At 40.1% G+C, this 230,686-nt stretch carries 208 protein-coding genes, 6 pseudogenes and 1 riboswitch (2 of these 215 running past the window's edge); of the genes and pseudogenes, 131 read left to right on the top strand and 83 right to left on the bottom strand.

What is annotated here, in order from left to right; translation table 11 throughout:
* The 5 genes from HWV01_RS14380 to HWV01_RS14360 all read right to left on the bottom strand — a co-directional run.
* Positions 1 to 2,416: the 5' portion of a cytochrome c peroxidase gene (locus HWV01_RS14380; protein ID WP_211672196.1), read on the bottom strand. It extends 230 nt beyond the left edge of the window; 2,416 of the gene's 2,646 nt are visible here — the first part of the coding sequence; the start codon lies at positions 2,414 to 2,416; its stop codon lies beyond the left edge, outside the window.
* A complete protein-coding gene (locus HWV01_RS14375; RefSeq protein WP_211672195.1) occupies positions 2,416 to 4,095 on the bottom strand; it encodes a DUF1566 domain-containing protein in 1,680 nt (559 codons plus the stop codon). Before HWV01_RS14375 ends, HWV01_RS14380 begins: the two co-directional genes overlap by 1 nt.
* 128 nt (positions 4,096 to 4,223) lie before the next feature.
* Complete coding sequence (locus HWV01_RS14370) at positions 4,224 to 5,078, bottom strand: PfkB family carbohydrate kinase (protein ID WP_211672194.1); 855 nt, start codon at positions 5,076 to 5,078, stop codon at positions 4,224 to 4,226.
* Positions 5,079 to 5,202: 124 nt separating this feature from the next.
* Complete coding sequence (locus HWV01_RS14365; RefSeq protein ID WP_249185327.1) at positions 5,203 to 6,060, bottom strand: alpha/beta fold hydrolase; 858 nt, start codon at positions 6,058 to 6,060, stop codon at positions 5,203 to 5,205.
* A gap of 17 nt (positions 6,061 to 6,077) precedes the next feature.
* The gene (locus HWV01_RS14360; protein WP_211672193.1) at positions 6,078 to 6,935 is read right to left on the bottom strand and encodes a LysR family transcriptional regulator; all 858 of its coding nucleotides are present in this window, start codon (positions 6,933 to 6,935) and stop codon (positions 6,078 to 6,080) included.
* A gap of 118 nt (positions 6,936 to 7,053) precedes the next feature.
* Here HWV01_RS14360 and HWV01_RS14355 point away from each other — a divergent pair, with 118 nt between their 5' ends.
* Positions 7,054 to 7,215 carry a hypothetical protein gene (locus HWV01_RS14355; protein WP_211672192.1) on the top strand — a complete coding sequence of 54 codons (162 nt, stop codon included), beginning with the start codon at positions 7,054 to 7,056 and terminating at the stop codon, positions 7,213 to 7,215.
* A 65-nt stretch (positions 7,216 to 7,280) separates the two neighbouring features.
* On the opposite strand, the gene HWV01_RS14350 is transcribed toward HWV01_RS14355, so the two are convergent.
* From HWV01_RS14350 to maoP, 4 genes are all read right to left on the bottom strand, one after another.
* On the bottom strand, positions 7,281 to 9,248 hold the full coding sequence (locus tag HWV01_RS14350; RefSeq protein ID WP_211672191.1) for a bifunctional 2',3'-cyclic-nucleotide 2'-phosphodiesterase/3'-nucleotidase: 1,968 nt from the start codon (positions 9,246 to 9,248) through the stop codon (positions 7,281 to 7,283).
* 176 nt (positions 9,249 to 9,424) lie between these two features.
* Positions 9,425 to 9,814 (bottom strand): envelope stress response membrane protein PspC, encoded by a 390-nt coding sequence (pspC, locus tag HWV01_RS14345; RefSeq protein WP_211672190.1) that lies wholly within the window; start codon positions 9,812 to 9,814, stop codon positions 9,425 to 9,427.
* On the bottom strand, positions 9,811 to 10,032 hold the full coding sequence (gene pspB, locus HWV01_RS14340; protein WP_045109868.1) for an envelope stress response membrane protein PspB: 222 nt from the start codon (positions 10,030 to 10,032) through the stop codon (positions 9,811 to 9,813). Before pspB ends, pspC begins: the two co-directional genes overlap by 4 nt.
* A gap of 194 nt (positions 10,033 to 10,226) precedes the next feature.
* Entirely contained in the window at positions 10,227 to 10,604 is a 378-nt protein-coding gene (maoP, locus tag HWV01_RS14335; RefSeq protein ID WP_211672189.1) for a DUF413 domain-containing protein, read from the bottom strand.
* A gap of 245 nt (positions 10,605 to 10,849) precedes the next feature.
* Here maoP and HWV01_RS14330 point away from each other — a divergent pair, with 245 nt between their 5' ends.
* The 3 genes from HWV01_RS14330 to HWV01_RS14320 all read left to right on the top strand — a co-directional run bounded on the left by HWV01_RS14330 (position 10,850) and on the right by HWV01_RS14320 (position 12,493).
* The gene (locus HWV01_RS14330) at positions 10,850 to 11,041 is read left to right on the top strand and encodes a hypothetical protein (protein WP_211672188.1); all 192 of its coding nucleotides are present in this window, start codon (positions 10,850 to 10,852) and stop codon (positions 11,039 to 11,041) included.
* Positions 11,042 to 11,337: 296 nt separating this feature from the next.
* On the top strand, positions 11,338 to 11,790 hold the full coding sequence (locus tag HWV01_RS14325) for an Hsp20 family protein (protein WP_211672187.1): 453 nt from the start codon (positions 11,338 to 11,340) through the stop codon (positions 11,788 to 11,790).
* 169 nt (positions 11,791 to 11,959) lie between these two features.
* Positions 11,960 to 12,493 carry an Hsp20 family protein gene (locus tag HWV01_RS14320; RefSeq protein WP_211672186.1) on the top strand — a complete coding sequence of 178 codons (534 nt, stop codon included), beginning with the start codon at positions 11,960 to 11,962 and terminating at the stop codon, positions 12,491 to 12,493.
* Between the two features lie 128 nt (positions 12,494 to 12,621).
* Here HWV01_RS14320 and HWV01_RS14315 read toward each other — a convergent pair whose 3' ends face one another.
* Positions 12,622 to 13,467 carry an alpha/beta fold hydrolase gene (locus tag HWV01_RS14315; protein ID WP_211672185.1) on the bottom strand — a complete coding sequence of 282 codons (846 nt, stop codon included), beginning with the start codon at positions 13,465 to 13,467 and terminating at the stop codon, positions 12,622 to 12,624.
* Between the two features lie 391 nt (positions 13,468 to 13,858).
* Here HWV01_RS14315 and HWV01_RS14310 point away from each other — a divergent pair, with 391 nt between their 5' ends.
* From HWV01_RS14310 to HWV01_RS14300, 3 genes are all read left to right on the top strand, one after another.
* Positions 13,859 to 14,986 carry a M14-type cytosolic carboxypeptidase gene (locus HWV01_RS14310; protein WP_211672184.1) on the top strand — a complete coding sequence of 376 codons (1,128 nt, stop codon included), beginning with the start codon at positions 13,859 to 13,861 and terminating at the stop codon, positions 14,984 to 14,986.
* Positions 14,987 to 15,194: 208 nt separating this feature from the next.
* Positions 15,195 to 15,467 (top strand): acylphosphatase, encoded by a 273-nt coding sequence (locus HWV01_RS14305; RefSeq protein WP_211672183.1) that lies wholly within the window; start codon positions 15,195 to 15,197, stop codon positions 15,465 to 15,467.
* Between the two features lie 174 nt (positions 15,468 to 15,641).
* A complete protein-coding gene (locus HWV01_RS14300; protein ID WP_249185326.1) occupies positions 15,642 to 17,372 on the top strand; it encodes a phosphoethanolamine transferase in 1,731 nt (576 codons plus the stop codon).
* Between the two features lie 9 nt (positions 17,373 to 17,381).
* Here HWV01_RS14300 and HWV01_RS14295 read toward each other — a convergent pair whose 3' ends face one another.
* Positions 17,382 to 17,681 (bottom strand): MGMT family protein, encoded by a 300-nt coding sequence (locus HWV01_RS14295; protein ID WP_211672182.1) that lies wholly within the window; start codon positions 17,679 to 17,681, stop codon positions 17,382 to 17,384.
* 9 nt (positions 17,682 to 17,690) lie between these two features.
* Positions 17,691 to 18,362: a methyl-accepting chemotaxis protein gene (locus tag HWV01_RS14290; protein WP_371816361.1), complete on the bottom strand. Its 672-nt coding sequence runs from the start codon at positions 18,360 to 18,362 to the stop codon at positions 17,691 to 17,693.
* A 535-nt stretch (positions 18,363 to 18,897) separates the two neighbouring features.
* Between HWV01_RS14290 and HWV01_RS14285 the strand changes: the two genes are divergently transcribed.
* The gene (locus HWV01_RS14285) at positions 18,898 to 19,341 is read left to right on the top strand and encodes a MarR family winged helix-turn-helix transcriptional regulator (protein ID WP_211672180.1); all 444 of its coding nucleotides are present in this window, start codon (positions 18,898 to 18,900) and stop codon (positions 19,339 to 19,341) included.
* Here HWV01_RS14285 and HWV01_RS14280 read toward each other — a convergent pair.
* A complete protein-coding gene (locus HWV01_RS14280; RefSeq protein WP_249185325.1) occupies positions 19,338 to 20,315 on the bottom strand; it encodes an ABC transporter substrate-binding protein in 978 nt (325 codons plus the stop codon). The two genes, HWV01_RS14285 and HWV01_RS14280, sit on opposite strands and share 4 nt — an antisense overlap.
* A gap of 210 nt (positions 20,316 to 20,525) precedes the next feature.
* Between HWV01_RS14280 and HWV01_RS14275 the strand changes: the two genes are divergently transcribed.
* Positions 20,526 to 21,293 (top strand): DUF4377 domain-containing protein, encoded by a 768-nt coding sequence (locus HWV01_RS14275; RefSeq protein ID WP_211672178.1) that lies wholly within the window; start codon positions 20,526 to 20,528, stop codon positions 21,291 to 21,293.
* Here the strand turns inward: HWV01_RS14275 and HWV01_RS14270 are convergent.
* Entirely contained in the window at positions 21,290 to 21,640 is a 351-nt protein-coding gene (locus tag HWV01_RS14270) for a PilZ domain-containing protein (RefSeq protein ID WP_211672177.1), read from the bottom strand. The two genes, HWV01_RS14275 and HWV01_RS14270, sit on opposite strands and share 4 nt — an antisense overlap.
* Before the next feature lie 229 nt (positions 21,641 to 21,869).
* On the opposite strand from HWV01_RS14270, the gene HWV01_RS14265 reads away from it, so the two are divergent.
* From HWV01_RS14265 to HWV01_RS14225, 9 genes are all read left to right on the top strand, one after another.
* On the top strand, positions 21,870 to 22,541 hold the full coding sequence (locus tag HWV01_RS14265) for a response regulator transcription factor (RefSeq protein ID WP_211672176.1): 672 nt from the start codon (positions 21,870 to 21,872) through the stop codon (positions 22,539 to 22,541).
* Entirely contained in the window at positions 22,538 to 23,935 is a 1,398-nt protein-coding gene (locus HWV01_RS14260; protein WP_211672175.1) for an ATP-binding protein, read from the top strand. The genes HWV01_RS14265 and HWV01_RS14260 overlap by 4 nt, the downstream gene beginning before the upstream one ends.
* A 252-nt stretch (positions 23,936 to 24,187) precedes the next feature.
* On the top strand, positions 24,188 to 26,275 hold the full coding sequence (locus HWV01_RS14255) for a TonB-dependent siderophore receptor (protein ID WP_211672174.1): 2,088 nt from the start codon (positions 24,188 to 24,190) through the stop codon (positions 26,273 to 26,275).
* A 115-nt stretch (positions 26,276 to 26,390) separates the two neighbouring features.
* Positions 26,391 to 27,197 carry a DUF3450 domain-containing protein gene (locus HWV01_RS14250; protein WP_211672173.1) on the top strand — a complete coding sequence of 269 codons (807 nt, stop codon included), beginning with the start codon at positions 26,391 to 26,393 and terminating at the stop codon, positions 27,195 to 27,197.
* Positions 27,194 to 28,651: a MotA/TolQ/ExbB proton channel family protein gene (locus HWV01_RS14245; RefSeq protein WP_211672172.1), complete on the top strand. Its 1,458-nt coding sequence runs from the start codon at positions 27,194 to 27,196 to the stop codon at positions 28,649 to 28,651. The genes HWV01_RS14250 and HWV01_RS14245 overlap by 4 nt, the downstream gene beginning before the upstream one ends.
* A gap of 3 nt (positions 28,652 to 28,654) precedes the next feature.
* On the top strand, positions 28,655 to 29,197 hold the full coding sequence (locus HWV01_RS14240; protein ID WP_211672171.1) for a MotA/TolQ/ExbB proton channel family protein: 543 nt from the start codon (positions 28,655 to 28,657) through the stop codon (positions 29,195 to 29,197).
* Between the two features lie 2 nt (positions 29,198 to 29,199).
* Positions 29,200 to 29,604, top strand: a complete 405-nt coding sequence (locus tag HWV01_RS14235; RefSeq protein ID WP_045109889.1) for a biopolymer transporter ExbD — start codon at positions 29,200 to 29,202, stop codon at positions 29,602 to 29,604.
* Positions 29,604 to 30,218: an energy transducer TonB gene (locus HWV01_RS14230; RefSeq protein WP_075476497.1), complete on the top strand. Its 615-nt coding sequence runs from the start codon at positions 29,604 to 29,606 to the stop codon at positions 30,216 to 30,218. Before HWV01_RS14235 ends, HWV01_RS14230 begins: the two co-directional genes overlap by 1 nt.
* A 44-nt stretch (positions 30,219 to 30,262) precedes the next feature.
* Positions 30,263 to 31,507: a lipopolysaccharide assembly protein LapB gene (locus HWV01_RS14225; protein ID WP_249185324.1), complete on the top strand. Its 1,245-nt coding sequence runs from the start codon at positions 30,263 to 30,265 to the stop codon at positions 31,505 to 31,507.
* 93 nt (positions 31,508 to 31,600) lie between these two features.
* Here the strand turns inward: HWV01_RS14225 and HWV01_RS14220 are convergent, their stop codons facing one another.
* Positions 31,601 to 32,008 carry a hypothetical protein gene (locus HWV01_RS14220; protein ID WP_249185323.1) on the bottom strand — a complete coding sequence of 136 codons (408 nt, stop codon included), beginning with the start codon at positions 32,006 to 32,008 and terminating at the stop codon, positions 31,601 to 31,603.
* A gap of 46 nt (positions 32,009 to 32,054) precedes the next feature.
* Positions 32,055 to 32,870, bottom strand: a complete 816-nt coding sequence (locus HWV01_RS14215; RefSeq protein WP_211672169.1) for a sterol desaturase family protein — start codon at positions 32,868 to 32,870, stop codon at positions 32,055 to 32,057.
* Between the two features lie 199 nt (positions 32,871 to 33,069).
* Between HWV01_RS14215 and HWV01_RS14210 the strand changes: the two genes are divergently transcribed.
* The 3 genes from HWV01_RS14210 to HWV01_RS14200 are packed head-to-tail and all read left to right on the top strand — an operon-like array spanning position 33,070 to position 35,193.
* A complete protein-coding gene (locus HWV01_RS14210) occupies positions 33,070 to 33,504 on the top strand; it encodes a hemerythrin domain-containing protein (RefSeq protein WP_211672168.1) in 435 nt (144 codons plus the stop codon).
* Positions 33,504 to 33,806, top strand: coding sequence for a DUF2249 domain-containing protein (locus HWV01_RS14205; RefSeq protein WP_211672167.1), 303 nt, complete (start codon positions 33,504 to 33,506; stop codon positions 33,804 to 33,806). Before HWV01_RS14210 ends, HWV01_RS14205 begins: the two co-directional genes overlap by 1 nt.
* A gap of 7 nt (positions 33,807 to 33,813) precedes the next feature.
* Complete coding sequence (locus HWV01_RS14200; RefSeq protein ID WP_211672166.1) at positions 33,814 to 35,193, top strand: hypothetical protein; 1,380 nt, start codon at positions 33,814 to 33,816, stop codon at positions 35,191 to 35,193.
* A gap of 61 nt (positions 35,194 to 35,254) precedes the next feature.
* On the opposite strand, the gene HWV01_RS14195 is transcribed toward HWV01_RS14200, so the two are convergent.
* Together HWV01_RS14195 and HWV01_RS14190 are read right to left on the bottom strand one after the other, a co-directional pair.
* On the bottom strand, positions 35,255 to 36,277 hold the full coding sequence (locus HWV01_RS14195; RefSeq protein ID WP_211672165.1) for a calcium/sodium antiporter: 1,023 nt from the start codon (positions 36,275 to 36,277) through the stop codon (positions 35,255 to 35,257).
* A gap of 103 nt (positions 36,278 to 36,380) precedes the next feature.
* Positions 36,381 to 36,464: riboswitch (yybP-ykoY riboswitch) on the bottom strand.
* 95 nt (positions 36,465 to 36,559) lie between these two features.
* The gene (locus HWV01_RS14190) at positions 36,560 to 37,588 is read right to left on the bottom strand and encodes an endonuclease/exonuclease/phosphatase family protein (protein ID WP_211672164.1); all 1,029 of its coding nucleotides are present in this window, start codon (positions 37,586 to 37,588) and stop codon (positions 36,560 to 36,562) included.
* Positions 37,589 to 37,827: 239 nt separating this feature from the next.
* Here HWV01_RS14190 and HWV01_RS14185 point away from each other — a divergent pair, with 239 nt between their 5' ends.
* The 4 genes from HWV01_RS14185 to udp all read left to right on the top strand — a co-directional run bounded on the left by HWV01_RS14185 (position 37,828) and on the right by udp (position 42,260).
* Positions 37,828 to 38,823, top strand: coding sequence for a virulence protein (locus HWV01_RS14185; RefSeq protein WP_211672163.1), 996 nt, complete (start codon positions 37,828 to 37,830; stop codon positions 38,821 to 38,823).
* A complete protein-coding gene (locus HWV01_RS14180) occupies positions 38,823 to 40,118 on the top strand; it encodes a DUF4056 domain-containing protein (RefSeq protein WP_249185322.1) in 1,296 nt (431 codons plus the stop codon). The genes HWV01_RS14185 and HWV01_RS14180 overlap by 1 nt, the downstream gene beginning before the upstream one ends.
* A complete protein-coding gene (locus HWV01_RS14175) occupies positions 40,115 to 41,284 on the top strand; it encodes a BamA/TamA family outer membrane protein (protein ID WP_211672162.1) in 1,170 nt (389 codons plus the stop codon). The genes HWV01_RS14180 and HWV01_RS14175 overlap by 4 nt, the downstream gene beginning before the upstream one ends.
* 208 nt (positions 41,285 to 41,492) lie before the next feature.
* Positions 41,493 to 42,260: a uridine phosphorylase gene (udp, locus tag HWV01_RS14170; protein ID WP_211672161.1), complete on the top strand. Its 768-nt coding sequence runs from the start codon at positions 41,493 to 41,495 to the stop codon at positions 42,258 to 42,260.
* Positions 42,261 to 42,352: 92 nt separating this feature from the next.
* Here the strand turns inward: udp and HWV01_RS14165 are convergent, their stop codons facing one another.
* Positions 42,353 to 43,018, bottom strand: coding sequence for a glutathione S-transferase (locus tag HWV01_RS14165; protein ID WP_211672160.1), 666 nt, complete (start codon positions 43,016 to 43,018; stop codon positions 42,353 to 42,355).
* 188 nt (positions 43,019 to 43,206) lie between these two features.
* Between HWV01_RS14165 and HWV01_RS14160 the strand changes: the two genes are divergently transcribed.
* The 5 genes from HWV01_RS14160 to can all read left to right on the top strand — a co-directional run bounded on the left by HWV01_RS14160 (position 43,207) and on the right by can (position 48,827).
* Positions 43,207 to 43,713 carry a type II secretion system protein gene (locus tag HWV01_RS14160; RefSeq protein WP_211672159.1) on the top strand — a complete coding sequence of 169 codons (507 nt, stop codon included), beginning with the start codon at positions 43,207 to 43,209 and terminating at the stop codon, positions 43,711 to 43,713.
* A 298-nt stretch (positions 43,714 to 44,011) separates the two neighbouring features.
* Complete coding sequence (gene zwf / locus HWV01_RS14155) at positions 44,012 to 45,493, top strand: glucose-6-phosphate dehydrogenase (protein WP_211672158.1); 1,482 nt, start codon at positions 44,012 to 44,014, stop codon at positions 45,491 to 45,493.
* Positions 45,494 to 45,515: 22 nt separating this feature from the next.
* Positions 45,516 to 46,235 carry a 6-phosphogluconolactonase gene (pgl, locus tag HWV01_RS14150; RefSeq protein WP_249185321.1) on the top strand — a complete coding sequence of 240 codons (720 nt, stop codon included), beginning with the start codon at positions 45,516 to 45,518 and terminating at the stop codon, positions 46,233 to 46,235.
* Positions 46,236 to 46,802: 567 nt separating this feature from the next.
* Complete coding sequence (gene nhaA / locus HWV01_RS14145; protein WP_211672157.1) at positions 46,803 to 47,996, top strand: Na+/H+ antiporter NhaA; 1,194 nt, start codon at positions 46,803 to 46,805, stop codon at positions 47,994 to 47,996.
* A gap of 207 nt (positions 47,997 to 48,203) precedes the next feature.
* Positions 48,204 to 48,827, top strand: coding sequence for a carbonate dehydratase (gene can, locus HWV01_RS14140; protein WP_211672156.1), 624 nt, complete (start codon positions 48,204 to 48,206; stop codon positions 48,825 to 48,827).
* A 171-nt stretch (positions 48,828 to 48,998) separates the two neighbouring features.
* Here the strand turns inward: can and HWV01_RS14135 are convergent, their stop codons facing one another.
* Complete coding sequence (locus tag HWV01_RS14135; protein WP_006030497.1) at positions 48,999 to 49,208, bottom strand: cold-shock protein; 210 nt, start codon at positions 49,206 to 49,208, stop codon at positions 48,999 to 49,001.
* Between the two features lie 676 nt (positions 49,209 to 49,884).
* Positions 49,885 to 50,151: an acyl-CoA-binding protein gene (locus HWV01_RS14130; protein ID WP_211672155.1), complete on the bottom strand. Its 267-nt coding sequence runs from the start codon at positions 50,149 to 50,151 to the stop codon at positions 49,885 to 49,887.
* 454 nt (positions 50,152 to 50,605) lie between these two features.
* Here HWV01_RS14130 and HWV01_RS14125 point away from each other — a divergent pair, with 454 nt between their 5' ends.
* Positions 50,606 to 51,421: a hypothetical protein gene (locus HWV01_RS14125; protein WP_211672154.1), complete on the top strand. Its 816-nt coding sequence runs from the start codon at positions 50,606 to 50,608 to the stop codon at positions 51,419 to 51,421.
* Positions 51,422 to 51,469: 48 nt separating this feature from the next.
* On the opposite strand, the gene moeB is transcribed toward HWV01_RS14125, so the two are convergent.
* Together moeB and moeA are read right to left on the bottom strand one after the other, a co-directional pair.
* Positions 51,470 to 52,267 carry a molybdopterin-synthase adenylyltransferase MoeB gene (gene moeB / locus HWV01_RS14120; protein ID WP_211672153.1) on the bottom strand — a complete coding sequence of 266 codons (798 nt, stop codon included), beginning with the start codon at positions 52,265 to 52,267 and terminating at the stop codon, positions 51,470 to 51,472.
* Positions 52,267 to 53,499, bottom strand: coding sequence for a molybdopterin molybdotransferase MoeA (moeA, locus tag HWV01_RS14115; protein WP_211672152.1), 1,233 nt, complete (start codon positions 53,497 to 53,499; stop codon positions 52,267 to 52,269). Before moeA ends, moeB begins: the two co-directional genes overlap by 1 nt.
* A 184-nt stretch (positions 53,500 to 53,683) precedes the next feature.
* On the opposite strand from moeA, the gene folE reads away from it, so the two are divergent.
* Together folE and HWV01_RS14105 are read left to right on the top strand one after the other, a co-directional pair.
* Positions 53,684 to 54,334: a GTP cyclohydrolase I FolE gene (gene folE, locus HWV01_RS14110; protein ID WP_211672151.1), complete on the top strand. Its 651-nt coding sequence runs from the start codon at positions 53,684 to 53,686 to the stop codon at positions 54,332 to 54,334.
* A gap of 215 nt (positions 54,335 to 54,549) precedes the next feature.
* Positions 54,550 to 55,107: a GTP cyclohydrolase gene (locus HWV01_RS14105; RefSeq protein WP_211672150.1), complete on the top strand. Its 558-nt coding sequence runs from the start codon at positions 54,550 to 54,552 to the stop codon at positions 55,105 to 55,107.
* A gap of 97 nt (positions 55,108 to 55,204) precedes the next feature.
* On the opposite strand, the gene HWV01_RS14100 is transcribed toward HWV01_RS14105, so the two are convergent.
* The gene (locus HWV01_RS14100; RefSeq protein ID WP_211672149.1) at positions 55,205 to 57,148 is read right to left on the bottom strand and encodes an exoribonuclease II; all 1,944 of its coding nucleotides are present in this window, start codon (positions 57,146 to 57,148) and stop codon (positions 55,205 to 55,207) included.
* Between the two features lie 183 nt (positions 57,149 to 57,331).
* Positions 57,332 to 57,811, bottom strand: a complete 480-nt coding sequence (locus HWV01_RS14095; RefSeq protein ID WP_211672148.1) for a glutathione peroxidase — start codon at positions 57,809 to 57,811, stop codon at positions 57,332 to 57,334.
* A gap of 274 nt (positions 57,812 to 58,085) precedes the next feature.
* On the opposite strand from HWV01_RS14095, the gene htpG reads away from it, so the two are divergent.
* From htpG to hemH, 3 genes are all read left to right on the top strand, one after another.
* Positions 58,086 to 59,996, top strand: coding sequence for a molecular chaperone HtpG (gene htpG / locus HWV01_RS14090; RefSeq protein ID WP_211672147.1), 1,911 nt, complete (start codon positions 58,086 to 58,088; stop codon positions 59,994 to 59,996).
* Between the two features lie 167 nt (positions 59,997 to 60,163).
* On the top strand, positions 60,164 to 60,811 hold the full coding sequence (gene adk, locus HWV01_RS14085) for an adenylate kinase (protein ID WP_211672146.1): 648 nt from the start codon (positions 60,164 to 60,166) through the stop codon (positions 60,809 to 60,811).
* A 150-nt stretch (positions 60,812 to 60,961) separates the two neighbouring features.
* Positions 60,962 to 61,942, top strand: a complete 981-nt coding sequence (hemH, locus tag HWV01_RS14080; RefSeq protein ID WP_211672145.1) for a ferrochelatase — start codon at positions 60,962 to 60,964, stop codon at positions 61,940 to 61,942.
* A gap of 73 nt (positions 61,943 to 62,015) precedes the next feature.
* Here hemH and argA read toward each other — a convergent pair whose 3' ends face one another.
* Together argA and HWV01_RS14070 are read right to left on the bottom strand one after the other, a co-directional pair.
* Positions 62,016 to 63,344: an amino-acid N-acetyltransferase gene (gene argA / locus HWV01_RS14075; protein ID WP_211672144.1), complete on the bottom strand. Its 1,329-nt coding sequence runs from the start codon at positions 63,342 to 63,344 to the stop codon at positions 62,016 to 62,018.
* 76 nt (positions 63,345 to 63,420) lie between these two features.
* On the bottom strand, positions 63,421 to 63,735 hold the full coding sequence (locus HWV01_RS14070; protein ID WP_211672143.1) for an HI1450 family dsDNA-mimic protein: 315 nt from the start codon (positions 63,733 to 63,735) through the stop codon (positions 63,421 to 63,423).
* 194 nt (positions 63,736 to 63,929) lie between these two features.
* Here HWV01_RS14070 and aroG point away from each other — a divergent pair, with 194 nt between their 5' ends.
* Positions 63,930 to 64,988: a 3-deoxy-7-phosphoheptulonate synthase AroG gene (aroG, locus tag HWV01_RS14065; RefSeq protein WP_211672142.1), complete on the top strand. Its 1,059-nt coding sequence runs from the start codon at positions 63,930 to 63,932 to the stop codon at positions 64,986 to 64,988.
* 111 nt (positions 64,989 to 65,099) lie between these two features.
* The gene (locus HWV01_RS14060; RefSeq protein WP_211672141.1) at positions 65,100 to 65,594 is read left to right on the top strand and encodes a DUF3085 domain-containing protein; all 495 of its coding nucleotides are present in this window, start codon (positions 65,100 to 65,102) and stop codon (positions 65,592 to 65,594) included.
* A 119-nt stretch (positions 65,595 to 65,713) separates the two neighbouring features.
* On the opposite strand, the pseudogene HWV01_RS14055 reads toward HWV01_RS14060, so the two are convergent.
* Positions 65,714 to 65,973 (bottom strand): annotated as a pseudogene (locus tag HWV01_RS14055) (GTPase); the annotation flags it as partial.
* A 373-nt stretch (positions 65,974 to 66,346) separates the two neighbouring features.
* On the opposite strand from HWV01_RS14055, the gene HWV01_RS14050 reads away from it, so the two are divergent.
* A complete protein-coding gene (locus HWV01_RS14050; protein WP_211672140.1) occupies positions 66,347 to 67,390 on the top strand; it encodes an efflux RND transporter periplasmic adaptor subunit in 1,044 nt (347 codons plus the stop codon).
* Positions 67,387 to 70,434, top strand: a complete 3,048-nt coding sequence (locus tag HWV01_RS14045) for an efflux RND transporter permease subunit (RefSeq protein ID WP_211672139.1) — start codon at positions 67,387 to 67,389, stop codon at positions 70,432 to 70,434. The genes HWV01_RS14050 and HWV01_RS14045 overlap by 4 nt, the downstream gene beginning before the upstream one ends.
* Before the next feature lie 300 nt (positions 70,435 to 70,734).
* Here HWV01_RS14045 and ylqF read toward each other — a convergent pair whose 3' ends face one another.
* Positions 70,735 to 71,661 (bottom strand): ribosome biogenesis GTPase YlqF, encoded by a 927-nt coding sequence (gene ylqF / locus HWV01_RS14040; protein ID WP_211672138.1) that lies wholly within the window; start codon positions 71,659 to 71,661, stop codon positions 70,735 to 70,737.
* Positions 71,662 to 71,951: 290 nt separating this feature from the next.
* Positions 71,952 to 72,878, bottom strand: a complete 927-nt coding sequence (lpxL, locus tag HWV01_RS14035) for an LpxL/LpxP family Kdo(2)-lipid IV(A) lauroyl/palmitoleoyl acyltransferase (protein ID WP_211672137.1) — start codon at positions 72,876 to 72,878, stop codon at positions 71,952 to 71,954.
* Positions 72,879 to 73,211: 333 nt separating this feature from the next.
* Here lpxL and HWV01_RS14030 point away from each other — a divergent pair, with 333 nt between their 5' ends.
* From HWV01_RS14030 to HWV01_RS14020, 3 genes are all read left to right on the top strand, one after another.
* Complete coding sequence (locus HWV01_RS14030) at positions 73,212 to 74,354, top strand: fatty acid desaturase (protein WP_211672136.1); 1,143 nt, start codon at positions 73,212 to 73,214, stop codon at positions 74,352 to 74,354.
* 68 nt (positions 74,355 to 74,422) lie between these two features.
* Positions 74,423 to 74,779: a hypothetical protein gene (locus tag HWV01_RS14025; RefSeq protein ID WP_228140253.1), complete on the top strand. Its 357-nt coding sequence runs from the start codon at positions 74,423 to 74,425 to the stop codon at positions 74,777 to 74,779.
* Between the two features lie 144 nt (positions 74,780 to 74,923).
* Positions 74,924 to 76,225 (top strand): inosine/guanosine kinase, encoded by a 1,302-nt coding sequence (locus tag HWV01_RS14020; RefSeq protein WP_211672135.1) that lies wholly within the window; start codon positions 74,924 to 74,926, stop codon positions 76,223 to 76,225.
* A gap of 133 nt (positions 76,226 to 76,358) precedes the next feature.
* Here the strand turns inward: HWV01_RS14020 and dacB are convergent, their stop codons facing one another.
* Positions 76,359 to 77,768 (bottom strand): D-alanyl-D-alanine carboxypeptidase/D-alanyl-D-alanine-endopeptidase, encoded by a 1,410-nt coding sequence (dacB, locus tag HWV01_RS14015; RefSeq protein ID WP_211672134.1) that lies wholly within the window; start codon positions 77,766 to 77,768, stop codon positions 76,359 to 76,361.
* 228 nt (positions 77,769 to 77,996) lie between these two features.
* On the opposite strand from dacB, the gene HWV01_RS14010 reads away from it, so the two are divergent.
* The gene (locus HWV01_RS14010; RefSeq protein WP_211672133.1) at positions 77,997 to 78,269 is read left to right on the top strand and encodes a GIY-YIG nuclease family protein; all 273 of its coding nucleotides are present in this window, start codon (positions 77,997 to 77,999) and stop codon (positions 78,267 to 78,269) included.
* Here the strand turns inward: HWV01_RS14010 and HWV01_RS14005 are convergent.
* Positions 78,266 to 80,053, bottom strand: coding sequence for a GMC oxidoreductase (locus HWV01_RS14005; RefSeq protein WP_211672132.1), 1,788 nt, complete (start codon positions 80,051 to 80,053; stop codon positions 78,266 to 78,268). The two genes, HWV01_RS14010 and HWV01_RS14005, sit on opposite strands and share 4 nt — an antisense overlap.
* A gap of 360 nt (positions 80,054 to 80,413) precedes the next feature.
* On the opposite strand from HWV01_RS14005, the gene HWV01_RS14000 reads away from it, so the two are divergent.
* Positions 80,414 to 81,091: a metallophosphoesterase gene (locus HWV01_RS14000; RefSeq protein WP_211672131.1), complete on the top strand. Its 678-nt coding sequence runs from the start codon at positions 80,414 to 80,416 to the stop codon at positions 81,089 to 81,091.
* A 3-nt stretch (positions 81,092 to 81,094) separates the two neighbouring features.
* Here HWV01_RS14000 and HWV01_RS13995 read toward each other — a convergent pair whose 3' ends face one another.
* Both HWV01_RS13995 and HWV01_RS13990 read right to left on the bottom strand, forming a co-directional pair.
* Complete coding sequence (locus tag HWV01_RS13995) at positions 81,095 to 82,981, bottom strand: DUF3413 domain-containing protein (RefSeq protein ID WP_211672130.1); 1,887 nt, start codon at positions 82,979 to 82,981, stop codon at positions 81,095 to 81,097.
* Positions 82,982 to 83,064: 83 nt separating this feature from the next.
* Positions 83,065 to 83,295: a DUF1414 domain-containing protein gene (locus HWV01_RS13990; protein ID WP_019442879.1), complete on the bottom strand. Its 231-nt coding sequence runs from the start codon at positions 83,293 to 83,295 to the stop codon at positions 83,065 to 83,067.
* A gap of 80 nt (positions 83,296 to 83,375) precedes the next feature.
* On the opposite strand from HWV01_RS13990, the gene yejK reads away from it, so the two are divergent.
* Complete coding sequence (gene yejK / locus HWV01_RS13985; protein WP_211672129.1) at positions 83,376 to 84,410, top strand: nucleoid-associated protein YejK; 1,035 nt, start codon at positions 83,376 to 83,378, stop codon at positions 84,408 to 84,410.
* Between the two features lie 67 nt (positions 84,411 to 84,477).
* On the opposite strand, the gene HWV01_RS13980 is transcribed toward yejK, so the two are convergent.
* The 3 genes from HWV01_RS13980 to HWV01_RS13970 form a co-directional block, all read right to left on the bottom strand.
* Complete coding sequence (locus HWV01_RS13980) at positions 84,478 to 84,975, bottom strand: hypothetical protein (protein ID WP_067044041.1); 498 nt, start codon at positions 84,973 to 84,975, stop codon at positions 84,478 to 84,480.
* 290 nt (positions 84,976 to 85,265) lie between these two features.
* A complete protein-coding gene (locus tag HWV01_RS13975; protein ID WP_211672128.1) occupies positions 85,266 to 85,679 on the bottom strand; it encodes a hypothetical protein in 414 nt (137 codons plus the stop codon).
* Between the two features lie 93 nt (positions 85,680 to 85,772).
* Complete coding sequence (locus HWV01_RS13970; protein ID WP_211672127.1) at positions 85,773 to 87,512, bottom strand: choice-of-anchor I family protein; 1,740 nt, start codon at positions 87,510 to 87,512, stop codon at positions 85,773 to 85,775.
* 216 nt (positions 87,513 to 87,728) lie between these two features.
* Here HWV01_RS13970 and HWV01_RS13965 point away from each other — a divergent pair, with 216 nt between their 5' ends.
* A complete protein-coding gene (locus HWV01_RS13965) occupies positions 87,729 to 88,028 on the top strand; it encodes a Dabb family protein (protein ID WP_211672126.1) in 300 nt (99 codons plus the stop codon).
* A 74-nt stretch (positions 88,029 to 88,102) separates the two neighbouring features.
* On the opposite strand, the gene metE is transcribed toward HWV01_RS13965, so the two are convergent.
* On the bottom strand, positions 88,103 to 90,385 hold the full coding sequence (gene metE, locus HWV01_RS13960) for a 5-methyltetrahydropteroyltriglutamate--homocysteine S-methyltransferase (RefSeq protein WP_211672125.1): 2,283 nt from the start codon (positions 90,383 to 90,385) through the stop codon (positions 88,103 to 88,105).
* 215 nt (positions 90,386 to 90,600) lie between these two features.
* Here metE and HWV01_RS13955 point away from each other — a divergent pair, with 215 nt between their 5' ends.
* Positions 90,601 to 91,521 carry a LysR family transcriptional regulator gene (locus HWV01_RS13955; RefSeq protein ID WP_211672124.1) on the top strand — a complete coding sequence of 307 codons (921 nt, stop codon included), beginning with the start codon at positions 90,601 to 90,603 and terminating at the stop codon, positions 91,519 to 91,521.
* Positions 91,522 to 91,621: 100 nt separating this feature from the next.
* Here HWV01_RS13955 and HWV01_RS13950 read toward each other — a convergent pair whose 3' ends face one another.
* The 5 genes and pseudogenes from HWV01_RS13950 to HWV01_RS13935 form a co-directional block, all read right to left on the bottom strand.
* On the bottom strand, positions 91,622 to 92,419 hold the full coding sequence (locus HWV01_RS13950) for a response regulator (protein WP_211672123.1): 798 nt from the start codon (positions 92,417 to 92,419) through the stop codon (positions 91,622 to 91,624).
* 227 nt (positions 92,420 to 92,646) lie between these two features.
* Positions 92,647 to 92,730 (bottom strand): annotated as a pseudogene (locus HWV01_RS22445) (integrase); the annotation flags it as partial.
* Between the two features lie 127 nt (positions 92,731 to 92,857).
* Positions 92,858 to 93,913: an N-acetyl-D-Glu racemase DgcA gene (gene dgcA, locus HWV01_RS13945; protein WP_211672122.1), complete on the bottom strand. Its 1,056-nt coding sequence runs from the start codon at positions 93,911 to 93,913 to the stop codon at positions 92,858 to 92,860.
* A gap of 1 nt (position 93,914) precedes the next feature.
* Positions 93,915 to 94,922, bottom strand: a complete 1,008-nt coding sequence (gene dgcN, locus HWV01_RS13940) for an N-acetyltransferase DgcN (RefSeq protein WP_211672121.1) — start codon at positions 94,920 to 94,922, stop codon at positions 93,915 to 93,917.
* 98 nt (positions 94,923 to 95,020) lie between these two features.
* The gene (locus tag HWV01_RS13935) at positions 95,021 to 95,935 is read right to left on the bottom strand and encodes a LysR family transcriptional regulator (RefSeq protein ID WP_211672120.1); all 915 of its coding nucleotides are present in this window, start codon (positions 95,933 to 95,935) and stop codon (positions 95,021 to 95,023) included.
* Between the two features lie 405 nt (positions 95,936 to 96,340).
* Between HWV01_RS13935 and HWV01_RS13930 the strand changes: the two genes are divergently transcribed.
* Positions 96,341 to 96,589, top strand: a complete 249-nt coding sequence (locus HWV01_RS13930; RefSeq protein ID WP_211672119.1) for a DUF3297 family protein — start codon at positions 96,341 to 96,343, stop codon at positions 96,587 to 96,589.
* A 143-nt stretch (positions 96,590 to 96,732) separates the two neighbouring features.
* Here the strand turns inward: HWV01_RS13930 and HWV01_RS13925 are convergent, their stop codons facing one another.
* The 3 genes from HWV01_RS13925 to HWV01_RS13915 all read right to left on the bottom strand — a co-directional run bounded on the left by HWV01_RS13925 (position 96,733) and on the right by HWV01_RS13915 (position 100,156).
* Positions 96,733 to 97,758: a hypothetical protein gene (locus tag HWV01_RS13925; protein ID WP_211672118.1), complete on the bottom strand. Its 1,026-nt coding sequence runs from the start codon at positions 97,756 to 97,758 to the stop codon at positions 96,733 to 96,735.
* Positions 97,759 to 97,995: 237 nt separating this feature from the next.
* Positions 97,996 to 99,462 carry a cell wall metabolism sensor histidine kinase WalK gene (locus tag HWV01_RS13920; RefSeq protein WP_249185320.1) on the bottom strand — a complete coding sequence of 489 codons (1,467 nt, stop codon included), beginning with the start codon at positions 99,460 to 99,462 and terminating at the stop codon, positions 97,996 to 97,998.
* Entirely contained in the window at positions 99,452 to 100,156 is a 705-nt protein-coding gene (locus HWV01_RS13915) for a response regulator transcription factor (RefSeq protein ID WP_211672117.1), read from the bottom strand. The genes HWV01_RS13920 and HWV01_RS13915 overlap by 11 nt, the downstream gene beginning before the upstream one ends.
* A gap of 232 nt (positions 100,157 to 100,388) precedes the next feature.
* On the opposite strand from HWV01_RS13915, the gene HWV01_RS13910 reads away from it, so the two are divergent.
* From HWV01_RS13910 to HWV01_RS13885, 6 genes are all read left to right on the top strand, one after another.
* Positions 100,389 to 100,844 carry a hypothetical protein gene (locus HWV01_RS13910; protein WP_211672116.1) on the top strand — a complete coding sequence of 152 codons (456 nt, stop codon included), beginning with the start codon at positions 100,389 to 100,391 and terminating at the stop codon, positions 100,842 to 100,844.
* A 629-nt stretch (positions 100,845 to 101,473) separates the two neighbouring features.
* Positions 101,474 to 103,015 (top strand): Re/Si-specific NAD(P)(+) transhydrogenase subunit alpha, encoded by a 1,542-nt coding sequence (locus HWV01_RS13905; protein WP_211675860.1) that lies wholly within the window; start codon positions 101,474 to 101,476, stop codon positions 103,013 to 103,015.
* Positions 103,016 to 103,026: 11 nt separating this feature from the next.
* Positions 103,027 to 104,562 carry a Re/Si-specific NAD(P)(+) transhydrogenase subunit beta gene (gene pntB, locus HWV01_RS13900; protein WP_249185319.1) on the top strand — a complete coding sequence of 512 codons (1,536 nt, stop codon included), beginning with the start codon at positions 103,027 to 103,029 and terminating at the stop codon, positions 104,560 to 104,562.
* Between the two features lie 672 nt (positions 104,563 to 105,234).
* Positions 105,235 to 106,425 (top strand): amino acid aminotransferase, encoded by a 1,191-nt coding sequence (locus HWV01_RS13895; RefSeq protein WP_211672115.1) that lies wholly within the window; start codon positions 105,235 to 105,237, stop codon positions 106,423 to 106,425.
* A 353-nt stretch (positions 106,426 to 106,778) separates the two neighbouring features.
* On the top strand, positions 106,779 to 108,005 hold the full coding sequence (locus tag HWV01_RS13890) for an OFA family MFS transporter (RefSeq protein WP_211672114.1): 1,227 nt from the start codon (positions 106,779 to 106,781) through the stop codon (positions 108,003 to 108,005).
* 209 nt (positions 108,006 to 108,214) lie between these two features.
* Positions 108,215 to 109,438, top strand: coding sequence for an OFA family MFS transporter (locus HWV01_RS13885; RefSeq protein WP_211672113.1), 1,224 nt, complete (start codon positions 108,215 to 108,217; stop codon positions 109,436 to 109,438).
* 60 nt (positions 109,439 to 109,498) lie between these two features.
* On the opposite strand, the gene HWV01_RS13880 is transcribed toward HWV01_RS13885, so the two are convergent.
* The gene (locus HWV01_RS13880; protein ID WP_211672112.1) at positions 109,499 to 109,987 is read right to left on the bottom strand and encodes a hypothetical protein; all 489 of its coding nucleotides are present in this window, start codon (positions 109,985 to 109,987) and stop codon (positions 109,499 to 109,501) included.
* Between the two features lie 438 nt (positions 109,988 to 110,425).
* Between HWV01_RS13880 and mrcB the strand changes: the two genes are divergently transcribed.
* From mrcB to HWV01_RS13860, 4 genes are read left to right on the top strand one after another with little or no spacing between them, the layout of a single operon-like run.
* Complete coding sequence (gene mrcB / locus HWV01_RS13875; protein WP_249185318.1) at positions 110,426 to 112,687, top strand: penicillin-binding protein 1B; 2,262 nt, start codon at positions 110,426 to 110,428, stop codon at positions 112,685 to 112,687.
* Positions 112,688 to 112,723: 36 nt separating this feature from the next.
* Entirely contained in the window at positions 112,724 to 113,185 is a 462-nt protein-coding gene (locus tag HWV01_RS13870) for a tetratricopeptide repeat protein (protein WP_211672110.1), read from the top strand.
* 19 nt (positions 113,186 to 113,204) lie between these two features.
* Complete coding sequence (locus tag HWV01_RS13865; RefSeq protein WP_211672109.1) at positions 113,205 to 115,082, top strand: DUF294 nucleotidyltransferase-like domain-containing protein; 1,878 nt, start codon at positions 113,205 to 113,207, stop codon at positions 115,080 to 115,082.
* Positions 115,083 to 115,091: 9 nt separating this feature from the next.
* On the top strand, positions 115,092 to 115,808 hold the full coding sequence (locus HWV01_RS13860) for a 3'-5' exonuclease (protein ID WP_211672108.1): 717 nt from the start codon (positions 115,092 to 115,094) through the stop codon (positions 115,806 to 115,808).
* 113 nt (positions 115,809 to 115,921) lie between these two features.
* Here the strand turns inward: HWV01_RS13860 and HWV01_RS13855 are convergent.
* The 3 genes and pseudogenes from HWV01_RS13855 to HWV01_RS13845 all read right to left on the bottom strand — a co-directional run.
* A pseudogene (locus tag HWV01_RS13855) lies at positions 115,922 to 116,413 on the bottom strand (TenA family protein); the annotation flags it as partial.
* Positions 116,407 to 116,553: pseudogene (locus HWV01_RS13850) on the bottom strand (bifunctional hydroxymethylpyrimidine kinase/phosphomethylpyrimidine kinase); the annotation flags it as partial. The pseudogenes HWV01_RS13855 and HWV01_RS13850, both read right to left, overlap by 7 nt.
* Positions 116,554 to 116,826: 273 nt before the next feature.
* A complete protein-coding gene (locus tag HWV01_RS13845) occupies positions 116,827 to 118,404 on the bottom strand; it encodes a BCCT family transporter (protein WP_211672107.1) in 1,578 nt (525 codons plus the stop codon).
* Positions 118,405 to 118,815: 411 nt separating this feature from the next.
* On the opposite strand from HWV01_RS13845, the gene HWV01_RS13840 reads away from it, so the two are divergent.
* The 7 genes from HWV01_RS13840 (at position 118,816) to HWV01_RS13810 (ending at position 126,968) form a co-directional block, all read left to right on the top strand.
* Positions 118,816 to 119,271, top strand: coding sequence for an isoprenylcysteine carboxylmethyltransferase family protein (locus tag HWV01_RS13840; RefSeq protein ID WP_211675858.1), 456 nt, complete (start codon positions 118,816 to 118,818; stop codon positions 119,269 to 119,271).
* Between the two features lie 91 nt (positions 119,272 to 119,362).
* Positions 119,363 to 120,088, top strand: coding sequence for a GntR family transcriptional regulator (locus HWV01_RS13835; protein WP_211672106.1), 726 nt, complete (start codon positions 119,363 to 119,365; stop codon positions 120,086 to 120,088).
* A gap of 1 nt (position 120,089) precedes the next feature.
* A complete protein-coding gene (prpB, locus tag HWV01_RS13830) occupies positions 120,090 to 120,998 on the top strand; it encodes a methylisocitrate lyase (protein WP_211672105.1) in 909 nt (302 codons plus the stop codon).
* Between the two features lie 290 nt (positions 120,999 to 121,288).
* The gene (prpC, locus tag HWV01_RS13825; protein ID WP_211672104.1) at positions 121,289 to 122,413 is read left to right on the top strand and encodes a 2-methylcitrate synthase; all 1,125 of its coding nucleotides are present in this window, start codon (positions 121,289 to 121,291) and stop codon (positions 122,411 to 122,413) included.
* Between the two features lie 190 nt (positions 122,414 to 122,603).
* Entirely contained in the window at positions 122,604 to 125,207 is a 2,604-nt protein-coding gene (gene acnD / locus HWV01_RS13820; protein ID WP_211672103.1) for a Fe/S-dependent 2-methylisocitrate dehydratase AcnD, read from the top strand.
* Between the two features lie 6 nt (positions 125,208 to 125,213).
* On the top strand, positions 125,214 to 126,419 hold the full coding sequence (gene prpF / locus HWV01_RS13815; protein ID WP_211672102.1) for a 2-methylaconitate cis-trans isomerase PrpF: 1,206 nt from the start codon (positions 125,214 to 125,216) through the stop codon (positions 126,417 to 126,419).
* A 126-nt stretch (positions 126,420 to 126,545) separates the two neighbouring features.
* Positions 126,546 to 126,968: a lysozyme inhibitor LprI family protein gene (locus HWV01_RS13810; protein WP_211672101.1), complete on the top strand. Its 423-nt coding sequence runs from the start codon at positions 126,546 to 126,548 to the stop codon at positions 126,966 to 126,968.
* Here HWV01_RS13810 and HWV01_RS13805 read toward each other — a convergent pair.
* Positions 126,965 to 128,179 carry an NAD(P)/FAD-dependent oxidoreductase gene (locus HWV01_RS13805; protein WP_211672100.1) on the bottom strand — a complete coding sequence of 405 codons (1,215 nt, stop codon included), beginning with the start codon at positions 128,177 to 128,179 and terminating at the stop codon, positions 126,965 to 126,967. The two genes, HWV01_RS13810 and HWV01_RS13805, sit on opposite strands and share 4 nt — an antisense overlap.
* A gap of 250 nt (positions 128,180 to 128,429) precedes the next feature.
* On the opposite strand from HWV01_RS13805, the gene HWV01_RS13800 reads away from it, so the two are divergent.
* From HWV01_RS13800 to HWV01_RS13710, 19 genes are all read left to right on the top strand, one after another.
* Positions 128,430 to 128,972, top strand: coding sequence for a YqhA family protein (locus HWV01_RS13800; protein WP_211672099.1), 543 nt, complete (start codon positions 128,430 to 128,432; stop codon positions 128,970 to 128,972).
* Between the two features lie 10 nt (positions 128,973 to 128,982).
* A complete protein-coding gene (locus tag HWV01_RS13795; protein WP_249185315.1) occupies positions 128,983 to 129,444 on the top strand; it encodes a GNAT family N-acetyltransferase in 462 nt (153 codons plus the stop codon).
* A gap of 4 nt (positions 129,445 to 129,448) precedes the next feature.
* Positions 129,449 to 129,952, top strand: coding sequence for a GNAT family N-acetyltransferase (locus HWV01_RS13790; RefSeq protein WP_211672098.1), 504 nt, complete (start codon positions 129,449 to 129,451; stop codon positions 129,950 to 129,952).
* Between the two features lie 145 nt (positions 129,953 to 130,097).
* Entirely contained in the window at positions 130,098 to 130,709 is a 612-nt protein-coding gene (locus tag HWV01_RS13785; protein ID WP_211672097.1) for a LysE family translocator, read from the top strand.
* A 42-nt stretch (positions 130,710 to 130,751) separates the two neighbouring features.
* Entirely contained in the window at positions 130,752 to 131,222 is a 471-nt protein-coding gene (locus tag HWV01_RS13780) for a GNAT family N-acetyltransferase (RefSeq protein ID WP_211672096.1), read from the top strand.
* 85 nt (positions 131,223 to 131,307) lie between these two features.
* On the top strand, positions 131,308 to 132,108 hold the full coding sequence (locus HWV01_RS13775) for a class I SAM-dependent methyltransferase (RefSeq protein WP_211672095.1): 801 nt from the start codon (positions 131,308 to 131,310) through the stop codon (positions 132,106 to 132,108).
* A 3-nt stretch (positions 132,109 to 132,111) separates the two neighbouring features.
* Positions 132,112 to 132,564, top strand: coding sequence for a GNAT family N-acetyltransferase (locus HWV01_RS13770; RefSeq protein WP_211675856.1), 453 nt, complete (start codon positions 132,112 to 132,114; stop codon positions 132,562 to 132,564).
* Between the two features lie 17 nt (positions 132,565 to 132,581).
* Entirely contained in the window at positions 132,582 to 132,986 is a 405-nt protein-coding gene (locus HWV01_RS13765; protein ID WP_211672094.1) for a VOC family protein, read from the top strand.
* A gap of 145 nt (positions 132,987 to 133,131) precedes the next feature.
* Positions 133,132 to 134,295 carry an ABC transporter substrate-binding protein gene (locus tag HWV01_RS13760; protein ID WP_211672093.1) on the top strand — a complete coding sequence of 388 codons (1,164 nt, stop codon included), beginning with the start codon at positions 133,132 to 133,134 and terminating at the stop codon, positions 134,293 to 134,295.
* 83 nt (positions 134,296 to 134,378) lie between these two features.
* Complete coding sequence (locus tag HWV01_RS13755) at positions 134,379 to 135,305, top strand: branched-chain amino acid ABC transporter permease (RefSeq protein ID WP_211672092.1); 927 nt, start codon at positions 134,379 to 134,381, stop codon at positions 135,303 to 135,305.
* Positions 135,305 to 136,297, top strand: a complete 993-nt coding sequence (locus HWV01_RS13750) for a branched-chain amino acid ABC transporter permease (protein WP_211672091.1) — start codon at positions 135,305 to 135,307, stop codon at positions 136,295 to 136,297. Before HWV01_RS13755 ends, HWV01_RS13750 begins: the two co-directional genes overlap by 1 nt.
* Positions 136,287 to 137,057, top strand: a complete 771-nt coding sequence (locus HWV01_RS13745; protein ID WP_211672090.1) for an ABC transporter ATP-binding protein — start codon at positions 136,287 to 136,289, stop codon at positions 137,055 to 137,057. The genes HWV01_RS13750 and HWV01_RS13745 overlap by 11 nt, the downstream gene beginning before the upstream one ends.
* On the top strand, positions 137,044 to 137,745 hold the full coding sequence (locus tag HWV01_RS13740) for an ABC transporter ATP-binding protein (protein WP_211672089.1): 702 nt from the start codon (positions 137,044 to 137,046) through the stop codon (positions 137,743 to 137,745). The genes HWV01_RS13745 and HWV01_RS13740 overlap by 14 nt, the downstream gene beginning before the upstream one ends.
* 25 nt (positions 137,746 to 137,770) lie before the next feature.
* Positions 137,771 to 138,130, top strand: a complete 360-nt coding sequence (locus tag HWV01_RS13735) for a VOC family protein (RefSeq protein ID WP_211672088.1) — start codon at positions 137,771 to 137,773, stop codon at positions 138,128 to 138,130.
* A 46-nt stretch (positions 138,131 to 138,176) separates the two neighbouring features.
* Complete coding sequence (locus HWV01_RS13730; protein WP_211672087.1) at positions 138,177 to 138,902, top strand: bifunctional 2-polyprenyl-6-hydroxyphenol methylase/3-demethylubiquinol 3-O-methyltransferase UbiG; 726 nt, start codon at positions 138,177 to 138,179, stop codon at positions 138,900 to 138,902.
* A 23-nt stretch (positions 138,903 to 138,925) separates the two neighbouring features.
* On the top strand, positions 138,926 to 139,312 hold the full coding sequence (locus HWV01_RS13725; protein WP_211672086.1) for a nuclear transport factor 2 family protein: 387 nt from the start codon (positions 138,926 to 138,928) through the stop codon (positions 139,310 to 139,312).
* A 335-nt stretch (positions 139,313 to 139,647) separates the two neighbouring features.
* A complete protein-coding gene (gene trxA / locus HWV01_RS13720) occupies positions 139,648 to 139,974 on the top strand; it encodes a thioredoxin (RefSeq protein WP_249185313.1) in 327 nt (108 codons plus the stop codon).
* A gap of 114 nt (positions 139,975 to 140,088) precedes the next feature.
* Entirely contained in the window at positions 140,089 to 140,457 is a 369-nt protein-coding gene (locus HWV01_RS13715) for a hypothetical protein (protein WP_211672084.1), read from the top strand.
* Between the two features lie 73 nt (positions 140,458 to 140,530).
* Positions 140,531 to 141,010: a GNAT family N-acetyltransferase gene (locus tag HWV01_RS13710; protein ID WP_211672083.1), complete on the top strand. Its 480-nt coding sequence runs from the start codon at positions 140,531 to 140,533 to the stop codon at positions 141,008 to 141,010.
* Between the two features lie 49 nt (positions 141,011 to 141,059).
* Here HWV01_RS13710 and HWV01_RS13705 read toward each other — a convergent pair whose 3' ends face one another.
* On the bottom strand, positions 141,060 to 142,151 hold the full coding sequence (locus HWV01_RS13705; RefSeq protein WP_211672082.1) for a DSD1 family PLP-dependent enzyme: 1,092 nt from the start codon (positions 142,149 to 142,151) through the stop codon (positions 141,060 to 141,062).
* A 152-nt stretch (positions 142,152 to 142,303) separates the two neighbouring features.
* Positions 142,304 to 142,876: a TetR/AcrR family transcriptional regulator gene (locus HWV01_RS13700; RefSeq protein WP_211672081.1), complete on the bottom strand. Its 573-nt coding sequence runs from the start codon at positions 142,874 to 142,876 to the stop codon at positions 142,304 to 142,306.
* Positions 142,877 to 142,970: 94 nt separating this feature from the next.
* Between HWV01_RS13700 and HWV01_RS13695 the strand changes: the two genes are divergently transcribed.
* From HWV01_RS13695 to HWV01_RS13675, 5 genes are all read left to right on the top strand, one after another.
* The gene (locus HWV01_RS13695; protein WP_211672080.1) at positions 142,971 to 143,429 is read left to right on the top strand and encodes an HPP family protein; all 459 of its coding nucleotides are present in this window, start codon (positions 142,971 to 142,973) and stop codon (positions 143,427 to 143,429) included.
* A 165-nt stretch (positions 143,430 to 143,594) separates the two neighbouring features.
* On the top strand, positions 143,595 to 144,218 hold the full coding sequence (locus HWV01_RS13690) for a glutathione S-transferase family protein (protein ID WP_211672079.1): 624 nt from the start codon (positions 143,595 to 143,597) through the stop codon (positions 144,216 to 144,218).
* A 100-nt stretch (positions 144,219 to 144,318) separates the two neighbouring features.
* Positions 144,319 to 144,897 (top strand): HD domain-containing protein, encoded by a 579-nt coding sequence (locus HWV01_RS13685; RefSeq protein WP_211672078.1) that lies wholly within the window; start codon positions 144,319 to 144,321, stop codon positions 144,895 to 144,897.
* Between the two features lie 131 nt (positions 144,898 to 145,028).
* A complete protein-coding gene (yeiP, locus tag HWV01_RS13680) occupies positions 145,029 to 145,601 on the top strand; it encodes an elongation factor P-like protein YeiP (RefSeq protein ID WP_211672077.1) in 573 nt (190 codons plus the stop codon).
* 165 nt (positions 145,602 to 145,766) lie between these two features.
* Positions 145,767 to 146,219 (top strand): hypothetical protein, encoded by a 453-nt coding sequence (locus HWV01_RS13675; RefSeq protein ID WP_211672076.1) that lies wholly within the window; start codon positions 145,767 to 145,769, stop codon positions 146,217 to 146,219.
* A gap of 62 nt (positions 146,220 to 146,281) precedes the next feature.
* On the opposite strand, the gene HWV01_RS13670 is transcribed toward HWV01_RS13675, so the two are convergent.
* Positions 146,282 to 147,031: a hypothetical protein gene (locus tag HWV01_RS13670; RefSeq protein WP_211675855.1), complete on the bottom strand. Its 750-nt coding sequence runs from the start codon at positions 147,029 to 147,031 to the stop codon at positions 146,282 to 146,284.
* Between the two features lie 476 nt (positions 147,032 to 147,507).
* Here HWV01_RS13670 and HWV01_RS13665 point away from each other — a divergent pair, with 476 nt between their 5' ends.
* From HWV01_RS13665 to glpD, 6 genes are all read left to right on the top strand, one after another.
* Positions 147,508 to 148,896, top strand: coding sequence for a DASS family sodium-coupled anion symporter (locus HWV01_RS13665; RefSeq protein WP_211672075.1), 1,389 nt, complete (start codon positions 147,508 to 147,510; stop codon positions 148,894 to 148,896).
* A gap of 281 nt (positions 148,897 to 149,177) precedes the next feature.
* Entirely contained in the window at positions 149,178 to 150,653 is a 1,476-nt protein-coding gene (locus HWV01_RS13660; protein ID WP_211672074.1) for a diguanylate cyclase domain-containing protein, read from the top strand.
* A gap of 572 nt (positions 150,654 to 151,225) precedes the next feature.
* Positions 151,226 to 152,395, top strand: coding sequence for an MFS transporter (locus tag HWV01_RS13655; protein WP_211672073.1), 1,170 nt, complete (start codon positions 151,226 to 151,228; stop codon positions 152,393 to 152,395).
* 441 nt (positions 152,396 to 152,836) lie between these two features.
* Positions 152,837 to 153,694 (top strand): MIP/aquaporin family protein, encoded by an 858-nt coding sequence (locus HWV01_RS13650; protein ID WP_211672072.1) that lies wholly within the window; start codon positions 152,837 to 152,839, stop codon positions 153,692 to 153,694.
* A gap of 122 nt (positions 153,695 to 153,816) precedes the next feature.
* Positions 153,817 to 155,349 carry a glycerol kinase GlpK gene (glpK, locus tag HWV01_RS13645; protein WP_211672071.1) on the top strand — a complete coding sequence of 511 codons (1,533 nt, stop codon included), beginning with the start codon at positions 153,817 to 153,819 and terminating at the stop codon, positions 155,347 to 155,349.
* A gap of 326 nt (positions 155,350 to 155,675) precedes the next feature.
* Complete coding sequence (glpD, locus tag HWV01_RS13640; protein ID WP_211672070.1) at positions 155,676 to 157,223, top strand: glycerol-3-phosphate dehydrogenase; 1,548 nt, start codon at positions 155,676 to 155,678, stop codon at positions 157,221 to 157,223.
* Positions 157,224 to 157,337: 114 nt separating this feature from the next.
* On the opposite strand, the gene HWV01_RS13635 is transcribed toward glpD, so the two are convergent.
* Complete coding sequence (locus HWV01_RS13635; RefSeq protein ID WP_211672069.1) at positions 157,338 to 158,975, bottom strand: electron transfer flavoprotein-ubiquinone oxidoreductase; 1,638 nt, start codon at positions 158,973 to 158,975, stop codon at positions 157,338 to 157,340.
* Between the two features lie 205 nt (positions 158,976 to 159,180).
* Here HWV01_RS13635 and HWV01_RS13630 point away from each other — a divergent pair, with 205 nt between their 5' ends.
* Positions 159,181 to 160,179, top strand: a complete 999-nt coding sequence (locus HWV01_RS13630; RefSeq protein ID WP_211672068.1) for an ABC transporter substrate-binding protein — start codon at positions 159,181 to 159,183, stop codon at positions 160,177 to 160,179.
* A gap of 200 nt (positions 160,180 to 160,379) precedes the next feature.
* Here the strand turns inward: HWV01_RS13630 and pulA are convergent, their stop codons facing one another.
* On the bottom strand, positions 160,380 to 164,228 hold the full coding sequence (pulA, locus tag HWV01_RS13625) for a pullulanase-type alpha-1,6-glucosidase (protein WP_211672067.1): 3,849 nt from the start codon (positions 164,226 to 164,228) through the stop codon (positions 160,380 to 160,382).
* Between the two features lie 511 nt (positions 164,229 to 164,739).
* Positions 164,740 to 167,121 (bottom strand): alpha-glucosidase, encoded by a 2,382-nt coding sequence (ygjK, locus tag HWV01_RS13620; RefSeq protein ID WP_211672066.1) that lies wholly within the window; start codon positions 167,119 to 167,121, stop codon positions 164,740 to 164,742.
* Between the two features lie 995 nt (positions 167,122 to 168,116).
* Between ygjK and HWV01_RS13615 the strand changes: the two genes are divergently transcribed.
* Complete coding sequence (locus HWV01_RS13615; protein ID WP_211672065.1) at positions 168,117 to 168,998, top strand: NAD(P)-dependent oxidoreductase; 882 nt, start codon at positions 168,117 to 168,119, stop codon at positions 168,996 to 168,998.
* A 167-nt stretch (positions 168,999 to 169,165) separates the two neighbouring features.
* Here HWV01_RS13615 and HWV01_RS13610 read toward each other — a convergent pair whose 3' ends face one another.
* Positions 169,166 to 169,504 (bottom strand): cytosolic protein, encoded by a 339-nt coding sequence (locus tag HWV01_RS13610; protein ID WP_211672064.1) that lies wholly within the window; start codon positions 169,502 to 169,504, stop codon positions 169,166 to 169,168.
* A gap of 230 nt (positions 169,505 to 169,734) precedes the next feature.
* On the opposite strand from HWV01_RS13610, the pseudogene HWV01_RS13605 reads away from it, so the two are divergent.
* Positions 169,735 to 169,812 (top strand): annotated as a pseudogene (locus HWV01_RS13605) (integrase); the annotation flags it as partial.
* Between the two features lie 133 nt (positions 169,813 to 169,945).
* On the opposite strand, the gene HWV01_RS13600 reads toward HWV01_RS13605, so the two are convergent.
* Complete coding sequence (locus HWV01_RS13600; RefSeq protein ID WP_211672063.1) at positions 169,946 to 170,140, bottom strand: hypothetical protein; 195 nt, start codon at positions 170,138 to 170,140, stop codon at positions 169,946 to 169,948.
* Positions 170,141 to 170,674: 534 nt separating this feature from the next.
* On the opposite strand from HWV01_RS13600, the gene HWV01_RS13595 reads away from it, so the two are divergent.
* Positions 170,675 to 172,099, top strand: coding sequence for an alpha-amylase family protein (locus HWV01_RS13595; protein ID WP_211672062.1), 1,425 nt, complete (start codon positions 170,675 to 170,677; stop codon positions 172,097 to 172,099).
* 352 nt (positions 172,100 to 172,451) lie between these two features.
* On the top strand, positions 172,452 to 172,778 hold the full coding sequence (locus HWV01_RS13590) for a co-chaperone YbbN (protein WP_211672061.1): 327 nt from the start codon (positions 172,452 to 172,454) through the stop codon (positions 172,776 to 172,778).
* A 72-nt stretch (positions 172,779 to 172,850) separates the two neighbouring features.
* Here HWV01_RS13590 and HWV01_RS13585 read toward each other — a convergent pair whose 3' ends face one another.
* Entirely contained in the window at positions 172,851 to 173,219 is a 369-nt protein-coding gene (locus HWV01_RS13585) for a hypothetical protein (protein WP_211672060.1), read from the bottom strand.
* A 631-nt stretch (positions 173,220 to 173,850) separates the two neighbouring features.
* Here HWV01_RS13585 and HWV01_RS13580 point away from each other — a divergent pair.
* The 6 genes from HWV01_RS13580 (at position 173,851) to HWV01_RS13555 (ending at position 180,305) form a co-directional block, all read left to right on the top strand.
* Entirely contained in the window at positions 173,851 to 174,057 is a 207-nt protein-coding gene (locus tag HWV01_RS13580) for a cold-shock protein (protein WP_045110007.1), read from the top strand.
* Positions 174,058 to 174,402: 345 nt separating this feature from the next.
* Positions 174,403 to 175,353: an RDD family protein gene (locus tag HWV01_RS13575; RefSeq protein WP_249185311.1), complete on the top strand. Its 951-nt coding sequence runs from the start codon at positions 174,403 to 174,405 to the stop codon at positions 175,351 to 175,353.
* Between the two features lie 156 nt (positions 175,354 to 175,509).
* The gene (locus tag HWV01_RS13570) at positions 175,510 to 176,880 is read left to right on the top strand and encodes a glutamine synthetase family protein (protein WP_211672059.1); all 1,371 of its coding nucleotides are present in this window, start codon (positions 175,510 to 175,512) and stop codon (positions 176,878 to 176,880) included.
* Between the two features lie 14 nt (positions 176,881 to 176,894).
* Positions 176,895 to 178,295 (top strand): aldehyde dehydrogenase family protein, encoded by a 1,401-nt coding sequence (locus HWV01_RS13565; RefSeq protein ID WP_211672058.1) that lies wholly within the window; start codon positions 176,895 to 176,897, stop codon positions 178,293 to 178,295.
* A gap of 56 nt (positions 178,296 to 178,351) precedes the next feature.
* On the top strand, positions 178,352 to 179,527 hold the full coding sequence (locus tag HWV01_RS13560; protein WP_211672057.1) for an iron-containing alcohol dehydrogenase: 1,176 nt from the start codon (positions 178,352 to 178,354) through the stop codon (positions 179,525 to 179,527).
* A 19-nt stretch (positions 179,528 to 179,546) separates the two neighbouring features.
* Positions 179,547 to 180,305, top strand: a complete 759-nt coding sequence (locus HWV01_RS13555; RefSeq protein WP_211672056.1) for a GMP synthase — start codon at positions 179,547 to 179,549, stop codon at positions 180,303 to 180,305.
* On the opposite strand, the gene HWV01_RS13550 is transcribed toward HWV01_RS13555, so the two are convergent.
* The 4 genes from HWV01_RS13550 to HWV01_RS13535 all read right to left on the bottom strand — a co-directional run bounded on the left by HWV01_RS13550 (position 180,252) and on the right by HWV01_RS13535 (position 182,206).
* Entirely contained in the window at positions 180,252 to 180,584 is a 333-nt protein-coding gene (locus HWV01_RS13550) for a YnfA family protein (protein ID WP_211672055.1), read from the bottom strand. The two genes, HWV01_RS13555 and HWV01_RS13550, sit on opposite strands and share 54 nt — an antisense overlap.
* 292 nt (positions 180,585 to 180,876) lie before the next feature.
* Complete coding sequence (locus HWV01_RS13545; protein ID WP_211672054.1) at positions 180,877 to 181,284, bottom strand: GFA family protein; 408 nt, start codon at positions 181,282 to 181,284, stop codon at positions 180,877 to 180,879.
* A 27-nt stretch (positions 181,285 to 181,311) separates the two neighbouring features.
* Positions 181,312 to 181,788 (bottom strand): N-acetyltransferase, encoded by a 477-nt coding sequence (locus HWV01_RS13540; RefSeq protein ID WP_211672053.1) that lies wholly within the window; start codon positions 181,786 to 181,788, stop codon positions 181,312 to 181,314.
* Positions 181,789 to 181,912: 124 nt separating this feature from the next.
* Positions 181,913 to 182,206: a YciI family protein gene (locus HWV01_RS13535; protein WP_211672052.1), complete on the bottom strand. Its 294-nt coding sequence runs from the start codon at positions 182,204 to 182,206 to the stop codon at positions 181,913 to 181,915.
* A 289-nt stretch (positions 182,207 to 182,495) separates the two neighbouring features.
* Here HWV01_RS13535 and HWV01_RS13530 point away from each other — a divergent pair, with 289 nt between their 5' ends.
* The gene (locus tag HWV01_RS13530) at positions 182,496 to 183,098 is read left to right on the top strand and encodes a uracil-DNA glycosylase family protein (RefSeq protein WP_211672051.1); all 603 of its coding nucleotides are present in this window, start codon (positions 182,496 to 182,498) and stop codon (positions 183,096 to 183,098) included.
* 8 nt (positions 183,099 to 183,106) lie between these two features.
* On the opposite strand, the pseudogene HWV01_RS13525 reads toward HWV01_RS13530, so the two are convergent.
* The 3 genes and pseudogenes from HWV01_RS13525 to HWV01_RS13515 form a co-directional block, all read right to left on the bottom strand.
* Positions 183,107 to 183,292 (bottom strand): annotated as a pseudogene (locus HWV01_RS13525) (methylated-DNA--[protein]-cysteine S-methyltransferase); the annotation flags it as partial.
* Between the two features lie 85 nt (positions 183,293 to 183,377).
* On the bottom strand, positions 183,378 to 184,508 hold the full coding sequence (locus HWV01_RS13520; protein ID WP_211672050.1) for an RNA-guided endonuclease TnpB family protein: 1,131 nt from the start codon (positions 184,506 to 184,508) through the stop codon (positions 183,378 to 183,380).
* A gap of 68 nt (positions 184,509 to 184,576) precedes the next feature.
* The gene (locus HWV01_RS13515) at positions 184,577 to 184,960 is read right to left on the bottom strand and encodes a methylated-DNA--[protein]-cysteine S-methyltransferase (protein ID WP_249185310.1); all 384 of its coding nucleotides are present in this window, start codon (positions 184,958 to 184,960) and stop codon (positions 184,577 to 184,579) included.
* Positions 184,961 to 185,207: 247 nt separating this feature from the next.
* On the opposite strand from HWV01_RS13515, the gene HWV01_RS13510 reads away from it, so the two are divergent.
* The 4 genes from HWV01_RS13510 (at position 185,208) to HWV01_RS13495 (ending at position 188,181) form a co-directional block, all read left to right on the top strand.
* A complete protein-coding gene (locus tag HWV01_RS13510) occupies positions 185,208 to 185,648 on the top strand; it encodes a pseudoazurin (RefSeq protein ID WP_211672049.1) in 441 nt (146 codons plus the stop codon).
* A gap of 144 nt (positions 185,649 to 185,792) precedes the next feature.
* The gene (locus tag HWV01_RS13505; protein ID WP_211672048.1) at positions 185,793 to 186,473 is read left to right on the top strand and encodes a DUF4336 domain-containing protein; all 681 of its coding nucleotides are present in this window, start codon (positions 185,793 to 185,795) and stop codon (positions 186,471 to 186,473) included.
* A 71-nt stretch (positions 186,474 to 186,544) separates the two neighbouring features.
* A complete protein-coding gene (locus tag HWV01_RS13500) occupies positions 186,545 to 187,045 on the top strand; it encodes a DUF2867 domain-containing protein (protein ID WP_211672047.1) in 501 nt (166 codons plus the stop codon).
* A gap of 107 nt (positions 187,046 to 187,152) precedes the next feature.
* Positions 187,153 to 188,181 (top strand): S66 peptidase family protein, encoded by a 1,029-nt coding sequence (locus HWV01_RS13495; RefSeq protein ID WP_211672046.1) that lies wholly within the window; start codon positions 187,153 to 187,155, stop codon positions 188,179 to 188,181.
* 10 nt (positions 188,182 to 188,191) lie between these two features.
* Here HWV01_RS13495 and HWV01_RS13490 read toward each other — a convergent pair whose 3' ends face one another.
* The gene (locus HWV01_RS13490) at positions 188,192 to 189,103 is read right to left on the bottom strand and encodes a LysR substrate-binding domain-containing protein (RefSeq protein ID WP_211672045.1); all 912 of its coding nucleotides are present in this window, start codon (positions 189,101 to 189,103) and stop codon (positions 188,192 to 188,194) included.
* 133 nt (positions 189,104 to 189,236) lie between these two features.
* On the opposite strand from HWV01_RS13490, the gene HWV01_RS13485 reads away from it, so the two are divergent.
* On the top strand, positions 189,237 to 190,274 hold the full coding sequence (locus HWV01_RS13485; protein ID WP_211672044.1) for a zinc-binding dehydrogenase: 1,038 nt from the start codon (positions 189,237 to 189,239) through the stop codon (positions 190,272 to 190,274).
* Entirely contained in the window at positions 190,274 to 190,714 is a 441-nt protein-coding gene (locus tag HWV01_RS13480; RefSeq protein WP_249185549.1) for a RidA family protein, read from the top strand. Before HWV01_RS13485 ends, HWV01_RS13480 begins: the two co-directional genes overlap by 1 nt.
* Before the next feature lie 364 nt (positions 190,715 to 191,078).
* Here HWV01_RS13480 and HWV01_RS13475 read toward each other — a convergent pair whose 3' ends face one another.
* Complete coding sequence (locus HWV01_RS13475) at positions 191,079 to 191,327, bottom strand: hypothetical protein (protein WP_211672042.1); 249 nt, start codon at positions 191,325 to 191,327, stop codon at positions 191,079 to 191,081.
* A 240-nt stretch (positions 191,328 to 191,567) separates the two neighbouring features.
* Between HWV01_RS13475 and HWV01_RS13470 the strand changes: the two genes are divergently transcribed.
* The gene (locus HWV01_RS13470) at positions 191,568 to 192,305 is read left to right on the top strand and encodes an electron transfer flavoprotein subunit beta/FixA family protein (RefSeq protein WP_211672041.1); all 738 of its coding nucleotides are present in this window, start codon (positions 191,568 to 191,570) and stop codon (positions 192,303 to 192,305) included.
* 15 nt (positions 192,306 to 192,320) lie between these two features.
* Positions 192,321 to 193,340 (top strand): electron transfer flavoprotein subunit alpha/FixB family protein, encoded by a 1,020-nt coding sequence (locus HWV01_RS13465; RefSeq protein WP_211672040.1) that lies wholly within the window; start codon positions 192,321 to 192,323, stop codon positions 193,338 to 193,340.
* 109 nt (positions 193,341 to 193,449) lie between these two features.
* Here HWV01_RS13465 and glgC read toward each other — a convergent pair whose 3' ends face one another.
* A complete protein-coding gene (gene glgC / locus HWV01_RS13460; protein ID WP_211672039.1) occupies positions 193,450 to 194,667 on the bottom strand; it encodes a glucose-1-phosphate adenylyltransferase in 1,218 nt (405 codons plus the stop codon).
* Between the two features lie 289 nt (positions 194,668 to 194,956).
* On the opposite strand from glgC, the gene HWV01_RS13455 reads away from it, so the two are divergent.
* Both HWV01_RS13455 and HWV01_RS13450 read left to right on the top strand, forming a co-directional pair.
* Complete coding sequence (locus HWV01_RS13455) at positions 194,957 to 195,787, top strand: patatin family protein (RefSeq protein WP_211672038.1); 831 nt, start codon at positions 194,957 to 194,959, stop codon at positions 195,785 to 195,787.
* 59 nt (positions 195,788 to 195,846) lie between these two features.
* A complete protein-coding gene (locus tag HWV01_RS13450) occupies positions 195,847 to 197,298 on the top strand; it encodes a catalase (protein ID WP_211672037.1) in 1,452 nt (483 codons plus the stop codon).
* Positions 197,299 to 197,402: 104 nt separating this feature from the next.
* Here HWV01_RS13450 and HWV01_RS13445 read toward each other — a convergent pair whose 3' ends face one another.
* From HWV01_RS13445 to HWV01_RS13410, 8 genes are all read right to left on the bottom strand, one after another.
* Positions 197,403 to 198,278 carry an MBL fold metallo-hydrolase gene (locus tag HWV01_RS13445; protein WP_211672036.1) on the bottom strand — a complete coding sequence of 292 codons (876 nt, stop codon included), beginning with the start codon at positions 198,276 to 198,278 and terminating at the stop codon, positions 197,403 to 197,405.
* A gap of 98 nt (positions 198,279 to 198,376) precedes the next feature.
* Positions 198,377 to 200,473, bottom strand: a complete 2,097-nt coding sequence (locus HWV01_RS13440) for an acetoacetate--CoA ligase (protein ID WP_211672035.1) — start codon at positions 200,471 to 200,473, stop codon at positions 198,377 to 198,379.
* Between the two features lie 7 nt (positions 200,474 to 200,480).
* Entirely contained in the window at positions 200,481 to 201,449 is a 969-nt protein-coding gene (locus HWV01_RS13435) for a hydroxymethylglutaryl-CoA lyase (RefSeq protein ID WP_211672034.1), read from the bottom strand.
* Positions 201,449 to 203,608, bottom strand: a complete 2,160-nt coding sequence (locus HWV01_RS13430) for an acetyl/propionyl/methylcrotonyl-CoA carboxylase subunit alpha (RefSeq protein WP_211672033.1) — start codon at positions 203,606 to 203,608, stop codon at positions 201,449 to 201,451. The genes HWV01_RS13435 and HWV01_RS13430 overlap by 1 nt, the downstream gene beginning before the upstream one ends.
* Positions 203,609 to 203,613: 5 nt before the next feature.
* Complete coding sequence (locus HWV01_RS13425; protein ID WP_211672032.1) at positions 203,614 to 204,429, bottom strand: enoyl-CoA hydratase-related protein; 816 nt, start codon at positions 204,427 to 204,429, stop codon at positions 203,614 to 203,616.
* A gap of 110 nt (positions 204,430 to 204,539) precedes the next feature.
* Entirely contained in the window at positions 204,540 to 206,147 is a 1,608-nt protein-coding gene (locus HWV01_RS13420) for a carboxyl transferase domain-containing protein (protein WP_211672031.1), read from the bottom strand.
* A gap of 5 nt (positions 206,148 to 206,152) precedes the next feature.
* Positions 206,153 to 207,325 carry an isovaleryl-CoA dehydrogenase gene (locus tag HWV01_RS13415; RefSeq protein WP_211672030.1) on the bottom strand — a complete coding sequence of 391 codons (1,173 nt, stop codon included), beginning with the start codon at positions 207,323 to 207,325 and terminating at the stop codon, positions 206,153 to 206,155.
* 248 nt (positions 207,326 to 207,573) lie between these two features.
* Entirely contained in the window at positions 207,574 to 208,986 is a 1,413-nt protein-coding gene (locus HWV01_RS13410) for an amidohydrolase (protein WP_211672029.1), read from the bottom strand.
* A gap of 636 nt (positions 208,987 to 209,622) precedes the next feature.
* Here HWV01_RS13410 and HWV01_RS13405 point away from each other — a divergent pair.
* Entirely contained in the window at positions 209,623 to 210,831 is a 1,209-nt protein-coding gene (locus tag HWV01_RS13405; RefSeq protein WP_211672028.1) for a NupC/NupG family nucleoside CNT transporter, read from the top strand.
* A 110-nt stretch (positions 210,832 to 210,941) separates the two neighbouring features.
* Here the strand turns inward: HWV01_RS13405 and ugpC are convergent, their stop codons facing one another.
* The 4 genes from ugpC to HWV01_RS13385 form a co-directional block, all read right to left on the bottom strand.
* Positions 210,942 to 212,033, bottom strand: a complete 1,092-nt coding sequence (gene ugpC / locus HWV01_RS13400; RefSeq protein ID WP_211672027.1) for a sn-glycerol-3-phosphate ABC transporter ATP-binding protein UgpC — start codon at positions 212,031 to 212,033, stop codon at positions 210,942 to 210,944.
* A gap of 48 nt (positions 212,034 to 212,081) precedes the next feature.
* Complete coding sequence (ugpE, locus tag HWV01_RS13395; protein WP_249185308.1) at positions 212,082 to 212,924, bottom strand: sn-glycerol-3-phosphate ABC transporter permease UgpE; 843 nt, start codon at positions 212,922 to 212,924, stop codon at positions 212,082 to 212,084.
* A gap of 34 nt (positions 212,925 to 212,958) precedes the next feature.
* Positions 212,959 to 213,840 (bottom strand): ABC transporter permease subunit, encoded by an 882-nt coding sequence (locus HWV01_RS13390; RefSeq protein ID WP_211672026.1) that lies wholly within the window; start codon positions 213,838 to 213,840, stop codon positions 212,959 to 212,961.
* A gap of 73 nt (positions 213,841 to 213,913) precedes the next feature.
* Positions 213,914 to 215,206 (bottom strand): extracellular solute-binding protein, encoded by a 1,293-nt coding sequence (locus HWV01_RS13385; protein WP_211672025.1) that lies wholly within the window; start codon positions 215,204 to 215,206, stop codon positions 213,914 to 213,916.
* Positions 215,207 to 215,640: 434 nt separating this feature from the next.
* On the opposite strand from HWV01_RS13385, the gene HWV01_RS13380 reads away from it, so the two are divergent.
* The 5 genes from HWV01_RS13380 (at position 215,641) to HWV01_RS13360 (ending at position 220,691) form a co-directional block, all read left to right on the top strand.
* The gene (locus tag HWV01_RS13380; RefSeq protein WP_211672024.1) at positions 215,641 to 216,573 is read left to right on the top strand and encodes a porin; all 933 of its coding nucleotides are present in this window, start codon (positions 215,641 to 215,643) and stop codon (positions 216,571 to 216,573) included.
* Between the two features lie 146 nt (positions 216,574 to 216,719).
* Entirely contained in the window at positions 216,720 to 217,124 is a 405-nt protein-coding gene (locus tag HWV01_RS13375) for a DUF3568 domain-containing protein (RefSeq protein ID WP_211672023.1), read from the top strand.
* Positions 217,125 to 217,218: 94 nt separating this feature from the next.
* Complete coding sequence (locus tag HWV01_RS13370; RefSeq protein WP_211672022.1) at positions 217,219 to 217,875, top strand: LysE family translocator; 657 nt, start codon at positions 217,219 to 217,221, stop codon at positions 217,873 to 217,875.
* Between the two features lie 89 nt (positions 217,876 to 217,964).
* Positions 217,965 to 218,948: an acyltransferase gene (locus HWV01_RS13365; protein WP_211672021.1), complete on the top strand. Its 984-nt coding sequence runs from the start codon at positions 217,965 to 217,967 to the stop codon at positions 218,946 to 218,948.
* Positions 218,949 to 219,017: 69 nt separating this feature from the next.
* Positions 219,018 to 220,691, top strand: coding sequence for a non-ribosomal peptide synthetase (locus HWV01_RS13360; RefSeq protein WP_211672020.1), 1,674 nt, complete (start codon positions 219,018 to 219,020; stop codon positions 220,689 to 220,691).
* Between the two features lie 87 nt (positions 220,692 to 220,778).
* On the opposite strand, the gene HWV01_RS13355 is transcribed toward HWV01_RS13360, so the two are convergent.
* A complete protein-coding gene (locus HWV01_RS13355) occupies positions 220,779 to 222,113 on the bottom strand; it encodes a sodium-dependent transporter (protein WP_211672019.1) in 1,335 nt (444 codons plus the stop codon).
* Positions 222,114 to 222,507: 394 nt separating this feature from the next.
* Here HWV01_RS13355 and rarD point away from each other — a divergent pair, with 394 nt between their 5' ends.
* From rarD to HWV01_RS13320, 7 genes are all read left to right on the top strand, one after another.
* Positions 222,508 to 223,371, top strand: coding sequence for an EamA family transporter RarD (rarD, locus tag HWV01_RS13350; protein ID WP_249185305.1), 864 nt, complete (start codon positions 222,508 to 222,510; stop codon positions 223,369 to 223,371).
* A gap of 354 nt (positions 223,372 to 223,725) precedes the next feature.
* Complete coding sequence (locus HWV01_RS13345; protein ID WP_211672017.1) at positions 223,726 to 224,589, top strand: GyrI-like domain-containing protein; 864 nt, start codon at positions 223,726 to 223,728, stop codon at positions 224,587 to 224,589.
* A 416-nt stretch (positions 224,590 to 225,005) separates the two neighbouring features.
* A complete protein-coding gene (locus HWV01_RS13340; protein WP_211672016.1) occupies positions 225,006 to 226,079 on the top strand; it encodes a Glu/Leu/Phe/Val dehydrogenase dimerization domain-containing protein in 1,074 nt (357 codons plus the stop codon).
* Complete coding sequence (pdhA, locus tag HWV01_RS13335; protein WP_211672015.1) at positions 226,072 to 227,178, top strand: pyruvate dehydrogenase (acetyl-transferring) E1 component subunit alpha; 1,107 nt, start codon at positions 226,072 to 226,074, stop codon at positions 227,176 to 227,178. Before HWV01_RS13340 ends, pdhA begins: the two co-directional genes overlap by 8 nt.
* A complete protein-coding gene (locus tag HWV01_RS13330; protein ID WP_211672014.1) occupies positions 227,175 to 228,152 on the top strand; it encodes an alpha-ketoacid dehydrogenase subunit beta in 978 nt (325 codons plus the stop codon). The genes pdhA and HWV01_RS13330 overlap by 4 nt, the downstream gene beginning before the upstream one ends.
* Positions 228,152 to 229,306, top strand: coding sequence for a dihydrolipoamide acetyltransferase family protein (locus HWV01_RS13325; RefSeq protein ID WP_211672013.1), 1,155 nt, complete (start codon positions 228,152 to 228,154; stop codon positions 229,304 to 229,306). The genes HWV01_RS13330 and HWV01_RS13325 overlap by 1 nt, the downstream gene beginning before the upstream one ends.
* A 60-nt stretch (positions 229,307 to 229,366) precedes the next feature.
* Positions 229,367 to 230,686: the 5' end (the start) of a methylmalonyl-CoA mutase family protein gene (locus tag HWV01_RS13320; protein ID WP_211675852.1), read on the top strand. Its footprint extends 2,199 nt past the window's final position; only the first 1,320 of its 3,519 coding nucleotides appear in the window; it begins with the start codon at positions 229,367 to 229,369; its stop codon lies beyond the right edge, outside the window.

Raw genomic sequence — 230,686 nt, 5'->3', positions numbered from 1 at the left:
CGTTGTGGAACCAGGGATGATTGTTCATCACATCACGTAATGACGGTGTTTTAAATTTACCGACACTGCTTGGTTTACCATCAACATTATACAATCCCAGATCCTCATAAAAACCTTGATAATAAGTCAGTCCGACATTTTGCATTTCGTGATCCGTAAACTCAGCCCCCATGTGACAATTAACACAACGGCCATTACGGCGGAAGATGTCCAACCCCCACAGTTCTTTATCAGAAAGTGCGCTAGTATTACCTGCATTATCGGCCTGAACCACAAATGTATCAAAACGACTTTTATTACTAATAATCGTTCGCTGGAATGTGGCGAGCGCCATTCCTAATTGTTGTTCGGTGATATCAGCACTCATAGTATCTTCTGGAAATGCTTGCTTAAACAAGGCTGGATATTGTGCATGTGCATTGAGTCGTGAAAGTAAGCGCGGTAAAGTCTCAGCCATTTCCACTGGGTCTTGAATTGGCATTAGCGCTTGTTGCTCTAATGTTGCAGCGCGACTATCCCAAAACAATACAGGTAAGAATGCACTGTTTACGATCGTCGGGGCGTTACGCTTGCCACGTTGACGGTCATGGCCAATGGAAACCTCTTGTCCATCTCCCCAACCTAATTTAGGGTCATGGCAACTAGAGCATGACACATCACCTGCTTGAGATAAGAAAGGGTCGAAGAAGAGTTTTTCTCCTAATGCGACTTTTAGCTCACTATAAGGGTTTTCGTTAGGGAAGTTTGGTTTAGGCATAGTGCCTAGTTCTTGATAACTCGACATATCATCGACAAAAGGTGGTGGCCAACGATCACTATTACTGGCGTAGTCTTGTCGTAAGCGATTGAAGTTAGGTTGAGCGTGGTTGTTCACTGATCGGGGATCCTCTGTCGCTCTGCTTTCAAACGCTGTTGCAATTAATAAAATACGACCTATGTCTGTGTCAGTTGATGACTTTGGTTGTAAAGTTGCAGTTGTTGGCAAACTATACAAGCCATAACCAGAGGCCGTTTTCACCCAATAATCACCGGCTTCAGGTTTGTTGAGTGATGTTTCGTATAATAAGCTGTAATCGCTGTCTTGCTCTCCTTTATACAGTAGCATTGCCAACTCATCAGCCGTGGGTAGTCGCCAGTCATCTCGGCCACAAAATGTCGCTTGATTAATATCTGAGACAGCCTTTGGTACACTTGCCTGTATTGATAATTGCTGGCTGGTGTTAGTGATATCTTGTGGATCTGGCGTTAACCAATATACATAAGAGAACTGCTTATCGCGTAAATAAAAGTTATCACGTACTAATCCGCGCGTATCATCTAAACAACGCCAAGGAGTATCAGCGTAGTCATCACCTTGTAGTGCTTTAGGTAATGGTTGACCGCTATTATCTAACCGTATAAAGCTGTCTTTTTCTGCTTGTGGTTTCTTTTGTTCTGATGGCAGTGTTGTATCACGTTTGATACCACTAACAAGCATCACTGATTTAGGCTTACGCTTATTTTGCATCACTGTGGTATGGCGACCTGTCATAAAGTCTAACGTCGGTGCAATATTATCAGCATGTAATAGAGGGTTATCATTCGCTAACCAGTAAGTCTCAAAACCTGTTGCAGCAAAAAAGTAAGGATCAATGGCGGCTTGATTATTATCTAATGCGTAATCTTGCTCACTGATTAATCCCTTCATTTCATAGTCTGACGGTAAGCGCCAATCATTGTGGCCACACCAGTTTTGTTGATTTGCGTATTCAACAAGCGTATCTGTCGTACAGGTTTGACTGTTGCCATCACTGTCTGTGAACTGACACTGAGCTTCAAAAGCAGGCAGGGTCGGTAGCCAGTCACCCCAACCATAGGTTTGCATTGTTGGTTGTAGTGGACTTGCCCAAACGACACCTTGATGGGTCTTAATATCGCTGATGCATTGCCATTCCTTATTCTGACTACTGTCACCGAGCGTTAATGTAGTAAAGCGAGGCGTTGGTCGATTTACTCTAATCAGCCAATTGATGGTCTCAATTTTATCACTGGATATGATGGCCAATTTTACATGGTCGGAACCCTGTACGTCGGCATTTGCCTGATAGGTAAATGTATTGCCTTGAACACTTGCATTCCCATACTGGCCTGGCTGAATCAGTCGTAATTCTTGCGTTGACGTTAAGGCGTACTGCTGAGTGGTCGTATGCCCTTGGGTTAGCTGTATACGAGGGTTCAATATCAGCGGTTTAGCAGTGCCAGAGCCAGAATCAGTGCTAGTGCCAGATCCAGTGCTAGTGCCAGAACCAGTGCTAGTACCAGAACCAGTACTAGTACCAGAATCAGTGCCGGAGTCCCCACCACATGCAGCCAATAACGCACAGCCAGTGATGATCACTGACAGGCGTTGTATACTTTTTAATGTATCTTTTAGCATTATTTTTGCAATCTCGTTGTTGAGATTAGGCGTACTCGATACATCTCTGTATTTGCTCGATAACTGCTTTCAGAAAATGAATCTTGGAATGCAACTGCGCTGTGTTTTGTTTCTGGATAGTATGTACTGGCAGTAGAAGTCCAGTAATAGCTGTCATAATCAACGGTTGTATCATCAAACACACTATTCACATAGCTTGCACGTAAATTTTCATATATTCCAAATGGTGTATTCACATATAGGCTTTTTAATTCATTTTCTGTTGGTAAGCGCCAATTAGTTTGCCCGCACAATGCTGCTTTGTTGATTTCTTCGGCGTATTCCACGGCCTGAGCGTGGTTTTTCAGTGGTTCACTTTTACTGATGCGTTGCCATAGAATTTGTGTATTTGGTAACGCGCTTCTGTATTCAAGGTCAGATGTGCAAGTCCAATCTGTGCTGTCTTGCAATGTAAGGGCTTGCCCGTGCGTACCATGTTTAACAAAACGTGATTGCCAATTAAGATTTTCGTCAACGTCAACAGCCACATTTTGTGGTGGTAATACGGTCGATATTTCTGGTACTTCATTGCCTTTTTTATCAGGAATAACAGTACCGTTTACTAACATAGTAAAATGAGGCTCGTTTGTTGAGCGCGGCGGCATGTTAGCAAAATCAAAATCTTCACCCATCCACATTACGTGTGCATCACCAACAAGGGCATTTGAACCCTGCCAGTCATCAGCAGCGGGTTTGGTGTCATGACCATTTGGATAAATAGTAAATGAATTAGTCCAATAAGCTTCGTCATAATTAGAGTCGACATAAGGGAAATAGAAGTTGTTAACTGGAGACTGTTTGGAGTCTTCATCGAAAAGCTTCTTATCTAATAATGTTTGCCATTCAGCGCGAGTTGCTAAACGCCAGCCTGAACGACCACAAAGTTGTTGTTGGTTTGCTTTTGCAACCAAGTTATCTGTATTACAGTTAACACCAAGTGTACAGGCTGCTTCGCTATAATCTCGATTATTGATTGTTCGGTCACCCCAGTAGTAGGTTGCATCAAACGCGTATGTACCACCTGCTTGAGGTACTTGCCACATAAGCTCACTTTTGTTATCTGTTATGCAACTCCAATCACTCATATTTGCTGGCCGTGCTTGGTCTTCTGGTGATAAAGGTGTGCCATTATCACCAACTTTGCTAAAGCGTAGTGCTGGCTTATTTGATTTATCTTTATATAAGGGTAAGACAGAACCATCAAGTTGATAAATTGTATCCTCAACTTGATAGCTAATAGCAAATTTATAATCGTTCTGGACTGCAATAATTTCAGCACTTAAAGGATTACTCGTCGAAGTAGCATATGGTTGGAAATTGATCGCACCTGTCGTTTGATCAACACGTGCTTCACCAAAATTAGCCTTGATGTTTGTTATTTTGCTGAGATTGGTAGCGGTAACACCAGGGGCGATAAAACTAACTATTGTTGGTGATACAAGTGCTATATCACTGGTTTTAATATGTGCGGTGATCGTCGTCACGGGATCTGGGGTCACTGGTGGCTTAGTCACTGGTGCTGTAGCCACTGGTGGTGTCGTCACTGATGGTGTAGTCACTGATGGTGCTGTTGAGTTAGAGTCGTCACATGCACTGAGGAATAAGCTTGCAAAAGCGATAGATAATGCTGTTTTTTTCATTTTTTTTAGTTTTTTTGTGTTTTAAATTGGGAGTAGGATAATAAAGAATCACAAAAGAAGATGCAAGTGTAAATGGTAGTAATTATCATTTGCGCTTGCGATTTTGTTATCTGATTAAGGTAAAAGGCTTATTTGTTTAAATGTTGTTGTAATTCGGTCCCAGGAATGGAACTTGCCGTTGCGACTGCAATTGCAGCCCATTCGGATCCAGTTATCATGGCTTGTTTTATATCTTGATTGATGAGTAAGCTGTGGATTAACCCTGATGCAAATGCATCGCCAGCCCCGGTAGTATCAACGACGTTAGTTGAGATTGCTGCAATTGAAATATACTGCTGATGGTGATAAGCGACAGCGCCTTTTTCACCATCAGTTAGAATAAAATAACGTAAGGTTTGACCTGCGATGGACTGACCATAGCACCATAATTCTTCGCTATTATTCACATCAATACCATGACTAAAGAGGTCTGAACGAGAGGAGATTAAGACGTGGCAAGGGCGTAAACGGTTGTCTTTAGCTAACTGAGCAATAACTAAGGTGTGTTCAAGTGCGGTTTGAGCCCAGAGCTCAGTGCCGACTGCCGATGAGTTAACGTATAGCGCTTGCCAATGTTTAAAATTGGGTGTTGGACCTAGCGTGAAAATGGGGCGTTGTGGACGAATAATAGTGCGTTCACCATCGGGAGTCATGACTAATAGTAACTCGGGAGTTTCGAGTTTATTGCGTTGTAATAAGCTGCAATCTAATCCTTGCAGACTGGCTTCTGCTAATAGCCAGTCTGCGGTCTTATCATTACCAACTTGACTGACCAGGGCAACTTTATGCCCAGCATAAACTAAGCCTAATCCAGTATTGGCACCACCTCCGCCTAATCGTCGGCCATGATCAGCATAATAGTGGCGGCCACCTGTCGTTAATTGCCTATCCAGTTGTAATACTCGATCACAGTTCAAATTGGCAAGTAATAGGACGTTTGACATAGGTAGTAGCCTTGGATTATGTGTTGAGGGTAATTGTCTCTTATTCCGTTAAGAAAGAAAATAAAAGATGGGTAGTTGTGATATTAAAGTGAGCGATATTACACATAAGAATAGGTAATTTTAATTAAATCGTGATTTTTTCATCAAGGATAATCTGAAGGCATTCTGTGGCATGGCTTGTTACCAAGAAGTGGCTAGCGCCTTGTATTATGTATTTTTTGCTGTTTGCTAATTCACTACTCAGGTGGTTAACGATGGCTTGAGCAACCGGATTTGATGCCGAGCCACAGACTAACCTTGTTGGAATCGTTAATGTGTTTAGTGTTTTTCGATTCTGATGGATGTTCATACACAGCGTCCAGTGCCGATTGTTATTCGCTGTTAAGGGGACCATGCCGTTTTTAATGAAGTCGGGTAGGGGGCTAAATGCACCTTTACCAGCCCAAAAATCTATTACTTTTCCACATACATAAGGTTCATTGTTGCTAATGCCTTGACGATAGTCTTGAACAAACGCATCTACACGCGCCATCATTTCTGTATCTTCAACAGACTCGAGTACCCATGTTGATACAGGTTCAAATAAGGTTAGCGCTTGTATTTCTACAGAACCTTTGAGTGCTAAGGCCAATGCAACGACACCACCGAAGGAGTGCCCAATAAGATGGATGGGCTGGTTCGTTAATTTTGCGACTACAGATTCAATAATATGAAGCTCTGTATTGATGTTTGGCGCTGAAAAATCATCGGGATCTGGCATACCACAGTGACCAGGTAATTTAATAGAAATACAATGGTGTGTGCTTGCGAGTTGCTGGACTATTTTCTTCCATGTTGAGGTTGTTGCGTATGAGCCGTGAATAAACACAACTGGACTACCGCTACCTTGTTGTTCATAGTAACAAGGTATTGTGGTGGTGTTTTCGTTATGATTGTTCTTTATTTGATTATTACTCATCTGAGGCTTGCTGTTAGTGCTCATGGGACGTCCTGTCTTGGTTAATACTGTTTAAGTGTAGCATGCCTATACAATGCGCTTAATTGCGCTACTTCAGTTGCTGTATAATGTGGATGAGGGGCTGACGTTAGCGCTAGAACAATATCAACCGCGGCAAGTGGCGGTAAACTTGGATCATTGATGATGGTGAAATCGTCCGGTACGGTGGAAGCCACCATAGCACCAATCCCTGTACCATTTTTAATGATGGCTTTGATAGCTGTAGCACTGGGTGAAATACAAACGATGCTGTATTTACGGTTAATTTTATCAAGACCATCGACCGCTGCACAATGTACCTTACAATCTTCTTCGAAAAGAATGAGTGGTAATGTTGTCCGAGTCAGTAATTCCTTATGCCCGTAATATATCCAGACAGCTTTATCATGTTGTAATAAATAACCTTCTTGGCTTTCCGGTGCACGCGTAATAATCGCTAAGTCGACTTCGCCATTATCTAGCATAATGCGTAATTTCACCGTGTTGTCGCAGTGTATACGAAATTTTTGATTCGGCGTTTTTTCTTGTATTAATTTAATAATGTTAGGTAACACACTGACCACGTAATCGTCTGGGCAACCTATTATCAGTGGCCTATTATTCTTAACTGTCGTGAATTCTGTAAGCACGTCATCATGTAATGCTAAAATTCGACGTGCGTAACTTACCAGTACTTGCCCTTCAGTTGTGAGTGATAAGTTTCTACCTTTTTTGATAAATAAGCGTTGATTCGCTTCTTGTTCCAGCTTTTTCATTTGCATGCTGATCGCACTTTGGGTTCGACAAATTTGCTTCGCCGCCCGTGTAAAGCTGCCCGTATCAACAAATGCTATAAAGCTACGTAGTGCATCAATGTCCATTGATTAAATCCTTTTAATACATCAACAAATCGAATGTGAGATATCAAAAGTATGCGTTTGTTTTAATTTAATCAAGTGATTACAGTAATAAACATCAAATTAAATAAGGGAATATAAAATGAAAAAACTATTCATATTGTTGATGGTTTCTTTTTCAAGTATCGGTGGATTGATGTTTTTACAACAAGAAGGGGACGATCAAAAAGAATTAGAGAATAGAGAAATAAGTATGACGGTTATTGAAGATGCTAATAATATATGTGATTGTCGCCAGCTATAAAAATACCGCAGGCTGGCTGCGGTATTTTTTATATCAATGCGGTACCTCAAAACGTTAAGTAAAGATTACTTTTTGTTTTGTAGGTCTAAGCTGTAGATAGCAAAACCAAGTTTATCATCTTTAATGTATTGCATTGGGTATTGGCCTTTGTCCTTGATGAACTGTGCGGCTTTGTCACCCGGCGCTGTTTCAAAGGTAATGGTTAGCTTCTTGTCGCTTTGTAATGGCGTGAAGTGCCAGTTGTTATCTGCACTTGGTGTTACTTGGCCTTGTGCTTTACTGACGCGGCTAATGTAGTCTGCCAGAATCGTGCGGTTTTCATCCGGTGATGCAAATGCAACAAACGCTTCGCCTGTGCCTGCAAATTTACCACTGTAAGCGCGGTAGTTATTGGTCGCTACGATGAAAGGTTGGGCTGGGTTAACGGGCTTTCCTTCGAACGTTAAGTCGGTAATACGATTTGAGCTAGGGTTGATCAGTTTACATTCACCGTCATAACGTGCTGGTTGCGATAAATCGATACCGTATTTCACACCGTCAATTACGTCGTAATTGTATGTGCGGAACTCATTCCAGTTAATTAAGCCTTGTGGCGCTGTGCTGTTTAGATCGATTTGATTGAATTGACCTGCAGAGCATTCTAACCATTCTTTCACTTCTTTACCTGTTACCTTCATAGCGACTAGCGTATTCGGGTAAAGGTAAAGATCTGCTGCGTTACGGAATGTTAACTGACCAGATTCAACTTCAGTAAAGTTCGTTGGATCGTTACCACGGCCACCGGCTTTAAACGGTGCCGCGGCAGAAAGTACTGGGATGCCTTCTAAATCTGGGTCACCTTGGATAAAGCGTTCCACATAATCTTGTTGTGCAAGGTTAACTATTTGGATTGTTGGGTCGTCTTGTACTAGCGCTAGGAAGCTGTACATCACGTCATTTGCTTTACCAATAGGCTGGTTAACAAAATTACGTGTTGCTTTGTGGTCAGCTTGTACTGCAGCAACCATTTTTTTATCAGCGGCAACTAACGGCTTTTTGGTTAATTTGTCAAAAATAGGACGCGCTTCTGTTTGTGCGTCGGTTACTTTCCACGAATCACCTTGTTTGTCTAACACCAAATCCATGATACCGACGTGATCGCCCCAACGACCAGGCATTACAGCTGGGATACCGTTGATTGTGCCTTTTTCGATATTGGCCCCCGGTATTTTTGCAAATGTTTTACTTGGGAATACAGCATGTGAATGACCAAATGCAATCGCATCAATACCCGGTACTTGTGTTAGATAGTACACTGAGTTTTCAGCCATTACTTTATACGGGTCAGCTGATACGCCTGAATGCGGGATCGCTAGAATGATATCTGCGCCTTCTGCTTTCATTTGTGGCACAAATCTTTCGGCGGTTTGTTTAATGTCTAACGCTTCAACTTTACCTTCTAGGTTCTTCTTGTCCCAGATTAAGATTTGCGGTGGTACAAAACCGATATAACCAATCTTAACTTGGTGTTCTACGCCGTCTGTATCTTTAAACGTATTTGTTTTGATGATGTAAGGGGTGAACATGTTTTTACCGGTTTTTAGATCGATAACGTTCGCATTAATATAGGGGAAGTTCGCGTCATTTGTCGCTTCTTGTAAGAACTCTAACCCGTAGTTAAATTCGTGATTACCTAAATTACCTACTTCATAACCAAGCTGGTTCATTGCTTTATAAACTGGGTGTACATCGCCAGGTTTAAGGCCTTTATCTGCCATGTAGTCGCCCATTGGACTACCCTGCAATAAATCACCATTATCAACCAGTACACTATTAGTTACTTCAGCGCGGGCTTCTCTTACTAATGTGGCAGTACGTACAAGGCCTATTTTCTCTGTAGGCTTGTTTTTGTAATAGTCATAGTCCATTACATTGGTGTGAATATCCGTCGTTTCTAGAATACGCAGTTTGATGGTTTCAGCATAAGCAGGGCCGGCCATAGTAAGCAGGCCACCGAGTACCGCAATAGCCACAGGTTTGATAGATAACGACATAGTTTTCTCCAAATTAATAAAAGAGTAGGTAGAAATAGATACAGAAAGCGCCAAGGTAGCATAAATATACTGAGCTTGGCGCTTTAATGTCGGCAATAGCTTGTTTTATCCCTTTTTTTATTGATTACGTTTAATTTTTTATCAAGGAATAGGGGATAAAACTGATTCGGTTGTTTTTATTTTTTCTTAAATTCACGATCCATTTTGAATGAAAAAGAAATAACATAATTTTCCATTTTCTGCAGACCTTGATCAATATCATCGAGCTCTGCGGTAATATTATCCAGCAGTTTTTCTGCAGTATGACCTTGTTGCCATGGCTTTGTTTTCATCGAATGGTTGGCATAGATGCTTCGTTGTTGCTGCTTTTCAATCGGCATTTTTTCGAGTAGTAACCAGGCAATGATATAAATCAGAATGGCGAGAAAGAAACCTGTGAATAAAAACAAGGATACGAACAGTAATCGCACAAGCCAAACTTCAGCCCCGAAGGAGGCCGCTAAGCCCGCACACACACCGCCGATCTTGCCATTTTCGGTGTCTCGATATAAGGATTTAGCGTTCATCGGTCTCTCCATTTCGGTGATTCTTCATCTAAAATTTGTTCTAACGAGATAACGCGATCTTGCAATTGCTCGGTACGGCTAATTAATGTCTGTAACTTGTCTTTGTCTTTTTTTGATAACCCTTGATTGCTTTGGCGTTTACTCCGATAGGCTAAAATTAACCACAGTGGTGCGACGAAAACTAAAAATACGGTGAGTGGTACTTGAATAAAATCCATGGGAATTCCTTATTGATGTTAGCGCACAACTAATGATGGTTTATTACTGTATTTTATACATAAATAGCTTGTTTGTATTGCTTAAAACCGCAGAAATTAGATTTTATTACTCGACCGACTCTGTCTTCATTATACTTAAAACTAAAACGCACCTTAATGAAGGTGCGTTTTAAAAGATGAGGTGTGAGGACTGATTATGAATCCAAATCTAACTCGTCATAAGTGCTGTCAATGTCTTCTAGAGTCGATAGTTCATCCACAAAGTAATCACGGCTTGGTTGTTTTACACTGCGTTTATGTACCGTGTTGCGTAATGAATGAGGGTGGGTGATCTTATGATTATATTTGCGCCAGCATCTCGCAAAATCAGAGGTTAATTCAAATTCACCATCAAGCTCTGCGAGAAAGAAATGTTCGTCAGCGGTGGCGGGTAACAGCTCGCCTTCTTGTAGTCGCTGCATTGTTAAACCGTAATGTTCTAATAATTTTGATTCATCTAAATTAAACGCATTTTGTTGTTGAAAACCAAGTGGAAAATGCACTTCATCTAAAAATATACCCATGCTTCTCATATCGATTACCTTTCGTTAAATTAACCGTGTAACAACAATCGTTAGCAGTATTTATGGCTGCATTGGAATCTTCATACTGTCACAGCTATGTCATATTCAATCTTTATAATTTTAATTACAGACTTTGTTGGTCTCTAAATTAACGGCGGATGTTGACAGTTTAATGACAATGGTAAATTTATTTGTAATCAAGCGTCACAATTTTATTTTTATATTATTAATGAAAGATATAAGCAGGAAAGAACATGGCTAAATTAGATCAAAAGTTTAAAAAAAAATCAGCGCAGCGTGTTGACGATGACGGTATTATGCCATCAGATCGTAAGGCTCATAAACGTGCTCGACGTGATAGTCGTCAAAAAGATGAGCTGTATGCGTTGATGGATAACGCTTCTGTGTATGAGAACGCATCACACGAAAATAGCATGCAATTTTAATGATAGTAATAATAGAGGTGAAAATATAAGTAATAAATTTAAGATGTTTATTGCTTGTATTTCATTGCTTTATGTTTTTATTGGAATTAATTAAAGCTTTTTACTTGAAAACAAATCGTGTAATCCACATCTATTAATTAGGCGCTTACGAGGCCTAACCTAAAGTAAACAGCAACTGCCTAACGGAGTATGTTTTTACTTTTTACATATAAACCGGAATAAAAATACATCATGGCTAAGCGCAAAATAATTTGGCTTGGTGACGATGATAATATTGCTCAATGGAGAATATAATTATGCGTACTTTTGACTTCACTCCCCTATACCGTAGTGCAATTGGTTTTGAACGTTTAGCAGCACTTGCTGAAACGGCTGCATCAAACCGCCAATCTGGTAATAACTTTCCTCCGTATAACATCGAACAACTTGATGACAATAACTATCGCATTACGATGGCTGTCGCAGGTTTTGACGAAGCGGAAATCGATATTTCAACCCAAAATAATGAGTTATTAGTAAAAGGCACGAAAGAGTCTGTGGCGAAAGAAGACGATCAACGTACTTTCTTACACCGCGGTATTGCTGAACGTAACTTTGAACGTAAATTCGAGCTTGCCGATCATGTTTTTGTCAACGGGGCAGACATGCGAAATGGTTTGTTGTATATCGATTTAGAACGCCAGTTACCAGACGCAATGAAACCACGTAAAATTGCCATTAACGGCGCTAAAACCTTATCTGCAGAATAATACTGCACAAACACTGTTATAGATTGGCAGTGTCATTAACCTTATAAATTATATTCGGCTTAGTGGGAATTCTTTCATTAAGCCTGTTCCCCCCAAGTATCTGAAGGGCTTGGGTATATAAGTGCTGCTCAGCAGGCTTATAGCTATCTATTGTTTGAGGAAAATAGAGATGACTACAACGACTACATTTGATTTTGCACCCCTATATCGCCACGCGGTTGGTTTTGATCGCTTTGCTAACATGGCACAAAAATTAGTTGAACAGCAATTAGCATCACAGCGTATGTTAGATGCGTGCAAGGCTAAAAAATCGATGGCTAAAAACGAAAGAATCAACAGTGAGCAAGCAAAAAACAAAGCGGTTAAAACACGGGTTGATACGAACTATCCACGTTATAACATAACTCACACAGGTGAGTTAGATTATCAAATTACACTGGCGCTAGCTGGTTTCTCACTCGAAGAGATCGATATTACTGTGACGGCTGATGAGTTGGTTGTCACCGGTAAAAAGCAGCCAGTAGAAGTCACTTCAACATTGTTGCATCAAGGCATTAATCAAGCGGATTTTAGCCGTAAATTTGCACTCGCCGATCATGTACATGTATTGGGTGCTGAGATGGCGCAAGGATTACTGACGGTTAATCTACAACGTCAGGTGCCAGAAGCATTGCAACCTCGTAAGGTGACTATTGGTGCTTAAACTTCGCCAGTAAGGTGTTGTTTTAATTATTTATATAAATATAAATAGTGAGTGTAAGTATATTTAGCGCATCAATAATGATGCGCTTTTTGTTTTTTAGACGAGGCGTAGTAAGCCATTATTGAGTTTTAAACTAAGCTATCAAACGCAGCTAGCGTTAAATCACAATTAATAATTCGGCCATGTCCTTGTCCTTGTGTTGTGACTAAATCGATAGTATTCGCTTCTTTTGCGGCTAATTCTGAGGTGCTAAAATTGGCAAATTTATCATGCTCATCATGCACTATGATGGTTTTTTGCTGACGAGATATGAGTGTTTTATAGGGTTTGATAGTCTCTAGCCTATAGTCATATTGGTTTTCAATTTTTTTTATCATCTCACCAAATAATTTCATTGAATACCCAGAACTACCAACAGTGTCATATAAGCTTTCAACATAGTTTAATACAGGTGCAATTAATAAGAAGGGTAAGGCTTGTACTTTAGGGTGACGACTCTCTAAGACGATTGTCGATCCAATGCTATGTGCAATGATACCTACTACGTCATCAATATTATCGACGATTTCATCGAATGCTTGTACAAATGCGGGCAGATGAGCGTGACGCCCTTCACTTTGGCCGTGTGCAGGATGATCGTAGGCCAGCGCAGTAAAACCTTGTTTGGCAATATGCTCCATCAACGGAAAGAATTGACTGGCACTACCAGACCAACCGTGGCTTAAGACCCAAACGGGTCCGTTACCCATTTGATAGGTATTTAGTCGGCCTTCAGATGTCATATGTGTGGATTTTAATAATCCAACCGGATCTTCATTTTGGGATGTACTACGTACGGGGGTTAACAATAAGTTCTGCGCTGTTTTTAACGCATGAGCGGGTGCAATGCTGTGATGTAATCGAGTGCCGATATTGATCATGCTGCGGCGGATCGTGAATTTGTTTCGAGTATTAAAATAAATGCTACTGCTCATCGTAAATTCCTTAAATAAAACCTTTAAGCGAACGGTCGTGCTATTTTTTATGTTTGAAACGCGTCAAAACGCGCTTAATATTTATTCTGTATGTATTTAGGATTTTCGCGTGTTTTAGCACGACCGTACTTTTAATGCTAGCGTCGAACTCACTAAGCATTTAATTTATAACTAAGTAGGTATTAAATGTGCAGGGGAGGTGCGATGTTAAATTATTTGGTATATCGGTTTATGACTTATAGATGCCTGTATCTAATGATTTATGCTGACTTCTGTTCTGTATTGGAAATTAAATAAGGTTTTTAGGGTTATTAGTAAACATCTTCTCTACCCAGTTACAGCGGGATCGTTTATGCTTAAGTTAATTTCAAAAATGAATTAAGGAAGTCGTATGCGGATCACCGCTAATTTTGATGCTGGTAATATTGAAGTCATTAATTTAGATGACAAAAATGATGTGCAACTTGCAATTCGCCCTGATGTGGGTGAAGAATTTTTCCAATGGTTTAACTTCCGTATTGACGGTGTAGTCGGTGAGCAATACACACTGAATATCCTTAATGCAGGCGAAGCTGCTTACCTAGAAGGCTGGGAAAACTACCAAGCTGTTGCCTCATACGATCGTCAGCACTGGTTCCGTATTCCAACTTTCTATAAAGAGGGTAAACTCACGATCATTGCTGAAATGGATTGTGAGTCAATGCAAATTGCTTACTTTGCACCGTACAGCTACGAACGTCATCTAGATCTACTTGCTGCAGTGCAAATGCACCCATTAGTAAGCTTAGAGCATCTTGGTGAAACGATTGATAAGCGTGATTTAACTTTAGTTAAGATCGGCGATGGCGCTGAAGGTAAGCGTAACATCTGGATTACTGCGCGTCAGCATCCAGGTGAAACGATGGCTGAATGGTTAGTTGATGGTTTAATGCATAGCTTACTTGATAGTGATAACCCAACGGGTAAAGCATTATTAGACAAAGCTAACTTCTACATCGTACCAAATATGAATCCAGACGGCAGCGCACGTGGTCATCTACGTACCAATGCATTAGGTGTAAACCTTAACCGTGAATGGTTAAACCCAAGCTTAGAAAAAAGCCCAGAAGTGTTCCATACCATCAATAAGATGAAAGAAACTGGCGTTGATTTATTCTATGACGTACACGGTGATGAAGCACTACCTTACGTATTCCTTGCGGGTTCACAAGGTACGCCAAGTTATAACGACAGATTAGCGAAATTACGTGACCGTTTCTCTGACGTGTTCAAACTGGCAAGTGCAGATTTCCAATCTGAATTTGGTTATGACGTTGATGCACCAGGTACAGCCAACATGACAGTGGCAACTAACTGGGTAGCAGAAGAGTTTGATTGCCTTGCAAATACTATGGAAATGCCATTTAAAGACAATGATAACTTACCTGATCCTATGATGGGTTGGTCACCAGAGCGTTCTATTAAGCTTGGTGAAGCATCATTAGTGGCTATGCTCGCTGTGGTTGACGATTTACGTTAATCGGCTTTAGTTATTAAAGGCTAAGGCATAAAGCCCGTGCGTACTCGTTGTTTAAAAACAGTATTTACGGGTTTTTTTGTATCTAAAATTCGTGATGGCAAGGTTTTGTGAGCTATATCAGCTTGTTGAATTAATTAACGTGGTCTAAATGGCTAATTTAGACATATACTCCATAAATACTGAAAAAATTTGGTAGGGGTATGGGGTTATGTCACAAGAAGGTAACCAGATCATAGTACATGGTAGAGTACAAATGGTCGGCTTTCGTTATGCAACAGTGGAGCAGGCGCAGCAACTAGGTTTAACCGGGCACGCAATTAACCTGAAAAACGGAGATGTAGAAGTACAGGTCTTTGGCGATAAAACTGAGCGAGATAAGCTTATTTTATGGTTGCGAGAGGGACCCGATGCAGCACAGGTCGATGCATTAGAAATCACCGCTATTGATTATAAAAAATTGCCAAATTTTACTCAGGGCTAATTGATTACCTTCCTTTTGTATGAACTATAAAGCGATCCACTTGCCTGATATGCACATCTCGGTAAGGTAACAGACTAAACCTGCAGCTTATCGACAAAAATGTACATAAATTATGCTTAAAATAGTTATGTATCAACTCTAATCTAAAATTCAAGGGTCGAAGGAAAGGACCGTGTGCGCTTATTTAACCGCATTTACTTGGTTTATGGTCATCACTGGATAACAATGAAAAATCTACTCACAACAAAGCTAAACGTTTCCTTAACTAATATAGCTAGCCGCCTTACGCAATTATGCAAATTTCGTATTAATATCAGTATGACAACGTTTTTATTACTGTATTCTTTTTATTTTGGTTTCGTACTTAATATACCTATTAGCGCACGTTTAATTGATATCACTGAACACTCGAACAGTTGGTTATTTGTATATACCGCACCGGTATTATTAAGTTGCGCCTTTTTTATTATTTTTTCGTTATTTGCAATTCCTTACTTCGCGAAACCATTTTTTATTTTTGTACTTGTATCATCCGCAATTGCTTCTTATGCAACATTAAAATATGGGGTTTTATTTGACTATTCGATGGTTGAAAATGTTATTGAAACTAACACCAGTGAAATGTCTTCCTATATAAATTTATCGTCTATTAGTTACCTATTATTTATAGGTGTTATTCCAGCCGTATTAATCGCCTTAATACGCTTTAATACCCAAGAAACCTTACTTAAGCGTATTTTAAAACGCTTAATGTTAATTATATCGGCTACTCTCATCATTCTGTTAATTCTCGGCTTTTTTTATAAAGATTATGCTTCGGTAGGTCGTAACAACGCTTACCTGAATAAAATGATTGTGCCTGCGCATATTTTTAATAGTGTTAAATATATAAAGAAAGAAGTGTTTACTGAAAAATTCACTTATAAAGCCCAAGGGACAGACGCGACACCATTACTCGCGAACAACGGTAAACCAACCCTAATGGTATTAATTGTCGGTGAAACCGCTCGCTCTATGAATATCGGGTATAATGGCTATTCGCGTAATACAAATCCTTATACTGAAGACATGGGCATCATTTCTTTTAAAGATGTCTCATCTTGCGGCACTTCAACTGCACATTCACTACCGTGTATGTTCTCAAACCTAAATCGTAGTAATTATGATAAAAACCGGGCTAACAGCCAAGATGATGTGCTTGATGTATTAAAATATGCCGGTGTAAACGTATTATGGAAAGATAATGATGGTGGTGATAAAGGTGTCGCAAAAAGGCTAACCAAAATTAGCATTGATGCTTCACAATATCGTGATGTATGTGACAATTCAGTTTGTTATGATGAAATAATGTTGAAATCATTTGATGATGAAGTCGAAGAACTAAAGGGAAATAAGTTAATCGCTATGCACATAATAGGTAGTCATGGGCCTACCTATTGGAAGCGATATCCGCAACAAAAAGAATTATTTACTCCGTCATGTAACCAAAGTGATATTGAAAATTGTTCTGACGACGAAATTGTCAATACTTATGACAACACGCTCGCTTATACTGACTATGTGATTGCCGAAACAATTAAAAAATTACAAAGTTATGCAAACGATTATAACGTTGCCTTGATGTATATGTCTGACCATGGTGAGTCACTGGGTGAGAACGGTTTATATTTGCATGGCACGCCTTATTCTTTCGCTCCTATAGAACAAACACAAGTGCCTTTATTTATGTGGATACCTCAGCAATATGCCGATGCCAAAGGTATTAATAAAAATTGCTTGATAGAAAAAGCACAAGCCGGGACTTTTTCTCACGATAACCTGTTTCATACGCTACTCGGATTTTACGGTGTTGAAAGTAGTGTAATAAACCAAGATTTAGATATTACTGCGAGTTGTCGTTTGTAACTAGACCCCCTACAAAACCCTGTATTTCTTTAGTGAAATAGTGCCGTGCGCAGAGAGGGGTATTCCTTCAGCGGCAAGTTGTTGTCTTTGATAATCACCACGGCTACCTTGCAGTGATATTTTGCCTTGGCTATTTACAATACGATGCCAAGGCAGCTTGCTGTCGGTTGGTAAGCGACTAAGCACTTTACCAACCTGACGTGCGTGATTTGGCATGCCCGCTAACTTAGCGATATCGCCATAGGTGGCAACCTTACCTTCAGGTACTTGATACACCAGAGCAAATACTTGCAAATCAAAATTATTCATATTGATGAATTAAAAACGCAGTTTCGTCACCAGTTGCTCACCTAAATTAACATTACTTGATGAGCCGTTAAGCGCATCTTTAGTGTCACTAATTAATGCTTCCATACCGGTTGTAATACTGTGTGAATGGCTTAACTGTTGCTGTACTTGACTAATGGTTTGTTCTACTAAGCTCGAACTTGAATTAGCTTGAGATACGAGCTCTTGCAAACTTTGCATTGTCACTGTCGCGATATCAACACTGTCATCAATAATATTTGTTACCTGTTTTTGTTTATCAATGATCGCTGCTGAAATATCCATGATTTTTTTCATTTCACCTTGGATCTGGTCTGCAGATTGGTTTGCTGTATTCGCAAGTGCGCGTACTTCATCGGCCACCACGGCAAATCCACGGCCATGTTCACCTGCTCGTGCCGCTTCAATTGCCGCATTTAGCGCAAGTAGGTTGGTTTGGTCGGCAATGCCTTTAATAGAGTCAACTAATTGACCAATGTTTTTATTGTTCTCGTCTAGGTTAGCAAGCAGTACGGTAAACTCAGCAATGTATTGTGCAGAGTTTGTGATGTTACCTGTCAATTCTTCAAGCTGTTGAATACCAGTCTGAGAGATATTTGCGGTACTTTGTGCAGAATTGAATGAATCATTTGAAAGGTTTTCTATACCTTTTGACTGTTCCATAAATCCTTGAATTAAATCGAAGTTTTGCTCGATGTTGTTAAGTCTGTGTGCCGAGGATTGATTGACTTTGTGTGCATTTTGAGTGATTTCTTGGGCAATAGATAATAGGCCACTACTTTGTAGTTGGTCTAAAAGTTGTGCTTTACTTTGCAGTGCCGCTAAGTCTGTTTCTGAGATAAGAACTTGTCCAAGAGGGACTTTATTAGTGTTAAAAAAATTAAACATAGCTTAGATCTGCCTTTTTAGTCGTTTATAATTTATAGCGGCAAAATAGATCCCGCTGAATATTCTTAAGCAATAATTAGACCGTAAATGGTAATAAGAGATAATTTATTTTTCTTATTAATTATATAGTTATTCTTTATCCTTGAGATGACAATTTGACTATAGTTAAGTCATCGCATTTATAGTCTTTTTATATTATCGGCATCAGCTGCGATTTACTTAACCATTCTTGTTATATTTTTTAAAACGGGTCGACATTTATAAAAAGTTAAGTATATTGTGCGCAAGGCAGTTAAGAGAGGTTACCCTGATGTCAGAAATGAATGAAGCGACGATGTTGCACTTAGATAATCAGGTTTGTTTTGCGTTATACAGTGCGACGAATGCGATGGTTCGTGCATATCGACCAATGTTAAAAGCACTCGATCTTACTTACCCACAGTATTTAGCTATGTTGGTTTTTTGGCAGCAAGATGAAATTAGTGTGAAGGTATTAGGTGAACAGTTACACCTTGATTCTGGTACGTTAACACCCTTGTTAAAGCGCTTAGAGTTGAAAGGGCTTATTCGTCGAGAGCGAAGTAAAGAAGATGAGCGTGCTCGTATACTGTGTCTAACAGATGTTGGCTTAGCCTTAAAGGAACAAGCAAAAGATATTCCTATCAATATGTTTTGTCAGGCCGGTTTACCGAAAGAAGAGTTGCTGATGATGAAAGCGAGCTGCGAAGCATTGTTAGGTAATTTAACTGATTAATGCTCGGCGAAGTATTGATTAAGGGCTTGTTGCCATTCTGGGCTTTGACGAATATTGAGGAGTGCTCGGTTTAATTGCTCGGTGTAAGGGCTATTGTCTTTAATGGCTAAACCATAATTTTGTTTTTCGAATTGATAAGGTAATACTGATATTTGTTGATAACGTCCTTGCTGTTTTTCTTGTTTTAGCTTGTACTTTAAAACCGCATCATCATCAACGATAGCGTCAATTTTCCCGTCATTAAGTGCAATTAGCATATCATCAAGGTTCGTAAACGTTTGATGTATGATTCCTAAACTATCAAGATAAATAGAAGACGTGGTCGAGACTGTGGCCCCGACATTCAGCTTGATTAGATCATATGGACTTTTTATATCAGTATTGAGTAACCCCAAGGTGAAGGTACTGGCTAGCATCGCGGTAATGCTGGCAATAAATAAGGTGGATGCGATGGCTAAAAACACCGTCAATACTCGCCCACTCAAGGTTTTAAATTCAAAATAGTTGAAAGGACCTTTGGTGATGAATAACAGGCCAAGAATAAAGGCTTCTAATAATTGTGCTCTTGCTGATGGCATTGAATACAATTTATGATTAACTTTATGTTCGAGTAGGTAAAATATCCAGCCGATAAGCCCTGCACATATGAGGATAATACCAATAGCAAATAATAATGTAGTATTGGTGATGATATCGACAAAAGAAGCGAGATAGCCTTTTTGTTTTACTGCAATGGCTAGGTGTGTCTCATAAAATGAGTGTGAAAAATCCATGAGTAGTTCACGCTCCGGCGTAATAGTAATACAGGATATTCCCACTTCTACATTGCCATTTTCAACGGCACTTAATAACCCTTTTAAAGTGTAATCTCGCATCTCATATTGTAGGTCGATACTATCGGCTACACGTTGCCACAATAAGATGCTCAGTCCTGTGCTGGTGGATTGTGGACTACCATTTGGATGTAAGCTCATGACAAAAGGCGGGCAGTGGTAACTTCCAACGTTAATGACTGAACTACTATGGCTATACGATGCCATACTGTATAAATAGCAAAAAACACACAGTCTTATGAGCGGGTGCGAGAATGGATGCATAACAATCCTCAGAGCTTGGTCAATGAGTTAAAGTCAGTTGTTATCTACATATCAAGTCTAGTGGAAAACGGAAAAAGGTTAATTAATATGAAATTTAAATTGCCAGTATCGTTATTATTAACGGGAATATTAAGCGGATCACTCATTGGGTGCTCAAGTTCAAGTGATAACGGTACGAACGGTGTTGCTGAAAATAGTGATGTAACGACGAATGAAATGTATTGGGTTGCCCCTGAACGCATAGCTTGCCAGGGAATTGTGCCTATGCAGTGCTTGGTGGTCAATCAAGTGATTGATGGCAAATCCAGTGAGTGGCAGTTATTTTATAACGATATTGCTGGTTTTGAATTTGTACCAGGGTCTTTTTATAAGTTGTCTGTGGCTAAGTCAGAAGTGGCAAACCCGGCTGCTGACGCGTCAAGTTTATCGTATACATTGATATCCGAGGTAGATAAAACACCACGTCATTATGCATCCCATACAATGTTAACTGAAAATAGAAAGTGGAACCTTAAACAACTTGTTGGCTTGGGTGGCGTTGATCCATTAATACTTGAGAAACCCGCTAATATTACTATTTCCGGAGATCGTTTGTCTGGCTTCTCAGGCTGTAATAATATGTTTGGTCAGGTACAGTATTTATTTGAAGATGAAAAATTGCAGAATACCTTATTAAAATTAGGGCCTGTCGGTTCAACGCTAATGGCTTGTGCAGATCCAAATGCGAATGCTGTAGAGCAGAAATTACAGCAAGCACTTGGTGTTGTGAACGCCATTCAAGTGCAATGGCCATTTTTAAATATGTATCAAAATGATGAATTGATGATCCAGTTTGTTGCCGAAGATTGGGATTAATCGATATTACACCTTAGTGCGATGCGTTCTATTAATTTGATTTCCCTGCTGAATTTAATAGCAAGTAAATCTTGATCTGGATCCCATCTCACTATTGTTGTTTTGATTACGTCAGTAAAATAGTTATTAAACTCCATAATTAAGTTTTCATCTACAGTGAATCTTCTTTTTGTTTTTACTTTTGCCAGTAATCCCGATTGCGATATGTTTTGTACTTCAATGGGTATTTTAAAAAAATCAAAGAGCCCTAACTTACTCACATACAAGACTGGGAATTGCTCCCAATAGTTAAAGCGTGCGTGTTCACGGCTAATTTTTAACGATAGGTCTTTTTTTACACTAAACATTATATATCCATATCTTTATGTATATTTGCAAACTAGCAAACGTCTGTAGCTGCCCCCTTCAAATCTAGTTTAAAATTAATGAAATAGCCTGATAAATTATAGGAAAAAAGCAATAATATGCTTTTTATGCTGTTGATTTGCATCAAGCCTAGTTGAATGTGTGTTGTACTTCAGTCTTTTCTTCATTAAAATACTAATACGAATTGTTATTATTAAGGTGTTTTTAACTGTGTCGCAAATTCTCATCGTGGATGATGATATACAACTGTGTGAATTACTCACTGAAGTTTTAATGGAAGATGGTTATCAGGTGCACAGTGTGCATTGTGGTGAAACTGCGCTAGATTACATACAGTCTCACCCTGTTGACCTCGTATTACTCGATGTCATGCTTCCCAATATTAATGGTTTGCAAGTGGCAAGACGTATTTGCCAGCGCTTTGCGACACCTATTCTAATGTTGACTGCATTGGCGGATGAAACGGCAATGCTTGATTGTTTACAAGCCGGTGCGGATCAATATATTGCGAAACCTTATCATGTACCTGAGTTATTAACGCGTATTCAAGTGATGTTACGTCGTGTTGGTTTAGAAAAGCAAAGACAAAACCTAGGTGGTGAAAGTTCAATCCTCACACAACTATCACGTCTATCACTGACTGGTACAGAAGCTGAATTACTTGAGTACCTGGTGTCACGTCATGAAATTGTGGTATCGAAAGGTGAATTGCAAAAACAAGTATTAAAGAAAGATTTATGCCCATTTGATCGTAATTTGGATATGCACATTAGTAATATTCGCCGAAAAATGGTGCAATCTGGTCTGTCTAAATTACATATTAAAACGGTACGCGGCAAAGGTTATAGTTTTTTTGAACACGTCGGCAGTATAGCGATATGAGCCTCGGGTGTGTTAAAACGGCAAGGCGATTGTTTTTTTTAGGTGATCGCCAAGGATTGGCATTTCGATTATTTGGCTATTTTGCGATTACCCTTGTCTTAATTCTTAGTCTACAGAGTGTCGCTGAGATGGCGTTGGTTCGCGTGCTGTTGCATCTGCCTGCAACGGTTAAAACTGAAATGTTGGATCTTGCTGAGCAGGCTAACCGATTACTTGATAATAAAGACAGTGAAGGGAATATCGATCGCAATAAACTTGCAGAATGGGAAGAGGCACAGTCAAGCTATTTATTTGTACTTAGCGATGATCTTGAAGAAGTGAGTACGCGTGTTATGCACCCACACTTTAAGTTTAAATTACGTTATATTCGTCCGCTTGATACAATTTTAGAGAATAAAGTGAATAAGCCTGTTATTGCATTACCCTTGCGAGCAGGCTACCAGCTAATCGTTCAGTTTTCCGATAAGCAACATCCGGCACATTACTTCCCTTATTATTTTGCGGCCATCCAATTTATTATCACTAGTATATTACTGGTTATATTTTCATTATTACTCGCACGACATTTACAACAACCGTTACAGCGTTTAAAAGCGGCGAGTCGCGGCCTTGCTGAAGGAGATTTTAGCATTCGGGCATCCCATAAAGTGGGTAATAGCGTGACCGAGTTTAATCAGCTTGCGCAAGATCTGGATGATATGGCTGAACATATTAATCATTTAATTGGTAAGCAGAAAAAGCTCATTACCGACGTCTCGCATGAATTAAGAACGCCACTCGCAAGGCATAGTTTGATCTTGCATTTATTACGTAAACGTTGTCCTGATGAGGTCGGTGATTTATTAGATAAACTGGATAATGAATCTGCTGAAATGAATAACCTTGTCAGTGAGATTCTGGAGTTTAGTCGCTTAGGGCATGAAAACGTATCGGTTAATTTGGTGCCAACACAGCTTGAATCCTTGTGTCAGATCCAGGTGATGCAGAATGAAATGGATTTAAAACCACAGCAATCACTGCAAGTTGAGTTGGATAATACGACGCCTATGGTACTTGCAGATAGTCGCTTATGTTTAAGATCGATAAAGAATGTGCTTGATAATGCGATTAAGTATGCGGGGGATAATGCTGCTATCGTATTAACTGTTAGTCAACAAGGTCAATATGTAGAGGTTGTTATCGCTGACGATGGCATCGGTATACCGGCACAGCAACTATGCCGTGTTTTTGATCCGTTTGTACGTATTGAACAAGCAAGAAATAAACAGTCTGGTGGTTACGGACTTGGACTTGCGATTGTAAAGGAAGCAATGCTTATCATGCGCGGTGAAGTCATTGCGGAACTAAATGTAAATAATGGCATCACGGTGAAATTACGTTTCCCTATCCAATAATAGCTATTAATTACTAATGTTTTATAAAAACGGCTTATTTCATATTGAAATAAGCCGTTTTTATATGCGTCACTGGTTGATAAGTATCCTACTTATCTGCTTCATTAATGTTTACATTTACTACGAATGCAAAGAATGTAAATTTGATGCAAATGGTAATGATTATTAATTAGACTCCTTTTCATTAAGTCGACCTACAGCGATAGGCGTGAAATTTAAATTAATGAAAAAATGAATCGGAGATAACGGAATATGTTTTGTAAAACTCGATTAGCTGTCGTAATAGCGACAGTACTTGCAGCGCCAAGTGCTTACTCTACTGAAACGGTAGAAACAGATGAGCACATGGAAGTTGTAGGTCGTGATTATGGTTATAAAGTTGATACAAATAGTACTGCAATGCGTGTTGAAGCTACTCAGCTTGAAACTCCAGGGCAAGTAACGGTTATTGATGAGCAGCTAATTGATGAGCAAAGAGCAAGCACACTAGGTAACGTACTTAAAAATGATTCAAGTATTTCTGCTGGTGGTGTAAGCCGTAACCGTGAATCGTTCAAGCTACGTGGTTTTGATTTACAAAGTAGCAGTGGCTTCTTGCGTGACGGTAAGCAGCATTGGTCGCATTACCGTCAACCGATTGAATTACTAGAACGTGTTGAAGTATTAAAAGGCCCTGCAGGTCTACTTTACGGTAAATCAGCGCCAGGCGGTCTAGTGAACATGGTGGCTAAAAAGCCAACTTACGATACCCAAGTTAATATTAGCCAAGATTTAGGATCTAATAATGATTCTCGTACTACTGCTGATGTAAGTGGTTCATTGAATGATGACCAAACATTACGTGCCCGTGCGATTGTATCTAAGCAAAGCTACGATTCATGGCGTACATATGGCGATGGTAGCACACCATCGACAGAACGCTTTGTTGGTGGTCTGTTTGTTGATTACGACTTAAATGACAAAGTAACTTTATCTGTGCATTACGATCGAACTAACGATAACGGCAGTGTTGATTCAGGTGCTTATATTAAAGACGGTAAGCCTGTACTTGGTGAAGAGCACATCTGGGATGCACAGTGGTCAACCATTGAAAATGACGTTGAAAATGTTGGTTTTGATATTGCTGCGCAACTATCTGATAACTTGAACATGAAATTAGGTTATAACAACCAAGATTTCAGACGTAATGATGTCGAAAGTGGTACAACAGCAGGAAGTTATGATTCTACAAATGGCTCTGTTAGTTACAAAGGGTTCGACCGTCGAGATCATTGGGTATTCAATACCGCATTCATTGATTTTGTAGGTGAATTTGATGCGCTAGGTATGCAACATCAAACATTAACCGGCGCTAACTGGCTAGGTTATTACTATTCGAAAGTTAGTTATAGTGGCAATAAAACGACTGGTGTTATTGGCGAGCCACTTGATAAAGATATTAATTACTCAAAGTCAAGTACCAGTTTAACTGAACGTGATTCATACGGTATTTATGTTCAAGATATGGTTACGGTTAACGACCAATGGCAAGTGCTTGCTGGTTTACGTTTTGATCGCGAAGTAAATAAAGATCACACCTATAACAATGTATTACCAAAATTAGGCCTTATTTATCATCCGAAAGATAATGGTTCGATTTACGCGACTTATTCAGAAAGCTTTGAGCCAAAAGATCCTGTTAGTACACGTTCTGATAAAAAAGATGTAAATGAAGGAATGGCGCTAGATCCTGTAAAAGGCAAGCTATATGAACTTGGCTCGAAATGGGAACTAATGGATAACCAGTTATTTTTATCGGGTGCGATTTTTGATATCACGCAAGAAAACGTTGTTATTGATCGAGACATTACGGACTCTAATTCGGTCTATGGTTCTGAAACAACACAAGCGGGTAAACAAGTTCACCGAGGTGCAGAATTCAGTGCTATGGGCTATGTAACTGAAGCATTATCATTAAGCGGTTCAATGACTTATTTAGATGCTGAAATTCATGATGAACTCAATGCTAACCTTGATGGTAAGCGTCCAGCGGATGTACCTGAGTTCTCTGCAAGTATTTGGAGCCGTTATTCTTTTGCTAACAATACAGATGTGAACTTAGGTGCTATCTATGTTGGTGAACGTTTTGGTGATGTAGAGAATACTTATAAGAAAGATGCTTACACGCGTTTTGATACAGGTATCGCTCACACCATTAATTACGATAAAGACATGGACCTCGTATTACGTTTCAACATCGAAAACTTGTTTGATACGGATTACTTAGCTGGTGGTAGTCAAAAGAAAACTATCATTGGTGAAGGTCGTAACTACATGGCTTCAATCCAATTACGTTATTAATAACATAATCTAAGCCTTCATAAACAGCAATAATCGACTCTTGGTTCCATAGATGTCGGTTATTGCTTTTTGTGGTTTTATTCCTTTTAAATTTTAATTCGAATGTTGATTAATTATGCTTTTAAATAAATCTTACTCTCTCGTTCTCGTGGCTGCACTGAGCAGTGCTACGTTTAGTCCTTTCGTGTTTGCACAAGCTAATGATAGTGCGCAAGCGATTGATCATGCACAAGCTCTGACTCAAAAAATGAATAATACGGCGGCTAGTAGCCAGTATAAAATTGATAATAGCGCAGATCGTACTTTAAGCATGCAAGCAGAAATAGAGCGTCTGCAAGAAGAAGTCGACAACTTAGCTGTATATCGCGACCATCTTGCTAAATTAGTTAACAATCAAAACCAAGAATTAAATAGCTTAGATGAACAACTGCAAGGTATTAAAACGACTCGCCAAGGCATAGTACCTTTGATGTACAAAATGCTGACTGGTTTAGATGACATCATCAATACCGGCAAGCCAATTAAAAAAGAACAACGCCTAGCACGCCTAGCAAAATTAAATACCATGATGGGTCAGGCTGATGTGAGCGATGCAGAGAAATATCGCCGTATTTTAGAAGCGTACCAAATTGAAATCGACTATGGGACTAAGTTGGGTGTGTACCAAAGTAAAATTACGCTTGCTTCATCAAATAACACTATCACAGTTGATCTATTACACCTTGGCCGTATCGCATTTGTTGCGCGCAGTTTAGATAGCCAGAATTATTGGCAGTGGCATGATGAACGTAAGGTATGGGTAACGGTTTCTGAACAAACAAATGATATCGATAAAGCCTTCAAAATGGCGAATAAACAAATTGCACCCAGCTTAATTTCTCTTCCAGTGACCACTGCGCAACGTGTAGGTAATGCCCAATGAAAACATATATTGCAATAAATCAAGCGAAGTCACTGTTAACGCAAGCATTGGTGTTTGGCGCATTAACCTTTAGTGCACAGTCTATGGCCGTTAATAATACGGTTGTGAATAATGAGGCTGATGTAGTCAGTGCTACATTGTTAAGCGACACAAAACAAGATAATAAACAGCTTACAAAAGCGTTAAAGCAACGAGAAGCTGGCTTTAAATTAACAGAACAAGAAATTAAACAGCAACGTCAGGCGTTATTAGCGCAACAACGTCAATTGCAAAATGAGACTGAAACGCTAAGCCAAGAGTTTACGCGTAACGAAGAAAAGTTAGCGAAACTAGAAACGCATTTACGGTTAGAAATCGGTAGTTTAGGTGAATTATTTGGTGTTGTACGTCAATCAGCAAAACAGTTAAATAGCGAAATTAGCACCGCAGTAACCGCGATTGATAGTGCAATGTTTGCGCCGATTGTCGCGGATGTGGTTGCAGCAAAAACCTTACCTTCAATGTTGCAGCTAACAGGATTGTGGTCAGCGTTATCAGAACAAATTAAAGCAAGTGGTGAAATCAAAACGGTGAATGTGGCTGTTATTGATGGCGCAGGGCAATTAGCAGATAAACAAGCCGTGCGTATCGGTAGTATTGGACTAGTGGGTGAGGAAGGTTATCTCACTTGGAATGGTGAAAAGAAAACCGCGACAGCTTACTTAAAGCAGCCAGAAAAAGGTCCTGTTGCGGCAGATCTTATCAATGCTGATGTAATCGGTAATATCCTTGTGTTGGACCCATCGCGCGGTGTGATGCTAGCGCAATTAGAAAATACCCCAACCTTAAAAGATCGTTTAGAAAATGGCGGTACAGTGGGCTACGTGATCATTTCATTGTTGATGGTTGGTTTGTTGATTGCACTGGTACAGGGCGTGAAGCTAATGCTTGCTCGAGGTAAGATCCGACAACAACTAGCGAACCCTAGTCTGATAGGTGACAACCCATTAGGCCGTATTCTACAAGTATACGTAGATAGCAATGTTAAATCGGCATTACATAATAGCACTGAAGCGTTAGAACTGCGCTTGATGGAAGTCGTGGTCGATGAGCAACAAGGGTTAGAAAAAGGCTTGTCGATGCTGAAATTGCTGGCTGCACTTGCACCTATGCTTGGCTTATTGGGTACAGTAACCGGCATGATTGAAACCTTCCAAGTGATCACGCAGTTTGGTAATGGCGATCCAAAAGTAATGGCTGGTGGTATTTCTATGGCGCTGATCACGACTGTATTAGGTTTAGTTGCAGCAATGCCGTTATTACTTGCGCATAACATACTGAGTACACAAGCCGATAATATTCGCGATATCTTAGAAAAGCAGGGCATTAGCTTAGTTGCAGAAGAAGCTGAAAAACTAGCTGTTTCAGCCGTTAATGACACGAACGTGACTCCTCTTACACAGCAAGTGGGCTAAGTTATGTATTTTGATATAACGTCAGTTGATTGGCTTGAAAGCGTCAATCAATTTATGCAACAGGGGGGACCAATACTGTATTGGCTTGCCGCAATTGTTATGTTGTGTTGGTTTTGCGTGATGGAACGGTTGTTGTATTTGTATTGTTATTTCCCTGCGTTACAAAGTGACTTGTTAGCACGTTGGCAAGTACGTTCAGAGCAAGGCTCATGGCATGCTCAAGCCATTCGGGCTGGTTGGTTGTTACAGGCGCAGCAAGCATTGCAGCAAAACCTCAGTTTTTTGAAAGTGCTGGTGGCTATTTGCCCTATGTTAGGGTTGTTAGGCACAGTGACGGGCATGATTAGTGTGTTTGATGTTATGGCGACATTAGGTAGCAGTGAACCTAAATTAATGGCAGCAGGGATTTCGTTAGCGACCTTGCCAACAATGGCGGGCATGGTTGCAGCACTTGCTGGTATGTTTGCTCATGCACGATTAACCAAAGCTTGTGATACACGATATAGCAGATTAGAAAAATTGTTAAGACTATCTATTAAGGAATGAATATGAGATTTAATCGTCGTTCAGCCGCGCGTGAAGATGCACAAATTGATATGACCTCGATGTTAGATATCGTGTTTATCATGCTGATATTTTTTATCGTAACAAGTTCATTTGTACGTGAATCAGGTGTGGAAGTTAACCGTCCTCAGGCAAGTCATGTGGTTAGCCAAGCGGGTGCTGGTATCTTTATTGCCATTACCGCGAACAATGACATCTATATTGATAAACGTATGGTAGATGTTGAGCGTGTACAGGCAACATTAGAGCACTTGTTACTGTCTCAACCTGATGCCTCTTTAGTTATCCAAGCCGATGAACATGCCTTCAATGGCACTGTTGTTAAAGTGATGGATGCGGCGAATGGTGCGGGTGTGAGCGGTATCGCATTGGCGGTGGAGAAGTCTTAATGTTACGTTTTTTACTGGCTGTACCGCTGGCTTTAGCGATGACATTAGTTTTGTTCACCGTAATGGCGTGGATGGTGGATAACGGCCATTCAGGTAAACCTGAAGCATCGACTGCACAAGCGTTCGACATTGTTATGGTCGATCAAGAGCGTGATGTTAACCGCCGTCAACGTGCGTTGCCCGAACAACCAAAAAATGCACCGCCACCCACAGACAGTATATCCGTTGCGAATGCAGAGGTTAAAGCGCTAGCATTACCTGATATGCCTGTACTTGGTATTGATATGGCCAGTATTGGTGTCGAAGTTGGCTTGCCTGCAATTGGTGAGTTTAGTGCTAACCAGCAAGCAATGCCTTTGTATCGTGTTGAACCGCGTTACCCATCACGCGCCATGAAACAAGGCGCACAGGGCTGGGTCAAACTGTCATTTACCATTGATACTTTGGGCCGTCCTATTGATATCAAAGTAATTGATGCGAAACCAAGACGTTTATTTGAAAAGTCGGCAATGAAAGCATTACGAAAATGGAAGTACCAGCCAAAGTTGGAAGAGGGGAAAGCGATCATGCAAGTTAATCAGACGGTCACCTTGGAGTTTAAATTAGAACGATGATTCATTATTTAAATAAGCTGAAAAGCAGTTGGTTGTTTGTCCTAATGTGCTTTTTTACCTCATCTGCCTATGCTAATCAGCCACAGTTAACACAATTTATTGCGGGTAAGATCCAGGCCGCGCAAGCGTTACAGCAGCAAGAACGCTATACAGATGCAATTGAGTTGTTAACTGAACTTACCCCGAGACAAGCGTACGACCAAGCTTTTGTACAACGGGTATTGGGTATATTTCATTGGCAGCAAGAAAACACCGACCAAGCGGTTAAGTACTTATCATTGGCCGTTGAAAGTAAGTTATTACCAACGGAGCAGGCTTGGATTACGCAGCGAATGGTGGCGGATATTTTACTTAGTCAGCAAAAATATCAACAAGCGTTGCCGCATTACTATGTTCTTGTTAATACGGCTGCAGACAGTGACAAAGAGAGCCATAAAGCGGTAACGAAACGCAAGAAAAAAGCATCAGATATTAAGACCAAAGAATTCACGGAGTTGTGGTTACGTATTGCCCAAACCCATTATCAGTTACATGAATGGGAGAAGGTACTCAGTGCGGTGGGGTCATATGAAGACTTAAATACGCAAGGTGACCAAGTCCAGGCGCTGAATCTACAACTGACGGCGCAATCTCAATTGCAACGGTGGCCTGCTGCGATTGATACATTAGATCGTATTATTGCTGTTGAACCCGATAAGTTATTGTGGTGGCAACAGTTGGCAGGTTTGCAACTGCGTACTTCACAGCCACAAGCGGCATTAACAACATTGATTTTAGCGCAGCGCCAAGGGCTCGCATTAAGTGAGCAAGAGCGTCGTACTCTGGCGCAGCTATATGCACAGCAAGGTATTCCTGAACAGGCAGCGCGTGAATTAAATTTGTTAGTCAAAGATATAGCTGACAATGATAAACGACAAAAAATGTTAGTTGAGCAAGCACAATATTGGCAGATGGCGAAAGAGTGGAACAAGGCCATTAGTACATGGCGTGATGTGGTTAACTTGTCTACAGATGATACTGCAGAATATCGCTGGCCATTAGCGCAATTGTTATTACAGCAGGGGAGTTATAAGGCTGCGTTGGCAGAGTTAAATCACCCTCAAATTAAGCAGGGTCGAAGTAAAAAGAAGCAAGCAGCAATTGAACTCGCCAAAGTGAGAGCTTACTATAAACTTGCGCAATTTGATCGTGCGATTACCCATGCGAAGTTAGCCCAGCATATCGCCCCATCTGCAAGTGCGAAAGGCTGGATTAAATACTTACAACAAGTACGTCTGATAAATAGTTAGTGCCTACTGTCTCGACTTACGTTACGTGTCCATAAGCGTCTAATTGACCCTGTACCATCGAAACGATGATGCAGGGCTTTTCGTTTTACCTTTCTAACTTCTTAATAAAGCTAATAATGCCATTTCAATAAGTTGCGTATCATTGAGCTGCTTATATTTATCTTGTTGCTTCAATGTTTCAAGCATATTTTTGTGTGTTTTACTGAGCTTGAGATAGTGACTATTGGCATCTAAAGCGGCTAAATTTTGAGTTTGCAATGACTCGGTGATAATACGTAAATACGCAGGGCGTAGATGAGCTGCTAATATTTCCAAGTATTGTATAGGCGCTTTGCCTTGGTATTCTGTCACGGCTATTTGAATATCAATCGATACGTTATTATCGATAAAGATCTCATCGAGCTGTTTGGTTGCGATATCTGCAGTCACTTTACGACTGAGTTTACGTGCGTCATCGTTAGAAATCGCTGGTGTTGTTGAAGTGTTTGTAGAATGAATCACGTAATTAGTACCTTTGAATGTTGTCATTACTATTATTTAATATCGTTTATTTGTTTCTGAAGGGCTGGGTTAGCATCCGCTGCACCTGACATTCCTTCGTGTCTCGAAAATAAGGTAAACCGATCTGCATTTGCTGATGGCCTAATTTGGGTTGTGCTTGATAACTGCCAAACAGATGATCCCACCAGGGTAGACAAAAACCAAAATTATGATTGGTTTCGTGACCATTTACAGAGTGATGAACACGGTGCATATCAGGCGTGACTAAAATGTAGCACATGTAGCGGTCAATCTTAGCTGGCAGCCTAATATTACTGTGATTAAACATGGCGGTCAGATTTAATAATAACTCAAATAAAACGACGGCGATAACGGGTACACCAAGTGTGATGATCACTGCAATTTTTATTAGCATCGATAGGATTATTTCAATTGGATGAAAACGGATAGCTGTAGTGACATCAATATCAAGATCGCTATGGTGCATTCGATGTAAACGCCATAGTACGGGAACCCGATGAAATAATCTATGCTGGAAATAAATTGCGGCATCGAGCAATATTATCGCGAAAATTATAATTATAAATGTGCTGATTGAGCCGTTTAAGTTGGTAAAATATGTTATCCCCCACAGCTGTCGCTCGGCAAGTAAGGCTGCATCGATAGCCAGAAATGGCATAAGTAACTTTAGTACTAGGTTATTAAGCATCACGATCGCGATGTTGTTCCCCCAACGCTGGACTTTTGAAACGGCTAGCGGTCGTCTGGGTTGATAATGCTCCCAAATCGATAATAGTATAAATAAGCCGATAAAAGCAGTTAGGCGAAGCGCATTGCCGTTAACAATAAACCAGTCGTTCATCTTAATTCCTGCTGAGTACCTCTGAAGTTGTTATTGTGCGTGATAAAAGTGGGCTTGCCAAGTTCGGTGGTAGTGACTAATTTTTTAAAGTCAAAATAGCCCAGTCTTTTCTTTTGAATAGACATATATCAATTACAGCGACACGGTCGCTCAGTACTATGGTTGTTATATTGTTACTGTTTCTTATTCTGAGGCTTTTATGCACACGATTCCTGATTTTATGACTGCACAGCACCGCCATTGTGATGATTCTTTTATTGCTGCTGAATCGGCAGTATCGGCAACAAATTGGACGGAAGCGGCTAGTCAGTGGCTTATATTTACAACCGATCTTAAAACGCATCTAGAACAAGAAGAAAATATTTTATTTCCAGCGTTTGAGCAAGCGACTGGCATGACGATGGGGCCAACGCAAGTCATGCGTGCTGAGCATGCTCAAATGCGTCAATTGATCGCAGAAATGAATCAACAACTGTCTTCGCAAAATAAAGACGAATTCTTAGGGTTATCTGAAACCTTAATGATCCTAATGCAACAACATAATATGAAAGAAGAGCAGATGTTATATCCAATGACACAGGCTCACCTTCCAGATGCGGATACGGTGCTAAAGCAAGTCAAAGCATACTCATAATGACGAGTCATTTACACCTTATCCGGCTTGATGTCAGTGAGTTAGAAGCGCCTGAGCCAATGCGACAAGTATTAGTTGCCTTGGCGGCATTATCTCATGGACAGTGTCTGATTATTTACCACCGTAAAAATCCCGTCCCGTTATACCCCAAATTAACAGCGCTAGGGTTTGTCTACCGAGTTGATATTGATAACAAACACAGTAAAAAGACCTGTGTGGATGACTATTGTGAAGATTCATCGGTTGTTATTAAGGTCGCTTTTAAAGCAGATGAATTAGAGTTAGCGGCATTAATAGGATGAAAAAATAATGAATCTCGTGGGATTAGATTTTGATAAAATACCGACATTTTCAGTGCCCATGAGGTTCTTTTTTGTCGCACCTTTATTTGCAATAATCAGCGCATTGATTATTGGTTTTGCAGGGGAGTCTATGTGGTTTACACGATGGCACCCTGCAACGCTCGCTGTTACCCATGCTATTGTGCTAGGGGTTATTTCTATGATTATGTGCGGGGCCATTCTACAGTTATTACCGGTATTGGCGGGCAAGTCTCTGCCTAAAGTAAAGCTTATATCAACACTTACGTTAGTGACGATGTCTGTGGGAACCATCTCGTTAATTATTGCATTTTTAGCGAGTCTGTTTGGGTTCAACAACAGTCTATTTTTTGCCCTTGCTGGCGTGTTGTTTACACTTGGATTGGGAGGGTTTATCTGTGGGGTATTATGGTTGATTAGGCTGCGCAGTCAGGTAAGTTTTTCAATAAATACGATACGACTAGGCTGTATTGCCATGTTAGTTGTTGGCGCTATCGCAAGTTTACTTTTAGCGGATTATTTATTCGATAGCCAATTCAATATGGTTAAACAACTTACCGATAATCATGCTAGTTGGGGGTTGATCGGCTGGATTAGTTTAGTGATTATTGGCGTTAGTTTTCAGGTCTTACCCATGTTTCATGTAGCACCTGCATTCCCATTGTGGTGTACTCGTTATCTACCCGGTTTTCTGTTCATCGTATTGCTGCTTTATACATTACTGACATTCTGTATGACACAACTTGATCTTGTCGATATTGCTATGTGGCATCTAACACAAGCTATTTGCATTGGGTTATTAAAGCTAGTTCTAATGGTATATGCAGTGACAGCCATTAACTGTTTATCCAGACGTAAGCGAAAAATTAATGATATCAGTGTAACCTGTTGGTTAATCGCATTAAGTTGTTTGTTACTTTGCTGTACTATTAGTTTGGTAATGAGTTTAATTATGCATTTTGTACCGGGTAGTGAAGATTTTTTGCTGCGTCTCGGGTGGTCACCGTTGACGCTAGCGTCGGTGTTTATCTATGGTTGGATATTAAGTGTGATCATGGCCATGATTATCAAAATCATTCCTTTTTTGGCATACCTGCACTTACAACGTCAATGTGGATTTCATATGCAGGCGTTCTCACTATTACCTAATATGCATGAATTATTAAGTAAATCGCGTATGCAGTACTTATTATATAGCCATGTGTTTAGTTTATTTTCGTTGAGTCTCACGTTATATAATCCTGCGAATTACTGGTTATTATCCGTAGCGATAATGGGACAGTTTGGATATTTATTGTTTTTGATGGTCAGCGTGAGTGGTCGTTATCGTGCCAGAGCTAAGGCTATTGATGAGGCGTTATTAACGTAACGCATCAAGCGAATAGCTGATGCGTTAAGATAGTTTTAAGCTGTAAAACTTAGATGTAAATTTATGATGTAAAAAGTACCCAGCTATACCCAATAAACATAATTAACAACACGGCACCTGAAAGGCGACCAAAACGGTAGTTCAGTTTACTGTCTGCTGCGATAGCTTCATCGGATTGTTGTTCTGGTGTCAAAGCTGAGCGACGTTTAGTCACCGCTATATAAGTCATGGTGAATGAGATAACCATGAATGCTGTCATGATAGATAACATTGGTACATCACGCGTTAAGACTTCAACTGGCAGTTGCAATCCATCACCAATTAATCCTGGGAATGCTAATACACCTAATAGGTTAAAGGTGTTTGAACCAATGACAGTCGCGAATGCAATTTCAGGCATACCACGGCGAACACCAGCGATAGCAGCGGCTAGTTCTGGTAAGCTCGTACCAAATGCAACAATCGTTAGACCAATCAACAAGTCGCTAACACCCATCGCTTTCGCAAGTTGCACACTACCCCAAACCATGATTTGTGAGCTGATTAATAGCATGATCAGCATGGTGATAGTTTCAACTAATGCTCGATTTTGGCTTACATCTAAAAACTCTAGCTCGTTCTCAACATCTTCGTCCGATGACGATTTAGCGAGGTATACACAGTAAAGTGCAAGTAATAGGAGCAGGATAAGACTGTCCCACACCGTAATTGAGCCATTTGACATTAACGCGATTACAGCAATAAGTGCGACAACTAGAATCGGTAATTCACGTTTAATGAAGCGTACTTGAATAACAAGCGGCATAAATAAAGCACAAAGCGCCAGCACTAAACCACAGTTAATGATGTTGGAGCCGATAGCATTACCGACAGCAAGACCTTCTGCACCATTAAATGACGCAATTGCGCTTACGACTAATTCTGGGAATGAAGTACCGAAGGCAATGACGGTCATACCAATAAACATGACTGACACACCAAACTGTTTGGCTAATGTTGATGATACTAAGATAAGACGGTCGGCACTTACGGTAAGTAAAATGAAGCCAACTAACACTGCGATGATGGGTAATAATAAAGACATAGGGTTCTCGTACGAGGGCATTTAGACATAAACAAGCGACACCCTGCCCTCGAAAGTAGGTGTTTACTTGTTCAAGTCTCATCAAACTTAGTTTCGGATTATTAATCTCGAACTAGATTGAATACACCATGACCTGTGGGTCAGTTATGTTGATGTACTCCCTCACTTGCGTGAAGCGACTACTCCCTCGAATAGATTAGCGCATTATAAGATAGAATTGGGCTAACGCAAGCATAATATGTAATTGAATTACAGAATGATTAAATAGCACTTATGTAAATGCTAATTTCTCAATTGCAAATTTATTTGTACAATTGCATGGTCGGTACTTTCGCTGTCGCGCTCATAGATAGGGTTAATCAGGTGGCGATCATACGTGTGATAATCGCTAACTTCATAGAGGCTTCGCTGATATTCGGCATTAAACTCACACGACAGTAAGATGTAATCTAATACCGAGCCTTTGTTGTAAAAGTAATGTGTCGCGGGACGGGGGAGTTGTGTACAACTGGCGACCGAGCCATTTGTTGCATGCTGATATAAATGCCAACTGTCTTGTAAGCTAAATAGCTTAACAATATTTTGTGCTTGTTGATCTGAATTGAAACGTAAGGTATTCATAGTTAGGTGCGATAATATCCCATCGCGGTCATTATCTAATACGTCGTTAAAGTCACCCATTAACATCATTGGATTGTTAGTCGCTAGTCGACGTTGGATCATTTGTTGAAATAGTAAAGCAGCTTCTGAACCGCGCTGTATCGATGAGCCCCAACTTCCGCACATTTGTTTGGTAAAAGCATCGAGCACAGCTTTGGTTGTCGCCAGTTCATTATCTTCACTTTCTAGCATTGGCCGTTTAGATTTAAAGTGCACAACATAACAATCCGTTGTACCTAGGTGTGGCAATTCAATACTGGCGCGCAGTGGTTTACGGCTAAATTGATATTCTGATGATAGCCCCATGCTGATGGCAAGATCGGTATCAGGCATGACGGCTGTGATATCTGTTATTGGATAGCGTGATGCGATAGCCACTACTGGACTGCGAAAAATATAGTCTTCAATAACGTCGGCGCTATCGACCACTTCAAAATACGGGTAATCACATTCAGCAACTAATGCTTTTAAAGAGTCAGGACTAAACACTTCTTGAAAACCGATGACATCAGGCTGATGCACGGAAAGGTAATCACGTATCCACTTCTGCTTTTTCTGCCATTGTTGCTCGTCATAGATTCGATCAAAGTCATAACAAGCAAACGGAGGTTCAATGTAGTTGAAAAGATTAAAGGTGGCGATTTTTAGCATAGGTAAGAAATACCGGATATAGAGAAAATAACAGTTATGGTTATAACAAGCTTAGTAGGATGGGGCAAGTAAGTTTTACGTCATCATTGATATACATAAAGTTAACTAGCTTTTTATAATTTAATTAATGAGCTATTACTGTAATTTACTGTAAGTTATTGTAATTGAATGATCTATGAATTGTTTTCCAAAATGTGTTTGTTAGACTTCGCGCCTTATTAGTCTTAAGGGGTAGGATAATGAATAACAACATGCATTTCACTATAGCAATGATAGCATTTATCAGTAGCTCACTCTCTGTATCCGCCAATGAGGATCTACTAATCTCTACAGATCTAGATTCAGTCAGTAGCAGTAACGTGAAACATATCGTTGGTATTGAGAAAACAGAGGCGTTATCGACAGCATTAACTCCAGATGAAAGAGAGCGACTTTGTGTTAAAGAAAATGATCGATATGAACGCAACTTTCCTATCTGGGCTCAGGGCGCGATCGATTTAGGGTATGAACTACCAAAACCGTATGGTTTTAGTATCTCCTATATGAAAATGGATCAGCCACTGGTTGTAGATTCAGTTGCCTTTAGTGGTATTAGCACGAGAATTGATCAATTCGTTAAAATCGGAGTATCGACAGCGAAACAAGAGTCTGAAACTCTAACACTACGCGGGGATGTTTGGGTTCTACCGTTTTTAAATGTGTACGGCATTCTTGGTTCTACCCAAGGCAGCAGTACAGCTATGGTTAGTCCGGTTATTGATTTGGGTAGATTGGGTGATAAAAAAATTGGAACATACGCTTTTGAATTGGACTTTAGTGGTATTACTTACGGCGCAGGTACAACGATAGTTGGGGGGATTGATAATTGGTTTGCATTACTTGATGTCAATTATACAAATACTGCATTAGATATTCTCGATGGCGAAATTAGCTCTATTGTCGTTTCTCCACGTGTTGGCTATCGTTGGAAATTCAAAGGCCATGATATGCAGCTATGGACTGGCGCTATGTATCAGAACATAGAGCAAACATTCGAGGGGAACCTGAGTGACATAGGTGTTAGGCTGCCGGGTAAATGGGGTAATGGTAAGTTTAAAGTTGAGCAACACCTTGAAGACAAATGGAACACGTTAATTGGTGGGCAAGCGCAAATTACTCATAATCTTGATCTGCTTATGGAAGCTGGTGTTGGTACTCGCCGTAGTGTGTTGCTTAGCCTAGGGTATCGTTTCTAATGACTACATCTTTTAATGTTATGCGCCCTAATGTGATACAACTGGTTAAAGTGGCAACTTTCTCGTGTGGCGTTATGTTGTTAATTGCTTGCAGCCAACATTGGCAGGTTCGCTCATCGCCTACAGATGCTGCGGTTGCAGAGGCATTAACGGCGCAACCTGATAGAAGTGTACTTGCAAGTACCGAATTAAATGGTTTTTCAAGCTTAGCTATGCCTGGTGATGTAAGACCTTGCTGCGCTTTTGGCAATGCACAAAAAGTCAAAGTCGGTACATTACAAGTGCCATTCTTCCGTTATGCTAATACACTTGACGCTAATGATATTGGCGCTCATGCTTTTGATGCTGGTCCATTTAGCTATGTAAAAGCATCTCCAGACGGTAGTCGTAGTGGTGAAAATAATGGTCAAATTTATACTCGGCTGGGTGGTTTCATCGATTTAGCCCATGTACGTGATACTGCTGATAACACAATTATTTTGTTTTATAAAATTTATAAGCAATTAGGTAAAGAAGTCAAAATCGAGTTGCCGCCTGAAATTGGACCCCGTTACATCCAATTGAAATCCTTTAATATTGAACAGCTTGAACCATTACAGCGCTGGAATCTGGCTGCTGATATGGCGGCAAGGTTGGGCTATTTAATGGCTGAGTCTCATGAAATAGCGCAATGGCATGGCTACCGTAGCTGGGCGCTCTGGTCTGAGGAAGTATCAGCTTATTCGCCTGAAGACATCTACTCAAATATGCTTGGTGCTAAGATCGCAGTTGCGTTAATTAGTAATAATTTAGCTATGAATCAAACTTTATTTAATCAGCACATGAATGGCTGGTTAACAGCGGCAATCAATAAGCTTGAACCAGTAACAGCAGAGCAGACGGATGCACTGTTTGATGTGATTGACGGCGATTGGTGGGATTCAAATGAACCACTGCCAAATAAGTTTATGCTATTAAAACGGCATTATGCTTTGGGTGATGTTCAGTCCCCTTATTTAGTTGATAAAAAAGCTGCACAAGCGCATGCTCATTGGCCTTTACTCGCGCCACTCTACCAGCAAGATAATGAAGCTAAACAGTTATCTCTACCACGTTACAGTCAGGGGATTGATATAGATGAAGTAGCAAAACTCTGGTTATTTATTGATGATAAGTTTAAAGCTAACTTTAGCCATATACCTGCAGATATGTGGTCAAATGGTTTTACCAATGAGTTCTTTTTAGCATTGTCTGCATATAATCAAATTGAAGATGACAAACAGTTAAAAGCCAAGCGCTTAAGTGATAAGTCATGATGCTTTATCTAGCAAAGTTAAAGTCATGGTTAGTGTTCTCTAGCTTAATATTGTTGGTGATGGGGCAGATAGTTTACGCGGATGATAGAACTAGCGTTGAGCAAGCAGGCTGGATTGATGGTTTATTAGAGAACCTTGGTGCGGATGGCGAGTATAACCAAGATAAGGTGATTGATTTTAGCGTGTTGCCTGGACCTTTTTATAACCCGGAAATGTTACTGGGTGTTGGTGTCTCTGCAATTGGGCTTTATCAGGTAGATAAAAATGATCAAGTGAGTCAGCTATCGTCATTAATTATTAATGGTTTTGCTTCTGCTAATGGTGCGCTGGGTGTTGCTGTCGAAAATAAAACATTTTTACAGCAAGATAATTTACGATTTTATGTTGATGGCATTATTGCTAATGCACCTGAAGTATATTACGGCCGTGGTTATGATGAAAATAGGCAAGATGATAATAAGGTGACATTTGATAATCAACAATTATCACTAGCACCTTCGTTACGAAAACGTATTTCTGTGCAAAGCTTTATTGGCATTGGTATGGATTTTAATTATAGCTCTGCTAATGATATTGAAGGCGGAGAATCGATAGTCGATAGCGGTATATTGATGGAAAGTAGTCGTAGTGTCGGAGCTAACTTACTCGTTAATTTTGATAGTCGTGATCGGGTACTAAGTCCGAGCTCGGGGCGTCTTGTCGAATTTGATTCCAAGTGGTATCGCAAAGAGTTTGGTAGCCAGAGTGACTTTTATGTTCAATCGTTATTATATAATGAGTACCTGAGCATTGGTGAGAGTGGGGATGTATTAGCTTGGCAAGTCCATGGTCGTTTTACCCGAGGTGACGTGCCCTGGGACCAGCTCTCAGCTCTCGGTGGTGGTGGGTTATTACGTGGTTATAACTCGGGGCGCTATCGCGATGAGCAAATGCTATTGGCGCAAGTTGAATACCGTTTAAATCTGCCTGGTCGTCATGGCATGGTATTTTGGACTGGAGCTGGTGGAATTGCTGAACGCCTTGATAAATTATCAACAGATGAACTACTACCAACTGCGGGCGTAGGCTATCGATTTGAGGTTAAGCCTAAAGTTAACCTACGTTTAGATATGGGTTTTGGAAATGGTGATTCGGGGTTCTATTTTAATGTTAATGAAGCCTTTTAAGCATATTTATTAAAGCGGTTTAACGGAATTAATGAAAATACTAGTAAGTATTGTTTATAGATATGACGGTGAGTGAAATATAATAATCTTATATATGAAACCTGTGATTGTTATCACTTTATAGCTAAGCCTACTGCATTATCATTATTTTTTAATATTTACCGCTATTTTTATGTTGGCGGTTTTATCCGGTTTTAAGGAATATGTTATGACTACTGCAAATGTTTTTCACCTTGGTATCAACAAATTAGATTTGAAAGGTGCCGAATTGGCAATCATTCCTGGTGATCCTGCGCGTGTCGAAAAGATCGCACTGCAAATGGAAAACCCACAGTTTTTAGCAAGTCATCGTGAATACACTGTTTATTTAGCAGAATTAGCAGGTAAGAAGGTTGTTGTATGCTCAACTGGTATTGGTGGTCCTTCTACATCGATAGCTGTTGAAGAACTTGCCCAGCTAGGTGTGACTACATTCTTACGAGTGGGTACTACTGGCGCAATTCAAGAACACATTAATGTTGGCGATATGATTGTGACTACTGCATCAGTACGTCTTGATGGTGCTAGTTCGCATTTTGCACCAATGGAATTCCCAGCGGTTGCTGACTTTGCTGTTGCAACAGAAATGAAAGCTGCCGTTGATGCAGAGGGCATTAAAGTGCACATGGGCGTTACAGCATCAAGTGATACTTTCTATCCTGGTCAAGAGCGTTACGATACATTCTCGGGTCGTGTTACTCGTCGTTTCCAAGGTTCAATGCAAGAGTGGCAAGAAATGGGTGTTCTGAACTTTGAAATGGAATCAGCAACTCTCTTTACTATGTGTGCAAGTCAAGGTTTAAGAGCTGGTTGTGTTGCTGGTGTTATCATTAACCGTACTCAAAAAGAGATCCCTGACGAAGCGGCGATGAAGCTCGTTGAAACAAGGTCTATTAAAATCGTTGTCGATGCTGCACGTCGTATGTTGACTGTATAAACTATATTGTAAATAATTAGACTCAATATTTCGTTTGGGTTAATTAAATTTCAAAGCCAGACTACTTAGGTAGCTCTGGCTTTTTTGTTTGTCTAACTTGCAGATGCAAAATACACGGCTTTATCGCCAGCAGACCACTGTGGATATTTGTACATAATATCAGTAAACAGAGGTGAGCTTGTGTGTTGTGTTAACCATGTGCGTAATTTAGGGTAGGGAGATTGCGCAAACCAATCTTTGTCCACACTTGCAAATTGGCGGATGAAAGGAAAAATGGCAATATCAGCTAGGCTAATCTCTTCGTCAATAAGATTACTGTGCAATACTAGCAGGAGTTCTAACTGATTCAGGAAATGGCAGCCTTGTTCGCGATACACTGCTTCAGTATATTCTGGATGGCGATCTGCGTATTTATATTTGTCTAAAATGGCTTTAAATTCGTTATCGTTTTCATCGATCAGTGAGGTGATCTGTTTTTGTAATTGGGGCTGATTCTTACGAAGCCAATTATTGCTGTCGTTTTGTGATAGCGCCCACTGCATAATATCGCGACTTTCATCAATAATCTGTTTGTCGTTCGTGACAAGAACTGGCACTGTTCCTTTTGGAGAATAAGCTAACAAGCTTGTTGGTTTATCTTTTAAAACTACTTCTCTTAGCTCAACTTCAACTTGGCTATAACGAATAGCTAGTCGTGCTCTCATTGCATATGGGCAACGTCGAAATGAATAGAAAACAGCAGGGCGGTTAGCTCTCATAAATAGGTTCCAGAATCAAATATTTAAGGTCAATAACGTAAGATATCTCGATTTAGTTACAGTATCAAATACTCACGTGAACATATATTAAAATGATGGATTAATTAGTTTAATATATCCGCCATTATCACTTTTATGTGTGTTAATATTGCCTTGTTAAATGATATTAATTAAGGTTTTACATTAAAATGAAAGATGAAATTGGCTTTTCATTAATTGAATTAACGTTTGTTATTGTAATTCTTTCTGTCCTCGCAATGTTCGCCATACCTGAATATACAAAGACACACCGAGAAGCTAAAATTGCAGTGCTTAATGATATGCGTGGCAAGTTGAATAATGCGGTCGATAATTTAAAAACAGCCTCAAATATCGATTCGCGACAACAAACGCTTCCAAATGGACTAACCTTTGTTCAATACGATACCCATAAAAGCTATCGGGTGTCAGGTCAATTACTCTATCCAACAGAAATATGCCATATTTTAGGTTTAACGACACGCCCGCTTGTCGAAGGAATTGAGGCGGACTCTATCGATGCCAGTTATACCTGCAAAAATGAAAATAAAAGTTATTCTTGGGTCAAGATGAATAAACTTGAATCGACAGATTGCACGTTATCTTATAGGGCTAGATATAATGAAGACATTATCACATCTGTAGACATTAAACTTGTCGGAGAATGCCTAGAATAGTGAACCCTTGTTTGTAGCGTAGATAAACTGCACAATGTTTAGTTTTTAACGCTGAGTCCTTACTTTCTAAACTTTCGTTTTTTTATTTCATTCGAAAGCAGTTTGGGATTTTATTCGAGATAGACTTTTACTTGGGTACCTATTTTTAGGTATTTAAGTGATATATTGCTGAAACCATTTTAGTTTTCGATCATTTTGAGTGATAATGCCGCGCCTTAGTCTGTTATCTGTGCGTAGTACAAACGGACTAAAGCCATATATTCTAATCTTGTCGATAAAATCTTTAGGAAATAAAACCATGGTAAAACCTGAGAATAACAGTATTGTCATTTTTGGTGCTTCGGGTGATTTAACAAAACGAAAGCTACTCCCCGCGCTTTATCACCTTTATGTCAATGAACTGTTACCTGAAGATTTTTCTATTTTGGGTGCGAGTAAAACTGCATATACGGATGATTCATTCCGTGAAAAAGTAACTAATGATTTGATCAAAAGTGAAGGCGTTAATAAGCAACAAGCAGAAGATTTCTGTAAGCATTTATACTATATCTCGATGGATATGACCGATGCTGATAGCTATGGTGCTTTTAAAGCGCGCTTAGACGCATTATCTGAGACGCATAATACGGTTGGTAATGCTATTTATTATATGGCCACACCTCCGAGTTTATACGCAGCAATCTCATCTAATTTAGCAAAATATAAATTGAATAAAGACCGTGATGGCTGGAAACGATTAATCGTTGAAAAGCCATTTGGTTATGATCTTAAGTCGGCAAACGAGTTAGATGAGCATCTACATACTTGTTTCCGTGAACGTCAGGTTTACCGTATTGATCATTACCTAGGTAAGGAAACAGTTCAAAATTTATTGGTATACCGCTTCTCTAACGGCTTATTCGAACCGCTTTGGAATCGTAGCTTTATAGACTATGTTGAAATTACGGCCGCTGAAAGCTTAGGTGTAGAAGAGCGTGGTGGTTACTACGATCATTCTGGTGCAGTACGCGACATGCTGCAAAACCACTTGTTGCAAGTATTAGCACTTGTTGCGATGGAACCACCTGCGGTAATTAACGCGGATGCAATGCGTAACGAAGTTGTTAAAGTGATCCAAAGTTTACGCCCACTTGAAGAGCAAGACTTACGCGATAACCTCGTATTAGGCCAGTACACGAAGAATGTTGTGAATGGCGAAGAATTGCTTGGTTACCGTAGTGAAAATGACGTAGATGAAGATTCTCGTACACCTACGTATGTTGGCATGAAGATGATGATTGATAATTGGCGTTGGAACGGTGTACCTTTCTATGTACGTACCGGTAAACGTATGCCAGAACGTTTAACTGAAATTGTTGTTCACTTTAAGAAAACACCACATCCAGTTTTTGGTCTGAATGCACCAGAGAATAAAATGATTTTACGCATTCAACCAAACGAATCAATTCAGATGGACTTCGGTTTGAAAAAACCAGGTGCAGGCTTCACCGCTCAGCAAGTATCAATGAGTTTTGATTATAATAGCTTGGAAGAGAATAACCTACTCACTGCTTACGAACGTTTACTGCTAGATTGTATGAAGGGCGATGCAACACTATTTGCTCGTTCTGATGCGGTTAAAGCATGTTGGGAATACGTACAACCAATTTTAGACTATAAAAAAGAAGCGAAATCTTTATTTGGTTATAAGTGTGGTACTTGGGGTCCGAACAAAGCTGATGAAATGTTAGAGAAAGATGGCCGTGAGTGGCGCTTTTCTAGCGAAGAAGTGATTAATTAATTTAAACTTTAGAAGTGGAACTATGATGGATTATCGTACTTTTGAAACACCTCAACAAGTTGTTGAGTCTTTAGCTAATTCGCTCGTTGAATACAGTAAACAAGATAAGCCTGTGCATATCTCGTTATCAGGTGGTAGTACACCAAAACTTCTATTCAAAGTATTAGCAAAGGCACCCTTTGCTACAAGTATTGAATGGGGAAATTTGCATTTCTGGTGGGGTGATGAACGTTGCGTAGCACCTGATAATGCTGAAAGTAACTTTGGCGAAGCTCAAACGTTATTATTTTCTCAAGTTGCATTACCTGCTGAGAATATTCACCGTATTTTAGGTGAAGATGCGCCAGAGCAAGAAGTTATTCGTTTTGCACAAGAAATGAAAGCATGTATTCCTGCTAATAATGGACTGCCTTGTTTTGATTGGATCTTGCTTGGTATGGGGGGCGATGGACATACTGCATCATTATTCCCAGGTCAGACTGATTATAATGATCAAAATATTGCAATTATTGCGCAGCACCCAGAATCAGGGCAGTATCGTATTTCTAAAACTGCACGTCTATTAGCAAATGCAAAGCGTATTAGCTATTTAGTGATGGGTGAAGGTAAAGCACAAGTGATCAAGCAAATTCATGATAATGATGATGCTGCACTTGCATACCCTGCAGCACAAGTAAAAGCCAGCCTAGGTAAAACTGAGTGGTTTTTAGATGCGGATGCAGCTAGGTTAATTAACGGTTAATCCTTATAAGTAATTTCGATAGCTCACTGAGCTTAGAATAAAAGACCTGTTAGTTTATACTAACAGGTCTTTTTTTGTTCGTTTGTTTATTTTTCATACTTACATTTAATATTTAATTCTTCATTAAATTATCCTAAAAGGCTTTTAAAGCATCATTTTTAATTCAGCTAATATTAGTTTGAGTTGTACTTAGATCGTTTATTAGAAAGCTATTTAAGTCGATTCTGTGGCGGTTTTTGTTTCCATTCTTTGTTGTTTTATATTTTTGATAGGTTTTATCACTGCTTTAGCGCTATTTGTTAGTCATTTATGGCTATTTTTTAGAACTGTGTTTGATATTTATATGTGTGATTTTTTATTATTATGTGTCATATTACTTGTCATATTATGTCGAGTTAGACGGAGGCGGTAGCAGTAGTAAAGCGTCTTAATAGCATAAAATATAATTATGCTTTAATTTATATAAATTGATAATACTGAAATATCTTCATTCTATATTGGGTGTAATAAATATCATTGCATTGAGCTTACCCCTTATAAATGAAAATGTTGATATAAAGGAAAAATATGAACAACACACAAGAATCATTTTTATCTAGTTTCTTTAAACTAGAGTCAGCGGGCGGCATTATCTTAATGTTCTCAGCTGTATTAGCTATGATTTTAGCTAATAGCCCTGCACAAGATCTATATGCAGCATTTCTGGACATTCCAGTAGAGATCAAGCTTGGTGGTTTAGAGATAGCGAAACCACTATTACTTTGGATTAATGATGGCTTAATGGCGGTGTTCTTCTTTTTAGTTGGACTTGAACTAAAAAGAGAATTAGTCGAAGGGGAGTTATCTGATCCTCGAAATATTATATTGCCGGGTGTCGGTGCTATCGGTGGTATGTTATTCCCAGCGCTTATCTATGTTTACTTTAATATAGATGATCCTGCAGCGTTAAGTGGTTGGGCTATCCCAGCGGCAACAGATATTGCATTTGCGTTAGGTATCTTGAGTCTATTAGGTTCTCGAGTGCCTGTCAGCTTGAAAATATTCTTAACATCGCTCGCTATTTTTGATGATATTGGTGCGATTTTAATTATTGCCTTCTTTTATACATCGAAGATTTCGATTTCGGCGCTTATTGTTACGGCATTATGTATTCCTGTGTTGGCCTATTTCAATAAACGTAATGTTGATTCAAAAGCATTGTATATCATCGTTGGTATAGTCATGTGGGTTGCTATGCTGAAATCTGGTGTGCATGCGACATTGGCTGGTGTTATTCTTGCGCTGTTTATTCCTATGCAGTCAAAAGATAAGTCACATTCACCACTGAAGTCGATGGAACATGGCCTACACTTTGTTGTTGCATTTGTTATTTTGCCTATCTTTGCCTTTGCGAATGCGGGTATTAATTTATCAGGTATTGGTCTAGAACAAATTTTACACCCTGTACCTATGGGTATTGCGTTAGGTTTATTCTTTGGTAAACAGGTGGGTATCTTTGGTCTATGTTGGCTAGCAATTAAATGTAAAATTGCACAAATGCCAAAAGGTATGAACTGGTGTTCTTTATACGGTACAGCCATTCTATGTGGTGTTGGTTTTACTATGAGTTTGTTTATTGGCTCATTAGCCTTTGGAGATACAGGTACTAACCCATTATTTGATGAGCGCCTTGGTATTATCTTAGGTTCACTACTGTCTGGTATTGTTGGTTTCTTCATGTTGAAATCGTGTCTATCCAAGCAAGGGGAGGTCGCTAAATAACGTAGCGTTCACCTTGTAATTTAATAAAAAAAGCATCCTTGATTGGGTGCTTTTTTATAGCTGGCTTGTACAGTGCCTTTTTTAATTTTTACACTCATAAGTCCAGTGGCTTATATTCGAAGATTACTTATTTATCAGTTGAATATATTGATTAAACAAGCTAGTTTAAGGATTCAAAATGTAGTTACTTAATCAGAGAGCGTAGTCTTGAGTACAATTAAATCGATATTTGAACGTAATCGCGCATGGTCAGAACAGATTAATGAACAGTTCCCTGACTTTTTTGAAAAACTTTCTAAGCAACAATCACCTGACTACCTCTGGATCGGCTGCTCCGATAGTCGCGTACCAGCAAACCAGATCATGGCCCTGCCTCCGGGGGAAGTTTTCGTGCATCGTAATATTGCTAATATTGTTGTGCATACAGACTTAAATTGTTTATCAGTGATCCAGTACGCGGTAGAGGTACTTAAAGTTAAGCATATTATTGTTTGTGGTCATTATGGTTGTGGTGGTGTTAAGGCCGCTATGGGCGATGAACAGCATGGTTTAATTGATAATTGGTTACGTCATATTAAAGATGTCGAGCGCTTCCACATGGACGACTTAACGGATGTCAGTGAAGAAGATAAAATTGACCGTATGTGTGAATTAAACGTTGTAGAGCAGGTTAGGAATGTCTGTAATACCACTATTGTGAAGCGAGCTTGGCGCAAAGGGGAGGAGTTAACGATTCATGGTTGGATTTTTAATATCAGTAATGGTGTATTGAAAAGTTTAACTGAGAGTATTAATTCGAGAGAGAAGCAATTGGAAGTTATTGTTAAATAGTTTCAGTATTTAAGCGTGTAGTTATAGCGATAAAAAAGCCAATGAGATATCTCATTGGCTTTTTTAGTACCTAAGTATAAATCACATAAGGAGTCATAAATTTTAGGTAATAAAAAAGGTGAACTAAGTTCACCTTTTTTGATAACTGTTTAACCGATTAATAGTAAACTATTAAAGAGGTTTAACGTTCTCAGCTTGTGGACCTTTTTGGCCTTGACCTACTGTGAATTCAACTTTCTGACCGTCAGTAAGTACTTTAAAGCCATCAACTAAGATAGAGCTGAAATGTACGAATACATCTGGGCCATTTTCTTGCTCGATGAAACCGAAACCTTTAGCTTCGTTGAAGAATTTTACTTTACCGATTACTGTATTAGACATATTAAAAACCCTGTATATATATACGTTATTAAAAAAATTGTTAAAAAACCAGGGTGTAACTTATATAAACAATACAAAACACAATAATCAATACGAGTATTAACTAAAGCTTATTCTACCGATATAAACTAGCCTAATTTCTTAAGACGAATTATACATGGTTAAAGACTCATAGCAATACACCCGCTCGTTATTTTTATGAAATTGTTGTTTTCATTAACAAAATCATTATTCCCAAGTCATATTTGGTGTCTTTTTAGGCGTTGCAACACTTATTTCGAGCAATATGCGGTCATATTACACCCAGTTTATATTTTGATCTAGTTTTGCAGTGGATTTAGAATTGTAGTTATTGATTATTGCTAACGTAGCTGTGTTTAAAACCATAATGTAACGTATAAGCTTTTGATATAAAAGATTTATGTCTGGTCTGGTTATAGGTGAACTGAATTGCTTTTTGGCAGAGAATAGACATTTATTAAATGGATTTAAGGAGGATTATGAGTAAGAGTGTGCGTAGACAGTGGTTTTTTAGCCAAAAGAAAGTAGTACAACGCTTCATTAATAAATAATAGGTCAGAGATTTAAAGTCTATCTCTTAATGAGTGGATGTTCTACTCTAAAAACTGTCAGTAAATAGGCTTATTTACTGACAACATGTTATTTTATTTATCAATTAAGCCGCGTATTCTTCTTCTACACGCGCAATGTATTTTTCCATCGCTTGCTCTGTCGTTAAACCGCGTAACTTATCCCATGCCGTCCACTTCGCGAAAGCAACCATATCAAAAATAGATGGTTTCTTTGTTGCGACATCACCTTCAGTTGCTTGCTTAAATAATGAGTAAAACTCTAATTTTAATTCTTGAGAAGGTTTTTTCTTTGCTGTGCCATTTTGAACTTGGTCTACTGTTGCTTCGAATTTAACGCGTAGGTCTGTCATTCTATATTCCTTTATCTAATTGTTGAATCAATAAGTACTTAAATATCATTACAACTAGCAACGCTGCAATGCACCTACTAATGAGTAGTTAGGTCACAATTCGAATATTACATTTATTTTTGTATTAATACACTATTTAATTTCAATTTTAGGTATGAAATTAAATAATGAAAAATCCTTATGTTTCAAACTAGTAACTATTAAATAAGTATGAACCTTCTAAATTAGATGATCATTATACTGCAAAAATGATAACTCGAAGAATCTTCTAAATATTGATGTAGCGTATGAACGCTAGGGTTTTAGGTTAAAAACCAGTAATTAAGCTTGATATATATGGAATAATATATATCATTACCCATTTGTAGTTATGACCATTTGGGTGTTAGGGATATATTTATCTTTAAATACTAGAGATGGAGTGACGCTAAACTCATTTATTGTAAATTAAGATATGATCGGACAACAATCGAAGAGCCAGATAACATTATCAGAGGCAGTATTGCACAACCTAACAACCTTACAACGTTGCTCGATGTTCACTTTCGCGCTTTTAGTGATGAGTACCATTGTGTTTACCGAAAAAACGAACATAGCATCGTTTTTTTTCGCGAGCTTACCTATGGGACTTGGTTTAACAAGTAACTTTATTACACCCTTAGTTACTTTAGGTTTATTGGCGCTATCCAGTGCGGCTTATTTTGGTATTGTTTATGCGACTAAGATGCCAACACCGCGGCGGCAAGATACGAATAGTTCAGGTTTTTTATCTGAAGTACGCGTTACCTTTGTATTTGGCGCTTGCTTTGGTTTATTAACCGCTATTTTATGTAGTTTGATCTTTGTGATTGCTGAGCCGCATTTACCGCAGGCATTCCTTAAATATCATCAAATATTTGGTTCGTTAGATATTGCTTTGATTTCACTTACAGGAACAGTTCTAAGTGCCTTATATTTAGGTTTATTTATGTTACCGCTATCTCTTTTTCTCTCTCGATTGTTTGAGCGAGTAGAGAGCGTGACGCCGATTAAATTAACGACTCGAATTATTCTTACGTCATCACTTATCGCCTCGCTATTTGTCGCATTTATAATTGTTGTCATCACATCCACACTCTCAATAAATCTCATCTTGTTTAGTGTCACAATAACTGTGATTACATCCACGGCTTTAGGTTTACTATATTGGTTTGTAGGGTTGGAGGCGAGCATCATTGGCAATATGGTATATTGCTTATTAGTGTCTTATCTGGCAAATATATTCTTATAATCTAGCGCGATTAACAGTCGGTTGATAACTGCGCTAGGATTATAACGGTTATACTGTTCTTGAAGAGTGACAGACCGTACAGGTAGGTAGCTTTGGTAGTTTCATTTGTTGAAATGAAAGTGTGAGACCATCGACAATTAAGATTCTCCCGGTCATTGGCTGACCAAAATTAGCAATAACCTTAATTGCTTCCAGGGCCTGCATCGCACCAATAATACCCACCATCGGCGCCATAATACCGGATTCCACACAGCTTAATGTTCCGTTACCGAATAATTGGCTTAGGCATTGGTAGCAAGGCTCATCATCGGCATAAGTAAAGACACTGATTTGACCTTCCATACGGATCGCTGCTCCCGATACTAATGGCGTGCGTAAAGCGAAACATGCACGGTTTATCTGCTCTCGTGTATCGACGTTATCAGTACAATCAAGCACGATATCATGTTGTTTGATTAAGTCTGTTAACTCATCTTCAGATAGTCTTTTAGTGATAGCCTGAATTTTACAGTGTGGATTTATTTGTTCAAGCTCATATTTAGCCGAAAGTGATTTAAATTCACCAATACGACCATCACGGTGTAGCAATTGACGTTGTAAATTCGATAATTCAATATGGTCAAAATCGACTAATGTCATCTTACCCATACCAGCAGACGCTAAATATTGGCTACTCGCACAACCAAGACCGCCAGCACCAATAATTAATACATTCGCTTGTTTTAAGGCTTCTTGACCGTCAAAATCAAAGTGACGTAGGACAATTTGACGGTTATAGCGTAACTCTTCTTCCGAAGATAAGATATCTTTGGAAGGTAAGTCGCCATTAGTAGAGGGGGTTTTCATCAATTTAAGATCTCGTTAAATGGTTCGATCGTCACTGTTTCCCCGATTTCCACATTACCGCGGTCTTGCTCTAAGATAGCGTAACAATTAGAGTGGCTCATGCTACTAAATACGCCTGAACCTTGACTACCTGTTGATATAACTTCAAGTTGTCCGTCTGCATTAACACTATAAATGGCGCGTTGGAAGTCCATACGACCAGGTGCCTTTTTCAGTTTTGTTGCAGCAATGGCATTGAAACGTGGTGTTGGAGTGTAAACTTGGTTGGTCATTTTAGCTAATGCAGGTACAACAAGTTGATGAAAAGTTACTGTTGCTGATACTGGGTTACCTGGCAAACCAAAGAATTTACTGTTTGGTAGTGTACCGAACGCAAAAGGCTTCCCTGGTTTAATCGCTAATTTCCAAAAGCCAATCTCACCCAGTTCTTCAAGTAATATTTTTGTGTAGTCAGCTTCACCAACTGATACCCCTCCTGATGTGATCACTGCGTCTGCTGCCGCATCGGCTTTGATGAAAGTTTCACGAAGTAGGACTTCATCATCAGGAACAATACCAAAATCAATGATATCTAAATTTAAACGTGACAGCATTGCTGTGATGCTGTACCTATTACTGTCGTAAATCTCACCGTTAGCTAAAGGTTGGCCCAAGCTTTTAAGTTCATCACCTGTTGAGAAAATTGCAACTTTTAAACGACGATAAACTGTGACTGCATCAATGCCAATGCTTGCTAACATTGGAATGTCACGTGGCGTGAGACGGCGACCTGTGGTTAACACTGCTTGGCCGACTGCAATATCTTCTGCTGCATTACGAATATTGTCATGCATTGGTGGTAAAGCTTCAAAAGTCACCAAATCACCATCGACTTGTGTTCGTTCTTGCATGATGACGGCTTCACAACCTGCCGGCACTGGGGCTCCAGTCATGATGCGGATACAAGTACCAAGTGGCCATACATCATTGAATGGTTGACCTGCAAATGCTTTACCTGCAAGTGGCAGTGTCATTGACTGTGTTAGATCTGAGATTCGGATGGCATAACCATCCATTGCCGAATTATCAAAAGGTGGGACATTAATTGGAGAGACGATGTCTTCAGCGAGAATATAGTCGAGCGCATCAGCTAAGTTTAATGTGAGTGTTTCTTTCACTACATCGATATCGGCTAACATCTCTTGCATCGCTAAATCTAGCGGCTTTAGCCCTTGTACATCACAACATCCCATTGCATACCCTTGTTGGTTATTTTTTAATATATAGGTAATTATGACAAACTCAGCAGGTTGACGATAGGATCTATAACAATAAAAAGCTTAATTAACGTTAATTCAGTTAATTTGTTTATCTTCTTAATTGTTAGATGTTATTATGCGCCATTATTTTAAAGTCGATCCATTTGTGGAGTAATTAATGACCTGCCTAAGTAAAGAAGCTTTATTAGTCCGTTCAGTCTTGGAAGAGCGAGGGTTAGAAACACCTATGATCGGAACTGGGCTAACGAGCGCAGAAAAGAAAGAACGCATTGAATCGCATTTTACCGAGATTCTAACATTATTAGAGCTGGATCTAAGTGATGATAGTTTGGCTGAAACGCCACATCGAATTGCAAAAATGTACGTAAATGAAATATTCTCAGGCCTAGATTATGCGTCATTCCCCAAAATCACTTTAATTGATAATAAAATGCAAGTGGATGAAATGGTTAAGGTGAGTGATATTACATTAACGAGTACGTGTGAACACCATTTTGTGACTATCGATGGTAAGGCGACGATTGCTTACATTCCTCGTAGTAAAGTGATCGGTTTATCAAAGATTAACCGTATTGTGCAGTTTTTCTCACGCCGTCCACAAGTGCAAGAGCGCTTAACTCAACAAATCTTAGTTGCACTGCAAACCTTGCTTGATTCGCAAGATGTTGCTGTTAGCATTACTGCTACGCACTATTGTGTAAAGGCTCGTGGTGTGATGGATGCAACGAGTGAAACGACAACTACATCACTGGGTGGTATCTTTAAATCACGTCCAGCAACAAGAGCAGAGTTCTTGCACTGCCGATAGAAATTGATTATTAACAGTTTATTACGTTAACCCGAACTACAATTCTCGAGTGCTTCCACTCTGTGGTTTGGGTTTATTTATCATTTTTATCGCATCTCTAACGACCACATTGCCACATTTCGTCATTATTCATCTTTTTTCATCACTTTAATGAAATTTAATCGCCACACTTACTTGGTTTAATAGCCTCATTGATTATTAATGAGTTGCTTTAAATGACCCCGATATTAAAATTAAACGTACGATGGGAATTACACGACGCTCAGCAACAATTTGCGCCGATGTTATTATTGTGCTGCTTTTTTGTTTGCTTAACGGCGACAATGAGTTTGATCATAAGCAATTCAAATAGCGCTTATGCTAAGGATATGGCGTTATTGTCCATTTACGATGATAATTCGACATTGGGGATGGTGAATGTCGATGGTCTTTATGCCGACGTGATTAGTATGGACCGTCAAGCGACTGTAGATGTAACGCTTGTGAAAGAGCAAATTAAATTTGAAGAAAAGTTAGCAGATTTAGAGTTTGTGTTACAGCAGTATCAAATGATGGAGCTACAAGCCTTTAAGTTTGTGATTGATATGCCGAAACGTGAGCAAGTCACGACGTTAATGCTGATACATTTAAAAAATATGCTGGCAGAGTTTACGGCGTTAAATCCGGATATTAGTGCTAATTGGAAGATAGACCCAAACAACGCGTTTAAATTAATTGTGCAATTGCACACAGAGCGACAGCGACATTGGGGTGGGGCAGAGTTTATTATTTAACGAGGGCAAGCGACCTTACCCTCGTTAACTGCGTTGTATTAAAACAAGGCTATAATAACGAATACGTTACTACTTGTGCGATTAATAGTTGTGGTGATTAACTCGCCATTTTTTCAATTGGTTTAGCAACAATATTACGTTTTTCTTTGTTGATTTCAGCAATGTTAACGTAAATCACGTCACCTAGGCTGTATTCCACTTGATCTTTAATGCTGATTTGACCCGTTTCAACTAAGCATTTAACTTCTTTCTTATTATCATGTAATAAGCTAGCAGGAATAAATGCAACCGCACCATTTTCAAGTAAACGCACACGTAAACCACCACGGTTAACATCCATAATACTTGCTTCGAATGCTTGTTTGCTTTCTACTGCAGGTGTTAGGTAGTCAACGTATAACCACGAGGAGATATCACGTTCAGCCATTCTGTGTTGACGACGACGCTCTGACATTAAGATAACTTCATCTTCAGTCGCTGACGGCGCAGAACCATTGGTCAATGTTGCTTTGATTAGACGGTGGTTAATTATGTCACCATATTTACGAATAGGTGATGTCCACGTTGCATAACCGTCTAAGCCCATCGCGAAGTGGCGTTCTGCACTTGCACTGATTATGCTATAGCTTTGCATTCGACGTAAACGACTGTCTAAAGCTGGATTGGCTTTTTCAGCGAGTGTACGTTGTAATTCAACATAACCTGGTAGTGATTGGATGTGCTCTTTAGTACATTCAATACCATGTTCAGTTAATAACTCGACAACCAGATCAATTTTCTCTGGATCGAAACCAGCGTGGGTATTAAATACACCAACATCACCATTTTGACGGAATAAACGTGCTGCTGTAATGTTCGCTGCAACCATTGTTTCTTCGATCATTTGATTGGCAATACGGCGATGCTCTACATGAATAGCCAGTACATTACCGGTTTCATCTAGCTCAAAGCTATAATCAGGTTGGTCTGGGAATACGATTGCATTCTTCTTGCGCCACTGCTGACGATGACGTGCAAAAGTAGCCAGTGATTGTAGCTGTTCTGCCAGTTGTGCTTCAGGCTCCCAGTCAGTTGATACTTCTTCAATCCAATCTGATACTTGTGTGTAAGACAGTTTATGCTGTGATGTGATCCATGCTGTGAAGAATTCAAATTCTTCAGCTAATGAGCCGTCTTCTTGGATCGTATAAGTACAGCATAATGTTGGGCGTTTTTCGCCAGCAACGAGTGAACAAACACTATCACTTAGTTCACGTGGCATCATTGGGATATTACGGCCCGGTAGATACACAGTGAATGCGCGTTCTGCTGCAATTTTGTTTAATTCTGAATCGGCAGGGATATATGACGTTGGATCGGCGATCGCCACTGTTACTTTTAAATTACCTTCCGCTGTTTTTTCAACAAGCAGTGCATCATCCATATCTTGTGTTGATGCTGAATCGATAGTGAAAAAGGCTTTATCGGTTAGGTCTACACGTGTAGTGTCATCTTTGAATTCAACCGAATCAGGCATCGCTGGTACATCTTTAGCTAAGTCTTGACGCGCTAATGTTACCCACCATGGTGCATTTGGATCGGTTGCCGTCGCGACGAAGCTTGTTACTTCAGCAGCAAAATTACCGTCTTTTAATGCATGAGATTTTAGTTGTGCTACAACCCAGTCGCCTTCGTTAACTTTTTGTTCGCCCAAACCAACTAATTTAGCTCTAATTGGCATGTTGATAACAGGGCTGTCTGCAAGAATCGTTAATTTGTTTTTAGTCATGCTGATACGCGCAATAAAACGCGTTAACTTAGCTTCAACTAAGGTATCAGGTTCTGCCGATGTTTTATCACCGTTAGTTTCGATATACGCTTTAATTCTATCGCCATGCATGATTTTTTTCATGTGAGGCGGGGCAATGAAATAGCTTTCGCCATCATCCGCTTCAAGGAAGCCAAAACCACGTTCAGTGCCTTTAACTGTACCTTCTACACTCGGCGTGTTTTGGCGCATATTTTGTTTTAATTGAGATAGTAGTGGATTGTCGCGAAACATGTAAAGCCTTCCTATAATGAATTGCGCATACTATACGACAGAGAAAGGCGAAACTCCACCCCTTATGAGGGTTGTTTTTTGTAAAAATAAACGAGATTAAATAGTTAGCTTTATCTAAAAAAATAGCCAGTCATTTAACTAAGCTATTGTAACTATTAAATACTTTATTTAAAAAAAGAAAGTCTACAGTAGTATTTCAATGTCTTTAACCATGCCTTTTGGTGACAAGGTCGGTGGAAAGCGATCGACAACATCGCCATCACGGTTTACTAAGAATTTAGTGAAATTCCATTTAATACCTTTACTGCCTAATATGCCCTTTGCTTCTGTTTTAAGCCAATTATAAAGTGGGTCTGCATTATTTCCGTTAACATCGATTTTACTGAACATATCGAACGTCACGCCAAAGTTCAGCTGGCAAAATGAGTTGATGTCCGCATCTGAACCTTGCTCTTGTTGTTTAAATTGGTTGCAAGGGAAGCCTAAAATAGCGAGTCCTTTGCTGCCATATTTCTGGTGTAACTCTTCTAATTCGGCATATTGATTAGTAAATCCACATTTACTTGCTGTATTTACAATCAACACTGCTTGGCCTTTATAATCACTGAGTTTTTTTTGTTCACCTGTGATTGTAGTTACTTCGAAATCATAAAGTGTAGTCATTTTAAGTACCTTAATAATAGAATGAGCACGAGTGCTAATGTGTATTAATTAATTTAAGTTGTGCGCAATATATTGGTGGTTAGTATACTAATGTGCAAGGACTTTCTTATATTTAATATTATTTTGTAGTGTATTTTATAGTTGTTGCGTTAGAGCTCACAGATAAAAATTATAAACTGCCCTTGAAAACACTGATAACAAACCCATCTATCTATTAACGAATAAATTCAGATAGTTTTAATCTGAATCACCCATTAGAACAAAGGAATAAGTAATGACTGATACAGTTAATACTGAGACTCACGGTTTTCAAGCTGAAGTTAAGCAGCTGCTTAAATTAATGATCCATTCTTTATATTCAAATAAAGAAATATTTTTACGTGAACTCGTCTCTAATGCGGCAGATGCAGCCGATAAACTTCGTTTTAAAGCATTATCAGATAACAGTTTATATGAAAATGACGGTGAATTACGTGTGCGTGTATCGCTTGATAAAACAGCGCGTACAATTACGATTTCTGATAACGGTATCGGCATGTCACGTGAAGATGTTATCTCGCACCTAGGTACGATAGCACGTTCAGGTACGTCAGAATTCTTTAACAACTTATCGGGTGATCAAGCGAAAGATTCGCAATTAATCGGTCAGTTTGGTGTTGGTTTTTATTCTGGTTTCATCGTAGCAGATATGATGACAGTAAATACACGTGCAGCGGGCGCAGCTGCGGACCAAGCTGTACAGTGGGAATCAGAAGGTGAAGGCGACTATCGCCTTGCTGAGATCACGAAAGAAAGCCGTGGTACTGAAATCATCTTGCACTTACGTGAAGGCGAAGATGATTTATTAGATGCATGGAAACTGCGTCAAATCGTAAACAAATACTCTGACCACATCAGCATCCCTGTTGAAATGTGGAAAGAAGAACAACCTGAATCAGAAGGTCCTGACGGTGAAAAAACACCTGCAGTACCAGGTGAATGGGAATCGGTAACACGTGCAAGCGCATTGTGGACATTATCGAAAAATGAACTGAAAGACGAAGAGTATCAAGAGTTCTATAAGCACATCGCACACGATTTTGAAGATCCACTAACATGGAGCCATAACCGTGTAGAAGGTAAGCAAGAATACACCAGCCTACTTTACATTCCTGCGCGCGCACCGTTTGACATGTGGAACCGTGAAAAAGAACATGGTCTAAAACTGTATGTTCAACGTGTATTCATTATGGATGACGCAGAGCAGTTCATGCCAACTTACCTGCGTTTCGTGAAGGGTGTATTAGATTCGAATGATCTACCACTAAACGTATCTCGCGAAATCTTACAAGATAATAAAGTAACAACATCATTACGTACTGCTTGTACTAAGCGTGTACTTACGATGCTTGAGCGCATGGCTAAGAATGATGATGAGAAATACCTCAAATTCTGGAATGAATTCGGTCAAGCACTGAAAGAAGGTCCAGCTGAAGATATGGCGAATAAAGAAAAGATTGCTTCTTTATTACGTTTTTCTTCAACATCTGTTGGTGGTCCTGCACAAGAAGTTGGTTTCGGTAAATACATCGAAAACATGCCAGAAGACCAAGATAAGATTTATTACATCACAGCTGATAACTACACAACAGCGGTAAACAGTGCTTACCTTGAAATCTTCAAGAAGAAAGGCATTGAAGTATTACTATTAACAGACCGTATCGATGAGTGGTTACTATCACACTTAACAGATTTCGATGGTAAGCAATTAGTATCAGTAACTAAGGGCGATCTTGACCTTGGTGCACTCGATGATGAAGACGCTAAAAAAGCGAAAGAAGAGGCAACTGAAGAGTTTGCAAGTTTCCTTGAGCGTGCTAAATCAACATTAGGTGAAAAAGTAGCCGACGTTCGTTTAACTCATCGTCTAACTGAAACACCGTCTTGCGTGGTAACAAACGAAGATGGTATGAGCAGCCAGATGATTAAGTTGATGGAATCTGCAGGTCAAGCTGTACCACCACAAAAGTACATTTTTGAGCTAAATCCTGAGCACGAAATGATTAAACGTGTTGCTGATGAAGTAGATGAAACCGTATTTGCTGACTGGGTTCAACTATTGTTAGAGCAAGCTCAGCTTACCGAACGTGGTAGTTTAGACGATCCTGCTGCATTTATTGCACGTATGAACCGTTTAATTGGTTAATTTCGGACTTAACTTTGTGGGTATTATTTTTATCGCATTACTCACAAAGTTGTATACAAAAAAGTAACAAAACCGAGCTGGACTTGAACACATCGGATTTCCCGTGTAGTCTAGCCGTTCTGAAATTTAAGCAATTTAAACAAGCTAAGTCAATTTAAGGGCAATTTATGCGTATTATTTTATTAGGTGCACCAGGTGCAGGTAAGGGAACTCAAGCACAGTTCATCATGGAAAATTATGGTGTTCCGCAAATCTCTACTGGTGATATGCTACGAGCTGCTATTAAAGAAGGTTCTGAGTTAGGTCAAAAAGTTAAAGCTGTTATGGATGGTGGCCAACTAGTATCTGACGAACTAATCATCGAATTAGTTAAAGATCGCGTGAAGAAAGAAGATTGTGCAAAAGGTTTCCTACTAGACGGTTTCCCACGTACTATCCCACAAGCTGACGCTATGAAAGAAAACGGTATTGACGTTGATTTCGTACTTGAATTTGACGTGCCTGATGAAGAAATCGTTAAACGTATGAGTGGCCGTCGTGTTCACGCTCCTTCTGGTCGTGTTTACCATACAGTTTACAATCCGCCAAAAGTGGAAGGTAAAGATAACGAAACTGGTGAAGAATTAACAATCCGTGTGGATGATGTTGAAGAAACTGTTCGTAAACGTTTAGGTATCTACCACGATCAAACTGCACCACTTATTGCATACTATGGCAAAGAAGCGGAAGCTGGTAACAGCAAATACGTTACATTTGACGGCACACAAGCTGTTGAAGCTGTAAGTAAGCAATTAGCTGAATTACTTGGTCAATAGATAGGGCATAACCCCTTTCGATTAATCTGTATACGGTTACTAAACCCTGAGCATGCTCAGGGTTTTTTTATAGCTAAATCTCAGTGAGTTGTTGGATCCAATGCGTTTAATCACATAGAATAGCTTTATTCGTTAAACGACATAGTGATTATGGGTAATATGACTAAGCAAAGTGTGTTATTGGTTAACCTTGGTACGCCTGAATCGGCAACACCAGCGGGTGTTAAAGCATTTTTAAAACCATTTCTTTCTGATCCTCGTGTTGTTAGCATTCCGCGATTATTTTGGTTACCACTATTAAACGGTGTCATTTTACCTTTGCGCAGTAAACGTGTTGCTAAAGCCTACCAATCAATTTGGTTTGAGGATGGTTCACCTTTATTACACTACAGTCTATTACAACAAAAAGCCTTGGCAGCCTTATTCGAAGAGGCGGGTCAAAATGTCAATGTTGAACTGGCAATGACCTATGGTGAACGCAGCATTAAAAATGCCATTGCTAAGCTACAACAAACGGGGTCAGAGCATATTGTTGTGTTACCGTTATTCCCACAGTATTCCTCAACAACAACTGCGCCGGTATTTGATCAAGTGGCTCATTATCTGCAAACAAATATCGATGTACCAAGTGTGAGCTTAGTGAAGCATTACCATAATAACGCAGCCTTTATTGATGCGCTGGCACTGAGTATTGAACGACATTGGGCAGAAAAGGGCAGGGCAGATAAATTGTTATTGTCTTACCATGGTATCCCTAAGTTCCTCGTTGAAAAAGGTGATATTTATGCTGACCATTGTGTTGAAACGACCGCATTACTTTGTGCGCGTTTAGGCTTAGCCGAAGATGAGGTTGTGCATTGTTATCAATCTCGTTTTGGTAAAGCAGAATGGTTACAGCCATATACGAATGAAACCTTAATTAAATTGGCTGAAAGTGGCACTAAGTCGTTAGATGTGATTGCGCCTGCGTTTGCTGTCGATTGTTTAGAAACGTTAGAAGAAATGGCGATAGAGAATAAAGAAGTGTTTGTGGGTGCCGGCGGTGAGGATTACCGTTTTATTGCGTGTTTAAACGACGACGACGCGCATGTCCGTGCATTACATGCCGTAGCCAGCGATTATTTACGTTAGCGCCACAGTCATCACATTAGACATGCAGTATTTAGATTAAAGGTAGCGTAGGTGATAAACCTACGCTTTATGTTTACAGCTTTTTCATCAATATTTTTGAACGACGTTGTAGATTATACAATTCTTGTTTTTCTAGTGGTAACTGGTCTAATTCAACAGGATCAAAACCACGCTCTCTAAACCAATGAATACTGTGTGTGGTGAGGACGAACAGATTATCCATTCCTTGCAGATTCGCTTGTCTTTCGATTTCTTTGACCAATAAGTCACCGCGGCTTAAACGTCGATATTCTGGGTGAGTAGCGACACTCGCCATTTCAGCAATATTATCAGAGAAGCAATACAGTGACGCACAGCCAATGATCGTGCCGTCGCGCTCAACCACAGTGAAGTGTTCAATATCCCTTAATAGCTGCTCTCTTGTTCGTTGCACTAGCATGCCTTGATCAACTAAGGGTTGTGTGAGCACCATGATACCCGCCACATCTTCAATTTTGGCTGGGCGAGTTTGCTCGGCACTTTGACGGACAATCTGGGTGCCGACACCATCACGTGAAAACAGCTCTTGTAATAGTGAACCATCGGTTTTGTAACTCACCAAATGACAACGAGGAACCCCTGCTAATGACGCATTGATTGCGGCACGTAAATAAGATGCGGTACCACTATTAATGCCACCTTGAGCATCAATCTCGGCTAGACGTTCTTGGGCTTGCTCTGGGAACATTTCAGAAATTAGGTTACCGTTATAATCCAGCACACCTTGAGCAGAACAAAAACTGATCAGTTTGTGTGCATTTAGTTTAATGGCAATTTTGGTTGCAACTTCCTCGGCACTTAGATTAAAGCTTTCACCGGTAACGGAATAGCCGAGCGGGGGAATGACTGTGATGGCATTTTGTGCCAGTTGATATTCTAATGCATCGGTATCGACACGCCGAACACGGCCGGTATGACAAAAATCAATGCCTTCATCAACACCCATCGGTTGCGCAGTAATAAAATTACCACTGACAATATTAATTTTTACGCCGTGCATCTGGGTGTTGACCAGTCCCATTGAGAATGCTGCTGTGATCTCATATTGGAGTTGGCCAATGACTTGCTTGATTAGCGGGAAAGCTTGTTCGTCGGTGACTCGCTGTCGCTTGTGGAATACACTTTCACAATTGTGTTGAGCCAATATTGTGTTGATTTGTGGGCGAGCACCAAACACCAGTACAATACGAATGCCAAGAATATTTAATAAGGCGATATCATTGACGATATTAATAAAATTAGCGTGTGCAATCGCTTCACCGCCCAATGTGAGTACGATTGTTTTATCGCGATGGGCATTGACGTACGGGGCTGATTGGCGAAACCACCGTACTAACTGGTTATCTTGTTGACTCAATTCCATCTCCTTGGATTATAATGCTTATTCTAAACGCTAATATTCCTTAATTCGAAGATGAAAGCAAGTCACTAACGTTTGATTATTCAGTTTTCCAAAGAATATGGATAAAATTATCGTTAGTTTTTTTCTTAACTAATACGCGCCCGAATACATCATTTAACAGGTCGTTGTCGTCAACAAGCCCAATATGTAATTCGCAGTACTCATTATCATTGATACCCATTGCTACGTTTGCTGGCCAATCATCACCTAGGCTGACGATATCAACCGCACCTCGATCTTCGAATTGCATGGCAAATAAGATTTGATCTGCAGGGGATAACTCTGTTTGTGCACTGTCTAGGAATGTGTCGTAGGCAAAGTCAATTAATTCATCTTCAGTTTTTAATAGCATGGGGTTTCCAAATTTAACTCATTTGTGGTGGATTTTACCTTAATCTCGATAAGATAAGAATATCTCTTATAATATCCACTGAATTTTTATGTGATTTGTAATTGCTTCCGAGTGAAATAGACGTTACATTGAATGCGGACAATATAACATTAGAGTATGAATGCCCACGGGCCGAATAAAGGAATATTAGTAGTATGCATTATCAAACAGACGACGTTAGAATCCGTGAAGTAAAAGAATTATTACCGCCAATTGCAGTGTTGGAAAAATACCCTGCTTCTGATGATGTGACTAAAACAGTATTTGAATCACGCAATAGCATTAGCCAAATTCTTAAGCAAGAAGATGATCGCCTTTTAGTGATCGTTGGTCCTTGTTCTATTCATGATACAGTGGCTGCATTAGAATATGCAGAGCGACTAGTAGCATTGCGTGAGAAGTATAAAGATACGCTTGAAATTGTGATGCGTGTTTATTTTGAAAAACCACGTACAACTGTTGGTTGGAAAGGTTTAATCAATGACCCGTATCTAGATGATAGCTTCCAATTAAATGATGGTGTACGTATCGCACGTAAACTATTGCTTGATGTGAATGCAATGGGTTTACCAACAGCGGGTGAATTTTTAGATATGATCACACCGCAATATGTCGGTGATTTAATGAGTTGGGGCGCAATTGGCGCACGTACGACAGAGTCTCAGGTTCACCGTGAACTGGCTTCTGGTATGTCTTGCCCAGTTGGTTTCAAAAATGGTACAGACGGTACAATTAAAGTTGCTATCGATGCAATTGGTAGTGCAAACGCGCCGCACCATTTTTTATCTGTCACTAAATTTGGTCACTCTGCGATTATCTCAACAGCAGGTAATCCTGATTGTCATCTTATTCTACGTGGTGGCAATAAGTCGACAAACTATTCTGCTGACGATGTAGCCACAATTACAACTCAGTTAGAAGCGGCTAAGCAAGACGTTAATATCATGATTGATTTTAGCCATGCTAACAGTGAAAAGAAATTCCAAAAACAAATGGATGTTTCAACTGATGTTTCTGGTCAAATTAGTGCTGGTAACAAAGGTATCTTTGGTGTGATGGTTGAGAGCCATTTAGTTGAAGGTCGTCAAGATCTTGTTAACGGTAAAGTTGAAACTTACGGTCAAAGTATCACTGATGCTTGTATTGGTTGGGCTGACACTGAAACTATGATGGCACAGCTATCTGAAGCAGTTGCGACACGCCGTACAGTTTAATAAGCAAGCGGTTAGCTGACTTGCATTACAACGCTGTTTAGGTATATAGTCCTAGCATATTATAAAGCACAAACTTTGGTTTGTGCTTTTGTCATTAAAGAGCGGACCAAAATGAAACGAATTATATTTTCTCTTGATGAAGTTTTGCCTATTGAAGCTGAAGCGTTAGCAGCAAAGACTTTTACCCCTACTTATGATGATCTTTGGGACCCTACGAAATTTAAAGGTTCTAAAGTTGTTGATGAGAACGGTAACAATGAAGTTGAAGCATTAAGTAAAGGTCTTAACTTCTGGCCAGATGTTAATCAACTGAACCCTAAAAAACTAAAAGCACAATTAACCTTGATGGCTGAGCACGGCGTTTTCATTATGAATAATGTTTCAAGTGATATCTCGCCAATCGAGCGAGGTACATTAGCGTACGCACTAGGTTGTCACCCAGATAACGATGCTGATTTTCAATTCAATCAAGATGAAATTTTTGATGGTGAAATGGGCTCAATCACAATTCCATTAGAATGGGTGAGTCGTTCTGTGAAAGCCGGTAAGGAACAGTTCATTATTGAACTTGGTGATGATGACGATGTGCGTCTAATCATCAAATAAAGCGTTAAGGAAGATGAATACTTAGCGTTAATCAATAATAAAAAGCGCCTCTCGTTACTGTAACGAGAGGCGCTTTTTTTTAACGCTAGTTAAGATTATAACGGTTAAATGCTCAATCACTGCGGCTGTTTCGTCACAACTGGCTCATTACCCGTCTTAGCAATAATACGATTAGCGAGGATATTAATCGTTGTTGATTTTCCCACGTTTGGAATGCCCATTATCATCGTTTTTATTGAGAATATTAATACAAGGGGTATCACCACGTAAATCAGAGATCACTGGATTCTCGCTGCTATAAAGAATCCGTGCATCGAGTACTTCGATAATGAGATCCATTTGCGCATAACTTCGTGATCTCTTTACGGGCTTTGTGCATATGCCCTGCTACCACCAGCCCTGCATTATTCAACAAGCCAAATATAACCAAACTAAGCGCACGAAAGCCAAAGTAATACAGCATGCGCTAACATCGTTAGCCAAAGGTGAATTATGTCCTGAATGCAACTTGGGGAAATTCACTAAATATGAGCCTGCAAGCTTCTTACGGATCACAGGGCAAAGCTCTTTTTTTCCAGAGCAACACATCATGGAACGGCTGCGTTGTAACGCCTGCGGTGCTTATTTACGACATATAATAGTAAAGTTATTAAAATTTATTACCTCCCTATTATTAGTGCCTATAAATGGGTACTATTCTTGTTGTCAATTGCCTTTCAGTATGAGGGATATTTTCTTAAAGGGATATATAAATGAAAGTAAAATTTAGTATAGCTACAATTGCTGCAGCCATGGTTATTTGGTTCGGTAACGATTATTTTTTTAGTCATGCAAGTGAAATTAATCATTCACCTCAGACTATTAAGGTGGTTGTAACCAAAGTAATGGCTCAAAACGTGCCGATTCAGGTCAAAACGATAGGAACGTTATCAGCAAAAAAAGCAATCGATATTAGTCCTGAAATAGAGGGTAAAATAGAATCAATTCTATTTCAATATGGCACAAAAGTTAAAAAAGGTGATCTTTTATATCAACTTGATAGTCAGCTTTTTCAAGCTCAGTATTCTACGGCGGGGTCTGAGTTACATTTAAGTAAATTAACTTATGAACGCAATTTAAGGTTAATGGAAAAAAATATTATTTCTAAACAATCTTTAGATGATGCGGAATCTGAATACAATAATAAAAAGCATGTGTTAAAAGAGCTCCAGATCAAATTAAATAAAATGGCAATCAAAGCACCATTTTCAGGCATTATCGGCGCAAGTCAGATTGATGCAGGTCAATATGTAGATAGTGGCGAAGCTTTAGTCAAACTGTTTGATAATACAAGTTTGATTGTTAAGTTCAGTATTCCTGAGCAATATTTTAGTCAGGCGGCCATCGATAACAAATTGATTATTTACTCCGATTCTTTACCTGAAAAACAATTTTTTGGAAAAGTCAGTTATATAGCACCAAATATCGATACTAATACTAGAACTATGACAGTATGGGCCGAAATCGAAAATACCGATTCAATATTATCCCCTGGTTTATTCGTCCAAGTTGAGCTTGTTCTAGGTATAAAAAACGATGCTTTATTCGTTCCGCAAACGTCATTAATACCAACAATCGAAGGTAATGATGTATTTATTGTTGAAAATGGTAAAGCCTATAAACGATCTGTAAAGATAGCTCAAATGGTAGGGAATACTGCGGAAATTGTAAAAGGTATAAACGTGGGGGATTCTGTAGTCACGCTTGGTCAAGAGAAGCTAGCTAATGGCCGAAACGTGGAGCTAGTATCATTATGAAAACTAAAAACCTTTATATTGAACGTCCCGTTTTTACTTGTGTATTAAGTTTATTGCTTATTATTATTGGCGTTATTTGTTACCTAAAATTACCGCTACGCTATTTACCGAAAATAACCGTCCCTGTGGTAACGATTAGTACTGATTATCCGGGGGCATCGAGTACTATTGTTGAAACTCAGGTAACAACTATTCTAGAAGATGCGATGTCTGGCGTTCAAGATCTTGAGTATATGATGTCAACGAGTCAAGATGGCAACAGTAATATTATGCTTACATTCAAGTTAGGCTCCGATATAGATGATGCAGTCGCTGATATACGAGATAGAATAAGTAAAACTGTTGATGAATTACCATCGGAAATTCCCGTTATTTCGAAAACAGATCCAAATGCTCAACCTGTTTTGTTCCTTGCGTACTTTGATTCAAATGAATCTATTGGAGCACTGACTAATTATGTGAAACAATTTATTGTTCCGCAATTTGAAGCATCAAAGGATGTTGCAAATGTCCTATTGTGGAGTCGTCATCATTATGCATTAAGGATTTGGTTACATCCGGATAAAATGGCAGCTCGTGGAATCACTGTTGATGAGGTTACTGAACTATTAGAGAGCCAAAATGATACAGTCCCAACAGGCTCTATTGAGGGTGATAGCCTGTCTTATACGATTGTGGCGGATCTTACATTAGAGAACCCTGCTGAATTTTCAAATTTAATTATTAGGAATAATGATAATCAGCTCGTTAGATTAAAAGATATTGCCACAGTCGAAATGGGTAATGAACATAGAACGAGTGATACGCAAGTACGTTATTTTTCTGTTAGTGGTAAATCAGGTGTTGCGATTGGAATAGTCCCTGAAGCTGGGGCTAATGTATTAGATATGACGAGTAAAGCTCTTGAATTATCAGAGCAAATAGCTAATTCACTACCTAGTGGTATGAAATATATAGTCGAATATAACGAGTCTGAATTTACAGAAGCTGCACTCCATAGTGTGTATAACGCGATTTTCGAAGCATTTATTCTCGTTTTACTCGTCATCACTTTATTCTTAGGTAGTATCAGATCATCACTTGTTCCTATTGTGACTATACCCATCTGTTTAATTGGTTCTTTTGCCGTGATTTATGCCTTGGGATATACGATTAATAGTATAACCTTGTTAGCTTTGGTTTTAGCTGTTGGTTTAGTGGTCGATGACGCCATTATCATGCTTGAAAATATTTCACGATTTATCGAGGAAGGGGAGCCTCCATTATCTGCAGCTCTCAAGGGGGCTAAGCAAATAACTTTTCCCATTATATCTATGACGATGACATTAGCCGCTATCTATCTTCCTATTGCATTTTCTGGTGGTATATCTGGTGTTATTTTCAAAGAGTTTGCTTTTACGTTATTGGGAAGTATATTTATTTCAGGATTCCTTGCACTCACTTTATCCCCGATGATGTGCTCAAAAATATTGCGTGCATCAAGTACAGAATCCAGTTATGCGATTTATTCTGAGCGGTTATTTAAGCGCCTTCAGTCCGAGTATCATAGGTATTTATCCTTATTTTTAGCAAGATCTCAATGGGCACTTGGTGGTCTAACCCTATTAATGTTTATTGGTATTGGGACTTTTTATTTATTGCCAAAAGAATTTTCACCAGCGATGAATATGCCATTGCTTAGTTTATCAGTACAAACGTCCCCTCAGGATAGCTTTAGCCGAACCCAATCATTTATACCTCAATTTGAAAAGGTATTGGATGAAACGCCTGAGGTGCAGGATTATTTAATGCAAAACTGGAAACGGGGATCTTTTTATGCCGCAGTGGTCGTAAAGCAGGATGAAGTCAAAAATAGTTATCAAATAGCAAGCCGTTTGCAAGATAAGTTTTCTAATATTCCAGGAACACAAGTCAATATTGGTGTTGTACCTCCACCATTAACGTGGTCTCTTCCGTCAGTTTCACCAGGGGAAATTGAAGTTAAAGTATTGACGACAGGGAGCTATGAGCAACTGCGCAGTACGATGCAAGAATTAGTTAAAGAGACTGAAAAGCATAAAGACATAGTGAGTTCAAATTCAAACCTTAAATGGGATACTAGACAATTGAAAATTCACCTTAACCGTGAATTAGCAGCAGATCTAGATATTCCCATCAATAAGATAACAGATACGTTAGAGACAATGTTAGGAGGGAAGCAAGTAGGTAAATATAATTTTGGTAGCCAAAATGTAGATGTCATTATACAGCTACCTGAGGAAAAACGTCAGTCTTTACAGGTGTTAGAGGAGATATACGTTAGAAGCAATAAGAATGAAATGATTGCTTTGCAAAGCTTGGTGAGAATTAGTGAACATAATGCGCCTTCAGGCTTAGAGCATTATAACCGCCTTCGTTCGGGAACGCTGACAGTTAAATTAGCATCGAATATTTCTATTGAGCAGGGAATTAATGTATTAGACATCATTTCTAAAGAAACACTTCCATCCAATACGACTATTGCTTTTTCAGGTAGTGCGCAGCAGTATTTAGAATATACAGAGAGTATGATTTGGTTATTTCTATTTGCGTTGATCTTTATATATTTGATTTTGGCGGCTCAATTTGAGAGTTTTGTTGAGCCATTGGTTATTTTGACTTGTGTCCCTTTTGCACTTATCGGTGCTTTACTGTTGTTAAAAGTAACTGGGAATAGTTTGAATTTATACAGTGGTATTGCATTGATTACCCTGATTGGACTCATTGTTAAGCATGGTATATTGATTACACAATTTGCGAAACAAAAACTAGAAGAAGGGGAGCTTTTATTAACGGCAATTTTGGATGCTGCAACGTTGAGACTTCGCCCTATTTTGATGACAACATCAGCCACGGTATTAGGGGCTTTACCACTTGCGTTGGCCATTGGTCCTGGAAGTGAAAATAGACAACAAATTGGTTTGGTCATCGTGGGAGGTTTGTTACTAGGTACATTTATTTCATTATTTGTTGTCCCTTTGGCATTTACCTTTATTAAATCGATAGGTAAAAATAAAGATGAATAGATTTTTTTTACTCGTGGCTTTAACGATTCATAGTGTGACGAAAGAACAGATTAATAGCGTTCTTGATGTAATAATAGGCTCCGATTTTGATAGTGACATATTATGAGAATGGTAAAATCATTAGTGAATCTGGTACTTCAGAAGCGAATTTGTCGCTAGAAGCAGAAGGCGGTTAGTTTAACGCTTACAATTACTAGTGAAGAGCCCTCGTTGAACTGGCCCCCAATAGTTGGACTACCAATTACTGGGGGCATTTTTATTTTTCGAACGAACGGTTAACGACAGTTTAATATTTCTTGATTAACGACGTTTTTTCTTTGGCTTACGTTTTTTAATCTTCACGCCTTCAAGGGCTAAACGTTCAATCACAGCCTGTTTTTCTGCTTCAGCCATTGCTGGCGTTTCTAAACTGATACGACAGATCTTGGCAGTACGTAACTCATTAATTAATATCGCTGCGGCTTTATTTAAATCAACAAAACCACCTGGGCCTAAACAACCACGGCCACGACCAATGTCTTCTAGCAATTCTATGTCTGTCTTGTCTAGGTTATCTAGCTTGTAACGTGCACGCATTGCGTCAGGGTAGGTTTTACATAAGTATTCTGCTGCATACATACCAATGTCATCATATTCAATAGCAGTATCTTTAATTGCGCCTGTTGATGCTAAACGGTAGCCAGAAAGTGGGTTTTGTACTTTCGGCCATAACATTCCTGGCGTATCAGACAGTACAATACCGTTGTCTAACTTGATACGCTGCTGCTGTTTCGTCACTGCTGGTTCATTACCTGTCTTAGCAATGATACGATTTGCCAGGATATTAATCGTGGTTGATTTACCCACGTTTGGAATGCCCATAATCATCGCTTTAATTACTTTATGCGCGCCTTCTTTATTAGGCACTAGCGCACGAGCGAGTTGTGGGATCTTTTTGATCTCAGCAGGCTCTTGCGTCGTAAAGGCATACGCTTTTACACCTTCCTCTAATTCTAGATATTCTAGCCATTGTGCAGTAACGATAGGATCTGCAAGGTCGCTTTTATTGAGAATCTTAATGCAAGGGGTATCACCACGTAAATCGGAGATCATTGGATTCTCGCTGCTATAAGGGATCCGTGCATCGAGTACTTCGATAATGAGGTCCATTTGCGGCATAACTTCCGCGATCTCTTTACGGGCTTTATGCATGTGCCCTGGGTACCACTGAATCGTTTGTTTACTCATTTGAAATATAAGCCTTTTATTTTATCTTTGTGTCAGATGGGTACGCTGTGAGGAACCCGATCTGCTGTTCTGAAAGTTGGTTGCTAAAGCAGTAGGCGTACTCTTTCCTGCTATAGTCTGATAATTGGCGCTAGTTTAACGTAAATCGTGATTTCGGTCACTAATGGTTGGTGTATCTCTGCAAGTAATTTTGCTAATAGCCGCTGGTGAGCAAACTATTAGCAAATTATATTGAGAGCCTATAGCGTTGTTTTAAGCTCGTTATTCGAGTATATCAATACTGCATAACATTATTTATAGACGGAAGGCGAATCTTGATTTGGGCGAGTTTTAAATCGTCTGTGTAACCACATATATTGAGCCCTATCTTTATCAATGATTTGTTCGATAATGGTATTGCCTCGTTTTGCGTCTGCAACGTGATCTTTGCTCGGGAAGTTATCGAGTGGTGGCATTATTTCTATGGTATAGCCTTTATCATCAGCATTACGTATTACACTAAATGGCAACACTTTTGCTTTCCCAAGGTGAGCGAGGGTACTTGCACCTGTGATCGTTGCTGCATCGGGCATCGCATAAAAAGGAACAAAGGTTGCGCTGGAACGTCCGAAGTCTTGATCCGCGGTATACCAGATCACATCAAGATTGCGAAGGCTCTTAACCATTTGACGAAGATTGCTTTTAGGCACAAGTGCTTTGTTAGACCTTAGACGTCCCTTTACTTGTAGGTACTCCATTACGGGATTCTTATGCGGGCGGTAAACACCGACTCCGGGGTGGAATTGCCCAAATATTCTGGCCCCCATTTCAAGTGGTAAGCAATGTACAGCAAATAAGATGACGCCGTGACCATCTGCAATGGTTTGAGCTATATGCGCTTGGCCTTTAATCGTCATATGGCGTTGAACTTTCTCGTCTGACCACCACCAAGCATTAGTAATATCGAAAATAGCTTTACCGATCTCTTCAATATTACGTTCAAGCAGGCGTTCTCGTTCTGCCTCTGGCATATCAGGAAAACAGATCTCTAAATTTCGTTTTGCTATATTAACACGACGGCTGATAAGTTTTTTTACCAAGCGGCCGATTGCGGCTCCTAATTTCATTTGCTTATCTAAAGGAAGGAGTTGGGTTAAACGTGCCAAGCTGGCACCAAACCAAAGCGACCAATACTTGGGATGAAGTAACTTATTTGCAAATTGCGCTTTTTTTATCAAAATGACCTCGAAACGATAATGTGAGTATTATTTTAATCGTATTTTAAGCATTTTTGTTGAAAGATACTATGCGGAAAACTACTGGTCTTTCTTGTTTAGGATCAAGTTTATAATAACTATTAATAGTTTAGTCGATGATGCGCTAGTGGTTATTTTTAATTGGAGCTTAGATAAAATTAAAACATGACACGTATCACAATTTTAGTTATATAAAATAAAACAGCCGATTATCGAGCTATTTTGGTAACATTGGATTGCTTTAATTAATAACTGAGCTTACACTTGTGCGCTATTATAAATGAAACTACTTCATTAGGCTTTAGAGATAGTATTATGAAAAAACCACCCTTAATTTGGTTAAATGTATTCGTTTTTGCTTCAACCTTTCTTATTGCTATAACGGCAGTGCCTTGGTATGGCTATGTATATGGTTTTGAGACCTTCGAAGTTATTGCTATGATCATCGGCATTTTCGTGTGTGGCTTATCTATTACAGGTGGTTACCATAGACTTTGGTCTCACCGCACTTATAAAGCGCATTGGTCAGTACGATTGATTTTTGCACTCGGTGGTGCGTTCGCATTACAAAATAGTGCAATCCATTGGAGTTCAGATCACCGTCGTCACCATAAACATGTTGATCATGATGATAAAGACCCATACTCAGCAAGTCATGGCTTTTGGTTTTCGCACATTGGTTGGATGTTACGTGAATATAATGCCATGCTTTATACCGATTATACGAATGTTCGTGACTTACAAAAAGATGGTATCGCAGTATGGCAGCATAAATACTATAACGTACTTGCGCTGGTGATGAACGTTGGCGTGCCTATCTTAGTGGGTCTTCTGTACGGAGACGTTTGGGCAAGTTTATTATTGTTAGGTGTTGCTCGTTTAGTATTAAGTCATCATTTTACATTCTTCATCAACTCATGGGCACACATGTGGGGCACACAGCCTTATACAGATCGTAATACGGCTCGTGATAATGCATTATTGGCTATCTTCACTCATGGTGAGGGTTATCATAATTACCACCATATCTTTGAAACTGATTACCGTAATGGGATTAAATGGTATCAATATGATCCGACTAAATGGTTAATTAATGTTTTAGCGTGGTGCAACTTAGCAAGCGACTTACGTATGGTACCTGAAGCACGTATCGAACAGGCTAAATTGAAGATGGAATTAAAACGTCGTCACGATAAAGTGCAGCATTTACCTAATGCGGAAGAAGTTATTTTACGTTTAAATCAAGAGTACGATGTGTTATGTGAGAAACTTAACGCTTTTTATAAAGCAAAAATCGTATTATTTGAATCGAAGAAAAAATCACTGAATGAGAAATTTGACAAAATTCAATTTGAGCAACAAATTCGTGATACCAAATTGCAACTAAGCCAACTTAAAGACGCGTTCCATGCACAGCGTAAAGTCTGGAATAACATGCAGCTTAATTTTTCTCATTAGATAATAGATGTATGTAATAACAGTTAGGCTGTAACCTTAATACACACTAACTGATTGCCAAGGATGGCATGTTAATCACGGAGGATATTTTGATCAAGCATAAAGATATGCGTAAGTATTTACTTGCGCACGATTTACTAACCAATGATTTCGGCAACGCCTCATTTTTCGCCTTTGTTGAATATGTCAGCCCATTACGCAAATGTAGAGTCGAGACGCTTGTCAGTTTTGTTCTTGCTGGCTATTGTGAAGGTACTATTCGTATCGATCCGAATGAAGCATTAACTCAAATGGAATATATGATGAATTTCACCTGCGCTTGGCATGAATGTGAATTTGACCTTGTGAGTAATAGTTTTGTGATTCGTGGTCGTGATGAAACAAAAATGGGTGGTGATTTTGTGGTAACTATTCGACAGTACTAAGCTTAAATTTTTGTTTTTTTCGATTAAATCTATGTGATCGACCAAAATATGGTTAATAATTGGATCATTAATTTGGTTTTACTGGTATTTCAGAATTAGGCTGGTAAAATCAGCCCCCTTTTATTCTCTCATGCTGGTTCAAATATGAAATTTCCCGGTCAACGCAAGTCTAAGCATTATTTCCCTGTAAATACAGGCAATCCATTTGTCAAACCAGCAAACATTGCAAATGTAGCTCAACCTGTATTATGTGGTATTGATCAGACACTCGTTGATATTGAAGCACATGTCGAAGATGCTTTTTTAACTCGTTTTGGGCTAGTAAAAGGCGAGTCACTGATGATCAGTGATGAAATAGCTGAGCAAATTTATACCGAGTTAAAGCAAAATGATCTTATCGTAAGTGAATTTGCTGGCGGTACTGTTGCTAATACCCTACATAACTACGCAATCCTGTCTGAATCACAGTCACTACTATTTGGTACTATGTGTGACCAAATTAAAATTGGCAGTTATGCGTACCAATATTTATGTAATACCAGCAGTAAAGTAAACCTTAATTATCTGCAACCTGTAAATGGCCCTATTGGCCGTTGCTTTACCTTTATCTCTTCTGATGGTGATCGTAGTTTCGGTATTAATGCTGGTTTAATGAATAAGTTAACTAAAGAGCATTTGCCCGTTGATCAGCTGCAGAAAAGCTCTGGTTTACTTATCTCAGCTTATTTATTACGTTGTGCAGATGATGATCCAATCAAAGAAGCTGCGATGCACATGGTTGAGCAAGCTAAATTCCTTAATATTCCTATTATTCTTACACTCGGTACACGTTTCATTATTGAAGGTAATGAGAAGTGGTGGCAGAATTTCATTAACGAATATGTCACTGTTATTGCAATGAATGAAGATGAAGGTGAAGCATTAACAGGCTTTACTGATCCATTACTTGCTGCGGATGCGGCACTAGAATGGTGTGACCTTGTTCTTTGTACTGCGGGGGCTGAAGGTCTTTATATGGCGGGTTACACGGATGAAAAATATAAACGTGAAACAAGTGGCCACTTATTACCTGGTGCGATAGCTGAATTTAACCGTTATGAATACAGTCGTCCAATGCGCTTGGCTGATACGAACGAACCATTAAAAATGTATTCACATATTGCACCGTACTTAGGCGGTCCTGTTGAAATTAAAAATACCAATGGTGCGGGCGATGGCGCATTATCTGCAATCTTACATGATATGTTAGCTAACTCTTATCATAGAGATATCGTGCCTAACTCTGATAAACATTCTGCGAATTGTTTGGCTTATTCATCGCTTTCACAGCTGTGCAAATACGCAAACCGTGTAAGTTATGAAGTCTTGGCGCAACACTCACCGCGTTTATTAAAAGGCTTGCCTGAACGTGAAGATTCATTAGATGAAGGCTACTGGTCTAGCTAATATTTTTATTGCTGATACTCGCATTATCTAGCTTTAGTGCGGGTTGATAAATAATACAAAAAATGGCGAACAACGAAACTGATACTAAGTTGAGTTGCTCGCCATTTTTTATGCGATACTTTTGTTCAAGTCACTAATAATTAGACACTATGGTATTAAAGAATGCGGCCGAATATTGTGTCAGAGGTGATGCCTGTCTCGGTTTATTACGCTTATCTTGCTCAATAGTCTTAGGGTTGTAACCACTCACCATCAGTACAAAAGGAACCATGTGATTTTTTTCTGTTTTTACAAAACCAACTAAATTAGATAAACCTTTTAATGAACCCGTTTTCGCGACAATCTTACCTGTTAGTTTCTTCGTTAATAACCCGCGACGATATTGCAATGTACCATCTACACCTGATATTGGCATTGTGTCTAATAATTGTAGTTCATCATCATGGCGGATGACATACTCTAGTACTCTGAACATAGTTTGTGCAGACACTAAATTGTGACGTGATAGTCCAGAGCCATCGGCAATCACATTCGATGCTAATGAGATGTCTTTTTCGGCCAAGATTAAGCGCATGGCTTTAGCGCCATTTCGGTAATTACCTGCTTGTTGGAAGTATTCTGCACCGATGGTTTTAAATAATATGTCTGCAATTAAATTATCTGACTCTTTCATCATTCTAGCGATAATTTCTGCAAGCGGTGGCGACTGGTGATTGAGTACTTCGGCTGTCTTTATCGTTTTATGGCTTTCAACAACCTGACCTGTAAATTTAATGCTCGCTTGTGCTAATTCTGCTTTAAGCAGTGCTGTAAAGTAAGTGGTCGGTTCTGAAATAGCAAATGACAAGGGAAGGTTACGTTTAGAGGGCGTAATACAGCCAAATAACGTGTAATTGTTGTCTGGATGGCGTGTGACCTCTAAATCACAAAACTGTGCCTTCTGCTGCTCTTTAGTGACGATATTAACTTGGCTCGTTAATACTATCGGTTCATAGTCCGGAATGTAAACCGTTGCTTTTTCAAGATCGGCAGAGCGCTTTAAATTTCCTAATACACAATTACTGTTGATGACCAAGGCTGACGCTTGTGTAGCATAACAGACAGCTTGATCATTCCATACCTGACCATTCCCCCAATTATAACCGTTAAAACGGCTTTGATTAAGCGTGATATCACCGTTAATATGTGTGATTCCTTTTGCTTTTAATTGCTTAAGCATTTTACGTAAATCTTTTCTGGTGAAAGTTGGGTCACCTGTAAAATTAAACTCCATTTCGCTTAATGTCTGTTTATAAATATTGCCATGTAAGCTGGTCTTAAAGATATACTCGTCTGTAAGGTAAAGTTTGGCTGCTAATGCTGTTAGCAGTTTTTGTGTTGATGCTGGCGTTAATAAGAGGTCGGCATTATGTTGATTGATGGTGTTACTATTGATTTTTTCAGTTGCATTGAAAGGTTGACCAATAATATAGGCAACATTTGTACCTGGCGGGAGCAGTTTTTCTAAAGGCGCTATTTCATCGGCATTAGCGTTTGCATTCATGCTGATGAAGCAGAGAGTAGTACAATAAAGGAAAGTTCGTAACATATTATTTTTTAATATTGATTGCTGTATGGATGATTATTCTATCTGAGATTGTATAGCAATAAAATGCGTATAATTAAATTACACAAAATATTCATACATGCGATATTACTACATGAGTGATATTTTAAATGAGAAAGCATAGTCATGTATTGATTGTGATGGCTATAAACTAAAGGCTAAGTCGTGATAAAAGCAGTAGAACGGTTATGGATTGTTTACCTTATTGAAACGGATGCGGGCCTGTATTGTGGTATAACTACCAATATGGAAAGACGTTATCAGCAGCATTGTAAAGGGACAGGGGCGAAATTTTTTCGTCGAGCGAAACCGATACGGATTGCTTATACTGAAATCCAACCCGACCGAAGTCGGGCAAGTAAACGAGAGTACGCGATTAAACAGTTACCGCGGAAACAAAAACTCGCTTTAATAAAGGCGACGAGTTTGTGTTATTAAACGGCTTTGGTTAGGATCTCAGGCATACCCGCTGCTTGGATTGCTGACGGATTACCGTCGAGCGCTGCAGAGAAGTGAATCGGTTTAATCTTAGCGGCTCTCTCGGTATCAAATACTGGGATCTGTGCCATCGCATGTTCAGTTAAGGCTAGGATCGTAAGTGATGGATTTACGCCTAAGTTACCGGCAATAATTGAACCATCGAGAATACGCAGGTTCTTATAGGCATAAGTCTGACCTGTATCATCAAGTACCGCTGTTTTAGGATCTTTCCCCATAATCGCTCCTCCCATCATGTGAGCGGTGATAGGGGTGCCTACAATGACTTCTAAGGCAAGATTACCTGCATCACCCCCCGAACGCTTGACATAATGCTCTGCCACTTTATGCGCAATAGGGAAGTAGTTCCTGAGTTTTTCGTCACCTTTGTGTTGCACCGGAATCCATGTTGGTTTGAACGGTGAATACCAAGCGCGTTTACTTTCTAGGTGAATGTTGTTTTGTGCTGTCTGCATCACTAATAAAATAATCGTGTCTTTCGCTTTACCAACTGGGTTTGCCATTTTAAGGGTTTTAATGGGTTGCTTAGCGATATTAATGAGCATGCTCACTGAGCGGGGAATGCCAGATTGTTTTGACGTTAGTGGTACTGACATGCCTCCTGTAAATGCAGCATCACTGCCTTTTGCATAACGAACAACCTCAACTTTGGTTTCATCATCTGGAGAGAAGATCGAGGTAATTGCAGTACCATTCCAAACTTCTTCTTTTTGTTCTTGTTGGGTCAGACGATTGTGTGAAACGGTTAATAACGTTTCTGAGTTTGTTAGTACGTTTTGACCAAGATTTGGACTTAGATTTGGTAATGTCTTTTCGACATCACGCATTCTGAGCAGCAGTGGCATGGTGCCAAAGACACCACCTGAAACGACGACGCCACGTGTTGTTAAGGTGTATTTTTTCTTATTAAATAAACCTAAACCTTCAGTTACATGGATTGTGTAGCCCGCACTACCATCTTTTACGCCGTTTTCATCGGCAATCGGTTCAATCTTAGTGACATTTGATTCTGGACGGATTTCCGCGCCATTACGTTCAGCGAAGTAAAGATAGTTTTTATCGAGACTATTTTTAGCATTGTGACGGCAACCAGACATACAGTTACCACAATAGGTACAGCTATTGCGCTTTGGACCATCGCCATTAAAATAGGGGTCGCCACGATCTTCACCTAAGCGTTCGACATTAATATTTTGTGAAACTTTATTTTCACCTTTTGGATAGAGTAGGCCGCTATATACTGTTTTAAAAGTATTTTCACGTCCCATCTCTTTTGCTACGTCTTTTAAAATAAGGTCTGCAGGACCAAAGAATCGGTTTTGTTGTACGCCAATCATACGCTGGGCTAATGCATAATAAGGAGACAAACGTGCGTGCCAGTCTTCATGCATACCTGTCCATGATGGGTGGGCAAATATCTCTGGGCCTGGGATAAGGTGAGTGTTGCCGTAAACAAGTGAGCCTCCACCAACCGCACTACCATGAACCAAGTTAATTTTACGTGTGATAGACAGGGTAAATGGTCCTGTAAGGCCTAATTGGGGTAGCCACATAAAACGCTTTAAATTCCAGCTTGTACGTGAGAACTCTTTCGTCCTAATGCGTTTACCACGCTCTAATACTAATACTCGAAATCCTTTTTCTGTTAAACGCAATGCGCTGGCGGCCCCACCAAAACCAGATCCAATGATTATCTGGTCAAAATCAAAGTTAGTATTTGACATATATTACCCCTACTGCTAATCCGTTAGTATCACACCAAGACTGTACTTTAAGCACTATATTTGTTTTAGAATATCCTTGGTGTGCTCATTAGGTTAATTAAGATTAATGACTGAAATATGTTATCAAGATGTTGTTATCATTGTATGCACCATACTGTAGGTATGTCACGGAACATTTTCTTCAATTAATTGTTAATGTTGTATTTAATCTATATTAAATAATACTAGTAAAATTATCAGGCTGTTATGTTTCGAGACGTTTTCATTGATTAAGCTGTTGTGGCGTTGACTTATGATAGCGCTAACGTGAACGCAATCGCAAAAATAAAATATTGTCATATATACCTAATGAGGTAGAAAATGCGAATACATAAAAATATACCAATCAACCATAAAGGGCGGGACTTCTTTGTGGGAGACATTCACGGTGAATATAATTTGTTATTAGCGACATTAGCGCAGTGCCAGTTTGATTTTGAGTGTGACCGTTTATTTTCTGTCGGGGATATTGTGGACCGTGGTCCTGATTCAATGGCTTGTCTTGAATTACTGCATAAACCTTGGTTTTACGCCGTGAGGGGGAATCACGAAGAAATGTTATTCGCTGATACCGAGAGTGAATTGGCTCGGATTCATCGTAACTCTGGGGGATCGTGGTTTTTTCAGTGTGCAGTAGAAGAGCAAGCTAGATTAAGATTACTCATCGATCAGTATTGTCCCGTCGCATTTACAATCGAGTCAAAATTTGGCTCGATTGGCGTCTGTCATGCGAATGCACCACTAAGTTGGCCTTCGTTACAAAATGCAAATATAGATGATACAGTATTATTGAAAGAATGCGTTTGGTCGACTAAACAATATCAACAGGTGAAGCAGGGAAAAACATTTCATATTCAGGGGGTTAAATTTACGATACATGGGCATGTAAATTGTGCGCGAGTAACAACTAATTTAAATCAATTATGGATAGATACATTAATGCGGACAAGACGATTAACCATCTTATCCGCACAACAAGCATACATGGTGATAGCTTAATTCTTAATCCTGTGTCTGCGCTGGCGCTGCTTTAAAAAAGTAATTTAATTCACTAAGCACCTGATTAAATGTAGCTTCATGCATCGTCGTTCGTGGAACTGACTTGTAAGAGTTACGATTACGTACATCATGGTTACCCTGGCGACTAAATATACCTTGATAAGAAAATAATGTAATCGTGTCTTCTTGAAGGATAACAAAGTTATTCTCATCGCCGAGTAACTGCCATGTCTTAAAGTTACCCGCAAATAAATCAATACCATTGCTGTAATCTGAAATCGGGTTTTTTACAGCAGATAAGTTGGTCAAAATAGTCGGAACCAAATCTGTGTGGTTTGTGTCTTGTTCTATGACTCTTGGTTCTTTACCTGGCCACACGATAAATAATGGTACTTGAGTTTGATAGATAGAATAAGAACTTCCATAACCCCATGAATGGTTTTCTGAGTCATTAAACTCAGTGCCATGGTTAGACGTAAATACGATAACCGTATTATCAAACTGGTCTGTCTGCTTTAGCTTATAGACTAATTTTGAAATTGCTTTATCGACATAACTAACACTGTTTCGATAGCTGTTAAATAATGCGAGTTGACGATTACTTGCCTGGCTATTTAGATCTTGAATATTCGGGTAAAACATAGCTGGAAAACCATTCGGAGTTTTCATGTTTTGCACTGAGTTCAGACTGACATAGCTAAACCAAGGCTGTGTATCTTGTTGCTCACCTAACCACTTTATTGTTGCATCGATAGTTTTATTGTCACTATTTGATCCTTCAACAATGGTTGTCTGTGGTGATTCTAAATTAATAAACGCCGTTTGTTTTTGTCGATAAGACGCTAAATCATCAGTACTAAATATACCAAGGTTATAGTTTGCTTGAGTGAAATAGTCGAGCATAAACGGAGGTTTCGCTGAGGTTTGGATATCATCCCAGTATTGTGATGCAAGGCCATACATCATGCTGAAGTTACCCAAAATGTTATCATTGCTGGTACTAAAGTGATGGGTAAATAATTGAGCTTGTTGTGATAACTTTGTCATTTCAGGCATGACGCTACTATTAAGCATATCTGCTCGAAGCGTACTTATGTTAACGAATAAAACGTTAAATTTCTGACTCTCGTTATTAATTACTAACGGATTTTTAGGATAGTCGAGACGTGAATCTGATAGTTTTTTTGTATCTGTCACACGCTTGTCAAATGCTTTTTTATCTAACCAGCCGTATTTAGCAAGGAAGGTTCTTGCTGTCATAGGGTAAGCCAGAGGGAAATTTGCTTTTTGTGCAGTAATAGGGCGGTACACTGCCGCATCAGCCCACATATGTAGTAGGTGTCCCGTTAAGAAACAGCTGAAAAAGAAGATCGCAATAATAGGACCAAGTTTAAAACGGCTTAAACGTCTTAATCTGTGCCACAGAAAACTTGAGATAAGTAATTCAAATAAGAATAAGAAAGGCACGAAAACAAAGAACGATTGCCAATCGGAGTTAAGTGTTTGTTCGTTCTCTCCAAGTAATATCTCAAATATAATTGGATTTATATGTAAATTATAGAGCTTAAATATTTCTGTATCGATAATTAACAGCGATATTCCTAACGTGGAAAATAGGACCGTTAAAAAACGTAGTGTACGTGGAAATGGTATCAGAAAACTGACGGGGAAGATTACCACCAGATATAATATAAAAATGATAAAACTAAAATGACCTAGCAAGCTGATAAGGGAATAAACTTGACCCAGCATCGTTTCAGGCCATTCGGCGATGAAAAGGTAACGTGATGCAACAATGATTGCCAGTAAGATATTGGCTAAGCTAAACCAATGACCCCAACTGATAATTTTGGAGACCTGATCGCGATAATGATGTCCTGTTTCTAGCATAAGTTAAGCTGCTGTCTCATATAGTATTTTTATAATGTAATGGCGAATAATAAATGACAAGGCATCCTTGCCTATCATTTTAATTAATGTGATGTATCTTTACTCTTTACTGATGCAACAAGTGCTTTAGCAAATTTTTCAGCAACCGCTTGGCGCTGTTTTGGTGATAAAGAAGCATTGATGATATTTGCAGCTGCATTACCAAGTACCATTAAACCAAGGTCTAGCGGCGCGTCGTGTTTTTCTAGTACATCAATAACTTCATCAATAACTTTTTCAACTTTATCACTTTTGTATTTAGAAACTATAGGCATAATTTAATCTTTTAATGTATGAATGGGCAAAGATGATTATAATACCTCACAGAATTCATTAACTCTAATACTTTAAATATATGCAGCTAAAATTAAATAACATTATTCTACATTCGTTAGCCTTCAATACAGAAGGTGAGCTGAAATGTTACCCTCGCAGTGAGGAATTGGTTAATTCACAGCCGGTTGAAGAGCTTGCAAGCGAATTACATCGAATTTACAACGCTAAACCAGCGAAAGGTTTTGGTTATTTTAAATGCGCAGAAGCGGACAATAGCCGTCTACCTTTTGAAGTCGAATTGCGTAAATTCGTCGATGAAGAAAGTAATTTTGTTGATTTTTCAAGCGCATCATCAAATTTGTTGGTGGGTGAGCTACTAAAATATGACTTTGGGACACAAGGTATTCTGTCTTTTGTTCATTATAATTGGATGGCATCTGACTACCTTATCGTTGCGTTATTGGAAAATAAAGACAGCGTAATGGTCACTGAACAACTTGATCTCAGCAATACGCATTATCTTGAGCTGTCTAAAGTACAACTTGCAGCTAAAATTGATTTGACTGAGTGGCGACAAAATAGCGATTCGAAACGTTATTTATCCTTTATTAAAGGTCGTGCCGGACGTAAAGTGTCAGATTTTTTCTTAGATTTTCTTGGTTGTACAGAAGGAATGGATGCAAAAATACAAAATGCAGGCTTAATGCGTGCTGTTGATGAGTTTTGTCATGTAGCTGAGCTAGATGCTAGTGAATCGATACAAGCACGTGAGCAAGTCGCGCAGTACTGTAATGAACAAATTAAAGAAGGGAACGAGATTGAAGTTAAAGATCTATCCGATCATTTAGCGGATGTGACATCACGTGACTTCTATCAGTATGCGTCAGAAGCTTATGAACTTGAAGATAGTTTCCCAGCAGATCGCGGTGCAGTACGGAAGTTGACTAAATATGTCGGACAGGGCGGTGGTCTTAGTGTTAGTTTTGATCAAAAATTGATGGGTGAACGCATTACTTATGATGCACAAACTGATACGTTAACAATTGTTGGTATTCCGCCTAATTTGCGTGAGCAGCTTATACGTCGTGGTAGCTCTGTTGATGATAACGAATAGTATTTAACTCGTTATTTGTTGTAAATACAGATGATGGTAATGACGATTATCATCATTTGTTTAAGTCTCATTCAATCAATTTATTTTCTATAGATCTCGCTTGTTTTAATCCCCATTCTCCTTTGACCGCTACTTTTATCATCATATCTAAAAATATATGTAAGCCGTTATTATCGAGGTCAAGACAGATACCATGGCTTTCTCGAGAATAAATATATAAGGCGACAAGATTATCAGGTTTTTTATCTAACGAGATTCGTGTAGTTAGCAGCGCGTCGGGTTTTGCCGGTGTCGATTTTTTCTGTATTTCGGTTCGCCCAGCAGCATCATGTAATGCTTGCTGATGTTTATCTGCGAAAGACGCTTCTTGGATCGTTTTGTTTTCTTTGTATAAAGATTGAATTTTATCTAGCTCATATTGCAGCGTTAACTCAGCATTTAGCATTTCTAATAATTTTTTGCACATGTGACGAGTGAGCCACCACTGAGGATGATTTATATTATTAGAAACGATGAGTAACATGCGATCTTCAACTGGGTTGTAAGTTAAGCTAACTTGGCTCATTCGTTATCCTTAGGGGATGATGTACATTGCGTTGATATTACTTAATAGTAGTTTTTACGTCGTAAAGTGCAAATACAAATGGCAAACACTTTTAGGGTAATTTTAATGCAGATGTTGAGAGTATGTACTAAACGGCATCGTGCAGAATTATGACTATATCTAAATGGAAAGTATGATTAAATTAAACTAAATCAATGGATAAGATGAACATGAAGAGAATTGGGATGGAAAATCAGAATGAAAAAGGGAGGAGAAGGCCTCCCCCTAACCATTAAGTTATCAAAGCTTAATTAAGCTTCAGCAGTTGCTTTTGAAGCTGCAGTTTTAACCACTTTTTGTACTTTTGCTGGTTCAGTTTTTAATTCGCCGATCATTTGAGCAAGTATGTCGATTTTGCTTTCTACTTCATTCAGCTTTTGACCTTGAACACCAGTAAAGCGACCAGTAATGCTTTGTGCTTTAGTTTCAATTGATTCTAAAGAGATTTTTTTGCTAAAAATCGCAGACACTTGCTCTTTAATTTGTGGTTCAACTTGAGCACCACGTTCAACTAAAGATTCAAATAGTTGAGTTGCTTTATCTGATGACTTTGCTGCTTCATCAATGATTGTGCCGTAAACACCAAAACCTGCAGTGATAGATGTTTTTGCTGTTTCTTTTGCGACATTGTAGATAGTTTCTACTTGGTTTAGTAAGTTAGCCATTGTAATCACTCCTAGTGAAAGTATTTTAGGTTAAGGTTTGTTCCAACTGAGTTAATCATATTGGTTTTATTTAGAAATCACATTCCAGAGGGATTATTTTTTCAGTTGGTATACAACGGTTGTTCCGCTTATTTCATTTGCGACGAGTAATAAGGGTTTACCATTTGGACTCTTGCTCCCTGCAATAAACTTCATCCCTTCAGGCCCCAAATCACCAGCAGCACGAGGATCCCCCTTTGTTACCACGCCGTTTTCAATTTCAAATTGAGGTGTGAAGTTACGGTTAATAATGTAATCGACGAAATAAGCTTGCTGTGGCTCGGTAATATCATAAATCATAAAACCGGATGTACGTTCTAAACCAACAAAGGCATATTGACGCCCGTCAATGCTACCAAGCGCTAATGCCTCAGGTTCTGCGCCTTTATCATCACTGCGGCTATCGCCTTTGTTTTTGCTGTTATGGTTATTAAAGTTGATGCCTAAGCGGTCAGCAGTAATACGTTCAAAGTCATTGCCGCTGTCAAATACTTGTTTGCCTTGTGCATCCCAAATAGAGAAAGATCGTGAACCGTAGCTGTAGATCTTATCTATGTCTCCGTCATTATCGGTATCACCAATACTGGTTGTTACTTTGAGTCGTCCTAACTGTTTTTTATCTTGGATTGCATCAAATTGAGGGTGGTTTTTATCAAGTGTTAATTTACCTGCGCGGGTTTCTTCTGAGAACCCTGCGTAATCACGCGCATCACCTTCGTTGGCTGTGACGATGAAATCAGCGCCTTCAATACTGTAGCTAGCGATTGTATCAGGCTGGTAAAGACCATACACACCAGGGTAAGATTGGATATTTATTTCTCCATCTTTATCACTAGCATCGATAGCGTTTTTCGCTAGACCATAATCTTTGCTGCCTAAATCAATAATACGCTCAACGCGTTGTGACTTGAGGTCAATCACTGCAATTGCATTATTTTCTTGTAATGATACAAATGCTTGCGAGTTATCGTGAGATATGGCGATATATTCAGGTTCAAGGTCTTGGCTAACGGATGATTTTGGACCGTTTACCTTCACACCTTTTGGTAATTCATGATGACGTGCTGACTGTGTATCAAAGTCGTTAAAATTGATATTAATTGCTTGCTTTACTGGCACATTGTTATTGATGTTGATGATGGAAATTGAGCCTTCAGGATCGACGGTATAATCATTACTCGGTTCACCTTCGTTGGCTACAATCACTTTATTGCCGTCATGGGTGAAAACAACATTATCGGGTAGGTAACCGACTTCGACAGCGCGTAAATAAGTCGCTTTTCCTGTGTTGTCTAGACTATAGAAACCAATGAATCCACGGTCTTGCACTGAATTTCCTTTGTCGTCACCACGCTCGATCGCAACAGCAAGTAAATTATCATAAATAGCAACGCTGTTCACAGAACCTAGGCGTGTTAGATTTAGATCTGAAGCGAGGTTTAACGTGGATTTTTTAGTTAAATTATTAAGTGTTAATGGGTCAATAGTGGTTTTTGTCGTGTTATTAGCGGTATTTTTTATGGTACTAATTATACTGGCATCGAGAATATCAACTTGACCACTTTTAGCGTTAACCACAAAAATAGATTTACTTTGTGCATGATAATCTAAGATCTCTGCTGCACTAACACCATATTGACCTGATTCATAACGTGCAAGCATTGTTACCGTAAGGGGGGATTGTGCGGGTTGCCGTGGTGTTTGTATCGAGATGTCCTTTGGTTTTGCTATACAAGCTGTTATGGCTGTCGTTAGTGCAAGGGCGATGGTTGTGCTTATCAGAGTCTTTTTCATTTGATTCACTTATTTTATTGTTTTTATGAATACGCATGTGTGTATATTGATAAATATAGGGTAGTTGTAATGCACATTTGTGATACTCATATGACATCTTTGTGAAATATTGATATTCATCCACCTAAATATGACATTTAAAGTTATACTTTCACTTCTTCAAATTCCCAAGTTGCTTGGGTGAATTATTCGTTTGTTAAAAAGGATGGAACAATCATGGCGTTCAAACATATTGTGATGTGGACTTTACACGACACGGCCAATGGTAATGATAAAATCACAAATGCTAAATTAGCGAAAGAAGCTCTTGAAGCGCTTAATGGTCAGATTCCAGGGTTACAACGTTTGGAAGTTGGTATTGATTGTCTGCAAGGTGCAGGCTCTTACGATTTAGTATTAATTGCTGATCTCGATTCTCGTGAAACGTTAGATGTATATCAAGATCACCCAGCACATCAAGCTGTGTTACCTATGATGAAAAGCATCACTAGCCAGCGTGCAGCTGTAGATTATTAATACCTAATTTATACAAAATAGACGAAAAAAGGAGAGCGCTTGCTCTCCTTTTTAGTAAGAAAATAGATATTAGCTTAGTTAGAGAATGTATCGCGTAAGTTATGCGCTGCTGTCACCATGTTCTTCAATGCTGCTTCTGTTTCTTTCCAGCCACGTGTTTTAAGACCGCAATCAGGGTTAACCCATAAGCGTGCCACATCAATGTATTCACTGGCATTGGTGATTAACTGTGTCATCCATTCAACACTTGGTACGTTTGGAGAGTGAATATCATAAACCCCCGGACCAATATCATTTGGGTAACTAAAATCAGTAAAGGCAGATAGTAGTTCCATGTTAGAGCGTGACGTTTCAATCGTGATCACATCCGCATCTAATGCGGCAATTGACGGCATAATGTCATTAAATTCACAGTAACACATGTGTGTATGGATCTGAGTATTGTCTCTTACACCTGATGCACTGATACGGAAAGCTTTAGTCGACCAATCTAAATACGCTTGTTGTTCACTGTGACGCAGTGGAAGTCCTTCACGCAGCGCAGGCTCATCAATTTGAATTACTTTAATACCAGCCTTTTCTAAATCAACCACTTCATCACGAATAGCCAGTGCGATTTGATTAGTTTGTTCTTCACGACTGATATCATCACGGGTAAATGACCAGCATAAAATCGTCACTGGGCCTGTCAACATGCCTTTCATTAGCTTGTTGGTTTGCGCTTGTGCATATTGGCTCCAAGCTACTGTCATTGGGGCTGGGCGTGAGATGTCGCCAAAGATGATTGGTGGTTTAACGCAACGTGTACCATAACTTTGTACCCAACCATTTTTTGAGAATGCGAAACCATCGAGTAATTCACCAAAATATTCAACCATGTCATTACGCTCTGGTTCACCGTGTACAAGTACATCTAGCCCGAGTGCTTCTTGGCGTTTTACGACATCTTTGATCTCTGCTTGCATCTTGGTGATGTATTGGTCTTGGCTGATCACATTTTGTTTAAATTGATTACGCGTCTGACGAATATCGCTGGTTTGTGGGAATGAACCAATCGTTGTCGTTGGAAATAATGGTAAATTCAATTCTTGCTGTTGGCTTACTATGCGTTGCGTAAATTGACTATGACGTTGTGCATCCTGGTCGGTAATTGCTGCAACACGTGCTTTAACGGCGGCGTTATGAATGCGAGATGATGTAGCTCGAGATGACACTACCGCTGTTGATTCAGTGAGTTGTGCTATTAATTTATCAGCACTGTCACCGCTTAAAAGCGCATTGATCGTGCTAATTTCCGTCAATTTCTGGGTCGCATAGGCTAACCAAGATTTTAGCTCTGAATCGAGTTTAGTTTCATTATCTAGGTCAACGGGGCTATGTTGTAATGAGCATGAAGATGCAATCCATAAACGCTCACCTAACTGTGCTTTAGCTTGCTGTAATGCGCTGATTGATTGTGCAAGATCGTTACGCCAAATATTACGGCCATTAACAATACCAGCAGATAAAATAGCGTTATCAGGGAGTAATGCTAATGCCGACTCTAATTGCTGTGGCGCACGAGATAAATCAATGTGGAAGCCATCAACAGGTAATGAGAATGCTAACTCAGCATTGTCACCTAGCGCACCAAAATAACTGGTGAGTAGTAGTTTGTTGCTACCTTTCGCTAATTCAGTGTAACTGGTTGTCAATGCCTGTTGCCATTCGCTTGTTAGATCTTGAACGAGAATAGGTTCTTCAATTTGCAGCCATTCAACACCTTCAGTTGCTATGTTAGCAAGTAGTTGCTTATACGTTTCAACAAGTTGAGGTAGTAATGCCAGTTTATCAAAATCACTGTTGGTTTTACTTAACCAGAGGTAGCTTACCGGACCTAGCAAATTGGCTTTAATTGGGAAGCCAAGTGCTTTTGCTTCTTGGATCTCTTCAACAAGTTGGTTGTAGCTTAATGCGAAATTTTGGTCTTCGTTTAGTTCTGGAACAAGGTAGTGATAATTAGTATCAAACCATTTCGTCATTTCACATGCCGCAGCTTGTTGACCACAGCAAGGGCTAGAACCTCGCGCCATATTAAACAGTGTATCAAGGGTGATCGTTTCTTCTTGATGACGCTCTGGGATAACACCTAACGTCGCTGACAATGCCAATACTTGGTCGTACCAAGCAAAGTCACCCACAGTGATGAAGTCTAAACCCGCATCAATTTGCTGTTGCCAATGTTTAGCGCGGAGTTGTTTACCAACGGTTTCTAGCTCAACTTTGGTGATGTCATTTTTCCAATATGACTCAATTGCTTTTTTTAATTCGCGGTCTGCACCGATACGGGGGAAACCTAATATGTGTGATTTAGCCATCTTTAACTCCATTTTCTTAGATGTATTTGTTTGCTTGAGTCTTAAATTTTAAATTAAAACGGTAAATTTAATGTATAGACGCTTAGCTGTTTAGATGGCTAAAGTATTGAACATTATCTCACATGAATCAAATTCATATTTTTACTGATTAAGTTGAAATTAATTGATGTTGGCATTATGCTGAATTTAGCTATCCGTTTAAAAGGGAATTAACGATGCTCGAAGTTAAGCATTTGAAAACTATAATTGCATTAGAAAAGACAGGTTCATTAGTCGAAGCATCTGAAAGCCTCTATATGACGCAATCAGCGTTATCACATCAGATAAAAGATCTTGAAGATCGTTTAAATACGGCGTTATTTATTCGAAAAACAAGACCGCTACGCTTTACGGTAGCAGGGGAGAGGGTGCTTAAACTTGCTAAATCAGTATTACCTATGTTTGCGAATACTGAGCGCGATATTAGCCGTTTATTATCGGGTAATGCAGGGCGTTTACACATGGCAATCGAATGTCACAGTTGCTTTCAGTGGTTAATGCCGGCGATTGATGTGTTCCGTGACCAGTGGCCTGAAGTCGAGCTTGATTTAACCTCGGGCTTTAGCTTTGCGCCTTTACCAGCGTTAAAGCGGGGGGACGTAGATTTAGTGGTGACCTCTGATCCACAAATATTATCCGGTATTCATTACGAACCGCTGTTTAGCTATCAGCCGATGCTTGCGGTCAGTCGCCATCATGCTTTAGCAGATAAAGCGTATATAGATCCAGAGGATTTGAGTGATGAAACGTTGATCACGTACCCTGTAGAGCAGGAACGATTAGATATTTTTAATTTATTTTTAGACCCTGCAGGTGTTTCCCCTCATGCCATTCGACATGCGGAATTAACCATCATGATGTTACAGCTGGTGGCGAGTGGGCGCGGTGTTGCAGCGTTGCCAAATTGGGCGTTAACAGAGTATTTAGAGAAAGATTATATTTTAGCAAAACCACTGGGCGAAGACAGTTGTTGGACAACCCTATATGCGGCTATTCGTATTGAACAACTTGAAATGCCATATATGGTTGAGTTTTTAAAAGATGCGAAAGAAAGTTCATTTCAGCAGTTGAAAGGGATAAAAGCAGTGAACGGATAGTCTTTTAATGGTTAAAAAGGGAATGAGCTTGGTGAGTTCATTCCCCTTGATGAATCTACTCTATATTAAGAGCAGTCTTCAAGTTACGAGTAGACCTGTACTATTGTTCATTCAATAACTGCTGCACAAGCATTCTGACCGTATCAATATCAAAAGGTTTATCACATAGTGCCGAGACACCAGCTTGTTTTACAGCGGTTAACTGGGCGCAGCCTTCTTCAGATGTCACCATCAAAATGGGCAAGTAAGATAATTCTGGGTTCATTCTGATCTTTTCAATTAACTCTTTGCCATCCATTTCCGGCATGTTGTAATCGGTAACGATCAAATCGAATGTATTTTGTGCTAGATATTCCAGTGCTTCGACACCATTCTCTGCTGTGGTGATATTCACAATACCCATGCTATTTAGTACGCGACAGATGTGTTTTCTCGCTGTCAGGCTGTCATCAACCACCAGTATTTTTAATGAGGTTACATCGTATAAATCCAGCTCCATTTCTTCTGGTTCAATGTAACTCAGCGTGGCATTGAGTGCGCGTTGCAAGTCGACAAACTTAAATGGCTTGGGCAAAATTGCGATAGCGCCAGCTTGTTTCACTTGATCTAAGACAGAAAATCGTTGCTCGCTAGAAATGAGCATAAAGGCAATATTTTCAGTCAGCACATTAGATTTAACGAACTCTGCCAATTCCGCGCCAGAGCCATCTTCAAAATACATCGCGCTGATAATCAAATCCGGAATAAATCCGGTTAAACTTTGCTTTGCCTGCTCGATTGAGACAAGGCATTCGATGTTATCAACACCAGCGTCTTGTAATTGTGTAGTAATGAATTTACGTTGTGTGCTAGAAGGCTCAATTAATAAAATTGACAGGTCACGAACTTCAAGACTCATATTATTCCTTGTAACATATTATGTTGCTTTAATTTAAGTGTTTGATATTAGTGGTTTTAACTTATATCCGATATTTTATAATAGCCGTATTAAGCATATATTTGTATGATTTAGTCTATGTTTTTACTTGGTGCGCCACTTTTTTATCACCTTTGACGAAAAATACTGTCTTTTAGGGCGGTGATGTAAGTCATTGTTGCGTAGCAATAAGCACTCTGTTTTGTTATTAATACTAATATATTTCCGCAGTTCATCATAAAGTGAGCTGCAAATGTGTGACGTAGAACGTGTATTGCTTGCCCTTTAGGCAGGCTTGTTATGCACGCTTTGATTCGGTTATAGGGCCTTTCGTGAGTTATGACATGGTGCAGGCGGAATAAGGGGAAGGCGATTAGCATTAATGCCATCGACAAGAATTCAACCAATGCCGCCAGTTATTTAAACCGGAATATTGTTATCCATAGCCATGGCTACTTTCTGTAATTCCTGGTTATTGCCATTGCTGGCCCCGCCCCATAGTTCACTCGACAATAACTGCATATCGCCCTGCTCAAAGTTGAAGGCATGGTCGCGATCTGTTGCTAACAATAGCGGCCCGTCAAGGTCAACAAAGGAAGCGTTTTGAGCGATTAAGAAAGCGGGAGCCATGGCTAATGAGGTACCAACCATGCAACCGGTCATCACGATAAAACCTTGTTGCTGCGCAGCGGTTAGTAACCGTAAGGCTTCGGTTAAACCACCGGTTTTATCAAGCTTAATATTAATTGCCTGATAGAGCCCAGCCAAACGCGGTAAATCATCGCTGGTATGGCAAGATTCATCGGCGCAAAGCGGTATTTCAGACTTAAATCCTGCCAGCTGATGATCGTCTGCGCTGGGCAGCGGTTGTTCAATTAGGGCAACATTAAGTTGCTTTAATCGCGGGAGTAACTGCTTTAACAAGTCGATATCCCAGGCTTCGTTTGCGTCAATAATAAAACGAGAGTCCGGTGCAGCCAACGCAATGGCACACATGCGCTCTAATACCAGTTTGTGATCTAACTTTACTTTTATTAGTGGTCGTTCGCTAAGGCTTGCCGCCTCGCGGGCCATCTTGTCAACTGTATCTAAACTCAAAGTTTGCGCCGTGACCTGAGGTATTGGAGTCGTGATATTGACTAACTGCGCCACTGGTAACTGGTGTTGTTTAGCAGTTAAGTCCCATAGGGCGCAGTCTAGGGCATTGCGGGCGGCGCCAGGCGGTAACAGTGCTAACAAGTCTTGGCCCGTTATCGTGTTAGTTAGCTGTGGCACTATTTGCGATATTTGCGACATCACAGATTCGACCGTTTCGTCATAACGGGCATAAGGGACGGCTTCGGCCCAGCCCGTATGTTGGCCGTCGCTTAATGTAACCACCACCACATCCGCCTGATTTTTTACCCCGCGTGAAATCCTAAATTCTTTGGCTAGCCGCCATTGCTGCTTGGTTATAGTGCAATTAAGTTGGCTCATCCTAGTTCTCCGAACACAAGTTATCGATGATGGAGTCAACGCCATGACGCATAGGGTCTACACAAGGTAAGCCGAGCTCTAGCTCTATGGTGCGACAGATATCAAGCGCCTCGCCATCACTGACACTGGAAGTATTAAGGGTAATGCCAACCACCTGTGCTTGGGGGTTTGTGACTCGTGCTGTGGCAACATTTAGCGTGATGGTGTCTGCAATTGAAGGTAGTGCGCGATTTTTAATACCACGCATTGACTCTCGGTTAATGGCATGACAAACCACAATTGCATCTGCCTGAGCACCGTGCAGTAAACCAAGGCTAACCCCTGCAAATGCGGGATGCGATAATGATCCCTGACCTTCAACGACATCCCAATGCTCTGGGTCATTGGCTGGTGATACGCTCTCACTAGCACCTGCAATGAAATCAGCTACGACGCAATCAATGGCAACGCCATTACCAGCAATCAAAATGCCACATTGGCCGGTAGCACGAAAGTCCACAGCTAAACCACGCTGTTTCATTGCCTGTTCAAGGCTTAGTGAGCTATACATCTTACCAACCGAACAATCAGTACCAACGGTGATTAACCGTTTACCGCTGCGTTGCTCGCCAGTGCCAGTGTTAAATTTTTGCTGTGGATGTCGAATATCAATTAGTTGTAGATTTAGCTTTTCTGCGAGCTGTTCAATTTGTGGTATATCACTTAATTTATCATGTAAACCACTGACAATATCAAAACCGTTATTTAGCGCATCAACAATAAATGGTATCCACTTTTTATCGATAGTCCCGCCGCTGTTAGCAAAACCGAGCACAAACGTTTTTGCGCCAGCTTGTTTTGCTTCTGCGATAGTCATATCTGGTTGATTGGCTGTGACGCTACAGCCATCTAAGCGGAATTGACCTGTACAAAGCTCAGGGCGCCAATCGGCAACCCCTTTAGCCATTTTAATTGAAAGGTTATCGGTGGCATCACCTAAAAAAAGTAAGTATGGCGCTTGTATCTTCATGGGGCTATTTCCATCTTAGGGTTAGTGTTGTTTGGAGAACTAACCTTAAGCGAGCAAACAAAAAACTGGAAATAGTAAAAACTACCCAGCCTATAACCCTAGGTTATAGGCTGGGATTCTGACGTGTGGTGTTTAGCATTTGAAAATTCAATCACCAGTTCAAGAAAATCATTGGCTATCTGCGAAAGATTTTTATCTTCAAGTCGTAACACGGTTAAATTAAAATTAAGTGCTGGTTTAATGGCCGCAATAGCAACCTTATCACTGAGATTACCCCGGGCGGTAAATTCATCAATAGCGCACACTCCGATATTTTGAGCAACCAAACGTGCGGCAATAAAATAGGTTTGAACCGTGATATTAGTATTAATGGCAATATCATCTTCAGTTAATCGATGCCAGAGTAAATCACCTAAGGGGCCACTGTCGCCAATGCCAATCACTTCCTGATGTTCAAATTGATCTAGACTAACCTGAGTTGGTATGTCGGGTAGTAAATCACGTGGGTACATCATGACCAACTGTGACAAACAAACTAGCTGCTGCTTAATCCCAGGCAATGGCGGCGGTGAGAACATCAATGCAAAATCAATTTTGTGCTCAGTGAGGGCCTGACGAACCTCGTCATGGTGCATCGTTTGTAGGTGTATATGGACCTGCGGGTTAAGTTTATTATAACGCGCAACAGCCTGCGGAATAAGTTCGAACCCCAACGCAGGTGCTAGACCAATGGTTATTTTACCACTGCTTTTATTTTTAAGATTAAGCGCACAATGACGAACCGAGCGGAGCTGTTGATACATTTTGTCTACCTCACCAAAAAGCAAGTTCGCCTCTTCGGTGGCAATCAACCGTCCTTTTATCCGCTCAAATAACGCAAAGCCTAGTTGCTGCTCGGCATGAGCTAACACTTTGCTGACCGATGGCTGCGACACATGCAAAAACTCAGCCGCATTAGTCACTGAACCAGTCATATAAATGGCATGAAATACTTCAATATGGCGTAAACGCATGGTCAATTCCGTTTAGTTAGTTCCGTGTGATTAGTCAATTTTTTGCGTGCGGCTCACTGCTTAGCATCACTAAGGCGTAGCTTAGCATTTACTAGACTGGTGGAATAGCGCGGTAGCCGATTGTTGCTCTCCCACATCACGTTGGCAGTGAAAAGGTTAAACGCATAGCGAAAACAATCGTGGTGAGCCACTTTAATTTTACTGACTATAATCTGTGCTGAATGAAAACGGTACGATAGATTAATTGATGCACTGTTATTGATACTTTGGTTAAGCTACCACGGTTTCTGTCACGAGTTATCCGTTACGATAGGTATTTTTAGAAACATTTATTACCGCAGCCCTTGAGCGTTACGCCTATATTGTCTACAATAGCGCACTTTTTATTTACTACAGGTCACGAACATGAACGATATTAAATCGAAACCAGCTTTACCGGATCGCCTTTCGGGTAATCCCCGCAGCCCACATCATATAGAAGAAGTTTTCCAGTACGACATTGGTATTATGCTTAATGGTAAAGAGCGTTTCGATGTTGAAGAATATTGTATCAGTGAAGGTTGGGTAAAAGTACCGTCACATAAAGCGTTGGACCGTCGCGGTCAACCGCTTATGATGACGATAAAAGGAACTGTTGAATCGTTTTATCGTTAAGACGTGTCAATAACTTAGTTAAGGGTCATCCCTCCTATTGAGTTGGCGCAATTGTGACGTATTTTTACAATGCCACTTATTATTGGAATCTAAGTCATCGTAAAAAGGGCCTAGAGAAATTTAGGCCCTTTTTGCTGTAAAGGCTAATTATCAAGGTCGCTTAACGTACGTTGCTTATTATAAGCCGTACCTGCATCTGTTGTTTCAAACTTTGCTAACTTAGCAGTAAGCGCGAGTTCAAACGTTTGCACTTGAGCCTTGTATGACAAGTTTGATAGGTCTTGACCGATAAACTTAGTACCTAATCCTTCTAGTGTGGCGCGGTAGTGTAAAACAATCTGTTCACGCTGCTTTATATCAAGTCCATTTATCCAGCTAACATCTGTCGTTATATGCTCTGCACGTTGAATCCCATTTTTGATTAAGTTCGCTGTTGTTGTCAGCAAATCTGTATCACGAGGGCTGGTAATGATAATGGTATTAAGCCGTTGTAAACTCTGTGATACGTTATTGTAGCTTAGTGGAATTAATTGCTGATTTAACAGTTTGAATTGTTCTTCAAGTGGAGAGTAATAGTTTGCTGTAACTATATTTATTTCGAGAACACTGATTTTTTTCTGTAACTTAGCGCGCTCAAATTCTTGTCTTGAAACTAAATAATCATCCTCAATCATATTTATGATGTGGTTTAAATCTTGATTAATAATCGCGAAATCTCTTTGCCATACATTGTCTATTTTAGGGGCTAGATATTCAATATCAGCTAAGGGTTGAGATAAAAATGTAGTTACCTGAGTTTTTATTTTTTGCGCTTTAATTAATCCATCATTGACCTCTGATATCCCTTCTAAAACAGTACTTTCTGATGGGCCACCAAAAAAACCTTGATCATTGGGATCGAATCTATTCACGAGTTTGCGCATACTGACTAAATCTTTTTGAACTGACTCCCAAGTATTTGGGGCATAGGTAGCAAAGTTTTCATCTTTCACCTTTAGGTAAGTTTGCTCAACGTTCGTCACAGCATCGTTTACGCGTTGATTGAGGCGTGTATTACTGACTTTAATTTGTTGGAGTTCTACTGTCGTCGATGACTTTTTTTCAAAGCTGGCACAACCTGTGATAAGGGTGATAAATACAAGGGTATGAGTGAGTTTAAATATGTACATGTTCATCCATCCGAAAGGGTGTATTGAGGGGTGAATAACCGTAATTTAACGGTTTGTATAAGACTAGTGTGGGTTAATATATTTGTGGTGAAAATAATGATAAGTAGTGATAACTATTTGAAAAATTTGATCTAGAGTGAATAAAATTGGAAGGGGATGTGGAGAGGTTGTGTTATTCAAAAATAATTAAAGACAAGATCTGCAGCTTAGTTAACTAACACTAAGCTGCAGCAAAGTTTAAATTCTCACATTGGTCGGTAAGCTAAAGCTGAACGTTGTACCTTGGCTTAACACGCTAGAAACCGAGATCTTGGCATGATGCAGTGAAAGTAGTTTAGCAACGATAGCAAGTCCTAATCCCGAGTTTCCTTGCTGACCATTGACGGTATTTTTAGCCCTAAAATGTGCGTCAAAAATCCGGTCAACATCTTCCTTCGGAATACCCACGCCAGAATCGGCAATACTAATTATTAGCTGGTTATCTTTCGGTTGCAGATGGATCTTAATACTGTCACCGGATTTACAGTGTCTTAGGGCGTTATCAACGAGGTTGGTTAGTACTCGCTCCAATTTAGCAATGTCGGCAATGGCTTGTAGACTTGGATCTTTAGGTTCAACTGACAGGGTAATATTTTTCTGTTGTGCTTGTAGCTGGAATTTGCTTAATACATCTTGTGCTAACTCGGCAACTGCGACAGGTTCTTGATATAGGCTTACCGTATTACTGTCGAGTTGAGCGAGCTCGATGATTTGTTCGACAAGGCGTTGTAATTGATTCGCGTTCTTTTGTGCCACTTGAATAAAGTCACTTCCGGCCGTTTCTGGATATTGTAACAACCAGGTTTCAAGATAACCTTTTAAGGAAACTAGCGGTGTTTTGAGATCATGGGAGATATGTGAAAGCATTTCTCGACGCAGTTGCTCCGTCGATTTAATCTGTGTGAGTTGCTTGTGTATCTTCTCTTCTAATGACGAAAAATTATTATGTAGATTGATAATTTCATTCGCAGCATACTGATGCGGTGTTGACGTTGAAACCGTCGTGAAGTCATTTTTAACAAAATTAGTCATGTCTTGATCAAGTTGTATTATCGGCCTCACGACTCGTGCAAAAATGAATACTAATAGCGCAAAAGCAAGTGCGAAGAATACAATAAGTGCCGCAAGGATCTTGTACATACTGCTATCGAACGCTAAGTTTTTTACGATGCTATCGTATTTATCGCCACCGAGAATGACAAAGACATAGCCAATTTGTTGGTTATCTTTAAATATAGGGGCTGTTGAAAAGAGCTTTTGTTGATCTAGACTTCTAGGGTTATCGGCATAAATAGGGTAGGTAGCCCCTTTTATAAAATGGTCTAATTGTTTTGTATCAATCGATTCCCTTTTTATTTTACTCGGTTCTGCTGCATAGACGAGTAATTTACCTTGGTTATCTGTGATGTATATTTCATAGCTGGGGCCAAGTAACATTAAACTGTGGAAGGCGGGTTTTAGTGCTGTAAGACTAATCTCGCCTTGCTGTAAATCTTCAGAGTAGTGGATGATTTGCTGCGCTAAATTTTTGTGTAGTGTTTGTTCTACGCGGGCTGAGTTTGTATCGGTAATTACACAATAAATAAAAAACAACCCGGCAGCCATAGAGGTAAACAAAATAATTAACGGGAATGTAATTTGTCCTAATAAAGATCTATGTGACATCGCTGGCCTCCAGTTTGTAACCAACGCCCCACACTGTTTTAATGTATGTAGGTTTTGCAGGGTTCGGCTCTATTTTGTTTCTTAATCTATTCATGTGTGAATTTACCGTATGTTCATAACAGTCGTTATGATAATCCCATACTTCAGCAAGCAATTGCTCTCTGCTATACACACGGCCAGGCGATTTGGCTAAAAAGAATAATAAAGAAAATTCAGTACTGGTTAAAGATATGAGTTCCTTATTCCGATGAACACTATGCGTCGCTTGATCTATGACTAGATCTGCAATCTTGATTTGTTCTGGTTCAAGGTTATTTGCAGCTTGTACATTACTGCGGCGAAGTAAGGCTTTTACACGGGCTTGTAATTCTAATACGCTAAATGGTTTGGCAAGATAGTCATCTGCGCCAGCTTCTAACCCTTGAACCCGATCTAATTCTTCTGTGCGGGCGGTTAACATCATAATAGGAACAATCGCATCATTGGTTCTTATTTTTTTGCATATATCTAATCCATCCATATCTGGTAGGTTTAGGTCTAATAATATAAGCTGGAATACATTGCCACGTAGCTGTTCAAATGCATCTTTAGCGTTATGGCAACAAGTCACTTTTTTGCCGATCATCTCTAAATTGATTCGAATTAAATTTGCGATATCTTGTTGGTCTTCTACCACCAATACGTGTGTATCCATTGTGTCCTTACCTCTTATATCGTCTTAATAATATGTTTATTTAGGGCCTAACTGCGCGTAGATACTAATCGCAACAATAAAAGTAGGGCATATTAAATCTTAGTTAGTGCGATCTATGCTTGGTTTTTTTGTAAGCGGCTGTATTGTTATCATACATATGCACATTTATTTATGCATTTTTATTTATCTTGGCTACCGTTAAATTATACCCCATGTTTAAGAGTGTAACAGTATGCTTGGCCAGATAACTGAAATCGATAAATTAATCTTGTTATACAAGTATGAAACTCAGGGGACGTTAGAGACAGAATCGGTGCTTGATATATCTGACGAAGAAGCGCGTTTTATCCGTACTTCGGGTGAATATATTTTGTGGGAGGCGGGTAAGCGTGACTTTGATTATCCCGAAATGGCCAATTCACATTGGTTAGAGACTACCTATCGCGGTCAAGCGGCTAAGTTAGATTGTTTACGAACTCGTGATGCGGTCTTATGTCCACTGTTTTTGAGAGATCAATTTTATGGTGAATGGCACATACATAATGGCTTCTTACGGATGAGTATAGAATCAGCACATCATCATATTGAGTTATTCTCTGTGGCGAATTATGACAGTAATATTCATCCAATATTGTTGTTTAAAGACAAGGAGCTAGTCGGTTCGGCAAATATAACGTTAATGGTGTAGAAATAGTGGGGGTTACAGATAATCTTTTCACTGTTTGATATGTAAAACCATTTAATTTGATAGCTATAGCTGATCAATCATCATCAAACGCATGTTTAAATTATGGATTCGTTATTTTTAGGTTATTATATTTTAACCTTTGGTGCTGTAAAATTAGCCATGAATCACTCATGATAAGTATAAAATTACACTTTATAATAAAAAGTAACAACATATGTCTATTTGTTTCATAGTGTCATTTTTAGACATTATACTATTTTGACAGCCCACTTTATTTCGAACGAAACCCTTTCATGTTAGTCATGTAAACCATTGAAGATTAAACTAATTTAATCTTGTCAATTGTACTTCAAAGATGCTTTAATTCTAGCTGGATAATTATTTATTTTACTTTTAATCTACATTTTAGATTCTAATTTCCATTTAAAATGGGGTAAGTTAATATAAATTGTTGTTGCGTTAAGTCACATTTTTGTGAACAATCGTTAGTGACAAATGACACTCTTCATTTTGAATATGAAGGGTTAAATCCGATATTTTGTACTGATGCTTCTCCGTACCTCATGCTATATGAGTACACATGGAACGTAGTATTTTATCTTTGATGTTGAAACAGACAGGAACAGATGATGCAAATAGGTATACCAAGAGAGAGCCTCAAAGGTGAAACTCGAGTTGCTGCAACACCAGCAACGGTTGAGCAGTTACAAAAATTAGGCTTTTCAGTATTGGTTGAAAGCAATGCTGGTAAATTAGCTAATTTTAGTGATGCTACTTTTGAGGCGGCTGGAGCAACGATATCGGAAGATACCAAACAAGTTTGGGCTTCTGACATTGTACTAAAAGTTAATGCGCCAGCGAACGACAAAGAAATTAAGTTATTACAAAAAGGCACTTCATTAATCAGCTTTATTTGGCCAGCCCAAAATGAAGCACTTTTAGAGAAACTTGCAAAACGTGAAATCAATGTTTTAGCAATGGATTCTGTGCCACGTATTTCACGTTCACAGTCACTTGATGCATTAAGCTCAATGGCTAATATCGCCGGTTACCGTGCAGTAATCGAATCAGCAAATGAATTTGGCCGTTTCTTTACCGGTCAAATTACCGCTGCTGGCAAAGTACCACCTGCCAAAGTACTGATTATTGGTGCTGGTGTTGCTGGTCTTGCTGCTGTAGGTGCTGCAGGCAGTTTAGGTGCGATTGTTCGTGCGTACGATACGCGTCCTGAAGTTAAAGAACAAATCACCAGTTTGGGTGCTGAATTCTTAACGGTAGACTTTGACGAGTCTGCGGGATCTGGTGATGGTTACGCGAAAGTAATGAGTGACGACTATAAAGTTCAAGAGCAGAAAATGCTTGCTGAGCAAGTTGCTGATGCTGATATCATCATTACCACTGCATTAATTCCTGGTCGTCCAGCACCACGCCTAATTAGCCAAGAAATGGTTGATGCAATGAAAGCGGGTAGTGTGATTGTCGATTTAGCTGCTGTGAACGGTGGTAACGTTGAACCTAGTGTGGTTGATAAAGTTATTACGACTGACGGTGGTGTTAAAGTCATCGGTTATAACGAAATGGCTCGTCGTCTACCAGCACAAGCATCTCAGCTTTACGGTACCAACTTAGTTAACTTACTTAAATTACTTACACCAGAAAAAGACGGCGAAATGACCATCAACTTTGATGATGTCGTTCAACGTGGTGTGACGGTAATTAAAGACGGTGAAATTACTTGGCCTGCGCCACCGATTCAAGTTTCAGCTGCTCCTCAAGCTGCGAAACAAGAAGAAGTGAAAGAAGCGCTAGTTAAACCTGAAAAGAAAAAAACAGGTATCTATAAGGCATTATTAGCGGGTGGCGGTATCTGGGCATATTCAGCGCTAGCAAATTATGTTCCTGCTGAATTTTTAAATCACTTAATGGTATTCGCACTGGCTTGTGTTATTGGTTATTACTTGATTTGGGATGTGGCAGCGTCATTACATACGCCGCTGATGAGTGTAACGAATGCGATTTCAGGTATTGTTATTCTTGGTGCTTTCTTCCAAATGGGCGCAGAGAGTGGTCTTGTAACCTTACTCGCATTCCTCGGCACATTTATTGCCACTGTCAACATCGCCGGTGGTTTTGCCGTTACTGAGCGTATGTTGAAAATGTTCCGTAAATAAGGATTTTTATAATGTCTCAAGAATCAATTGAAGCTGCACAACATGCTATCAATGCTGCGCAAGTAGCGGTAGATGCAGCAACACAAGCCGCGCAATTGGCACAGATTGCAGTTGCAGAACAAGCTCCTGTCGCTGTTGACGTGGTACAGGAAGTTGCAGTTGCAACGGGTGGTAAAAGTATTTTAGAAGCCGCATATATCGCGGCAGCGGTACTGTTTGTACTTGCTCTTGCTGCGTTATCAAAGCAAGAAACGGCACAGAAAGGTATTTATGTCGGTATTCTGGGTATGATTGTAGCGGTTGTTGCAACATTATTTAGTAGTGACGTAACAAATATCGGTTATATCATTGCCGCTATGCTTGCTGGTGGTGCATTTGGTGTGCGCTGGGCAAACAAAGTCGGAATGACAGAAATGCCAGAAATGGTTGCGATCCTAAACAGCTTCGGCGGTTTAGCGGCTGTATTTATCGGTTACAACAGTTATATTGAATACAATATTACAGATCCAGTAATGTTAAGTATTCACTTAACATTAATCTTCCTGGGTGTATTCATTGGTATCGTTACATTTGTTGGTTCATTAATTGCTTGGGGTAAATTAAACGGTCGTGTTAAATCGAGCGCGTTAATGCTACCACACCGCCATAAAATGAACTTAGTTGCATTACTTGCTACTATTTATCTAATGTTCTCGTTTGTTGGTGCTGGTTTTGAAGGTAACACAACAGCATTAGTATTAATGAGTCTTATCGCAATCGTATTTGGTGCGCATTTAGTGCTATCAATTGGTGGCGCGGATATGCCAGTTGTTGTATCTATGCTTAACTCTTATTCTGGTTGGGCGGGTGCAGCTACAGGTCTTATCTTAGGTAATGATCTGTTAATCGTAACGGGTGCGCTAGTTGGTTCATCAGGTGCAATTTTAAGTTATGTAATGTGTAAAGCGATGAACCGTTCGTTTATCTCTGTTATTGCAGGTGGCTTCGGTAACGACGTTGTTGCATCAACAGGTGATGAAGAGCAAGGTGTTCACGTTGAAACATCTGCAGCTGAAGTTGCTGAAATGTTAATGGGTTCTAAGCGTGTAATCATCACTCCGGGTTATGGTATGGCTGTAGCGCAAGCGCAGTATCCTGTATTTGCAATCACGAAGAAATTGCGTGACGCGGGTGTTGATGTACGTTTTGGTATTCACCCTGTAGCGGGTCGTTTACCTGGTCACATGAACGTATTACTTGCTGAAGCAAAAGTACCTTACGATATCGTATTAGAGATGGATGAGATCAATGATGATTTCAACGACACTGATACTGTACTTGTAATTGGTGCGAATGATACGGTTAACCCAGCAGCGAAAGAAGAAAACTCGCCAATCTCAGGTATGCCTGTACTAGAAGTATGGAATGCAACGAACGTTGTTGTATTCAAACGTAGTATGGCAACTGGTTATGCTGGTGTTCAAAACCCATTATTCTTCAAAGAGAATACAACTATGCTGTTTGGCGATGCTAAAGAAAGCGTAGAAGAAATCTTCAAAGCAATGTAATTGCGATGTTAGTATCGGTTAAATGATACAAGATTTTGTGAAGATTGAAGGAGCCGAAAGGCTCCTTTTTTTGTTTTTAAATAAACCTCAGAGCCAAACTTTTTAGGATCTAATTATTGGAGTATTAACTAACCCTGTATGAGCATTTTCATCAGTAACTATGGTCTTTTTTATCACTTTACCAAGAGTGAGTAATAAAAAAATTGGGGCTAATAAAAATAAAACATTGACCATAAAATAATACCTTCCATTATTGTTATAAGGCGTTATTTTTGATGACACTTAATAACATCTCAATTTTTGTTCATGATTCGTCAGTAAATCTGATGAATTGTGGGTTATTCTATATTTTCGACATCGCTTTCTACTCACCACTGATAACGTTGAGTAAATTAATTGATTTATTATCTTATGTGTATGATTTACTTGAACTATTAACGCCTAAATGCTAAATCGTAATTGAAATGTGACCACGCAAGCTAAATTGAACAAGTCGTCTGTTTTACAGTGAAGTAATGGAACATCGATTTAATGCGATTCATCTCTGACATTATTTGTTATATCTCAGCCATTTTTTTGCCACATCGCTATGAATTTAGGGATTGTGATGGTATAAATAAGTGAAATGTTAGGTTTAATACGTAGTTTAATTACAAGCAGATAGGGAATACCATGTTTGAGAAAATCGTTACAGCAGCAGCAGATCCAATTTTAGGTTTAACTGAAGCATTTGCTAAAGATCCACGCGCCGAAAAAATCAATTTAGGTGTGGGTATTTATAAAGATGAAACAGGTCAAACGCCTATCTTAAAATCAGTTAAATTAGCAGAGCAAAAGTTAATTAATGAAGAAAAAAGTAAAAGTTATTTAAGTATTGAAGGCCATAAAGCGTATGCGTCAGCAGTACAAAAACTATTATTTGGTGCTGATAGCGAGGTTGTAACAAAGCAACGCGCAATCACAGCACAAGCACCGGGTGGTACAGGTGCACTACGTACAGCTGCTGATTTTATCAAAAATCATTTAACAAGTGATCGTATTTGGGTTAGTAATCCAACATGGGCAAATCATGGTAATGTTTTTAATACTGCGGGTTTAGAAGTTAAGCAGTATGCTTATTATGACGCTGAAACACGCGGTTTAGATTTCAACGCAATGCTCGCATCTTTAGCTGAAGCAGAAGCGGGTGATGTCATACTTTTCCACGGTTGCTGCCATAACCCAACGGGTATTGATCCAACGCTTGAACAGTGGACGACACTTGCGCAATTATGTGCGAACAAAAAACTATTACCTTTGTTTGATTTTGCATACCAAGGTTTTGCAACAGGTGTAGAAGAAGATGCTGCTGGTCTACGTGTATTTACAGCGCATTGTGAAGAGATATTAGTGGCGAATTCTTTCTCTAAAAACTTTGGTTTGTACAACGAACGTGTTGGCGGCCTAACGCTCGTGGCGAAAGATCAAGATGTTGCGGCTGCAGCATTTAGTCAAATTAAATCTGGTATTCGTGCAAACTACTCAAACCCACCGGCACATGGTGCGGCGGTTGTTGCGATAATTCTTGATGATGAAATATTACGTAATCAATGGGTTGCAGAAGTCGCTGAAATGCGTGTTCGTATCCATGAAATGCGTGAGCTATTTGTAGCAACACTTGCTGAAATGGGTGTGACTGGTGACTATAGCTTCATTACTCGTCAGAACGGAATGTTCTCATTCTCAGGTCTTACTAAAGAACAGGTTGCTACATTGAAAGATGAGCACGCTGTTTACATTGTCGGTTCTGGGCGTATCAGTGTTGCTGGTATGACCAAAGACAATATGCAGCCTTTATGTAAAGCGATTGCTGCAGTACTTTAATCAGTAATAAATGATTAATGACTAGATGGGTGCTTCGGTGCCCATTTTTTATACATTTTTAGTTTGTAATAACACAAGTTGGGCCTAGCGCGATGGCTCTATACAAAGACTCATATGCTACTTTTAATAATGGTGATAAGTTTATTTTTTGGTTTGTAGTGTTAAAAATATAACTGAAAGGCTTATAATTGCAGCGTCGACCTTTAACGTATTGTTATTTATATAAATTTAAATTGCCCCTCGCTTTTCTAGTAATGTTTTATATCAACAAAAGTAATATATTTTGAATTAAAAGTTGTACCTAGATCACAAAACGTGTAGATTGCCGCAATCTTTGTAATTTTGAGGCAATAATGAGTAATAAACCACTGCAAATCCTATTAGCTGGCATCGGCATTAACCTAACTATCGGTATCCTATACGCATGGGGTGTTTTCACTGTACCTCTCGCTGAAGCATTAAACGTTGATGCTACAGATGTAAAAGCACCGTATAAAATTGCTGTTTTCACATTTGCTACTTGCTTACTTATTGCTGGTATTTTACAAGACAAGATTGGACCTCAAAAAGTGGCCATGCTTGGTGTGACTCTCGTTGGTCTTGGTCTCATTGCTTCAGGTTACACTACGACTTTGGTAGAACTTGAATTTACCTTTGGCGGTATTGTTGGTGCCGGTATCGGTTTCTCATATGCATGTATTAGCCCAAGTGCGATGAAATGGTGGCCGAAAGGTAAAAAAGGTTTAGTAAGTGGTTTAACTGCGGGTGGTTTCGGACTTGCGTCTGTATACCTAGCGCCATTATCTACAAGCCTTATCGAAAACTACGGTATCTATGATACATTCAAAATCTTAGGTGCAGGCCTATTAGTAATCGCTATTCCATTAGCGTCTCTGCTTATTGCGCCTCCTGCAGGTTATGTTGCTGACCCATCTGAAGCGAAAGCGGTTGCATCAAGCGATGATATTAATCTTAGCTGGCAACAAATGCTGAAAACGCCTCAATTTTACCAGTTATGGGTAATGTTCATGGTTTCAGCTGCTGCAGGTATCATGCTTATTGGTAGTATTGGTAACATCAGTAAATCAATCGGTCTGACATCAGAGCAAATTGCATTCAGTGTTGTTTTACTTGCTATCTTTAATACAGGTGGCCGTGTCGTTGGTGGTTTAATTTCTGATAAGATTGGCCGTGTAAATACACTTGCTTTAGTATTTATGCTTCAAGCGGGTAACATGGCATTCTTTACTACCATTACAACGCAAATGCCGCTGATGGTTGCGATTGCAATTGGCGCGATGTCATACGGTGCACTATTAAGTGTATTCCCTACAATTACTGCTGATAACTACGGTCTAAAAACTTACGGAACTAACTTCGGCATCCTTTATTCTTCATGGGGTGTATCTGGTTTCTTCGGTGGTTTCTTAGCAACTGTTGCCGGTTCAACTAATAATACTTATTTTGCTTTTGCGGCACTATTAATCGCCGCTACTGTCATCGCTTTCTTCACTAAACCTGTAGATAAAGAAGCTGTATTAGCGAAAGAAAAAAATAAATTAAAAACGGCTAAAGTTTAATCATTAGCGTTTATTAATTTGTGTTAAAGGGATAGCTCAAGTAATTGGTTATCCCTTTTTTTTGCCTTGCGAAACTTGTAAACCTGACAGATTGAACGAAGTCTGTATCACCCTGCTCAAGGGGAATGAAATCTGGATAGCAGGGCGTCACTCGCTAACTAGATCACAACACGTGTAAGTTTACACAATGGTGTGATCTTGAGGACAAAATGACTAATAAACCACTGCAAATATTATTAACGGGTATCGGCATTAACTTAACCATCGGTATTCTATACGTGTGGGGTATTTTCACTGTACCTCTCGCAGAAGCATTAAATGTGGTTGTAGAAAATGTCGTATCACCGTACAAAATTTCCGTTTTCACATTTGCGACTTGTTTACTTATCGCTGGTATCTTACAAGACAAGATTGGTCCTAGAAAAGTAGCCATGCTTGGCGTCTCTCTCGTTGGTTTTGGTCTTATTGCTTCAGGTTATACAACGACCTTAGCTGAACTCGAATTCACCTTTGGCGGTATTGTTGGTGCCGGTATGGGGTTCGCATACGCATGCATTAGCCCAAGTGCGATGAAGTGGTGGCCAGAAGATAAAAAAGGTCTAGTAAGTGGTTTAACTGCGGGTGGTTTCGCATTGGCTTCTGTCTACCTTGCGCCATTATCTACAAGCCTAATTGACAGCTATGGTATCTACGATACATTTAAAATATTAGGTGCAGGCCTATTAGCAATCGCTATTCCATGCGCGTCTCTGCTTGTTGATCCTCCTACAGGTTACATTGCAGCACCATTAGAAGTGAAAGCTGTATCAAGTGATAATATCAATCTTAACTGGCAACAAATGTTGAAAACACCTCAATTTTACCAGTTATGGATAATGTTTATGGTGTCATCTGCTGCAGGTATCATGCTTATTGGTTCTGTTGGTAGCATCAGTAAATCAATTGGTTTAACATCAGATAAGATTGCATTCGGTGTTGTTTTACTGGCTATCTTTAACACGGGTGGTCGTGTAGTCGGAGGTTTAATCTCTGATAGGATTGGCCGTGTTAATACACTTGCTTTAATATACATGCTTCAAGCGGGTAACATGGCATTTTTCACTATTATTACAACGCAAATTCCATTGATGGTTGGGATTGCGGTAGGTGCAATGTCATACGGTGCATTATTCAGTGTATTTCCACCAATGACTGCGGATAACTATGGTTTAAAAAATTACGGGACTAACTTTGGTATCCTTTATTCTGCATGGGGGGTATCAGGCTTCTTCGGTAGTTTCTTAGCAACTGTAGCAGGTTCAACTAATAATACTTATTTTGCTTTTTCGGCACTATTAGTTACTGTGACTGTCATTGCTTTCTTCACTAAACCAGTTGATAAAGCCGCCATATTAGGGGAAGAAGTAAATCAATTAAAAGTCGTTAAAGCTTAATCATTAGCCCTTATTAATTTTGGCAAAGGGATAGTTCAAGTCATTGACTATCCCTTGTGGTTAAAAATGAACATTACCGCCTAAACTAAAATATTTCAAATCTGCCTGAATGACGGTATAGCCCGCTTCTACCGTGAATGCATCACCAAGCTCAATGCCAAATAATATACCGCCAGAAAAACCATCTTCGTCCGATTTTTTTGTGTCTGACTTCAGCGTCCCTTCTAAATAACCAGCCCTTAATTTTGCATAGTATGTACCTGGTGTACGATATGTCCCATAGATAGCGTATGACTCATATTCCAAATCAATATTGTTTTTATCCATATCGACAAAAGTACCTTCAAACTCTAAACCAAAACCACTCTTTTGAATACCTACAAGAAAAGTAGCGGGTATTTTAGAATCGAGTTTGTCAAATGCAGTATATATATAACCTGTTTTAGCGCCGAGGTAAAAGTCGATATCGCCAGATGTTTTATCTTCTGCCGTGGCAGAGGTTGTTGCGATTGTTGCGAGTGATAAAATGAGAGGGGTTAATTTTTTCATCGTTTATCCTTGTTTTATGTGAACTATGCCGTGTTTTTTTAATCATAGTTACAAGAATTAATTTCGCTATAATATAAGTTGTATATCAGTCGATTATCTAATAAATCAAACGATGTTAGTGATATTGATCTACTGCTTTGGGTGTTATTAAAGTTGATTTAGTAAGGAGAAAAAGTTGTTTTCCAATATAATCACTTGTGGTTTCACTTGAAGGCAGTGGAGGTGGGGTTAATCGTCGAGCTATAACAAATTTTGTAGTAAAGGGTATGATTTTAATGCGTTTTTAAAATGCCCATTTAAGTCTAAATTACAATTTAGAGTAGCGATTATTACTTTAAATTCATTATCGATTAGAGTGTATTTACTATGTTATTATTCGAATATAGTAACGGATTTTATGAGTTGTCATTAACGGTGAAATGATAACGAGAGGTGCTTGTGAGTAAGAATGTAAAAGGTCGTGGTTTATGGTGGAAGTTATTACTAATCCCAGTGTTTATCGGGTTAGCTGTAATGATTTATTTAGATATTATTATTCGTTCAACATTTGATGAAAATAAGTGGGCTGTACCATCGACGGTTTACGCACGTCCGCTCGAATTATACGAAGGCGCAGCTTTAACTGTGGCTGATTTAAAAACGGAACTCGGTTTATTAGGTTATAAATTTGTTGCTCGTCCGACTAAACCTGGGCAAGCAAATATACGAGGTAATCAGGTTCATATTTATACGCCTGGATTTCAATTTAGTGATGGCTTAGAGCCTCCACGTAATATTTCGTTGCTATTGAATGATGGCATGGTTGCTAAACTGGATACTGACGATGGTGCCGGTCTTTTACGATTAGAGCCTGTTGTTATTGGCGGTATTTATCCTGCGCATAACGAAGATAGACTACTAGTACAGTTATCCGAAGTACCTACGTCGTTACAGGCAATGTTAGTGGCGGTTGAAGATGATAGCTTCTATGAACATTTTGGTATTTCTGTTCGTGGTATCGGCCGTGCATTAGTGGCGAATATTAAACAAGGTGGTATTTCCCAAGGCGCGTCAACATTGACTCAGCAACTGGTTAAAAATTATTACCTAAGTTCTGAACGTACCTTTAGCCGCAAAGCAAAAGAAGCATTGATGGCAATCTTACTTGAATTCCATTTTTCGAAAGATAAGATTCTAGAAGGGTATATTAACGAAATTTATCTTGGTCAAGATGGCCCTCGTGCTATCCATGGCTTTGGCTTAGCGAGTCAGTATTACTTTAAAACACCACTTGCAGATTTACCGATCGATAAGCAAGCCTTATTGGTCGCATTAGTGCGTGGCGCAAGTTATTATAATCCTTGGCGAAACCCTGAACGAGCACTTAAACGTCGTGATTTAGTGTTAGATATTGCGGTTCGAGAAGGTCGTTTAGACAGTGAATTAGCGGCGACAGCAAAAGCTAAACCGTTAGGCATGGGTGAGCAGACTGCGAGTAGCACCAAGCGATTTCCTGCTTATCTTGATTTAGTTCGCCGCCAATTACAGCGAGACTATAAAGTTGAAGATTTAAGTGAGAATGGTTTATCTATTTTTACGCATTTTGACCCACTTGTGCAAAGTAGCGCAGAGTCAAGTCTCACTAAATCCATTGCACGACATAAACGTAATGGCTTGAGTGCTAAACTTGAAGGTGCTGTGGTGATCACACGACCAAATACAGGCGCTGTTATTGCTATTGTTGGTGGTGCGAATGCGCGTTATGCTGGTTTTAATCGCGCCATAGATGCTAAGCGTCAAGTGGGCTCATTGATTAAACCTGCTGTGTACCTGACAGCATTAGAGCAGCCTGAGAAGTATAATCTGTCTACCTTGATCAGTGATGATGAATATAATCTAAATTTACCCAATGGGGATATTTGGTCACCTAAAAACTACGATAAGAAAGATCATGGTGAGGTACTGTTATATAAAGCGCTTGCTAAGTCTTATAATCAAGCTACAGCACGCTTAGGCAATGAGATTGGGTTAGATAAGGTCATTAATACGATCCATGGTCTTGGTGTCGAACAACGTATAGCGGCTTTGCCATCGGTCACGTTAGGCGCAGTCGATATGACGCCATTAACCGTTGCTCAAATGTATCAAACATTATCTGCGGATGGTTTCTATACACCTTTATTAGCTATTAATGCCGTTGTCGATCCAAAGGGTAATGTGTTGAAGCGTTATCCGTTAGCCGTTGATAAGCGCTTTGATGCTGGTTCTGTGTACATGCTGCGTCATGCGATGCAAGCTGTTACGCATGAAGGCTCGGGGAGAGCCCTCGAATGGTTGCTACCAAACTTTGAAGTCGCAGGTAAAACGGGAACAACGAATGATCTAAGAGACAGTTGGTTCGCAGGATTTTCTGGTGACATGATGGCCGTTGTATGGATGGGACGTGATGATAATGTGACGACTGGTTTAACAGGTTCGAGTGGGGCTTTGCGTGTTTGGGCTGACATTTTCCGCCAACGTTCAGCATTGCCGATTCAGAACTTGCCACCACAGAATATTACAGTCGGTTGGGTTGATAGTGATACTGGTCAAGGTAGCCAAGGTAGTTGTCTTAACTCGATCCCGCTGCCTTTTATGAGTGGTTATGAACCTGAAATTGAATTACGTTGTAATCAAGGGGTTAAGCGAGTGATTGAGTGGTTCCGTGATCTTGTCGAATAATGCGATTTGTCATTAAACATAAATTTTGGAAGTAACATGAAAATAATAAAACGCGCGTGTCTGTTCGCACTGCCATTACTTTTAACTGCCTGTGGGACAATACCTACGTATAATTCCAATGGTACGCAAGTGCAAGAGACGAATAATACAGCTCCGGTTGCGAGTGAAAAAAGCAAACCTGAACCAAAGGTTAAGCCAAAACCTACACCGGTAGATGATACGGCGCAAGCACCTGCTGCGGTATTATCACTAATGAAACGTGCTGAAAAACAGGTAAATGGTGGTGATAATCGAGCTGCGATTGCATCATTAGAGCGGGCTATCCGAATCGCGCCACGCTATCCAGACACTTATTTCCGTTTAGGTGAGCGTTATTTCTATCAAGGTAACTATAAACAAGCCCGCTCATTGGCTGAAAAGTCGATAACATTGGGTGCAGACTGGCTGTTACGTCGACAAGCTGAATCTTTAATTGAACGTGCCGCGGCATATCAATAATTTATAAATAGAGCAAAGAATGGAAATCGAACTACTAGAAATTAAAAACTTTATTAGCCAGTATCAACCTTTTGATCAACTTCCTGAAGAAGCGTTGGAAGAAGTGGTTAAAAGTATTGAGATCTCATACTTCCGTGCAGACTCGATGATTATTGAGTATGGCGACAAGATCCATGATCTGTATTTTATTCGCAGTGGCGTGGTGGAAATATACCGCCGCAAAGGTGAATTATATAACCGTCTCGATCAAGGCGAAATATTTGGTCAGATGGGTTTACTCGCCAATAATAAAGTTCGACTTCCAGCAAAAGCGGTTAAAGACACGCTTGTTTATTGTATTCCAGAAGCGCTCTTCCATGATTTTTGTGAGCGTTATGAAGCGTTTTCTGATTTCTCGGAAGTGGAAGGCACGATTCGATTAAAGCAAGCTGTTGAAGATAATAACGATGATGCGAACTCATTAACCACTTCAAAAGTTAAGACATTATTAAGTCGAGACTTAGTAATGTTAAAAAATACGACGTCAATTCAAGATGTTGCCAAGGTAATGGCGGAAGAGAGTGTGTCCGCGGTACTGATTAATGATCCGACTATTATCCATGAAGATGGGAGTAATTTTGTCGGTATTATTACTCAGCATGATTTATGTGCAAAAGTGATTGCGACGGGGATGAGTGTTGATAATCCTGTTTCTGATGTAATGTCGACAGAACTGATGTCACTCGATCATAATGCCTATGTCTCAGAAGCGATGCTGATGATGCTACGATATAATGTCCATCATTTACCTATCTTAAAGAACAAGCAACCTATTGGCCTCATTGAAGTGGCTGATATTATTCGTTATGAATCTCAAAATAGCTTGTTGTTGTCGGGCAGTATTTTCCAACAACAAAATATTGAAGATCTGGTTTTACTCTCTGAGCAGCTCAAAGATTGTTTTGTACGTATGGTCAATGAAGATGCGAATTCACACATGATTGGTAGCGCGATGTCCGAGATCGGTCGCAGTTTTAAGCAGCGATTACTCGAACTTGCCGAAGAAGAGTTAGGTCAGCCTCCAGTTCCTTATTGTTTCCTAGCTTTGGGCTCAATGGCACGTGATGAGCAATTGATTGTAACAGACCAAGACAACGGTATTATTTTAGATAATAGTTATGATCATGAGAAGCACTGCGCATATTTTGAAAAATTATCTAAGTTTGTATGTGATGGATTAGCCGCTTGCGGCTATACCTATTGTACAGGCGATATTATGGCAACTAACCCTGAGTTTCGTAAAACCCAAGCTGAATGGGAAGATTGTTTTGCTGACTGGATTGATAACCCGAACCCACAAGCATTATTAAATTGTTCTATCTTCTTTGATTTAACAGGCGTGTATGGCCGGGTCAAATGGGCTGAGCAGCTAAATGCCTTTATTTTACGCCGCGCCAAGAAAAATAACCGATTCTTAGCTTGTTTAGCACGTAATGCATTAAACCGCACGCCGCCACTGGGTTTCTTCAAAAATTTTGTGATGGAGAAGGATGGTCGTCATAATAATTCAATTAACTTAAAACGTCGTGGTACAGCACCGCTGGCGGATTTGATCCGCGTACATGGATTGGCAATTGGCTCTCAATCGCAAAATTCATTTGAACGTTTGGAAGATATTATTGAAGCGGGCATTTTACCAGCATCAAAAGGGCAGGACTTACAGCATGCGATGGAGTTCATTTCCTTAGTTCGTTTACGTCACCAAGCGTTAGATGTGGAGTCGGAAATTGAACCGGATAATAATATTGAACCAGAAAATATGTCGGAATTTGAGCGACGTAACCTTAAAGATGCTTTTTTGGTTTTAAGTAACGCACAGAACTTTTTAAAATATCGTTATACCGCCAATAAAATGTAGGGGTTATTAATGCATAATTTTATGAATAAAGAGATTTTAAACTGGGGTGCGTTTTATCAAGTTAAGGTAGCCCAGAGTAAGGATGAACGTTTAAAGTCTTTTTACCAGACTGGCATGTATCATGATGAAACGAAGTTAAGTGATATTGATTTTGTCGCGTTAGATTTTGAAACGACAGGGCTGGATTCACAACAAAATAGCATTATTAGCATTGGCTTGGTGCCGTTTAATTTGAAACGTATTTTTTGTCGGCAAGCGCAGCATTGGTATATTGATCCAGAGGATAAGTTACAAGAAAATTCCATTATTATTCACGGTATTACCCATACAGATCTAAAAGGTGCACCCGATTTACTACGGATACTAGAACCCGTATTAGAGGCATTGGCGGGGAAGGTTGTTGTGGTTCATTACCGCCGTATTGAACGTGATTTTTTTGATAGTAATTTACGTAGTTTAATTAACGAAGGTATTGTGTTTCCTGTTGTAGATACCATGCAGATAGAAGCTGATGTGCAAGATGCGCAAGCTAAGGGCTTTTTCAATTTATTTAAACGTAAACGTCAGGATTCTATTCGTCTTGCAAATAGCCGTTCTCGTTATCATTTACCTGTGTATCCACCACATGATGCATTAACAGATGCAATTGCGACAGCTGAACTATTACAAGCTCAGATTCATTATCACTTTTCGCCAGATACACCGATTAAAAGGCTTTGGCTGTAGATAGTAGATAGTCGTTGTAATCAAATCAGTAAGCGTTTTAAAAAATAGCGCGTTAATATTATATTAACGCGCTATTTTGTTTTATTAGGCTCTGTTTTTATTTCTTATTTTAACTAGGATACATCGAGTCCTTGCTGCCAAAATGCAATTTCCATACGAGTAGCCGTTCTAAATACATGTACTAGATTACGACCGCGTTGGCTATTAAGGTCGATTTCAGCCAGTAATTCATCAATATGCGATGTACCTTGTGCGACACCTTGTTGAAATTCATCACCACTATAGAGTTCAATCCAGCTTGCGAATGGATTATCTATTAGCTTGGTGTTTGCATCCGCAGCTAGGTTTCGGCCTATTTCAGCGTATCCGATCGAACAGGGGGCAAGTGCAGCATAAAGGTCGACGATATCACCAGCCATACCCGCATCGAGCACATAACGTGTATAAGCAACGGTGCCAAAGTCTTCCGGTTCTGCTTCTAAATCTGATTCAGTTAACCCCCAATTACCACAGTAAGTAACGTGATGACCGATTTCAGAATCTAGTAATGCATGGACACTTGGCAGTGCTTTACGCATATCAGCTAAGGTACGCGCTTTGTAAATGCGGTGATTGCAGAACAAGCATAACTGCCAGTTGCTGATATTGCTTTGATATCAGCTTGAATACCTGCACCGCCACCGCTATCAGACCCTGCAATCGTTAATACAATTGGTGTTGATGTGTTTGTTATTACCTTTAGCATAAATATTCCTAGAGCTGGCGCATAGGAACTTTATCAAGCGAAAGATTGAGAGACGCAGAAGGTCAAATCATGAGAAGCAAGATCGATAGTTCCCTACGCCAGTGTTAACTGAATCAGGTTCAACGGGTCTCGCAATAGCCAGTTACTTACATTATATAATTGGTTTATCAAAGATAAAGAAAAGGCCACTCGTCAATGTAACGGTGGCCTGTATTGTAGTGCAGTGTCGTAAACTAAAAGTTCACTGTCATCAGTTTGTTATGTTAAGTCAGCTTAGCGCTTACGTTGCTCTGTTCTCAAACCCATAATCAAGCTCACACACATCACTAATAAGATAATAGTGAAGGGGAGGGCTGTTGAAATCGCACCAGCTTGTAGTGCTTCAATTGCTTGTGTACCACCAACCCAAAGGAGAGCTGTAGCAATTGCACCTTCAATTAATGCCCAGAACACGCGCTGTGGAATCGGAGCATCAACTTTACCGCCCGCAGTAATGCTGTCGATAACCAAAGAGCCTGAATCAGAAGAAGTAATAAAGAAAACTAATACCAGTATGATCGCAAGTATTGATAAAAAATCACCTAAAGGTAAAGAATCAAACATTTGGAACATAGCTAAAGGTACTTCTGTTAACCCTTCACTGCCTAAAGTACCAATATTATTCACGATTTGATCAATGGCTACGCCACCAAATACAGACATCCATAAGATAGTCACAGCGGTTGGAACAAGTAATACCGCAGTCAGGAATTCACGAATAGTACGGCCACGTGAAATACGCGCAATGAACATACCAACGAATGGTGACCATGAGATCCACCATGCCCAATAGAACACTGTCCAGCCGTGCATCCATGCTTCATCAGCTCGGTCCATAGGGTTGCTGAGTGGAATGATATTCTTAACATAACCCATGATTGTCATTGGGATGGTGCCCATAGAAACAGCCAGGGTAACTAAAGCAACAAAAACAAGTAACACAATGGCAAGTAGCATATTGATATTACTAATTACTTTTACGCCGCCATCAATACCACGTACCACAGAGCCGACCGCAATCAGTGTGACAACAATGATAATGGTGATCTGTAAACCCAGGCTATCAGCAATACCGAACACGTGATGGAAACCACTCGCGGCTTGTTGTGCACCTAAACCAAGTGATGTAGCAAGACCAAACAAGGTTGCTATTACCGCAAGAATATCGACAATGTGACCAGCCCAGCCCCAAGTACGATCCCCTAGTATTGGGTAAAACACAGAGCGCATTGAAAGTGGAAGGCCTTTATTATAAGCAAAGAAAGCCAGTGCTAATGCGACGACACCATAGATTGCCCATGGGTGTAAGCCCCAGTGGAACATTGTTGCGCCTAATGCAAGCTGAGCGGCTTCAGGTGTATTAGCTGTCACATTGAGAGGCGTGTGATACGAGCCTGTATAATAAGAAACGGGCTCTGCAACCCCCCAAAACATAAGACCGATACCCATGCCAGCAGCAAATAACATAGCTAGCCATGACATACGGCTATAATCAGTTTTAGCGTCATCACCACCTAAACGAATTTTACCGTATGGCGAGACAATTAGCGCTAGGCAGAAAATAACGAAGATATTTGCAGACCACATGAATAAGCCATCAAAACTGGCGATGATTTGCCATTTTATACCATCTAGGAATGATTTCGATGTTTCAGGTTCTACTAATAAAATAGCGACCAAGAATAGGCCAATTAACGATGCACTAATACCAAATACAGGGTTATGTACGTCAAACCCCCATTTTTGAACGTTATCTTGTCCAACAGTATAATCAGTATTATCAATACTGTATTTATCCCTATTAATACTCATTAGTCCTCAGTTAGAACAGTCCTGTTCTATATTGGTGTATTTATTTATTATGGGTTAGTTTAGCAAATTTAGAGTTAAATATCAGAAGAATAAAAGGTTATAAAGTATAAAACCGCCTAATAAGCGGTTTATCTGTGATGGAAAAAGTGTGAAAAGCGCGTCGAGAATTAGCTATTACAGGGTTCTGCTTCTTTCTCGTTGACCACGCTTTAAGCCCAGAAACTGACGTGGTTGCTATATCTACCTCACCTCTAAGGTCTATTGGTAGAAAAAAACGCTCTTCATTGTTTAGTATAGATCAGGTTGAATAACTGTCCAGTTCACAAAATTATGATATTAAGTTATTTTCAAGAAGACTAAATAACGTATTCTATAACAATAATTTAAGTTATTTGGAGCGACACGATGTTGATACTTGAAAACAAAATTCCACCACCTGTTATTACTTTATTATTTGCCGTATTTATGTGGGGAGTATCACTTATTACTCCAAGTCTGACATTTAGTTTAACACTGCGGTTACCCTTATCCTTGCTAATCGTTGCCTTAGGTAGTTTCTTTTGTGTCGCAGGTGTGGTGTCTTTTAAAAAGGCGGCTACGACAGTTAATCCATTAAAGCCAGAAACTGCATCATCATTAGTGAATTCTGGTATTTATAGAATATCTCGAAACCCTATGTATGTTGGCTTTTCTTTGTTTTTACTTTCCTGGGGCGTTTACTTATCCTCACCTTGGACTATTTTAGTCATAGTGGGCTTTGTTTTTTATATGAATAAGTTCCAAATCATTCCAGAGGAGAGAGCGCTAACCACAATATTTGGCGCCGAATTTACAGCGTACCTATCACAGGTTCGTCGTTGGTTATAAACTTGTAAATCGACTATTTAGTTGCGCAAATGTTGACAAGATGTAAAAAATCAATAGTATTGAATGAAATTCAAACATTGTCGACAATCTTATGCCTTTAGAAGATCCAACAAAAATAGTCGCTGTGACTACAGCCGATAAAGTTTTTGAGCTAATGCAGCGTGCCATTGTAGATGGTGAAATACTTGCAGGCAGTAAGATCAGTGAGCCCGAGCTCGCAAAGCGCTACCAAGTTAGTCGCTCTACCCTTCGTGAAGCATTAAACCGATTAGAAAAGTGCCATTTAATTGAGCGTAAAGCAAATGTCGGTTCACGCGTAGTACAGTGCACAACTCAAGGTCTACTCGATCTTTACTTTGTACGTGAAGCGCTAGAAGGCATGGCATGCAGACAAGCGGCAGAAAACATGACTGATAATGAAATTGTCGACATGAAAGACATGCTTAATCAACATGCGTCAGTACAAGCATTGAAAGATGGTGTCGCTTATTATCAAGAAGAAGGCGATTTAGACTTTCATTATAAAGTGATTTTGGGTAGTCATAATGCTCAACTCATTCATTTGATATGTGGTCAGCTCTATCATTTAGTTCGCATGTACCGCTGTCAGTTTGGTATGCACAGTCCCAGAGCCAGCCGCGCTTTTTCAGAACACGCCCAAATCATCGAAGCCATCAGTGACCGAGATGGTGAATTAGCCGAAATGCTAATGCGTCGTCATATCGCGGCTTCACGTAAAAACATTGAAAGTAAAATTGCACGTCAACTAGCCGCAGAATTAAAGACAGACACTACACCAGTTCAAGGAGAGAAATAATATGTCTACAGAATCAGCTTCGTCTCAACGTTTATCCCCAGGCGCTAAGTTTCGTTTAGCACTGACCAATAATAAACCCCTGCAAGTCGTCGGTACTATTAATGCGTATTGCGCAATGATGGCAGAGCAGCTGGGTCATCAGGCTATCTATCTGTCAGGTGGCGGTGTTGCCAATGCGTCTTACGGTTTACCTGACTTAGGTATGACCTCATTGAGTGATGTGATCGCCGATGTACAGCGTATTACTGCCGCATCGAGCTTACCTTTGTTGGTCGACATTGATACGGGCTGGGGCGGTGCATTTAACATTGCTAAAACCATCCGTGATATGGAAAAAGCCGGTGCGGCAGCTGTACATATTGAAGATCAAGTAGCACAAAAACGTTGTGGTCATCGTCCCAATAAAGAAATCGTGTCGACAGAAGAGATGGTTGACCGTATCAAAGCAGCGGTTGATGCGCGTACCGATGCTGATTTTTTCATTATGGCGCGTACCGATTCATTCGCACAAGAGGGTTTAGAAGCCGCGATTGCTAGAGCACAAGCGTATGTTGAAGCGGGTGCTGACGGTATTTTTGCTGAAGCTGTGAAAACCGAAGCGCATTATCGTGCGTTCTCGGCGGCGTTAGATGTACCTATTTTGGCGAATATCACTGAGTTTGGGCAAACCGAATTATGGAATAAAGAGCAGCTTGGAGAGTGGGGTTGCGCCATGGTGCTTTATCCATTATCTGCATTTCGTGCGATGAATAAAGCGGCTGAACAGGTTTATAAAACCTTGCTAGCTGACGGAGACCAAAAAGCCGTAGTTGATAACATGCAAACACGTATGGATTTATACGATTATCTCGGTTACCACGATTATGAGCAAAAACTCGATAGCCTATTTTCCGAAGGAAAAAACAAATAAAAAGTCGAAGGAAAAAACAAATAAAAAGCGAAGGTAAGAATAAATCAAAATCGATGGAATAAATAGTCCGCGTAATCATCGACTAAAATTACTTACATTAGACATAAAACGATACACATAAAATATAGGCATTACAGATATAGAAATTAAATCATCAAGCGAATAGTAGTGAACAGGATGTTGCAATGTGAGCCAACTGTAGTCAAGGACAGTTGAGTATGTAGAGTTGCTATTAACCGTTTGAAATTAACTGTTTTACATTAATCAAAATAATAATTAAAGGAATAATTATGACAGATAAAAAATTATCAGGCGCTGGCTTACGTGGCCAAAGCGCAGGTGAAACAAAATTATGTACGGTTGGTAAATCAGGTAGTGGCTTAACGTATTGTGGTTATGACATAGCCGATCTAGCCGAGCACGCTACATTCGAAGAGGTTGCTTACCTATTGTTTAACGGTGAATTACCGACACTTGATCAGCTTGAAACATACAAAGCTGAATTGGACACCCTACGTGATTTACCTCAATCGTTAAAAGAAGTATTACAGCACATTCCTGCAGATGCGCATCCAATGGACGTCATGCGAACGGGTTGTTCATTCTTAGGTAACATTGAACCTGAGACGGATTTTTCCGCGCAAAACAAAGCCGCAAATCGTCTACTGGCAGCATTCCCTGCAATCATGTGTTATTGGTATCGTTATTCTCATGATGGTGTAGAAATTGACTGTACTACTGATGAAGAATCTCTGGCTGGTCACTTCCTTAAATTATTGCGCGGTGAAACACCGTCAGAACAGCATCGTCGAGTGATGGATGTATCGCTGATCCTCTATTCTGAACATGAATTTAATGCCTCAACCTTTACTGCGCGCGTGTGTGCATCGACATTGTCGGATATGTTCTCGTGTGTAACGGGGGCGATTGGTACATTACGTGGGCCATTACACGGTGGTGCAAACGAAGCGGCAATGGACATGATCCAGACGTTTACTTCACCTGCAGACGCAAAAATGCAGATGGCTGGCATGCTTGAACGCAAAGAAAAAATTATGGGCTTTGGTCATGCAATTTACCGCACTTCCGATCCGCGTAATGTGATCATCAAAAAATGGTCAGAAAAACTGGCTCACGAACACGGTGATACTTCGTTATACGATATTTCGGTGGCATGTGAAGAGTTCATGTGGGACAGCAAAAAATTATTCTGTAACGCCGATTTCTTTCATGCGTCTGCTTATCATTTTATGGGCATTCCGACTAAATTGTTTACCCCTATTTTTGTCTGCTCACGTTTAACCGGTTGGGCTGCGCACGTGATGGAACAGCGTAATAACAACCGTATTATTCGCCCAAGTGCAGATTATATTGGTGCAGAGCCTAGAGTGGTAACACCTATTGCAGACAGATAACTAAAGACAGAATAGTAACTGTTATTAAAGCATTCATACAGAATGAGTAAATAACACTGTATTGCGTGATCTACTTGTTTTCATTATTGATAAAATGAGCAGGTCAAAATGTTAGTTTGATTAAAAGAGGGAGGAGTAAAGCCGATTATTTGTGCTTTACCTCAGCCCCATTTATTTAATGGATTAAGTTATGAACATTAACTATCGTAAACCGTTACCGGGCAGTGAGCTCGATTATTTTGATACCCGTTCTGCAGTTGATTCAATCCAACCCGGTGCGTATGCCACTTTGCCTTATACTTCACGCGTATTTGCAGAAAATTTAGTACGTCGCTGTGATCCAGAGATATTAGAAGATTCGTTAAAGCAGTTAATTGAACGTAAACGCGATCTAGATTTTCCTTGGTTTCCTGCGCGTGTCGTTTGTCATGATATTTTAGGTCAAACCGCATTAGTTGATTTAGCGGGATTACGTGATGCGATTGCAGAGAAAGGTGGAGACCCATCTAAGGTTAATCCAGTCGTACCAACGCAATTGATTGTTGACCATTCATTGGCGGTTGAACATGCAGGTTTTGAACCTGATGCATTTGAAAAAAATCGTGCAATTGAAGATCGTCGCAACGATGATCGTTTTCACTTTATTAACTGGACGAAAACAGCCTTTAAAAACATTGATGTTATTCCTCCTGGCAACGGTATTCTGCATCAGATTAATTTGGAGCGTATGTCACCTGTGATCCAATCACGCAATGGTGTGGCATTTCCTGATACCTTAGTGGGCACAGATAGTCATACGCCTATGGTTGATGCATTAGGTGTAATTGCAATTGGTGTGGGCGGGCTTGAAGCAGAAAGCGTCATGCTTGGACGTGCATCATATATGCGCCTACCCGATATCATTGGTGTTGAACTGACAGGTCAACCACCAGAAGGTATGACAGCAACAGATACCGTTTTAGCATTGACCGAGTTCTTACGCGCACAGAAAGTAGTATCAAGTTATTTAGAGTTTTATGGTACGGGTGTTGCGCATCTGACCTTAGGCGATCGGGCCACCATTTCTAATATGACACCTGAATATGGTGCGACCGCGGCATTGTTCTCAATTGATGATCAGACCATTGATTACCTTAAGTTAACTGGTCGTGAAGACGAACAAGTTAAGCTGGTGGAAACTTACGCCAAAGAAACGGGTCTATGGGCCGATGACTTAGCAAACGTTGAATATGAACGTGTACTTACATTCGATTTATCGACTGTGTGCCGTAACATTGCTGGACCATCTAATCCGCATAATCGTGTTCCTACCTCTGAATTAGCCAAGCGTGGTATCAGTGGCAAGGTCGAAAATATACCAGGTAAAATGCCAGATGGTTCAGTGATCATAGCCGCTATCACCAGCTGTACCAATACCAGTAATCCACGCAATATGATTGCGGCAGGTTTGATTGCGCGTAACGCCAATAAGCTTGGATTAACACGTAAACCTTGGGTTAAAACCTCATTGGCTCCAGGTTCAAAAGCGGTGGAACTCTACCTACAAGAAGCCGATTTATTGCCGGAACTAGAGCAACTTGGCTTTGGTATTGTGGCGTTTGCCTGTACGTCTTGTAATGGTATGAGTGGGGCACTTGATCCCGTTATTCAGCAAGAGATTTTAGATCGTGACCTGTATGCGACCGCTGTGTTATCAGGTAACAGGAACTTTGATGGTCGTATTCACCCACATGCCAATGAGGCCTTTATTGCGTCCCCACCTTTAGTGGTTGCTTATGCGATTGCTGGAACTATCCGTTTTGATATTGAACGTGACACTCTTGGTTTAGATCAAGCTGGTAACGCAATCACACTGAAAGACATTTGGCCGAGCGATGAAGAAATTGATGCTGTGCTTAAGGCAAGTGTGAAACCAGAACAATTTCGTCAAGTCTACAACCCGATGTTTAGTAGTGATATAGAGTGTAGTGTTGATTACGGTGAGAAAAATAACCCGCTGTATGACTGGCGTGAAATGAGTACCTACATTCGTCGTCCGCCTTATTGGGAAGGTGCATTAGCAGGTGAGCGTAGCCTTAAAGGTATGCGCCCTCTAGCGGTATTGGGCGATAATATTACTACCGATCATTTATCTCCTTCTAACGCCATCATGCTTGATAGTGCGGCAGGTGCGTATTTAGATAAAATGGGTTTGCCGGAAGTTGACTTTAACTCATACGCTACCCACCGAGGTGATCACCTTACGGCGCAACGAGCGACCTTTGCAAATCCTAAATTGAATAATGAAATGGTGCTAGAAAACGGCAAAGTTAAACAAGGTTCATTAGCACGAGTTGAGCCTGAAGGGAACGTAATGCGCATGTGGGAAGCGATTGAAACCTACATGGATCGTAAGCAACCTCTGATTATCGTCGCAGGTGCCGATTATGGCCAAGGCTCTTCACGTGACTGGGCGGCGAAAGGCGTTCGTTTAGCGGGTGTAGAAGCGATTGTTGCAGAAGGGTTTGAACGTATTCACCGTACTAACTTGGTTGGTATGGGCGTACTACCACTTGAGTTTAAAGCGAGTGAAAGCCGTAAAACTTATGCAATTGATGGCAGTGAAACTTTTGACGTCATTGGTGAGCCAACCCCGCTTGCAGCCCTAACGCTAGTCATAACTCGTAAAAATGGTGAAATCCTTGAAGTGCCTGTGACTTGTCGTTTGGATACGGCAGAAGAAGTATCTATCTATGCGGCAGGTGGTGTACTACAACGCTTTGCACAAGATTTCCTTGAATCGAGTGAGGCCTAGCTATTTATGATGAAAAACAACATAGGATATTTACCACAGCTTAGGATACCTGCCACTTATATGCGGGGCGGCACCAGTAAGGGGGTATTCTTTAATCTCCAAGACTTGCCTGTCTCCGCACAAACCGCGGGGGCTGCGCGTGATGCATTATTACTGCGTGTTATTGGTAGTCCCGATCCCTATGGTAAGCAAACAGATGGTATGGGCGGAGCAACATCGAGTACCAGTAAGACTGTGATCGTGTCTGCAACCGATAAACCCGATCACGATGTTGATTACCTGTTTGGGCAGGTATCGATTGATAAACCGTTTGTGGATTGGAGTGGTAACTGTGGAAATCTATCCGCTGCAGTGGGCTCTTTTGCCATTAACTGTGGATTGGTGGATGCCAGTCGTATTCCAGACAATGGTGTCGCGGTTGTGCGTATTTGGCAGGTGAATATTGCTAAAACAATTATCGCCTATGTGCCAATTACTAATGGTTTAGTGCAAGAGACTGGTGATTTTGAGTTGGACGGCGTCACTTTTCCAGCAGCTGAAGTACCAGTGGAATTTATGGAACCAGCAGATGGCGAAGGATCTATGTTCCCCACAGGTAATCTGATTGATGACTTGATTGTACCGGAATCAGTTGTCCTTAGTGGGCAGTTAAAAGCGACAATGATTAATGCGGGTATCCCAACCATCTTTATTAATGCCGAAGATGTTGGTTATACAGGTACAGAACTGCAAGATGCCATTAATAATGATGCTGAAGCGTTAACTATGTTTGAAACTATTCGTGCTTACGGTGCGGTGCAGATGGGATTGATATCAAACATAGCAGAAGCCGCGCAGCGTCAGCATACCCCTAAGGTCGCGTTTGTCGCTAAGTCGGCAGATTATGTGTCTTCAAGTGATAAGCAAGTCGTCGCGAGTGATATTGATTTGTCGGTGCGCGCCTTGTCTATGGGCAAACTGCATCACGCGATGATGGGGACTGCGGCTGTTGCAATTGGTGCTGCAGCAGCAGTTCCGGGGACATTGGTTAATTTGGCTGCAGGTGGTGGTGCGCGTGACTCGGTGAATTTCGGCCATCCATCAGGAACATTACGCGTTGGTGCACAAGCAACCGAAATTAATGGTGAGTGGACGGTAACTAAAGCAAGTATGAGCCGCAGCGCTCGTATCTTAATGGAAGGTTGGGTGCGTATTCCAGCCGATAATGGTTAATCAGTATTCTTATGGATAACATTCAGTCTAGAATGCCAAACTAATCAAACCAGTTAATAGAATAATTGGATTAATTTTAATATACCGTTATATTGTCAGCCTATTTATTTCTAGGTTGGTTCTATAATGGTAAAGGTAATTACATTCTTACTGATAAGTGTTTGCAGTTTTGCAGCGATGGCGACGTCAGTGAACTGCGATAAAGCGTTTAATACGTTAGAAATTAATTACTGCGCTAAAGTAGAATTAGATAAAGCAGAAGCCGAAATGCAGCGATACCTCGATAAAAGTATTGCGCAATATACCGCTGACATTCATATTCTTGAGTCGATCAGCATCGCACAATCGGCGTGGCAGTCGTACAGTAAATCACAGTGTGATTCGGTATTTACTATGTACAGAGATGGGTCGATGCGCGTTGTGATGACATTAAGCTGTCGAACTAAACTTACTCAACAACGCACCCATGAACTTTGGTCACAGTACTTAACATATATGGACAGTTCAGAGCCGGTACTGCCAGAACCAGCTGCATCCGATTTAGGTTAAAAGCTTTTATAATAGGGATTTAGCATCGCTTTGATACGTTTTAGTACCACAAGTGCTGTTACGCGTCCCCAGCTAAATAGCACCCGTTGGTGTAAACGAAATATCGTATCGTATAAATGTCGGATTAAACGTCCTTTCAATACGATCCTATTATTCATTAAAGCACCAACGGCATTGCCGTTCCCGACAGCGACAACCATACCACCATCGTTATAGATAAACGGCTGTAGCGGTTTGTCTTTTAGCATTCGATTAAACTGTTTTGCTAAATGTGTCGCCGCTTGGTTAGCTGCTTGCGCACGCGGTGGCACAAAATTACCGTCAGGTTGCGTGCACTGCGCATTATCACCTATCACAAAAATACTGTCATCAAGGTTCGACTGTAGGGTTGGATTAACGATTAATTGGTTTAAACGGTTTGTTTCTAATCCGTCGAGCTTGGTTAACCATTCCGCACATTTAATACCTGCAGCCCATATCTGTAAATCTGCGGGAATAATCTCGTTTTCCGATGTGATTAATTTACCTGTTTCAGCACGTTGAACACGCGTTTCGGTGCGAATTGTGATGCCTTGTTTCTTAAGTGCCTCCAGCACCTTTTCTGACATGCATTCTGGACTACTGGGTAACACACGGTCTGCCGCTTCGACTAAGGTAATTTCAAATTTTGATGCTTGTCTATAACGCTGTAATTTACTGCTTACCTTCGCGAGTTCTGCGGCGAGTTCTACGCCTGTTGCGCCAGCACCAACAATAGATATACGACGTGTACCTGTGGCTTTTAGTTGTTGTTTGATTTGTTGCCAAGCCAGTTCAGCTTGTCCAGATGAGTCTAAAAACAAACAATGTTCACTCACACCTGGGGTTTTAAAATCATTACTGATCGCACCAACAGCCATGACTAAGTAATCGTATTGCAGTTTCGTTGGACCACTATTCATACCACGTAAATGGATGATTTTGCTGTCGCGGTCTAATCCTGTCATCGCATCTTGAATGTGGGTATAACCATTACATTCGGCATGTTGGAAATAACTCACTGCATCCAACTCGGTATCAAAGGTACCCGCCGCGATTTCATGTAGACGAGGTTTCCAGAAGTGATGTGAAGACGGCTCAACGAGCATGATTTCATGGCGTTTATTACGGCCTAATCGAGTCACTAATTCAAGGCCAGCTGCGCCACCACCTACAACAACAATTCTTAACATAATACGCTCTACCATTCTGTGTAACTAAATCTGATTGCAGCATTATATCTACGTCTCAAATATTGATAATCCCTATAAATAGTAAATTACTATTACTCAGCTGTAATAGTCTTCGAGACTAATATCATCTATACTTCACTGGGTTAATTAATCTTGTTCAAGAACGAAAAACGCTATATATTGCCCGCTATTAACGCGATAGTTCGCTGTTTAAACACATGAAATAGAATAACAAGGAATCGGAGTAAAAATGAAAAACCACAGTGTTAAAAGAATGAAGGATGTATTCTTTATCTTCAGATTTATAAGTTGGATAGCAATTATCTGTTCATTATTTGGTTCTTTACTACTGTTTGTTGTGGGAGCAATCAAAACGTATTATGCCTTTACTGCCGTTGCGTTTGGCTATATACCAAATGAAAGTTTGGCTCATCTTGATTCAGCGGATATTGCCACCGCCTACTTGATTAAAGGCTTAGATACCTTCTTGATTGCCTTGGTATTATTTATCTTTGCACATGGCGTATTCACGCTATTCATCACAGATAAAAAACTAAACAATATTCCAACCGTATTAAGCTGGATAAAAACCCCTGATATTGGCCATTTAAAGAATATTTTAGGTGAAGTAATCGTTATTATTTTGTTTGTTAAGTTTTTAGAAATGATCTTAATTAATTTGAATGACTTAAGCTGGGAAATATTGATTTTACCTATTTCGATTTTACTCTTAGCACTGGCATTAAAGTTCTTGGATTTGAATGACAAGAACAGTAGCCATAAAGACGAGTAGGGTGTAGTCGGTGGTAAAAATAAGACAAGTTTCTAGTGTGGATTGGGAGCATATCTACCAGCTGATAGAAGCAAACATGTTCTCAATGCAACAAGAATTGGGACTCGATTGGAATAGAGAGTCAATTATTAAGCATTACAGGTCTAAGACGGTATTAGTTGCTGAATCTGGATGTCATGTTATAGGGTTTATTGCTTATGATGTGTCAACCAACAATCAAACTATTCACTCACTTCAAATATCTCGAGAATATCAAAATGGTTTGTGTGGATATCGTTTGTTAAAAGCGGTACTTACAACAGAGCTGGATTATGTTGACCACGACTCTCAAGTCTCATGCTGTGTCTTCGAAAATAACGTGGCGAAAGAACAGTATTTTTCGTTGGGTTTTAAGGAAGTAAACAGAAATAAAGGCGTACTAAATTTAGAGATTAAGCGCCAGCGATTACTTGAACGTTTGAGGCTTGGATAGCGGTATGATTGAAACAGAACGGCTGATATTAAAACCCGTCACAATAGTAGATTTTGATATCTATAAAGACATAATGTCTTGTCCGATGATGAGCTTATATCTTCCAAAAGGTGAACCCTACAATGATGAAGACATTCTCCAGCATGTGGCGAAAAGGGTCGAGCATTGGAAGCAAGGTTTTGGTTCATTTGTTGTATATCTAAAGAATAATCCAAGCGTTAAGCTCGGTTATACAGGAATCGAGATCTCTCCTAATTTGGAATGCTGTGATATTCGATTTGGGTTTAAGCAAGATGCCCAAGGTAAAGGTTATGCGTATGAAGCCGCAAAATCTGTTTTAGAGCATACTTTTGCTTTAGGTCTGCATATGAAAATATATGGCGTGGCGGTAAAAGAAAACACCCCATCAATTACAATTTTAGAAAAACTAGGTATGAATGCTGATAATTCAGTTGTGATCTATGATGACGAAAGATTAGTGACTCTATCTGTGGGTAAATCGGCATAATAAACTAAGTTGTTAATAGCGTTGCTATCAGTACTCGCTGACCGTTTACCTTGTTGAATTAAATTGGTAAAGTGTTGTTCATAAAGACAATTAAATCACTGTCGCTGTGAACGATTCCTGTCGTATTGTTCAATAAGGATAAGTTGTGGAAAATTATTTAATGTATGTTGCCGTGGCTGCGCTTACTATTGCCAGCCCCGGCCCTGGTGTTATCTTAACTATAAATAACGCAATACAAAGGCGGGCTTCGAATACCTTTTCTGGCATATTTGGTATTGCCACTGGGGTGCTAACTGTTTCAGTTCTTTCTGCAACAAGTATCGGCGTTATTTTGGCAACCTCAGCCACCGCATTTACTGCTGTGAAATTGATTGGGGCAGCCTATTTAATTTATTTGGGTATTAAGATGTGGGGAGCGCAAGCGCCCTTAAATTCCCATGTCGAACTGAAAGCGAAATCGAATGCAAAATGTTATCTCGAAGGGCTCTCTCTTACACTCTCAAATCCCAAACCCATATTATTTTTCATGTCCTTATTTCCACAATTTATTGACTCTCAAGGGAGTTATATCAGTCAATTTATGATTTTATCTTTAACATTTTGCTGTTTAGTTATCATCATCCATAGTGGCTATGCCTTTGTGGCAAGCTTTGCTAAAAATAAATTATTAGAACCAAAGGGCAGAAAAGCGCTTAATAAAGTGAGTGGCAGTGTTTTCATGTGCTTTGGCGTAGGCTTGGCAGCATCAAGTAAATAGGTGTAATAAACCTATAACCGGACATTACTGGCTGGAGGGGTCATGGAAATTTCGCTGTTAGCAGATCATCCGTATGAAGCAAAGAACATAGCTCAATGGTATTACAGTGAGTGGGCTCATGTATTCCCAAATATGACCGTAAATATGGTGCTAGAAAAAGTGACTGAAAAGTCGGTTAATCGCACTGCCATTCCGTTAGCAATCGTGGCTCATGAGAATCGAGAACTTGTTGGAGTTGTTGAACTTAAGTACCGTGAAAATGCTAACTATCCAGAATATGAGCTCTGGTTAGGCGGTGTCTTTGTTGACCCTTTAAGCCGAGGGCGTGGCATTGGAGGTCTATTAATTTCAGAGGCTAAAAGCAAAGCCGTGAGCTTAGGGATTCAGCAATTGTATTTGCAGTGTGAGACTCATAATATAGCGCTTTATAAAAAACATGGTTTTGAAGCGTTACATCAGGCTAACCATTATGAAATATTAACAACTGTAATGAGGTGGACCGCTGCCATATAATCGAGCCTACAAAGGGTTAATTAGTAATATCTAGCTGACTTTTGGTTGTTGGATTATGTCAACGGATCTTGTAAAAGGAATTATCATGCAAGAATTAATAGAGCAATATACAGGTGCTAATGAAGATAGTCGTCTTACTCGGCAATTCATTACTCAAATGGAATTTGATACCACAATGGATACGCTGAAAGCGTATCTTGTTCCAAACGTGAAAGTCATCGAATTAGGTGCTGCAACTGGCCGATATTCTCTTAATTTTTCGAAAATGGGTTGTAATACAACGGCTGTCGAGCTGGTACCTGATCAAGTCAACATTCTGAAGCGCAAAGCCGAAGAGCAAGATTTAACACTTTCAATTTATGAAGGGAATGCTTGTTCAGTTCCGTTTATTGAAAGCAATTCACATGACCTTTGCGTTATTCTTGGGCCTCTCTATCATTTACAGACTCAAGAACTGCGTGACCAAGCAATCTCAGAGGCTTATCGAATCCTAAAGCCTGGTGGTGTGTTAGCGATTGCTTACATTTCGCGTTATTTCGTTGCCGGTATGTTCGCTCAGCAATCTCCAGAGCTGGTTACACCAGAGATTCTATCCACGCTTTTTGAATCTGGTTTGGTTCCAAGTCAGCTTGCTGATAGTTTTTTTAATGTGGGTTACTTTGCTACTCCAGCTGAAGTGGAAGCGCTGGTAAGCACACATGGTTTTACTACATTACGTCATGTAGCGACAGACGGCTTTGGGCGATATATCTCGTCAGGGGTTAACAATTTTACCCCTGCGCAATATCAAACATGGTTGAGCTATCATTTAAAAACATGTGATGAGCCGTCTCTGCTAGGGTCAAGTAACCATGGCTTAGTCATCGCTAGAAAAATAAGTGAGTAAAACATTAAAAAACGTAAAGCTACGAGCAAAGATGCAAACAGTATTGTCAATATACTTACTATTCAATGGCAAGAGGCGCTGCCAATACGACATCGTGTATTATGGCCAAATAAGCAACCTTCATTTTGTAAAGTTGACGGAGATGAAAGCGCCATTCATTACGGTGCTTATATTGATGGTGAACTAATATGTGTTGCTTCAATTTACATTGAAGGTCGAACCGCTAGACTTCGAAAATTCGCCACGTTACCACCTTTTCAAGGGAAGGGCGTAGGCTCTCTTGTGATAGCTCATGTAGTTAAAGAATTGAAAGTAGCAGGCGTAGATTGTTTTTGGTGTGACGCCCGTAAAACTGCGGTGGGTTTCTATCGACGATTTGGTCTGGAAATACAGGGGCATGAGTTTAATAAATCAGGTATTCCATACTATAAAATGGAAATTAAATTAAGAACTTAAACTAAAGTTAGATTTAAATGAGTAAATTTATCGAACAAAGAATCGGAAATGTAGCGTTAGTTGTTGAAAACTATGATGACGCTATTGAATTTTATACTATTAAACTGCAATTCGAGCTTGTTGAAGACACTGATTTAGGTGGTGGGAAGCGTTGGGTTCAGATTTGTCCTCCTAACTCGACTGGAACCAATTTATTATTGGCTCAAGCTAGTAACGAAGAACAGCAACAATCTATTGGCAATCAAGCGGGTGGTCGTGTCTTCTTATTTCTACAAACTAATGATTTTTGGCGTGATTATGAATTCATGAAAAATCAGGGCGTTGAGTTTACTGAAGAACCCCGTAGCGAAGAATACGGCACTGTAGCGGTATTTAAAGACTTATACGGTACAAAATGGGATTTGTTGCAGCTAACCAAGTAACTAACTTGATCTGTGTAATCTTCGTATTTTAATCTTGTAATATGCCTAAATTTAGGTATTGTTTGTCATCGATATTAAACGAGTTCAGTTATCAGCTAAGTTTATGTTTGAGCGTTATGCAAACATAATAAAAGGATTTATAGCCATGTTTAAAAAATTAGCACTTGCTTCTGTTATTGCATTAGCAACAAGCTCTGTGTTTGCTGGTGAGCCGATTAAGATCGGTTTTGTTACTACGTTGAGCACGGGGGCTGGCGTAATAGGGCAGGATATGCGTGACGGTGCTGAGTTAGCACTTGATCAATTGGATCGTAAAATGGGCGGTTCAGACGTAACAATTATCTACGAAGATGATGGTTTTAAGCCTGAAATTGGTAAACAGAAAACGGATAAGCTAGTAAAGAAAGACAAAGTTGATTTTGTTTCCGGTTATATCTGGAGCCATGTATTAATGGCGTCTTATAAGAAAGTGGTTGATAACGATGTATTTCTAATCGGTTCAAACGCGGGCCCAAGTACGATTGCTGGCAAGCGTTGTCACGAGAACTTCTTCTCTACGTCTTGGCAGAATGATCAAAATGCAATGGCAATGGGCGAAGTGCTTAACCAACGCGGCATTAAACGCCTTTATATTATGGCTCCTAACTATGCAGCGGGTAAGAACATGGTTGCCGGTGTGAAGCGTACGTTTAAAGGTGAGGTCGTTGGTCAAGACATGACTAAGTTCCCTGCACAATTAGACTTCTCTGCCGAACTAGCGAAAGTAAGAGCGGCTAAGCCAGACGCACTTTGGGTGTTTTACCCAGGTAAACACGGTGTGCAATTTCTTAAGCAGTATTCACAGTCGAAGTTAGCTAAAGACGTCCCTTTGTATAATATCTTCACTATCGATAATTTAAGTCTTCCTCGTGTGGGTGAGTGGGCTGAAGGTAGTTTGATGACCCAATTTTGGGCACCAAATCTTGATACGCCTGCGAATAAGCGTTTCGTTGATGGCTTTAAGGAAAAATACGACCGCTACCCAAGTTTTTATGCAGCCCAATCGTATGATTCTATGATGCTAATTGATAGCGCGGTGCGTAAAGTCGATGGTGATGTCTCTGATAAGGATGCTGTTCGTGCTGCTTTGACTGAGGCTGATTTTGAATCTGTCCGTGGCAAAATAAATTACGGTAATAATCATTTTCCTATTCAGGATTTCTACCTGACAAAAGTGATTAAAGATAGTGATGGTGTATATACCACGGAAATTGTGAAGAAAGTACTGTCAAATCATCAAGATCCTTACGCAAGTAAATGTAAAATTTAATAGGTCGTAAGTACTCAATAAATGAAAGCGCGTACTCACAGGTACGTGTTTTTTTTTATCTTTATTTTTAAATGGAATTTACCATGAATTGGTTGTTATTGTTGGAACAAGTCTTAAATGGCTTCCAACTTGGAATGCTTCTCTTTCTTCTCGCCGCAGGTTTAACGCTTGTTTTCGGCATTATGGATTTTGTTAATCTGGCGCACGGCTCATTGTATATGATGGGGGCGTTCTTCTGTGCCACGTTCAGTGAATGGACGAATTCATTTTTGTTTGGTGCATTACTTACCATTCCTGCGACATTTATTCTGGGTGTCGTTGTAGAAATGGTTGCTTTAAGGCGATTGTATTCACGGAATCATCTCGACCAAGTGCTTGTAACGTTTGGCCTCATTTTATTCTTTAATGAGTTAGTTCGACTCATTTGGGGACCTGTTGGCTTAGATATTGTACTACCTGATTTCTTAAATCGCAGTGTTGAAATTATCCCTGGTGTTCCTTATCCCATTTATCGTCTTGCCATTATTGTATTAGGACTCGCTGTGGCCTTGTTATTGTATTGGATTATCTCAAAAACACGTTTAGGCATGTTAATTCGAGCGGGCGCAAGTAACCGGGAAATGATGGGGGCGTTAGGCATTAATGTTCAGCTGTTGTTTACGCTCGTTTTTGGTTTGGGTGCAACGCTGGCAGGGATCGCGGGCTTGATGGCGGGCCCTATTTTATCTGTCGAAATTGGTATGGGTCGAAGTATTATCATTTTAACATTCGTGGTGATTGTTATTGGTGGTATCGGCTCGATTAAAGGCGCGTTTATTGCTGCTATTGTGGTCGGAATAATTGATACTGTTGGCCGTTCATTTCTTCCCGATATATTAAAATTGATGGTGTCGAGTGATGCGGCTTCCACGGCTGCACCTGCTATTTCGTCTATGTTGATTTATTTCATGATGGCGTTGGTGCTTGCGATACGACCACAAGGCTTGTTTCCGCCTAAGGGGGTGGCTTAATGGTCATATCTATACGGAATAAAATTAATATATGTTTGTTGGTATTGCTCGCGTTAGTGCCGACAATAACCACGCTTGTTGATGATAGTTTTTATACAGGTGTGTTTTCTCGGGTATTAATTTTAGCCATTGCAGCGATTAGCCTTAATTTATTAATTGGTTTTGGTGGCCTTGTTAGTTTTGGACAGGCCGCATTTATGGGCGTTGGTGCTTATGCGGTTGGTATCGGTTCATTTCATATGCTGGAAGACGGCATTGATTGGATGGGCAATGGTTACATCCAGTTAGCGGGAAGCGTGGTTATTTCAGTCGTACTCTGTTTAATCATAGGTACGATTAGCCTGCGTACCCGTGGTATGTATTTCATTATGATCACCATTGCGTTTTCACAAATGCTCTATTTTACAGCCGTCGGCGTGGATCTTTATGGTGGTGATGACGGTCTATCAATTTATGAACGCAGTGACATGCTGGGGTTAATTGATTTAAATGATGAAGACAGTTTTTATTACCTGTGTTTTACCTCCTTGTTATTTGTGCTCTGGTTTTTTCATAAAATTAATCATTCTCGTTTTGGTCAGGTGATCTCAGGCAGTAAATCTAACGAAGAACGCATGTTAGCGATAGGTTTTTCACCGTTTAAATACCGACTTGCTGCGTTTGTTATATCGGGCGTATTTGCAGGGTATTCAGGCTTTTTAATGGCTAATCTAAACGATTTTGTTAGTCCTGATATGATGCACTGGACGCGGTCGTGCGAACTGATTGTAATGATTGTACTGGGTGGTGTCGCAGGTTTGTTTGGTCCTTTATATGGAGCGCTAGCCTTCTTGTTATTAGAGGAGTTACTTTCTTCTATTCCACTTAATATTGCTGGACTAAGGGTTGGAGAATACTGGCAATTAATATTTGGACCGTTACTCATCGTGCTGGTGTTGTGTGCCCGTAATGGTATTGATGGATTGTTACCTGGAGCAAAGCATGACAAATGATCTACTAACCGTGACAGGCTTGAGAAAGAGCTTCGGTGGGGTTTTGGCAACAGACGAACTAAATTTGTGTGTTAGAAAAGGAGAAATTCACGCGATTATCGGCCCTAATGGCGCAGGTAAAACCACCTTGATCCGCCAGTTAACGGGTGAGATTAAGCAAGACCATGGTCATATTACATTTGCTGGTGGCAATATTGATAAATGTTCGATACCAGCGCGATGTCATAAAGGCTTAGCGCGTACATTTCAAATTACTTCGCTGTTTCAAGATTTTACTGTATTACAAAATGTGGTACTCGCGGTACAAGCACAGGCCGGTCATTCATTTCGATTTTGGAAAAATGTGAACAATGATAAAAGCCTGACTGATCCTGCCAAGCAATATTTAGCACGTGTTGGATTGGAGACAAAACTACATGTGTTAGTTAGCGCATTATCACACGGCGAGCAGCGACAACTAGAGATAGCAGTAGCATTAGCGAGCAAACCTAAAATGCTATTAATGGATGAACCTATGGCTGGCATGTCTGTGGAAGATAGTTGGAAATTAGTGGATACCTTGAAGGCGTTAAAAGACCAACAGAATACGATCTTGTTGATTGAGCATGATATGGATGTGGTTTTTGCATTAGCAGACCGAATTTCGGTGTTAGTTTATGGGCGCATTATCGCAACGGGATCGGCAGCAGAGATTAAAAGTGACCCAGAGGTACGTATGGCTTATTTGGGTGATGAAGGAGGTTTAGATGCTTGTGGTTAACGATATTGAGACGCTCTACGGGCAAAGTCAGGTCTTGTTTGGTATTTCGATTACAATTAACGCGGGTGAAGTTGTATCACTAATGGGACGGAATGGCGCAGGTAAAACCACCACAGTGCGCTCTATTATGGGACTAACGCCTGTGGCAGCTGGCACTATTCATTTTAAGGACCAACGCAGCGAAGCACTTCAACCATATAAAATTGCGCGATTAGGGCTTGGTTTAGTACCTGAAGGCAGAATGATCACGCCGAACTTATCAGTGAAGGAAAACTTGATTGCGACTGCGTTTATTCCCAAAGGGCGGGATAACCCATGGACATTGTCGCGGGTATATTCACTTTTTCCTCGGCTTGAGGAGCGGGAGCATAGCATGGGAAATCAACTATCTGGTGGTGAGCAACAAATGTTAGCGATAGGACGTGCCTTATTGACCAATCCAGATTTACTCATTCTAGATGAAGCAACAGAAGGACTTGCGCCACTTATTCGGCAGGAAATCATGGACTGTTTAGTGCAGCTGAAAACAGAAGGTCTTGCTATTTTGATTGTCGATAAACATCTTCACGCGCTGAATCAATTAGTCGATAGGCACTACATTATCGATAAAGGCAAGGTTGCTTGGAGCGGAACACCACAAGCTTTGATGCAAGCGCCAGATATTCAGCATCGCCTTTTGGGTGTCTAATTTAGGTTTAGCTTAAGAGGGGTTTATGGAAATACAACGACACGGAATTATATTAAACGTCGAATATTTTGATGAATGCGTCGCTTTCTACCGAGATTTATTTGGTTTACCGATATTGTTTTCGAAAACGGAAGGTGACTTTAAACTGACCTGTTTAGAGTATGGCGAAACTTATTTGATGATTGAAACAGAAGGCGTTGCTAATACTTCCGGTAAATCAATTGCTGAGAATGCAACAAAATTGAGATTCAATGTTGCAGACATAGAGTCAGCATTACGCTCTGTATGTGACTATGGTATTGATGCTCATATCGAAAGCAATCCGTGGGGGGCGGTGATAAACATTGTCGATCCAGATGGTAATCGTGTTGGTATTAGGGATTAACAGGGCTTTAAACAGCAGATGTAAAACACTTAAAGGAGTAGTATTAATGGTTACAGTTGAAGAACATTACGAAAGCTTATTATCTGATGTATATACATGGTTAATGGGGGGATTTGAGCAAGCTAAAAGCAATAATATTGAGTTCTTTAAAAGCAGAAATATTACTCCCTCATCCTCAGGTATTGCTGTTGATTTAGGCGCTGGTTCTGGCTTTCAATCGATCCCTTTGGCTGAGCTTGGTTTTAATGTTACAGCAATAGACCTTAGCCAAAAATTATTGAGTGAACTGAATTCGAATGCTTGTGAACACTCACTTGTGACCATTAACGATGATATTTTAAATTTCAAAGAGCATGTCAGTATTAACTGTGAATTGATCGTTTGCATGACGGATACGATTACACACCTAAAATCGAAAGACGATGCCTTAAAAATACTTCAAGATTCATTTAATTCACTTGAAGATGATGGGAAGTTGATTTTAACTTTTCGTGACTTATCGATTGAGCTCAAAGACACGGATAGATTTATTCCTGTGAGAAGTGATGAAAATATCATTTTTACCTGCTTTTTAGAATATGAGCCCGAAACAGTTAAGATCCATGACATTGTTTACATAAAAACACATGGTAAATGGGAACTGAACAAAAGCTGTTATCGCAAGATTAGGTTATCTGTAGAGTGGGTTGAAAACCAGCTTTTAAGTATTGGGTTTAAACTCGAAGAATCAAGTAACAGCAACGGATTTCAAACAATCGTAGCGGTAAAGTAAAACAATATTACACGGAGAGAATAATGATTGATCAAGCATGGATAATTGAAATATTTTCGCATTTGGAAAACGGTAATCCTCAAGGTTTTTTTGAACATGTGAGTGATGATGTTGTTTGGGAAGTAACGGGTACTCATCCGCTTGCAGGCATTTATACATCAAAACAAGACTTCATTACTGGCACCATCTCAAAATTAAATGAAGTATTAGAGTCACCTCTATCGTTAAAATTACTCTCTTGTATAACCGATGGGCGTTCCGCATCCGTTGAATTGGTCGCAAATTCAATAACCAAAAAAGGAGCTGAGTATCATAATCGCTATTGCTGGGTTTGTGAATTCGAGAGTAATCAAGTAGTACGGGTTCGAGCATATTTAGATTCAGCGTTAGTTGCTAACACATTAGCTTGATGACATCAGTATTATTAATAGTTGGTATGTTCATAATAAGCCAATGATATGGAAAGGGATGGGATTCTAGCTAGCTACGCTGGCACACATCGGCTAATGCTTTTGTCCTCATCTTGATTTATGTTCAGATTTTTTTAGTTTTTAGTTTGCTGATTAAAGATAAGTCGTGTGATGATGAAAAACGTTATTTTTCGACGTTGAAGTATGTGAAACCAAACTAAAATGATATAACTTTTGTTATCATAAACTGAAGTTTTCCTTTTTAATTTATATTTATGAACAACAACTTAGATTAATGTCCGTTGAATAAATTAAATATGAATGATGGAGAATTTATGATGAACAAAATAGTGGAATTGAGGGATGAGAACTTTGAAGCGGAGTTAATGACTGGCAGTCAACCGGTATTAGTTGAATATTGGGCGTCTTGGTGCGCCCCTTGTTTAAGTGTAGGTCCAGTGTTGGAAGAAATCGCTTTTGCATATAGCGGTAAAGTGAAAATTGGAAAACTGAATATTGATACTAGTCCCCAAATCGCGGCCAAATATGGTATTCGCGCCCTTCCTGCAATGATGTTATTCAAAGATGGCGAAATTTTATCGTCAACAGTGGGTGTATTGAGTAAAACCCAACTAACGACCCTGCTAAGTCAGCATATTTAAAGTTACTACAAATTACTCATCGTAATCGAGTCGCTGTTAAGCTCTACGATAAATAGAACAAGTCAGTTGGTGTTGTAGCATCACAGGCCGAACAAAATAAATCATGGAGATTATATGTTAGTTACAGGAAGTTTTTTGGCAATATTTATCGGACTCGTGCATTCCTACCTAGGTGAGCGCTTTATTTTGACTCGGTTGTTTAAAAGAGAACTTCCAACGCTTCTTGGTAGTGACTGGTTTACAAAACGAATTTTAAGGTTCGCTTGGCATTTAACGACAGTGGCTTGGTGGGGATTTGCAGCGATTCTTTTCATCCTTTCAAGTCCTACTGCAGACATTCAAAAGCAAATTCTAATGGTGATCAGCGTTGTATTTTTAGTGAGTGGCTTGTTCTCTGCTGGGTTCACAAAAGGTAAGCACATATCTTGGATATTCTTTTGGTCAATTGCTGGCCTGAGTTTTTATGTTGCACAGAGCAGCTAATAATGTAATGTGTTTAATTACTTCTTTGGTATAGCGATTCAACTATGAGTATATTCAAATATTGGCGTCATTTATGCAAATTATAAAAGTAGATAGCAGTAATAAGCATGTATACATGAATTTAGCGCAAGCCTATGAGGCTGAATTTTCAAAGATCATGCAGAAGAAACCGGATGAAGATGGTTTGTTTCCATTAGATACAAAAATCGAAGGCAATGTGTCGGGTTATCTATTATATGTGGATGGCGTCCCTGCTGGGCATACCGCGATTGCTAATGAGGCTCCGGGTTGTTATGAAGTATGTGACTTTTATGTAGTGCCTTATTTCCGTAAAAATAAAGTCGGTAAACGTTTTATCTCTCAGGTTTTTAACAACCTCGGCGGCAGTTGGGAAATCAAGCAGGTTGCAGGAGCTGAACATGCCGTTAAGTTTTGGCGTGATGTACTTTCTGATTACACGTCGGACAATGACATAGCTGGTGGTTATGTCGAAGATAGCTACGACGATGAGCAATGGGGTGTAGTAACAAGACAGCGCTTCAGCCATGATTAGCGTATAAAAATAGGTGTCGTTTAACCGACACCTTATTAGGACAAAAATACTAAGCTAATTTACCACGTAACGCGATATCCCAGATGTCGACAACAATATCATTTTCGACCACATAGAATTTGTCATGCAGGTTAATGGTTGGATCGCAGTGCGGTACGATCATTTCAATCACCTCTCCGACAGCAGGTAAATGTTCTCCAGATACTTTACCGTGCTCGTCACCAAAGTAATGCCACTCATAGTTTAGGTTTTCATGACTGATAATTTGTGGGTGGGTCGCTTCTTTGTAAAGGGCCTTGGTGCCCGCATCAACGGTTACATGCGTTGCATGATTAGCACTGATAACGCTGGTCAGCAGTGTCATAGCAGGTTGGAAGTGACCTGCGCTATATTCAATATCGAAATATTCCTTATCCATTACAGTGTATGAACCTGGTTGTATTTCGGTTACAGACGCAATGTCACTGTCTATTTCATAAGTACCTGTGCCTGAGCCTGATTGGATCAGATTCACTAATCCTGTCGCGTTTTCAATGTCTTGCTTTAGCTTACCCGCTTTATTTAATAATGCGGCAGACGCTTGTTTTCTTTCTTCGTTGTCAAGAATGTGTTGGAAATGCCCGGCATAACACTGAATACCTTTAAGGGTCGTGTTGGCATGCGCGTGTACTGATAATGCTAAATCAAACGCAGTTTCAAATGATGCGCCAGTTCTACCGATTCCTGCATCAATATCAACAAGCAGATTAATTTGTAGGTTAAGCTCGCTGCCTAATTGATTTAACTGAGTGAGATTAGCCTCTGAATCCACGACGATCATTGTCTCTGGTGCAAGCTTGATAATCTTAGCCAATGTAGCCAATTTTTGTTTAGTGACAATTGGGGAGGTGATTAGCAGGTGGCGAATATGGGCCTTGGCAAGTTCATAGGCTTCCGACGGCTTGGTTATTGATATACCTATGCTACCCGCATCAAGTTGTAGCTGGCATATTTCTACACATTTGTGGGTTTTTGCATGAGGTCGAACATGCTTCGATTTTACTGATGCGAACTTTTGCATCGTTTCGATGTTATCAATCAGTTTGTTCTTGTCGATAACCAAGCATGGCGTATCTAATTCTAATTTGTGTTTTCCAATCACTGTTTATCCCTTTAAATCACGGTTTTAGCTTTGAAAACATTCTACTATTAAAGTAATTGATTTTGCACTGTTTTCATCTGATATAAATTTAATTCTATGGATAGATGGTTAACCGTTAATAAGGGAACAGATTAGAACTTCGCTAACAATTATTATTTTAGATTAAGAATCCTAGTAACAGCGGGAATACATGCCTTTCCTGCATTTTTGTTCCCTTCGACCAACGCTGAAACAATCGCTCCTTCTTTAAGCATAAAAACCATGTCCGTAAGCGTGCTAACTTTTTTGGGATCGTCTATAAATAAACTAATTTTGTTTTTTATTAATGATCGGATTTCTTGTTTATGCGAACGACAGTACTGACGTACCGGTGAGTCGGTTACGCTGTATTCGGCTGCTGTATTGATAAAAAAACAACCTCTAAATGGGCTCAGTTCTGGCACCCTATTATTAAACCAATCATCTAAACCGTAAAACAGCGCCAGTATGGATTTTTCGCCGGATTTTTCACTTTCAAGCACTTCATTAAACCATTGATTAAAAATACCATCTCTATATTGAAGGGTCGCTAATACAAGATCATCCTTACCAGAAAAATGACTATATAGCGTTTTCTTCGCGATACCTGACAGCCTCAATATTTCATTAATGCCGACAGAATTTACACCTTTGCTATAAAAAAGGTGTAAGGCTGTTTGAATTAATACTAATTTTTTTTCATTCATGAATAACTCCTTGTTATGAAATATGTTGACACATGTAGACCACTCTGTCTACCATTGCTGGTAGACAGAGTGGTCTACATTGAAAGGAAGTTATATGAAAAAATTTGTTTTTACGATTATCGCAGGCACTTTTGCAACGCTAACTATTGGTGTTTTGGCTTATTTGGCTAGTGTCACAAATTCTGGACTGTGGTTAATGGCCGCCTTTGGCGCTACTGTTGTGTTGGTATTTGGCGTACCTAAGAGTCCACTTGCTCAGCCTAAGAACGTTATTGTTGGGCACTTATTAACAGCGTTTATCGGTGTGTTATTTGTTGAATATGTTGGCGTTGCACCTTGGTCGTTGGCTATTGCAACGGGATTAGCTGTTACTATTATGCTACTGACAAATACAACGCACCCACCAGCTGGCGCAAACCCCATGGTTATTATGTTATCAGGTCAAAGTTGGGCATTCTTATTTAATCCTGTGTTGATCGGCTCATGCGTGATTGTTGGTTTAGGCTTGGTATTAAATAAAATGAGAACATCGTATTTTGAAAGTAATGAATAAAGGAATATCATGAAAAAATGTCTACTCTTTGATTGTGACGGTACATTGGTGACCAATGCTAGCTCGTGATCACGGTTGTAATGAGGATGATTCTACCGTTAGCGAAGATAGTTATCTCAGCAGCGGCTATTATTTATAGACATAAACAATAATTGGGGATATCTCATGTCAGCAATCAAACTATACCGTCATCCACTGTCTGGGCATGCCCACAGAGTGGAATTGCTGTTATCCTTACTTGGATTAGAAACGGAACTTATTGATGTCGACTTGTTGAAAGGAGAGCATAAACAGCCTGAATTTTTGAACAAAAATAGCGCAGGGCAAGTGCCCGTTATTGAAGACGGTGATGTGACCTTGTCAGACTCTAATGCTATTTTGATTTACCTCGCCAGTAAATACGATAATGCGCATACTTGGTTGCCAATAGATCCTGTACTCGCTGCCCAAGTACAAGGCTTTCTGACCATTGCTGCGAGTAGCGTTGCTTATGGACCCGCGACTGCGCGTTTAATTAACATCTTTCACGCGAAACTTGATCATCAAAAAGCGCTAGACATAGCACATGCGATTTTAAAACAATTAGACCCGCATTTAGAACATAATCCTTGGTTAGTTGGACACAAACCTACTATTGCAGATATTGCGAACTATACCCATATCGCGCATGCGCCAGAAGGGGGCGTATCGTTACAAGACTATCCACATGTTAGACGCTGGTTATCTCGTGTTGAGGAGCTTAGAGGCTTTGTTCCCATGCAAGCGACTGCGGTTGGACTCGCTGTCTAACGTAAAGTTAGTGGCAGCGTACTGGTGGATAAGCTTTAGTGATGTTAAATTATAAAGTGTACTCATTAATAGCTAAACGTATTATGACCAAGGAGTTGGTGTGGGAAATATTGAAAAGGTATTAAATTTTATAGTCGAAATTGAAAAACTGAAAGGTGTATTACGTAAGACACAACCTGTCGGATTAGATCGTTATGAGAATTCTGCAGAGCATAGCTGGCACGTGTGTATATCTGCATTGATGCTAAAAGACTATGCGGATGATGAGATTAATATTGACCGTGTAATTAAAATGCTATTGCTGCATGATCTTGGTGAAATAGATGCAGGAGATACGATTGTTTATGCTGCTGAAACGGCGGAGAACAAGGCGAATGAAGCATCGGGTATCAACAGATTATTGAATATATTACCGGCCGAACAAGCAAAAGATTATATCGAGCTTTGGCATGAATTTGAACTCGGGGTTACAGCAGATTCTGTTTACGCTAAAGCTATTGATCGCGTTCCTCCATTATTGCATAACATACATGGTGAAGGGCATAGTTGGAAAGCACATAATATCTCGAAAGAACAAGTGTTTTCGGTTAACAGTAGAATTGGAAAAGGTAGCAAGCAGCTGTGGACGTCGTTAGAGCAGAAACTTGAAAAGGCGGTGAGCCAGGGCCTACTTAAATAGATATTTGTTTAGTAATACAATAAAGTCGTTAAAAATGGTGAATAAGTCGGCGCTTCCTTGTTGCAGTACTTGGTCTGTTTTAGCCTTTATGTTATTTTCTATTACACAATTTATTATTGGGAATACCTAAAATGCCAAAGGCAAGTGACGTTAAAAAGAATACCGCTGTTGAATATAATAATGGCGTATACATTATCCGTGATATCGAACGTTCAGTACCACAAGGCCGTGCTGGTGGTAGTATCTACCGTATGCGTATGTACGATGTAGTTACGGGTTCAAAAATTGACGAAGTATTCAAAGACAGCGACAATCTTAATCTTGCAGATCTTACACGTAACCAAGTTATGTTCTCATACTCTGATGGTGAAGAATATGTATTCATGGATACAGAAGACTACACACCTTACAGCCTAGATAAAGCAATAATTGCTGATGAGTTATTATTCATCACAGAAGACACACAAGGTCTTCAAGTTCTTATTGTTGATGGTAAGCCAGTATCTATTGAGCTACCTTCTGCTGTTGAAATGGTTATTGTAGAAACTGACCCATCAATTAAAGGTGCGTCGGCAAGTGCTCGTACTAAACCTGCGATCCTTTCTACTGGCCTTACGGTTCAAGTACCTGAATACATCGCAAGCGGCGAAAAAATCAAGATCAATACGACTGATCACAAGTTCATGAGTCGTGCAGATAAATAATAGCGTTGTCTATTAGATAAAGGCTCGTTATCTTAAGCAGATAACGAGCCTTTTTTGTCTTTAGCACTCTGGTATGATAATTGCCGAATTATCATTTGCTGCTACGCTCATAGGACTTAAGATAAACTTAAGCATCTCATGTAATCACGATTAGGAGTGAATATTATGATGCGTAACCTTGCAATTATTTTATTACCTTTGGGTTTACTCAGTGCTTGTGATAGTAGTGAAAAAGCCACTGAGCAAGAAGAACCGGATAAGAGTGCCATAGAGCAGAGCTATGATGATGCAAAGAGTACAGCTGAGGATGTGTTAGATACAACTAAAGCCGCTGCTGTAAGCGCTGTCGATGAGGCTAAAGAAATGGCTGATGATGTTAAGAGTGCGTCTGTAGAAGCCTGGGATAGTACAAAACAAAGTGCAGCTAATGTAATAGATACAGCGTCAGAAGCGACCAGTGATACTTATAATAAAGCGAAAGACAGAGCTAAGACTGCTCTTGAGTCTGTGTCTGAAACAGCATCTGACACGAGTGAGTCAGCTACAGAAGCAGTAGATGATGTAAAAAAACAGACAGACGGTAAAATCCAAGATTCAGCTGGTAGCCTACTTAATTAATAATGTCTAGACATTATTTAGAAGGGGTTACCTAGTCATAGAGTCCACTCTTCTTTCATTATTTATTGGGGCTGTTGTTGGTCAAATAAAGTATCAAGTGCTGAAGTCTTTTCTGGTTGTTCATCTAACTTACTTTGAGCTTCGATTTCAGCTAATTGGTAGGTCGATTTATTTAATAGTTTAATCATGTTGTCTCGTTTATCTATTAAAAAATCGTCTTTGAGGTCGACAGCTTCGATTAATGTAATATTTTCATTTAACATTTTTACCGCAGTGCTATATTTTTCATGCTCAAAAAATGTAGTCGCTTTGATTAAGCAATTACTCAAACGCAGTTTTAAGCGCATTTTTTCCAACTTAGATTCTTCAGTGACACAATCTTCTAATGAGATGTTTCTCTTGTGTAGCTCGTGACGCAAAATTACTTTGAGACGTGAAATACTTCGTGCTAAGTCAATTGCGGTTCGCTCATCAACAGGTTCAATAAATAAACCTGATGGTGCTACTATTTTGGCTGTCGCAATATGCATTTTTTGTTGAGTAATATGGTGTTTAATTTTATCGTTCAGCGGTTCGACGGTTAAAATGTTTTTGAGCGCGGCGATAATACGTTGGTGTAATAAGATCGTAAGTTTTGTGCTAAATGCAAGCGACGTTGCGTACTTTAAAACAATTTCGGTTTCTTCTATGCTCCGACGTTGTACCGCTAAAACTTGGCGCTTTTTGGTTAATATCATTTTTCTTACTTGTACAAAAATTGCAACCGCAATCATTGAAAATACAAAGAGTAGGATACCCATTTCCATGAACATTAGATTCAAACTTTCTATCCCTTATTAAATGCAGCGACTCGCCTATTATGTATGGCATTCTTATGATACCTAAGTGCCGCATAATACACGGGTTTATTCGTGTATTCACTCTTATTTGACTTTTTCACTCAATGTTTTCACTCAACGTTTTAACGTGAATGAATTCAACACTGTTTTTAATATACTGGTTCACGATTAATCATAGCGTATTACTCAGGGGGCGTACTATGTGCTTTCTCCAAGAGTTGACTAGATCAGACAGAAATAAATGTTAAACCCTTATTATATCACTGATGATTTTTGGTTAAAAAATAGCAGTTGCGATGTAAAATGTGAGTGAGTTCGATTTATTACATATTGCTTTGGTTTAATTCACCATAATTATCTTTATATTGACGTGTTGATTTATATTACATGTGAGAATAACCCTATTGGAGTACTTGTAAATATATATTCATTAGGAGAATAGAGCTCACATGAACAAAAATGAAAGCCTACCGCTACCCACCAATACGATGGAATGGCTAACCAATAAAAACAGCATTATTATTATTTTAGATGTTGTTTTATTTGTCTTATTATATAATTTTTTACCTTTTGAAAAAGATGTCGTACTAGGGCTTAGTATTCTGAGTTTTATTGCCATTTTATGGTTAACAGAAGCACTGCATGTCAGTATTACCGCTTTATTAGTGCCTATTCTTGCTGTGGTATTTGAAGTCTTTAATACTCAAACTGCGCTTAATAATTTTTCTAACCCTATTATTTTTTTGTTCCTTGGTGGTTTTGCACTTGCTGCCGCGTTACATCGACAAGAACTCGATAAGGTAATTGCGGATAAGGTACTTGTGCTGGCAAAAGGCAGAATGAATGTTGCGGTGTTTATGCTGTTTGGTGTCACTGCGGGTTTATCTATGTGGATCAGTAACACCGCGACAACCGCGATGATGTTACCTTTGGTATTAGGTGTACTTAACAAAGTAAACACTAAAACAGGCCATAATACTTATGTCTTTGTATTGCTTGGTATTGCTTATTGCGCCAGTATTGGTGGAATTGCAACTATCGTTGGCAGTCCTCCCAATGCGATTGCAGCGGCGCAATTAAATTTAAGTTTTACGGAATGGATGTCATATGGTGTGCCAATTACCTTGATATTACTGCCTGTGACAGTCGGAGTGCTATATATACTGCTTAAACCAAATCTGAATGAAATCTTTGAGATAGACCATCAACCTATTGAGTGGGATAAAGGTAAAATTGTTACACTTGCTATCTTCTCGTTAACGGTATTTTTATGGATATTTAGTAAACCGATTAATGCAATGCTTGGTGGTTTCTCTAAGTTTGATACATTAGTGGCCTTGATGGCTATTGTGCTTGTAGGTGTAGCTCGAGTCGTCAATTGGAAAGATATTGAGAAGACTACTGACTGGGGTGTACTCCTATTATTTGGCGGTGGAATTTGTTTAAGTAATATATTAAAAGCAACAGGTACCAGTGTATTCTTGGCGGAAAGCTTAAGCGGGATTCTTGCTCAGGCAGGAATGGTTATTATCATTTTAACCATTGTTGCGTTTGTCGTTATGCTGACAGAGTTTGCCAGTAATACCGCCAGTGCTGCACTGTTAATCCCAGTTTTTGCAGGTGTAGCTGAAGCGCTTGGTATGTCACCTGTTATTCTATCTGTGCTTATCGCAATTGCGGCATCGTGCGCATTTATGTTACCTGTCGCAACACCTCCTAATGCGATTGTATTTAGTACCGGGCACATTAAACAATCAGAAATGATACGTGTTGGTATCTACCTGAACTTGATTTGTATCTTTATTTTATCGATCGTAGCGTGGTTATTCTGGTTATAGCGATAGGGTATTAAATTTAATGACAGTACGGATGTAAGGCCTCTATTTATAGAGGCCTTACTATGTATACGGTTTATTCCAGCGGTATATAAAGCGTTTTGTCCCAAAATTATATATTTCACGCTTATTATTAATATATTACGCTTCCAATATGCACATTTCAGTAACATAATGTTTCTATTGCATGTCCTTACATTGTCAACCATAGTAATCAGTAATGATTCAGTATATTATTTCCAGCCAATTATCAGGCATAAAAAGATGCGGTAAACAGGTGTATTGTGAAAGCTAGAATTGCTATTTATTTAGTTATTATTATTGGTATTATCATCACTTATCAGGTTAATCGTTCTGAGGTTAAGCAGTTAGATAAATTCCAACATTCTTTTCAGGCCGTTGAAGGGCGCTTAGGTGAACTATTTTATCAGTTGCAAGCAATTCAATATGGCATGTCGCAATTAAGCTCCTTAAATACCGCGTTAGTTGATGATAAAAAATTAAGTTTCACATTGAATGACGATGACACTTGTCTTGTATCTAAACTTCCAACCAGTGAGCATATGTATGAGTTTGAGACAAACTTCTTAGTTGCCAGTGATAAAGCGGGCTGTGAGGACAACACGGTACTGCAAAATAAGATTAAAGAGACGATAAAAATAGCACCTATGATGACGTTTCTTGCGGGCCGTGCGGAGGATGTGATTAGTTTGTATTTCATTTCGTTGGATAAATTTGTTATTACCTCGCCAAAATATAATGCATTGGTCCTGAAGCCAAATGAATTTGAAACTAAGCTGTTTACTCGACCGTACATGCAGAAAACATTGAGTGTAGATGTTGAAGATCTTGGGAACCAGATCTTCATCACTGGCCCTTATGCAGATTTAAGCCTCAACAAAGATGTCATTACCTTTTCGATTGCAATTTTCATGGATAAGACATTTTATGGTGTGCTGAACATGGACATTTTGTGGAGTGATTTAGTCTCGGATATTGATTCAGATTTTTATATAAGCAATACAGGAGTTCTTCCACCGTTAGGTAATTTATCCAGTGAAACTTTAAGTTTTGATGGTCAGACTACGGATTTACGCTTAGTGATGCCCAACGCTATGGCTGACAAGTTAAAATATCTAATTAAAAATAGTTTTGTTGATATTACGTTTTATTTTGTCGCTATTGTCCTTGCTGGCTGGGTGTTGTATACGCTTAAATTACGTCTTGTATCGCAAACGCTAGCGAAAGAGTCTCATCATGATCCATTGACTGGCTTACTTAACCGCCGTGGTTTTATGGCTGAGTTAGAAGGTATTGGAAGGCATCAGTTTTATTCGTTTATGATCATAGATCTTGATAACTTCAAACACGTTAACGATACTTATGGTCACCCTGTCGGCGATGAAGTTCTTATTCGGGTTACCACTGCAATTCGGCATATGGTTCGTGAAAAAGATATGTTTTTCCGTCTCGGTGGTGAAGAGTTTGGTTTGTTGATTGCTTATAACAAAGGCAATAAACAAATTGATATTTTTGAACGCATCTGTGAAACCGTCGCTAACTTACCGCATTATAGCGGAGATATTGCATTTCACGTCACCATGTCTGGTGGTGCAATCACTACGTCTTCGATTGATCAAATTAAATTAATCAAAAGCATTATAAAGCAGGCGGATGAACTCTTGTATACAGCTAAGGTTGCAGGTAAAAACCGTGTGTTATATGGTGATTTTAATAGCCGTAATCCAATTGAACGCTAGTTTAGTGCTATATAATTACGTGAAGCTGACAGAATCCTAAGGTCTCTAAACCTCCAGTTCCACTGATTTCAGCGCTGAAAAAATCGCCATTACCATTCCATAATGACTGAATTTATCATGTATTGATGACGCTACTCGACTGCTATTCTCGTACGAACAAAAAGGTTGTAATTGTGAAAACTAATTATGAAATGAAATTGTTAGCGATTTCATTTTTAATGACTATTAGCCAAACAGCTATAAGTAGGTGTTAATGATGTTTTTAAATCACATTTTATAGCATTTTTGTTACTTAAATAGAGCTTTGGTTTTTTGTTGTTTTTGATTTGTGTTTTATTTACAGTTAATTATTGAAAATATGACGTTTTAAAATATTAACATGTCAGCAACCTTATTAAATGGGTGAATAAGTGAGGTTTATATAGTTTGTAAATTATTTTAAATTGTATGGAAATGATCTTTACTTCCGAATGATTTAAGATTAAAGTCTCGCCGAAATATGCAGTAACCAGCAACTGGTACACATATAGTCGCATAACCTATATTTAAATAACTTAACTTGAGGATACAAGGTGGGAACATTCGCCTGCACAAACCCACGAAGCAGTACTTTCGTACCTGTTGTTGGTTTGTCATTTTTTGCTATTGCATCTGGCTTTTTAATGAGCCTAATTCCGCTATCACTACCATCATTTGGTCTCAGTCTGACACTAACACCTTGGTTGGCAAGTATCTTTTATCTGGGACTATTAATTGGTTCATTACAGATAGAAAGAGTCGTCGCCAGAATAGGTCATCGTCTTGCGTTTATTTTATTTTTAAGTGTGTTGTTATTATCAATATTTTTGATGATCGCAGTACCAACGGCTGCAACGTGGTTAGCGTCTCGTTTTATTGCGGGTATTGCTGTAGCTGGCGTATTTGTTGTTGTTGAATCTTGGCTATTAATAGCCGATACAGCAAAACAACGTGCAAAGCGTCTTGGTTTATATATGACATCTTTATACGGTGGTAACTCACTTGGTCAGTTAGGACTTGTGCCAATCGGCGTAGAGGGTATTTTTCCTTATAGCATGGTGATTGCTGTATTGTTGATTGCGATACTACCACCACTATTAATTAAAGTAGGGCAACCTGATTGTATTGGCCATCAAAAGATCAAGTTAGCAGAACTAAAAACACTCAGCCGACCTGCAATTTTGGGTTGTTTAGTGTCAGGCATGTTAATGGCACCAGTTTATGGTTTGATGCCTTTGTATATTAAAGCGCAAACAGGTAGTGCTGAGCAGACGGGTATGTTAATGGCGATCATTATCTTAGGCGGCATGTTAGTGCAACCATTAGTCAGCTATTTATCACCAAAAATGAGTAAGACATTGCTAATGTCCTTATTCTGCTTGGTTGGTGTGCTAGGGATTATCGGGATATTAACGACCCGTGATTCGGTGTTATTAAGTTCAAGCTATATGCTATTGGGTGCGAGTGTGTTCTCGATATATCCGGTTGCGATCTCGCTAGCGTGCGATAATTTAAGCATTAGCAAAATTGTTTCGGCAACGGAGATCATGTTATTAAGTTATAGTGTGGGTTCCGTTGTTGGGCCTGTTGCTGCACAAGGCTTTAAGCATTATAACAATGGCTTAGTTACATATTTTGGTGTTTGCATGCTAACGATGTGCATTTACATGCTTATTAAAAGTGTGACATCAAAACCAAGCGATCATTCTGCTATCTCGCAGTAGGGTCACACACGCCTAGTTAATACAGTGTTGATACGGTTAAGCCTGTTGATGGTTTAACCGTATTTTGTTCGTTTTAATCATATTGTCGTTACAGTGTTCGTTTAGTTACATCTTATCTTTTTTAGCCCTTTCTAATTAGACTATATGAAGTATTTATGCGATTTAAACACATTTAATTACCAATAAAGTGTTGATTTTTGTTACGGGAATACAATGTAACTCTATCCGTATATGATTTTATTCTGGTCAAACCAGCTCGATACTGCGTATTTTGTAAGTTAATATAACTCAATGTGTCTTATTTGAGCGTATTAATGTGTTCGAACGCTCACTTTTATTCTTTGTTTGTTTTAATTATGTATTAAAAGTGTAAATTTACTGGCACACGAAGATCGTGTATACCCTACATAAAAATATAAAAACATAACAAAGGAATGAATCATGGCTAACAATAAACAGCATACTCTGATGGGCGAATGCCTCGCTGAGTTTATTGGCACTGGACTGCTAATTTTTTTTGGTGTCGGCTGTGTAGCTGCATTAGTATTAACAGGCGCTAGTTTTGGTCAATGGGAAATCAGTATTATTTGGGGTATGGGGGTAGCGATTGCTATTTACTGTACAGCCGGTGTATCTGGTGCTCACATTAACCCTGCTGTGACTATTGCCTTAGCAGCTTTTCACGGATTTGATAAAAGCAAAGTATTACCTTATATTTTCGCTCAGCTATCAGGAGCTTTCTGTTCAGCTGCTTTAGTATACGGCTTATATAGCAATTTATTTACTGACTACGAAATCGCGAACGGTTTCCTACGTAACAGTGAAGCTGCATTATCAACAGCGGGTATCTTCTCAACTTACCCACACCCATCATTAACGTTCATTGGCGCATTTGCGGTTGAGTTCGTAATCACTGCGGTATTAATGTTCGCTATCTTAGCGTTAGGTGATGAGCATAACGGCGAACCACGCGGCGCAATGAACCCTGTTCTTATCGGTGTGTTAATTGCGGTTATTGGTGGTTCTTTAGGTCCACTAACTGGTTTTGCAATGAACCCTGCACGTGACTTCGGTCCAAAACTATTCGCTTATTTCGCGGGTTGGGATTACGCACTAACAGGCGCTAAAGAGATTCCTTACTTTATCGTGCCAATTTTAGCGCCAATTGCTGGTGCATGTTTTGGTGGTTGGTTGTATCCAAAAGTGATTGGTCAATACCTACCATCAGCAGGCCACGGTTGTACTATCCCAAACCAGTGTGATGACGAATCAGCTGAAGGTGTAGTTGCTAAAGTATAAGTATGCACTTTGAATTACACCCAAGCGGTTTTGAATACGATATTATTTATAATAAATAAGACCTATTACTTTAAACACTAAGTATAAAGTACTCTACCAAATGAAATATAAAGGACTTCATAATGACTGAGAAAAAATACATTATTGCTTTAGACCAAGGAACAACTAGTTCTCGTGCCGTTATTCTTGACCACGATGCAAATATTGTTAGCGTCTCTCAACGTGAATTTACTCAAATCTACCCGCAAGCTGGTTGGGTTGAGCATGATCCACTTGAAATTTATGCAACTCAGAGTTCAGTATTAGTTGAAACGTTAGCGAAAACAGGTATCACCAGTGATGAGATCGCGGGCATCGGCATTACGAACCAACGTGAAACGACTATTGTTTGGAATAAAGAAACAGGCAAGCCAGTTTATAACGCAATTGTATGGCAGTGTCGTCGTACTGCAGACATTTGTGACAAATTAAAAGCACAAAACGAAGGCTTTGAAGAGTACGTTCGTGAAAACACTGGTCTTGTTGTTGACCCGTACTTCTCAGGTACAAAAATTAAATGGATCCTTGATAATGTAGAGGGTGCGCGTGAAGACGCTGAAGCAGGTAAACTACTGTTCGGTACGGTTGATACTTGGTTAGTTTGGAAAATGTCACAAGGGCGCGTTCATGTAACAGACCACACGAATGCATCACGTACCATGCTATTTAACATCAATACATTACAGTGGGATGAGAAACTACTTAAGATTCTTGATATTCCACTATCAATGATGGCAGAAGTGAAATCTTCTTCAGAAGTGTATGGTCAAGTGAACATCGGTGGCAAGGGTGGTACGCGTATCCCTCTTGCTGGTATTGCGGGCGATCAGCAAGCTGCACTTTATGGTCAAATGTGTGTAGAGCAAGGTCAAGCGAAAAATACTTATGGTACTGGTTGTTTCTTATTAATGAACACTGGTAAAGAAAAAGTAACATCTAAGAATGGCCTATTAACTACGTTAGCATGTGGACCACGCGGTGAAGTTGCATACGCACTCGAAGGCGCTGTATTCATGGGTGGTGCATCTATCCAATGGTTACGTGACGAAATGAAGTTACTTTCAGATGCGAAAGATTCTGAATACTTTGCGACTAAAGTTGAGACTTCTAATGGTGTTTATGTTGTTCCTGCATTCACAGGTTTAGGCGCACCGTACTGGGATGCATATGCTCGTGGTACGATCGTTGGTCTAACACGTGGCGTGGGTGCAAACCACATTATCCGTGCAACACTAGAAAGTATCGCGTATCAAACACGCGATGTACTTGATGCAATGCAAGCAGATTCAGGCATTAAACTGACTGAACTACGTGTAGATGGTGGTGCAGTAGCAAATAACTTCCTAATGCAATTCCAAGCTGATGTACTAGATACAACTGTATTACGTCCAGCGGTAACGGAAGTAACAGCATTAGGTGCTGCATACCTTGCAGGTCTTGCTGTTGGTTTCTGGGATAGTCTTGATGAGCTTTCAGGCAAAGCTGTTATTGAAAAATCATTTGAAGCACATGATGATGAAGTAAAACGTCAGCGTCGCTACCGCGGTTGGAAACGTGCTGTTAAAGCGGCACAATCATGGTCTGAAGGTCATGACGAAGAAGATGATTTACTATAATCGTGTTTAAGTTTGATTGCCAATAGGTCGTCGCCTTAACTTAAATTGAAAGAGTGCCATTAAGTTTTATACTGTGGCGCTCTTTTTTTATGTGTTTTATTGCTATTTGGTCTATTTTTGTCATCAAATTGCCATGTCTTTAATGTTTAATAGCCATTCGAACATTCAATTGGGCATGAATTTAAACTCAAATGTTCGAAATGTAAAAATAAATGCGCGAATTCGAAAGTAAATGGTGATTTTAATATGAAAGTGTTCTATATTAACTGCAGATGTTCGATAGCGGTCGTTCGCTCAAACAAGAATGTATTTAAAGTGAGTTAAGTATGAATAATGGAAATCAGAAAGTAATGACCAATGAAGTATTAGATCTGATCGTTGTTGGCGGTGGCATTAATGGTGCAGGTATTGCTGCAGACGCTGCTGGCCGAGGCTTAACTGTTGGCTTATATGAAGCCGCTGATTTTGCTTCTGCAACATCATCAGCAAGCTCTAAATTAGTTCATGGCGGTTTGCGTTACCTTGAGCATTACGAATTCCGTTTAGTATCTGAAGCATTAGCAGAACGTGAAGTATTACTTAAAAAAGCGCCACACATTGTTAAACCAATGCGTTTCCGTTTACCACATCGTCCTTTCTTACGTCCTGCAATACTGATTCGTGCAGGCTTGTTCTTGTATGATAACTTGGGTAAACGTACAACGTTACCAGGCAGCAAACAAGTAAATTTAGCGAAATCAGGTTTGCTTAAAAAAGAAATTACTAAAGGTTTTGAATATTCAGATTGCTGGGTTGATGATGCGCGTTTAGTGATTCTAAACGCAATGGCAGCACAACGTAATGGCGCTGAAGTTGAAAACTATTGCCGTGTAGAAAAAGCCGTTCGTAAGGATGGTTTATGGCAAGTCACTATTCTAAACGAGCAAACAAATGTTCGTTTAGAGCGTACAGCGCGTGCATTAGTGAATGCAGCTGGCCCTTGGGTTAAGCAATTTTTCGATGACAGCATGGAAGAAAAATCGCCACGTAACATTCGTTTGGTGAAAGGTTCACACATTGTTGTTCCACGCATTCATGATGAAGAACAAGCTTACATTCTACAAAATAAAGATAACCGTATTGTATTTGTTATTCCTTATATGGAAGACTTCTCAATTATCGGTACGACAGACGTTGAATACGTTGGCGACCCGCGTAAAGTAGCGATCTCTGATGAAGAAGTTGATTACCTGATTGATGTTGTAAACGAACATTTTGTTAAACAACTTGCACCGAGTGACGTTGTTTGGACTTACAGTGGTGTACGTCCACTCTGTGATGACGAATCGTCATCACCACAAGCAATTACACGTGATTACACACTGGAAATTGAGCAAGAAGGCACACAAGCGCCATTGCTATCTATCTTCGGTGGCAAGTTAACAACTTACCGTAAACTGGCTGAATCTGCGATGAATCTAATTTCACCGTACTTTGACAAGCTAGGTGATTCATGGACTGCTGATACAGCGCTACCAGGTGGTGATTTTAACTATCCTCGTACACAGCTAGTTGCCAATATCTGTTCACAGCATTTATGGCTAAACCCTGAAACCGCTAAGCGTTATGTTAATCAGTTCGGTACAGATTCTTGGAACTTATTTAAAGATTGTCAATCTGAAGCTGATTTTGGCATTCACTTTGGCCAAGGCGTTTATAGCCGCGAAATTGATTACTTGATTGAAACTGAATTTGCTAAGAAAGCGGAAGACGTATTATGGCGTCGAACTAAGCTTGGTTTGTACTTAAGTAAAGCACAACAAGCTGCTGTTACTGACTACATTAATGCACAAGTAGTAAAGCTTAATCCGGTAAAGCTAGATAAAGTTGGTTAATTGCGTAACTCACTACGTTGATTGAACAACTTGTATTAAAGCGCTGCTAATCATTGATTAGCAGCGCTTTTTTATACCTGTCATTTAAGATAATGATGATGGGTATTATTCGTATTACATACTGGCATAATTGGGTCCGCTACCGCCTTCCGGTGGTGTCCATACTATGTTTTGTGAGGGATCCTTAATATCACAAGCCTTACAGTGAATGCAATTTTCAGCATTAATCTGGAATTTAACTTCGTCGTCGATGGTTATTATTTCATAAACGGCCGCAGGGCAATACCGTTGTGCAGGTTCTGCAAAGCGGGGTAGGTTAGAGCACATCGGGATACTGGGGTCGGTGAGTTTAAGGTGGCAAGGTTGGTCTGTATCATGTTGTATATTGGCTAAAAATACCGAGCTTAATCGATCAAACGTTAATTCGTTGTCTGGTTTAGGATAAACGATTTCAGTGGCAGATTTTACTTTTTGTAATTGGCTGTGATCTGGTTTTGAATCGTGCAGTGTAAAAGGCAAGCTTTTATGCAGTATATTCTGTTCAAACCAGGTGACACCTAACATGGCATTACATCTGTGGGTGATAGGTGCAAAATTACGAGATTGATATAGCTCTTGGTATACCCAGGATGCTTCATATAATAGGGTGAAATTATCAAGAGTCTCTTTATTTAATGCCATTGCTGAAAATACGGTTTCGGCACCAACCATCCCCGTTTTCATTGCGGTGTGCGTACCTTTCAATTTTGCCACATTCAGTGTACCTGCATCGCAACCAAGTAATAACCCGCCGGGGAACACCATTTTAGGTAGTGAGTTATACCCACCTTTGGTGATAGTTCTGGCTCCGTAAGCAAGGCGCTTTCCTCCTTTAAGGTAACGACTAAATGCGGGGTGTAATTTGAGTCGTTGAAATTCGTCGAAAGGACTGAGGTTAGGGTTTTGGTAATTTAAGTCGGTGATCAAACCAACATAAGCCTGATCTTTACCTAGATGATATAAGAATGCCCCGCCAGTGGCGCCGTGCTCTGCTAATGGCCAGCCGATACTGTGCATCACGAACCCCGGGTGATGAAGGGCTGGATCGATTTGCCACAGTTCTTTAATACCGAGTCCGTAATGTTGTGGGTCTACGTCTTTATCTAGCTTGTATTTTTCGATCAGTTGTTTACCTAGGTGACCACGTGAACCTTCTGTGATTAAGGTGTATTTACTAATCAATTCCATACCCGGCATGAAGTTATCTTTTTCTTTTCCGTGTTTATTGCGACCCATATCGCCAGTGATTACGCCTTTGACACTGCCGTCCTGATTAAATGCTAAATCGTTGGCGGTAAAACCAGTGAAGATCTCAACACCGAGCTCTTGTGCTTGCTGTGCTAACCAAATACATAAATCGCCAAGGCTGATGATATAGTTATGTTTGTTGTCTAAGCTTGATGGGACTAACATACTGGGGACGCGACGGGCTGTGGTCGCATTTTTAAGTAGCCAAGTTTCATCTCGTTTTACGGCGTTGGTCACTGGGGTGTTTAAGTTTTGCCAGTCGGGAAACAGTTCGTCTAATGCGCGGGGTTCAAAGACTGTACCTGCAAGGGTATGTCCACCAATATCAGCGGCTTTTTCGAGGACACAAACGCTCAGTTCGGTGCCAGATTCTAGCGCTAGTTGGCGCAAGCGACAGGCCGCAGATAATCCAGCTGGGCCAGCCCCGACAATGATAACATCAAACTCCATTGATTCATGTTCCACGCTTGGCATCCTTATTCAATGACTTACATTAAGTATTGTGTATGTTTGAATAAGCGCCAATCATATTGTAATTAGCGACTAACTAGTTGAATTAGACTGGTTAGTTCAATTATTTTAGTGAAAGTGAATGTGCAATTAAAAATATTGGTTACAATAACGTTAATGACTTTCAACCAATATACTCAGTTTAATTTGAGGTTTTATTATGTTTAAAAAATCCCCTTTAGCAATATTGCTAACGATGGCGTCTTTCAATACCTTTGCCGCAGAATGTGGCTCAGTGACAATAGCAGATATGAATTTGGGAAGTGCAACCTTAGTCGCCAATATAGATGCTTTCATTTTAACAAATGGTTATGGCTGCGATGTTGAAATAGTGCCAGGTAACTCGACGATAACTGCGACGTCGATGATTGAAAAAAACACCCCTGATATCGCGCCCGAATTTTGGACTAACCAGATAAGGACAACATTGGAAAAAGGCGGGGAGGAAGGTCGTATTGTTGTTGCGGGGGATTTACTTTCTGATGGTGCCGTTTCTGGTTTTTGGGTGCCTGCATATATGGTAGAGAAAGATCCGTCTTTAGCTACACTAGCAGGTATTAAGGCCAACGCGAAATTATTTAAACACCCTGAAGATCCAAGTCGTTCTGCTTTTATGGCGTGTCCTGCGGGCTGGACTTGTCAGATATCAACCACTAATTTATTCAACGCGATGGGCCTTTCTGACTACGGTTTTGACTTAGTGGATCCTGGTTCCGGTGCTGGATTAGCTGGTTCAATGGTAAAAGCGTACGAAAATAAAGAAGCATGGTTTGGCTATTATTGGTCGCCAACCGCGCTTATGGATAAATATGAGATGGTTCGTGTTGATTTTGGTACTGGTTTTAACCGTGATGAATTTGAAAACTGTACCATTATCGAAGACTGTGAAAACCCGAAAGTGACGGATTATCCTGCTGCACCTGTACAGAGCATTGTCACAACTAGTTTTTCTAAAAGAGAACCTGCGGTTATGCAGTATCTTTCCAAACGTACATTTACTAATAGCGAAATGAATCAACAGCTTGCTTGGGTAGAAGAAGAGCAAGCCGATGGTGATTATGCCGCAGAACACTTCTTATTGAAGAATAAGGCTATGTGGAGTCAATGGGTAACAAGCGATGCTGTTAAAAAAATTAATGCAGCGTTAGCTGATTTATAGTCACTAAATAGCGTTTATAACGTGTGTTAGATACATAATTTAAGGAAGCTGAAATGCTTCCTTTTTAATTTTTTTGGTATTTAAATCAGTACCATATTCTAGTTGCTAACTATAGCTGAATAATTAGAGTTGGGTTAAAGTGAAGCAAAATCACGGACTAATATTAACTCGCAATTTTGCTTGATTATCACAAATTAAACTTATTCGATCTCGGCCTTCAGCGCAACAGGAAGACCTGCTCCGCGTTCACCATCACGAGCTTGGACGAATACTGCACTAGACCATGGCGGAACTTCAAATTGACCATTAGTAAAGCTAGCGTTACTGGCAATAGAGTTAGTTTGGTTGTGCGTGGTACTCAGTTCAAATCCTATAAGGTCGGTAGTGTTATTACTGTTATCAAGGAAATGACCAATTGCTTGTTTCTGAGGAGTCGCATTAATTATAATAACAATAGAATCAAGTTTACTGTCTAAATCCGCTGTTTGTGTTAAGCCATTATCGATGCTCATTACAATGATTCCCGGCGTTTGATCTTTTCCTACGTTACGGAAATCAACACGGCTAATAATTTCATCTGCATTTGGCAGAGCCATCAGTGGTGACGCTTTACGAAGTCGAAGCAGCTCTTTGTAGAACTCAAACATCTGGTCTAGGTTTACGGCACTTGGTTGTGCGTTTGCTGTTTGTATCTTTTCGATTAAGTCATAGTTGGCGGCGTCTTTATCTTTCGCTGGAAGACCTTTATTCCAGTTGTTGTCATTAAGGGTAAAATCAACACGATTATACCAGTCTCCATAATCGTAGGAATCACGCTGCATAGATTTAGAACGCAGCAGTTCACCACCCATATGGTTAAATGGCATAGCTTGACCAAGTAACACGGTAGAAATGCCGATCGCCTGCATGCGAACGTGATCGTCTAGTGAGACATCGTGTGATATTTTGTACATATTAATATCCCAAAGCGTCTGGTTATCATGCTTAGAGACATAGTTTTGAGTTTCCCAAGGTTGTTCTGCATAGCCAGCTGCCTGACCATTATAGTCTAACGTTGAACCTTTCTGAGTGTTGCCTTTATAGTCAACAAATTCGAAATTTTTGAGGTTACCGGCCATACCTAAACGGGTGAGATCAATTTGATGCAGTGCACGTGCTAATTCAGCTGATACTCCATCATCGTTAACATTGGCTGCAATGTCGACTAGCTCATTCGCCATCACATAAGCACCTGTAGCAAAGCCTTGTGTTTTACGTATGCTTTCTCCGGTATCAAAGGGGCTTCCTCCACGTACGGCATCACGCAGTCGATCAGAGAAAGAACCAATACCGGTACCACCTAAGTGTTTTTGGGTTGCCTGAACAAAACGTTTGTCGTCTTGGACTTCACCAAAGTTCCAGCCTTCACCATAGAAGTATACGTCTGGATTAACTTGACGGGCAGCCTTAAGTGTTTCCTGCATTTGCGAAAGTGGGTGATGGCCCATTAAATCCCAACGGAATGCATCAATCTTGTATGCTTTGACCCAGGTTTGAATTGAATCATCGATAAGTTTGGCAAACATTGCATTTTCTGGTGCAGTGTTATCGCAACATGTTGATGTTTCTATCGCGCCAGTATCAGGAACTAAGCGTTGGTAATAAATCGGAACAACTTTGTCTAGTACCGACTTGTCATTTAGGCCTGATGCATTAGTGTGGTTGTAAACAACATCCACAATCACATTCATACCTATATCTTCTTTGACTGATTTAACCATTTCGCGGAATTCTAGGATCCGCTTGGAACCCTCGGATTCTGTTGCATACGAACCTTCTGGAACTGTGTAGTGAAGCGGATCATAGCCCCAGTTGTAGCTATCTACGCTACGTACGTATTCATTGAGCTCTTGAACTTTTGCATTGTCTTTGCTGTCGACTTCAGCAAGTTCTGTGAAGGCATCTGAAATTGAGCCTCCACTTGTGCAATAGCTTGAAAACTCAGACTGTTTTATCGTAGGGTTTAGCTCACAAAGCTTGCTAAATGCTTGGTCGATATTAGCTACTTTTTCCGGGTCTTCGTTAATAGTCGCAATATCGAATACTGGCATTAAGTGCAAGTGGGTCATGCCTGCTTTACTTAGCTGCTTAAGGTGTTCGACTGGTACGGATTCTTGCTCGGTAAAGGCAAGGTACTTGCCTTTATTCTGCGTACTTTCATCGCGTGCTGAGAAATCACGGACGTGTGATTCATAGATCACCATGTCAGAAAGATCGCTTTCTTTTTGGGAATGAGGTGCTTCTAAGTTATCCCAGCCGTTTGGTTTTAATTGGTCTGAATTTAAGTTAATTACCTGACTGTAGATGGAGTTAGTTGAAAGACTGATTGAATACGGGTCCGTAACTTCATAGCCGTAGCCTTTTTGTTCACGAGGTTGGAATATCTTCATAGCATAACGATAGAACTTACCATCTACCGCATTACTTTCAAGATCGACGCTCCAGCTACCCGATGTTTTGTCTTCAACCATTGCAATACGTTGAGTTTCTGATTTATTACTATTGTAGATAACCAGCTCGATGCTGCTGGCGGTTGGGGCCCAAAGCCGGAAAGTTACGTCGTTATTATTATAGATTGGACCGTATTGCAGTTCTGTGGCTTCTTGTGCAAATAATGCATCCAATGCGCCAGCGTACTGGATACCTGTGGTGGACCGAAATTTACCATTGTTGGTTGAAGCAATCGCGACCATACTGCCTTTCAGTAATGAAGAAAGTGCTATATCTGCTGGAAGAGTAGGTAAAGAAAATACAGGGTATTCAGCAAGATGAGGGTATTTCGTTTTCTGCTCCACTGTTAGCTCGGTAGAATTCAATATAATGGAAGCACCAGAAACGACCTTCTTAGATTTTCCATTTTCAATGATCTCTTTAACTTTATATTTACCATCATGGTTGAACATAATTTGGACCATGTCGGCATTCGCTCCACCTTTCCATACAAGAGTTTTGTCGTCTAGCATGATCGCGCCTAAGGTATCGATTGAGAATTCAGATGATGGTCCGGATAATTCAAAAGCTTGTTCGCGAGTATCGTATTGAGTCGTACTACCTGGAATAAAAGTAACAGAGCGATTATTTCCCATAGTGGCAATATTTATTTTAATATTTGAGTCAATAAGCTTATCTTTATTTCCATTACGGAAGATAACATTGAAGCAACCAGATTCCGTACTTGTGACAGGAAGATACCAGATAGGGCCAAACTCATCATTATCAGCTGGGCTCACAGAGATATCGTTCCACCCTTTATTCTTAGCTGAATCAGTTAACCCTTCACAGCCCCCATCTGGGATTTTATCTGTTCCCCAGAGGTGAAGGTTCATGTTCTCGTAGGGTGTGTAATCACCCATGGCATCGTAAATCTGCAATGCAACCATGCCTTCTTGAGGAGCATCAAACTCCCTTGGTTTGATGGTTTCAGGCATGGTGACATCTGTACCAGCCTGCGGAAGCCCTTTAGCCGTGAGTAGTCCATCTCGACGGGACCCTTCAACTTTTTTAGTGCTATTGTCTGCAACAAAAAATTCTTTTCCTAAATCAGCTTCACTAATAGCTACTGTAACTTGTGTTACTTGGTTTCCATCTTTGACTACTAGCGTGCTACATGAATTGAGTACATTTTTATTAAGCAGCCAAACAGGGCCAAACTCATCAGCGCTAATTGTAGATACAGGGTTAATATTATTGCAGTTTAGCGTCCAATGAGTGTATTTAGACGCACTTGACTGCAAGGATTCGACGGGATTAAGGCTTATTATATAGCTGATAATAAATTGTTCTTTAGATGGTGAAGGTGCGTCATCCGGTAGGGCGATTGTCGGTTGAAGTTCAACTGGAACAGGTTGTGAAATGCTCGGTTCTATTAATTCATCTGGGATAGTGGGAGTGACAGGTTTTGAAGGTGTAGATGAATTGTTATTACACCCTACGGTAATAGCTGCAGAGCATAGCGGTATAATTATTTTCGCAAGTGCTGAATATTTAAATTGTGTAGTATTATTTTTCACTGTCTCAATCCCTTGGTTATTTATAAATTTGGCTAAGAGTTCAGAAATAATTAATTGTTTCTGTGATGATAAATAAATGGGTGACAATAACATCAACCTTTTTAATAAGCTTTGGGGTGGAGGCAAAGGGGGGAGATAATATTTAATTTGAAATAAATCACACTAATTAGGCTTAGTCTTGTGATTAAGGAACAAAAAGCATGTACGGAGGTTTAAGCAAGTCACTTTTTGTAGGCAAGTACGGTAAAAAATGTAATTCATTAATTATTAACTTTTTTGCTGGGAGCTAAGACAAAAGCTAAAATTTGAGATCGTCAGTCGGTTTCTCGTGATAAACCTTAAATTTCAATTCTTATCGTTTAGTTGTGGCCAAATTACGGGACTGATCATTTGAGGTGTGTTTATGTTGAATTTACTGAGAGGGCTAGTTGCATACTGGCTAAATAAAAAGGCCATCACTTTGTTGTAATGGCCTTTCTTAATGTTAGCAGTTGCTACTTATACGCTTTAGTTATTTTTCTTCAGTAAAGAAATCGTTATATAACATATATAGGTGGGCAGCACTCCAAGAGAAGTTTGGCGCGCCTTGTTGTTCACCTGTTAGCGGGTTGTAGTTCTCACGAATTGGACCGTCTTGCACTAGGCCATCGGCGTTATCAAAGAAAGCCGTTGCCATTTTAACTGCATCTTCACGGTAACCGTATTGTTCCATGCCTTTTAGGCCAAAGTAGAACTGGTCAACCCATACACGTCCACGCCAGTAAATATCAGGACCAAAAGCAGGGCTTGAAATAGCAGCTGTTCCAAGTGGTACATAAGTATTGAATTCGCTCGTATCCTTCATTACTTTTACTACAGCGTCAGCGTTATCCTGTGTTGCTGCGCCATTAAATAGTGGTGACCAACCTTCAGGGCCTTTACCACGTTCAACAATAGGTTTACCCGCACAGCCATTGGCTAGTTCTTTATCTTCGATACGGATATCGTAGAAGAAGCCAGTACTTTCATCAAACATACACGTATTGATGTAAGTCGCTAGGTAATCCGCTTTATCACGGAATTCTTTCGCTTCATCATCTTTACCTAACATATCGGCCATTTGTGCTAAGTATTTATTATCGCTATACATGTAGCTGGCTTGATCAACTGACTCTTGTAGTAATGAGTAACCAAGTAGGGTGCCATCTTCAGCGCGGTTTTGGGCAAATGCCACATCCCAATCACTGCGTTTACCACCATTTGCAACGTAAGCATCTAGCTGTTCTTCACTGATAAAACCGAATACTGCGGCGTCATCACGACCTGACTCCCAAGATGCAGCTGTTTGTGCTGGTACTTCAATATGTTCAAAGTTACCGTCGGCAAGGATCCTGTTGTATTTTTCGATGCCCGCATACTTGTAATCTTTACCACCACGTTTAACCGTGAACAGCATATTTCCTTCTGTATCATTGTGAGCTTTATGGCGTGTTGCACCATATTCTGGTACACCATTACCATTGTTATCTCGGTTACGTAACCACCAGTTATGATAAGCGACTAGCTGCGGATACATTTCTTCTATCCAAGCCATATCACCAGTGGTGTTGTATACTTCCATTACAGCCCAAGCTGCTAAACTTGGTTTAGTATTACGTTCACTCCAGTTACTACCGTCACCGCCACGTTCAGGGCTGGTATTATAGGCCAGTAAGTCAGGTATATAGCCTTCATCCCATGGACGAACAGGATCGTTAGCTTGAATTTGGTAAGCGAACATCGCACGAATGTTATCTTTTGCTACGTCAGGATTGAAGTGTGCCATTGCAAATGCTTGTTTCCAAGTATCCCATGGCCAAGTTTGGTTACCTGAGAACCAACGCGCTGTTACTGAAGGTGTAACAGAATCAAACTTCATTGCACCAGCTACGCCACGCCAGTTACCGTTTAATGTTTCTATCGCTTTTACGGCAACACGCTCTTGCTCTTGGGTCGCGTAAGTATTGGTTAAACCTTTGTCTAAATAACCTTCCCAACGCTGTTCAGAAGCACTTAAGTACGCAGTCGGGTTCGCGAGTATTGCTTTAATGTTTGCTTGTTCAGCCTGATTTTCTTCTGCTGTTAGTACGTGCGAGTAAGTTGTATAAAAGGTTGTTGAACCTGCTATCGTCGCTTTTGAGCTGAACTTATGTTCATCAATTTCGGTATTCATTGGAATTGATTTATGGATTTGGTATTCAGAATCACCTGAAGTTAGTAGTGACGAAGTTGCACGTACTTTACCGAAGGTGACCGTTAAGCCATCGTCTGTTGCCACAAGCATACGATCATAATTAGGGTAGGCTTGGTCGATGGTTTTATCTGATTGTGATTTACCTTCTTTTGCGTGGTTCTTCTCAAGTAACTCACCATCCCAAACCAATTCTACTGGTGAGTCTGACGTTACTTTGGTTTCAAGCAATGAAGTACGGTTTGATGCAAAGCGCAGTGTTAATTCAACCGTGACATCATCTGATGTTAACTTCTGAACTAATGCCCCTGGTAAGCTGTATGCGTCCATTGTAAAAGCAACTTTTTTACCGTTTTTGAACACACTCAAGCGATCAAAATTGTTAGACATAAAATTAATGTATTCTTCAGTTAACAGTGCCGTACCAGGGAAACCGCCCATGCCTTCGTCGTTGTCAGGTAGTAGATGACCGTGCCATGCGCCAAGGTCAAAAAATGGGTTAAAGCGCTGATGGTCATAAAAATCATAATCACGCATGTATTCAGGTGAACCTGAACGGTCAATAACATTCTTATATTCAGTTGTTTGTGATTCACTATTGGCTGAAAATGGTGACAGGCTGCAACCTGTAGTCAGCAGTGCTGTGCCAATCGATATCGCAATAAGTGACTTATTTAAGTTCATTATTCATATTCCTTGTTATCAGTAGAAGTGCTGCATCACAAACACTGTGTTATCAGAGTCAGATGTATCGTTACGTATTTAGTTTTCATCTGAATCGCTTCTGTTTGTGTGACAAAGGGATAATACGCAAGTTGATATACCTCTAAAGGCTAGCTACGCTGTGATTTCAAATGGAGTCTACAACCTATGTTGGTATTTATTAACCAAACTTTTACTAAAGTGTGATCTATTTTAGTAAAGTTACACTAGGTTACATTTGGCTACAAAATCGCCTTGAAACGTAAATCACAAAATGTTGTAATTTTGTTGATTTGAGAGCTTGGCTTTGAACTGCTTTCGACAGTGAATACAATGGATTTGATCTTTAAGGTGCTGATATTGTGTGGTATACGCTGTCCGTTACGGCCTTGTGGGTAGCACTCACAAGGCTAAGGTTTTTTGTGGCCGTTTTTGAGGTTACGAACAGACATGATTATTTGCCATACATTTCATTATGCATAATGAAAACGGTTCGATAGAGTAGATTAATGCAGTGTTATTCGTATTTTGCAGAAAACGGTCTCGAATTGTCAAAAGACAATCAGGTTATCCCAAAATCTAAAAAGCCTCCGTACCCTGCTGGAGTCCCCTCTAAGCCAGTGAAAGGCACTGGTGCTGTATAATAACTGCCTTCAAGGGTTTTACTACGCAGAAGATAATCTCCCAACAACTCAGCTTTGCCATACCCTGAAGTAATTCGTTGATTGCTAAAATTCGATTTTACGAAACCTATTTCTGTCCAGCTATGGCTTAGTTCTTATGCTTTAAGCCAAATTTGCCCCTTTTAGTCTTAGGGTTAAAACTCACACATTATCCAGTAACAGCATTTTGACTGAATTTTTCTAATTCATAAATACTTGTTTGCGGTATTTTTGGTCAATGCAATACCGAAGAGGAAGACCATACCATTCGTAAACTGATAGAATAGACTCTTGGATTCAAACAGGTAGTAAAAGTTGAAAATTTTAGTTACAGGATCAGCTGGTCGAGTAGGACGTGCAATTTATATAAAATTGATGAAGACTCACAAAGTCGTAGGAATAGATAAAACTCCTTGCTCTACAGTAAACTATGTTGGAGACATTCGTGATATTGGTTTGTTAACTGAGGCTGTAGAGGATGTGGATGTCATTGTTCATACAGCTGCATTGCATGCGCCGCATGTAGGCTTGGTATCTGACCACGAATTCGAAGATATCAACATAAAAGCAACGGAGCAATTAGCACTATTAGCAGTAAAAAAAGGGGTTAAACATTTTGTGTTTACGAGCACTACAGCCCTCTATGGTTTTTCTTCAACGCCTGATGGCGTTGCAGGATGGGTCAATGAAACGGTTACTCCTAGACCTAAAACGATTTACCACAAATCCAAGATACAAGCAGAGCAGATTTTGGAAAATATCTCAAACTTGTTTAATTTACCTGTCACTGTTCTTCAAATGTCTCGCTGCTTTCCTGAACCTGCAAATTTAATGGCTCTCTATCGTCTTACGCGTGGCATTGATGCTCGAGATGTAGCGAATGCTCATGCTTGTGCCATCGAAAAACGTCTTTCGGGGTTCAGGCGTTATATTATTTCTGGAAAAACACCATTTAATAAGACATGTTGTGAGCAGCTTTATCTAAACGCTGATGATGTCGTAAAAGAGTATGCTGCGAAGCTTGCAAAAGACTTCGCAGATCGAACTTGGCATTTACCTAAAAGTCTCGACCGAGTTTATGACTCTAGTTTAGCGCAATTAGAATTAGGGTGGCAGCCGAAATATGGTTATGAGAGTGTATTAGATATGCTAGATAATGATTTCGCAGAAGTGCTTCCCGCAATTAGTATTAGCTAACAAAATTTAATACTTCAGGATACTTTTCCTAATCTAAGTTTAGTGCGTTAGAGTATTAAATCTAACGCACTTCTGTCCACGAACGAGTTAGCTAGCCTAGCTAACTCAAAATTGCCCAATTCCTTGCTAGGGATGCATCTCGCCGATTTCAACTTACTGAATAATTTTCAGTCCATTCGGGTAATAAAGGTTTGCTCGTCATCCACAAAAGCCACAAAGCCGCCGTGATAGATAAATACCCGACCACGCCCCTCAACTAGGCAGGCAAGCTGTGGGGTCAAATCTTCTTCGTTATCCTGACTTTGAAAAGTGCCGGTATCGGTGATTACGCCGCTGAGTGTAGGCAAATATCCATAAGTGCGCTTGGTTTGATCAATCAGGTTTAATTCGCTGGCGGTAGAGAAGCAAAAGGGGATCGCACCAGCTTCTTCGATAAATATAGTTTTCAGTTCTTCAAAAGCTGTAATCACCAGCCAGTCGATGCCGTTAACATGATGGATAAACATAGAGTTTCTCGGTTATTTTGGTGCGGAGATTTTATCACTATTAGGGGAGAATGTAGTAGAGATTTAGTTGCTAAAGTTATTTCCGGACATTCATTAGGTCAACTTAAAACACGTCTTTGTTCATTTCCTTCCAACTACGATCGTGATGACCAAATAAAGAAGGAGGTCATCATGGAAGCTTTCAACAAAAAGAAACGAAGCGGCGTAAAAAGCCTTTTCGGCTTGAGGAGATTTGGCGGATCAGAACCAGACTAGAAATTGAAAATAGTCTGATGGAGCTGGCGCTGCTCAACTTAGCTATTGATTGCAATGCTTAAGCCGTTGACGACAAGAATCCCCTTCCTTCCCCGACTTGTCGGGCGCGAAGCGAGGTGGGGGAGCTTCAATAATATTAGAAACAAAAACGCCAGCAAATGCTGGCGTTTTAAAGATGAATGTCAATTATCGCATCATGCCGATATCACGTAGGATATGCGGTGATAACTCTCTTAATTGAATATCTGATGATATTTCTTTTTTATCACTAAATAAAATGTCTTTCGTGTGTCTAATCAGTCCTTTGATAGAAACAGCATAAGCTTTTTTATCTAAAGCCAAATCTTGTGGAATCATATTGAAGTGCGCTGCGTGTGCCATATTAGCCTCTACCTGAATTTAATAATTTATGTTTTAACTGGGTGATGTTTATATGCTTATCTAGTGGATATAGTAGCGCATGAAATAACTATGTAACAATGACAAAAAATACCATTAATCATTAGTTTTACTAATGCATGCAACACCGCCAGCAGCTTAATAAATAATCATTCACTTTAATTGCATTTAAATTGGGTTATTGATTCTAAAGATAGTTAAAATAAGCACTTGTTACATATGTGTAACAAGTGGAAGTTATTAAAATAAGCTTAATATAGCAATAACAAATAATGCTGAGTCCTTAATATTCAACATAGATGAATTTAATTTATTAGATCCTGTAATGCGAATCTAGCTTGTTGAGTTTAATCTCTAACGCATGTTAAGAATAAAAATTAAGCTTGGCTATTATTCAATAGATAATTAGACATATACAAAGTGAGGTAGAGATCTAATATGCAGAGGAAAAGATTTTTTTATAAAAAGGGTTAGATTTATAATTATTTAAACCCATAACAACACTAGTAAATAATTATGAAACGAAACTTAAAGTTTTTATCAAACCCAATAATAAAAATTTTGTTAGGCGCTACTTTTCTACTTGGAACACAAGGCAATGTTTACGCCGACACCATTCTTCATGCTTTTAATTGGAAATATAGTGATATCACTAGTCAAGCCCAAAATATTGCAAAAGCAGGTTATAAGAAAGTTTTAGTATCTCCACCATTAAAATCTTCAGGGAAAGAGTGGTGGGCACGTTATCAGCCTCAAGATATTCGCTTAATTGACTCACCTCTAGGCAATAAAGAAGATTTACAGACGTTAATTTCAGCGCTTAAAAAGGAAGGTGTCGACGTATACGCAGATATAGTTTTAAATCACATGGCTAATGAGAGTTGGAAAAGAAATGATCTAAACTATCCCGGTCGCGAGTTGTTAAATCAGTATAGTGAAAACAGTGAATATATAAACAAGCAAAAGCTTTTTGGAGATCTAAGTAAGGGGATATTTTCTAGTTTTGATTTTCATCCTGCAGGGTGTATATCTGATTATGGCGATCCTGGAAATGTACAATACTGGAGATTGTGTGGTAACGATAAAGATACAGGGCTACCAGATCTAGATCCAAGTGATTATGTCATTAAGCAACAGCGTCAATATCTTCAATCTTTAAAAAGTATGGGAATAAAAGGCTTTAGGATTGATGCCGTTAAGCATATGAGTGATTATCAAGTTAACCAAATATTTACGTCTGATATAACGTCGGGAATGCATGTTTTTGGTGAAGTAATTACAACAGGTGGTAAGGGTGATTCTCAGTATCATACATTTCTTGAACCATATTTGAATAACACGAATCATGGTGCATATGACTTTCCTTTATTTGCTTCTATAAGGTCTGCATTCTCTTATGATGGAAGTATGTCTTTACTTCATGACCCACAAGAATATGGCCAAGCATTGCCTGATGATAGAGCCATCACCTTTACTATTACTCATGATATTCCGACGAATGATGGTTTTCGTTATCAAATAATGACTCCTGCTAATGAAAAATTAGCTTATGGTTATATTTTAGGTAAGGATGGTGGATCTCCTTTAATTTATAGTGACGCTCTTTCTGATGATGAAGATAAAGATAATCGTCGATGGGAGGATGTTTGGAATCGTGACTATATGGTTAAAATGATTAGCTTTCATAATGATATGAAAGGAAAACAGATGGAAACTTTATATAGTGATAAGTGCATGCTCATTTTTAAGCGAGAGAAAAGTGGGTTAGTCGCTATAAATAAATGCGCTGAAGATCGTTCTTATACTATTGATACATATAAGACGGAGCTTAATTGGTATGTGCCGTATAAGGATAGGCTAAGTAGTCATCGGGAAACTATTAAATCTCGTTATCATAAATTATCTGTGCCGGGGCAGACGGTTAGAATGCTTGCACTTTGATCGCCTAAAGTACTTCCTTTTCGTATTACAGTTAATGATACTTATTTTTGACGTTATCTTCAGGTGAGCGGGGGGGTAGTATCGATGGCATAAATCAGGCCGAAATTTAGAGGGGTAATATAGAAAATTAAATCAATTTCTTACCGGTAATTGGCAAAATGTGACGAACTATGTTTTATATTTCTTCTAGTTTAACCTGTGCTGCAGTATTGATTCAATAATGCTCACCGTCATTAAATTGAAATAGAGCCGTGAGACAATGGTATTTAAACATTATTTGGCTACTCGTTTAGCTTCAAAAATAACCACTGAATCCCCCGTTTTTAACATTTTAAGGTAGAGAGGAACGCTCGTGAATAAGGATATTTTTAACGTAACGGATGCCAGTTTTTCGCAGGACGTATTGGAATCGAATGTGCCTGTCGTTGTTGAATTTACGGCTGATTGGTGTGTCCCTTGTAAAGCAATGGGTCTTACTCTTAACGACGTGTTCAGAGAGTATGAAGGACAGCTCAAAGTTGTCAAATTAGATATCACAGATAACGTGTCGACTCAAAATAAATTTGATGTTCGCGGTGTTCCTACATTAATGATTTTTAAGAAAGGGAAAGTTGCAGCAACGAGTGTTGGCGCAATGTCTAAAATGAAAATATGCTCGTTTATCGATGACGCTATCTAGCTTAAATTTAAGGGGTTAGATTAGTTCTGACCCCCTTCTTACTTATTTTAACTCGTATATTGAGCTAACATCTTAACTGCTTGTGTTATCGACAAGGCTTTGTAGCTTATCTCCTTCAACAAGATGCGTATTTGTCGTGTAGTAATCCAGGCTATATTCAATGTTTAATGAAAAATATAAACTTTGTTTAAGGTGAGCTTTTACTACCTGTTCTATTTCGCCACTTAACTTCTGCGTAAATATTTTATCTCGGTGAGCTTTAGTCAATAACGAAACAGTAACGAGTATGTGTGAGTATTTATATTGAGAACAAGGATATGCTCTTGATTTGCATACGCCAGCACTTATGTCATTCTCATTAATGACTTTCTCTACAGCATTAAAGATTTTATTCGTATCTATATCTAAATTATCAGAATATTTAATTTCTACGTGAGGCATATGAATATAATCCTTAATTGCATTACGCCCTAATAACGGGCAAAAGATAATTGATTAAAGCAGGGGGCTCTACACCGCTAAGTTGAACTGCTTATGATACTAAATTTCGTATAAAGCGAATCCAACTCCAATATTGGAAACAGTATCAAATTTATCATTAAATACAAACGAATAATAAAAATGGTTCCCTAAAGTCGGTAATCGTTCTAAAAAAGCTAAACCTTATTATATTTGTATATATACCCAAGCTACCTCGAGATGCACAATCAGCAAACCGAAAGAAGGAATCCTCGACTTCATGCCTTGAATATCCCTGCTCGTCTCTGATATAGCATCTTGAAGTAACTTGGGTATAAGACTAGATTAGCGCTTTGGGCTAGCTGAAAATGTCGTAGAATATACAGAGGTGCAAGTAAATGTTTACAGGTAGCGCATTATTTATTTTATAAATACCTTTGACTTTTTTTAAATATTCTATAAAGTGCTGCCTCAGCAAGAAAGCCTTTTGTTTACATTCTCCATTTCGTTGTTTTATTCATAATACCTCGCTCTGCAGTTTTTAAGTTCCAGATTTTTGTACGCTATTCAAGCCTATTAAGGCAATTTAACATTAAGATTACAGGATATTATTATGTCTAAAGTTCAAGGTACGGTTAAGTGGTTTAACGAAGCTAAAGGTTTTGGTTTCATCGAGCAAGAAAATGGCCCAGATTTATTCGCTCACTTTAGCGCTATCGCTAGCGAAGGTTTCAAAACTTTAGCTGAAGGCCAAAAAGTTGAATTCACTATCGGCGAAGGTCAAAAAGGCCCGAACGCTGAAAACATCGTAGCACTTTAATTTGCTATGTAGTCAGTTCTAATACTGAGCTGAACAAATATTAAAGAATGGCGAACCTTAATGGGTTCGCCATTTTTTTTGTCCTATCACATACCTTCAAGCCCTATACTGATATCGTCGGCCTCGCCGTTCTAATTATACTTTGTGTTTTTACGCACGATCATCCTATTGTTTATCGTATTGGTCACAGTTTGTCTGTAAACAGTCTTCTTGTTATTTTCATTTAGTAAAAATACTAATAAAATCAAACCTATATTTAGCTTGTTAGTAAATGACAGCAATGAACACTTTCTCACAGTCGTTGTAATATAAAATAGCGATAAATAGGTTAATAAGGATTAAATTTTGGACGAAGTACAAGACAAATGGATTTGCGGATTTTGGACTCGAATAGGAGCTTTGCTCGTCGATTCCCTCATATTAGGGAGTATTGGTGTTGCTTTAGGTTTCTTTTTCGAAAGCACTTTTGTTCAAATAGGAGGTTGGGGTAAATTAATCGGTTTTAGTATCGCTATGATTTATTTTGGAATGATGAATAGCGCCATGTTTAATGGGCAAACTTTTGGTAAGAAAGCATTTAAAATAAAAGTTGTTGATGCTTCTAATCAAACCATTAATGTACCTAAATCAATGCTTAGATATAGCATTCTTGCAGTGCCATTCTTTGTAAATGGAGCACAAATTTATAATTATGATTTACTTACCTACTTAATATATCCTTTCTCCATTTTGTTATTTGGTGGCTTTTTCGCAATTATCTATCTTTATGTTTTTAACCGCGCAACTCGACAGTCTTTGCATGACTTAGTGGTTGGCACATATGTTGTTAACGCTTCTGCATCGCCAAAAGACACGGATAAGGTTTGGAAACTCCACTTAATACTTGTATCTGGCGTTTTCATTATGGCAGGATTTGCACCTGCATTTGTTTCTAACGTAGATCAATCAGAGCAATTTAAAAGCCTATTATCTACTCAAGAAGCACTAAACAGTATCCTACCGGTTAAATATGTCGGTATTACTGACAGTACGAAAAAAACGATGTCTACGAATGCTAAAACGCGTATTACAACGTATGTAAAGGCCAGTGTTTACCTCAATGAAAATGTTGTCGATGACAGAGCATTTGCTGAAAAATTAGCGCAGGTGGTTGCTAACACTTACCCTGATTCGACGGATAGAAACTTAATTCAAGTGACGCTGATATATGGTTACGACATTGGTATTTGGTCTCTCTGGTATAGCCATGGTCATCTATTTAACCCGATAGAGGTTTTGTTTTTAGAGGACGACTAAGCGCTAAAACGGTTTTTAAAATTGTTAAATAGCTAGTTTTTGTTAAATATGATGAGATCTATTCATCACAACCCACTTACACTTCCTATACTAAGAATAATGCAGTCACAGATTATTAAGCATAGCCGTAATAGGCTTGTAATATAAGGATGTATTATGCTCAGTCCAAGAGAAGTAAAGACCGTTGCCGATGCAAAACATATTATTGAGCAGCGAGGTCTAAGCCATGTGAAAGTGGGTCTGTTTGATGCAGATGGTGTCATGCGCGGTAAATATATGAGCAAAGAGAAATTCTTCTCTTCTCTCGATAATGGTTTTTCTTTTTGTGATGTGATTTTAGGCTGGGATTCAAAAGATCAGCTTTACGATAATGTTGAATATACGGGCTGGCATACTGGCTACCCTGATGCACCTGTGCGTATTTTACCCGAGACTTGTCGTCATTTACCTGCCGAAGGCGATATGTTGCTATTCATTGCCGAGTTTCGTGACCAAGCTGAAGCTGTTTGTCCCCGAGGTACCTTACGTCGCGTATTAGAGCGTGCAGACCGTATGGGATTCGATGTCACTGCTGCATTCGAATATGAGTTCTTCATGTTTAAAGAGACGCCTGAATCAGTGCGAGAAAAAGGTTATAAAAACTTAACTCCACTCACCCCCGATTGCTTTGGCTATTCCATAATTCGTAATTCCGTTCATGCTGACTTACATCATCAAATCATGGCGCTAGGTGAAGAGATGGATTTCCCATTAGAGAGTCTGCATACCGAAACAGGTCCGGGGGTATTAGAGGCGGCTATTGCTTATGATGGCGCGCAAAATGCGGCAGATAAAGCGGCATTATTCAAAACCTTTATTAAAGTCTGGGCACAACGTAATAACCTGATGGCTACCTTCATGGCTAAGTGGTCCAGTGATTGGCCGGGGCAAAGTGGTCACATTCATATATCGTTAAAAGACAAAAATGGTAAAGCGGTGTTTCACGATCCCAATAAGGCGTACAACATGAGTGATACTCAACGTCACTTCCTGGCTGGGCAGCAAAAATACATGCCTGAGTTCTTATCGATGATCGCACCTACGGTAAACAGCTATAGCCGTATGGTCCCGGGGTTATGGGCACCGCTCGATGCCACTTGGGGCGTAGAAAATCGCACCACAGCACTGCGGGTTATTCCTGGCTCGGCAACATCTCAACGTATTGAGTACCGTCTAGGATCCGCAGATGCGAATCCTTATCTTGCACTCGCTGCCGCATTAGCGTCTGGTCTACTGGGTATAGAGAATAAACTTGAACCTCATGCACAAGTAAAAGGGAATGCGTATGAGCAAGACCATTCAGAAGCGTTATCTCTACCGCGAACACTGTTTGATGCTGCGCGTAAATTAAAACGTTCCGAAGCGGCCAAAGAACTATTTGGCCAAGCATTTGTACTGCATTATGCCGCTACCCGTGAATGGGAAGAACGTGAATTTAGAAAACAGGTGACTGATTGGGAACTCGAACGTTATTTTGAAATTATCTAGGGAGAACTCAGATAATGACGAGCAAAAGGCAGCTACAGCAAACTTATTCACCCATCGATAACTCTGTTTACGTTGAGCGTGTTCTCGCCAGTAGCGAAGACGTTAATGATATTTTGCAAAAGGCGGTTGTGGCTCAAGCTAATTGGCACCATGTTACCCTGCAAGAACGTGCTGCGATCTGCCATCAAATGGTCGATGCTTTCGTTGCTAATGAAGACGAGATTGCAAATGAACTCTGTTGGATGATGGGACGTCCAATTCAATATGCACGGGGTGAAGTCGCGGGTTTAGCCGAGCGTGCTCGTTATATGATTGATGCCGCAGATGAAGCCTTAGCGACTATTCAGCTGCCAGAAAAAACAGGGCTCCGGCGTTATATCAAACGCGAAGCATTAGGGGCTGTCTTTGTTGTCGCACCGTGGAATTATCCTTATCTCACGTCGATTAATGCCATTATGCCAGCCATCATGGCGGGGAATAGTGTGGTATTAAAGCATTCCGCGCAGACGCCATTATGCGCAGAGCAATTATTCAATGCTTTTCAAAAAGCCGGTTTACCGGATGGCGTATTCCAATATTTACATCTTAGTCATGCAGATACCGAAGCGGTAATCAAGGATAGTCGAATTGATTATGTGGCTTTTACTGGCTCAGTGGTTGGTGGAACCATGGTTGAAAGCGCAAGTTGTGGGCGTTTTATTGGTGTTGGTTTAGAGCTAGGGGGTAAAGATCCCGCTTATGTTCGTGCAGATGCGGATATCGAGCATGCGGTCGCAACTTGCATCGATGGTGCTTTTTTCAATTCCGGACAGTCTTGCTGTGCTATCGAGCGTATCTATGTAGATCGACGCGTGTTTGACGAATTTGTCCGTAAGTCTGTGGATCTAGTTAAAGGTTATCAGCTTGGGCGACCTGATGATATTAACACCACATTAGGGCCTGTGGTAAAAGCGTCAGCGGCTGATTTTGTGCGTTCACAAGTACAAGATGCCATTTCTAAAGGGGCTGTTGCGCATATAAATACAGGTGACTTTCCGCTGGATGAAGTCGGTACGCCTTACCTAGCTCCGCAACTATTAACCAATGTTAATCACCAAATGCGGGTGATGACCGAAGAAAGTTTTGGTCCTGTCGTTGGCATTATGAAAGTAGAGAGTGATGAAGAAGCGATATGGTTAATGAATGATTCTGAGTTCGGTCTCACTGCATCGGTATTTACTCAAGATATTGAGACCGCTATCGCGATTGGCGAGCAACTCGAAACGGGCACTTTCTTTGTTAATCGTTGTGACTACCTCGATCCTGCATTAGCGTGGACGGGGGTGAAGAATTCGGGACGGGGCTGTACTTTATCAACATTAGGTTATGAGTCGTTAACGCGTCCGAAATCATTCCACATTAAAATTTTACAATAGTTTTTACACCCGTTTTCAATACAGGGTTTGGCAAGGTTTCGCTGTAAGGAGAAGTCATGGAACTTAATCAATTTACTGCTAATTGGCATTATCCCACCGCTATTCGCACAGGTATTGGTCGCATTAAAGAACTTCCGGCCACTTGCCAAGAGTTGGGTATGAAATCGCCGTTATTAATTACCGATCCGGGTCTAGCTGACTTAGCTATAGTGCAAGCTGCGTTAGCCAATTGCCAGCAAGCAGGCTTAAGGTGTGGTATTTTTTCACAGATTAAGGGGAATCCAACAGGTGAAAACGTCACCGATGGGGTGAGTGCATACTGGCGTGGCGAGCATGATGGTGTCATCGCATTTGGTGGTGGTTCTGCACTTGATGCTGCTAAAGCTGTGGCCTTGATGGTAGGCCAAGATCGTCCTCTCTGGGACTTTGAAGATGTGGGTGATAACTGGTTAAACGTGCATACTGAAAGTATGGCACCTGTTGTCGCAGTACCAACTACATCAGGCACTGGTTCAGAAGTAGGACGCGCCTCGGTGATCACTGATAGTGAGCATCACATTAAGCGCATTATTTTTCATCCTAATATGTTGCCAGCCGTTGTTATTTTAGACCCTCAATTGAGTGTTGGTTTACCTGCTGCGTTAACCGCAACAACGGGGATGGACGCATTGTCCCATGCCTTAGAAGCATATTGTGCTAATGCTTATCACCCTATGGCGGAAGGTATTGCACTAGAGGCTATCCGTCTAATTAAAGAATATCTACCGCGCGCCGTAGAAAATGGCCAGGATCTGGAAGCAAGAATGCAAATGATGGCAGCCTCGACGATGGGATCAACGGCTTTTCAGCGAGGTCTTGGCGGCATGCATGCGCTCGCTCATCCTATCGGAGCGCTTTACGATAGTCATCATGGTTTAGTAAACGCTATCTTAATGCCTTACGTTTTAAAGGCGAATCGCACTGCCATTGAAGTTAAGCTAACGCGTTTAAGTCGTTACCTAGAGTTGGAAGAGTCTGACTTTGATAGTTTTATAGACTGGGTATTAACGCTGCGTAAGCAACTTGATATACCTCATTCTCTGGGTGAGATTGGTATTGATGCTGAGCGTGTAATTGAAATCGGCATTATGGCTGCGAAAGACCCATCGGCAGGTAGTAATCCTATTAAACTTGATGCGCAGCAATACGCCGATATTTACTTGTCAGCGATACATGGCGACTTGTACGTGTGACCAGTATGGAGGTAAGGGAATGAAAGTCGGTATCCTACAATGTGATGATGTACGAGAGAGCTTACAGCCTAATTTTGGTAATTATGCGTCTATGTTTGAAACGCTATTTAAGCAAACTGATGAAGTATTAGAACTTCGTTTTTATCTGGTGATAGATGGCCAGCTTCCACAACATATTGATGAATGTGATGTGTATGTTTGTAGTGGTAGTAAATGGGGGGTTAACGATGAGGATTTTTGGATCCGCCAACTGGAGGACTTTATTCGTTCGCTTTATGTCGCTCGTAAAGGCTTGGTCGGCATCTGTTTTGGTCATCAGCTCATGGCAAAAGCACTCGGCGGGGAAGTTGAAAAAAGCCCACTGGGATGGGGAGTCGGGATTGCGCATGCTAAAGTGCTAGCAGGGCAAGGCTGGATGCAGCCGAAGCAAGATAATATCGCGCTCGTCGTTTGTCATCAAGACCAAGTCTGTAAGTTACCCCGTAATGCAACCGTATTGATGAGCAATGATTTTTGTCCGTATAGCATGTTCCAAGTGGACTCTCACTTTCTTGGCTTGCAAGGGCATCCAGAGTTTACTGCGCGATATTCTGCAGCGCTGATGGAGCAGCGCCGTGATATTATCCCTGCCGATACTATCGAATCAGCGATGGCATCACTCAGCTATCAAGCCGATGATAAGCTCATTACCAAGTGGATATTAGCATTTTTAAAGCAGACTAGGTTACGAGGCTCTAGGTGCGAACATAATAATAGCCATACCAACAAGCGCGACTGAAGCGCCAATCATATCCCACATAGTTGGCTTAATACCATCAACTCCCCAGAGCCATAGTATGGCGACGAAAATGTAGACACCACCATATGCGGCATAAACACGACCTGCCGCTTCAGGATGCAGAGATAGCAACCAAGCAAACAGTGCAAGACTTGCTGCAGCAGGAATTAGCAGTAATATACTCTTATCTTGTTTAAGCCAAAGATATGGTAAATAACAGCCAATGATTTCAGCAATAGCTGTAACGAAAAAAAGTGCGATTGTTTTTAATTCAAACATGATATCCGGTTATTTCTAATTAAAGCGAAATACCTCAGTTAGAGGCAATAATTGTGAGTTAACGCCTGCACAGCTGCCTTGTGAAACAGGCGCTTGTTTTGCGGGTTTTATGCAAAACGACAGGTTTATAAATCCGTTGCTGCTACTTGTTAGCTTTGCTCCATCGTTCTCCCTTTGGCATATACGCCTCATTAAGAGGCAAATAATTGTTGGCTAAATTAGCGACGTAGGAGCAAAAGCCTACTGTTATTTGTCCTGATTTAATGACTTGTTAGGCGAATTCTGACCGCGCCTACTTTCGACCTAGTTCGTGCTTCTCATTACGTGGAAGATCTGCATCCAAATTTTCCCAGTTTGCCTTTGAGGTGACGAAATTGTGAGAAATTGGACGTTCTAATATATCACTATCCAATGAGCCTAAACGAAGGCGATACCTTTTCGGAGATTGAGCATTTGAGCTATAAATCGGAGCTCCGCAGGTTTTGCAAAAGTACTTTCGTTTACCCTCGCTGCTCTCGTAAAAAGTAAGCGTGATACCTCTGTCAGTTAGCTTTAAATCTTTGGCATCAATGAAACCATTTGTAGCATATGCGCTACCGCTTGCCTTACGGCACAACGAACAGTGACAATGGATAATATCCGTTACACTACCGTCCAATGAGAACTGGATTGAGCCACACAAACAACTTCCTTTGTACATTAGTTATCCTTAGCTAAATTTACACTATTATAAAGCAATTTCCATCTGAACCCATGGCCATTTTTCACCACCAAACTCTTTAAATTTTGGCTCTTTATCGATAGCTACGAACCCCAATGACTTGTAGCAGTTGTATGCCGAAACGTTTTCCGTAAACACTCCTAAAGTAACTGTTTTATACGTTCTTCTTTGCTGAATTTCATTCAGTGAAAGCTGAACTAGTTTTTTACCCAAACCTTTGCCGCGATGGTATGGGGAAACAACTATTCTGCACAAACGCATTTCGGTTTCACTGATTTTCTGCTGCTCAATAAAACCGAGAGCATCATTACCATCAGCTAGAGTATAAAACTCAAGATTAGACTGTTTACTTCGTTCAATGATTTCGCTAGCCTCTATAGGCCAACCAAACACTCTACCACCCCATAAAAGTGATTGTTTTTGAGTAGGAAACCAAGTAATAATTTCACTCGCGACTTCCTTGCTAAATCTTTTTAGTTGCACTGAATTCCCTTTGCTTTATAACGCCTTTGTAACAGCCGAAATTTTGTGAAGCCGTTTGTGTGATACTGACGCGCAGCGGCAACACAAAATACATAGCTAAAATTTGTCCTCGTTGACAAACTTGTTATATGCAACCTTTGATGGCTTCAAACTCTGTGGCAGCCATCGTTGGAATAAATTCAGTCACTTCATAATCAGCAACGTTCGCAATATTAAATGGATCTTCTTTTAAAATTAAATCCAACTCATCTTTGTTTGCCGCATTAACTAAAATGATGCCACCCGTTCTGGGGACTTTACGACCTGAAGCAATAAATTTACCTAAGGCATAATGTTTTTCAAGATAGGTAATATGTTCGTCGATATATTTGTCGACTTCTGATAATTCCGTTTTGTATGTTAAGGATACGATAAACACTTAATTCTCCGTTGCATATAACAGCTTATTATACGGGATTCTGTATAACGTGAATTCATATTCAACTTAAATGATATCAAATTTATTATATTTAACAAATAGATAAGTGGTAATTACTGACTCTTAACCAAATAAACGAGAGACAAAAACAATAATTTTATTTATACGGACCCATATAAGCAGACGAACAATCAATATACTCGTTATACTTCAGATGATTATAAATTTGATTACGGGAAAATAAAGCCTATTTTTCCGTATAAAGTAGAAACCGTTCTAGGATGACTGTATGAAAGATCGTGAACTCGATGTCATTGTTTCCGATGTTAAAAAATGTACCTTGTGCGAACCTGACCTTCCACTGGGCGCCAGACCTGTTTTGCAAGTCGATGATAAAGCGAAAATACTGATAGCAGGGCAAGCGCCTGGTATTCGCGTGCATGAATCGGGTATCCCATTTACAGATCCCAGTGGTGATCGTTTACGCCAATGGATGGGCATTGATAGCGATACGTTTTATGATGCCAGTAAAATAGCCATTTTACCGATGGGATTCTGCTATCCAGGAAAAGGTAAGTCAGGCGACCTGCCACCAAGACCCGAATGCGCTCGAACATGGAGAACTGAAATATTAGCTGCAATGCCAAACATTGAGTTGATATTGGTTATTGGTATATATGCGCAAAAATGGCATATGGGTGATGTGAAGCAGAAAAACCTCACCGAAACAATAAAACACTGGCGAGACTATGGGCAAAAAAATTGGCCAGAACGATTACCGCTACCGCATCCTAGTCCACGTAACAACATTTGGTTGAAGAAAAACCCTTGGTTCGAACTAGATGTACTCCCGCATCTACAAGCACGGGTGGCACAGTTGGTTAGAGAATAGTAAACGTATCAGATAAATAGGTTTTGCTCTAACTCTAAAAGGCGTTTCTTTAATGACAAGCCACCGCCGTAACCGACTAGCTCACCTTGGCTACCAATAATACGATGGCAAGGAATGATAATCGCTAATCCATTAGCACCATTCGCATTACCAACGGCTCTGACTGCTTTTTCATTGCTAATGGATAATGCCAAATGTGATTGCTCACCGCCATAAATGGCGATGCTTCATAGGTCGTTTGCCGTAGCCTGTAAATATTACAGGTCTTACACAGCATCACTATGCAGAAACGGTCAATCCATCCGCTTTCAATTTTAGTGTTCCGTAATGACGAATATTCTTCGCTGCATTAATATCGCGGTCATGTTTTGTGTCGCATGACGGGCAAGACCAATGACGAATATTTAGCTTCATTTCCTTCATTTTGTAACCGCAGCACGAGCACGTTTTAGAGCTCGCAAGCCACTGATTACATTTAACAAGGTGAGTGCTGTACATTTCTGCTTTATAAACAAGTTTTTCAACAAATTTAGACCAGGAAGCATCCGCAATGTGACGGCTTAATTTTCTATTTTTTAACATATTCGATGTTTTCAGAGTCTCAACTATTACTGCTTGGTTTTCGTCAATAATTTGTTTTGATAACTTATGCTGAAAATCATTTCTCGCATTAACAACACGCTCATGTGCCAATGCCAGGATCAAACGTGCTTTTGAGCGATTCTTAGCACCTTTCTTAGTCCGGCTTAACGCCTTTTGTTTTTTTCTGAGGTTGCTATATGCATTAACGAGAAAACGAGGGTTAGCGGTTTTATGGCCCTGATCATCAATCAAGTAATGTGTTAGGCCAAGATCATACCCAGACACGCTTGTAATGTGCTTAGGCTTATCGGGCGCGGCTTGATCAGACTCGACTAATAACGAAGCAAAGTACTTGCCACTGGCAGATCTTGAAATGGTAATACTCTTTAGTGTTCCAATCAATTCGCGGTGGATACGCGCTTTAATAGCCGTTAACTTGGGGATTTTTATGGTGTTATCAGTGGCTTTAATGCTCGTGCAGTGATAACTAGATTGTTTGCCATGCCTACGTTTAAAAGTTGGAAAACCTGATCTTGATTTCTTATCAAAGAACTTTTTGTAAGCGCCATCAAGGTTGATCACCGCTTGCTGTAGCGCAATGGAGTCGTACTGCTTTAACCAACCATACTTACGGGACTTCTTGCCTTTAGCGAGTAATGGCTTTAAGTCTTTTTTAACCGCAAGAGATACACCTTTTACACTATAAAAATGCTTTTTAATGTGAAGGGCTTTATTATACGCAAACCGAACAGCGCCAAACTGAGCGTTTAAAAACTCGGCTTGCTCTACTGTTGGATAGATACGTACTTTTGTGGCTCTTAACATCATAAACCTCTGTATATGCGTACAGCATAATACCATAAAGTAGAAAATAAAAAAGAGCAAATAACAAAGTGCTACGCACTTTCGCCTTGTATCCCCGCCCTGATCGGGCGAGGGTTTACGGCGTTAATTGCTAAATATGTCGCCGTTTCACCGTACTTTATCCCTTCTAGTGCATGCCATATCGATTTTTGAAAATCTGTGCCGACCAATAACAGCGGAATATCAAACACACTGCGTTCACCAAGAAAATACTCTTGTAGTTGGGCTTTTGTTTGCTCTAAAACGCCGTTATTTTGTTCGACAAAGGTAGCATTAAGGCCCCGCTGAATACGGTTATCAACTGACGTTCTCATTTTTCGATAACGAAAATCACACAAACACAGTTTGCCTTCATACGAGCCAAGTACAAATTCGGCATAAGGGTGTTTAAAGTATTGAATGTTGATATTCGTCATCAAATGTTCTTGTTTAGAGACGTTATAAAATAGTTCCGGAAGTCTAAAGTTGCACACATATATTAGCATTCTTATGTCTAAATTATTAATGGATTAAGGTAAAAGTACAACGTTATTTTACTTGGTCGTGGTTGATAATGATTATCATTCGTAATATATTGGTCGTATTCACATTTACAATGTTTAAGCGTTTTTATATCTAGATTTTCAATCTTTCATCACATTTAATTACTGGAGTTTATTTAATATGATTAACCGAAAAATTCTTGCTGTAGTAGCATTAATGGCATGTAGTACCGCATTGCAAGCCGCTGAGCATACGGTGAAATTGCTAACGTCATCAGCTAATGGCATGATGGTCATGGAACCTGGCTATCTTAAAATCGCTTCAGGCGACAGCGTTAAATTTGTGCCTTCGGATGCGAGCCATAATGCGAGTTCTTATTCAATTCCAACTGGAGCTGCAAAATTTAATACGGCAATGGGTAAAACAGAAACCGTTAATTTTAAAAATGAAGGTGTCTATATTTACAATTGTACTCCTCATTTGGCTCTTGGGATGGTTGGGGTTATTCAGGTCGGTTCAGCTGTTAATATCGAACAAACTAATACTGCAGCAGCTCAGATATCATCAAAAATTATGATGAATAAAGAGCGCTTAGCTGGCTATATTGCACAGATTAAATAACCAAGGTATTTAATGAAGCGTTAACGGGGGAGAGGTAAAGTTACTTCGACCTCGCTGAATCTAATCCGCAAGGTGGTAAGATCCTGAAGGATGGATAAAGTTGAGACGTCTTACTATCAAAATGTGAGGTTAAAAGAGGGGCTAATGCAAAAAATAGCAGATAACATTTGGATTTTCGATGGCGAACCGGTTTCATTTTTAGCATGTCCGTTTACGACAAGAATGACCGTTGTCAGGCTATTTAGCGGTGACTTATGGATTCACAGTCCAATTAAATTAACAACCGAATTACAGCAAAAAATTCAATCTATTGGTTCTGTTAAGTATATTGTTGCTCCAAATCATCTTCATCATTTGTTTATCGCTGACTGGCATAACGCATTTCCGAAGTCTAGCTTGTTTGGCACATCCGAAGTTATAAAAAAGCGACAAGATATTGCATTTCATTTTTCTTTAAATGATGAACATGATTGGCCTTGGAAACCAGAAATAACGCAAGAGTTGGTTTTAGGTTCAAAGCTAATGCAAGAAGCTGTTTTTTTTCATAAATCTTCAAAAGTGTTGATTCTAACTGACTTTATAGAGAACTTTCCAAAGTCGAATTTTAATTGGTGGCAGTGTATATTGGCTAGCATTGCAGGGATTATCGCTCCTAATGGGAAAACCCCATTGGATTGGCGAATCAGTTTTAACAAAAGACGATTAAGGGAACATTTAATCAAAATTAAATCATGGAATCCAGAAATAATTGTAATGGCTCATGGTGATATTGTAGATGTTAATGGGGGAGATTTTTTAGAAAAATCATTTTCATGGCTGGATTAAAGTATATACAAAGTATTACGCCATAAACCTTACCAGTTAGTGTGACATTATACCTTACAGAGGAAATTAACATGAATGGAATCCCTACTAAATCAAGTATGTATCAGTATGTGCATGATGCTTCTTTTGCTGATGGTTTTTCATCACTTACAGGTTATGAAAATCAGTCTGCACTAGATATATATCTATCGCTTGTACAGGAAACACCTGTTTGGATTAATATGTTAATGTCACTGCGTAACAAAGTTGTATCTAAGTTTGGTCTTAAAGATCTAGGGCACTTAGCCGAAATTGAGCCAAGTAAATTAAGCTCAGATTATAAAATTGGTGATAGGGTCGGAATATTTATTCTATCTGCTAATGAGCATAACGAGATTATTCTCGAAGATAGTGACAAGCACCTAAATGTCAAAATATCGTTTTACATTGAGCCGAACGGTAAAACTGCAACTGTATATCTAAATACTGTGGTTCACGTGAAAAATACGTTGGGTAAGGTGTACATGTTCTTTGTAGGACCTGTGCACAAAGTTATTGTACCATCGATTCTAAAGAAACTACCACGACCATAACAATCGGTATCACCATTCGAATATTTTGTGATAAAGCATTGTATTTTATTGTATTCTAGACTGTTAATGCTTATTGTTGTTACAGGCTAGATTTACGGAGAATGCTAATGAAATATCCCAAACCACTGCAACAAGGTAGCACTATCGCTATTACTGCGTTTTCATCAGGAATTGAAAAAAAACATGACGCTAGGTTTAGAGTCGTGCGAGATAACCTTGAATCTAGAGGCTTCAATGTCGTTGTTGGAAAGTGCCTATACGGGCAAAATAAACACGCAAGCGCACCAGCACAGCAACGTGCGGATGAGCTTATGTCATTTCTTATGGATGACGAGATTGACGCTATCTATCCTCCTTGGGGCGGACAGTTGGCGATTGAACTCCTGCCGCTTATAGATTTTGCCAAACTTCAAACCGTAAAGCCAAAGTGGATCTTAGGATTTTCCGACGTGAGTACGGTAGCTGCCGTGTTCGCGAGTAAACTGGAGTGGGCAACTGCACACTGCTCAAATTTGATGGATTTATCCAGCGAAGCTAATGATCCATTAACAGCTAATACACTGACGCATTTAAGTACTTCTGTTGGAGGGGGTTTTTCGCAAACCGAATCGAAATTATATGCGAGTAGCTGGCCAGATATTGTCACTGAGCCAACCTCTGGAATAATGCCTGATACACCAACTAACTGGAAGTGGTTGGTAAAACCTGAATCTGGTTCATCAATAGAGGGAAGGTTAATAGGCGGGTGTTGGGATACGCTATCTCATCTATTTGAAACTGAGTATTTAGATCTAAAAGGACTATCTCAGCGTTACTCTGAGGGCGTCGTCTTATATCTAGAAAATGCTGAAATGCCACCTACTGAGCTAGCCAGAACCATTTTAAGCATGAAGTTCCGGGGCGTATTCTCATGTATCAGCGGGTTACTACTCGGTCGAAGTGCAGCTGCTGAACCAAAAAGTGATCAGAGCCTTAGCTATTATGAGGTCTTGGAAAAATACCTGATGGATATAGGGGTTCCAGTTATGATAGATCTGGATATCGGTCATGTTCCACCAAACTTAACGTTAATCAATGGCGCAATCGTAAAGGTTGAACTAAATGAGATTGGGATCTTGCATCAATACTTAAAGTAATACTTCCTTTTTATCCATCACATTCAAGTTCATAAATAGATTTCAACCATTTGATAAAAGCGACTAGTTTTGGGGTGGGGTTGTTTGCATGAACAACAAAATATGATCGGCCTGTGTTCAAGTACAGTTCAGGATAGAGATTAATCAAGGTTCCAGCTGCAATCTGTTTTTTTACCATTTCTTCACGACCAAGCGCCACGCCATGATTTAATAACACTGCATCTATGGCTGATGTTGAAGTATTAAATGATATAGATGGGATCTCTTTATAATCGATATTGAATGTTTCAATCCATTGTTGCCAATTAGGAAAGTCCGAGCCTGCAATCGTAAGATCATGAATTAAGGTTGTATTTATTAAACCCGTAGGATGAGATAAATAGGGATGATTCTTAAAATATTCAGGAGTACAGACCGGAAATACCTTTTCGTTACTAAATAAAATGTCACTTTCATTTTTCCATCCTGATTTAGCATATCGCACAGCGATTTCAGACTGATTATTAAATATATCAATAATATCATCTGAAATATCCAGTTTTAGGTTTATATCTGGGTACATTTCTCTAAATAAGTACATGTTAGGTATCAACACATGGCTTGCAAAAGAAGGAGGAACAGATACTGTTAACGTTCCTTTTTCTGTAATATTTTTAAGTGATTGTGCACTTTGGGAAAGCATTTCGAAGGCATCACGAACATCTAAGATAATGTCAGAAAAATCTTGGTTAATCGTCAGCCTTTTTACTCCTGATACTTTTCTTCGAAATAATTTATAACCTAAATAGGCTTCATAGCTACGAACTAATTGCCCAATCGCTTCCGGGGTGACGCCAATTTCTTTTGCTGCACTTGCATAGCTGCCAAGCCTTGCTGTGGCTTCGATTGCTCTCAGTGAATTTAAATTAGTTACTGTTTTCATCCAAAGATTTCCTTCGTGTATTGGTGATAAAGTCTAGTTTGTTTATTACCGACTAGCAACGGATAATTAGTTTATGACTTTGGTAATGGCTGCGATGTCATTATTAACTAATGTTCTTTTTTGGAGAAAAATTATGTCTAAAACAATGAAAGCGATCGTGATGTCAGCATTTGGTACACCTGAAGTTTTATCTGTTGCTACTATTGCTATGCCTCGCCCTAAAAACAATGAAGTATTAATCAAAGTTGAAGCAGCTGGTATTAATCGCCTAGATCACTATATTCGCGAAGGCGGTGTAAACCCAAATATAAACTTTCCTTTTATTTTGGGCTCAGATGCCGTCGGTCATGTTGTTGAACTTGGCAGTCAAGTGACTCAATTTACCCTTGGAGAGCGCGTTATACCTATGCCTGGTTACCCTGTAGATCCGAACGATCATGGTGCTGAAGTATTAGGGACATCAAAGTCGTACGCTATTCGTGGATTAATTGAGCACGGTGCTTATGCGCAATACATGGTTGTGCCTGAAAATTGGCTATTAAAAGAAACCACGGGACTACCAGCAGAATTATTAGCAGGGTTACCTATGCCATTAGTGACTGGGGTTAGGGCAGTAAAAGAAGTAGGGGAAGTTAAAGCGGGTCAATATGTACTTGTACATGCTGGCGCATCAAGTACTGGTTCAATGATGATCCAAGTTGCTAAAACACTGGGTGCAAAAGTTGCGACGACTACACGCACCGATGATAAAGTTGAATTCCTAAAATCCATTGGTGCCGATTTAGTGATTAGCGGTAATCCTGATAATACTATTGAGTTAATTAATGAATGGACTAACAGCGCTGGTTTAGATGTTGTCATTGATCAATTAGGTGGAGATAGCCTTAGACAATCAGTTGAATGGGTTAAACCTTTAGGTATTGTTGTTTTAATGGGTAATGTTCTTGGATTAGAATCAACGATCCCTGTCAGAAGTCTGTTTTTCCCACAAAAACAAATAAGAGGCACGCTGATGGGCAATGTAAGCGATCTCGAATGGGGGCTTGAACAAGTCAAAAACGGTAATATAAAACCCCAAATAGACACCGTATTTACGCCAGAACAGGCAACCGAAGCACACCAATACTTAGCCGATGGTAAAGCGCTAGGTTTAACGGTATTTAAATTTTGATGGTGAATTTTCCGCTTCCTGATGCGCCTAAACCAATCGGCTCTTACGAACCCTACATTATACGTAATGGGATAGGGGCTATTTCAGGCCAGTTTCCAATTAGGGATAATAAGTTAATTTATACAGGAAAAGTAGGGGCTGAGTTATCGCTAACCGACGCAAAAATAGCAATTGAAATTGCGGCATTAAATGTATTGTCGCAACTAAAAAATGGCACGGATGATTTTGCTACGCTTGATGGTATTTTAAGAATGGATGCTTATATCGCGAGCGTGGATGGTTTTTACCAGCAAGCTGAAATTATAAATACAGCCTCTAATTTACTTATAAAAATATTAGGTGAGAAAGGAAAACATGCTAGAAGTGCGATAGCTGTATCGCAGTTACCACTTAATTCAAGTGTTGAACTTGTTGTTACTTTCGCAGCAAGTTCAAAGTAACTTTTTTACCTCAATTTTATTTAGAACCGCTATTACCGCAATGCTTAATATTGGTCGTCACATCTTCTGATGTGCTCGTTTTTGTGCTTGCTTTCGTATTCTCTTTTGAGTCAAAAATTAAAAGTAGGTACTAAGCAATATGTATTAGGTAGTACTCTAGGAAAAGTTTTTGGTACTATTTTTTTGGCGCTGGTGGCGTTTTAGCAATATCCACCCAGAGGTAAACAAGCGCTAACAAAGACGAGACACTGTTGGCTTCGCTGTTTGATACATATATGAGAGGAAGAATAACGGGGTTTAAACTATCAGTTCAAACCCTGCTACGATCTGTGCGGTAAATAGCTATGCTTTGAATGGCAAGATCTTAGTGTTTCGTTTGCACACCATTACGTACCATTTCTTTGCCGTTTTCATAAACGTCATCGGTCACATAGCGTGCTAAAAGTAGACTTTGGTTATCATCAAATACAGCGACAAAGTGACGACCGTCTTTGGTGTTTGTTGCCATGCCTATACCTGCAACGCCTTGTAGACCGAAACCACCGTTTTCAATGCTTAGTAGGAAGCTTTCAAGTTCTGCTAAATTGTCAATGACATCATGTTCGTTATTCATTCTAAATACTCTTATTTCTGCCGCTCACAGGGAGCTAAGTCACTCGTTATAATATGCTCTGTACTTTACAGATTATAAGCGATGATTTAAACCCTTGCTACGCTTTAAATCTTAAGTGTTTAATTATAATCACTCCTAATTTGCCATACCCCATAACACCACTATTCTTAATGCATAATTGTTTGATTTATTAAACACAAATAGGTGATTCAATAAACATAAGTACGTTGTGGGGAAGCTATGAAGATATTGGTCGCGGTGAAGCGAGTTGTCGATCATAAGGTCAACGTCAGGGTGAAAGCGGATGAAACGGGTATTGAAACCGCGAATGTAAAAATGGCGATAAATCCATTCTGTGAAATCGCTATTGAACAAGCTGTACGCTTTAAAGAGCAGGGCTCGGTTGACGAAGTTGTCTTGGTTTGTATTGGCCCTAAAGAGGCGGATGTACAGTTACGGGCTGGATTAGCCTTCGGTGCAGATCGCGCAATTCTGATTAGGACCGATGAAGAAGTACAATCCCTTGATGTGGCTAAAATACTACACAAAATTGTGCAAGAAGAACTGCCAGATGTAGTACTACTGGGTAAGCAAGCGATTGATACCGACAATAATCAAACAGGGCAAATGTTAGCGGCACTCACGAATATGCCACAAGGCACCTTTGCTTCTAATATCGTTTTTAGCGTCCCGAATACAGTCAAAGTAACCCGCGAAGTTGACGGTGGTTTAGTCACATTAGCCTTGAGCTTACCTGCCGTAATTACTGTTGATTTACGTTTAAACATCCCCCGGTATGCCTCGTTACCGAATATCATGAAAGCGAAACGAAAAGTCATCACGATGACGTCCCCTGTCTCTTTGGGGGTTAGTTTATCCCCACGGCTAACCACGCTTAAAGTAGAATCGCCCCCAGTACGTCAAGCTGGGGTTAAAGTGGCTGATGTCGCTGAACTGGTGGATAAATTGCAACTGTAATCGAAGGGGATTTAAATGGCAATATTGATAGTAGCAGATCATGACAACCATACACTGCAAGCCGCGACGTTCAGTGTATTGACTGCTGCATCTGAGATAGCAAAGCATATCCGTGATACGGAATTGCACTTGCTTATTATCGGCGATGAATGTCAGTCTGTGGTTGCTATGGCACAGGGGATAACGGGTTTGAGTAAAATATTGGTATCCGATCATCAGATTCATCAATATCCCTTAGCTGAGAATATCGCACCGTTAATTTTTTCGTTAGTACAAGAGCAAGGTCACTGCAACGACGAAAACCGAGTGTTTGATAAGGTAGAATATAGTCACATCATTACGTCTGCCGGAACCACAGGTAAAGATTATCAGCCCAGAGTGGCTGCCTTGTTAGATGTTGCGCAGATCTCCGATATTATCAGTGTTGAATCAGCAGATACCTTTAAACGACCTATTTATGCGGGTAAAGCCATTGCGACGGTACAATCGAGCGATGCCATCAAGGTTTTAACTGTGCGTAGTAGTGCGTTTACAGCTGCGTCATTAACGACTGAGCTGTTAGCAATAGAGAGTCAAGTACCGGTTGTTGCATTAGCTGCGCAAGCGGATAGTGGAAAATCAGCGTTTATTAAAGCGGAACTAACGCAATCATCCCGACCAGAATTAACCACGGCCAAGATTGTTATTTCGGGTGGGCGAGGGATGCAAAATGCTGATAATTTTGAGTTGCTTTACACACTCGCAGATCAGCTTAATGCGGCGGTAGGCGCTAGTCGTGCAGCGGTAGATGCCGGGTTTGTGGCGAATGATTTACAGATCGGGCAAACAGGTAAAATCGTTGCCCCCGAACTGTATATTGCCGTGGGTATATCTGGTGCGATCCAACATGTAGCGGGTATCACAGGCAGCAAGGTCATTGTCGCCATCAATAACGATCCAGACGCCCCGATCTTTGATGTGGCAGACTATTGCTTAGTAGCAGACTTGTTCGAAGTATTGCCTGAGTTAATCGCGGTGTTGAAAGTGAAAGATTAGCTATCATTTTTATAAACGATAGCTAAGATTTTGATGGACAATAATGGTGGTTAAATATGAACAAGTATTGTGGTCAATAAGAATAACACTTGTTACTTATGTAATACGATCACTCGAATTTATAAGATTCAGGTACGACAACAATACCGCGTTCTGAAATGGTGAATCGCGCGGCGTCTTCTGCTTTATTCACCCCTATTTTGGTTCTTGGTGGGATTTTTACATGTTTGTCGATAATGCAATTCTGCAGCTGGCTGTATTCGCCGACTTCAACATCATCAAACAAGATACTTGCTGAAACAGTCGCCCCGTCGTTGATTTGTACATTTGATGATAAAACCGAATTTTGTACTGAACCACCAGTGATAAGCACACCGTTAGAAATAAGCGAATTGATAAATATCCCTTCATTGCCGGTTTCCGATGCCGTCGTTCTTGCTGGTGGTAATTGTGGTTCGTAGGTTCTAATACCCCAGTCGCGTTGGTACAAATTGATGGGTGAAACGGGTTGTAGCAAGTCCATATTGGCTTGATATAACGAATCGATGGTGCCCACATCACGCCAATAAGCATCCTCGCTCACACGTCCAGTCGAACCGCCAAATTGGTGTGCGTAGACTTTTTCTTTATCAATTAACCTTGGAATAATATCTTTACCAAAATCGTGGTTAGAATTGGGGTTATCTGCGTCTTTTTCTAACGCATCAATTAACGCATCAGTGGTGAAAATATAGATGCCCATTGACGCCAAACTCTTTTCAGGGTCATCGGGTAGTGACGCTGGATGCTCGGGTTTTTCTGAAAATTCGATAATTTTTCGTTTTTCGTCGATCGCCATTACACCAAAATTTGTCGCTTCAGCAACGGGTACTTCCATACAAGCGATGCTTAAATCTGCGCCTATTTCCTGATGGCGTTGCAGCATGGGTGCATAATCCATTCTGTAGATATGATCACCAGAGAGAACCACAACATACTTAGCTTCGCTACGTGATAACAACCATAAGTTTTGATAAATTGCGTCGGCTGTGCCGCTATACCATTTGTCGCCTTTACGCATTTGTGGCGGGACGACGGTAATGTATTCACCTAACTCTGGGTTGAAGATAGACCAGCCATCACGTAAATGTTTCTGTAATGAATGGGACTTATATTGGGTCAATACCAGAATTCGTCTTAGACCAGAGTGAAGGCAATTGGTTAAGGTAAAGTCGATGATTCGATATTTACCACCGAAAGGCACAGCGGGTTTTGCTCTGTTATCGGAGAGCGGAGCAAGGCGTGCCCCCATTCCACCAGCGAGGACTACCGTTAATGTATCTTGCATTTAAATCATTCCCTAATTTTTTATTCAAGTAGTTACGGGTCTGTATGTCTTATTTATATCAAAAATCGAGCCAAAAGTTAAATATTTGATTTACAAAAGTATTTATAAATAGGTATATTCTGTTTCACCATCATACAGCAATGCTTCATATCTGCTGCACCAAATTAAGGCGAATTTAATAAAATTAAGGTTAATAGCTTTGACCTATCGAAATGTTAGATTTAATCGCTTTTTGTTTATCTTAAAATGATTCTATTCTTAATACATTGATTTAAGCAGGAGTGAACCAATGCAAAAAAGAGCATTAATTGTAGAAGGTGGCGGTATGCGCGGTATTTTTGCTAGTGGTGTATTAGACGCTTTTATGGATAAGCACTATTTACCCTATGATTTTGCTATTGGGGTCTCTGCTGGTGCGTCTAACTTGGTGGGCTATCTTGGTAATGCTCCACAGCGTAGTTTCAATATCATCACCACAATGGCCACTGATAAAGCCTTTTTTAATCCTATTCGATTTGCGAAAGGCGGTAACCTTATTGATGTTAAATGGTTATGGGAAGTATCGAACGAGCGCTATCCGATTGATCGGGATAAGTTATTTACTAATATTCCGATGTATGCCGCAGTAACGAATATTGATACCGGTCATGCTGATTACCATCGCATTAAGCCAGACACATTATCTAATGTACTTGAAGCAACGACGGCGTTACCGATTGCTTATCGTGAAACGCCTTGCTTTTCAGGCGGCTGCTATACTGATGGAGGCGTTGCCGATTCTATCCCTGTACGCAAAGCATATCGGTTGGGTGCGCGTGATATTACCGTGGTACTTTCACATCCGCTTAGTTATAAAAAACAAACTATTAAGTATCCATGGTTGGTTAAAACATTATTCTCTCAGCACCCTAATATCGCAAAATCAATGATGGTAAGAGCGAGCAATTATAACGAATCTCTCGAGTTTATAAAAAATCCACCGAGTGACTTGAACATTCGAGTCATTGCGCCACCTGAACAGTTTGCCGTTAAACGGTTAACAATGAATAAAAAGACTCTAAATAAAGGCTACTTGATGGGTAAGCAAGCCGGGCTGGAACACATCGAAAATAGTGTTTAATTAAAGCGTTACAAGCAATGTAAGTAAAAATAATAAATAACATATAGAAGGAATTAGTGATGAGCAAGAAATTAACGACTGCAGCAGGTTGCCCTGTTGCGCATAATCAGAATGTCCAAACCGCGGGTAAAAGAGGGCCTCAACTGCTACAGGATGTGTGGTTTCTGGAAAAACTCGCACACTTTGATCGAGAGGTGATCCCTGAACGTCGTATGCATGCCAAAGGCTCTGGTGCTTATGGTACGTTTACCGTTACGCATGATATTACTCGATTTACCAAAGCGAAAATTTTCTCGGCAATTGGTAAAAAAACAGAGATGTTTACACGGTTTACTACAGTTGCAGGTGAGCGTGGAGCCGCAGATGCCGAGCGTGATATTCGTGGTTTTGCAATGAAGTTCTATACAGAAGAAGGCAACTGGGATCTCGTCGGTAACAATACACCGGTGTTTTTCTTGCGTGATCCGCTTAAATTTCCCGATCTAAATCATGCAGTAAAGCGCGATCCTAGAACGAATATGCGCAGTGCAAAAAACAACTGGGATTTCTGGACATCATTACCTGAAGCGTTGCATCAAATCACAATAGTAATGAGTGATCGTGGTATTCCGGCAACGTATCGACATATGCACGGATTTGGTAGTCACACGTTTAGCTTTATCAACAGTGATAATGAACGTTTCTGGGTCAAATTCCATTTCAAATCACAGCAGGGTATTAAAAACTTATCGGATGCAGAATCAGAAGTATTGATCGGTAAAGACCGAGAAAGTCATCACCGAGATTTGTTAGAAAGCATTGATAATAGCGACTTCCCTAAGTGGACGCTGCAAGTGCAAATCATGCCAGAAGACGACGCATCTAAAGTGCCTTATAACCCGTTTGATCTTACTAAAATCTGGCCACATAGCGACTATCCACTGATTGAAGTGGGTGAGTTCGAGCTAAACCGTAATCCTGAAAACTTCTTTGCTGAAGTGGAGCAATCCGCTTTTAATCCAGCAAGCGTAGTACCGGGTATCAGTTTTTCACCAGATAAAATGTTACAAGGTCGTCTGTTCTCGTATGGCGATGCACAACGTTACCGTTTAGGGGTTAATCACCACAGTATTCCGGTTAATGCGCCGCGCTGCCCTGTACACAGTTATCACCGAGATGGCGCTATGCGTGTTGATGGTAACTATGGCGGTACGCTAGGTTATGAGCCAAACGATCAAGGTGAATGGGCTGAACAACCTGACTTCTCTGAGCCTCCGTTAAGCTTAGATGGTGCCGCTGCGCACTGGGACCATCGCGAAGATGATGATTACTTTAGTCAACCAGGTGATTTGTTCCGACTTATGACGCCAGAAAAACAAGCTATTTTGTTTGATAATACGGCGCGTAACTTAGGTGGTGTACCAGAGGAAATTCAAATCAGACATTTAAGACATTGCTTTAAAGCCGATCCCGATTATGGTCACGGCATTGCCAAATTATTGGGCATTGATGTGAGTAAATATCAAAACTAGGATTTAGATTAGTAATAAGCGCATAGTTAGAAGTAATGATGAGAACTTATGCTTAGAAGTAGCAGGGTGCATAATTTGCACCCTATTTATTTTTTCATTCATAGTTAATCAATTTTTAGTGCGTGAATCGGCTCTTTTAAAAGCACTTGATTGCGATTATTTGCTTGCGGCAGTTCTCCTGCTTTAATATTGACTTGCAATGCAGAGTACAAGAGCCTTGGCACTGCTAAGGTTTTATCACGCGTTTGTCTTGTTGCAACAAAGCAGTCATGGCTGACATCATTACGAATATGTATATTCGACTTTTTGCTTTCAGCAACGGTCGTTTGGTATTGTAGTTTTCTACCGTTTGGTTGGTAATCATGGCACATCCATAGCTTGGTATTGTCTGGGAGTGCGTAGAGTTGCATTATGCTCTGATATAATTCGGTCGCAGCACCGCCAGGGAAGTCACAACGTGCTGAGCCGCTATCTGGCATGAATAACGTATCTCCAATGAATGCATTGTCTTCGACGAGATAAGTTACGCTGTCCTTTGTGTGTCCAGGTGTTTCAATAACCTTGATAACAGTGTCACCAATATAAAGCTTGTCATTGTGGCTAAGCAGTAGATCAAACTCGGCACCCGATACAGATATTTCACTGTCACTCAAGGCAAAGATATCCTTAAAAATACGCTGTGCTTGCGTAATGTACTTACCAATAGCGATTTTACCACCAAGCTTGGATCTTAAATAATGTGCGGCTGATAAGTGATCTGCATGGGCGTGCGTTTCTAATATCCATTCAACTTCTAGTTTGTGGTGTTGTACAAACTCAATTTGAGCATCTGCAAAATAAAAAGCAACCTTACCAGCGTTGTTTTCATAATCGATAGCACTATCAATGATTGCAGCCTTAGCGCTATTCAAATCATAAATAATGTAACTTATCGTACAAGTATCTTTATGGAAAAATGGTTTAATAATAATTGAAGACAACTTAGCTTCCTTAACGCTGTTCCTTATAATTAGTCACATCGTACATTGCTAATATACGATGCACAAGTTGTAGCATTAAAGGGGATATACAATGACCATTACTCACATTGTAGTTCAGGTAAATCAGCAAATAAGGCTAAGGCCTCAGGGTTAGCGAGGGCATCTTTATTCGTTACTGCAATACCGTGTATTACATTACGCACGGCCAGTTCGACAATCTTACCACTGATGGTTTTGGGTATATCAGCCACCGCGATGATTTTAGCCGGGACATGTCTTGGACTGGTATTGGTTCGAATTATATTTTTGATTTGCATAGTTAATAGTGTATCTAATATGACATTTTTTGATAAACGTACAAACAAGATCACGCGTACGTCATCATGCCACTGCTGTGCAATTGCAATTGACTCTTGTATCGCTGCAAGCTTTTCTACCTGTCGGTATATTTCTGCGGTGCCAATACGTACCCCTCCGGGGTTTAATACCGCATCGGATCGACCATGGATGATCACACCGACTTGGTTAATATGTATATCTTGCGGTATGTCATTTTCGGTATGCCAAGCACCGATGTGATGTTTCACCAATTCGCCATAATCACCCTGTGCCCAGATGTTATCAAAGTGGGTAAAGTAAGCGTTATGATATTTACGACCATAAGGGTCTTGCCAAAAACCCGTAGGCATCGAAGGGAAGGGCTGGCGACAAACTAGTTCCCCTTTACCTTCAGTATTGTGTTTTGACCCTTCATTATGCATAAAGGTCACGTCCATACCTAACCCTAAGCACTGCAGTTCACCGCGATACACAGGCAAGGTTGGCATGCCCAGTGTGAAGCAAGAAATTATATCGGTGCCACCACTGATACTTGAAACACAAATATCTTGTTTAATATATTGATAAATATAATCAAAGCTTTCGTGTGACAAGGGGGATCCAGTTGATAGCAAGGTTTTTAAATGACTGAGGTTATAGTCTTGCGCTGGATGTAATAAGGCTTTATCACAGGCTGAATAATACTTGGCGCTGGCACCAAAAATGGATACTTTTTCTGTATCAGCCAGTTCAAAAAGTACCTGCTGATGTGGATAAAATGGTGAGCCGTCAAATAACACCAAGGTTGCGCCCTGAGATAAACTGCTCACCAACCAATTCCACATCATCCAGCCACATGTTGTGTAATAAAAAATGCGGTCATCTACCTTAACATCGGTATGTAAGGCGAGTTCTTTTACATGCTGCAGCAATGTGCCGCCAACACTGTGTACAATACATTTTGGCATGCCTGTCGTGCCTGAAGAGTATAAAATATACAGCGGGTCTGAAAAATTAACCGACTCGAATGTTAAAGAGCGTGGAATTACGGCACTAAAATACCGCCAGTCACATTGTGAGGACTTATCACGGATAGGTGCATCAAGTTTTTTTGAATACGCGTTTTGTGTTGGTGTCGGTGTTGTTTTTAAATAAGATACAATGACGAGTTCATTTAATTCGGGTAAGGCGTTGGCAATGGCTGACACTTTATCCATGATATTAATTTGCTTTCCGGCATAACAATAGCCGTTACATGCGAATAATAATTTTGGCTGGATTTGATTAAATCGGTCCATTACGCCTTGGAAACCAAAATCAGGCGAGCAAGATGACCAGATTGCGCCAATACTGGTTGTGGCTAACATTGCAATAATCGCTTCGCTGCTGTTGGGTAATAAACCAGCAACACGATCGCCTTTTACAATCCCTAGCTCACGCATCGCGGCGGCAATACGAGTGACTTCATTTCGTAGCTGTTTATAGCTAAGTTGGGTGCGTCGACCATCTTCACCGTGGCTGATTATGGCTAACTTGTCTTCGTTATATTTCTCGTTTTTATAGGCTGAAATATTATTGGGGAATAGCAGGTTCTCTGCAAAGTTTAATGTTGAATCTGGAAACCATTGGCAGCGGTAAAAGCAGTCATCGTAAACAAAGATACGATTAAGGTTAAAGTCACCTTTGAATTTAAAAAAAGTAACTAATGAGCGCCAAAATATAGCCGTATTATTAATGCTCCACTGATGTAATTGCTGATAGTGTGCAAAAGTAAGGCTGTATTCATCACGCAAAAATCGCAAATAATGGTTAATGTTACTACCATCAATGCGCGCTTGGCTCGGTGTCCAGATTGGTACTGCGGTCTCTACTGTCATTACAACCTCATATTAATGATTGAAATCGCGCTTGTGCGGTTGGGTAGGCTAAGGCGACTTTAGAGCCATTGGGACGATTTAAACGTTGGCAAATAAAGTTACCCGCAGTAATTAATTCATTGAGATTAACACCAGATTCAATCCCTAAGCCATTAAGCATATAAACCACATCTTCGGTGGCGACATTACCTGACGCGCCACGGGCATAAGGGCAACCACCTAAACCTGCTACTGCACTGTCGATAACACGAATGCCTAATTGTAATGCGGCATAAATATTGGCTAACGCTTGGCCATAAGTATCATGGAAATGTACAGCTAATTTAGTGATGGGAACGTGCTGAGCGACGGCGTTGATCATGGTTTTTACCGCTTCGGGTGTGCCAACACCAACAGTATCCCCAAGGCTAATTTGATAACAGCCCATGTCGTGTAACTGTTGAGCTACTTTTGCGACTTTGTTAACGCTGATGTAGCCTTCATAGGGGCAGCCTAGTGTGCAAGATATGTAACCACGTACGGGTAAGCCTGTCGCTAGCGCTTGTGTTACAACTGGCTCAAATTGACGCAGCGATTCGTTAATAGAGCAGTTAATATTTTTGCGGCTAAAGCTTTCAGACGCAGAACCAAATATTGCCACTTCATCGACATTCGCAGCTATAGCAGCATTTAAACCAATTAAATTGGGCGTTAACGCAGAATAAGTAACACCATTAGTGCGCTTTATACGTTTAAATAGCTCGCCACTATTTGCCATCTGGGGCACCCATTTGGGAGAGACGAAGCTACCTGATTCGATCATGCTCAAACCGGTATGGCTAAGAATATTCACCAGCGAGATCTTATCATTTAGGCTTATTTCTATTTCATTTTGTAGCCCGTCCCGGGGGCCTACTTCGACAATTTTAACTGTTTCGGGCAGTAGATACGCTTGGTTAGAGCGCTGGTTCTGGTTATCAGAGAGTCGCGACGTCATTACGCTTGTTCCTTGTTATCAAGTGTCAGGGATGGAGTTAATTGTATTAATTGAGCACCATCTTTGACCATGTCGCCATCTTGATAAAACACGGTTGTTACTGTGCCAGCTACGGGTGCATTGATATTGCACTCCATCTTCATCGCTTCCATCACGACTAAAGGTTCACCCGCCTCGACGATTTGGTCGGGTTGGCAAAGTACACTGACAATAACGCCATTCATTGGTGCGGTTATCTTTGTTTCGAGTTCATCTTCAATACTAGATCGTAAGGCCTTGTTTTGCACTGTGGATTGCATTAGAGATTGGCGTAATAGCACAGTGTTACTACCCGCATAAAAAACAGTGATGTGTAATGGCGATATAACAATCGTTGCTTTAATTTTATGGCCATCGATACACGCGGTGAGTTCATTGCGATTAAGCTGACCACTCACAAGGCTATCTGAACACACTTGATTTTTTTTCTGGCTTTCGTTTTGAATATGTTGTTTACAGCTATTAACTGTTACTTGAAAATCCTGCGCTAACTTTATCAGTGTGAGTGTGTAATGATGGTTGTCGTTATTGGTCGTTGTCAGTGTAAATTTTTTGATTGCGGGTTGATTTAAACGCCAACTCGTTGTTTGAGACCAAGGGGAATGTATATCATTGTTTATATTATGCATTACGGTATTACTGGTTATAGTATCAGTCGTAACGTGTTGTGATTCTAGATTTAACTGTAATGCGAGTCCCGCCAAGATTAAGACATAATTAAGACTAACTGCTTTAGGTTTTAAGGCCTCTGCATGGGTGGTAATAAAGTCAGTATTGAGACTTGCTGCTTGCAGCGCCGGTACCTGTATTAACTGAGTTAAAAAACCGATGTTGGTTTTAATGCCGGCAATCTTATAATCAGCCAATGCGGCTTGTAGTCGCTGCAGGGCAAGGTCACGGTTATGATCCCAGACAATTAATTTGGCGATCATGGGATCATAATATGGGCTAATCTCATCCCCTTGGACAACACCAGTATCAATACGCACGTGCTTGGATGCTACTGGTTGACTCAAAAATTCAATATTCCCACTGGCGGGCATAAAATCCTTATCAGGATCTTCTGCGTAAATACGGACTTCAATCGCATGGCCATTAATGTGTACTTGATTTTGGTTTATGGGTAATGGTGCACCGTTGGCAATATGCAGTTGCCATTCGACTAAATCCAGTCCTGTTATCATTTCGGTAATGGGATGTTCAACTTGTAAACGGGTATTCATCTCCATGAAATAGAACTGCTCTTGTTCATCATATAAGAATTCCACCGTACCCGCCCCATGATAATTAATGGCTTTTGCGGCGGCAACGGCAGCTTTCCCCATGGCAATTTGAGTGGTGAGTGGTAATGCGGGGGCAGGGGCTTCTTCTAATATTTTTTGATGACGGCGTTGAATTGAGCAATCACGTTGAGATAGGTAAATGCAGTTACCATGATGGTCACTGAAAATCTGGATTTCGACATGGCGAGTCTTAGTTAAATAGCGCTCTATTAGCATGTCGTCATTGCCAAAACTGGCCATTGACTCTCGTTTAGTTGCGGCGAGAGCATAAGTAAATTCACTGGCGTGATTGATGATACGCATTCCTTTACCACCACCGCCATATACGGCTTTAAGTAACTGTGGATAGCCGATCTGTTGTGAGTTATTTTTTAACGTTAGTTCGTCTTGGCAATGACCATGGTAACCCGGGACCAGAGGAACATGCGCTGTTGCCATGATGGTCTTCGCAGCGCCTTTACTGCCCATTGCTGTTATCGCATCTACACTTGGCCCAATGAAGATTAACCCTTGTAGCGTACATGCTTGGGCAAAGTCTGCGTTTTCGGATAAGAAACCATAACCAGGGTGAATGGCTTGAACATCGGACTCTGCTGCTATTTCTAAAATTCGCGCGCAATTAAGGTAAGATTCTGTTGCTGGTGCAGGCCCTACATAAAATGCTTCATCAGCCATGCTAACGTGACGTGCATTTGTGTCAGCAGCGGAATAAATGGCGACACACTGAATACCAAGTCGCTGCGCTGTTTTTATGATTCGGCAGGCTATTTCACCGCGATTAGCGATGAGGATCTTGGTAAATGGCTTGGGCTTATTCGCGAACGCATGATGCGACATAGACGTTATTCCTTGCTCCAGTCGGGCTTACGCTTATTCATAAATGCATCGAGTCCTTCCTGAGCTTCGTTTGATACCCGAATTGCGGCAATACGCTGACTTGTGTCGGCAATTAATGTGTCATTGATAACATGGTTGGTAATGTCATTAATGAGTGCTTTAGCTGCTTGCATTGCTGCGGGACTGTTATTGAGTAAAGCGTTGATAAAGGGCGTGGACAGTGTGTCTAAATCATCATCTATTTGATGGATTAGACCATACTCTAGCCCTTGCTCTGCGCTAAACACTTCACCTGTTAAACAATATCGCCGTGCTTGCCGAGGTCCAATCGCGGTAACAACGTAAGGGCTGATTACCGCTGGGATAAGACCAATTTTTACTTCACTTAAGCAAAATTTGGCGGTGGTTGTCGCGAGGGCTATGTCACAACAGGCGACAAGTCCGATTGCGCCTCCAAAGCAAGCGCCTTGTACTAGCGCTATGGTTGGTTTAGGGAATTGATTCAGCTTATCCATTAACTTTGCTAATTGTACCGCATCGGATAGATTGTCTTGATAGCCGAGTTTGGCAATATCTTTCATCCACTTTATATCCGCCCCAGCAGAAAAGTGTTCGCCTTGGGCGCGTAATATCAATATTTTCACAGCAGGATCATGTTTTAACACAGCTAAGGTGGTAAGCAGGTGATTGATTGTGTCGGCACTAAATGCGTTGCGTACCTTGGTACGAGTGAGGGTGATAGTTGCAACACCCTGATGATCAATCGCCGTATGTAAGTGCTCTGCATTGATGATATTGAGTTGGTCTGAATTCTTTGTCATTCAATGATCCTAGCTGTGATAGTGATAGTGATAGTGATAGTGATAGTGATATTTGATTTGTGATTGTGCACCTTGAAGTAGTTTGGACATATAAATTGAGATAGACAAAACTACATTCTAAAAATACCAAACTGGGTATCTTTAATCGGTGCATTAAGTGCGGCTGATATCGCTAATCCGAGTACTTGCCTCGTTTGTAAAGGGTCGATAATGCCGTCATCCCACAGTCGTGCGCTGGCATAATAAGGGTCACCCTGGGTTTCATATTGTTCAATAATAGGGGCTTTAAATTTAGTTTCTTCGTCATCTGTCATGATTTTATTATTACGTGCTAACCCGTCTTTTTTTATTTGACTGAGTACGCTTGCAGCTTGCTCTCCGCCCATCACTGAAATTCTGGCATTCGGCCATATCCATAACAAGGTGGGGTCGTAAGCACGGCCACACATACCATAATTACCGGCACCATAACTACCGCCAATAATGACGGTAAACTTAGGCACTTGTGCGCAAGCTACTGCGGCAACCATTTTTGCACCGTGCTTTGCTATGCCTTCTGCTTCGTACTTTTTTCCGACCATAAACCCAGTGATATTTTGCAGGAATACTAATGGGACCTTGCGTTTGCAGCAAAGTTGAATAAAATGCGCGCCTTTTTGGGCAGATTCAGAAAATAAGATGCCGTTGTTGGCGATGATACCGACAGGGTAACCCTGAATACGGGAAAAACCACACACCAGTGTTGTGCCGTAGCATGCTTTAAATTCATCGAGTTCGGAGTTATCAACAATACGGGCTATGACTTCTTTAACATCGAATTGTTTTTTTAAATCGGTGCCAACAATACCGTACAGTTCATGGCTATCGTATAGCGGTGGGGCACTGGGGTAAATGGTTAAATCAGGGCGTTTTACATGGTTGATATTGGCGATAGCTTGGCGTACCAGCTGTAATGCGTGGGCATCGTCTTGGGCATAATGGTCGGCAACCCCCGATGTTTTACAATGCACATCGGCACCACCTAATTCTTCAGCAGTGACTTCTTCGCCAGTTGCTGCTTTGACTAATGGAGGGCCTGCGAGGAAAATGGTACCTTGCTGTTTTACAATGATAGATTCATCTGCCATTGCGGGAACGTAAGCGCCACCTGCGGTACATAACCCCATGACAGAGGCGATTTGTGGAATGCCTTTGGCGGACATATTCGCTTGGTTAAAGAAGATACGGCCAAAGTGGTCGCGGTCGGGGAAAACGTCATCTTGCTGGGGTAAAAATGCACCACCAGAGTCGACTAAATAGATACAAGGTAGGCAGCAACGTTCAGCTATTTCTTGGGCGCGCAGGTGCTTTTTAACGGTTAATGGATAATAAGTGCCGCCTTTGACGGTGGCATCGTTGGCAATGACCATACATTCGATACCATTAACGCGCCCAATACCGGCCACCACACCCGCAGCTGGAACCGCTTCGTGATAATACTGCCAAGCGGCAAATTGACCTAGTTCTAATAAGGGAGAACCTGGATCTAATAAAGCATCAATACGCTCTCGGGCAAGCATTTTACCTCGGGCTAAATGGCGCTGTTGTGCTATTTCACCACCGCCTTGTTTGATTTGTTCTAGGTTAATTTCTAGTTGTTTTACAAGATCTAGCATGGCTTGTTGTTTCGCGACAAAAATAGGGTGTTTGATATTGAGTGTTGTGCCTATTCTAGCCATGTTTTCTAGACTCCTGACTCATTAAACAGTTCCCGGCCAATCAATATACGACGCATTTCTGATGTACCGGCGCCAATTTCATAGAGCTTAGCATCACGAAGTAAACGGCCTGCAGGGTATTCGTTGCTGTAACCATTTCCGCCTAACAATTGAATTGTATCGAGTGCCATTTTTGTGGCCAATTCGGCGCAATATAAGATCACACCTGCACAGTCTTTACGGCTGGCTTCGCCGTTGTCACAAGCGCGTGCAACTGTATAGGTATAGCATTTGGCCGCGTTCATTTGGCTATACATGTCAGCAATTTTGGCTTGCACAAGTTGGAATTCACCAATGGCTTTACCGAACTGTTTACGCTGGTGGATATAAGGGACGACGAGATCCATACAAGCATCCATGATCCCGAGTGGTCCGCCAGTTAGCACAAGGCGTTCGTAATCAAGGCCACTCATTAATACGTGTACGCCTTTATTGAGTTCGCCCAGGATATTGTCTTTGGGTACACGGCAATGTTGAAACACAAGCTCACAGGTATTGGAACCACGCATGCCTAATTTGTCCAGCTTTTGCGCTTGGCTAAACCCATCAAAACTGCGTTCAACAATAAAAGCAGTAATACCATGGCTGTTAAATTCGGGTGCTGTTTTTGCGTAAACGATATAAGTACTGGCTTCGGGTCCGTTGGTGATCCACATTTTATTGCCGTTTAGTATGTAGTTGTCACCTTCCAATACCGCACTTAATTTCATTGAAACAACATCAGAACCCGCATTGGGTTCGGTCATGGCTAATGCACCTACGTGTTCTCCGCTAATGAGTTTGGGCAGGTACTTCTGTTTTTGCTTGGCATTGCCATGCCTAAATATCTGATTAACACAAAGATTAGAATGTGCGCCATAGCTTAATCCTACCGATGCAGATGCGCGGCTTATTTCCTGCATCGCGATGACATGAGCAAGGTAGTTCATATCAACACCACCATATTCTTCACTGATGGTGATACCCAATAATCCCATGTCACCAAACTTTTGCCACATATCCGCTGGAAACAGATTATCTTGATCTATTTGTGCTGCGCGTGGGGCTATTTCGTCATTTGCGAACGCTGTCACGCTTTCACGCAGCAGTTCGATGGTTTCGCCAAGGGCAAAGTTGAGTGATGTGTAGGAGTTGGCCATCTGTGTCCCTATTTCGATGGTTAAGTGAAGGATTATGTCCACTTACGGTCATTAAGGTTCTCGTAATTAATCTTGTCTTTCATTAATTTGAGTATGGTAGTTAACGAGTGGGGTTGCCAATTTGAATATCTTGATGTTTAGGCGTTTCAACGTTGTTTGATTTAATTATTAAGCATAAAAGCCAAGATGTAATATCTTGGCTTTATGTTTTAGGTGGAAACTATCTATGCTAAGTTAAAGTAATCTGCTTATATTACTTTTTCACCGTTCTCTATCACTGTTTGACGTACTTTTTTAGTGAATTCTATTGCTTCAGTAACGATTTCTTTTTCGTTAACCGTTAGCATGTCACGATCTTGCATGATCACCTTACCTGCAATGATAGAGTGGCGTACATTCGCAGAGTTTGCTGAGTACACAAGTACAGAGTATGGATTGTACATAGGTACCATGTTTGGCGCTTTTGTATCAATTACGATAACATCAGCTAGTTTTCCAACCTCTAAAGAACCAATTTTATCTTCCATATGCAATGCTCTTGCTGCGCCCATCGTCGCCATGTCGATAACTTTAATAGGGGGCATTGCACCGCGATCGTGATTCACTAGTTTGTGAACTTTAGCCACTTGGTTAAATTCATCGATTGTACTTAATGTATTACCCGACATTGGACCATCAGTACCTAAACCAATACGCACGTTTTCGTCATACATTTTAAGCGCGGGTGATACACCTTTCGCTGATTTGATGTTTGCACTCATGTTATGTGCAACACCCGTATCGGCTTTTTTCACTAGTTCGATATCAGATTCGCTTACATTGATCATGTGAGCAGCCACTAAACGTTCGTCTAATGAACCAATACTATCCATGTATTCAACAGGCGATTTACCGTCAGAACGTTTAGCAATACTTTCGTTTTCACGTTCTGATTCAGCTAAATGAATTAATACAGGTACGTTATGCTCTTTTGCTAACTGAGTGATTTGTTGCAAAACTTCTGTGGTATTTGTATAAGGTGCATGGGGGGCAAATGCAGGGGTAATACGTGGATGATCTTTATATTCTTCAATAAAGTTAAGTGCGTATTGAATGCCTTCTTGTGCATTTTGTGCATCGGCAACAGGGAATTTAATCACTGTTTCACCTAGGATTGCACGCATACCAATTTTATCAACAGTCTTTGCTACCTCGTCTTCAAAGTAATACATATCGCTATACGTTGTTACGCCACCTTTAACCATTTCTAGGTTACCAAGGTTAGCGCCAATACGCACCATGTCACGGCTTACTAGTTTCTTCTCTAGTGGGAAGATGTAGCGGTGTAATCGTCCTGGAACATCATCTGCTAATGAACGGAATACGGTCATTGATACGTGAGTATGAGTATTAATTAAGCCTGGCATAACGATGTCGCCATCCACATTCATGACCTTGTTTGCTTTGTATTGTTGTGCAAGCTCTGCATTACCAACGGCAATAATTTTATTCCCTTTAATAACCACGGTTCCATTTTCATAAATGGTTTTATCACTGTTCATCGTTAATACTGTGGCGTCAGTGATCATGAGATCTACTTTTTCTGCAGCTGTCACTGACGTTGCAAAAATAATAGAAGCGGCTATTAATGTCTTGTTAAAAAAATTCTTACTAGCAAACATGTTTAAATCTCAATTTTATTGAATAGGACAGAAAACACTCTGGGAAGTCGAATGATACGATTTACCAGAGCTTTATAAGCTTATTGATCGCTAATGGCAAGTAAACATCTTTTACTATGTGATTCTTCAAGCGTTGATTTTTTTAACTAGTATCTGTTTCATTGTTCGTTAATCACTATGCAAAGTTTAATATTTGCGTGTTTAGTTCGAATTTTAAACATTAATTTGTGTTTTGTAATTAATGTTAAATAAGGTTGTTAATGTGACTTAGATCTCTATATAATTCCGTTCCGGCCAGAACCATCGAGTTTAGCCACCTTAGTTACAAGCCGTCATCAAGGAAATATGAGCGACCCAAGGAATTTGGACCAGCGTGACTGTAGCTTGCGATCAAGGTGACTCGTATGTTGTTATTGGGCGGACTGACTAGATTCTATTTTAGAAAATACTGTTTTTCCTCACCTCATATATCAATGCACGTAATACCCATTGCAATAAAATACTGATCATTAATCAGGTCTAAGTTAATCCCACTGGGTGTTAATTTTTCCTGCGTTTACTGCCATCTAAATTTTATTACAATCGGTATAACACCTTCATTTTTTATACATCTATTTTTATGAGCAGAATGAAATTATGCAGTTGTTAATTAGCTTAGTCGGTATAGTAGTACTTATTTTATGTGCTTGTGCACTTTCTGAAAATCGCAAAGCGATCAAATGGCGTACCGTTGGTGGAGCATTATTCCTACAAGCTGGTTTTGCTGCACTTGTACTTTACTCTTCTATTGGCCAGTCAATGCTTGGTGCAATGAGCAGTGGTGTGGCGAGTGTTCTTGGTTTTGCTGATGTCGGTATCCAATTCCTATTCGGTGATTTAGCGACGGAAGGTTTTATCTTTGCGATCCGCGTATTGCCTTTAGTTATTTTTATTAGTGCGCTTATTTCATTACTTTATTACATTGGTGTAATGCAGTGGGTAATTAAAGTGATTGGCGGTGGTATCCAGAAGTTTCTTGGTACAAGCCGTGTTGAATCATTAGCTGCCACGGGTAACATTTTCCTTTCTCAAGGTGAGTCTCCATTACTGGTAAAACCGTTTTTACCAAAAATGACACGTTCAGAATTATTCGCTGTAATGACGGGTGGTATGGCATCGGTTGCGGGTAGTGTACTTGGTGGTTATGCAGGTTTAGGTGTTGAACTTAAATACCTGATCGCAGCAAGTTTCATGGCGGCACCGGGCAGTTTGTTGATGGCTAAGTTATTAGTACCAGAGCAAGAAACTGTAACGGAAGACGCTGATGTTGTAATGGCAAAAAGCGAACACAGTAATGCGATTGATGCATTAGCAGCGGGTGCGATGAATGGTATGAAGGTTGCTGTGGCAATCGGTACTATGTTAATTGCATTTGTGAGTGTGATTGCAATGGTCAATGCTGGTTTAGAAACGGTAGGTAACTGGGTCAATATTGAAAACCTAACGTTACAAAGTGTGTTGGGTTATATCTTCGCTCCACTCGCATTTATGATTGGTGTGCCTGAGCATGAAATGCTTGTAGCAGGTTCATTCATTGGTCAAAAAGTGATTCTAAATGAATTTGTTGCTTTCATGGACTTCGCTGCCGTTAAAGAGACTATTTCTGAGCACAGCCAAGTTATTATTACGTTTGCATTGTGTGGTTTTGCTAACATTGGTTCTATCGCAATTCAAATCGGTTCTATCGGTGTGATGGCGCCAGAGCGTCGTTCAGATGTTGCAAACTTAGGTTTTAAAGCGGTACTAGCAGCAACACTCGCTAACTTAATGAGTGCAGCATTAGCGGGTATCTTTATTAGCTTGTAAGATTGTATTACTGGATGCTGTAATCATTCAGTAAGTCAAATTGAGAGGCACACTTTAACGTTTGGTTGAAGTGTGCCTTTTTTGTTATTGCAGGTTTAATTAACGATCATTCAACTTGCTTTCGCTAATGTGTCCGTATTTTCATTCGCCGATAATAATCGTTTCCCGTCTTTGCTAAAGAGGTGTAAGTGCTGTTTTGCAACATTCAGGGTTAATATTTCTTTGCTTGAGAAGTGTTGCTCGGGCGTTAAAGCCGTAAATATTTTATCATTGACTAAACCATGCACGAGTTGATTCGGTCCTAATGGTTCAACAGCTTGTACGGTAAGTGAAAAATTTAATCCAGTGTTCGAAGGCTCTAATAAAGCATGTTCAGGTCTAATGCCTAACTGGATTGTCTGTGCTGGTAAATGTGCGTATTCGGATAAAAATATGCTTTGCTGTTCAAATTTTACGACGCCATCGGTAATCTCCGCCTGATGAAAATTCATCGCGGGACTGCCAATAAAACTCGCGACAAAGGTACTTGCTGGCTGGTGGTAGACGTCGGCAGGCGTACCAACTTGTTCAATCACACCTTGATTCAATACTATTATGCGGTCTGCTAGCGTCATTGCTTCAACCTGATCATGTGTGACATAAACACTGGTTACGGCTAATTCTCGTTGTAGCTTCTTAATTTCTAAACGCATGTGCGCACGTAATGATGCATCTAAGTTAGATAAAGGCTCATCAAATAAGAACAATTGGGGATCGCGTACAATTGCGCGACCCATAGCAACACGTTGGCGTTGACCACCTGATAACTTAGCTGGCTTACGATCTAGATAGTCCGCTATTTTTAATGTAGCAGCTACTTTCTCGATTTTTAATGCAATTGTTTTTTTATCTATACCTCTGTTTTTTAATCCATAGGCTAAGTTTTCATACACTGTCATGTGTGGATACAAGGCATAATTTTGGAATACCATCGCAATATCGCGACTTGCTGGCTTCTCATTATCGATACGACGATTATTGAGGTGTATTTCACCGCTGGTGATTGATTCTAAACCTGCAATAGATCGTAAAATTGATGATTTACCACACCCAGACGGGCCCACTAATACAATGAATTCTCCTTGTTTAATATCAACAGAAACATTTTTTACTGCTTGGTGGCCGTTGTCATAAGTTTTAACTAAGTTTTTAAGTGCTAACATATTCTATCTCTTTAACAAATTAGGTGTTGGCGGTGATTAAAACCACGGCTATTTTTCAGTTTCAACTAGGCCTTTAACAAACCAGCGTTGAAAGATGATGACGACTAAGATTGGTGGCAGCATGGCGAATATAACTAATGCAAATGCTTGGTCATAACGCGGTTGGCTACTTTGGCTAATGTCGCTCAGTAACTGCTTAATTCCCATGACGATGGTGTTGTAGCTTTCATCCGTTGTCATCATGATTGGCCATAAATATTGATTCCAACCGACGACAAACATAATGATAAAAATGGCGGCGATCATGGTTTTTGATAAGGGTAATAAAATATCGATAAAAAAGCGGACTGGTCCGGCATTATCGAGTTGCGCCGCTTCTAATAATTCATTCGGAATTGTGCGGAAAAACTGGCGGAAAAAAAACGTTGCAGTAGCCGATGCAATTAACGGCAGGATTAACCCCGAAAAACTGTTTAGCATGCCCAAATTAGCAACGACTTCGTACGAGGGGATGATCCTTACTTCTAGAGGGAGCAGTAGGGTGACAAAAATAAGCCAAAACCAAAGCGATGCAAATGGCATACGGAAGTAAACTAACGCATAAGCGGCCATCATAGAAATGATGATCTTGCCGATAGCAAAGCCAAGTCCCATGATCATTGAGTTAATTATCATGGATTTTGCGTTTACGCCACTGCTAAATCCAATACTTTTACTCCAAACTTCACTGTAAACTGCGCTGAAGTTACCACCTGGTAACCACTGTAATCCATCACTGATAATGGTATTTGGGCTGTGTGTCGAACTGGCAAATATTAACCAAATAGGGATGATCATAAAGAGTGCACCGATAATCAGGATCACATGATCTAGCCATTGATTTTGTTTCATAATTAAATTCTCATTTTTGTTAATCAGTCTGCGATTAATAATGCACGCGTTTTTCGATAAACTTGAATTGAACCCAAGTTAATAGCAATACTAAAACCAGTAGCACTACAGATTGTGCTGCGCTGCCACCGAGATCGGTACCAATAAAGCCATCGCGATAAATTTTATATACCAGTGATGTTGTACCGCCGCCAGGTCCACCTGACGTCAAGGTATCGATAACCCCGAAGGTTTCAAAAAAGGCATAGGTTAAGTTGATGACAAGTAAAAAGAACCCCGTTGGTGCAAGCAGCGGGAAGGTGATGGTCCAGAATCGACGGCGATCACTTTCGCAATCCAGCATTGCAGCTTCATTTACCGCATATGAAATGGACTGTAAACCGGCCAAAAAGTAGATGAAATTGACGGATACTTGTTTCCACACCGAGACTAAGACTAAGACAAATGTCGCGTCAAAAGGGTTGGTATATAAGCTAAAGTCCCAACCTAAACTGGCAAAAATATCGGTGAATACACCAATGTGTGGATTAAAGATAAAGCCACCCATAATACCTGCCACAGCAGGCGCAACCGCGTACACCCAGGTTAACGTTATTTTATAAGCACTTTTACCATGTAGGATATTGTTGGCTTTAACCGCGAGCAGTAAGGCAATAGCCAAAGATAGAAAGGAGACCACTACGGCAAAGCCAAGGGTGAAAAAGACAGATTTTAAATATTCAGCTGAATTAAAAATAATGCTGTAGTTTTCTAATCCGACAAATGTAGATGATAGACCCCAAGGATCTTCTAACATAAATGATAGATAAACGGCTTCAGCGGCTGGATAGAAAAAAAACACAGCGATAATTGCAATTTGTGGTACTAAAAGAATATAAGGCAATGCCGAGTGGGTAAATTGTTGGCGTTGTTCCACAATAAAAACCTAATGAATTAAAATGAATAGGTTAACTGTGGTACACACGGTGTGAACCACAGTCAGTAATAGGCTATCGCACAGTTCGAGCGAAACGATTTAGGATAACCTGGCTTTCTTTATCGATATTGTTAAGCGCTTTTTCTACCGAAGTTCGGTTAGCAAATACGTTATCAAATTCACGATGCATGACTTCTTGGATTTGTGAGTAGAAACCTAAACGGTACCCTCGTGTCCATTCACCACCGGCTAGGCTAAGTTGTTTAACGCCCACTTCTGCATCTGGTTGTTCTTGGTAGTAACCTGATTTTTTGGTTAGCGCATAAGCCGCTTTTGTTACGGTTACGTAACCCGTTGACTTATGCCAAAACATTTGTGTTTCAGGACTGGTTAAGAAGCTAAAGAATGCGGCTGCAGCTTGCTGTTCTTTCTTCGGTTTACCATCAATAGCGAATAAAGCCGCACCACCAATAAACGTACGACCCGCATCTTTATTAATTGATTTCCAATACGGTAGGTAGGTTGTGCCTAACTTAAAGTCAACCCGATTTCGTAAACCACCAAATGAGCCTGATGACCCCATCCACATGGCGACTTGCTGCTTTTCAAACGGTATTTGGTTTGCATCCCAATCTGAGCCGTAATATTTGTAATAGCCGTTGTCAGACCATTCTTTTAATTTGTTAAAGTGCATCTGCATATCAGGCGTATTGATCATAAGTTTGCTTGCAGGTGCATCAAAGCCATTATTTTTATTCGCGACGGGTAAGTTATGACGAGACTTGAAATTTTCGAACATGATCCAAGGTGTCAGCGATTGTGAAAACGTGGCGTAACCTTGTGCTTTTAGTTTCTCTGCGACTTGTTCCATTTCTTCATAGGTTTGAGGTGCGTTAACACCGACCTTATTTAGGATATCTTTATTGTAATAAAGTACAGGTGTCGAACTGTTGAAAGGCATGCCAATCATTTTACCGTTACTGTCAGCGTAAAAATTACGAACACCTGCAATATAGTCTTGATTGTTAAACGCATAACCAGACTCAACCAAAATATCTTCTACTGGTTTCGCTACACCTCGTGCATTAATGATCGTCGCGGCACCGACATCTGCAACTTGTAGTATGTTCGGCGCTTGACCTGCTCTGTAAGCTGCAATACCAGCGGTGAGCGTTTCAACATATGATCCTTTGTATACGGGCTTGATTTTGTATTCGTCCTGAGACGCGTTAAAGTCACGAGCAATTGTATTTACTGTTTCACCAAGTTGACCACTCATTGCATGCCACCAGGTAATGTTGGTCTCTGCCATGCTTGTGTTTGATAGTAATGAAGCCAAAATTCCGATTATCAATCGCTTTTTCATCTCAATCCTTAATGATTATCTAGTTAATACCTGTAAATGTGATGCCTATATTAGGGGGAGATGATGACGGTTGTGTTGCACTTTTGTTTCGGTAATGTGACGTCGGTAATTCGATGCTGATAAATGACGATGTGATGATATGTATTGAACTATTGTGTGCCACTGATTAGGTTGTATCCAATGGGTTCATGAACGAATGATGAACAAGGTAAATTATGGTCATGAAGAGTAAGCAAGGTAAATTATGGTCATGAAGAGTAAATACTCTTGAGTCGATTTGTAATATTGACTATCTTCACGTTTTTCAAAGGCATACAGTGCTTTGTTGATGCGAATTCTTTAAGGGATTTAGCCGTCAGCTTCACTACCGTCTTAGCTATTTATCACTTTTACTATCAATTTAAGCATCGACTTAAGTAATAATAGGATTGTTCATGAACAACACAAATAAAGCACTATCTTTCACATTGGCAACACTTGTATCTACGTCAGCTTTTGCTGATACGATAGACACCGATGATTTTTCTTTTGGTGGGCGAGTTGAAGGATGGGGAGGGCTTGTTGATAGTACTTATGAAGATAATTTACGTGTTCGTTTGAATGGTCAAGGTAAGCACCAAATTAATGGTTCTATCAAGGCGGTTGGTAAATTGGAATTTGAGGCTACAGGAACACAGTCTTCATCTGATCATATTAGCGATTATACACGTTATGCATATGTTGGTGCAGAAACTGCTTACGGAACGTTAACATATGGTACGCAAGATAACGCTGTTACATATCTAACTGATTTTACCGACATGGCTGAAATTTTTAGTGGTTATACAAACACTGGCATTGTAGCAAGTAACGATAGGGCTGAAGATACAGTTCTTTATAGCCTGACCAAAGGTGATTTTAAATTCAATGCATCAGCTAACCTAAGAGGAAATGTAAGTGGCGGCGGCGTGATGCTTGCTTATCAACTACGCGAAGATATTGAAGTTAGCGCTGGTTATGCGGGTACAGAATCAAATTTGTATAGCCCAAACTCATCAGATGTATACATGCTTGGTGCTCGTTATACTAAAGATAGTTTTTTACTTTCAGGCTTAGTACAGCAAGGAACTATAAATGGTGCAGACTTCGATGCCGTTGATGCATTTGCATCTTATGACTTTGGTGAAAATAAGGTGAGTGTTTCGTATAATTATTTAAGTGCTGACAATGCGCCCAATCAATATATTAATTTCGTAGCATTTGAATATGGCCGTTATATTGGTGACTTAGCGCTATATACTGGCTACAAAGTCGCACTAAGCACGGATACTTCAGCGGGGGGCAGCAATGCAGATGAATTCATGTTGGGTGCGCGTTATTCTTTTTAATGCAGACTTATTAATTCAAGTTTAAACTTAAGCAAAATGGCTCTGTTCCTCCAGGTAATTGATGACACTTATTAAGTACAGTTGACATCTCGGGGAACAGAGCCTTTTATTTATCAATTAATACACTAAATCACAAGGCCTTTACCATGAAAAAAAGTCTCATCATTTTATTCTTTATGACATTAATTTCTGGTTGTGCAGGGCTGGGCGTAGCGACTGTAGGTGCCGTTATGTATTACAAGAGTCAAAACCATGAAGTAGCAACTGTCGATATTAAGGCATCTGCTAATAACGTTTATAATACTGCGCTTAATATTGTTAATAGTAATCCTGACGTAGAGATTGAGAATCAGGACGATTCTGCAATGCTGTTAGATATTCGCCAGGCGGATACCGCAGCCACTCTTAAAGTCGCGAAAATTAATAGCAATATTTCTCAGCTTACAATCAGTGCTGATGCGAGTGTTAATAATGGCGTCAGTCGTGTTCTAGAGGGAGTATTTAGAATCTGTAAGGAACTTAATGTGGAATGCGAATTGAATAACCAGTAAACCTCGTCACATGCTACAATCGGACACTGTCTTTTTGTATTTACAGATAAATACAAAACCAATTGATAGTCAATAACAAAGAGGGAGTTGTAGTATGTTCGGAGTAACAGAACTGTGGTTATTTGTGGTATCAGGTATCATGTTAAACTTGATCCCTGGTCCTGATTCTTTATATGTTATTGGCCGTAGCGTAGGCCAAGGTTTCCGTGCAGGTTCTGTCGGTGCATTTGGTATTGGTGCTGGCACCTTGGTACATATTCTTGCAGCTGCGTTTGGCCTGTCGGCTATTTTAGCCACATCGGCGATGGCATTTACTGTTGTTAAAGTAATTGGCTGTATTTATTTGCTATATATTGGTTTCAGTATGCTGTTATCAAAGAATAAAGTCGCTAATGCTGATATTGAAGCTAGTGCCGAAAATAAAAATACACCGTTATCAAATATCTTCTTTCAAGGTTTTTTAACCAATGTGTTAAATCCCAAAGTAGCCTTGTTCTTTTTAGCTTTTGTCCCGCAATTTATTGCCATGGATTACCCAGATAAAGCGATGTCATTTATTTTTCTTGGGGTTATTTTTAATATTAACGCTATGATCTGGTGTCATATTTTAGCTTGGTCATCATCGTCGATTAGCGGTAAGGTTAAACATAATCAGCAATTAACGACTTATTTAACGACTTATTTAACGAAACTCACAGGTGGTTTGTTTCTGTTTTTCGGTGTTAAATTAGCGATGAGTAAACAAGGCTAATTTCGTACAATTTCCGATTTTGCTGTTTATACCATATTGGCTATAATTAAAAACCAGTAAGTTACTTACTGGTGAGATAAGGGCCAATAATGCAATTTATCAATAACTACAGAGGGATTGCTATTCTACTCATTATGTTGATTCATGCTATTGGCACGATCGACAATGATGATTCTGCGATATTGTTCGGCATTGGTTTGTTACTCGAAAACTCGACAGTATTATTTGTCGTTGTTGCGGGCTATTTATTTTCGGCTTTATCAGCCAACTTTGATTACCTTGAATTTCTAAAACATAAATTTAAGGTGATCATTGTCCCTTACTTTTTCGTCTCACTTCCCGCTATCTTAATTTATATGACTGGTCTTAAAAGTACCCATTTTTGGATTGATATGGATTGGTTTCGTAGCTTAAATCTAGCCTACCAATATTTGTACTTAATGGCTTCGGGTTCGCACCTTGTCACGTTATGGTTTATTCCGATGATTATTCCATTTTATCTTCTGAGTCCGGTTATTATTTATATCAAAAATAAGTGTTTGTTAGAGGCGTTTTTTATCGTGTCATTAGTGCCTGCTTTATGGTTTGGTCGACCGTATTTTAGTGAGAATAATTTGATATGGAGCGTGTATTTTTTGCCTGCTTATTTACTGGGCATGGTACTTTGGCTACGGCCGCGTATTTATGAAGTGCTAGTTGAATATAGTAGTTATATTTTAGTTGGTTACATCGTTGTCTATCTTTCTAACTCATGGTTTTCTGCGTTTAGTTCATCGGTTGATTTACTGTGGAAAATGAGCTTATCTGTGATTTTAATAGCCTGCTGTAAGCGTCATCTATCGAAGAGGAATAGGTGGTTAAATATGTTTGCTCATTTGAGCTTTTATCTGTTTTTTGTGCATGGCTATTTTATTGGTGTGATTAGAATTTTGTATAAACACTTTAATACTGAAGTGAGCGGAATTATTGCGGCATCGGCCAGTTTCTCAATCACAATATTATTGTCGTTATTGTCTTTTGTTATCATTAAACTGATTTTAAAGGAAAAATCGAAAATGTTTGTTGGTTTATAGTCCTGTGGTTATGACTAATACGGATGGAGTCTATTAATTGTTATTTACGTCAATCGAAAGGGGGGCGCTATGTTTTTTAATGATTTACGACGATTCAAAAATAACATTGCGTTGATTGATGCTAAAAGTGGTGAACAAGTCACTTATTGTGAGCTTGATGATCAAGTTGATATTTTAGCGAAGAAACTTGGTTGCCATAAAGAATTGGTGTTTATAGAATCAAGAAATACGATTAAATCGGTGATTTGTTATTTAGCGTGTTTAAGGAGTAATAAAGTTATCTATCTCGCAGATGATTTTGAAAGTGAAAAGTCTGCGCAACTCATCAATTATTACCAACCGAACCTACTTATAGATGCGTCTGGGCATACTCACCATCATTCACACCTTGTTTATCTTTTACATACTGATTTAACCTTGTTGTTATCTACTTCGGGTACAACTGGTACGCCTAAGTTTGTTAAGTTAAGTTCGAAAAATTTGCAGTCAAATGCCGAATCTATTGTCGAATATCTTCATTTAAATGAAGAGGATATTGCGTTAGCGCACTTAAAGCTACATTACTCTTATGGTTTATCCATTCTACATACGCATCTACAAGTTGGCGCATGTACTGTGTTTAGTCAGCAAGGTGTATTGGATACGGAGTTTTGGGATGATTTAGTCACTTATTCTGCGACCAGTTTTGCGGGGGTGCCCTATACATTTGAAGTTTTATTAAAAACCAATTTTGATTTTAGTTGTTATCCAAGTTTACGTTATGTTACTCAGGCTGGTGGTAAGTTAGAGGATTTTTTAGTTAAGGAATATGCTTTGCAAGCGCAGGTAAATAGTATTGAATTTTTTGTCATGTATGGGCAAACAGAAGCATCACCAAGAATATCGTATCTTCCACCTGACTTAACGGTGGACTTCCCTGGCTCTATTGGCCGTTCTATTCCGCAGGGTGAATTATTTATTGTTGATGATGAGGGGCAAAAGATCAATGTGCTAGATACACCAGGGGAGCTGGTTTATCGAGGTGAAAATGTGATGATGGGTTATGCTAGGTCGATTGATGATTTAGCTGTCGATGCAACCCCCTCTATGTTGTTTACGGGAGATATTGCTTGCCGAACACAGCATGGTCTTTTTTATCTTATTGGTCGGACTAAGCGTTTTGTTAAGTTGTTTGGGCTACGGATTAACCTTGATGATGTCCAAAGCTTTGTTAAAAAGCTGTATCCGAACAGTGCGGTGACCGGGAATGATGAAACAATTATTATTGCGTTAGAAAACGCTCAAAGTGGGCAGGGTAAAGTGTTAAAGGGTACTGAGAGTAAAGCGCTGCTCACTCGCTTAAGTGACGCTTATGCGTTACCACGTGATAAATTTATGATCTCCACGTTTCAATCGCTTCCACTACTCGAAAATGGTAAATATGATTTACGTACTATCGAGCAGCAAGTTTATAAGAAACACAGCATCGGTTTTTTACAACGCTTGCTTAATACCATCGCGACCATTCTAGAATTGGATACAAAAGAATGGGACAGTATCTCTTGTCTATTTATGGCGGCTTTAGGATTAAAAGAATTAGCGTTAAGTGATAGTTTTAATGATTTAAATGCAGACTCTCTGTCATTTGTTTATTTATCTGTAGAGCTAGAGCATTGTTTGGGTAACGAATTACCTGATAACTGGCAAACGTGTAGTATCGAAGAACTTGAATTAATTTATACTGCGGTACGGTTTGATGATTGAAAATGGCGGCCATGTCACTATTATTACAATAGGAAGTAGCCGCCTTTGTATCATCTTTTTACGTATTAAGTCAGAAGTTGATAATGATTAAGATGCTAGCACTAGAATGATGAGTACAGGGCAAACAATACGTACATACCAAGGCCATATTTTCCAAAATAAACTATCTTCGAGCTCTGCACTGCCTTGTTTAATTTCGGCAAGTAGTTGGTCACGACGCCATATCCAACCCACTAATAATGCGAAGATTAGCGAAAGAATTGGTTGTGCATAAACGGTTGTTGCTGTGATCACTAAGCCAAACAAATCGCCAAAGTTAAAGATGATCACTGCTGAAATCAACGTAATAATACCGCCAATCCACCAAACTACTGTTGAACGGTCCTTATTCAATTCTTCGGTCGCACAAGATACTGGTACTTCTAACATTGCGATTGATGACGTTAGGGCGGCAATAAGCATTAATACAAAGAACAAAATACTGATAACAATGCCCATCGTACCCATGGTATCAAACATCGCAGGTAATACATTAAACACTAACGTATCAGAGCTAAGCAGGGCACCGGCAGCGTCATAAATTTCAACGCCATTTTTCTGTGCCACGAACATCGCAGGTAAAATCAGTAGGCCCGCACCAAATGCAACACCAGTATCGAGCAATGCGACTTGCACGGCTGTTTTTGGAATGTTGGTATCTTTACTTAAATATGAACCATATACCATCATCGCACATACGCCCAACGATAATGAGAAGAACGCTTGACCCATCGCACTGATCATTAAGTCTGAAGTTAGGTGTGAGAAGTCAGGAATAAGATACATTTCAAGACCTTCACTCGCGCCATCGAGTGTTAAGATATAAGCTGTCAGCAAACCAAATAAGATGAACAGTAATGGCATTAAACGTGAAGACCAGCGTTCGATACCATCGGTAACGCCGCTTTTAACAACGTTGATAGTCATTAACATGAAGATAACCATCATCACCAAGTTACGTTCTGTACCAAATGCATTCACCCATTCTGCCGCAGTATCAAGACCGATAAGTGTAAACAGTGGAGAAAGTAATGAACCTAATAACCAGCCTGCAACAATTGCGTAAAAGCTTAAGATCATTGATACCGCAACCATACCTGCTATACCTAAACCTGCAGCCGCCATTTTTTGTTTTGGGCAAATAGATTGGAGTGATTTGATTGGGTTGGCTTGACCGTGACGACCAATTGTTAGCTCTGCAACGAGTAATGGGTAAGCGAGAATAAACACCATTAATAAGTAAACAAGTAAAAATACAGCCCCGCCGTTACTCGCTGCTTGTGTAGGGAAACCCCAAATATTACCGACACCGACTGCTGAACCTGCTGCTGCCATGATGAAGCCGAATCGAGACGAAAATTGTGCTCTTGAACCTGTTGCCATTTTTATTCCAACGTATTTCTTGCCGAGTAAGTGGTTAATTTTGAGAATTGTGTACATGGTCGATCGTGGTGTAAACCTTTGTGTACACATGGTCAAAATTAGATTTCAATTGTATTGGTGACAAGTAGAACAGTTTTATCGTATTATTAAAAGCCCGAAGGGCATATGTTTCATTTATTCGTGTGTCATCAGTTTATAATTTAATCAATTTATTAATATTAAGCTTATCTGACTCATCTGAATCTTTATATTCAATATATAAAACTTCAGTGGCCTGCCGTGGTGTTGTCTCGGCTCTTACTCTCATTCTCTAACCAGTTGAATTTGATAACCTATGATTTTCTCCAAACTTAATAGTAAAACATGCCATTTTTCCGCTCAAAAAAAGGGATTAATGGCTTCAATAATGGCTTCTTGTTTATTTGCATTACTGCCCTTGTATGTACAGTTCCAACCAAACTGGCCAGAAACAGGTGTTGCCGGAGGCGCTGGTCATTGGCTAGCCGGGCAAAGAATTTTGTGGAGCTCCGTCATTATGCTATTGGGTTTAATCGTAGTAGGGCGAATATCATTGTTGTGGGAACAATTAAAACAATGGCGGTTATGGCCTCGCTTTTTACTCTCTGCTTGTTTAATTGCGCCACAGTTTTGGATTTTTATCTGGGCGCCGCTACAGGGTGAAATACTGTCTGTGGCATTAGGCTATTTTGCGCTACCTCTGATCTTGGTTGCGGTTGGTTATTTTGTCTATGGTGAGCAATTAACCCGTGCACAGTTACTTGCATGCAGCATTGCTGCTTGTGGTGTTGTTTATGCCTATGTCATTGCTGATGGCATCTCTTGGATTGTGTTTGTTATTGCTTTAGGTTATCCGCTGTACTTTATGAATCGCCGACGTTACCCAATGGCGAGCGATCTGGTATTCACCTTAGACAACATTTTTTTACTGCCAGTTGCACTGCTTGGTATGCTTTATTTACAACCCTTTAATGATTGGCTACAAATCGACGTCTGGTCTTGGGCTTATTATTTAGGACTCGCGATTACAGGCACACTACCGATGCTATTATTTTTATACGCCTCACAAATGCTCCCACTTAGCCTGTTTGGTTTATTGACTTATTTAGAGCCGACATTAGTTTTTTGTGTCGGCTTATTACTTGGTGAGCGCATTGAACTAATCCAATGGCCAATCTATGGGGCTATTATGCTTGCCTTGGTATTAATTGCAGTAGATAGTTATAAACGACGCGGTTAGTACGATATTGGAAATAATGAATGTGCAAATTAGGAATGGATTGATCTAAGCCATATTTGGACATTACCAATTTACGGCGACAAACTTGTTTCTATTCTATCGCTAACTTTTAGTATCCCAAAATGCAATCAGGCACTGCTTATCGCAGTGTCTGAGGTGCAAGGAAATGGACAATAGTGAGCGCTACGTCATTTTTGCCGCAAATGCCCCGTTTGCTTGTCGATGCGTAAAATCGATATATCTACCCGAACCATAGAAACTATATATTATCCACTATCTCGCAATTTCAATCAGGTAAAAGCTATTCTTAGTAGGTATAATTTATACGAATTCTTAGTTGGGTATCAAAAGAAAATGAATGCAGTGAAGCACCATGAACGACAGATAAAGAAAGTGTGTGATTTTATAGACGGAAACTTAGATGAAGAGTTCTCGCTTGAGCAGTTGAGTGCGGTAGCAGCCAGCTCTAAGTACCATTTTCACCGCATCTTTAAGTCGTTTATGGGAATCAGTACCATACAATATGTCCTGTTATCACGATTGAAGCGAGCTTCTTTCAGGTTAGCGTTTGAGTCAGAGTGCAGTGTTACTGACATTGCTTTTGAAGCGCACTTCGAAAGTCTTGAAGCCTTTTCTCGTGCGTTTTCTAGAGTTTTTGGACAAACGCCGTCCCAGTTTAGGAGTCAGCCAGAGTGGCGATCTTGGCACTCAAAATATGAATATCAACCACCCATAACAGGAGAAAGTACGATGGATGTAAAAGTCGTAGATTTCGATAAAAGAGAAGTAGCATTAATTGAGCACAAAGGTAGCCCTCAACTAGTCTATGCGACAGTTGCAAAGTTCATCAATTGGAGAAAAGCAACGGGGTTGTCTCCAGTAAAAACCAGTGAAACATTTGGTATTCCTCATTCTGATCCCAATGATACTCCTGATAAAGAGTTCCAGTTCGATATATGTGGTTCACATCAAGGCAATGTTCCAGAGAACAACTATGGTGTTAAATCTGGAGTAATCCCAAGTGGCAGATGTGCTGTTGCAATTCACAAAGGAAGACATGACTCTATTGGCGAAACCATGTGCGGCTTGTATCAAAAATGGTTGCCTGATAGCGGCGAAGAATTAAGAGATTTCCCTTGCTTCTTTCGCTATCTGAACTTTGTTCATGAAGTGGATGAGTGTGAGTTGTTGACGGAGGTCTATCTGCCCATAAAGTAGCTACTAGTTCCGAGCGGTGGTCAGAATAACGATGCAAAATATGGTCACTGCTGACTTGTTGCGCAACACACCTTTCAGGGAGTTTCCTTTCACCGCCTCTCTGCTGCGAGCCATTAGCACAAGTACAGCGATTTTAGTTGCATGATTTGCCGATGAGTATTTGCACTAAATTGCAATGGGGCATAAGTGAATTACAAAATAGATAAACCTTCCGCTGCTGCTTGAGGTGTCCTTAGCTCATTTTTCAGACACTCACCGCTGACGTGTTGTTAGTCACGATAACGGGTTTGCTAATGGGCAGTGTTGCGTATCGTGTCTATAGTTATCATAGAGTAACCTCCTGCATACCCAATGACTTAAATGTAAATAACTGTGCGTCTTCAGGGTATCTGTAACCCAAGGTTGGAGAACCGTTCATGGCAAGCTTTATAGAGTCTACCGATCTATTTGACATGGCTGAACAATATCCATTCAGCGATGTGCACTTCTGGCGAGACCCAGAAACACAATTACAAGCAATCATCGCCATTCATAGTACTCAATTAGGCCCTGCTATTGGTGGCTGTCGAATGATTAATTACCCTTCAACTCAAGCTGCGGTTAAAGATGCATGCTGCTTAGCGGCTGGCATGAGCTATAAAACAGCAATCAATCGACTGCCTTTTGGTGGGGGGAAAGCGGTTATTTTAAAACCTGCACATTTAACGGATCGTAAGGCGTTATTTACGTCGTTTGGCCGCTTTGTCGAAAGTTTAAATGGTCGCTATATTACGGCAATGGACAGTGGTACGACGATTGATGATATGGATATTATCGCCAGCCAAACCAAGCATGTTATGTGTACCACAACCGCAGGATTAGCCTCGGGAGATCCATCACCCCATACGGCGAAAGGCGTTTATTACGGTATAAAAGCGGCAGTGAAGTTTAAGCTACAACAGGAGTCGCTTACGGGGCTTCATATTGCTATTCAAGGGGTGGGTAATGTGGGTTATGCATTAGCTAAGCTACTGCATAATGATGGCGCTAGGTTAACCGTCGCCGATCCAAATAAACAGGCTACACAGCGACTTATTCATGAATTTGACGTGGATGTTGTGGCTGGTGACGCGCTTTATGCTGTTAATTGTGATGTCTTTTCACCGTGCGCATTAGGTCAAGTCATTAATACGAGTTCTATCGCCCGATTAAATACCTCTATCGTTGCAGGTTCTGCAAACAACCAATTACAGAGCCGCAGTATGATTGATGCGTTGGCAGCAAAGGGGATTTTATATGCGCCAGATTATGTCATTAATTCTGGTGGCGTATTGCAAATTACCTACTTAAATAAACCCGATGTGATGCAGCATAAAGTGGCTGCGTTGTATGACACATTACTGGATATATTTACCCAAGCAGAGCAACAAAATAGGTCGACGGTTGATGTTGCCAATGGTTTAGCTGAAAAGATACTAACGGGACCATTCGCAGGAGCTAATTATGAATAAAAATACGGTCAAGGCTGAAAATATATTCCGTGTCGGTTATACCCAGTATCTGGATGAAACAGGCAGACTATCAGAATCGTTACAACAGATTTCTATCGCGGGCGTGAGCAGTGAATTACTTGTTGAACTTTACCGTTGGATGTTATTTACCCGTACTTTTGATTGCAAAGCAATTGCGCTGCAACGTACTGGGCGTCTTGGCACTTATGCCTCATGCCTTGGTCAAGAAGCGGTCGGCGCTGCAATTGGTAAAGCGATGCGTAAAGAAGATGTGTTTATTCAAGCTTACCGCGAAACGGCCGCGGTTCTTATTCGAGGCGTAAAACCGGAAGAGATCTTGATGTATTGGGGTGGTGATGAACGTGGTATGGACTTTCAGGGGCCGCGAGAGGATATGCCTTGTACCATCCCAATTGCGAGCCAATGTTGTCATGCTATTGGTATCAGTTATGCGATGAAGTTACGAAAAGAACCACGTGTTGCTGTTGTTGTTTGTGGTGACGGGGCAACATCCAAAGGTGATTTTTATGAATCCATTAATGCTGCAGGCGTCTGGCAGCTCCCTGTCGTCTTTATTATCAACAATAATCAATGGGCTATTTCTCTGCCGCGTGATGATCAATCGAGTTGTGCAACGCTAGCGCAAAAAGCCATTGCAGGCGGTATCAGTTGCGAACAAGTTGATGGCAATGATGTTATTGCTTGTTATATCAAAATTAAGGACGCTATCGACAGAGCCAGAGAAGGCCTGGGCCCTCATCTGATTGAAACCATTTCTTATCGTTTATCCGACCATACTACCGCCGATGATGCGTCTCGATATCGTGATGAAGATAACGTCGGAGAGGCTTGGCAGAAAGAACCCATGACGCGATTACGAAGTCTACTCCTAGATGAATTGATTATTGATAACACAGGTGTAGAGCAGCTAGAAAAAGAGTGCAGTGACGAAATTGACGCTGCTGTAGAGCGTTATCTTGCCATTCCAGCCGCGTCGCCAACCGCGATGTTTGAATATTTGTATGAAACCTTGCCCGACCATTATTTAGATCAACTAGAACAAGTAAGAAACACAAGTTTGCAGGGAGGTGAAGAATGAAAGACATGACACTCATTGATGCAGTCAATAACGCCTTGTTCGATGCTATGGCAGAAGATAAAAATGTCATCTTACTGGGCGAGGATATTGGTGCTAATGGTGGTGTGTTTCGCGCGACGGAAGGACTACAGTCTGAGTTTGGTCGTGAACGCGTCATTGATACCCCATTAGCGGAATCACTCATTAGCGGAATGGCAATCGGTTTAGCGGTACAAGGCATGAAACCCGTAATCGAAATCCAATTTATGGGCTTTATTTATGCCGCGTTCGATCAGTTTTTATGTCATGCAGGACGAATGCGCAATCGTACGCGTGGTCGCTTAACTTGTCCTATGGTATTGCGTGCGCCTTATGGCGGTGGGATCCATGCGCCAGAGCATCATAGTGAAAGTACTGAAGCTATCTTTGCGCACCTTCCTGGTATACGTGTTGTCATCCCATCTTCTCCCGGACGTGCTTATGGTTTATTGCTTGCTGCTATCCGCGATCCCGATCCTGTGGTGTTTTTAGAACCGAAACGTATTTATCGATTACAAACTGAATCCGTCGAAAATAATGGTAAAGCACTGCCGTTAGATGTGTGTTTTACCTTGCGTGAAGGTTCGGACGTGACCTTAATTAGTTGGGGGGCGATGTTATATGAAACGTTGCAGGCTGCGGATCAGCTAGCAGAACGTAATATATCTGCTGAAGTAATCGATCTTGCTACTATTAAACCGATTGATAAAACCACGATATTAAGCTCAATTGAAAAAACGGGTCGCTGTGTGATCGTATCAGAAGCTGCGCGCAGTGGTGGTGTTGCGTCAGAAATTGCAGCCATTATTGCGGAGGAAGGGCTGATGACGTTATTGGCACCCGTCATGAGAGTGAGTGGTTATGACACCATTATGCCACTGGCTAAAATGGAAAAATATTATATGCCAAGCGTTGAGAGAATTATTTCCACCGTTAATAACGTCATGGAGTTCTGATGCATATATTCAAATTACCTGATTTAGGGGAAGGGCTACCCGAAGCTGAGATTGTTGAATGGTTTATAAAACCCGGTGATGTGGTGACGGCAGACCAGTTAATGGTGTCGATGGAAACGGCAAAGGCAATTGTTGAGATCCCGTGCCCAGAGTCCGCTACCGTAGTGAAACTGTATGGGCAAAGCGGTGACATTATTCATACTGGCGATCCGCTTGTTGAGTTCTCTGAAGAGGGCGTGACATTATCGAGCAAAGCAGTGGCAAAAACCGAACAGCCTAAAGCGTCGACATCTGTGGTGGGAGAGCTGCATACATCCGAAAGTAAGTTAAAAGAGACGGCGCAATCGGTATCGGGGAACAGTATTGGGGTGAAAGCTACCCCCGCAGTACGGGCATTAGCGCATCGGTATAATATTGATTTAGCGATTGTGACACCGTCCGGTGCACACAGCACTGTTACTGCAGCAGATGTAGAGCGTGTAGTAAAAATATTTGCGGACGTAGGTGAGCTAGTCCCATTGAAAGGTGTGCGTCGCAGTATGGCAAAAGCGATGACGCAAGCGCATGCCGAAGTTGTCCCTGTCACGATACATGATGATGCGAATGTGTCTACTTGGTTTACTCAAGGTGATATCACAGTACGACTGATTCGTGCAATGGCGATCGCCTGTGAAGCGGAACCAACATTGAATGCTTGGTATGACAGCCATTCGATTGGTCGTCGTATTATTAAATCGATGCATTTAGGTTTGGCCGTTGATACTCAAGATGGTTTATTCGTCCCCGTGATCCGAGATGCACAAAGCTATAGCGCAGAGGCGATGCGCGACAAAATTAATACCCTCAAAGAATTGGTATCACAACGCAAAATTGCGGCGGATGATTTACGCGGTAATACCATCACCTTATCTAACTTTGGCAGTATGGTGGGTAAATATGCCAATCCTATTGTTATGCCTCCCACTGTTGCAATTTTAGGTATTGGGCGTTTATTTCAGCAGTTGGCTTACATGAAACCGGGTGATGGGAAGGGCGATATTATTGAGCATACCTTATTACCCTTGTCTTTAACCTTTGACCATCGTTCAATTACGGGTGGTGAAGCGGCTCGATTTTTAGCGGTGTTAATGGCTGATTTAGCCCTAGATAGTTAATATGATATGGCGAATGTAAGTGAGCCAGATTGAAAGTAACATTTATCGGAGTGAAGAGTGATGAAAACGACTTCAACCAAGTTTCCTTTGCGTATTTTAACTGCGACTTGTTTATTTGACGGCCACGATGCTGCGATTAATATTGTACGGCGGTTACTGCAGGCTCGGGGAGTTGAAGTCATACATTTAGGTATTAACCGTTCGGTTCATGATGTTGTCACCGCAGCATTACAAGAAAATGTTGATGCTATTGCAATGAGCTCTTATCAGGGCGGACATAATGCTTATTTTAGCTACTTACTATCGAGTCTTGCCGACGTTAGGGCTAAGCCCGCTATATTTATTGGCGGCGGTGCGACTATTACCGCTGATGAAGCAAGGGCATTAGAAGAACAAGGTGTTTCGCGTGTTTACACCAGTGCGGATGTACTTTGTTTAGACGAGATGATCAGTGATTTATTACAACGCTTAATCGCGGTGAAGCCCAAACACCAAGCAAAATTCAATGTAAAAAAATCAGCTGTTGAATCTGCAACCGATATGTATTTGGGACAATTAATCACGGCTATAGAGCAGGGGGAAATTAAAAGTCCAAGTCGCATTACAGCGGCTTCTGTCACGTCCGCTAAAAAATCGCTGGTGGTGGGGATCACAGGGACAGGTGGTGCGGGAAAAAGTACGTTTAGTGATGAATTATTACGTGCGTTATTGCAGCTCTATCCTGATATCAACATTGCGTATTTAGCCGTGGATCCCAGTGGGCAAAAAACCGGAGGTGCCTTGTTAGGCGATCGTATTCGCATTAATACCTTGCCACATGACCGTTTGTTCATGCGTTCTATTGCCACACGACAAGCGAATGTATCGGTGAGCCAGTCATTGCAAACTTGTGTGCCAATGTTAATCAATCAAGGTTTTGACCTCGTGTTAATTGAAACTGCGGGTATTGGTCAAAGTGACAGTGCGATTGTTGATATGGTGGATTTCAGTCTTTACTTAATGACCAAACATTATGGCGCCAGCAGTCAATTAGAAAAAATTGAGATGTTACAATTTGCCGATGTTGTGGTGCTAAATAAAGCAGATCAGCAAGGGAGTGAAGATGCGTACAATGCTATTCAACAGCAATGGCGTTTTAACCAGCAGCAAGCGCAGGCTACAAATGGCGAATTACCTATTTTCCCTGTTGTTGCCAGCCATTATAACGATCATGGTTTTAGTCGTTTTATGGCATTTTTGATGACGAAGCTGAGTTTTACACCAGAGGCCGGTTTAAAGTCGTATTACCAACAAATACTGACAAAATATCCTCGTTATGATTGGACGTTAACAGAAAGTCAATTACAGTTGCAAACCCCTGATTATCTCACCGCTATTTAT

The organism is Moritella sp. 5 (genome assembly GCF_018219455.1).
In the GTDB taxonomy this organism is placed as follows: Bacteria; Pseudomonadota; Gammaproteobacteria; order Enterobacterales; family Moritellaceae; genus Moritella.
This window is presented reverse-complemented; position numbering and strand designations above follow the sequence as displayed.

Bases quoted from the DNA above. Each gene is read 5' to 3' on its own strand.
- HWV01_RS14375 (WP_211672195.1), bottom strand. From the start codon at position 4,095: ATGAAAAAAACAGCATTATCTATCGCTTTTGCAAGCTTATTCCTCAGT.
- HWV01_RS14370 (WP_211672194.1), bottom strand. From the start codon at position 5,078: ATGTCAAACGTCCTATTACTTGCCAATTTGAACTGTGATCGAGTATTA.
- HWV01_RS14365 (WP_249185327.1), bottom strand. From the start codon at position 6,060: ATGAGCACTAACAGCAAGCCTCAGATGAGTAATAATCAAATAAAGAAC.
- HWV01_RS14360 (WP_211672193.1), bottom strand. From the start codon at position 6,935: ATGGACATTGATGCACTACGTAGCTTTATAGCATTTGTTGATACGGGC.
- HWV01_RS14355 (WP_211672192.1), top strand. From the start codon at position 7,054: ATGAAAAAACTATTCATATTGTTGATGGTTTCTTTTTCAAGTATCGGT.
- HWV01_RS14350 (WP_211672191.1), bottom strand. From the start codon at position 9,248: ATGTCGTTATCTATCAAACCTGTGGCTATTGCGGTACTCGGTGGCCTG.
- pspC (WP_211672190.1), bottom strand. From the start codon at position 9,814: ATGAACGCTAAATCCTTATATCGAGACACCGAAAATGGCAAGATCGGC.
- pspB (WP_045109868.1), bottom strand. From the start codon at position 10,032: ATGGATTTTATTCAAGTACCACTCACCGTATTTTTAGTTTTCGTCGCA.
- maoP (WP_211672189.1), bottom strand. From the start codon at position 10,604: ATGAGAAGCATGGGTATATTTTTAGATGAAGTGCATTTTCCACTTGGT.
- HWV01_RS14330 (WP_211672188.1), top strand. From the start codon at position 10,850: ATGGCTAAATTAGATCAAAAGTTTAAAAAAAAATCAGCGCAGCGTGTT.
- HWV01_RS14325 (WP_211672187.1), top strand. From the start codon at position 11,338: ATGCGTACTTTTGACTTCACTCCCCTATACCGTAGTGCAATTGGTTTT.
- HWV01_RS14320 (WP_211672186.1), top strand. From the start codon at position 11,960: ATGACTACAACGACTACATTTGATTTTGCACCCCTATATCGCCACGCG.
- HWV01_RS14315 (WP_211672185.1), bottom strand. From the start codon at position 13,467: ATGAGCAGTAGCATTTATTTTAATACTCGAAACAAATTCACGATCCGC.
- HWV01_RS14310 (WP_211672184.1), top strand. From the start codon at position 13,859: ATGCGGATCACCGCTAATTTTGATGCTGGTAATATTGAAGTCATTAAT.
- HWV01_RS14305 (WP_211672183.1), top strand. From the start codon at position 15,195: ATGTCACAAGAAGGTAACCAGATCATAGTACATGGTAGAGTACAAATG.
- HWV01_RS14295 (WP_211672182.1), bottom strand. From the start codon at position 17,681: ATGAATAATTTTGATTTGCAAGTATTTGCTCTGGTGTATCAAGTACCT.
- HWV01_RS14290 (WP_371816361.1), bottom strand. From the start codon at position 18,362: ATGGAACAGTCAAAAGGTATAGAAAACCTTTCAAATGATTCATTCAAT.
- HWV01_RS14285 (WP_211672180.1), top strand. From the start codon at position 18,898: ATGTCAGAAATGAATGAAGCGACGATGTTGCACTTAGATAATCAGGTT.
- HWV01_RS14280 (WP_249185325.1), bottom strand. From the start codon at position 20,315: ATGAGCTTACATCCAAATGGTAGTCCACAATCCACCAGCACAGGACTG.
- HWV01_RS14275 (WP_211672178.1), top strand. From the start codon at position 20,526: ATGAAATTTAAATTGCCAGTATCGTTATTATTAACGGGAATATTAAGC.
- HWV01_RS14270 (WP_211672177.1), bottom strand. From the start codon at position 21,640: ATGTTTAGTGTAAAAAAAGACCTATCGTTAAAAATTAGCCGTGAACAC.
- HWV01_RS14260 (WP_211672175.1), top strand. From the start codon at position 22,538: ATGAGCCTCGGGTGTGTTAAAACGGCAAGGCGATTGTTTTTTTTAGGT.
- HWV01_RS14255 (WP_211672174.1), top strand. From the start codon at position 24,188: ATGTTTTGTAAAACTCGATTAGCTGTCGTAATAGCGACAGTACTTGCA.
- HWV01_RS14250 (WP_211672173.1), top strand. From the start codon at position 26,391: ATGCTTTTAAATAAATCTTACTCTCTCGTTCTCGTGGCTGCACTGAGC.
- HWV01_RS14245 (WP_211672172.1), top strand. From the start codon at position 27,194: ATGAAAACATATATTGCAATAAATCAAGCGAAGTCACTGTTAACGCAA.
- HWV01_RS14240 (WP_211672171.1), top strand. From the start codon at position 28,655: ATGTATTTTGATATAACGTCAGTTGATTGGCTTGAAAGCGTCAATCAA.
- HWV01_RS14235 (WP_045109889.1), top strand. From the start codon at position 29,200: ATGAGATTTAATCGTCGTTCAGCCGCGCGTGAAGATGCACAAATTGAT.
- HWV01_RS14230 (WP_075476497.1), top strand. From the start codon at position 29,604: ATGTTACGTTTTTTACTGGCTGTACCGCTGGCTTTAGCGATGACATTA.
- HWV01_RS14225 (WP_249185324.1), top strand. From the start codon at position 30,263: ATGTGCTTTTTTACCTCATCTGCCTATGCTAATCAGCCACAGTTAACA.
- HWV01_RS14215 (WP_211672169.1), bottom strand. From the start codon at position 32,870: ATGAACGACTGGTTTATTGTTAACGGCAATGCGCTTCGCCTAACTGCT.
- HWV01_RS14210 (WP_211672168.1), top strand. From the start codon at position 33,070: ATGCACACGATTCCTGATTTTATGACTGCACAGCACCGCCATTGTGAT.
- HWV01_RS14205 (WP_211672167.1), top strand. From the start codon at position 33,504: ATGACGAGTCATTTACACCTTATCCGGCTTGATGTCAGTGAGTTAGAA.
- HWV01_RS14200 (WP_211672166.1), top strand. From the start codon at position 33,814: ATGAATCTCGTGGGATTAGATTTTGATAAAATACCGACATTTTCAGTG.
- HWV01_RS14195 (WP_211672165.1), bottom strand. From the start codon at position 36,277: ATGTCTTTATTATTACCCATCATCGCAGTGTTAGTTGGCTTCATTTTA.
- HWV01_RS14190 (WP_211672164.1), bottom strand. From the start codon at position 37,588: ATGCTAAAAATCGCCACCTTTAATCTTTTCAACTACATTGAACCTCCG.
- HWV01_RS14185 (WP_211672163.1), top strand. From the start codon at position 37,828: ATGAATAACAACATGCATTTCACTATAGCAATGATAGCATTTATCAGT.
- HWV01_RS14180 (WP_249185322.1), top strand. From the start codon at position 38,823: ATGACTACATCTTTTAATGTTATGCGCCCTAATGTGATACAACTGGTT.
- HWV01_RS14175 (WP_211672162.1), top strand. From the start codon at position 40,115: ATGATGCTTTATCTAGCAAAGTTAAAGTCATGGTTAGTGTTCTCTAGC.
- udp (WP_211672161.1), top strand. From the start codon at position 41,493: ATGACTACTGCAAATGTTTTTCACCTTGGTATCAACAAATTAGATTTG.
- HWV01_RS14165 (WP_211672160.1), bottom strand. From the start codon at position 43,018: ATGAGAGCTAACCGCCCTGCTGTTTTCTATTCATTTCGACGTTGCCCA.
- HWV01_RS14160 (WP_211672159.1), top strand. From the start codon at position 43,207: ATGAAAGATGAAATTGGCTTTTCATTAATTGAATTAACGTTTGTTATT.
- zwf (WP_211672158.1), top strand. From the start codon at position 44,012: ATGGTAAAACCTGAGAATAACAGTATTGTCATTTTTGGTGCTTCGGGT.
- pgl (WP_249185321.1), top strand. From the start codon at position 45,516: ATGATGGATTATCGTACTTTTGAAACACCTCAACAAGTTGTTGAGTCT.
- nhaA (WP_211672157.1), top strand. From the start codon at position 46,803: ATGAACAACACACAAGAATCATTTTTATCTAGTTTCTTTAAACTAGAG.
- HWV01_RS14135 (WP_006030497.1), bottom strand. From the start codon at position 49,208: ATGTCTAATACAGTAATCGGTAAAGTAAAATTCTTCAACGAAGCTAAA.
- HWV01_RS14130 (WP_211672155.1), bottom strand. From the start codon at position 50,151: ATGACAGACCTACGCGTTAAATTCGAAGCAACAGTAGACCAAGTTCAA.
- HWV01_RS14125 (WP_211672154.1), top strand. From the start codon at position 50,606: ATGATCGGACAACAATCGAAGAGCCAGATAACATTATCAGAGGCAGTA.
- moeB (WP_211672153.1), bottom strand. From the start codon at position 52,267: ATGAAAACCCCCTCTACTAATGGCGACTTACCTTCCAAAGATATCTTA.
- moeA (WP_211672152.1), bottom strand. From the start codon at position 53,499: ATGGGATGTTGTGATGTACAAGGGCTAAAGCCGCTAGATTTAGCGATG.
- folE (WP_211672151.1), top strand. From the start codon at position 53,684: ATGACCTGCCTAAGTAAAGAAGCTTTATTAGTCCGTTCAGTCTTGGAA.
- HWV01_RS14105 (WP_211672150.1), top strand. From the start codon at position 54,550: ATGACCCCGATATTAAAATTAAACGTACGATGGGAATTACACGACGCT.
- HWV01_RS14100 (WP_211672149.1), bottom strand. From the start codon at position 57,148: ATGTTTCGCGACAATCCACTACTATCTCAATTAAAACAAAATATGCGC.
- HWV01_RS14095 (WP_211672148.1), bottom strand. From the start codon at position 57,811: ATGACTACACTTTATGATTTCGAAGTAACTACAATCACAGGTGAACAA.
- htpG (WP_211672147.1), top strand. From the start codon at position 58,086: ATGACTGATACAGTTAATACTGAGACTCACGGTTTTCAAGCTGAAGTT.
- adk (WP_211672146.1), top strand. From the start codon at position 60,164: ATGCGTATTATTTTATTAGGTGCACCAGGTGCAGGTAAGGGAACTCAA.
- hemH (WP_211672145.1), top strand. From the start codon at position 60,962: ATGGGTAATATGACTAAGCAAAGTGTGTTATTGGTTAACCTTGGTACG.
- argA (WP_211672144.1), bottom strand. From the start codon at position 63,344: ATGGAATTGAGTCAACAAGATAACCAGTTAGTACGGTGGTTTCGCCAA.
- HWV01_RS14070 (WP_211672143.1), bottom strand. From the start codon at position 63,735: ATGCTATTAAAAACTGAAGATGAATTAATTGACTTTGCCTACGACACA.
- aroG (WP_211672142.1), top strand. From the start codon at position 63,930: ATGCATTATCAAACAGACGACGTTAGAATCCGTGAAGTAAAAGAATTA.
- HWV01_RS14060 (WP_211672141.1), top strand. From the start codon at position 65,100: ATGAAACGAATTATATTTTCTCTTGATGAAGTTTTGCCTATTGAAGCT.
- HWV01_RS14050 (WP_211672140.1), top strand. From the start codon at position 66,347: ATGAAAGTAAAATTTAGTATAGCTACAATTGCTGCAGCCATGGTTATT.
- HWV01_RS14045 (WP_211672139.1), top strand. From the start codon at position 67,387: ATGAAAACTAAAAACCTTTATATTGAACGTCCCGTTTTTACTTGTGTA.
- ylqF (WP_211672138.1), bottom strand. From the start codon at position 71,661: ATGAGTAAACAAACGATTCAGTGGTACCCAGGGCACATGCATAAAGCC.
- HWV01_RS14030 (WP_211672136.1), top strand. From the start codon at position 73,212: ATGAAAAAACCACCCTTAATTTGGTTAAATGTATTCGTTTTTGCTTCA.
- HWV01_RS14025 (WP_228140253.1), top strand. From the start codon at position 74,423: ATGTTAATCACGGAGGATATTTTGATCAAGCATAAAGATATGCGTAAG.
- HWV01_RS14020 (WP_211672135.1), top strand. From the start codon at position 74,924: ATGAAATTTCCCGGTCAACGCAAGTCTAAGCATTATTTCCCTGTAAAT.
- dacB (WP_211672134.1), bottom strand. From the start codon at position 77,768: ATGAATGCAAACGCTAATGCCGATGAAATAGCGCCTTTAGAAAAACTG.
- HWV01_RS14005 (WP_211672132.1), bottom strand. From the start codon at position 80,053: ATGTCAAATACTAACTTTGATTTTGACCAGATAATCATTGGATCTGGT.
- HWV01_RS14000 (WP_211672131.1), top strand. From the start codon at position 80,414: ATGCGAATACATAAAAATATACCAATCAACCATAAAGGGCGGGACTTC.
- HWV01_RS13995 (WP_211672130.1), bottom strand. From the start codon at position 82,981: ATGCTAGAAACAGGACATCATTATCGCGATCAGGTCTCCAAAATTATC.
- HWV01_RS13990 (WP_019442879.1), bottom strand. From the start codon at position 83,295: ATGCCTATAGTTTCTAAATACAAAAGTGATAAAGTTGAAAAAGTTATT.
- yejK (WP_211672129.1), top strand. From the start codon at position 83,376: ATGCAGCTAAAATTAAATAACATTATTCTACATTCGTTAGCCTTCAAT.
- HWV01_RS13980 (WP_067044041.1), bottom strand. From the start codon at position 84,975: ATGAGCCAAGTTAGCTTAACTTACAACCCAGTTGAAGATCGCATGTTA.
- HWV01_RS13975 (WP_211672128.1), bottom strand. From the start codon at position 85,679: ATGGCTAACTTACTAAACCAAGTAGAAACTATCTACAATGTCGCAAAA.
- HWV01_RS13970 (WP_211672127.1), bottom strand. From the start codon at position 87,512: ATGAAAAAGACTCTGATAAGCACAACCATCGCCCTTGCACTAACGACA.
- HWV01_RS13965 (WP_211672126.1), top strand. From the start codon at position 87,729: ATGGCGTTCAAACATATTGTGATGTGGACTTTACACGACACGGCCAAT.
- metE (WP_211672125.1), bottom strand. From the start codon at position 90,385: ATGGCTAAATCACACATATTAGGTTTCCCCCGTATCGGTGCAGACCGC.
- HWV01_RS13955 (WP_211672124.1), top strand. From the start codon at position 90,601: ATGCTCGAAGTTAAGCATTTGAAAACTATAATTGCATTAGAAAAGACA.
- HWV01_RS13950 (WP_211672123.1), bottom strand. From the start codon at position 92,419: ATGAGTCTTGAAGTTCGTGACCTGTCAATTTTATTAATTGAGCCTTCT.
- dgcA (WP_211672122.1), bottom strand. From the start codon at position 93,913: ATGAGCCAACTTAATTGCACTATAACCAAGCAGCAATGGCGGCTAGCC.
- dgcN (WP_211672121.1), bottom strand. From the start codon at position 94,922: ATGAAGATACAAGCGCCATACTTACTTTTTTTAGGTGATGCCACCGAT.
- HWV01_RS13935 (WP_211672120.1), bottom strand. From the start codon at position 95,935: ATGCGTTTACGCCATATTGAAGTATTTCATGCCATTTATATGACTGGT.
- HWV01_RS13930 (WP_211672119.1), top strand. From the start codon at position 96,341: ATGAACGATATTAAATCGAAACCAGCTTTACCGGATCGCCTTTCGGGT.
- HWV01_RS13925 (WP_211672118.1), bottom strand. From the start codon at position 97,758: ATGTACATATTTAAACTCACTCATACCCTTGTATTTATCACCCTTATC.
- HWV01_RS13920 (WP_249185320.1), bottom strand. From the start codon at position 99,462: ATGTCACATAGATCTTTATTAGGACAAATTACATTCCCGTTAATTATT.
- HWV01_RS13915 (WP_211672117.1), bottom strand. From the start codon at position 100,156: ATGGATACACACGTATTGGTGGTAGAAGACCAACAAGATATCGCAAAT.
- HWV01_RS13910 (WP_211672116.1), top strand. From the start codon at position 100,389: ATGCTTGGCCAGATAACTGAAATCGATAAATTAATCTTGTTATACAAG.
- HWV01_RS13905 (WP_211675860.1), top strand. From the start codon at position 101,474: ATGCAAATAGGTATACCAAGAGAGAGCCTCAAAGGTGAAACTCGAGTT.
- pntB (WP_249185319.1), top strand. From the start codon at position 103,027: ATGTCTCAAGAATCAATTGAAGCTGCACAACATGCTATCAATGCTGCG.
- HWV01_RS13895 (WP_211672115.1), top strand. From the start codon at position 105,235: ATGTTTGAGAAAATCGTTACAGCAGCAGCAGATCCAATTTTAGGTTTA.
- HWV01_RS13890 (WP_211672114.1), top strand. From the start codon at position 106,779: ATGAGTAATAAACCACTGCAAATCCTATTAGCTGGCATCGGCATTAAC.
- HWV01_RS13885 (WP_211672113.1), top strand. From the start codon at position 108,215: ATGACTAATAAACCACTGCAAATATTATTAACGGGTATCGGCATTAAC.
- HWV01_RS13880 (WP_211672112.1), bottom strand. From the start codon at position 109,987: ATGAAAAAATTAACCCCTCTCATTTTATCACTCGCAACAATCGCAACA.
- HWV01_RS13870 (WP_211672110.1), top strand. From the start codon at position 112,724: ATGAAAATAATAAAACGCGCGTGTCTGTTCGCACTGCCATTACTTTTA.
- HWV01_RS13865 (WP_211672109.1), top strand. From the start codon at position 113,205: ATGGAAATCGAACTACTAGAAATTAAAAACTTTATTAGCCAGTATCAA.
- HWV01_RS13860 (WP_211672108.1), top strand. From the start codon at position 115,092: ATGCATAATTTTATGAATAAAGAGATTTTAAACTGGGGTGCGTTTTAT.
- HWV01_RS13845 (WP_211672107.1), bottom strand. From the start codon at position 118,404: ATGAGTATTAATAGGGATAAATACAGTATTGATAATACTGATTATACT.
- HWV01_RS13835 (WP_211672106.1), top strand. From the start codon at position 119,363: ATGCCTTTAGAAGATCCAACAAAAATAGTCGCTGTGACTACAGCCGAT.
- prpB (WP_211672105.1), top strand. From the start codon at position 120,090: ATGTCTACAGAATCAGCTTCGTCTCAACGTTTATCCCCAGGCGCTAAG.
- prpC (WP_211672104.1), top strand. From the start codon at position 121,289: ATGACAGATAAAAAATTATCAGGCGCTGGCTTACGTGGCCAAAGCGCA.
- acnD (WP_211672103.1), top strand. From the start codon at position 122,604: ATGAACATTAACTATCGTAAACCGTTACCGGGCAGTGAGCTCGATTAT.
- prpF (WP_211672102.1), top strand. From the start codon at position 125,214: ATGATGAAAAACAACATAGGATATTTACCACAGCTTAGGATACCTGCC.
- HWV01_RS13810 (WP_211672101.1), top strand. From the start codon at position 126,546: ATGGTAAAGGTAATTACATTCTTACTGATAAGTGTTTGCAGTTTTGCA.
- HWV01_RS13805 (WP_211672100.1), bottom strand. From the start codon at position 128,179: ATGTTAAGAATTGTTGTTGTAGGTGGTGGCGCAGCTGGCCTTGAATTA.
- HWV01_RS13800 (WP_211672099.1), top strand. From the start codon at position 128,430: ATGAAAAACCACAGTGTTAAAAGAATGAAGGATGTATTCTTTATCTTC.
- HWV01_RS13790 (WP_211672098.1), top strand. From the start codon at position 129,449: ATGATTGAAACAGAACGGCTGATATTAAAACCCGTCACAATAGTAGAT.
- HWV01_RS13780 (WP_211672096.1), top strand. From the start codon at position 130,752: ATGGAAATTTCGCTGTTAGCAGATCATCCGTATGAAGCAAAGAACATA.
- HWV01_RS13775 (WP_211672095.1), top strand. From the start codon at position 131,308: ATGCAAGAATTAATAGAGCAATATACAGGTGCTAATGAAGATAGTCGT.
- HWV01_RS13765 (WP_211672094.1), top strand. From the start codon at position 132,582: ATGAGTAAATTTATCGAACAAAGAATCGGAAATGTAGCGTTAGTTGTT.
- HWV01_RS13760 (WP_211672093.1), top strand. From the start codon at position 133,132: ATGTTTAAAAAATTAGCACTTGCTTCTGTTATTGCATTAGCAACAAGC.
- HWV01_RS13755 (WP_211672092.1), top strand. From the start codon at position 134,379: ATGAATTGGTTGTTATTGTTGGAACAAGTCTTAAATGGCTTCCAACTT.
- HWV01_RS13750 (WP_211672091.1), top strand. From the start codon at position 135,305: ATGGTCATATCTATACGGAATAAAATTAATATATGTTTGTTGGTATTG.
- HWV01_RS13745 (WP_211672090.1), top strand. From the start codon at position 136,287: ATGACAAATGATCTACTAACCGTGACAGGCTTGAGAAAGAGCTTCGGT.
- HWV01_RS13740 (WP_211672089.1), top strand. From the start codon at position 137,044: ATGCTTGTGGTTAACGATATTGAGACGCTCTACGGGCAAAGTCAGGTC.
- HWV01_RS13735 (WP_211672088.1), top strand. From the start codon at position 137,771: ATGGAAATACAACGACACGGAATTATATTAAACGTCGAATATTTTGAT.
- HWV01_RS13730 (WP_211672087.1), top strand. From the start codon at position 138,177: ATGGTTACAGTTGAAGAACATTACGAAAGCTTATTATCTGATGTATAT.
- HWV01_RS13725 (WP_211672086.1), top strand. From the start codon at position 138,926: ATGATTGATCAAGCATGGATAATTGAAATATTTTCGCATTTGGAAAAC.
- trxA (WP_249185313.1), top strand. From the start codon at position 139,648: ATGATGAACAAAATAGTGGAATTGAGGGATGAGAACTTTGAAGCGGAG.
- HWV01_RS13715 (WP_211672084.1), top strand. From the start codon at position 140,089: ATGTTAGTTACAGGAAGTTTTTTGGCAATATTTATCGGACTCGTGCAT.
- HWV01_RS13710 (WP_211672083.1), top strand. From the start codon at position 140,531: ATGCAAATTATAAAAGTAGATAGCAGTAATAAGCATGTATACATGAAT.
- HWV01_RS13700 (WP_211672081.1), bottom strand. From the start codon at position 142,876: ATGAATGAAAAAAAATTAGTATTAATTCAAACAGCCTTACACCTTTTT.
- HWV01_RS13695 (WP_211672080.1), top strand. From the start codon at position 142,971: ATGAAAAAATTTGTTTTTACGATTATCGCAGGCACTTTTGCAACGCTA.
- HWV01_RS13690 (WP_211672079.1), top strand. From the start codon at position 143,595: ATGTCAGCAATCAAACTATACCGTCATCCACTGTCTGGGCATGCCCAC.
- yeiP (WP_211672077.1), top strand. From the start codon at position 145,029: ATGCCAAAGGCAAGTGACGTTAAAAAGAATACCGCTGTTGAATATAAT.
- HWV01_RS13675 (WP_211672076.1), top strand. From the start codon at position 145,767: ATGATGCGTAACCTTGCAATTATTTTATTACCTTTGGGTTTACTCAGT.
- HWV01_RS13670 (WP_211675855.1), bottom strand. From the start codon at position 147,031: ATGTTCATGGAAATGGGTATCCTACTCTTTGTATTTTCAATGATTGCG.
- HWV01_RS13665 (WP_211672075.1), top strand. From the start codon at position 147,508: ATGAACAAAAATGAAAGCCTACCGCTACCCACCAATACGATGGAATGG.
- HWV01_RS13650 (WP_211672072.1), top strand. From the start codon at position 152,837: ATGGCTAACAATAAACAGCATACTCTGATGGGCGAATGCCTCGCTGAG.
- glpK (WP_211672071.1), top strand. From the start codon at position 153,817: ATGACTGAGAAAAAATACATTATTGCTTTAGACCAAGGAACAACTAGT.
- glpD (WP_211672070.1), top strand. From the start codon at position 155,676: ATGAATAATGGAAATCAGAAAGTAATGACCAATGAAGTATTAGATCTG.
- HWV01_RS13630 (WP_211672068.1), top strand. From the start codon at position 159,181: ATGTTTAAAAAATCCCCTTTAGCAATATTGCTAACGATGGCGTCTTTC.
- ygjK (WP_211672066.1), bottom strand. From the start codon at position 167,121: ATGAACTTAAATAAGTCACTTATTGCGATATCGATTGGCACAGCACTG.
- HWV01_RS13610 (WP_211672064.1), bottom strand. From the start codon at position 169,504: ATGTTTATCCATCATGTTAACGGCATCGACTGGCTGGTGATTACAGCT.
- HWV01_RS13600 (WP_211672063.1), bottom strand. From the start codon at position 170,140: ATGGCACACGCAGCGCACTTCAATATGATTCCACAAGATTTGGCTTTA.
- HWV01_RS13595 (WP_211672062.1), top strand. From the start codon at position 170,675: ATGAAACGAAACTTAAAGTTTTTATCAAACCCAATAATAAAAATTTTG.
- HWV01_RS13585 (WP_211672060.1), bottom strand. From the start codon at position 173,219: ATGCCTCACGTAGAAATTAAATATTCTGATAATTTAGATATAGATACG.
- HWV01_RS13580 (WP_045110007.1), top strand. From the start codon at position 173,851: ATGTCTAAAGTTCAAGGTACGGTTAAGTGGTTTAACGAAGCTAAAGGT.
- HWV01_RS13570 (WP_211672059.1), top strand. From the start codon at position 175,510: ATGCTCAGTCCAAGAGAAGTAAAGACCGTTGCCGATGCAAAACATATT.
- HWV01_RS13565 (WP_211672058.1), top strand. From the start codon at position 176,895: ATGACGAGCAAAAGGCAGCTACAGCAAACTTATTCACCCATCGATAAC.
- HWV01_RS13560 (WP_211672057.1), top strand. From the start codon at position 178,352: ATGGAACTTAATCAATTTACTGCTAATTGGCATTATCCCACCGCTATT.
- HWV01_RS13555 (WP_211672056.1), top strand. From the start codon at position 179,547: ATGAAAGTCGGTATCCTACAATGTGATGATGTACGAGAGAGCTTACAG.
- HWV01_RS13550 (WP_211672055.1), bottom strand. From the start codon at position 180,584: ATGTTTGAATTAAAAACAATCGCACTTTTTTTCGTTACAGCTATTGCT.
- HWV01_RS13545 (WP_211672054.1), bottom strand. From the start codon at position 181,284: ATGTACAAAGGAAGTTGTTTGTGTGGCTCAATCCAGTTCTCATTGGAC.
- HWV01_RS13530 (WP_211672051.1), top strand. From the start codon at position 182,496: ATGAAAGATCGTGAACTCGATGTCATTGTTTCCGATGTTAAAAAATGT.
- HWV01_RS13520 (WP_211672050.1), bottom strand. From the start codon at position 184,508: ATGATGTTAAGAGCCACAAAAGTACGTATCTATCCAACAGTAGAGCAA.
- HWV01_RS13515 (WP_249185310.1), bottom strand. From the start codon at position 184,960: ATGACGAATATCAACATTCAATACTTTAAACACCCTTATGCCGAATTT.
- HWV01_RS13510 (WP_211672049.1), top strand. From the start codon at position 185,208: ATGATTAACCGAAAAATTCTTGCTGTAGTAGCATTAATGGCATGTAGT.
- HWV01_RS13505 (WP_211672048.1), top strand. From the start codon at position 185,793: ATGCAAAAAATAGCAGATAACATTTGGATTTTCGATGGCGAACCGGTT.
- HWV01_RS13500 (WP_211672047.1), top strand. From the start codon at position 186,545: ATGAATGGAATCCCTACTAAATCAAGTATGTATCAGTATGTGCATGAT.
- HWV01_RS13495 (WP_211672046.1), top strand. From the start codon at position 187,153: ATGAAATATCCCAAACCACTGCAACAAGGTAGCACTATCGCTATTACT.
- HWV01_RS13490 (WP_211672045.1), bottom strand. From the start codon at position 189,103: ATGAAAACAGTAACTAATTTAAATTCACTGAGAGCAATCGAAGCCACA.
- HWV01_RS13485 (WP_211672044.1), top strand. From the start codon at position 189,237: ATGTCTAAAACAATGAAAGCGATCGTGATGTCAGCATTTGGTACACCT.
- HWV01_RS13480 (WP_249185549.1), top strand. From the start codon at position 190,274: ATGGTGAATTTTCCGCTTCCTGATGCGCCTAAACCAATCGGCTCTTAC.
- HWV01_RS13475 (WP_211672042.1), bottom strand. From the start codon at position 191,327: ATGAATAACGAACATGATGTCATTGACAATTTAGCAGAACTTGAAAGC.
- HWV01_RS13470 (WP_211672041.1), top strand. From the start codon at position 191,568: ATGAAGATATTGGTCGCGGTGAAGCGAGTTGTCGATCATAAGGTCAAC.
- HWV01_RS13465 (WP_211672040.1), top strand. From the start codon at position 192,321: ATGGCAATATTGATAGTAGCAGATCATGACAACCATACACTGCAAGCC.
- glgC (WP_211672039.1), bottom strand. From the start codon at position 194,667: ATGCAAGATACATTAACGGTAGTCCTCGCTGGTGGAATGGGGGCACGC.
- HWV01_RS13455 (WP_211672038.1), top strand. From the start codon at position 194,957: ATGCAAAAAAGAGCATTAATTGTAGAAGGTGGCGGTATGCGCGGTATT.
- HWV01_RS13450 (WP_211672037.1), top strand. From the start codon at position 195,847: ATGAGCAAGAAATTAACGACTGCAGCAGGTTGCCCTGTTGCGCATAAT.
- HWV01_RS13440 (WP_211672035.1), bottom strand. From the start codon at position 200,473: ATGACAGTAGAGACCGCAGTACCAATCTGGACACCGAGCCAAGCGCGC.
- HWV01_RS13435 (WP_211672034.1), bottom strand. From the start codon at position 201,449: ATGACGTCGCGACTCTCTGATAACCAGAACCAGCGCTCTAACCAAGCG.
- HWV01_RS13430 (WP_211672033.1), bottom strand. From the start codon at position 203,608: ATGTCGCATCATGCGTTCGCGAATAAGCCCAAGCCATTTACCAAGATC.
- HWV01_RS13425 (WP_211672032.1), bottom strand. From the start codon at position 204,429: ATGACAAAGAATTCAGACCAACTCAATATCATCAATGCAGAGCACTTA.
- HWV01_RS13420 (WP_211672031.1), bottom strand. From the start codon at position 206,147: ATGGCTAGAATAGGCACAACACTCAATATCAAACACCCTATTTTTGTC.
- HWV01_RS13415 (WP_211672030.1), bottom strand. From the start codon at position 207,325: ATGGCCAACTCCTACACATCACTCAACTTTGCCCTTGGCGAAACCATC.
- HWV01_RS13410 (WP_211672029.1), bottom strand. From the start codon at position 208,986: ATGTTTGCTAGTAAGAATTTTTTTAACAAGACATTAATAGCCGCTTCT.
- HWV01_RS13405 (WP_211672028.1), top strand. From the start codon at position 209,623: ATGCAGTTGTTAATTAGCTTAGTCGGTATAGTAGTACTTATTTTATGT.
- ugpC (WP_211672027.1), bottom strand. From the start codon at position 212,033: ATGTTAGCACTTAAAAACTTAGTTAAAACTTATGACAACGGCCACCAA.
- ugpE (WP_249185308.1), bottom strand. From the start codon at position 212,924: ATGAAACAAAATCAATGGCTAGATCATGTGATCCTGATTATCGGTGCA.
- HWV01_RS13385 (WP_211672025.1), bottom strand. From the start codon at position 215,206: ATGAAAAAGCGATTGATAATCGGAATTTTGGCTTCATTACTATCAAAC.
- HWV01_RS13380 (WP_211672024.1), top strand. From the start codon at position 215,641: ATGAACAACACAAATAAAGCACTATCTTTCACATTGGCAACACTTGTA.
- HWV01_RS13375 (WP_211672023.1), top strand. From the start codon at position 216,720: ATGAAAAAAAGTCTCATCATTTTATTCTTTATGACATTAATTTCTGGT.
- HWV01_RS13370 (WP_211672022.1), top strand. From the start codon at position 217,219: ATGTTCGGAGTAACAGAACTGTGGTTATTTGTGGTATCAGGTATCATG.
- HWV01_RS13365 (WP_211672021.1), top strand. From the start codon at position 217,965: ATGCAATTTATCAATAACTACAGAGGGATTGCTATTCTACTCATTATG.
- HWV01_RS13360 (WP_211672020.1), top strand. From the start codon at position 219,018: ATGTTTTTTAATGATTTACGACGATTCAAAAATAACATTGCGTTGATT.
- HWV01_RS13355 (WP_211672019.1), bottom strand. From the start codon at position 222,113: ATGGCAACAGGTTCAAGAGCACAATTTTCGTCTCGATTCGGCTTCATC.
- rarD (WP_249185305.1), top strand. From the start codon at position 222,508: ATGGCTTCAATAATGGCTTCTTGTTTATTTGCATTACTGCCCTTGTAT.
- HWV01_RS13345 (WP_211672017.1), top strand. From the start codon at position 223,726: ATGAATGCAGTGAAGCACCATGAACGACAGATAAAGAAAGTGTGTGAT.
- HWV01_RS13340 (WP_211672016.1), top strand. From the start codon at position 225,006: ATGGCAAGCTTTATAGAGTCTACCGATCTATTTGACATGGCTGAACAA.
- pdhA (WP_211672015.1), top strand. From the start codon at position 226,072: ATGAATAAAAATACGGTCAAGGCTGAAAATATATTCCGTGTCGGTTAT.
- HWV01_RS13330 (WP_211672014.1), top strand. From the start codon at position 227,175: ATGAAAGACATGACACTCATTGATGCAGTCAATAACGCCTTGTTCGAT.
- HWV01_RS13325 (WP_211672013.1), top strand. From the start codon at position 228,152: ATGCATATATTCAAATTACCTGATTTAGGGGAAGGGCTACCCGAAGCT.